This window comes from Shewanella nanhaiensis, from assembly GCF_019457885.1.
Taxonomy (GTDB): domain Bacteria; phylum Pseudomonadota; class Gammaproteobacteria; order Enterobacterales; family Shewanellaceae; genus Shewanella; species Shewanella nanhaiensis.
Genome location: NZ_JAHZST010000001.1, coordinates 173,015 through 403,700, shown reverse-complemented (window position 1 = coordinate 403,700; position 230,686 = coordinate 173,015). Strand labels below are relative to the sequence as shown.

At 43.7% G+C, this 230,686-nt stretch carries 187 protein-coding genes, 3 tRNA genes and 1 other RNA gene (2 of these 191 cut by a window edge); 114 read left to right on the top strand and 77 right to left on the bottom strand.

The window, feature by feature from the left end:
- Positions 1-2,554, top strand: the 3' portion of a protein-coding gene (locus K0625_RS01610; RefSeq protein ID WP_220108051.1) for a BspA family leucine-rich repeat surface protein. It extends 4,808 nt beyond the left edge of the window; 2,554 of the gene's 7,362 nt are visible here — the last part of the coding sequence; the start codon falls outside the window, past its left edge; it ends in the stop codon at positions 2,552-2,554.
- Positions 2,555-2,601: 47 nt separating this feature from the next.
- Here K0625_RS01610 and K0625_RS01605 read toward each other — a convergent pair whose 3' ends face one another.
- A complete protein-coding gene (locus K0625_RS01605) occupies positions 2,602-3,894 on the bottom strand; it encodes a serine/threonine transporter (RefSeq protein WP_220108050.1) in 1,293 nt (430 codons plus the stop codon).
- Positions 3,895-4,306: 412 nt separating this feature from the next.
- Here K0625_RS01605 and K0625_RS01600 point away from each other — a divergent pair, with 412 nt between their 5' ends.
- From K0625_RS01600 to K0625_RS01575, 6 genes are all read left to right on the top strand, one after another.
- Complete coding sequence (locus K0625_RS01600; RefSeq protein WP_333473828.1) at positions 4,307-5,032, top strand: DUF2927 domain-containing protein; 726 nt, start codon at positions 4,307-4,309, stop codon at positions 5,030-5,032.
- An 82-nt stretch (positions 5,033-5,114) separates the two neighbouring features.
- Positions 5,115-6,077 (top strand): hypothetical protein, encoded by a 963-nt coding sequence (locus tag K0625_RS01595; RefSeq protein WP_220108048.1) that lies wholly within the window; start codon positions 5,115-5,117, stop codon positions 6,075-6,077.
- 191 nt (positions 6,078-6,268) lie between these two features.
- Positions 6,269-6,544 (top strand): hypothetical protein, encoded by a 276-nt coding sequence (locus K0625_RS01590; protein WP_012325752.1) that lies wholly within the window; start codon positions 6,269-6,271, stop codon positions 6,542-6,544.
- A 233-nt stretch (positions 6,545-6,777) separates the two neighbouring features.
- Positions 6,778-7,164, top strand: a complete 387-nt coding sequence (locus K0625_RS01585) for a VOC family protein (protein ID WP_220108047.1) — start codon at positions 6,778-6,780, stop codon at positions 7,162-7,164.
- An 81-nt stretch (positions 7,165-7,245) separates the two neighbouring features.
- Positions 7,246-7,743 (top strand): GyrI-like domain-containing protein, encoded by a 498-nt coding sequence (locus K0625_RS01580; RefSeq protein ID WP_220108046.1) that lies wholly within the window; start codon positions 7,246-7,248, stop codon positions 7,741-7,743.
- Positions 7,744-7,845: 102 nt separating this feature from the next.
- The gene (locus K0625_RS01575) at positions 7,846-8,544 is read left to right on the top strand and encodes a helix-turn-helix transcriptional regulator (RefSeq protein ID WP_220108045.1); all 699 of its coding nucleotides are present in this window, start codon (positions 7,846-7,848) and stop codon (positions 8,542-8,544) included.
- A 17-nt stretch (positions 8,545-8,561) separates the two neighbouring features.
- Here the strand turns inward: K0625_RS01575 and K0625_RS01570 are convergent, their stop codons facing one another.
- From K0625_RS01570 to aroQ, 5 genes are all read right to left on the bottom strand, one after another.
- Entirely contained in the window at positions 8,562-8,903 is a 342-nt protein-coding gene (locus K0625_RS01570) for an NIPSNAP family protein (RefSeq protein WP_065188563.1), read from the bottom strand.
- Positions 8,904-8,916: 13 nt separating this feature from the next.
- Positions 8,917-9,219, bottom strand: a complete 303-nt coding sequence (locus tag K0625_RS01565) for an AzlD domain-containing protein (protein ID WP_220108044.1) — start codon at positions 9,217-9,219, stop codon at positions 8,917-8,919.
- Positions 9,216-9,932 carry an AzlC family ABC transporter permease gene (locus tag K0625_RS01560; protein WP_220108043.1) on the bottom strand — a complete coding sequence of 239 codons (717 nt, stop codon included), beginning with the start codon at positions 9,930-9,932 and terminating at the stop codon, positions 9,216-9,218. The genes K0625_RS01565 and K0625_RS01560 overlap by 4 nt, the downstream gene beginning before the upstream one ends.
- Before the next feature lie 59 nt (positions 9,933-9,991).
- The gene (locus K0625_RS01555) at positions 9,992-10,858 is read right to left on the bottom strand and encodes an AraC family transcriptional regulator (protein WP_220108179.1); all 867 of its coding nucleotides are present in this window, start codon (positions 10,856-10,858) and stop codon (positions 9,992-9,994) included.
- A 70-nt stretch (positions 10,859-10,928) separates the two neighbouring features.
- Entirely contained in the window at positions 10,929-12,245 is a 1,317-nt protein-coding gene (gene aroQ, locus K0625_RS01550; RefSeq protein ID WP_220108042.1) for a gamma subclass chorismate mutase AroQ, read from the bottom strand.
- Between the two features lie 370 nt (positions 12,246-12,615).
- Between aroQ and K0625_RS01545 the strand changes: the two genes are divergently transcribed.
- Both K0625_RS01545 and K0625_RS01540 read left to right on the top strand, forming a co-directional pair.
- Positions 12,616-13,050: a thiol-disulfide oxidoreductase DCC family protein gene (locus tag K0625_RS01545; RefSeq protein ID WP_232846869.1), complete on the top strand. Its 435-nt coding sequence runs from the start codon at positions 12,616-12,618 to the stop codon at positions 13,048-13,050.
- 43 nt (positions 13,051-13,093) lie between these two features.
- Positions 13,094-13,696, top strand: coding sequence for a GNAT family N-acetyltransferase (locus K0625_RS01540; RefSeq protein ID WP_220108041.1), 603 nt, complete (start codon positions 13,094-13,096; stop codon positions 13,694-13,696).
- 67 nt (positions 13,697-13,763) lie between these two features.
- Here K0625_RS01540 and panP read toward each other — a convergent pair whose 3' ends face one another.
- The 3 genes from panP to K0625_RS01525 form a co-directional block, all read right to left on the bottom strand.
- Positions 13,764-15,401, bottom strand: a complete 1,638-nt coding sequence (gene panP, locus K0625_RS01535) for a pyridoxal-dependent aspartate 1-decarboxylase PanP (protein WP_220108177.1) — start codon at positions 15,399-15,401, stop codon at positions 13,764-13,766.
- A 245-nt stretch (positions 15,402-15,646) separates the two neighbouring features.
- On the bottom strand, positions 15,647-16,792 hold the full coding sequence (locus tag K0625_RS01530) for a glycerate kinase family protein (protein WP_220108040.1): 1,146 nt from the start codon (positions 16,790-16,792) through the stop codon (positions 15,647-15,649).
- Positions 16,793-16,883: 91 nt separating this feature from the next.
- The gene (locus K0625_RS01525) at positions 16,884-18,242 is read right to left on the bottom strand and encodes a GntP family permease (RefSeq protein WP_220108039.1); all 1,359 of its coding nucleotides are present in this window, start codon (positions 18,240-18,242) and stop codon (positions 16,884-16,886) included.
- 382 nt (positions 18,243-18,624) lie between these two features.
- Between K0625_RS01525 and K0625_RS01520 the strand changes: the two genes are divergently transcribed.
- The 8 genes from K0625_RS01520 (at position 18,625) to K0625_RS01485 (ending at position 29,971) form a co-directional block, all read left to right on the top strand.
- The gene (locus K0625_RS01520; protein WP_220108038.1) at positions 18,625-19,554 is read left to right on the top strand and encodes an XRE family transcriptional regulator; all 930 of its coding nucleotides are present in this window, start codon (positions 18,625-18,627) and stop codon (positions 19,552-19,554) included.
- Positions 19,555-19,866: 312 nt separating this feature from the next.
- Positions 19,867-22,761 (top strand): hypothetical protein, encoded by a 2,895-nt coding sequence (locus K0625_RS01515; protein WP_220108037.1) that lies wholly within the window; start codon positions 19,867-19,869, stop codon positions 22,759-22,761.
- 367 nt (positions 22,762-23,128) lie between these two features.
- Positions 23,129-23,707: a hypothetical protein gene (locus tag K0625_RS01510; protein WP_220108036.1), complete on the top strand. Its 579-nt coding sequence runs from the start codon at positions 23,129-23,131 to the stop codon at positions 23,705-23,707.
- 67 nt (positions 23,708-23,774) lie between these two features.
- Positions 23,775-24,308, top strand: a complete 534-nt coding sequence (locus K0625_RS01505) for a hypothetical protein (RefSeq protein WP_220108035.1) — start codon at positions 23,775-23,777, stop codon at positions 24,306-24,308.
- Positions 24,305-27,232, top strand: a complete 2,928-nt coding sequence (locus tag K0625_RS01500) for a TcfC E-set like domain-containing protein (RefSeq protein ID WP_220108034.1) — start codon at positions 24,305-24,307, stop codon at positions 27,230-27,232. The genes K0625_RS01505 and K0625_RS01500 overlap by 4 nt, the downstream gene beginning before the upstream one ends.
- Before the next feature lie 3 nt (positions 27,233-27,235).
- Positions 27,236-27,955, top strand: a complete 720-nt coding sequence (locus K0625_RS01495) for a hypothetical protein (RefSeq protein ID WP_220108033.1) — start codon at positions 27,236-27,238, stop codon at positions 27,953-27,955.
- A gap of 1 nt (position 27,956) precedes the next feature.
- A complete protein-coding gene (locus K0625_RS01490) occupies positions 27,957-28,994 on the top strand; it encodes a hypothetical protein (RefSeq protein WP_220108032.1) in 1,038 nt (345 codons plus the stop codon).
- An 8-nt stretch (positions 28,995-29,002) separates the two neighbouring features.
- The gene (locus K0625_RS01485) at positions 29,003-29,971 is read left to right on the top strand and encodes an OmpA family protein (protein ID WP_220108031.1); all 969 of its coding nucleotides are present in this window, start codon (positions 29,003-29,005) and stop codon (positions 29,969-29,971) included.
- A 19-nt stretch (positions 29,972-29,990) separates the two neighbouring features.
- Here K0625_RS01485 and K0625_RS01480 read toward each other — a convergent pair whose 3' ends face one another.
- The 4 genes from K0625_RS01480 to K0625_RS01465 form a co-directional block, all read right to left on the bottom strand.
- Positions 29,991-31,055 (bottom strand): transglycosylase SLT domain-containing protein, encoded by a 1,065-nt coding sequence (locus K0625_RS01480; RefSeq protein WP_220108030.1) that lies wholly within the window; start codon positions 31,053-31,055, stop codon positions 29,991-29,993.
- Between the two features lie 69 nt (positions 31,056-31,124).
- Complete coding sequence (locus K0625_RS01475; protein ID WP_220108029.1) at positions 31,125-32,111, bottom strand: GGDEF domain-containing protein; 987 nt, start codon at positions 32,109-32,111, stop codon at positions 31,125-31,127.
- A 170-nt stretch (positions 32,112-32,281) separates the two neighbouring features.
- On the bottom strand, positions 32,282-33,430 hold the full coding sequence (locus K0625_RS01470; RefSeq protein ID WP_220108028.1) for a sugar diacid recognition domain-containing protein: 1,149 nt from the start codon (positions 33,428-33,430) through the stop codon (positions 32,282-32,284).
- 158 nt (positions 33,431-33,588) lie between these two features.
- Positions 33,589-34,590, bottom strand: a complete 1,002-nt coding sequence (locus K0625_RS01465) for a sensor domain-containing diguanylate cyclase (RefSeq protein ID WP_333473827.1) — start codon at positions 34,588-34,590, stop codon at positions 33,589-33,591.
- A gap of 222 nt (positions 34,591-34,812) precedes the next feature.
- Here K0625_RS01465 and K0625_RS01460 point away from each other — a divergent pair, with 222 nt between their 5' ends.
- Positions 34,813-36,309, top strand: coding sequence for a M4 family metallopeptidase (locus K0625_RS01460; RefSeq protein ID WP_220108027.1), 1,497 nt, complete (start codon positions 34,813-34,815; stop codon positions 36,307-36,309).
- 52 nt (positions 36,310-36,361) lie between these two features.
- Here K0625_RS01460 and K0625_RS01455 read toward each other — a convergent pair whose 3' ends face one another.
- From K0625_RS01455 to K0625_RS01435, 5 genes are all read right to left on the bottom strand, one after another.
- Positions 36,362-36,994 (bottom strand): uracil-DNA glycosylase family protein, encoded by a 633-nt coding sequence (locus tag K0625_RS01455; RefSeq protein ID WP_220108026.1) that lies wholly within the window; start codon positions 36,992-36,994, stop codon positions 36,362-36,364.
- 124 nt (positions 36,995-37,118) lie between these two features.
- A complete protein-coding gene (locus K0625_RS01450; RefSeq protein ID WP_220108025.1) occupies positions 37,119-39,215 on the bottom strand; it encodes an MtrB/PioB family decaheme-associated outer membrane protein in 2,097 nt (698 codons plus the stop codon).
- 15 nt (positions 39,216-39,230) lie between these two features.
- Positions 39,231-40,232 (bottom strand): DmsE family decaheme c-type cytochrome, encoded by a 1,002-nt coding sequence (locus K0625_RS01445; RefSeq protein WP_220108024.1) that lies wholly within the window; start codon positions 40,230-40,232, stop codon positions 39,231-39,233.
- 76 nt (positions 40,233-40,308) lie between these two features.
- Positions 40,309-42,309 (bottom strand): OmcA/MtrC family decaheme c-type cytochrome, encoded by a 2,001-nt coding sequence (locus K0625_RS01440; protein WP_220108023.1) that lies wholly within the window; start codon positions 42,307-42,309, stop codon positions 40,309-40,311.
- 362 nt (positions 42,310-42,671) lie between these two features.
- Complete coding sequence (locus K0625_RS01435; protein ID WP_220108022.1) at positions 42,672-44,897, bottom strand: OmcA/MtrC family decaheme c-type cytochrome; 2,226 nt, start codon at positions 44,895-44,897, stop codon at positions 42,672-42,674.
- A gap of 642 nt (positions 44,898-45,539) precedes the next feature.
- Between K0625_RS01435 and K0625_RS01430 the strand changes: the two genes are divergently transcribed.
- The 3 genes from K0625_RS01430 (at position 45,540) to glnS (ending at position 49,969) form a co-directional block, all read left to right on the top strand.
- A complete protein-coding gene (locus K0625_RS01430) occupies positions 45,540-45,809 on the top strand; it encodes a FeoA family protein (RefSeq protein WP_012325730.1) in 270 nt (89 codons plus the stop codon).
- Positions 45,802-48,096 (top strand): Fe(2+) transporter permease subunit FeoB, encoded by a 2,295-nt coding sequence (gene feoB / locus K0625_RS01425; protein WP_220108021.1) that lies wholly within the window; start codon positions 45,802-45,804, stop codon positions 48,094-48,096. The genes K0625_RS01430 and feoB overlap by 8 nt, the downstream gene beginning before the upstream one ends.
- A 202-nt stretch (positions 48,097-48,298) precedes the next feature.
- On the top strand, positions 48,299-49,969 hold the full coding sequence (gene glnS / locus K0625_RS01420) for a glutamine--tRNA ligase (protein ID WP_220108020.1): 1,671 nt from the start codon (positions 48,299-48,301) through the stop codon (positions 49,967-49,969).
- Positions 49,970-50,064: 95 nt separating this feature from the next.
- Here the strand turns inward: glnS and K0625_RS01415 are convergent, their stop codons facing one another.
- Complete coding sequence (locus K0625_RS01415) at positions 50,065-50,661, bottom strand: Yip1 family protein (protein ID WP_220108019.1); 597 nt, start codon at positions 50,659-50,661, stop codon at positions 50,065-50,067.
- Positions 50,662-51,005: 344 nt separating this feature from the next.
- Here K0625_RS01415 and miaE point away from each other — a divergent pair, with 344 nt between their 5' ends.
- Positions 51,006-51,773, top strand: a complete 768-nt coding sequence (miaE, locus tag K0625_RS01410; RefSeq protein WP_220108018.1) for a tRNA isopentenyl-2-thiomethyl-A-37 hydroxylase MiaE — start codon at positions 51,006-51,008, stop codon at positions 51,771-51,773.
- Between the two features lie 50 nt (positions 51,774-51,823).
- On the opposite strand, the gene K0625_RS01405 is transcribed toward miaE, so the two are convergent.
- Positions 51,824-52,561: a UDP-2,3-diacylglucosamine diphosphatase gene (locus tag K0625_RS01405; RefSeq protein WP_220108017.1), complete on the bottom strand. Its 738-nt coding sequence runs from the start codon at positions 52,559-52,561 to the stop codon at positions 51,824-51,826.
- Positions 52,562-52,570: 9 nt separating this feature from the next.
- A complete protein-coding gene (locus tag K0625_RS01400) occupies positions 52,571-53,071 on the bottom strand; it encodes a peptidylprolyl isomerase (RefSeq protein WP_220108016.1) in 501 nt (166 codons plus the stop codon).
- 245 nt (positions 53,072-53,316) lie between these two features.
- On the opposite strand from K0625_RS01400, the gene cysS reads away from it, so the two are divergent.
- The gene (gene cysS / locus K0625_RS01395; RefSeq protein WP_220108015.1) at positions 53,317-54,696 is read left to right on the top strand and encodes a cysteine--tRNA ligase; all 1,380 of its coding nucleotides are present in this window, start codon (positions 53,317-53,319) and stop codon (positions 54,694-54,696) included.
- 72 nt (positions 54,697-54,768) lie between these two features.
- On the opposite strand, the gene folD is transcribed toward cysS, so the two are convergent.
- The gene (gene folD / locus K0625_RS01390; RefSeq protein ID WP_220108014.1) at positions 54,769-55,629 is read right to left on the bottom strand and encodes a bifunctional methylenetetrahydrofolate dehydrogenase/methenyltetrahydrofolate cyclohydrolase FolD; all 861 of its coding nucleotides are present in this window, start codon (positions 55,627-55,629) and stop codon (positions 54,769-54,771) included.
- A 537-nt stretch (positions 55,630-56,166) separates the two neighbouring features.
- On the opposite strand from folD, the gene K0625_RS01385 reads away from it, so the two are divergent.
- The 9 genes from K0625_RS01385 to K0625_RS01345 all read left to right on the top strand — a co-directional run bounded on the left by K0625_RS01385 (position 56,167) and on the right by K0625_RS01345 (position 65,229).
- A tRNA-Pro gene (locus tag K0625_RS01385) sits at positions 56,167-56,243 on the top strand.
- Positions 56,244-56,335: 92 nt separating this feature from the next.
- Positions 56,336-56,412, top strand: a tRNA-Arg gene (locus K0625_RS01380).
- A gap of 8 nt (positions 56,413-56,420) precedes the next feature.
- Positions 56,421-56,496, top strand: a tRNA-His gene (locus K0625_RS01375).
- A gap of 253 nt (positions 56,497-56,749) precedes the next feature.
- Positions 56,750-58,054: a trigger factor gene (gene tig / locus K0625_RS01370; RefSeq protein WP_012325721.1), complete on the top strand. Its 1,305-nt coding sequence runs from the start codon at positions 56,750-56,752 to the stop codon at positions 58,052-58,054.
- A gap of 90 nt (positions 58,055-58,144) precedes the next feature.
- Positions 58,145-58,756, top strand: a complete 612-nt coding sequence (gene clpP / locus K0625_RS01365) for an ATP-dependent Clp endopeptidase proteolytic subunit ClpP (protein ID WP_220108013.1) — start codon at positions 58,145-58,147, stop codon at positions 58,754-58,756.
- Between the two features lie 81 nt (positions 58,757-58,837).
- Positions 58,838-60,118 carry an ATP-dependent protease ATP-binding subunit ClpX gene (gene clpX / locus K0625_RS01360; RefSeq protein ID WP_220108012.1) on the top strand — a complete coding sequence of 427 codons (1,281 nt, stop codon included), beginning with the start codon at positions 58,838-58,840 and terminating at the stop codon, positions 60,116-60,118.
- Between the two features lie 146 nt (positions 60,119-60,264).
- Positions 60,265-62,622: an endopeptidase La gene (gene lon, locus K0625_RS01355; RefSeq protein WP_012325718.1), complete on the top strand. Its 2,358-nt coding sequence runs from the start codon at positions 60,265-60,267 to the stop codon at positions 62,620-62,622.
- A gap of 242 nt (positions 62,623-62,864) precedes the next feature.
- A complete protein-coding gene (hbs, locus tag K0625_RS01350; protein ID WP_181950463.1) occupies positions 62,865-63,152 on the top strand; it encodes a non-specific DNA-binding protein Hbs in 288 nt (95 codons plus the stop codon).
- Between the two features lie 217 nt (positions 63,153-63,369).
- On the top strand, positions 63,370-65,229 hold the full coding sequence (locus K0625_RS01345; protein ID WP_220108011.1) for a SurA N-terminal domain-containing protein: 1,860 nt from the start codon (positions 63,370-63,372) through the stop codon (positions 65,227-65,229).
- 314 nt (positions 65,230-65,543) lie between these two features.
- On the opposite strand, the gene K0625_RS01340 is transcribed toward K0625_RS01345, so the two are convergent.
- The 8 genes from K0625_RS01340 to pspF form a co-directional block, all read right to left on the bottom strand.
- Positions 65,544-65,753, bottom strand: coding sequence for a TOBE domain-containing protein (locus K0625_RS01340; protein WP_012325715.1), 210 nt, complete (start codon positions 65,751-65,753; stop codon positions 65,544-65,546).
- A gap of 143 nt (positions 65,754-65,896) precedes the next feature.
- On the bottom strand, positions 65,897-67,099 hold the full coding sequence (gene fabV / locus K0625_RS01335; protein WP_220108010.1) for an enoyl-ACP reductase FabV: 1,203 nt from the start codon (positions 67,097-67,099) through the stop codon (positions 65,897-65,899).
- Between the two features lie 110 nt (positions 67,100-67,209).
- Positions 67,210-67,998 carry a peptide ABC transporter ATP-binding protein gene (locus tag K0625_RS01330; RefSeq protein WP_220108009.1) on the bottom strand — a complete coding sequence of 263 codons (789 nt, stop codon included), beginning with the start codon at positions 67,996-67,998 and terminating at the stop codon, positions 67,210-67,212.
- Positions 67,973-68,986, bottom strand: coding sequence for a peptide ABC transporter ATP-binding protein (locus K0625_RS01325; protein WP_220108008.1), 1,014 nt, complete (start codon positions 68,984-68,986; stop codon positions 67,973-67,975). The genes K0625_RS01330 and K0625_RS01325 overlap by 26 nt, the downstream gene beginning before the upstream one ends.
- Before the next feature lie 11 nt (positions 68,987-68,997).
- Positions 68,998-69,888, bottom strand: a complete 891-nt coding sequence (locus K0625_RS01320; protein ID WP_220108007.1) for an ABC transporter permease subunit — start codon at positions 69,886-69,888, stop codon at positions 68,998-69,000.
- Positions 69,875-70,906 (bottom strand): ABC transporter permease, encoded by a 1,032-nt coding sequence (locus K0625_RS01315; RefSeq protein WP_220108006.1) that lies wholly within the window; start codon positions 70,904-70,906, stop codon positions 69,875-69,877. Before K0625_RS01315 ends, K0625_RS01320 begins: the two co-directional genes overlap by 14 nt.
- Positions 70,906-72,549: an ABC transporter substrate-binding protein gene (locus K0625_RS01310; protein WP_220108005.1), complete on the bottom strand. Its 1,644-nt coding sequence runs from the start codon at positions 72,547-72,549 to the stop codon at positions 70,906-70,908. The genes K0625_RS01315 and K0625_RS01310 overlap by 1 nt, the downstream gene beginning before the upstream one ends.
- A gap of 85 nt (positions 72,550-72,634) precedes the next feature.
- A complete protein-coding gene (gene pspF / locus K0625_RS01305) occupies positions 72,635-73,708 on the bottom strand; it encodes a phage shock protein operon transcriptional activator (protein WP_220108004.1) in 1,074 nt (357 codons plus the stop codon).
- Positions 73,709-73,886: 178 nt separating this feature from the next.
- Here pspF and pspA point away from each other — a divergent pair, with 178 nt between their 5' ends.
- The 6 genes from pspA to K0625_RS01275 all read left to right on the top strand — a co-directional run bounded on the left by pspA (position 73,887) and on the right by K0625_RS01275 (position 79,205).
- Positions 73,887-74,576, top strand: coding sequence for a phage shock protein PspA (pspA, locus tag K0625_RS01300; protein WP_012325707.1), 690 nt, complete (start codon positions 73,887-73,889; stop codon positions 74,574-74,576).
- Positions 74,577-74,596: 20 nt separating this feature from the next.
- Entirely contained in the window at positions 74,597-74,830 is a 234-nt protein-coding gene (pspB, locus tag K0625_RS01295; RefSeq protein WP_220108003.1) for an envelope stress response membrane protein PspB, read from the top strand.
- Positions 74,831-74,895: 65 nt separating this feature from the next.
- Complete coding sequence (gene pspC / locus K0625_RS01290) at positions 74,896-75,294, top strand: envelope stress response membrane protein PspC (protein WP_012325705.1); 399 nt, start codon at positions 74,896-74,898, stop codon at positions 75,292-75,294.
- A 48-nt stretch (positions 75,295-75,342) separates the two neighbouring features.
- Entirely contained in the window at positions 75,343-76,797 is a 1,455-nt protein-coding gene (locus K0625_RS01285; RefSeq protein WP_220108002.1) for a YcjX family GTP-binding protein, read from the top strand.
- A gap of 25 nt (positions 76,798-76,822) precedes the next feature.
- Entirely contained in the window at positions 76,823-77,920 is a 1,098-nt protein-coding gene (locus tag K0625_RS01280; protein ID WP_220108001.1) for a TIGR01620 family protein, read from the top strand.
- 106 nt (positions 77,921-78,026) lie between these two features.
- A complete protein-coding gene (locus tag K0625_RS01275; protein WP_220108000.1) occupies positions 78,027-79,205 on the top strand; it encodes a trans-sulfuration enzyme family protein in 1,179 nt (392 codons plus the stop codon).
- Positions 79,206-79,261: 56 nt separating this feature from the next.
- Here K0625_RS01275 and K0625_RS01270 read toward each other — a convergent pair whose 3' ends face one another.
- Entirely contained in the window at positions 79,262-80,656 is a 1,395-nt protein-coding gene (locus K0625_RS01270; protein WP_220107999.1) for an SLC13 family permease, read from the bottom strand.
- A gap of 391 nt (positions 80,657-81,047) precedes the next feature.
- Between K0625_RS01270 and K0625_RS01265 the strand changes: the two genes are divergently transcribed.
- Both K0625_RS01265 and ffs read left to right on the top strand, forming a co-directional pair.
- The gene (locus K0625_RS01265) at positions 81,048-81,371 is read left to right on the top strand and encodes a ComEA family DNA-binding protein (RefSeq protein WP_220107998.1); all 324 of its coding nucleotides are present in this window, start codon (positions 81,048-81,050) and stop codon (positions 81,369-81,371) included.
- Between the two features lie 157 nt (positions 81,372-81,528).
- Positions 81,529-81,625, top strand: an RNA gene (gene ffs / locus K0625_RS01260) — signal recognition particle sRNA small type.
- Positions 81,626-82,252: 627 nt separating this feature from the next.
- Here the strand turns inward: ffs and K0625_RS01255 are convergent.
- The 8 genes from K0625_RS01255 to dinG all read right to left on the bottom strand — a co-directional run bounded on the left by K0625_RS01255 (position 82,253) and on the right by dinG (position 89,965).
- Entirely contained in the window at positions 82,253-82,399 is a 147-nt protein-coding gene (locus K0625_RS01255) for a hypothetical protein (protein ID WP_220107997.1), read from the bottom strand.
- Positions 82,400-82,476: 77 nt separating this feature from the next.
- Positions 82,477-83,133: a hypothetical protein gene (locus K0625_RS01250; RefSeq protein WP_232846867.1), complete on the bottom strand. Its 657-nt coding sequence runs from the start codon at positions 83,131-83,133 to the stop codon at positions 82,477-82,479.
- 933 nt (positions 83,134-84,066) lie between these two features.
- Complete coding sequence (locus K0625_RS01245) at positions 84,067-84,642, bottom strand: hypothetical protein (RefSeq protein ID WP_220107995.1); 576 nt, start codon at positions 84,640-84,642, stop codon at positions 84,067-84,069.
- Between the two features lie 589 nt (positions 84,643-85,231).
- A complete protein-coding gene (locus K0625_RS01240; RefSeq protein WP_220107994.1) occupies positions 85,232-85,501 on the bottom strand; it encodes a late competence development ComFB family protein in 270 nt (89 codons plus the stop codon).
- Positions 85,502-85,758: 257 nt separating this feature from the next.
- Positions 85,759-86,433, bottom strand: a complete 675-nt coding sequence (locus K0625_RS01235) for a DUF2057 domain-containing protein (protein WP_220107993.1) — start codon at positions 86,431-86,433, stop codon at positions 85,759-85,761.
- Between the two features lie 9 nt (positions 86,434-86,442).
- Complete coding sequence (locus tag K0625_RS01230; protein ID WP_220107992.1) at positions 86,443-87,117, bottom strand: primosomal replication protein; 675 nt, start codon at positions 87,115-87,117, stop codon at positions 86,443-86,445.
- Entirely contained in the window at positions 87,114-87,884 is a 771-nt protein-coding gene (locus K0625_RS01225) for a sulfite exporter TauE/SafE family protein (RefSeq protein ID WP_220107991.1), read from the bottom strand. Before K0625_RS01225 ends, K0625_RS01230 begins: the two co-directional genes overlap by 4 nt.
- An 8-nt stretch (positions 87,885-87,892) precedes the next feature.
- Entirely contained in the window at positions 87,893-89,965 is a 2,073-nt protein-coding gene (gene dinG, locus K0625_RS01220) for an ATP-dependent DNA helicase DinG (RefSeq protein WP_220108175.1), read from the bottom strand.
- A gap of 115 nt (positions 89,966-90,080) precedes the next feature.
- Between dinG and K0625_RS01215 the strand changes: the two genes are divergently transcribed.
- The 12 genes from K0625_RS01215 (at position 90,081) to K0625_RS01160 (ending at position 107,323) form a co-directional block, all read left to right on the top strand.
- The gene (locus tag K0625_RS01215; RefSeq protein ID WP_220107990.1) at positions 90,081-92,504 is read left to right on the top strand and encodes a DNA polymerase II; all 2,424 of its coding nucleotides are present in this window, start codon (positions 90,081-90,083) and stop codon (positions 92,502-92,504) included.
- A gap of 230 nt (positions 92,505-92,734) precedes the next feature.
- Positions 92,735-93,943 (top strand): porin, encoded by a 1,209-nt coding sequence (locus K0625_RS01210; RefSeq protein WP_220107989.1) that lies wholly within the window; start codon positions 92,735-92,737, stop codon positions 93,941-93,943.
- A 564-nt stretch (positions 93,944-94,507) separates the two neighbouring features.
- Positions 94,508-97,246: a TonB-dependent receptor plug domain-containing protein gene (locus K0625_RS01205; RefSeq protein ID WP_220107988.1), complete on the top strand. Its 2,739-nt coding sequence runs from the start codon at positions 94,508-94,510 to the stop codon at positions 97,244-97,246.
- Positions 97,247-97,974: 728 nt separating this feature from the next.
- The gene (locus tag K0625_RS01200; protein WP_220107987.1) at positions 97,975-100,869 is read left to right on the top strand and encodes a TonB-dependent receptor domain-containing protein; all 2,895 of its coding nucleotides are present in this window, start codon (positions 97,975-97,977) and stop codon (positions 100,867-100,869) included.
- Between the two features lie 62 nt (positions 100,870-100,931).
- Positions 100,932-101,198, top strand: a complete 267-nt coding sequence (locus tag K0625_RS01195) for a hypothetical protein (protein ID WP_220107986.1) — start codon at positions 100,932-100,934, stop codon at positions 101,196-101,198.
- Between the two features lie 15 nt (positions 101,199-101,213).
- On the top strand, positions 101,214-101,465 hold the full coding sequence (locus K0625_RS01190) for a hypothetical protein (RefSeq protein WP_220107985.1): 252 nt from the start codon (positions 101,214-101,216) through the stop codon (positions 101,463-101,465).
- Between the two features lie 890 nt (positions 101,466-102,355).
- Complete coding sequence (locus K0625_RS01185) at positions 102,356-103,138, top strand: DUF3450 domain-containing protein (RefSeq protein WP_220107984.1); 783 nt, start codon at positions 102,356-102,358, stop codon at positions 103,136-103,138.
- A complete protein-coding gene (locus K0625_RS01180) occupies positions 103,138-104,493 on the top strand; it encodes a MotA/TolQ/ExbB proton channel family protein (protein ID WP_065188527.1) in 1,356 nt (451 codons plus the stop codon). Before K0625_RS01185 ends, K0625_RS01180 begins: the two co-directional genes overlap by 1 nt.
- Entirely contained in the window at positions 104,493-105,020 is a 528-nt protein-coding gene (locus K0625_RS01175) for a MotA/TolQ/ExbB proton channel family protein (protein ID WP_012325684.1), read from the top strand. Before K0625_RS01180 ends, K0625_RS01175 begins: the two co-directional genes overlap by 1 nt.
- A gap of 14 nt (positions 105,021-105,034) precedes the next feature.
- On the top strand, positions 105,035-105,439 hold the full coding sequence (locus tag K0625_RS01170; RefSeq protein WP_220107983.1) for an ExbD/TolR family protein: 405 nt from the start codon (positions 105,035-105,037) through the stop codon (positions 105,437-105,439).
- Between the two features lies 1 nt (position 105,440).
- Positions 105,441-106,061, top strand: coding sequence for an energy transducer TonB (locus tag K0625_RS01165; protein ID WP_012325682.1), 621 nt, complete (start codon positions 105,441-105,443; stop codon positions 106,059-106,061).
- Positions 106,062-106,063: 2 nt separating this feature from the next.
- Entirely contained in the window at positions 106,064-107,323 is a 1,260-nt protein-coding gene (locus K0625_RS01160) for a tetratricopeptide repeat protein (RefSeq protein WP_012325681.1), read from the top strand.
- A 46-nt stretch (positions 107,324-107,369) separates the two neighbouring features.
- Here the strand turns inward: K0625_RS01160 and K0625_RS01155 are convergent, their stop codons facing one another.
- The gene (locus K0625_RS01155; RefSeq protein ID WP_220107982.1) at positions 107,370-107,879 is read right to left on the bottom strand and encodes a diguanylate cyclase domain-containing protein; all 510 of its coding nucleotides are present in this window, start codon (positions 107,877-107,879) and stop codon (positions 107,370-107,372) included.
- A 123-nt stretch (positions 107,880-108,002) separates the two neighbouring features.
- On the opposite strand from K0625_RS01155, the gene K0625_RS01150 reads away from it, so the two are divergent.
- The 6 genes from K0625_RS01150 (at position 108,003) to K0625_RS01125 (ending at position 113,696) form a co-directional block, all read left to right on the top strand.
- Positions 108,003-109,853, top strand: a complete 1,851-nt coding sequence (locus K0625_RS01150) for a DUF885 domain-containing protein (RefSeq protein WP_220107981.1) — start codon at positions 108,003-108,005, stop codon at positions 109,851-109,853.
- Positions 109,854-109,998: 145 nt separating this feature from the next.
- Positions 109,999-110,277, top strand: a complete 279-nt coding sequence (locus K0625_RS01145) for a peptidylprolyl isomerase (protein ID WP_012325678.1) — start codon at positions 109,999-110,001, stop codon at positions 110,275-110,277.
- Between the two features lie 22 nt (positions 110,278-110,299).
- The gene (locus K0625_RS01140) at positions 110,300-110,836 is read left to right on the top strand and encodes a GNAT family N-acetyltransferase (protein ID WP_220107980.1); all 537 of its coding nucleotides are present in this window, start codon (positions 110,300-110,302) and stop codon (positions 110,834-110,836) included.
- Between the two features lie 75 nt (positions 110,837-110,911).
- A complete protein-coding gene (locus tag K0625_RS01135; protein ID WP_220107979.1) occupies positions 110,912-111,145 on the top strand; it encodes an RNA-binding S4 domain-containing protein in 234 nt (77 codons plus the stop codon).
- 24 nt (positions 111,146-111,169) lie between these two features.
- On the top strand, positions 111,170-111,556 hold the full coding sequence (locus K0625_RS01130) for a ribonuclease E inhibitor RraB (protein ID WP_220107978.1): 387 nt from the start codon (positions 111,170-111,172) through the stop codon (positions 111,554-111,556).
- A gap of 169 nt (positions 111,557-111,725) precedes the next feature.
- Positions 111,726-113,696: an NERD domain-containing protein kinase family protein gene (locus tag K0625_RS01125; RefSeq protein ID WP_220107977.1), complete on the top strand. Its 1,971-nt coding sequence runs from the start codon at positions 111,726-111,728 to the stop codon at positions 113,694-113,696.
- 81 nt (positions 113,697-113,777) lie between these two features.
- Here K0625_RS01125 and gcvA read toward each other — a convergent pair whose 3' ends face one another.
- Positions 113,778-114,668, bottom strand: a complete 891-nt coding sequence (gene gcvA / locus K0625_RS01120; protein WP_220107976.1) for a transcriptional regulator GcvA — start codon at positions 114,666-114,668, stop codon at positions 113,778-113,780.
- A 138-nt stretch (positions 114,669-114,806) separates the two neighbouring features.
- Here gcvA and K0625_RS01115 point away from each other — a divergent pair, with 138 nt between their 5' ends.
- Together K0625_RS01115 and K0625_RS01110 are read left to right on the top strand one after the other, a co-directional pair.
- Entirely contained in the window at positions 114,807-115,586 is a 780-nt protein-coding gene (locus tag K0625_RS01115) for a TSUP family transporter (protein WP_220107975.1), read from the top strand.
- Positions 115,587-115,715: 129 nt separating this feature from the next.
- Positions 115,716-116,087, top strand: coding sequence for a tautomerase family protein (locus tag K0625_RS01110; protein WP_220107974.1), 372 nt, complete (start codon positions 115,716-115,718; stop codon positions 116,085-116,087).
- 95 nt (positions 116,088-116,182) lie between these two features.
- Here the strand turns inward: K0625_RS01110 and K0625_RS01105 are convergent, their stop codons facing one another.
- Positions 116,183-117,442, bottom strand: a complete 1,260-nt coding sequence (locus tag K0625_RS01105) for a valine--pyruvate transaminase (RefSeq protein ID WP_220107973.1) — start codon at positions 117,440-117,442, stop codon at positions 116,183-116,185.
- Between the two features lie 625 nt (positions 117,443-118,067).
- Here K0625_RS01105 and K0625_RS01100 point away from each other — a divergent pair.
- From K0625_RS01100 to K0625_RS01090, 3 genes are all read left to right on the top strand, one after another.
- On the top strand, positions 118,068-119,213 hold the full coding sequence (locus K0625_RS01100; RefSeq protein ID WP_220107972.1) for an exonuclease SbcCD subunit D: 1,146 nt from the start codon (positions 118,068-118,070) through the stop codon (positions 119,211-119,213).
- Positions 119,210-122,266 (top strand): AAA family ATPase, encoded by a 3,057-nt coding sequence (locus K0625_RS01095; RefSeq protein WP_220107971.1) that lies wholly within the window; start codon positions 119,210-119,212, stop codon positions 122,264-122,266. The genes K0625_RS01100 and K0625_RS01095 overlap by 4 nt, the downstream gene beginning before the upstream one ends.
- Positions 122,267-122,536: 270 nt before the next feature.
- Entirely contained in the window at positions 122,537-123,850 is a 1,314-nt protein-coding gene (locus tag K0625_RS01090) for a peptidoglycan DD-metalloendopeptidase family protein (protein ID WP_232846866.1), read from the top strand.
- A 154-nt stretch (positions 123,851-124,004) separates the two neighbouring features.
- On the opposite strand, the gene K0625_RS01085 is transcribed toward K0625_RS01090, so the two are convergent.
- The gene (locus K0625_RS01085; RefSeq protein ID WP_220107970.1) at positions 124,005-124,511 is read right to left on the bottom strand and encodes a M48 metallopeptidase family protein; all 507 of its coding nucleotides are present in this window, start codon (positions 124,509-124,511) and stop codon (positions 124,005-124,007) included.
- 83 nt (positions 124,512-124,594) lie between these two features.
- Positions 124,595-125,041: a DUF3010 family protein gene (locus K0625_RS01080; RefSeq protein ID WP_012325662.1), complete on the bottom strand. Its 447-nt coding sequence runs from the start codon at positions 125,039-125,041 to the stop codon at positions 124,595-124,597.
- A gap of 178 nt (positions 125,042-125,219) precedes the next feature.
- Between K0625_RS01080 and K0625_RS01075 the strand changes: the two genes are divergently transcribed.
- Positions 125,220-125,669 carry a YHS domain-containing (seleno)protein gene (locus K0625_RS01075; protein WP_220107969.1) on the top strand — a complete coding sequence of 150 codons (450 nt, stop codon included), beginning with the start codon at positions 125,220-125,222 and terminating at the stop codon, positions 125,667-125,669.
- A 69-nt stretch (positions 125,670-125,738) separates the two neighbouring features.
- On the opposite strand, the gene K0625_RS01070 is transcribed toward K0625_RS01075, so the two are convergent.
- Positions 125,739-127,082 carry a DEAD/DEAH box helicase gene (locus K0625_RS01070; RefSeq protein WP_220107968.1) on the bottom strand — a complete coding sequence of 448 codons (1,344 nt, stop codon included), beginning with the start codon at positions 127,080-127,082 and terminating at the stop codon, positions 125,739-125,741.
- A gap of 159 nt (positions 127,083-127,241) precedes the next feature.
- Here K0625_RS01070 and rssA point away from each other — a divergent pair, with 159 nt between their 5' ends.
- The 8 genes from rssA (at position 127,242) to K0625_RS01030 (ending at position 135,025) form a co-directional block, all read left to right on the top strand.
- The gene (rssA, locus tag K0625_RS01065; RefSeq protein ID WP_065188507.1) at positions 127,242-128,177 is read left to right on the top strand and encodes a patatin-like phospholipase RssA; all 936 of its coding nucleotides are present in this window, start codon (positions 127,242-127,244) and stop codon (positions 128,175-128,177) included.
- A 180-nt stretch (positions 128,178-128,357) separates the two neighbouring features.
- Positions 128,358-128,726: a response regulator gene (locus tag K0625_RS01060; RefSeq protein WP_220107967.1), complete on the top strand. Its 369-nt coding sequence runs from the start codon at positions 128,358-128,360 to the stop codon at positions 128,724-128,726.
- Positions 128,727-128,854: 128 nt separating this feature from the next.
- Positions 128,855-129,568 (top strand): hypothetical protein, encoded by a 714-nt coding sequence (locus K0625_RS01055; RefSeq protein ID WP_220107966.1) that lies wholly within the window; start codon positions 128,855-128,857, stop codon positions 129,566-129,568.
- A 280-nt stretch (positions 129,569-129,848) separates the two neighbouring features.
- Positions 129,849-131,966 carry an anaerobic ribonucleoside-triphosphate reductase gene (nrdD, locus tag K0625_RS01050; RefSeq protein ID WP_220107965.1) on the top strand — a complete coding sequence of 706 codons (2,118 nt, stop codon included), beginning with the start codon at positions 129,849-129,851 and terminating at the stop codon, positions 131,964-131,966.
- 212 nt (positions 131,967-132,178) lie between these two features.
- The gene (gene nrdG / locus K0625_RS01045) at positions 132,179-132,652 is read left to right on the top strand and encodes an anaerobic ribonucleoside-triphosphate reductase-activating protein (protein WP_220107964.1); all 474 of its coding nucleotides are present in this window, start codon (positions 132,179-132,181) and stop codon (positions 132,650-132,652) included.
- Between the two features lie 218 nt (positions 132,653-132,870).
- On the top strand, positions 132,871-133,227 hold the full coding sequence (locus tag K0625_RS01040; protein ID WP_012325654.1) for a YibL family ribosome-associated protein: 357 nt from the start codon (positions 132,871-132,873) through the stop codon (positions 133,225-133,227).
- 293 nt (positions 133,228-133,520) lie between these two features.
- A complete protein-coding gene (gene ribA, locus K0625_RS01035) occupies positions 133,521-134,138 on the top strand; it encodes a GTP cyclohydrolase II (RefSeq protein WP_220107963.1) in 618 nt (205 codons plus the stop codon).
- A 68-nt stretch (positions 134,139-134,206) separates the two neighbouring features.
- A complete protein-coding gene (locus tag K0625_RS01030) occupies positions 134,207-135,025 on the top strand; it encodes a hypothetical protein (protein ID WP_220107962.1) in 819 nt (272 codons plus the stop codon).
- 175 nt (positions 135,026-135,200) lie between these two features.
- On the opposite strand, the gene K0625_RS01025 is transcribed toward K0625_RS01030, so the two are convergent.
- Positions 135,201-136,742, bottom strand: a complete 1,542-nt coding sequence (locus K0625_RS01025) for a DUF3612 domain-containing protein (RefSeq protein WP_220107961.1) — start codon at positions 136,740-136,742, stop codon at positions 135,201-135,203.
- Positions 136,743-136,935: 193 nt separating this feature from the next.
- Here K0625_RS01025 and K0625_RS01020 point away from each other — a divergent pair, with 193 nt between their 5' ends.
- Positions 136,936-137,448, top strand: a complete 513-nt coding sequence (locus K0625_RS01020) for an aldolase/citrate lyase/malate synthase family protein (RefSeq protein WP_220107960.1) — start codon at positions 136,936-136,938, stop codon at positions 137,446-137,448.
- Positions 137,449-137,530: 82 nt separating this feature from the next.
- On the opposite strand, the gene K0625_RS01015 is transcribed toward K0625_RS01020, so the two are convergent.
- From K0625_RS01015 to K0625_RS00945, 15 genes are all read right to left on the bottom strand, one after another.
- The gene (locus K0625_RS01015) at positions 137,531-137,890 is read right to left on the bottom strand and encodes a VF530 family protein (protein WP_220107959.1); all 360 of its coding nucleotides are present in this window, start codon (positions 137,888-137,890) and stop codon (positions 137,531-137,533) included.
- A gap of 128 nt (positions 137,891-138,018) precedes the next feature.
- The gene (locus K0625_RS01010; RefSeq protein WP_220107958.1) at positions 138,019-140,442 is read right to left on the bottom strand and encodes a S8 family serine peptidase; all 2,424 of its coding nucleotides are present in this window, start codon (positions 140,440-140,442) and stop codon (positions 138,019-138,021) included.
- A 565-nt stretch (positions 140,443-141,007) separates the two neighbouring features.
- Positions 141,008-141,394, bottom strand: a complete 387-nt coding sequence (locus tag K0625_RS01005; RefSeq protein WP_220107957.1) for a rhodanese-like domain-containing protein — start codon at positions 141,392-141,394, stop codon at positions 141,008-141,010.
- A gap of 200 nt (positions 141,395-141,594) precedes the next feature.
- The gene (locus K0625_RS01000; RefSeq protein ID WP_220107956.1) at positions 141,595-142,311 is read right to left on the bottom strand and encodes an SIMPL domain-containing protein; all 717 of its coding nucleotides are present in this window, start codon (positions 142,309-142,311) and stop codon (positions 141,595-141,597) included.
- A gap of 80 nt (positions 142,312-142,391) precedes the next feature.
- A complete protein-coding gene (locus tag K0625_RS00995) occupies positions 142,392-142,778 on the bottom strand; it encodes a VOC family protein (protein ID WP_220107955.1) in 387 nt (128 codons plus the stop codon).
- Positions 142,779-142,883: 105 nt separating this feature from the next.
- Positions 142,884-144,206 (bottom strand): OmpP1/FadL family transporter, encoded by a 1,323-nt coding sequence (locus K0625_RS00990; protein WP_220108173.1) that lies wholly within the window; start codon positions 144,204-144,206, stop codon positions 142,884-142,886.
- Positions 144,207-144,566: 360 nt separating this feature from the next.
- Positions 144,567-146,018 carry a sodium/proline symporter PutP gene (gene putP / locus K0625_RS00985; RefSeq protein WP_220107954.1) on the bottom strand — a complete coding sequence of 484 codons (1,452 nt, stop codon included), beginning with the start codon at positions 146,016-146,018 and terminating at the stop codon, positions 144,567-144,569.
- Positions 146,019-146,158: 140 nt separating this feature from the next.
- Positions 146,159-146,863 carry a DUF3379 domain-containing protein gene (locus K0625_RS00980; RefSeq protein WP_220107953.1) on the bottom strand — a complete coding sequence of 235 codons (705 nt, stop codon included), beginning with the start codon at positions 146,861-146,863 and terminating at the stop codon, positions 146,159-146,161.
- A complete protein-coding gene (locus tag K0625_RS00975; protein ID WP_065188696.1) occupies positions 146,856-147,419 on the bottom strand; it encodes a sigma-70 family RNA polymerase sigma factor in 564 nt (187 codons plus the stop codon). Before K0625_RS00975 ends, K0625_RS00980 begins: the two co-directional genes overlap by 8 nt.
- Before the next feature lie 139 nt (positions 147,420-147,558).
- Positions 147,559-149,208 (bottom strand): BatD family protein, encoded by a 1,650-nt coding sequence (locus tag K0625_RS00970; protein ID WP_220107952.1) that lies wholly within the window; start codon positions 149,206-149,208, stop codon positions 147,559-147,561.
- Between the two features lie 82 nt (positions 149,209-149,290).
- The gene (locus K0625_RS00965) at positions 149,291-151,225 is read right to left on the bottom strand and encodes a VWA domain-containing protein (RefSeq protein ID WP_220107951.1); all 1,935 of its coding nucleotides are present in this window, start codon (positions 151,223-151,225) and stop codon (positions 149,291-149,293) included.
- Between the two features lie 2 nt (positions 151,226-151,227).
- A complete protein-coding gene (locus K0625_RS00960; protein WP_220107950.1) occupies positions 151,228-152,220 on the bottom strand; it encodes a vWA domain-containing protein in 993 nt (330 codons plus the stop codon).
- Positions 152,214-152,741 (bottom strand): DUF4381 domain-containing protein, encoded by a 528-nt coding sequence (locus K0625_RS00955; RefSeq protein WP_220107949.1) that lies wholly within the window; start codon positions 152,739-152,741, stop codon positions 152,214-152,216. Before K0625_RS00955 ends, K0625_RS00960 begins: the two co-directional genes overlap by 7 nt.
- Positions 152,741-153,670 (bottom strand): DUF58 domain-containing protein, encoded by a 930-nt coding sequence (locus K0625_RS00950; RefSeq protein ID WP_220107948.1) that lies wholly within the window; start codon positions 153,668-153,670, stop codon positions 152,741-152,743. Before K0625_RS00950 ends, K0625_RS00955 begins: the two co-directional genes overlap by 1 nt.
- The gene (locus tag K0625_RS00945) at positions 153,671-154,627 is read right to left on the bottom strand and encodes an AAA family ATPase (RefSeq protein WP_065188494.1); all 957 of its coding nucleotides are present in this window, start codon (positions 154,625-154,627) and stop codon (positions 153,671-153,673) included. It abuts the gene before it with no gap.
- Between the two features lie 423 nt (positions 154,628-155,050).
- On the opposite strand from K0625_RS00945, the gene fadI reads away from it, so the two are divergent.
- From fadI to K0625_RS00930, 3 genes are all read left to right on the top strand, one after another.
- Positions 155,051-156,361 carry an acetyl-CoA C-acyltransferase FadI gene (fadI, locus tag K0625_RS00940; protein WP_220107947.1) on the top strand — a complete coding sequence of 437 codons (1,311 nt, stop codon included), beginning with the start codon at positions 155,051-155,053 and terminating at the stop codon, positions 156,359-156,361.
- A 6-nt stretch (positions 156,362-156,367) separates the two neighbouring features.
- Entirely contained in the window at positions 156,368-158,509 is a 2,142-nt protein-coding gene (gene fadJ / locus K0625_RS00935) for a fatty acid oxidation complex subunit alpha FadJ (RefSeq protein WP_220107946.1), read from the top strand.
- A gap of 257 nt (positions 158,510-158,766) precedes the next feature.
- Positions 158,767-158,973, top strand: coding sequence for a hypothetical protein (locus K0625_RS00930; protein ID WP_220107945.1), 207 nt, complete (start codon positions 158,767-158,769; stop codon positions 158,971-158,973).
- 248 nt (positions 158,974-159,221) lie between these two features.
- Here K0625_RS00930 and K0625_RS00925 read toward each other — a convergent pair whose 3' ends face one another.
- The 3 genes from K0625_RS00925 to K0625_RS00915 form a co-directional block, all read right to left on the bottom strand.
- Positions 159,222-159,596: a hypothetical protein gene (locus tag K0625_RS00925; protein WP_220107944.1), complete on the bottom strand. Its 375-nt coding sequence runs from the start codon at positions 159,594-159,596 to the stop codon at positions 159,222-159,224.
- Between the two features lie 147 nt (positions 159,597-159,743).
- Positions 159,744-164,051, bottom strand: coding sequence for an EAL domain-containing protein (locus K0625_RS00920; protein ID WP_333473826.1), 4,308 nt, complete (start codon positions 164,049-164,051; stop codon positions 159,744-159,746).
- A gap of 421 nt (positions 164,052-164,472) precedes the next feature.
- Positions 164,473-167,262: an insulinase family protein gene (locus tag K0625_RS00915; protein ID WP_220107942.1), complete on the bottom strand. Its 2,790-nt coding sequence runs from the start codon at positions 167,260-167,262 to the stop codon at positions 164,473-164,475.
- A gap of 229 nt (positions 167,263-167,491) precedes the next feature.
- Between K0625_RS00915 and sixA the strand changes: the two genes are divergently transcribed.
- Positions 167,492-167,962 carry a phosphohistidine phosphatase SixA gene (gene sixA, locus K0625_RS00910; protein WP_220108172.1) on the top strand — a complete coding sequence of 157 codons (471 nt, stop codon included), beginning with the start codon at positions 167,492-167,494 and terminating at the stop codon, positions 167,960-167,962.
- 117 nt (positions 167,963-168,079) lie between these two features.
- Here the strand turns inward: sixA and smrB are convergent, their stop codons facing one another.
- The gene (gene smrB / locus K0625_RS00905; RefSeq protein ID WP_041417700.1) at positions 168,080-168,610 is read right to left on the bottom strand and encodes an endonuclease SmrB; all 531 of its coding nucleotides are present in this window, start codon (positions 168,608-168,610) and stop codon (positions 168,080-168,082) included.
- Positions 168,611-168,733: 123 nt separating this feature from the next.
- Between smrB and prmB the strand changes: the two genes are divergently transcribed.
- From prmB to K0625_RS00875, 6 genes are all read left to right on the top strand, one after another.
- A complete protein-coding gene (prmB, locus tag K0625_RS00900; RefSeq protein ID WP_012325625.1) occupies positions 168,734-169,678 on the top strand; it encodes a 50S ribosomal protein L3 N(5)-glutamine methyltransferase in 945 nt (314 codons plus the stop codon).
- Positions 169,679-169,829: 151 nt separating this feature from the next.
- Positions 169,830-170,924 (top strand): chorismate synthase, encoded by a 1,095-nt coding sequence (gene aroC / locus K0625_RS00895; RefSeq protein WP_220107941.1) that lies wholly within the window; start codon positions 169,830-169,832, stop codon positions 170,922-170,924.
- 137 nt (positions 170,925-171,061) lie between these two features.
- Positions 171,062-172,231, top strand: coding sequence for an MFS transporter (locus K0625_RS00890; RefSeq protein ID WP_220107940.1), 1,170 nt, complete (start codon positions 171,062-171,064; stop codon positions 172,229-172,231).
- A gap of 35 nt (positions 172,232-172,266) precedes the next feature.
- Entirely contained in the window at positions 172,267-173,391 is a 1,125-nt protein-coding gene (locus tag K0625_RS00885) for an ATP-NAD kinase family protein (RefSeq protein WP_220107939.1), read from the top strand.
- 81 nt (positions 173,392-173,472) lie between these two features.
- On the top strand, positions 173,473-173,742 hold the full coding sequence (locus K0625_RS00880; RefSeq protein WP_012325621.1) for a YfcL family protein: 270 nt from the start codon (positions 173,473-173,475) through the stop codon (positions 173,740-173,742).
- Positions 173,739-174,272 (top strand): RNA methyltransferase, encoded by a 534-nt coding sequence (locus K0625_RS00875; RefSeq protein WP_220107938.1) that lies wholly within the window; start codon positions 173,739-173,741, stop codon positions 174,270-174,272. Before K0625_RS00880 ends, K0625_RS00875 begins: the two co-directional genes overlap by 4 nt.
- A 97-nt stretch (positions 174,273-174,369) precedes the next feature.
- Here the strand turns inward: K0625_RS00875 and K0625_RS00870 are convergent, their stop codons facing one another.
- Positions 174,370-175,683: a DUF5666 domain-containing protein gene (locus K0625_RS00870; protein ID WP_220107937.1), complete on the bottom strand. Its 1,314-nt coding sequence runs from the start codon at positions 175,681-175,683 to the stop codon at positions 174,370-174,372.
- A gap of 92 nt (positions 175,684-175,775) precedes the next feature.
- Between K0625_RS00870 and K0625_RS00865 the strand changes: the two genes are divergently transcribed.
- Positions 175,776-176,444: a response regulator transcription factor gene (locus K0625_RS00865; protein ID WP_220107936.1), complete on the top strand. Its 669-nt coding sequence runs from the start codon at positions 175,776-175,778 to the stop codon at positions 176,442-176,444.
- 34 nt (positions 176,445-176,478) lie between these two features.
- Positions 176,479-177,741, top strand: a complete 1,263-nt coding sequence (locus K0625_RS00860; protein ID WP_220107935.1) for a sensor histidine kinase — start codon at positions 176,479-176,481, stop codon at positions 177,739-177,741.
- On the opposite strand, the gene mnmC1 is transcribed toward K0625_RS00860, so the two are convergent.
- Positions 177,738-179,828 (bottom strand): FAD-dependent 5-carboxymethylaminomethyl-2-thiouridine(34) oxidoreductase MnmC1, encoded by a 2,091-nt coding sequence (gene mnmC1 / locus K0625_RS00855; RefSeq protein ID WP_220107934.1) that lies wholly within the window; start codon positions 179,826-179,828, stop codon positions 177,738-177,740. The genes K0625_RS00860 and mnmC1 overlap by 4 nt on opposite strands.
- A gap of 111 nt (positions 179,829-179,939) precedes the next feature.
- Here mnmC1 and fabB point away from each other — a divergent pair, with 111 nt between their 5' ends.
- Positions 179,940-181,151, top strand: coding sequence for a beta-ketoacyl-ACP synthase I (gene fabB / locus K0625_RS00850; protein WP_220107933.1), 1,212 nt, complete (start codon positions 179,940-179,942; stop codon positions 181,149-181,151).
- A 94-nt stretch (positions 181,152-181,245) separates the two neighbouring features.
- On the opposite strand, the gene K0625_RS00845 is transcribed toward fabB, so the two are convergent.
- Entirely contained in the window at positions 181,246-182,796 is a 1,551-nt protein-coding gene (locus tag K0625_RS00845; RefSeq protein WP_220107932.1) for a glutamate synthase-related protein, read from the bottom strand.
- Positions 182,797-183,155: 359 nt separating this feature from the next.
- Between K0625_RS00845 and K0625_RS00840 the strand changes: the two genes are divergently transcribed.
- The 4 genes from K0625_RS00840 (at position 183,156) to K0625_RS00825 (ending at position 187,260) form a co-directional block, all read left to right on the top strand.
- Complete coding sequence (locus tag K0625_RS00840; RefSeq protein WP_232846864.1) at positions 183,156-183,548, top strand: hypothetical protein; 393 nt, start codon at positions 183,156-183,158, stop codon at positions 183,546-183,548.
- Between the two features lie 177 nt (positions 183,549-183,725).
- Positions 183,726-185,777, top strand: coding sequence for a protein-disulfide reductase DsbD family protein (locus tag K0625_RS00835; protein WP_438944482.1), 2,052 nt, complete (start codon positions 183,726-183,728; stop codon positions 185,775-185,777).
- 141 nt (positions 185,778-185,918) lie between these two features.
- Positions 185,919-186,725: a DsbA family protein gene (locus K0625_RS00830; protein WP_220107930.1), complete on the top strand. Its 807-nt coding sequence runs from the start codon at positions 185,919-185,921 to the stop codon at positions 186,723-186,725.
- A 1-nt stretch (position 186,726) separates the two neighbouring features.
- Positions 186,727-187,260: a protein disulfide oxidoreductase gene (locus K0625_RS00825; RefSeq protein ID WP_220107929.1), complete on the top strand. Its 534-nt coding sequence runs from the start codon at positions 186,727-186,729 to the stop codon at positions 187,258-187,260.
- Positions 187,261-187,337: 77 nt separating this feature from the next.
- On the opposite strand, the gene K0625_RS00820 is transcribed toward K0625_RS00825, so the two are convergent.
- Positions 187,338-187,700 (bottom strand): hypothetical protein, encoded by a 363-nt coding sequence (locus K0625_RS00820; protein ID WP_220107928.1) that lies wholly within the window; start codon positions 187,698-187,700, stop codon positions 187,338-187,340.
- A gap of 345 nt (positions 187,701-188,045) precedes the next feature.
- On the opposite strand from K0625_RS00820, the gene K0625_RS00815 reads away from it, so the two are divergent.
- From K0625_RS00815 to K0625_RS00805, 3 genes are read left to right on the top strand one after another with little or no spacing between them, the layout of a single operon-like run.
- Entirely contained in the window at positions 188,046-188,636 is a 591-nt protein-coding gene (locus K0625_RS00815; RefSeq protein ID WP_220107927.1) for a peroxiredoxin family protein, read from the top strand.
- Positions 188,630-189,265, top strand: a complete 636-nt coding sequence (locus K0625_RS00810) for a gluconate 2-dehydrogenase subunit 3 family protein (RefSeq protein WP_220107926.1) — start codon at positions 188,630-188,632, stop codon at positions 189,263-189,265. The genes K0625_RS00815 and K0625_RS00810 overlap by 7 nt, the downstream gene beginning before the upstream one ends.
- Before the next feature lie 19 nt (positions 189,266-189,284).
- Complete coding sequence (locus K0625_RS00805; protein WP_220107925.1) at positions 189,285-190,970, top strand: GMC family oxidoreductase; 1,686 nt, start codon at positions 189,285-189,287, stop codon at positions 190,968-190,970.
- Between the two features lie 42 nt (positions 190,971-191,012).
- Here the strand turns inward: K0625_RS00805 and K0625_RS00800 are convergent, their stop codons facing one another.
- A complete protein-coding gene (locus K0625_RS00800) occupies positions 191,013-191,576 on the bottom strand; it encodes an acyl-homoserine-lactone synthase (protein WP_232846863.1) in 564 nt (187 codons plus the stop codon).
- A gap of 497 nt (positions 191,577-192,073) precedes the next feature.
- On the opposite strand from K0625_RS00800, the gene K0625_RS00795 reads away from it, so the two are divergent.
- Entirely contained in the window at positions 192,074-192,829 is a 756-nt protein-coding gene (locus K0625_RS00795) for a helix-turn-helix transcriptional regulator (protein ID WP_232846862.1), read from the top strand.
- Between the two features lie 368 nt (positions 192,830-193,197).
- Here K0625_RS00795 and K0625_RS00790 read toward each other — a convergent pair whose 3' ends face one another.
- A complete protein-coding gene (locus K0625_RS00790) occupies positions 193,198-194,745 on the bottom strand; it encodes a leucyl aminopeptidase (RefSeq protein ID WP_220107923.1) in 1,548 nt (515 codons plus the stop codon).
- 520 nt (positions 194,746-195,265) lie between these two features.
- On the opposite strand from K0625_RS00790, the gene K0625_RS00785 reads away from it, so the two are divergent.
- Positions 195,266-195,475, top strand: a complete 210-nt coding sequence (locus K0625_RS00785; RefSeq protein ID WP_012325599.1) for a dodecin — start codon at positions 195,266-195,268, stop codon at positions 195,473-195,475.
- Positions 195,476-195,524: 49 nt separating this feature from the next.
- Here the strand turns inward: K0625_RS00785 and queG are convergent, their stop codons facing one another.
- Positions 195,525-196,721, bottom strand: a complete 1,197-nt coding sequence (queG, locus tag K0625_RS00780; protein WP_220107922.1) for a tRNA epoxyqueuosine(34) reductase QueG — start codon at positions 196,719-196,721, stop codon at positions 195,525-195,527.
- Between the two features lie 483 nt (positions 196,722-197,204).
- On the opposite strand from queG, the gene K0625_RS00775 reads away from it, so the two are divergent.
- Positions 197,205-197,996: a substrate-binding periplasmic protein gene (locus tag K0625_RS00775; protein WP_220107921.1), complete on the top strand. Its 792-nt coding sequence runs from the start codon at positions 197,205-197,207 to the stop codon at positions 197,994-197,996.
- Between the two features lie 29 nt (positions 197,997-198,025).
- Here the strand turns inward: K0625_RS00775 and K0625_RS00770 are convergent, their stop codons facing one another.
- The gene (locus K0625_RS00770; protein ID WP_232846861.1) at positions 198,026-199,858 is read right to left on the bottom strand and encodes a tetratricopeptide repeat-containing diguanylate cyclase; all 1,833 of its coding nucleotides are present in this window, start codon (positions 199,856-199,858) and stop codon (positions 198,026-198,028) included.
- A 393-nt stretch (positions 199,859-200,251) separates the two neighbouring features.
- Here K0625_RS00770 and K0625_RS00765 point away from each other — a divergent pair, with 393 nt between their 5' ends.
- From K0625_RS00765 to purF, 9 genes are all read left to right on the top strand, one after another.
- On the top strand, positions 200,252-200,689 hold the full coding sequence (locus K0625_RS00765; protein WP_220107919.1) for a DUF3069 domain-containing protein: 438 nt from the start codon (positions 200,252-200,254) through the stop codon (positions 200,687-200,689).
- A gap of 60 nt (positions 200,690-200,749) precedes the next feature.
- Positions 200,750-201,913: a 4-phosphoerythronate dehydrogenase gene (locus tag K0625_RS00760; protein ID WP_220107918.1), complete on the top strand. Its 1,164-nt coding sequence runs from the start codon at positions 200,750-200,752 to the stop codon at positions 201,911-201,913.
- 2 nt (positions 201,914-201,915) lie between these two features.
- Positions 201,916-202,932 carry an aspartate-semialdehyde dehydrogenase gene (locus K0625_RS00755; RefSeq protein ID WP_012325593.1) on the top strand — a complete coding sequence of 339 codons (1,017 nt, stop codon included), beginning with the start codon at positions 201,916-201,918 and terminating at the stop codon, positions 202,930-202,932.
- 190 nt (positions 202,933-203,122) lie between these two features.
- Positions 203,123-206,284: a FimV/HubP family polar landmark protein gene (locus K0625_RS00750; RefSeq protein ID WP_220107917.1), complete on the top strand. Its 3,162-nt coding sequence runs from the start codon at positions 203,123-203,125 to the stop codon at positions 206,282-206,284.
- Between the two features lie 435 nt (positions 206,285-206,719).
- Positions 206,720-207,505 carry a tRNA pseudouridine(38-40) synthase TruA gene (gene truA, locus K0625_RS00745; RefSeq protein WP_220107916.1) on the top strand — a complete coding sequence of 262 codons (786 nt, stop codon included), beginning with the start codon at positions 206,720-206,722 and terminating at the stop codon, positions 207,503-207,505.
- A 64-nt stretch (positions 207,506-207,569) separates the two neighbouring features.
- The gene (gene folC / locus K0625_RS00740; RefSeq protein ID WP_220107915.1) at positions 207,570-208,835 is read left to right on the top strand and encodes a bifunctional tetrahydrofolate synthase/dihydrofolate synthase; all 1,266 of its coding nucleotides are present in this window, start codon (positions 207,570-207,572) and stop codon (positions 208,833-208,835) included.
- A 28-nt stretch (positions 208,836-208,863) separates the two neighbouring features.
- The gene (locus tag K0625_RS00735; RefSeq protein ID WP_220107914.1) at positions 208,864-209,469 is read left to right on the top strand and encodes an SPOR domain-containing protein; all 606 of its coding nucleotides are present in this window, start codon (positions 208,864-208,866) and stop codon (positions 209,467-209,469) included.
- Positions 209,470-209,597: 128 nt separating this feature from the next.
- On the top strand, positions 209,598-210,086 hold the full coding sequence (locus tag K0625_RS00730) for a CvpA family protein (protein ID WP_220107913.1): 489 nt from the start codon (positions 209,598-209,600) through the stop codon (positions 210,084-210,086).
- A gap of 102 nt (positions 210,087-210,188) precedes the next feature.
- A complete protein-coding gene (gene purF, locus K0625_RS00725) occupies positions 210,189-211,703 on the top strand; it encodes an amidophosphoribosyltransferase (RefSeq protein WP_220107912.1) in 1,515 nt (504 codons plus the stop codon).
- A 78-nt stretch (positions 211,704-211,781) separates the two neighbouring features.
- Here the strand turns inward: purF and K0625_RS00720 are convergent, their stop codons facing one another.
- Positions 211,782-215,813 carry a PAS domain-containing hybrid sensor histidine kinase/response regulator gene (locus K0625_RS00720; RefSeq protein ID WP_220107911.1) on the bottom strand — a complete coding sequence of 1,344 codons (4,032 nt, stop codon included), beginning with the start codon at positions 215,811-215,813 and terminating at the stop codon, positions 211,782-211,784.
- A gap of 238 nt (positions 215,814-216,051) precedes the next feature.
- Between K0625_RS00720 and K0625_RS00715 the strand changes: the two genes are divergently transcribed.
- Positions 216,052-217,164: an HD-GYP domain-containing protein gene (locus K0625_RS00715; protein ID WP_220107910.1), complete on the top strand. Its 1,113-nt coding sequence runs from the start codon at positions 216,052-216,054 to the stop codon at positions 217,162-217,164.
- Between the two features lie 48 nt (positions 217,165-217,212).
- On the opposite strand, the gene K0625_RS00710 is transcribed toward K0625_RS00715, so the two are convergent.
- Positions 217,213-217,479: a hypothetical protein gene (locus tag K0625_RS00710; protein WP_220107909.1), complete on the bottom strand. Its 267-nt coding sequence runs from the start codon at positions 217,477-217,479 to the stop codon at positions 217,213-217,215.
- A gap of 158 nt (positions 217,480-217,637) precedes the next feature.
- Between K0625_RS00710 and K0625_RS00705 the strand changes: the two genes are divergently transcribed.
- Positions 217,638-219,629, top strand: coding sequence for a DNA topoisomerase III (locus K0625_RS00705; protein WP_220107908.1), 1,992 nt, complete (start codon positions 217,638-217,640; stop codon positions 219,627-219,629).
- Between the two features lie 311 nt (positions 219,630-219,940).
- On the top strand, positions 219,941-221,098 hold the full coding sequence (locus K0625_RS00700) for a porin (RefSeq protein ID WP_220107907.1): 1,158 nt from the start codon (positions 219,941-219,943) through the stop codon (positions 221,096-221,098).
- Between the two features lie 72 nt (positions 221,099-221,170).
- Here the strand turns inward: K0625_RS00700 and K0625_RS00695 are convergent, their stop codons facing one another.
- A complete protein-coding gene (locus K0625_RS00695) occupies positions 221,171-222,697 on the bottom strand; it encodes a sigma-54 interaction domain-containing protein (RefSeq protein ID WP_220107906.1) in 1,527 nt (508 codons plus the stop codon).
- A gap of 194 nt (positions 222,698-222,891) precedes the next feature.
- Here K0625_RS00695 and K0625_RS00690 point away from each other — a divergent pair, with 194 nt between their 5' ends.
- From K0625_RS00690 to K0625_RS00675, 4 genes are all read left to right on the top strand, one after another.
- Positions 222,892-224,451, top strand: coding sequence for a flavocytochrome c (locus K0625_RS00690; RefSeq protein WP_220107905.1), 1,560 nt, complete (start codon positions 222,892-222,894; stop codon positions 224,449-224,451).
- A 61-nt stretch (positions 224,452-224,512) separates the two neighbouring features.
- Complete coding sequence (locus K0625_RS00685; RefSeq protein WP_220108169.1) at positions 224,513-226,156, top strand: HAL/PAL/TAL family ammonia-lyase; 1,644 nt, start codon at positions 224,513-224,515, stop codon at positions 226,154-226,156.
- Positions 226,157-226,224: 68 nt separating this feature from the next.
- The gene (locus K0625_RS00680; protein ID WP_220107904.1) at positions 226,225-226,617 is read left to right on the top strand and encodes a cytochrome c3 family protein; all 393 of its coding nucleotides are present in this window, start codon (positions 226,225-226,227) and stop codon (positions 226,615-226,617) included.
- A gap of 467 nt (positions 226,618-227,084) precedes the next feature.
- On the top strand, positions 227,085-227,420 hold the full coding sequence (locus K0625_RS00675) for a hypothetical protein (protein WP_220107903.1): 336 nt from the start codon (positions 227,085-227,087) through the stop codon (positions 227,418-227,420).
- 62 nt (positions 227,421-227,482) lie between these two features.
- Here K0625_RS00675 and K0625_RS00670 read toward each other — a convergent pair whose 3' ends face one another.
- Positions 227,483-228,559, bottom strand: coding sequence for a DUF4331 family protein (locus K0625_RS00670; RefSeq protein WP_220107902.1), 1,077 nt, complete (start codon positions 228,557-228,559; stop codon positions 227,483-227,485).
- Positions 228,560-228,897: 338 nt separating this feature from the next.
- Between K0625_RS00670 and K0625_RS00665 the strand changes: the two genes are divergently transcribed.
- Positions 228,898-229,872, top strand: coding sequence for an AraC family transcriptional regulator (locus K0625_RS00665; RefSeq protein ID WP_220107901.1), 975 nt, complete (start codon positions 228,898-228,900; stop codon positions 229,870-229,872).
- 83 nt (positions 229,873-229,955) lie between these two features.
- On the top strand, positions 229,956-230,686 hold the 5' portion of the coding sequence (locus K0625_RS00660) for a RecX family transcriptional regulator (protein ID WP_220107900.1). 79 nt of this gene lie beyond the right edge of the window; the window shows 731 of its 810 coding nt (coding positions 1-731); its start codon is at positions 229,956-229,958; the stop codon falls past the right edge of the window.

The window sequence follows — 230,686 nt, the reverse complement described above, 5'->3', positions numbered from 1 at the left end:
TGAGCATCTGCTCGTGACACAAAAAGTGATTGGAGGAGAAGCTCCTTTTGTATTTCGGGCTGATAATTTACCCGAATGGCTGCAACTCGATAGTGCAACAGGGGAGGTCAAAGGTGCACCTGGAGTCAAAGATATTGCGACCTATTCAGGCATAACTTTCCATATTAGCGATTCACAAGAGAGAGAGGCGAAAAGTGTTACGTTTGAACTTAGGGTGATAGATATCAATGATGCCCCTATAGCCGAAGATGATAGCTTTACGCTTGTAGAGGGGCAGAAGGGGCTGATAGAGGTTTTAGTTAATGACTCAGACCCTGATGAAGAGGATCTTATCACACTGCAGGAGGCAAGTGCTGTGTTGGGAGAGGTGACGCTTGTCGGTGATAAACTGGAATACCAAAGCCCTCTTGATTTTGTGGGAACAGATATTCTCAGCTACACCATTGCCGATAGTGGTGGATTGACAGCGACAGCGAACGTTGAGGTATCAATTACCAGTGATCCTGAGTTAGGGGCACCACCTACTTTAGTGTTACCACAAGATATTGAGGTTAATGCTACAGGCCTACTCACAAAAGTTTCATTAGGGTTTGCCACTGCAAAGGATCATCTGGGTAACCCTATTAGCGTTAGCCAATCGTCGGGAAGTTACTTTGAGCCAGGTAATCATCAGGTTTTATGGACGGCAGAGGATGCCAGGGGGCGCAAAACTAGCCGCAGCCAAAGTGTTAAAGTTCACCCTTTAATCTCTCTTCGTAGTGATACTCATGTACAGGAGGGGGGCGCGGTGAGTCTGGGGTTCTATCTTAATGGTGATGCCCCTAATTACCCCGTTGTATTGGACTATTCACTCGGCGGTACTGCAGATGAAAATGATCATGATCTCCACTCTGGTAGCATAAGTTTAACTCAAGGACGTCTGGGGCATATCCATTTTAAAACCTTTAGTGATTCTCTGATTGAGGGAGATGAAACTTTAGAGATTAAGTTATCTGACGAGGCCAACCTTGCAGGAAAGTCTGTGCATTTACTCACGATCACGGAAGAGGCTCACGCGCCCGATATCAGATTGAAGCCACTTCAAGCTGGTGTCGAAACCTATACGGTCAAAGATACTGAGGGGCTAGTCACTGTTTATACTCTTGTGGATTCGGGTGATGTTGCAGAGGCTTCCTATCGGTGGTTTTCGAGTGAAGAGATTGTGAACCACTCTACCCAAGCATCCCAATTTGTGTTTGACCCTCAAGAGATCTCACCTGGCAATGTGCAGATAAGCTTAGTGTTAACTTCTGCTCAAGGGCTTGAGGTGACAGCAAGAGTTAATATGTTAATCCAGTCGCAAGCAGTTGTGCTTGCGACTCCTGAAAACTGTTCAGTCATCAATGAGCAAGAGAGTGATGGTCGTCTCTTTTTGGTTGAGAGTGAGGCTGAAACCTGCATTATGCGAGGTGACTTTGCTCTACAGAGCCGCTCTGGAGGAATTCAAATTTTAGATGATGAGTTGACATCACTGTTGGATAATAGCCAAATTTTAGAGGGCGGCGTATTCGATTTTGTCATTTTTGGTAAGCCCAAAGGGAGTGATTATCAAGTGGTATTTCCACAGCGAAAACCTATTCCGAAAGAGGCCGTATATTTAAAATTCTCTCAACAGGGCAGTGAATGGGTTGATTTTGATACCAGTGAGGGGGATCAATTGGCAAGCGCTCATTCAAATCAAGGTTTATGTCCTGAGCCGAATGATCCTAGTTGGATCTCTGGGCTTACGGCAGGAGATTGGTGTCTGAGGTTAACCATTAGAGAGGGAGGGTTGAATGATTCCGATGGCATGGAAAATGGTATTTTGATGGATCCCGGCGGATTAACAGATCTTGAAAGTTTTAAATCGATTGATAATCATGATCCCGTTGCAGTGGATGATGTTATTGAGTTGGTGAGAGGGGGAGAGGTGTCACTGGACGTACTAGACAATGACAGCGATAGTGATGGTGATAATCTTGTGGTTATTGAAGCTGTTGCTGAACTTGGCTCGACTGAAATTATTGATGGGGTTATCTGGTATCGACCAATTTCTGAAAGCTTTTTGGGAAATGATACTATCAGCTATGTGATTTCAGATGAGATGGGCGGAGTCGCTAAAGCGAATGTCTTGCTTGATGTGGTAACGGGAAATTCATTACCGCTGGCTGTTAATGATGAGCTGACCATGTTGGTGAATTCACAAGCAAGCATAGATGTACTGAGTAATGATAGCGATCCTGATGGCGATCGACTATCACTGCACAGGGTATCGTCTGATATTGGCAGAGTGGAGGTGAGTGGGGATAAGCTGCTGATCACTCCAGATAGAGAGTTTCTAGGTGAATTTCAGGTTACCTATTTTATTATCGACCCTTCAGGTGCAATGGCAGCGGCGCAAGTTCATATCACGGTTAAAGAGGGGGAGAAAATAGAGATTAAAAATGACTCTGGAGGAGTGATGAGTTTGCTGCTTCTTCTCCTGTTGTACTCCTCTATACTGCGTTTATGGTCATATAGAGGATCAAGATTGTAAATGCCAGTTAAGGAGACAAAAGCCGTTAAGCTTTGTCTCCTTTTGATTTACTGGACAAGAGAATAGAAGATTGCCGATATCGAAATTAGCCCGATAATAACGACGAACAGATTACTTAATTGACCTGAATACTGCTTCATTGCTGGCACTCTTTTGATGGCATACATCGGCATTATAAAGAGTAGCAGTGCGATAATCGGGCCGCCTAAGCTTTCAATCATACCTAGAATATTGGGATTAATTGTCGCTACAGCCCAGGTTGTTAGCAGCATAAAAGCAGTGGTAAAACGATTTAAGGTGACTGAACTGAGCTCCTTTTTCCTGCTACGTGCAGCTTTAATGATTAAGCCATTAAAGCCTTCACTGGCACCGATATAGTGACCGAAGAACGACTTTGTGATAGCGATTATTGCCACTATAGGCGCAGTATAGGCGATAATTGGTGTGTTAAAGTGATTCGCTAAATAGGTCAATATCGACACGTTTTGTGCCTTTGCTTCTGCTAAGTTCTCAGGGGAGAGGCTTAGCACACAGCTAAAGACAAAAAACATTACTGTAGCGACCATGAGAATATGACTCATGGCTAGAATTCGTGAACACTGCTTTTCAGCATTATCACCATGGGCTTTTTTACGATCGACGGCAAAGGAGGAGATAACTGGCGAGTGATTAAATGAAAAGACCATCACAGGCAGAATAAGCCACAGAGCCATGACGATAGTGCTTACTCCCCCATCTTCAGGCATGACGTTATTAAAGATTGCCGTGTTCCAGTAAGGGATTAAATAGAAAGAGAGCATCAGAAGTACAGCGACGAAGGGAAATACCAGCACACTCATCGCTTTGATAATTAACTGCTCCCCTAAACGCACCACTGCAATTAAGCCTATGATCAAGACTAAAGCTAAAGTCGCGCGGTTAGGTGGACTGATGTTTAGCTGGTGCAGCATAAAACTTTCTACAGTGTTGGTTAGTGCGACACTGTAGACTAATAGAATGGGGTAGATAGCAAAGAAGTAAAGCAGGGTGATAACCTTACCCATGCCAATACCAAAGTGCTCCTCAACCACCTCAGTGATCCCAGCTCCTGATTTGGCCCCTGATAACACAAATCGTGTCATACCCCGGTGGGCGAAGAAGGTCATAGGGAGTGCAAGAAGCGCCATCATTATCAGTGGTATTAAACCACCTTGGGCTGCGTTAATAGGAAGAAAAAGAGTGCCAGCACCTACGGCTGTTCCATAAAGCCCTAATACCCATAGGGTATCACTTTTACTCCAGTTTGATTTGACTTCGATTTGTGTCGAGGTGGTTTCAGTTTTGCTAATTACAGTGTCCATTATGGACATCTCCTTAATCGATTCTTATCTAACCTTATAAGGGTTCTGCTCATACTCTTAAATTACGCTATTAAGCGACATGTACGAAAATATCGGGCGAAATGACATAAGCAATATAAGATAGGGAGTTTAGAACCAAAATATGAATGGAAAAACTAACAGAACCCCGAGAAGGGCGTGCAGTATAGGGGAGATAATTGAGCATAAATGTGATTTCCGACAAACTTATTTAGGTTTTATGAATTAAAGTGTCGAAGCGCAGAAATTTTAAGCATTAGTCTGTTTTTGTGATGTGTTCACGCAAAAGCAATTGTTTAATGCTTCTGTTACTCTGTCTACTTAGTGGATCATGGAGCCTAGTTTGAAGAACAAATTTAAACATTTATTAGCATTTTGCAGCTTATTTGTCTCAATCTCCTCCTTGGCGTCTGATTGGAAAAAACCAGAGTACCTGCAACAGGCATTTGTTGAGGTTGCGTTGAGAAATGAGTATGACACAGGAAAACACTTAGTACGTAAATGGACTCAGCCGATCGGGATCTGGTTGGATCATCGCGTGGGGGATGAGAAGAAGCATGAAGCGCTCGCTCGCATGCATATGGAGCATCTGGCTGCAATCACTGGACATGAACTTCAGCTTGTTAATGAACTGGATAAGGCTAATGTTCATCTGGTTTTTACTAGGCAGAGCAGATGGCTCCAGGAGGTTCAATCTTTGCTAGGTTCAGGTGCGGCAAAGAACCTTCATGGTGCTGTGTGCATGGCAAATGTTGCGACTAATATTAAGGATGAGATAGTTAAGGCATGGATTGTGATACCTGTCGATCAGGCGCAGATGCATGGCAAGTTATTGGCATGTGTGGTTGAGGAGTTGACACAGATAATGGGCCTGCCAAATGATTCAGATAAGGTCTACCCCTCTATTTTTAATGATAAAACACCGCAAGATCTGCTCTCTGGTTTAGATGGTATTTTATTGAAAATGCTCTATCACAAGGAGGTGATACCAGGCATGGATGAGACGAGAGTGAAAGCTATTTTGACTCCTGTGCTGAAAAGGTGGACCAGAGATGGCACATTAGCGAATGCAGATAAGGTGATTCGGGAGGGGAAGCTCTATCCCCTGCTTGGTTACTAGTCTGGGTTATTTGACACCGGCTTATTTGAATAGTCCAATTGCATTAAAACCTCATTGATATTAATAGTTTTTTGGAGCTTGGTTGATCTTTTTACGCTTTATATTATGTTGCTCTATTTTTATATCAACACTCAGTTTTGCCGATGAGGATAAAGAGAAGTCTCAAGAACACAGCAGTGATGCAGAGGTCTCAGATCCCTGTTTTAGCCAATCAGAGCTAGATGGCGTGATTGATGGGGCATTTGATTATCTCAATACTAAGTTTTGCCAGCCTGCTATCTGGTTTGACAGTTTCTTTGTTGATGAACGCAGCCAAGAGGATGCTCGAGCTGGGACTCTGGTTCGTTGGGCTAATGACTTTTCCCACTACCAACAGGAGGGAGCAAAGTACCGAACTGAGCTGAATGCTCGTTTTAACCTACCTGGCGTTAACCAAAAACTAAAAGTGATCATCGACACTCAAGGTGAAGATGACCCTTTTGCGTTTCTGAAAGGTCCTGATGACGAAGGAGAGCGAGATATTGGTTTGCGCTATGATTGGTATGGGAAAGAGAGAGTGAGCTTTAATATTAAGGCAAATTTAAAGCCCAAATTAGAGGCTCGTTGGCGTTATACCTATCCCATTTCAAATAATACCGTTACCCGTCTGACTCAGAAAGTTTATCAAGAGAAAAAAGTGACGGGCGAGTCTACCGAGTTTGATATTGAACACTCATTTGATGAGGAGTTTCTCCTACGCTGGAGTGCCGTGGCTCAGTATGAAAATCGGGGAAATGGCTGGGAGTTTGGCAGTAGCCTGAATCTTTACCATTACATCAGTAGTCAACAAGCCATCAACTATATCGCCAGTATCTACGGCATCGACACTCCATATCACTATGTTGAGAATGCCAGAGTGGCAGTGACATATCGTCAGAGTTTTCTGCGTGAATGGCTGTTTTTCGAGATCACTCCTGAATACAACTGGCGTAAAGAGCTAGAGAGTGAAAGGTTAGATCAGATCATCCTCACTTTTAGATTAGAGGTGATGTTTCAAAACATTTAATCATATAATGTATTGATATTATTTGAGTTTTATATAGTTTAAAAATTTACATAAGATTTTTGGCAAATAATTATATTGGTTACTATAGTTAAAGCCCTAACTTGATTAGGACTGTCAACGAGCCACCTTGCCCTGAATGTGTGGTGACTTGATAACTATGAATAGGAATACCACTTATAAAGGAATATATCATGTCAAATCAAAATCTTGGCGCCTATGGCCCATTCACTTCAGAAATTGATACTCAAGCAAAGGAAGCTTTCTCTGAAGCGATGGAGCATTTTGTCGGTGTGGATTACTCACCTGTTGCCGTGGCTACACAAGTTGTTGCTGGACTGAATTATGCCTACTTCTGTAATGCACAGATCCCAGGTTTAGGGAGCTCTGTATACCCAGCTATGGTCAATATCTACAAACCATTAGATGGTGATGCAGTGATCACGCATATTCAAAAAGTGACATATTAGTTTGAGCTGTTAAACGTCACGACTCAAGAGCACCTTTAGGGTGCTTTTTTTGTGCCCTTATAATGAAGACTTCTTATGAGAGTATGAAGTTTATTGATACAGAGAATGTAAATATTCCCCGATTGATACTCTACTGACACTATGGTGTCAGTAGCCCTGTTTTATGCTTGTTTCATCGCTAAGAGATAGATATTCATGTCGAATGTTAGCTTAGTAATAACAAGGAGTTAAGTATGTTACATCAAGCACCGTTGGTCTGGGGTGAAATCGCCGTTGAGAATATGGATAGAGCCGTTGAGTTTTATGGTAAGCATTTCGGTGTCAGTTTCAGACGAGAAACCATGAATGATATGGAGATGGCTATTCTGGAAACCGAGGATAAAGAAGCGGCCAGTATAGGACTAGTTAAGCATGAGATGATGAAGCCTTCGGCCCATGGCAGTGTGCTTTATCTGCATTTAAGTGACAAACTCACACCTTTAGTGGATAAGATTGCTCAAGCTGGTGTAAATATATTGCTGCCTGTGATGCCAATTAAAGAGGGGGAGTGTGGTTTTATCGCCCTGTTTGAAGACAGTGAAGGCAATACTGTTGGCCTCTGGTCAATGGAGAGTAAATAAAGAGCTAGTTAGGATCTGAAGCCAGTATTGAACTGGCTTTATTAGTTAAATTAATTCAATGTATTAGATAAAGGAGTGATAATGAATGAGTCGAAGGAGGAGCCCAGCATGCCAGTTTTAGTCACCCAAGAGGCGATAGGGGTCGAGGGGATGTTTGTTAGAACCTCAAACTGTGCAGAGCGAGATGTTAATACCCAAAAAATTGCGCCACTTTGGCAGGGCTTTATGCAGCGTAGTGAGGTACAGAGTAATACCCGCTCGCCTATTTATGGCTGTTATTTTGATTATGAGTCTGATGTAAACGGTGAGTTTAATGTTCTCCTTGGGCTGATGGAAGAGCAGGTTGAGCCGACAAAATCAGAGTTAACTAAGCTCAATTTAGCAGCGGGTGAGTATTTGAGATTCAGGGCAAAGGGAGAGATGCCTGAAGTTGTGATCAAGCTATGGGGTGAGGTATGGCAATACTTTAATGCTGACAACTGCCCATACTCGCGTCGATACCTCACTGACTATGAGTGTTATACGGCAACGGATGGGGTAGATATCTATATTGGTGTTAACCGTAAACTTGTTGTTTGAGTGTGCAGCTCTTAGTTCTTATTAAGGAAACCTTACTGTTTCTACTTTACATCTCCTGTTATACAAACGAGTGAACGTAGAGTATTTATCCCAAGGAGTGTTATGCGCCGTGCCGATCGGTTATTCCAGATAGTACAGATCCTCAGAAGCAAGCGATTAACCACTGCGCAGCAGCTGGCGGAGCGACTGGAGGTATCTACTCGTACTGTTTATCGTGATATTCAAGACCTTAGCCTAAGTGGGATCCCTATTGAGGGAGAAGCTGGGGTGGGCTACCTACTACGCCAGGAGGTCAATGTTCCACCTTTGATGTTCAATGAAGCTGAACTTGAAGCGATTCAAGTGGGCATGCGTATGGTCCAAGCTTGGGGAGGGGAGGAGTTGTCGAGTGCTGCCAAGCAAGCGATGATAAAGGTTGAAGCTGTATTGCCCTCAAGGTTGCAAGAGTATCAATCACTCATGTTTGCGCCTGATTTCTATATCGATAATGACGAGTTTAAGTTTCTGGATGTGCTACGAAAGTCTTCACGTTTACGTGAGTACCTTTTAATGGATTACCGAGATGCTAAGGAGGAGGACACTCAAAGAGAGATAAGGCCTCTTGCCATCTATTTTTGGAAAGGGATCTGGACCTTGTTGGCCTGGTGTGAATTAAGAGCTGACTTTCGTAATTTCAGGGTCGATAGAATCATTCACCTGACAAAGTTAGAGCGACACTTTGCGGTGTCGCCAGGAGAGGAGATGCATGACTACATTGCATTAATGGATGCGAAGTACGGAGATGAAAGTAAGCAAAAGTAGAGGTTAAAAAATAGCACTTATTCAAGAACCGGACGCATAAAGCTACGTTCATATCTAAGAATGAATTTATGTTTTTTAGCGTAATAAAATGCGGAAAGGCAATCAACATCTTGGGCCGATTCATGTCGATAGACCTCATAATCAGCTAGACTTGGGAAGGAGAAGAGAGCTATAGCAACATCATTGGCGCCCTCACCGGGTAGAAAGTATCCGTGATGTTGTCCACCAAATTTTTCAACCAAAGGGATCCAGAGCTTGGCATAGTGTTCAAATTCACTGAGCATATCTGGGTCGATGATATATTTTACATGACAGGTCACCTTCATTGGCATCTGTTCAAGGTTGTTTTTTGATGTCATATAAACTCCATTATTAATGAATGATAAAAAATAGACCCATGCTCACTACTGTGGTTAAAAGGATATTTCGAGTGGTAAATGCCAGTACAGCAGCCAGTACAGCAGCAATCAAATAGCTATTATCCAAACTTAAGGCTAGCTCTCCCTCCTGTATAAAGACAATTGGCGCAAATATGGCGGTGAGTACTGCGGGTGCTGAGTAACTTAAAAAAGTTAGGGTATTTTTACTTAACCTGACAGGTAACTTAGGTTCAAGAAAAAGATAGCGACTGGCAAAAACGAGTATGGCCATGGTGATAATAGTTAACCAGATCATGCTTTCTCTCCCGTTACTTTAGCGTACAAGGTGCCGCTGGTCATCCCTGACAGAGCAGCAATCAATAAACCTGCCTGAATATTCATCAATTCACAGATAAGGCTCATCACTAAAGAGACAAGCACACAGATAAGAATCGATGGCTTTTTGACTGCAGGAACTACGATGGCGATAAAAGTGGCTGCGATGGCAAAATCTAGTCCCCATGAGTCTAAATTTGGCAGGGTTTGGCCAGCAATAATCCCGATAGCCGTGGCGATATTCCAACCGAGATAGAAACTAAAGCCGCCGCCAAAAGCGAACCAAGGATCTAACTTATGTTGCTTGCCTTGATTGGCGATCGCGAAAAGCTCATCGGTCAACAGAAAACCTAAGGTTAAGCGCCATTTTAGCGGCATAGGGCTTATCTGCTCCCTCATGGCCATACCATAGAGAAAGTGCCGTGATGTGATAAGTAGAGTGGTGATCAATATACCTGTTAAACCGACCCCTGTTTTTATCATGCCTAAGGCAACGAGCTGGGCGGCGCCGGCAAAGATAACGGCTGACATCGCCTGGCTTTCCATTGGCGTTAAGCCTGCATCAAGGGCAAATGAACCTGCAAGAATTCCCCAAGGGATCACAGCGATAGTGAGAGGGAGAATAACGAGAGCGCCTTTAATAACGGCATCGAGGGCTGTGGTAGTTATGGTTTCTTTTGACGATGAATCCATGGGGTCAGAGATCCGAAAATGGTTGAAGGTAGAAAATTAAGTTAACCTACCTTAAGTTTTCAAGCTTGTACAAAATTGTACTCTTTCGCATAGAGACCTGGTGTTACGCCCATGGTGCGCTTAAAGTGACGGTTGAGGTGACTTTGATCATGAAAGCCGCACTCTAGTGCAACATCGAGTAGTTTATGACCACTTAAAATGAGTTTCTTGGCCAGCCTGACTCTAGATTGGATCTGATAAGCGTGGGGGGGCAAACCAAAAGCCCGTTGAAATTGCTTGATCAGATAGAAAGGACTTAGCCCTGCTAATCGTGCTAGCTCTTCAAGAGATATATCGGCAGCTGGATGATCATCCAAAAACTGTTTAACCAGTGTCAGTTGAGGTTGAGCTAAGGCTTGTGTTTGAGTTTCACCTTTATGCTTACTGTGTCTTGCCATGAGCTTTACCATAGTGGCGTAGACCATGGATTCTCGTAACAGCCTATTATCAGACTCCTTGAGTGTATTGAATGTCGTGCGCAGCATGTCGGCCATAGATTTGTCATAGACGACGGCTTCAGGAAAATAAGGAGCTCCAGAGGAGGGGAGCCCAAGTTCTTGGTTAATTGAGGAAAACTGTTGGGGCAGAGGGTACATGGCGCGATAAGACCAGCCGTTATCAGTGGCTGAAGAACCATTGTGTACCTCATCGGCATTGACCAAGATAATACTATTTTGTGGTGCTAAGTGATTGCTACCTGTACGAAAAAATTTCTGTGCACCTGTTTCAATAACCCCTACGGTATAGCCTTCATGGCTGTGTCGGGAGAAGTTCTGTTTTTGATAGCTGGCATCGAGCAGCTCTATCCCCCCTAGCTCCTGAACTAAGGTAAATTTTGCCTTCTCTTTTACTGCTTCCGCTTTAGCCTTGTCGATGCTGGGCTCCATTTTGATAGTTAAGAGCACAGCATAGCGCAATAATCAGCTTGGGCTTTGTACAAAATTGTCCTGATCTTTATTATTTTAAGAATCTGCTAAAGGCCTTGTCGACAGTGCCATCTTTGATTGCTAGTTCGAGCCAGCTATCGACATACTCTTTCCAGATTAGATCCCGCTCCATTAAATAGGCTTTGCTTGAATAACTTAAGGTTCTATCAGGCATGGCGGCACAAAGTTCTGGGTGTTTTTGGGCTTGTAACTTAACTTCAATCATATCGGTTATCATCACATCGGCGCGCTTGGCAATGATCTCATCGAAGATGGTGACGTTACTGTCATGTACTGTGACTGTAGCGTGTTTAAGGTGATTGTCGACAAACTGCTGATTAGTGCCACCTTTGTTCACTATGACCTTAGTCTCAGCCTTATCTATTTTGCTTAAAGCGTTAAATTGACCCACCTGTTCACAACGGGCAATCGGTGTTTTTCCGCCCTCTAAATAGATGTTTGATAATAATCCCAGTTGCTGCCTGAACAATTTTTTTGAGATCCCACTCATCATGATATCGTATCTATGTGTGGCTAAATCATCGAGCATTGTGTGCCAGCTGGTGGGTAAAAAGATGGCTTGTGCACCTAAAGAACGGGCTAAATGCTTGGCAAGGTCAATATCTATCCCCTGTATATTACTTTCTGTCTGTGTTGGAGAGTTAACAGATGACGAGGGGTAAAACGAGAAAGGCTCATAATCACCAGTCGTGCCAACATAGAGTATTTTCTGTGCGCTAATTCGATCCAGTCTACTGCTATAGCGCTTTGGGTTGATTGCGGTCAATGCGGCGAATAGCGATGCTTTGTCGTTGATATCCAACGCAGGTGAAGATACGTTGGCAACAAGCTCATGAAAATCATGCTCGCCTTGGTGACTGGCCATGCTAGCGATAATCTCCCTGCCTAAACGGATTAGATCTGGGCGTATTTCAGCCAGAGTCTGGGTCTGCTTAGTATTGTTTGGCTCAACTTGTTCTGATTGTTGCCATTGATGGTGGTAATAACGTTGGATCTTCTTGGCAAGTGCAATCTGCACCTTAAAAAACTGCTCAACTTCTTGAGGCTTTAGTCCATACTCCTGAGCCATCGTCATACTCTTATCTAAAACGACTCTATCTCTTTTGAGTACTTCAACCGGTATCTGATGCTGCCATTTATAATGGGCAACAGCTTCCATATAGCCAAGACGGGTATTTATGAGCTCGTAGAGGTGTTGATGGTTACTGGCGTCATCTTTACTGTCTGCGCTTTGCGCAGCGACTGGCAGTAGAGCCAGACACAAGGTGCATAGCAAGATGATTGAAGCCAAAGGCTGAGTGAATTTGAAGCGTGAAAGGTGAGTCATTCGCAAGTGGACCTGAGCCAAATTAAAAATCAGAACCCGACTATATGGGCAAACACTAATAAATGGTATAACTATGATGCTTAATAGTGACTATTTTACCTGGCTGAACTCGGTAACTTCTTTTTGTGTATAGGCTCTGCAGTTTTTATCAAATTATCATGGAGTAAAAGTCAGCAAGGTTTTTGTGCAAAATTGTGCTTAATCTCAATCTGTAACCAAAGTGATTATTTGTAAATAATATTTATCTGTATTTTCTGAGCTATCTTTATGTTTTAACGCTATATTTAAGGGGGCGAGCATCCGTTCATGCGTTAAAGTGAGCCGTGGCTAACGGTGAAAAATATATACTCGCATCTAGGAGCGTTTGGTATTGAGTTATTTTGGAGGTGCGGTGAGAAGAGAGATGGAGCAAAAAGAGATCATTATCTTTGATGGCGTATGTAATCTTTGCCATGGTGCAGTGAATTTTATTATTAACAGAGATCCCAACTGTCGCTTTGTTTTTACACCGATCCAGAGTGACACCGCCAAGGAGTTAATCGCTTCTTATAGCGTGGATGGGGAGGTAGGGGAAACCTTTTTACTTATCAAAGATAATCGCTGCTATATGCGCACTGATGCAGCTTTAGAGATAGTTCAATCTCTATCTGGTTTATGGCCAGTATTTGCAATTGTTAAGGTTCTGCCAAGGGGGATAAGAGATTATTTTTACCGTTTGCTAGCACGAAATCGTTATACACTTTTTGGTCGCCGTGATACCTGTATCTTACCAACCGATGCCGTACTGAGCCGTTTTATCGAGTGACCTTATTTAACAAGATGTTATCTATAGAATAAAGAGGTCGAATATGAATGAATTCGAAGATTTATGCCATTTTAGGACCCCTAGATTAACCGTCTCTAGCTGGTGGGAACACGTTAATTGTGGTGTTTCTGAGGTCAAATTAGCCCAAACCGTATTAGAGATATTAACTCCCAGAGTTACAGCGACTTTGCCAGAAGGATGGCAAGATATTAATCATATTGAAGATGCCCTTATCTGGATGAATGACAGAGCCTGTGAGAGCTGCTTTTTAGTGGTGAAGGAGAGCTCAGATGATCAGGTTATCGGCTTTGTATTCCTGCATGAGTTGGCACAAGAGCAAGCAGCTATTGCTCAAGGAGCTGATAACGCTTCTATTAAAAGTGAGCTTCACCTAGGTTATCTGTTAGCTGAAAACTATTGGGGAAAGGGCTATGCCAGCGAACTGATCGCAGGTTTAGTCGAGTGGGCGAAAGCCTCAGGAGAGATAAAATCTTTTGTGGGCGGGGTCGATATCGATAATACCGCCTCTATTATGGTGATGGAGAAGAATGGTTTTACTTTTCACCAGTCAGAGGGCAGAAACAACACCCTATTTATGCAACTGGAGCTCGATAAGCCCAGCATAAGTAGGAGTAAGTTTAACTAATGTGTTAATCAATTAGGTGTATAAAAAAGGCGAAGAGATTCACTCTCTTCGCCTTTTTTAGGCCTGGCTAGCATAACTGTAATAGCTGCGGCAGAAACTTATTATCTTGATTGGCTATCTCACTTTGCTCGCTTAGGACTTGAGCTAATATGTCATGGGTCGTTAATGGATTGGCGAGTACCACCCTAAATACCACAGACTTTATATCCACTATGCCTGCTTCTGGGTTGATTCGGGTACGGGAGACAAAAGAGGTTCCCTGTTCTCGTTGGCGTTTCTGCACAAATTTAGTGAGACCATCTAGCAAACGGTTAAATTCGATAAGGGATTGAACATCTTTGTTTTCTCTGGCTTGCGCCATGGCCATTTGAACTGACTTTGGTACATAGCGATAGGTGAGTAGACAGAGTTCAGGCTCTGATACCAGCTCAAAGTCTTGATGCTGTTTTATCAGTTCGGAAAAATATCGCGCCTTCTCTAAGCTATTGTTAATTAATATCTCGTAACCGTCGCGACCGATCACCTGAAGACAAGCATGAACCAGCATCGCCATACCTGGGCGAGACCCCTCCAAAGTCTGACTGCCTAAATCTTTAGAGCCTTTTCTAAGAATATACTCTGCATGATGTTTAATGGCGTTGGCAAAAGCGGGATCTTTAAAGATAACCATACCCGCGCCCATAGGCACATACATCTGTTTGTGTGCATCTATGGTCACGGAGTCCGCTCGCTCTATCCCTTTAAGCAGGTGACGGTACTTATTTGATAACAGCGACGCGCCGCCCCATGCTGCATCGACATGGAAATGACAATCGAGCTCAGATGCTAATGTGGCTAACTCATCTAAGGGATCGATATTGCCAGTTTCAGTTGTGCCAGCAACACCGACAATCGCCATCACCTTGATGTTGTCATCATTGAGCTTGGCAGCCACCGCGCGCATCTGATTTACATCGACCTTGTTATCAGAGGATGTTGGGATCTGAATGATATTTTCACGACCTATGCCGAGCAGATCGGCGGTTTTGGCCAATGAGTAGTGGCCACGCTCGGAGACCAGAATCGCGAGATCATCATAACCATAATGGCGTAGACCTTTCACTAAACCTTGAGCCGATACCCCTTTAAAGTCGCCATCAGCCTTTAATAGTTGGTTACGAGCTGTCCAGAGCGCAGTGATATTGGCCACAGTACCGCCAGAGCAAAAAGCTCCTAGTGAATAGTTAGCACTGTGCATCCAGCTTTGATAAAACTCATCACTCTCACTGTAGATAAGGTGATGCATCATGCCTAAGACCTGACGTTCCAGTGGCGTAAAGGCTTTGGATGTTTCTATTTTTACCAAGTTCTGGTTTAAGCCCACCATCATCTTAGACAGTGGTAGGACAAAATAGGGAAGGGCCGAGGTCATATGCCCAATAAAGCTAGGGGCCGAGGTATGCACTGAGTGGGCGACCAAGGTTTTCATCATATCATCGGCGTAATCTGAGACAAACTGCGGCGCCGAGGGGATCTGATGTTGTTGGAAATCCAGTTCAATTTCAGATAGAGGCTTTTCGACAGCCACAACACTCTCCTGCAGAAAGCCCATTAGGTTCTGGGAGATGTTCTGTTCGATGACACTCAAGGTGGAATCAGGGGCTTCAGGGACGGTGAAGATGCGCAGTAGTGCCTCTTCAGAAGCTGTGGCTCGTCTTTGTGTCATCGACATGGTTTTCTCTTTGCTATCACACTATTTTCAATAGGAGCTGCTATTAGTTGCAGTTTTCCAAAAGGGGGCTCACTTTACTTTATGCGCTTTAGCGCATCAAGTGGAAAAGTTAAATCGATTCGGGCTGAATGTAAAGCGGTGACAAAGGGGCAATTGCGCTGTCATTAATGGCTCTGAAGACGCTAAAGGGCAAAGCTTGGGTGCTTTCGTCTTCAGAGCTGCAAGGATTAAAGTGACTTTTACTTCATGGCGTAGAGTGCTGCAACATTGCGTGAAGTGGTAAACAGGTTATGCTTTGCGCTAGCGAGTACCTCCTCAATGGGCAGAGCTCTTGGTGTGATAGAGAAGATAGCCTTGATACCGTGCTCGAGTAAGATATTGGCATCATCACTGACACATCCTGCAATAGCTACCACAGGGATCTGCTGTGCGTTCGCGATCCGTGTCACTCCCATAGGTGTTTTCCCGTGTAAGGTTTGACTGTCTAACCTACCTTCTCCTGTGATAACAAGCTGGGCCCCCTTTATTTTTTCATCTAGCTTTACGGTTTCCATCACGATATCTATGCCGGGTCTGAGTGAAGCCCCTAGAAAAGCCATAACCCCTAAGCCCATGCCACCAGCGGCGCCAGAGCCTGAAATATTGCGCCTGTCAGGGAGTGGGTGTTGAGCAATGATATCGGCATAACGAGTTAGGGCTGCATCGAGTGTGACGATCATTTCAGGGCTAGCCCCTTTTTGAGGCCCAAAAATAGCAGAGGCCCCTTTTTCGCCACAAAGTGGGTTATCTACGTCACAGGCGACCTCAAATTCACACTCCGCGATAAGCGGGTGAATATCCTTAAGGTCAATGCGCTCAAGTTGCTGAAGAGATGCGCCACCTACTGGCAGTGCTTTGCCCTCTTTATCTAGCAGATGAACCCCGATTGCTTGAGCCATTCCTGCTCCGCCATCGTTTGTGGCACTGCCACCAAGTCCGATTAAGATACGCTTAATACCGCGATTAAGCGCATCACAGATGAGCTCTCCTGTGCCATAACTTGTGGTGATAAGTGGATTTCGCAAATTTATCGGCACATGGTGCAGCCCAGAGGCAGATGCCATCTCTATCACTGCGGTTTTGACTCTGTTGTCGTCATTGTCACCCAAAATGCCATAGTGTGCCTGTACACGGTTGCCTAAAGGGCCCGTTACCTCAAGATTGACTATGCTGCCTTGAGTTGCATCGACCATCGACTGAACCGTACCTTCACCACCATCGGCAACAGGGAGCTTGATGAACTCTGCATCGGGTAACACCATCTTAAAGCCGCGTTCGATCTCATCGGCCACTTCCATCGCGCTTAAGCTTTCTTTAAATGAATCGGGGGCGATAACTATTTTCATCGTTTTTCCTATAGAGGAGGTCGCTTAATTTTTGAATTAGTGCCTGACGCTATCTCGATCGCAGGCACTAAATTTGGTGGCGTATATCAATTTAAAGTAGCACTAAGCTTAGGATAAACACTAACGTCATCGCTGTAAGGCCTTGGATAAGTGTTGCCATGGTTTGTGCTTTATAGGCTTGTTTAACGCTCATGCGGCTAAATTGAGTGACAACCCAGAAGAAGCTGTCATTGGCATGAGAGACTGTCATCGCGCCAGCGCCAATGGCCATAACTGTTAGCACGCGCCCCATATCACTTGCCAGACCAATATCGCCGAGCATAGGGGCAACGAGTGCCGATGTTGCAACTAAAGCTACGGTAGATGAGCCTTGGGCTGACTTTAACGCAGCAGCCACGATAAATGGCATAAAGATCCCTATTCCGAGTGCCGAGAGTGATGTGCCTAGGAAGTTACCTATCTCAGTGGCTTTAAGGACGGCACCGAATGCACCACCTGCACCTGTGATTAATAGAATTGGCGCTGAAACGACTAAGCCTTGGCTGATGCGCTCACTGAACTCTCTGATTTTATCGCTGCTTTTTAGCAGTGAAACAGAAAGTAGTAAACCGACCATAAGTGCATTGACTGGCTGACCCAGAAAAGCCAGCACGTCGAACATCAAACCGTTACCAAGAGGGGATGACGGGAAGTTAGCGATAGAGCCGAAACAGATAAGCAAGATAGGCACGAATATCGGTGCAAACGCACGAGTTGGACTTGGCAATGTGCCATAAGCCGCTTTTAGGTTATCAAGCTCCTCAACCTGAGTTTTTAGCTCCTCAGCGCCTTCACCGTCAGGTTCGACATTAGCGAAGCGGTTTGCCCATAGGGTACCGGCAAGTGCTGCAATTGCGGCAACAAATACACCCACGAAGATCACTAAACCTAAGTTTGATTCAAGGCCTAAGTTACCCGCAGCAGCAATCGGGCCTGGTGTGGGCGGCACAAAGGTATGGGTGGCGTACAGGCCTGTGGCAAGGGCGACACTCATAGAGACGCTCGAGACCTTCATACGATTAGCCATCGACTGTTTTAGTGAGTTTAAGATCACAAAGCCAGAGTCACAAAATACTGGGATAGAAACCAAGTAGCCGATAATTGACATGGTGAGAGTAGGGAAGCGTTTACCTAGCACTTTTATGACCACATCGGCCATGGTGATAGCGGCGCCGCTTTTTTCCAGTATGGTCCCTATGATGGTACCTAGTACGATCACTAACCCAATATATCCTAAGATCCCACCAAATCCACTGGTGATGGTTTTGGCGATGTCTGCACTGGGGAGACCATAGGCAAAGGCGGTGATGAAGGAGGCTAGAATCAGTGTTAAAAATGGATGTAATTTAAATTTTGAGGTGGCAATAACAATGAAAAGTATCACTGCCAACAAGATCAATACTTGGCTCATAGGGGTCCCTGTTTGGGTTTTTATCGCTATTTTTATGGATTAGCCGTGATGGCTAAGTTTTTTGGCTATTATCCTGTGCTCAATACAATCAATCATCGTCTGTGATCACTAATTTTACGTTTATATAGGTTACTTTATTGTGCGCATGCACAAAAAGTGAAGTAAAGCTGGTGTTGGGACTTAGCTAGACTGGGCAGGGTATTGGCAGAAGTTATTTGGGGAGTTTGTTGAGGAGTGAAAAATAAGCGCTTAATGATGAAGTTCAAACTTTAACAGACAATTCGTGGTTGATATTTTCAATGTGCCGATGTTATTTGATAATATTAACCATAAGATTCAACGATCCCACGCCCTATTTTTCTAGATGCACAATGAGAGATAAATGGAACTATTCTCCTTACTATTAAAGATCAGAAACGAGCTTAATTTCACGCAGGCCGAGATGGTTGAGAAGCTGTCGCTCTACCATAAGGTGTTTGCAAATTTAGATCTGATCACCTATAGCCGCTGGGAGCGCGGCGTCTCTATGCCTTCAAGTTTGCGGATCATACATCTACTCTCCTTTGCGCAATACGATGTAATGCGCTACTTAATCAAGTTAGATCTGAAATTGTCTAAGACGAAATCGAATTTAATGACTCGATTAGAAGCCCATGCTTATGATCAACAAGCTCTTATTCAAACGGCTTACTACACCGATGTTGGTGGTGTGTTTAACACTTATTCGGGCTCTAACCCTTTGACTGATTTAGATCGTTTGGAAAAGATATGTGAGAGCAGTGGACGCTTTTTTAAATTAGAACAGATTGAGCTTGAGGAGAGGTGTCGTCGCTCTATCGAACTGCAAAAAAGTGGTGCATTACATATTGTGACGTGTGAAGGGCAGGATGAACGCATGTATGCCCATGCGCTTATATCTGTGCACAACCTTAGTGAAAGAGATCGGCTGAGAAGTCAATTTAAAGACTTTTACGATATTCCACGTGATGCCAAAATTTGTGGTGAGAAGGTTGTTTTCGTGCATTCTGTGATGCGTTTTAATTTTCAGTGGTGGGAGTATAACTGTTTTCAATTATTGAAAGTGCTCTTTAATGATCCTGAGATTAAAGAGCTATTTTTGATTGTTCGAGATAAAAATGCTGAGCAGTTATATTCTAGCTTTGGTTTTAAGGTTGAAGTGGAGGCTGACATGGAGAGTGAGAGTCCTTTTGCCAGTATTCCAAAGCTTATTAGTATTGAAAGGGATGATTTTCTCTCGCATCACGGGGTTATCGCCTGGCTCAAGTCCCATGCAGATCTGATTAAACACTAAGCGGTGCCGCTAGCCGTACCTTCCAGTTCTTGTTTCTATAGGCATAGTTAAATTTCATTTTCCTAAAGTGACCTGTAGAAGCCTCTGTTTCATTGTTAACATCTGCTCGAAATTACTGCATCACCCTCTTTTTCAAACAGTGTTCATTCAAGGTTGATACCCATAGGGGTTACTGGCTTACCTGGTTTTATGACGCGCAGGCTCGTCGATAACATCGATTTGTTGACTGCGTGTGCCCCTATTGTGAGCTCAAAAGCTGTTGAAAGTTATGGGTGATGCGCGTTGTAAAATGGACTTTTAATGGGGTTTACAATGAAATTTTTTAATCAATTTTTGTTCATTGGTGTGCTTACAGTATTAAGCGCATGTGGCGGGGGCTCTGAGAGTGAAGGCGGCGATGTCACACCGCCACCTCCACCCCCTCCAGTGGTGACAAAAAACGTCACAGCGATGGATTTTCGTCAATCGGTTACGATAGCTGACGGTATTGCTCAGCCATTGACCTTTAATCTCTCTAATTATGTGGCTGCTAAAACGGGCAATAGATTGACCTTAGATAAGATAGAGGCCTTAGGTCATCGCGCTGATTGCCACGTCACAAACACAGATAAACAGGCCCTTGCTTTTACGGTAACACCTAGCAGGCCAGTGAGCTGTGATTACCGTTATACCGTCACAGATGGAGCTGAAAAGCGTTCTGGTTTAACCTCAATTGTGTTTAGTAGCCAAGGGGCTAAACAATTTGCAGCAGAGCAAGGACTCACGCTACCTGTTGATGATGTTCTCCCTGAGATCAGGCAGTCACTGACAGTGGGCCAAACGCTTAACGTTAATATTCAAGATGAGTTAGCGACTGAGTTTTTAGCCATGACAAACCCTAAGTTTGAAGCGTCAACCATAGTTGTTGGCAGTGGAACACCTACGCTGTCAGAGGTGGGGGATTTTAGTTACCAAGGCATAGAGATAGGTTTGACTAGCGTGACCTACTATGTGATTGATGACAATAACTTAGTGTTTTCTGGTGTCGTTAATATTGATGTCTCTGGCGATCTAAATACTGCGCCCGAAACCAAAGATGAAGCCTATGGTCGCCTGGTTCCTGTTGAAGGGGAGATAACGCTGGATATTCTACACTTTCCTGGTGTTGGCTCATTAGTAAACGACAAAGAGGGGGACAAGGTCCAGCTCGTTGGTGTGCAGGTGTATGACGCTAATGTCAACCTTGTCAATCCAGATGATGTCAATAATACACAGTTTCGATTTTCAGCTTCTGATAAGGGGATATATGAGGTGAAGTACACTGTGTATGACCATGAAGTTGATGGTGTCAGTACAGGAGTTATCACCATAGAAACCGGCTATGTGCGAGAGGGGATCTTAGAGTTCTCTTTTAATGGCTTTATTAAACTTTTTGGCGACGGTGCCCTTGGGGCGGTCGGGCGTAATACCCTTATTAAACCATTTAAAGAGACACTGATCCCCTACATGGAAAATAACGGTCTGTACACCACAGGGCTTAAAAATATCGGTTTTGGTAATTACCGAGTCGACATGAGCAGTGAAAATGGCGGTGAAGACAAGATAGTGCTATTTACTGCACTGAATGCACTGCAACCGATCGAAACACTTATCGAGCTACCCGCCACAAGTAAGGTTTATTATGGCCTGACTTATGCCGACCGAATTATGGGTTATGGCGGCATTGTTTTTGAGGTTTCCCAATCAGGGAATGCGATTGCACACAATCAAATATACGGTACTGCCAATGCTTGCTACGGTAATTTTACTGACAAGTTCAATGCGTTAAACTTAAGTGATGTCGAAAAGATTGAGAGCTTCGGTGCTTTCTCTGCGGTAGTGTATTTCAATGATGGTAGCGCGACTTACTACAGTATTGACTGTGGTAGCAGTGGCAAACTTATCAGCTCAAATTGGACCAAGCACATAGACAAAGTCTCCCAGTGTTGGGAGGCATCTGATAATGGTAAACAGCACGGCTCTTTTTACTGTTTGAACAAAGATCAATCAGAGCAGGCATTTTTGCGTGTGGTCAGTGATGAGGAGCTTGATGAGAAAGGTAATATCTATCTCAAATTTGCAAACTTCTTTAAAAACACAGGTAAAAAGATAGTCAAAAGCACCCAAGTCACTAAAGGTATCGCGGCATTAACTGATAGTGGCGATCTGTATGTTCTCTTTGATGGTAAGAATAAAGAGGGAGAGTCATACAAGGTCAAGAAAGTGGCAACAAGAGTGAATGACTATCAGCAAACTGCCAACTATGTCACCTATATGCATATGGTTGAAGATGATTACCGCACAGAGGCCGATGAGGCAAGCAGCAACACGCCACGAGATAGCTACCAACTTGAGTTTAATGGTTATGCACAATATCACCAGGAAACATTACCTAACGGTAATAAGCTGGATATGACCATTAAATTTAGCAAGTTAAGCCATAGTGACCGCAGAAAAGTAAAGTTTTATGAGAATACCGCTAACGCAGTAGGCTTGATCATTGATGACAAGTTAAAAATATTAACCAATAAAGGGTTAAAAGAGTACGGTGGGCGTGACCACCATAACAATATTGTTGGTGACTCTGCCAACTCTTACGGGGTTCGCACAGATACCGCAGGTCAAGGGCGAAGTACCTTTTTTGCGCGGGGTAATAAAAATGATCATATCGATCATTGGGAGTTTTACAGCCCACTGGAAGAGTTAGATCAAAGCTTAAGCTGTGAGAAGCCCAAACATGGTGAAGTCTCCTACCCCTATATTTTGACTGGGTGTAGCTATATCGACTTTAAAATGAATGGCGCCGTTATACCACTGACAGACTCTGGGGTATCTGTGTACCCTGAGGTGCGTTTTGCTAACGAAGATGCTGCGGGTCAAGTTTATCCAGACTTAGTGGATTTAGATAATGATGGCTTATCGACACAGCAAGAGGTGGAGGCCTGTTTAGCTGAGCGCAGCGACTATCATCGTGGTGATATCGAATACTGCTCGCAGCCTATCTTATCAGACAGTGATGGAGATGATGTGCTAGACAGTTTCGAATACCTGCATCAGGACAGTGGTAAGGGCAACTATCACAGCCGATTTAGCCATATTGTCGGGGATTATAAGCAAAATCAATTTGGCCCTTATGATGGCAATAAAGATATCGATACTAATGGACAGCGAGATAAATACGATAACTAGTTATGCTTCAGATTAGTATTTTTTAATGTTAAACCGAAAAAGGCAGTGTTTTGTAATGAAACACTGCCTTTTTTATCGCAAATATTCCTATACCTGAAGGTATGAGCCCTTCGTCCACTCTGCTCTTTTATTGCTCTAATTGTAGTTTTTAGATCATAAAAACCATCTTTTTAGTATGTAAATCATACTAACTAGGCATTTTTGATTTTAAAATTTCAGTTTTGACCTGTTGGTAATATCTCCTAGCGCTAATATGTTTCCTGAAAACTGACCTATCAAACATACATGCAACTAGCAAGGCGTGTGACATGAAAAGTTGCCTCGCAATGCACGGTATGTAAATCGAACTTATAACAGGATCTATTTTATGAATGCAAAAATCTTATTACCACTCGCCCTGATCGCACTGTCTGGCTCTGCTCTTGCTGATGATGCCACTACAACCTTGCACTGGAAAGGTATTGTGCCAACGGTTGCACCGGGTGAAGGGGTGATCATTACCGGTCCTTCTGGTCGCCTACCTTATGTTGACTCTGCAGGCTTAGATGTAAAGGACAGCACAGGTGTATTCACATCAGATCAGATCTCATTGGAGCTGCACTACCGTAACTGTGCCGATGGCAGCGCCGCTGTTGAAGGTGTTTGTTCTGCTGGCTTTATGCAGGGCGATGTTGCTGAAGCTGTCGGGGATATCATCCCTGATGCTGACTGGACCATGAGCTCATTAGAGACAGTGATCGGTACGCTCGATACAACAGGTATGGCGACTGTGGTTAAGATGGAAGGCACTAAGATGGACAAATCTGTGCCTGTTACAGCAACCACAGGTACTGTGACTTTCACCACCGAGAATGAAGAGAGTGTGGTGACTTCTGGCATGAGCGAGCTTGTTGCGGGTCAAAACATCGAAGTTCACACAGTGATCAACTCTGCAAAAGCTATCTAAGATCCACCCGCGTATGACCTAGCCTTTGGGCTAGGTTTTTATCAGTCAGATATATCAAGAGCATCCCATGACATACATAAAAACTATTTTTTGTTCAGCGCTGATGCTTGCTGCCAATAGTGCGTCAGCTCTTGATATCTCTTCATCTGATACACAGCATGAGTTCAGTGTGGATACGCAAATCGAACTGGATAAATTTTATGACAGAGAAATTATTAAATTTGAGTTTGTAAAAAAGAACTGGGAGCTAGAGTTCGATACTCGCAATTACAAATTTAATGATATCTCTGATGTGCTGCAACTGGAAACCACCATAGGTAAGAGTGACCCACTTAACGCCTATTCCCTTAATCTTGTTGAGAATGAATCGGTTTGTTATGACCTCAAAGGGGCACCGACGCAGAGCCAAGATTTAGTCACAGTCTATGTTGATGGCAAAGAGATAACGGTCGGTGAAGGGTTAACTAACCTGGAGTTTGATGGTGTAGACCGAGTTGGAAAGTACAGCAACTTCGATGTAGAGCTGAAGTTTGAGCCAGTGAGCTTAAGTGATGACTACTGCAAGGGGATCATTAAGATGAGTATAGAGATAGAGATATGAGATATAACAGACTTACCTTATCCATTCTATTTTGTCTCGCTTCAACCCTTAATCCTCAACTTTCACTGCCTGCAAATGCATCGGTAAAAAGTGAAGGGATTGAGATCCCAGCCGAGTTTGCTGACATGTATGCAGGCACCACAGAGCGGTTCACTTTTGAGCTTGCTAGCGCAAATGAGCAAGTGTCAGTTGAGCTGAATTCGACCCCAACCTCGGCTTCACTTAACGCAGCCAGTATTGGCCGTGTAGAGCAATACCTTACGCGCTATGAGATCAATAAAGCCTCTATCGTTGAGATCCTGACAGCCATGAAGCGTATTTCGACCTCTTCTTTATGTCAGGGCAAGGTGTCTGAGTGCAGCTTGATGCCGGAGCGTTATGCATTTACCTATGATTTTGAGCAGAAACATCTGACCTTGTTTGTCAATGTGGGGCTGATTGATAGCCATAAACGACTAAAAACGTTTCATGATGCAACCAATACTCAATATGGGGCAATCAACAGTATTAACCTTAACTATCACTATTTTAGTGATGGCGGCTCATCAATGATCGCCAGAGATGAAACCTTAGTAGGGCTAAAATATGGCGCGATCAAATCGAGCATCTATGCCGATACCGCAAGTGATAAATTTGAAGTTGAGCAGCTCTCTTACGATATAGAGAGTGGTTATCATCGCTTTCAAATTGGCCACTTTAAATATGGCTATGAGCAGAACAGCACCGCATTTATGGATCTCTCTGGTGGTTACTCTCAGGATGTGATCAACTACTCGTCATCGAAAAATTTGATCGACGGTGGCAAGCAAAATAACAGGCGCCTTTTTTACATACTGCCTAATAAAGGGCGCATTGAGGTCTACCGTGATGGTCACCTTATCTATAGCCAGAACGTGGATGCTGGCCAGCAGAGTATTGCGTTTCGCGAACTTCCCTATGGCTCCTACGCCGCAACCATAGTGGTGGTGTCAGCTGGACGAGAGATCTTAAGAGAGCGCCAGCAGATCGTTAACAACAGCGCATTTTCACTCAATAAAGGTGAGTATGACTACAGCTTTTCAGCTGGCGTGCTAAATGATCGCTATGAAGATATGGGCGATGCGCTTGATGATCAGAATGCCAGTTTGAAGTTACTTCAAGAGAAGTTAGGTTACCGTGTTGATATGGAGGCTCTTGGTGATGGTTTCATCAATAGTGGCAAAGATGCTCTGCCTTATGAACATGTTTTTGAGCGGTACCGTGAAGCCAGAAATTTGCAATTAGACAGTAATAACTTTGTTGAAGGTAAGGCCAGTTATCAGATTACTGACAGCATTATGCTCGGTGGCCGCGTGCTGTCTAATTCAGACACGACTTTAGCTGAAGTGGGTTATAAGCAGTCGATTAATGATGCGTCTACCGCTCAGCTAAAGTACGCCTCGTTCTCTAATGGCAGCCAGTTTTTTTCCGCCGATGCTAACTTTTACAATATTGGCGTTGGCTATGAAAGATTTGACTCTGCTGATAGCGACTATGGTCTTGATAACTACATGTTATCTAATAGCGGTTATGAGCGCCTCAATGTCAATCTTTCCTCCAATATCTTGGGAGGTCAAGGTTATCTGCTGTATGTGAACAACAAGGTCGATGTAGACAATGCGCCTGCACAATTTGTTGATCAGAGTAACTACTGGTCAGTCAGTGCCGGTTACTCGCACAGCTTTATTGCAGACTCTACGATTAATTTCTCGGCAACCTTCCAAGGTGGCGAGAGCTTTGGTCTTAACGATGATTGGTATGCGGGGATCCTATGGAGCGTCCCTTTATCAGGCTCTTGGAGTGCAAGTTCATCTGTTTCGGTGAGTGAGCAAGGGGTTGATGAGTTCAGAAACAGTGTCGCCCATGATGTGCAATTTGGCGATACATTATCGATGAATAATGAACTTGGGATCACCTATAACGGTACGGATATAGACAGGAATATGAGCTCAGATCTCTCAAGCAATATCAGCTATAACGGCGAGCATATTATGGCTGATACCTATGCCTATATCAGCTCAGATGGCACAAGCTCCGTGAGCACCAGCCTGAACAGTACCCAAGTGTTATCGGCAAAGGGTGAGCTCTATTTTACATCGCAAAAGAGTGATGCGTACATCATTGTGGATGCAGACAATCAAGGTGGTGAAGATAGCCACAGAGGCCTGCTGTCTGTTTATAACGAGAACACCTTAAGCTATAACGAAAATATAGATAGAGAAGACACAGTTATCCCAGTAGATAAGTTTAAGGCGTTTAACGTTCGCCTCGATACGGACTCCTCTAACTATATCAGTGAGCAATCCCATGAAGCGGCTGGCTATAGCTTACCAGGCACTGTGATTGCACTGGATATTGATCTGGTCAAGATAAAAACCTTTATCTCCTCATTTGATGATGTGAATAACAAGGCCATCTCGCAGGTGGAGTGTAGTGGCGAAGGCTGTGTCGATGTGGAGAAGGTTGAAGAGGGCGTGTTTAAAATCTCTGTGATTGCAGGCTCTGACTATCAACTGGTTTCGCAAAACCAAACCTGCGTGACACCGACGTTAGACAGAGACTCAACCTACATAGTTAACACAGGTAATAACTACTGTTTACCTGGGTTAGATAGCGAGGATGCCTTTACCTTCGCCAGTGACAACCAGCTAGCTCCTGTCGTGATTGATGGCAATGAGTATTACTTTGTCGGTGTGTTTACCAATGATGCAGAGTCGATGAAAACCGGACGTCAACTCAAAGGCGTGGGCTTGTCTGTTATCACCAGAACGGTGGGCCAACGTCGTTATGTCTATGCCACCAATGAGTCAGTTTTAACGGCTCAGCAAGCAAGGCTACTCAACGAATTAAGTCTTTATGCGAAGCGTCTGATGAAGCAAGACAACTTCGCCAATAACTGGAATTAAATTATGAATACATTAAAAAGTATCTTGTTTATTTGTCTGTCGTTATCGGTATTTGATGCGCAATCTATGGCGATAAGCAGCTTAATGTTAACCAATGCTGACAGTAAAGCTGGGGTGTTTACCTTAGATAATACTGACGAGATCACCTACTTCTTGAAAACATCAGTCTCTAAAGTTGAGATTGTCGATAATGAGATCATTAAAACCCCCTACACCAGAGCAAACTTAGACGCTTGGGGGATAGCAACTAAGCCATCAAAGTTGGTTATTGAGCCAAATATGGTGAAGGAGATCCAGGTAGAAAGTATCTGTGGTGATAAGTGCGTAACCGATCGAGATCAGGTCTATCAGATCAATATCCAACCTGTTTCCTACAGCACTGAAGGTAAAGAGCAGTCAAAAATTAATATGCTATTTGGCTTCTCTCCCTATTACATCGTGCCAGCTAAACAGAGTCAGGTTGAGTACTTACTTGAGTATCAAGGCGAGACAATTACGGCCAAGAATAGCGGCAACACCATGATTGATATCGTAATTGATCAGTGCCGAGAGTCGACACAAGCGCAAGATAAGGCGCTATGCAAAGCCAACTTTACCATTCTTGCTGGGCGCACTCGTGATATTCATGTGCCTAATGACCTACAGCGTAGCGAGCTTGAGGTAGTGGTGTTAAATCATGATGAATCTTTCAAGGAAGCGATCACCTTAAGACGAGGAAAATAAGATGCGTTATCTATTATTACTCTGCTTATTGAGCCTCAATGCCCATGCTTTTACCATGAGCGGCAAGCTGGTGGGTGAAGAGTTAACTTGGTATAACGCGCGTGATGTTGCCGGTGACGCTGTTGTGCCAAACTACTGGTTTAAGCCTATGCGTTTGCCTGAAACCAAGAGGTGGGTGCCCGGTACTTACACTACGCCTAGCCAGTTTCAAATTCAGTTAAGCAGCGGCAGTGATACGGTCTCAGTACCGCTAAAGCTGACTGGGGTACGTTATCACCCGCTCAAAGGTTACGAGAAATCTCCCTACTCAGATACTTATCCAACCTGTAGTCGAACCGACTTAGGCCAGTTTATCTTAGTTCGAAGTGGGGGGCAGGGCGATTTTTGTATCGCAAATAGCAGTATTCATTATCAGGAGGCAAGCCCACCATTTAATAAATATCAGCCTTCATTTGAACTGGATAAAACACGGCTGATAGCGGCGCTTAATGGTAAACCCAAGGGGATCTATTCTGGGACTGTAACAGCAGTATTTAGTTATGGCTTCTTTGCAGAAACATCGGAAACGGTAAAAACCTACCGTAATATTCCGATGACCTTTTCGATACAGATCAACTATAGCCCAAGTACTATCAAGCGTATCAATGTGTTGGGTAACGGCCATATCACACCTGAATATGATACCTATAAACACACAGTCAGCGGCACAACAGGCTTTAAGATCTCGGCACTGGGCTCTTTTCAAAATGGTCTTAAATTTAAACTGATTAACAAAGATGCCAACGACTATACATTGAAACCCGATAGGGGGGGCTCAACCTACATTCCTTATAACATCAGCTGTCAAGGATGCAGCTCTGCACCTGAGTTGGTTATCGATGGCAGCGTAGTGAATGAGGGAAAGGGGCAGATAGAGGCACCTAACAGCACCATGATCCCATTCATGCTCAAGGTGGGCTTTAAAGATGTGTCGGTCAACGATGTTGAAGATAAGCGTTATAACGACCATTTTACTGTGATGTTTGAGGTACTGCTGTGAAGCAACAAATGAAAAAATTAACAGGCTTAACAACAAGCTGCGCTATGATGCTGTGCATTTTTTCGTCTCCATTATCTGCCAAAGGCTATTATGATGATGGTGACTTTTATTTAGGGGCAAAGTTTGGTGGTGCGTTACTTGACCTAAATGGAGAAGGCAATCAGGCCAGTAAACAAGAGGATAATCCGGTCAATACCACTACGGGTATCGTTTTTGGTTATAACCTTAATGATCACCTCGCACTTGAAGCCGATATGAGTTATTTAGGCCGCTACCAGTCAGAGCTGTCTGATAACTCTGATGAGCTGTTCTCAATGGCCACATATCTTTCGACAGGCTATCACCTGTCTGATGAAGCATCACTGTATTTTAAGCTAGGTACTGCTTGGGTCGATGATGAGTTACGGCTTAGTAGCGGCCTTGGGGTAAGGTATCGGCTGTCGCCAAACTGGGAATTAGATACAGGCTATCGTTGGATCCAAGATACGCCAGCTGCCAATGACGATCTTTATGAGTTTACTCTAGGGATGACCTATAGGTTTGGTGTCAGCAGAGCTGAGCCATACAAACCAGCGCCTATTAAGACTGCTCAAGTTGAGGGAGGAGAGGTGATAAAGCCTCTGCACCTAGCCGAGAAAAAGCGGATATCAATTGAGGCTGAAACCCTATTTGGTTTCGACAGTGATAGACTCAATCATACTCAAAGTCTGTATGAGTTTGTGCTGCAGCTCAATGAAGTTAACAAGCATGGGCCGGTCACGGTTACCGCTTACACCGATAATGTCGGTACAAAATCCTATAACCTGATGTTATCTAAGAGGCGAGCTGAGTCAGTCAAGAGATACCTTATCTCTTTAGGGCTGGCGGCTGAGAGCATAGCACTTAATTGGCGAGGGGAAGCGGATCCTATCGCATCAAATAACACCTTAGCAGGGAGAAAACAGAACCGACGAGTTGAGATCTGCATTGAGCAGTAGATATTTATACTAATTGTTATTACAGGTGAGCATATCTCTTTTGTTTACTGCTGACCTTTTTTAGGTAGTTGCGCGTCTCTCCCCTGATATGCCTGTTAGTGAGAAACCAATAAAACTCGCTAACACTCATTTTATTGATACGGGCTATCGCTTTAGTGCGATTTGCCCGAGGATCTAAACTTTTCCATAGGTTGCCGCTGCCACCGTTGTAGCTTGAAATCATGGCATACTCCAGCTTCTTAGGATGATTAATACCGGCTAAATAGCGTTTTGATAATATCTGTAGATAACCAGTGCCGAGATCGATATTTTTTTGTGGATCATAGAGGTATGCAGAGGAGGGGGTGTGTTTGTAGCCCTTAATTAAAGAGAAGTAGTCACGCCCCGCGGTATTGGCTTTGACCTGCATTAAGCCTAAGGCGTTGGATCGGGATCTGGCCATAGGGTTGAACGAGCTTTCCGTTTCCATAATCGCCATGATGAGTTCGGTTGGCACTCCATAACGCTGGCTTGCGGCTTGAGCGTAGTGAATATACTTCCCTCCTGCTATTTCGGTATGTTCGGCTACCATATGTATGGCAACTCTGACACGGCTGTCTTGGCTGATCTTATGCTTGATTAGATAATCCGCGAAGCGCTCTGCACGCCAGGAGTACTCAATTGCTTCTCCTTGATGATCGCGTATTTGTCCCCAGAAAAAAGGCTTCTTTCCCTTATTGATTAAACCAAAGTCTTGAGCGGTTTTTGCGTCGATAAGCTTAGGGTCTACTTGAGTAAGTAGAACCTGCACGATAGCTTCTTTCAGCTGAGCTTTGTCTGGGGTTTCTATTAAGATGATGCCACGCTCAAAATCCACATAGGTGCTGGCGTCCCCCTCCTCCTTGATGGTGAGCACTGATGGCCTTGCCGTGGCTGAGCCTGCAGTCGTTCCCTGATACTCCCTAAGTAACGCAGCAACATCACCATCTCCTTGATACTCAAGTAGCAGGGCTGCAACATCGGCATCATAGTCGCTAAGTTGGACTGCATGGCAGGTAAGAGGAGAGAGAAGAAGGGGAAAGCATACAAGAAGGGTCGGCTTCATCGTTTTATAACAGTGATTTATCGCTCATATTATGGCGATAATACGCTAGGGAGATAGTGTGAAACAAGGTCATTTTTTATGATCTGTTCTCTTTAACTGTTTATTGCGATACATATTCTCATCTGCGGTTGAGAGCAGTTGTGCCAGTGTTGAGCTGCTATCTGGTTTTATCACAGCGTAACCATAGGAGAAGTGGATCTCCGGCAGGTAAGTTTGATCGGCAAGGTGTTGATTCATTCGGTCAATATAGATGTTGATAGATTGGGTGTCCTCGGCATGTATGATGACAATAAACTCATCGCCTCCCCAGCGCGCAACGAGATCGCAGCTGCGGCTATTTTTCTTAAGGTTCATGGCAAAAAGGTTAAGCAGTTTATCTCCCATATCATGGCCATATTTGTCATTGGCAGTTTTAAACTTGTCGAGGTCGAAATAGATTAAGATGAGTTGACGCTTTAGCCTACGTGCTAAGTCTTGAGTACTTTGAAGTAGGTCAATTAAGCCGCGGCGGTTATAGATTTGAGTCAGGGGATCGGTATAACTCATTTTTAACAGCTGATCCTCTTTGTAGAGGTGGCGAAGATCACTGTCAATCACCTCTTTTATCACGCTAAGAGCGTCAATATACTCCTCTGGATAATCGGTTGTTTGTGTGTCGAGCACGCTTAATGAACCAAAAATACTGCCGTCCGGCCAAGTGATGGGGAGTCCAAGGTAGGAGAGGTAAGGCATCTCCTCCTTTTGATATCTGCAATCTTCTCTAATGTCTTTGACGTACAACCTTTGACCTTGGGTTATGACATCTTTACAAAACTTATTGTGATCCATATTAAACTGGTTTGAGTTTAATTGTGTATTGCATGTTTGCGATGTGAGAAACTTCTCAATGCCTTCGGGAGTGACTCGGTTAATGATCATGGTTGGAGCATCAAACATCTCGGCACAAATATTGATGAGCCTTTGCCACTTATGCCAATCCACCTCTTCAATTTCAATATTCAATGTGGATAAATTGAGGTTATCTGGTTGGGTAACATTTACTGCTTTTTTCTTCACCGCTCAGCCTTTAACTGCAGCTTACATTTAATTAAGTTTAGTTAAGAGATGATTTTTGGGAGTAATATCTTCTTAGGATTACACCATGGGAAGTATAAAAATAGTTTTGTTAATCACCCTTTGCTAAAGTTTATGGTCGGTGAGAAGCTTTTTATACTAATTAGTATTATCTATTGGCTCGTCAATACTTGTCCGAGATAGAGCTGCAGTAGTCCATCGAGCTGTTGAATATCAACCCCTGTGATCTGTTGGATCTTATCCAAGCGGTACCTTAATGTGTTTCTATGAATAAACAGTGCATTGGCACATTTTTGCTGATCACCGAAATGAGTAAGGTAGGCTGTTAAGGTTTTATTGAGTTGGCCCTTTTTATCAGCATCTATCAATGTCTGAAAAGGGGTGACTAACTCCTCACCGCGCCAATCATCTTTGAGGGTTGAGAGCAGCACTCGTAGGGAGTAATCATCATAGAGATATTTGTTTTGATCTGGTGATAACTGCATGCCTAAGGCTAAGGTCTCTTTTGCGGTTTGGTAAGAGCGCGAGATATCGGCTGGTTTGACGAAAAAGTGTCCAAGAGAGATTTTTAATCTGGCGTTCATCTCTAGAGGTAAACGAGAGAGAAGTTGATCAATACGTTGGCTTTCTAGCTGTGGATCCCACTGTTTTCCATTGAGGAAAGCGGGTTTTAAGATCACCAACTCTGTCATTGATGTCATGGCAACCAGATTACCGCGAGAGGGGCTTTCGAGTAGATTAAGCACCTTCTTTAAGATTGAGTTGGCAGAGATCTGCTCTTTATCTCCCTGAACCTGAATGATGGCGGCGACGCGGGGCGCATAGATATCGATGCCAAGCTGTGAGGCCCAATCAATCAGGTGTGGTGTTAGCTCCTCTGTGGATTTAATGAGTTGAAGAATAAACTCCTCTTTTTGGCGATATTGCCACTGGGCTAGCTCAAGAGAGTTTGCTTGCTCAACAATCAACTCTGCCGTCATCTTAAGCAGCTCTCCATAACTGTTTAAGCGCTTGGGGTCGCCGGTAATACCAATAACGCCAATGATCTCCCCTTGATGGTGCAAGGGTAAGTTAATGCCCGCCTTGACGCCGTGGAGAGTATCAGCACTTGCCGCATTTATCTCGACAGTTCTGTTTTGGCTAATGGCGAGTAGTGCCCCCTCATGGGTTGAGCCTATTCTATGGCCTTCGCCAGAGCCTAAGATCACACCTTGAGCGTTCATCACATTGATATTGTGAACGATGATCTTCATCGTGCGTTCAACAATCTGCTGAGCCAAGCTTGGGTCAAGAAAGTACACTGGCATTCCCCTAAAAGTTTCATTTAGCTTAAAGGATTTTAGGCATATGGACTATGAGGTATAACAAAGTTTAGTAAAGCCTGTTTGGAGCAAAGAGTCGCTATTCAGAGAACTGTTTCTATCAAGATGTAACTTGGTTTTATGGGGCTATTTATATATTACAGATGTTTTTTCCCCTGTTTATTTTGATACATCTTTTTGTCTGCGATAGCGAGTAAGCTTGTTAAGTCGCGTTTATCATCTGGGGTGATAATTACATAGCCGAAGGAGTATTTTATTTTTGGTATGTTTATTTGGGGTTGGTGGCTATCTTGGTTTAGCGTTTGATCTAATCTGCTGATAAATATCTCAATACTGTTTTCGCTCTCAGCATGAAGAACCACGACGAACTCATCTCCTCCCCAGCGGGCGACGAGATCACTGCCACGACTACTCGCTTTTAGCTGGCTGGCAAATGTAGTGAGCATAAGATCTCCGACATCATGACCTAAGTTGTCATTGGCTGCTTTGAACTCATCGAGATCGAAAAATAATAGTATGAGTTGACGATTTAGTCTTTTGGCTAGATCTTGGGTGTTATGTAAAATTTCAGTGAAACCTAGCCGATTATAAATCTGAGTCAAAGGGTCGGTGTAGCTTAGTGTCAGCAGCTGCTTATGGGTTTCTAGGTAGCAAAGATCGGTTTCTATTACCTCTTTTATTACTCTAAGTGCATTGATAAAGCTTGCTGGGTAATCGGTGACTTGTGTATCAAACAGACAGAGGGTGCCAAATACACTGCCGTCGGACCAAAGGATAGGTAACCCCAGATATGAGAGGTATTTGTCTCGAGTAAATTCTGGATTCGCTAACCACTGTGGATCGAGTCTCGCATCTTTGACATAAAGCTCTTTGGCGTGAGTCGCGACATAATCACAGTAGATATCTCCTCCTGATGTGCTACTGCCTGGTTTGTATATGGTTTCTGTTTTTTGTGAAGCGACAAGGATCTGGATCCCTTTTTGATTGGCTTGATTGATATAGGACGCAGGTGCATTAAATATCTCTGCGATAACATTGACTAGTCTCTGCCACCTTTGCCAATTTACCTCATCTATCTCCAGATCGAGTAAAGATCTATTTCGATAGTGGGTAATAGGTGTCGTTACTTGACGGCTCACAAGCTAACCTATGATCTTTAGTGGGTGGTTTAAGCTTAGCTAATTGGAGGAGGTCTTGTTTCTTCTTCTCTGTTTTATCAAGCCGCGGAGCGCCTTTGGTAGTGTTTTTATCTAAACAATCCTGTATTTAAAGATGAAAGTTTCGATCTTGTTAAAAATGTGACAATATGTGTCCACTGAATGCCGTTTATTTAGTATCCGACATCCAAACAGGACATAATAATGAAAATACCTAGGTTAGTTCCAACTTTAATCACTGTGTGTGTGGCAAGTTCGTTTCATCTACAAGCAGCTGAGTTTAAATTTAATAAGAGTCAATCGATTCATCATGCTGCTGGTGTGAGTCAACTTAACCAATTTGAAAAGACCCTCTCTGTTAAAACTGCAAAAGGGACTCAAAAAAGTAAGCAAAAGCAGATATTCAACGGCGTGCCTGTCTATGGCCATCATTTGGTGGTTGAAGCCGATGGTGAGTCAAATATAGCTTCCGGTCGCTTAGCTCAAATTGATGATGATTTTTCTGTTCAAGCTGGGATCACTCGAGGTCAGGCGATTGCATCACTCAATAAGCTATATCAAGGTTCTGCAGCTTCGGGTCAAAAAGAGGTTGAGCTGGTGGTCTTGATGCAGGACGAGACTCCCCGTTTAGCTTATCGGGTGTCATATCTGAGTGACAAAGGCGACACGATATCACGTCCAGCAGGTTTAGTTGATGCCAACAGTGGTGCAGTTATTCGTCACTGGAATGAGCTAATGACGGCTAAAAATGGTAAAGGTAAACCGGGTGGAGGCAATGGCGGCACACCAGTTCCCTATGATGCCAGTGGGCCAGGAGGAAACGCTAAAGTTGGCCGATACTATTATGGCAGTGATTTTGGCTCCTTAGCCGTACAGGAGTCAGGTGGCACCTGTTCCATGGTGAACGACAATGTTAAGACCATCAACATGAAGAGCAAGACACGAGGGGGAAATACATTCACCTTTACTTGTCCTGAAAACAGCTATAAGACAACCAATGATGCTTATTCCCCGTTAAACGATGCTCACTACTTTGGTAATGTTATCTTTAATATGTATCAAGATTGGTATCAAACTGCTCCTCTAACCTTTCAGTTAGAGATGCGTGTGCACTACGGCCGTAGATATGAAAATGCCTTCTGGGATGGAAGAGCGATGTCTTTCGGTGATGGCGACAGTTATTTTTACCCTTTGGTGAGCCTAGATGTGTCGGCTCATGAGGTAAGCCATGGATTTACAGAGCAAAACTCGGGTCTGGAGTACAGTGGTCAATCTGGCGGAATTAATGAAGCTTTTTCTGATATGGCCGGTGAGGCTGCTGAGTTTTATATGCGCGGCAGTAACGACTGGAAGGTGGGGTATGACATAGTTAAAGGCAGTGGTGCATTGCGTTATATGGATGATCCTACCCAAGACGGTAACTCTATTGGAGATGCATCTTATTATACAGACGGGATGGATGTTCACTACTCTTCAGGTGTATTTAACCGAGCATTTTACCTTCTATCTAATAAGACTGGATGGGATACGCGCAAATCTTTTGATGTATTTGTATTAGCCAACCAACTCTATTGGACTGCGACAAGTGATTTTAAAGATGCTGCATGCGGTGCTGAGAGCGCGGCAAGGGATCTTGGCTATTCAGTGGCGGATGTGACTGAAGCGTTTGCTTATGTCAGTACATCTTGTGTGAGCTATTAGTTCTATAAATTGAAATCTAAAGCCTACACATAAGTGTGGGCTTTTTTTTTGTCTATGCTTCGTCGCTTTTATTGGTGGTCATGAGCGTTGCAATTCGAGCTTTAAGTGCCGGTAAAAGAGTAGATTCGCACTCAGGATGTTTCTTCAAAAATAGGTTATTTCTGGGGCTGGGGTGGGGCAACACCATATATTCTGGCCAGTACTTTTGCCATTGGGAGATGGCTTGGGTTACGTTGAGTTTCTTACCCTCTGCCGACTTTCCCAGATGATAGTCGATGGCATATTGACCGAGAATAATGGTCAGTTCTACTTGAGGTAATTGACTAAGTAGTGCTTCACGCCAAGTGACTGCACACCTTTTTAGGGGCGGTTTATCACCACTTTTTTTGCCGTTATGTACGATAGTTCCCGGGAAGCAGAACCCCATAGGTAAGATAGCAAACAGACTAGGGTCGTAGAACTGCTCATCACTGACCCCCAACCACAATCTCAACCTCTCTCCACTGGGGTCACTAAATGCGCGGCCATTATCATGAGCCCTTATCCCTGGCGCTTGGCCTACAATTAAGATTTTAGATTTACTTGAGAGTTGAATAATGGGTTTAGTCGGCAGGGGAAGTTCTTTCTGACAAAGCTGACAGGCGGAAACTTGACTGATTAAATTGGTAAGGTTATCTGTACTCATTATATCTGCAGCTAAATGCTTAATGGAGTGATAACACCAGTATATCTTTACCAAAAGAAAAGGCTAGAACCCGTGGATATGGGATCTAGCCTTTTTTCGAAGCTCGAAGCTCGAAGCTCGAAGCTTACAAGCGGTAGCTCATACTTAACATGATTAAGTGAGCGTTATAATCGTGACTGTTAGAGCCAAAACCGACTACATTCCAGATCCCGTCTGGCGCGATATCATTGCCAGCATCGTTATCTTCATACTTCTCCATCTTATAGTCTACACGCAGCGCCATCTTTTCAGTGGCTTGGTATTGACCATAGATATTGACGTTGTGGACCTTAGCGTAGTAATCGCCGTAGTCACCTGTGATACCTTGAGTGACTTGAGTATTACTGTCTGAATTTGAGTAAGTGTAATCTACGCCAAGACGCAGTTTCTTCTCCATCAGATTATTGTAGCTCCAGCCTGCACCTATCACGTCGACTTGATCTTCAACGACACCAGTCCAAGTTGGCGCAGAGAAACTGCTACTGCCAGCCTGTTCTGACTCGATGTTTTGACGGTTGTAGAAAGCCGTCAGTGTCATGTCATCGCTTAGCATATAAGTGACGCTAGCGTCATAACTTAGGTCAGTTGATTCCGTTAAACCAATCTGAGTCTCATCATAGTCATCAATTGCATAACGAGTACCTAAGTCTAACGTTAGGCTATCGGTAGGGTTGTGAGTGACACGAGCTTCAATCATGGTGCGTTTGCGATCGGCTAAGTTATATTTACGTAGCAGATCATTTGACTCACTCGATGTCCACTCAGATGCCTGATATTGCGAGCCATCTCGTTGACCGTAACTTCCCTTAACCCACATATCCCAGTTTTCGAAACTGCTTAGGCGGAACTTAGTCCAAAGCGTGTTTTCATCTGTGGTTTCACGGTCTTGATATGAACGCTCATCGGTACGGTAATCGTAACCGGCCTCAAGTTTCATACCACGGTTGATACGATAATCAACACCTAACTTAGCGCGTTGAGTAGTGATATCGTATGGCGTGTTATAGGCAACTTGGCCGTTAACGTCATTGATGCTGATCTGAGTCCACTCTTCGATGTTGGTCTTGTTATCACGATCTGAGTAATCGTAGCTGGCGTTAACGCGTACGCTTCGACTGATGCGTGAGACTAACTTTAGATTAACCCCAGTTATATCAACTTTGCCATCAAGAGATTCAGTTGGCACTTGGTAGCCGTAACCTGAGGTGACAAAGGCTTGATCTTGTGTCATCTGACCATAATGAACACGTGCGCTCATGATGGTTTGACTAAGATTCATCTGACCCATCAATGACACTGTGTGGGCTTCATTATCTGGATCAAGAGACATATAGCCGTGTGTTGCCGCACCAAAAGTTGGGTTAAATGCATTGTCGAAACCCAATTGACTATAAGCGTTCTTAAAGACGGAGCCGTTATAGTTGATAGCGGTAAACCAGTTATCGCCTTTTAGTTTGACGCCAGCTTCAATAGTGTCAGTGGTGTAGTCAACAGGCTCTGCTAACATCATTGACTGATTGAAGAAGCTGCCAGAAGCTTGCTTGAGTCCGGTTTTATCTTCACGCTGATAGTTAACGTAGGTGCTCCATAACTCCTCACCTTGGTAGGCAAAGCCTAGGCCCGCATGCTTACGCTTTAGCGACAGCTCAAGTGGGTTTAAGCTGTTATATAGCTCGCTCATATCCTGACTAGAGCCCGCCGTTTGCCAATTATCTGGCAAGGTTAGGTCATCGCCGCCGATGCCCAAGTATGGGCTCATGGCACTGTCGGTTTTATAGGTCGCAATTTGACGATAGTTCAAGTTCAAATTGTATTGACCTACTTTACCCGCATTGATATCTAACCGACCGTTTTCCATGCCTAGGTTGTCAGCTTCGACAGTGGCACGGTAGCCGCTTTTGCCTACATAAGTGAGATCAGCATCGACCTTACCTGTAAACTCATTTTCAGCAGCAAAAGCATTGGCAGAACGAATATCATCACTATCGTTATAACCCACGCCCACACCAACGGTGCCGTTAACGCCGGTTTCAACCACACAGCGCTTACAGTCCCACTTATCAAACTTCACCTTATCTGTATTGGCATTTTGCAGGCCATAGCCTCCAGCAGCCATTGCAGTGCTGGCAATGCCAGCATTAGCAAGTAGGGCGAGCGTGACTAAATTTAATTTGAATTTCATCTTCTCGACTCCTTTTTAGCGCTGAAATAGCTTGCCAGATGGGTGGTTTGAACCATGGATCTGGTTATGACAATTCAAACAACTACGGCCGCCTGTGAAAGCATTTCCGCCGACACTAGCACCTTGGCTTGTATTACCTAGGTAAGCGTTACTTGCGTGACCATCGCTTGCATGGCATTGCTGACATAGTTGTGGTGCGCGTGTCTTTAACATGGCATCGTTTACACTGCCGTGAGGGTTGTGACAGGTGACACAATCTTCAGTGACGGGTGCATGTTCCCACAGCTTTGGGCCACGCTTCTCTGCATGACATGAGTAGCAGGTTTCATTCACGCTAGGCTTGACGAGATCTGCGTCGCTCATGGTGCCGTGTGGGTTGTGGCAATCGCTACACACCATCTGGTTCCATTTCATTGGGTGGCTAGAGCGCTTGTTCATGTCCGCTTTCTGTTTAGTGTGGCAGCTAGTACACACTTCCATCTCAGTGTTTTTAGACAGAACTGGATCTTTTTCTGTATGGACTGAGTGACAAGAGGCGCAGGCAACATCAGCATTGTCATGGTGACCACCATTCCATGCCATGCGCTTATCATCCTGGTGACAGCTCATGCAGACGCTGTTTTGCTTTTCAGCAGAAAGAGTTGACTGTGGACCGAAGGCGATCATCGGCTCGTTGCCGCCCTTGTTATGCTTACCCTGAGGGCCATGGCATGACTCACACTGCAGGCCAGCCATCGGGCTCTTGCTTGAATCGATAGCGCCATGGACACCCTTGAAAATATCCATCACTTTTTCAGAGCGGCGGTGACACATCAAACAGGAGTCTGCACCCTTAGGTGAGTATTTACCTTCGGCAAACTTCTTATCAAGTGTGGCTTCGACTTCATCTGGTGTCATCTTCGCATCCCACTTAGAAGCGGTTGCAGATGTGGCGAAACCCAGTGACAAGATGGCTGAAACCATCAGTGCCGGCAGCACGCCTGTAGATAATTTTTTCATTGTTTTTATGATCTTCATAATAGATTTCCTGAATTTGCATACTTTGGAGAAAGTGGGGGAGAGGCTCCCCCAGGTTCTAACTCAAAATGGCAAATTACATCTTCACCGAAGTGTGATCATTGATGCTTGGGTTGTGGCACATAAAGCAGGTTTCTAACTGAGCAGCTTCATTAGCGACAGTGTAGTCAGCATTGACTTTAGCACCTTGGCTCTCAACGTGATTCTTAAACTTGTCACCGCTGTAGCTGTGACATGAGTAACACGTAGCCGCGATTGGTGTTGTGTAGCCACCATCGGTTGCAAGTGCACCTTTTTTAGCAAAGGCTTCTTGCTTAAAGTCTGAGTGACACTGGCTACAGTTCATGCCAGGAATAGCACCGTAGTCGCCTTGGCTGTGTACCTTGTGCAGTTTCATCTCGATTGCACCTAGGTTTTTGCCTGAAGCGTAAGTACCGTCAGGAGTGTGACAGCTTGCACAGCCGTCGATACCAACAACCATCTCACCAGCTTCATTGACGCGACCAAGTTGCTCTGTCATCACAAAACCAGGGTGGTAGCCTTTATGTATCTCCCACTCTGTACCATGACAGCTTTCACATGCAGTAAACTCAACCGTGTCTGTATGACGAACGCTTGGCGCTTCACCTGATAGGGTGCCGTGAGCAAGTTCAGCCTTCATGCCTGTACTTTCAACGCCTTCACCACAAGCAACTAGGTCAGAACCGTCGTTACACAGTGCTAAGCCGACAAAGCTAAAGGCGGTGTCTGTATCTCCTGCACCATATGGAAGATCTTTGATAACGGTGACAAATTTGCCATCTACAATCTCAACATTGGCGTCTAAAATACCAGCCTTAACGAAATCGATAGCCACTTTCTTTAACCCTGCTGGATTAGGGTTATAACCCATAATTGGGAAGTTAGGGCCAACGTTAGTGATGGTTTCAAGCTGCTGGATGTTGGCAACTAGTGCGCTTGCATCGAGAGCGATGCCTTCAGCATTGGTGATGGTGACACTTAAGGTGGTGTCACTGCCGGTATCGGTCGCTACAGCACTTAGTGATGCGTCCATACCATACTGGCCAACAAAGGCTTTTTTCTGTGCAAAACCGTCAGTGTGCAGCTCTTCAGTCCAAGTTGCGTTGTGACAAGCGATACAGTTTGAGTTGTCATCTTGTTGAGAGTGACCTTTACCAGCTTCAAAGTCGATATTGACGTGACAGCTAGTACAAGTTTCCATGGTTGGAACGCGTGACCAGTTACCCCATTCACTTAACTCATCGCTGTCATCTTCAGGTGCTACGTGACACGTTTTACAGTTGTCTTGTAACAGGGCGTGGGCTTTTTTAGCGTCTTTGGTAAATTCGCCTGTCGTTCTGTCAGCCTTGTAGCCTTTCGCTGAGTTATGGACGTTATGAACCATATGTGTGAAAGCGACTTCTGGCTTACCGCGACCTTCTGCCCACTCTTGGGTGTGGCAAGAGGCACAAGTCTCTGCCGATGTGTAGCCGTGGTAGATCTTCTCTCCCTCAGCGTGACAGGTATTACAGGTTTGGGTGGAGACAATATCTTTGGTATATAGCGCTTGGTAACCGTCACCAGAGAAATCTTCAGAGAGCTCTGTGCGTGGCACAGTGGTGACGCCATCTTGCAGTGTCGATGCACTGGCTATGACATTGTATCTTTGTGTTAGCTCCGGGTTGTAACCCTCTAAGGCTATATCGAAGGTGTAGTTCCCGTTCTTGTGATCGACAAAGACCTTCTCTGACCCTGTTTTTTGCCATTGAGCACTATCACCGGCGCCTGTAGCGCCTTGAGGGAGAAGCTGAGCAACCGCTTTAACTTCTAGGGCTGTTAGCCCAACGACAGGTAAATCTTCTTCATTGGTTGCGAAAACCGTGATTGATGGGTTGCCATCTTGGTAGGTCACTTTTGTGACATCAAGGTTTAAGACATTAACCACTTCAGCTGCTGGGCCACCTGGCTTGCCGTTGTCGCCATCATTGCCATCACTGCCGCCACAACCGGTTAAGGCCATAGACACGGCGCTTGCTGCGAGAAGCAGCGCAAATTTATTATTTTGTACGTTCATCATTTTTTCCCTGCATAGGTTTGACATCGACTTATGTGCTCTGGGCGAAAAACGATACTGATTATCATTTGCATGTTTTTCATTATAAATGTGCTACTTAAGCCAATGCTGGAAACAAAAATCCCCAATCAAAGGCTAACGTAATGAGCGCATAAAATCTGCAAGACGCATGCTAATGTGTGACCAAGATCCGTCTATTTATAAAGGGGTAGTAGGTGGAGCGACTAAAGGCAAGTTGAGAACGGGAAATAATTGAAATTAATTATTTGAATATGGAGGAGCTTAATATAACAAAGGGAGGCTAAGCCTCCCTTTCGGTGAATTGAATATTGATGGATGGGAGTTGTCCCATCCACCTTAGTCAATTAGTGTCCGTGTAACTGCATCACTTTCTCTGGAGAGTGACAAGTAGAGCAAGCTTCTTTAGCACGGTTTTGTACATCTTCAGCATTAACACCATCTAAGATACCACCATTAGTGGTGATGTGTGCCTTGCCTGAGTCACTTAAGTACTTCTGGTGACAGCTTAAACATGCACCAGCATCGGATGATACCCAGATATCATTACCGTCAGCATCACCGTAACGCCATGCACGCTCAGGAGAACGACCTAGCTCGATACCGCTGTCTGTGTGACATGTTTTACAGTCTGTCTTCACAACAGTACTTGAACCAACACCAGCATACTTCAGGTAGTGGCCTTCTGCATGGTGAGCTTTATAAGCGAAGCTAGTTGGTGCATTGCCGCCCCATTTATTGAGGCCTTTATCTGGAGTGTGACATGTTTGACAGTTCACGCCGTTGTCATAGTGAACGATCTCTTGATTGTGACATCCCATACACTTGCTGCTGTCGATAATATCACGACGAGCTTTTGCAGGCTCACTGGTGTCAGTATCATTCCAAGTAAAGCCTAACGGAGCATCTTGGATATAAGCTGCGTCAGTTAGAAGTTTAGTTGGATCGGTTTCATCATATTGACAAGCAGTAGGCTCAACTGTTGGACGACCATAACCACCGGCTTTGAAGCAAGTTGCAACACCAGCAAATAGCTCAACACTCTTACCATTTAGCTCAGCTGGAAGCTCAAGTGCGCTATTGGTGCTATCAATGGTGAATGTTTTTGTGGCTGAGTTGTAGGTCGATACGTCAGGGTTTAATAGCGCGAAACTACGTGCACTGTATTTAGTGCCATCAGTGTACGCTGGGTAATCCTTATCGGTATCCCAAGAGAAGTAGATGCTTGATTTAGTGTGTTTGCTTGGGTTAGCAATGAACTCTTTAGCAACCGCTTCGCCTTTCTCATTTAGAATTTGTACATCGAAAGTCAACACATCGCCTGTAACTTTGATATTGCTAAATTTAGCTGAATAGTCTTGGCTTGCCTTGTAACGCTTAGTCGCATCGCCATGAGCTTCTGCGCCACTACGTGCGTAACCCTCTTCGATATGACAAGAGATGCAGTTTTCATCGCTTGGGTCATGATAGGCTTTCGGCATAGTGGTGTGACAGGCGATGCAAGCTGTATTGCTTTGGTTAGCAAGGAACAACTCAGCATCAGCTGGGGCGTTCTCACCTGTAACGTGACAAGCGGCACAATCAGCAGCTGGCTTTTGTGGATACATCACCTTGCCATAATCGTGTACGCCACCACCATATCCAATCACCTTGTATGGTGCAGGAATATTACCTTTCTCATCAGCGTCTGGTGAGTCTGGTGCATAAGTAGTACGAGCATCACCCTTATGGATCGCATGGATCATATAGGTGAAATCTACACTGTTACCTGTTTCAGGATCGCCAGAGGTGCCAGTATGGCAAGAGGCACAGTTTTCAAGATCGATACGACGTCCGCCGTGGAATGCTATGCTATCAGGCTGGTGACAGGTGTAACATGCATCGATAGAAACCACATCACGGCTTTGAATATCTTCAGTTAAGCCGGTAGATGGTTGCCAGTCAAAGTGGGCATTGACTGCAAAAGAGGGTAGCTCAAGTTCCAGTGTGGCACGTTGTGTATTCTCAGCGCTGTAAACAACCTCTACAGGAGAAGTGACGCTTGAGACGTTTTGTTGGAAAGTATAGCTGTATGTGCCGTCTTTATTATCAACAAAACAGGTTTCACAGCTAGACGCTTTCTCTACGTTAGCTTGGAATTGATTTGATGGATTGATGTTAGTTTCGCCATCTGGGATCCAGTCTTCATTTGGTGTCTTTTCTGCGTTGATATACGCTTGCCACTGGAAGCCACGATCGAACTCAACAGCTTCATCGCCTTCACCAAAAGTGCGCACTTCATGGGTGAGTTGAGCGATACCAAAGCGTAGATCATGATCTTTGGTCAAGCCTAATACCGCGACGCCATTGCCATCTTCCAGTTTAAAGTCTACGAATACGGCACCATTTTCTACTTTAGCGCTTGTAAAAACGGCATTGACACTTTTTGCTGAATCGATGTTAACACCGATAATACCATCTTCTCCGTTTGTGCCATCGTCACCGTCGCTGCCGCAACCGATAAGAGCAAAAGAGAGAAGTCCTGCACCTAACACAGCTTTTGTTGCTGCATTAAAATTGAACTGTTTCATCATGATTATTCCCTGCAATAGTTTTAATCATCACTAATCATAGCTAATTTAGCTCGGCCTGAGATAAGAGTGATTCTTATTCTCAAATCCTTATTAATCAATAGATTAGTGTGTGGAATTAATTTCCACCTATAGGCTATCTAAGCGCGAAGCATTTAGCAGGTGTTTTAACCGCTTTATGTGAGTTAGGTCTGACTATTTCTTTAGGGGTAGATGTTTGAGGGGCGTTTCTGTGATGTTTTATATTTAGGTAGACGAATAAAGTGGAGATGGTTACCGAGTTATTCCACTTTTTAATACTCTTGTGACCCTGTTTTAACAAGCTTGTGTGATTAATAGGTAAAAGGCGATGATTGAGAAAAGGAAAAGTAAAAGCGTGATTTATATCACTTAATGTTCAGGCTTGCTTCGCCATACTCTCCTGCGTAGTGATAATCGTTCTCAAAAATAGGGCTGGTAAAGGAATTAATTCCATTGGAGCGTTTATTAGTTGGGACTTTTGTCACATAATACAGAATACAATTGAAAACTATTATCGTTTCCAATACCAAATATTGATCTAGGTAGGATTATTTCTCCTTTACCTCCGTTAAAATCAGTTCGAGTTTTAGAATTATTGAGGCCTGTCACAAGGTATAAAGCATAATGAAATTAAGCGATTTAAATCCAGGTGAGCACGCCACCATCGCTGTAGTCGGTCAATTGGACCTACCTGCAGTCGTTAAGCGCAAGTTACTTTCAATGGGGATCACGCCAAATACTCGTTTTCGATTGCTTCGTAAAGCGCCATTAGGCTCAGGCTTGGAGCTTGATATTCGTGGAAGTCGTTTATGTATGCGTCGTGATCTGGCCGACATTATTGAAGTCGAGAGAGTTGAAGTAGTAGAACTTGAGGTGGAAAAAGCGAATGGCTAAGCAGTTTCATTGTGTCACAGTCGGTAATCCAAATGCAGGTAAGTCGACACTTTTTAACGCATTAACAGGAGCCAACCAGCAAGTTGGTAACTGGTCAGGTGTGACAGTAGAGAAGAAAACAGGCCTTTTTACCCTTAACGGTGCAGATGTGTATCTCACCGATCTTCCTGGTATTTATGATCTGCTTCCAGCTGGAAGCAGTTGTGATTGCTCTTTGGATGAGCAGATTGCGCAGCAATATCTGGCTGAACAGCAAGTCGACGGCATTATCAATTTAGTCGATGCAACCAATATTGAGCGTCACCTATATTTGACGGTTCAGCTGCGTGAACTTGGCATTCCTATGGTGGTTGTGCTGAACAAAATCGATGCTGCAAAGAAGCATGGCATCGAGATTAACACCGCTAAGATGAGTGAGACTTTAGGCTGCCCTGTGGTCAGTGTTTGCTCTCGTGATGAAGGGGACATCGAAAAGGTTAAGGAACAGGTCGTTGATCTGCTTGATGGGAAAGTCTCTGAAGCACCTTTAGTCTTAAATTATGATGCACAAATTGAAACAGGCGTTACTTCACTGCTTTCAAGTGATGATACCTTAAGCCGTGGACGTGCGCTGGCGATGTTAGCCAATGGACTTGGCTGTGGTCAGTGTAAAAACGGTCAAATGCTTGATGAGGTGAATCAATGTTCTGAGTCACTCTCGAGTCAAGGTAAAGATATTGAGATCATGGTGGCGACAACCCGCTTTGATTTTGTACAAAGTGTCTACGACTCCTCTGTGGCAGCCAATGGTGCTGAAACGATCAGTGACAAGCTAGATAAGATTATTCTGCATCCAATTGCAGGTGTTCCTGTCTTTCTGTTTGTTATGTATTTGATGTTTATGTTTAGTATCAATGTCGGTAGTTCATTTATCGATTTCTTCGATATTACCGCAGGGGCGCTGTTTGTTGACCATCTAGGTGCATTGATGTCAAGTGTCGGCTCTCCTGCTTGGTTGGTGACTATTGTTGCAGGTGGTGTCGGACAAGGTGTGCAAACGGTCGCGACCTTTATTCCTGTTATTGCAGCTCTGTTTTTGGCGCTCTCTGTGCTTGAAGGTTCTGGGTACATGGCCCGTGCAGCCTTCGTTGTCGATGGCTTAATGCGTCGAATAGGGCTACCGGGTAAGGCCTTTGTGCCTATGATTGTTGGTTTTGGCTGCTCCGTACCTGCCATTATGGCAACACGTACTCTTGGCAGTGAGCGTGAGCGTATTGTCACGGGAATGATGGCGCCGTTTATGTCTTGCGGTGCTCGTCTTCCTGTTTATGCGCTATTTGCTGCGGCATTTTTCCCTGAGTCTGGACAGAACTTAGTGTTTCTTCTCTATATTATTGGTGTATTAGCGGCAGTCGGTACAGGATTACTATTACGCTCAACCCTATTGCCAGGCACAAGCAGTGCGGTTGTGATGGAGCTACCAAGCTATGAGAAGCCTAAGTTAAAAACCGTATTAAATCGCACGGGGAAACGCACTAAGAGCTTTATTTTAGGTGCGGGTAAAACCATAGTTATCGTCGTGACGCTGCTGAACTTTGTCAATGCCATTGGTATTGATGGCACCTTTGGTCATGAAGATAGCTCAGAGTCAGTGTTGAGTGTTGCAAGTCAAAAGGTGACACCTCTGTTTGCACCTATGGGAGTAGAGCAGGATAACTGGCCAGCAACCGTGGGTATCATCACTGGTATTTTTGCTAAAGAAGCTGTGGTCGGTACCTTAAACAGTCTATACAGTACGCCAACCGATGGTGATGAAGAGCTGACTCCTTTTATTGAATCACTGAATGAGGCGATAGCCACCATTCCTGAGAATCTGTTTGGTATCAAGCTTGATGATCCTCTCTCTCTTTCAGTAGGTGATGTCTCTTCTGTAGAAGCCGCATCTGAGGAGCTTGAGGTAGATACATCGACCTTTACTGCGCTTCAAGCTGGATTTACTGGTATAACGGCGGCATTTGCTTATCTGCTTTTCATTTTACTTTACACACCATGTGTTGCTGCGATGGGAGCTTTAGTCGGTGAGTTTGGTGGACGCTGGGCGGCTTTTGCTGGGGTTTGGACATTTGCTTTAGCCTACGGAACCGCGACAGTATTTTATCAAGCGGCGACTTTTAGTGCCCACCCATTGACCTCTAGTTTATGGATTGGATTCTTTGCTGTGGCTCTGGTATTCTTCTACTTCTGGTTAAAACGCAAAGCGAAACGTAGTCAAACAATTATTCCTGGTATTAAAATCATTACCGAATAAACTTCATTTCGTCTTAAAAAGCAGCGTTTATCGCTGCTTTTTTGTTTTATCAAGTTTAGTTTTAAATATTTCTGTATCAAGCGTTGTATCTCCGTCAGAGATATAGGATCATCTTTTTAATTACATCAAAACCTGCCTATGCCATTACCTTGATGACAATCATCGAGCGGATGGCTGGTCCGCGTTCTTTAAGAGGAATATCATGAGTCATCTGGACAGCGAAGTTCGTCCTAGTAACTTCATTCGTAATATCATAGATGAAGACCTTGAAAGCGGTAAGCACACAAGTGTGCATACCCGTTTTCCACCTGAGCCTAATGGCTTTCTTCATATCGGCCATGCAAAATCTATCTGCTTAAACTTCGGTATAGCAAAGGATTACAAGGGCCAATGTAACTTACGTTTCGATGACACGAATCCTGAGAAAGAAGATATCGATTATGTTCATTCTATTCAGGATGATGTGAAGTGGCTTGGTTTTGACTGGGATGGCGATATTCGCTACTCATCAAACTATTTTGACCAGTTACATAAGTATGCGGTTGAGTTGATCGAGAAAGGCTTAGCTTATGTCTGTTTCCTTAATGGGGAAGAGACTCGCGAGTATCGCGGCACCCTTAAAGCGCCTGGAAAGAACAGTCCTTATCGTGACACATCGGTAGCAGAGAACCTTGAGCTATTCGAAAAGATGCGTAAAGGTGAGTTCAAAGAGGGAGAGTGTTCTCTTAGAGCTAAAATCGACATGGCATCATCATTTATGTGCATGCGTGATCCGATCATCTATCGTGTCCGTTTTGCTCATCACCATCAAACTGGTGATAAGTGGTGTATCTATCCAATGTACGATTTTACTCACTGTATCTCAGATGCGATTGAGAACATCAGTCACTCACTTTGTACATTAGAGTTTCAGGATAACCGTCGCTTGTATGATTGGGTATTGGATCACTTAGATGATTTCCAAGCGCCAAACCGTACCCGTCAGTATGAGTTTTCTCGACTAAACCTAGAGTACACCTTGATGTCTAAGCGTAAGCTTAACGATCTTGTGACTCGTAACTTGGTTAATGGTTGGGATGACCCACGTATGCCCACCATTGCAGCTCTTCGTCGCCGTGGTTACACGCCGTCGGCTATCCGAGAGTTCTGCTTACGCATTGGCGTAACTAAGCAAGACAACATGGTAGAAGTTGGAATGCTAGATGCGTGTATTCGTGAGGAGCTTAATGACAAAGCACCTCGTGCTATGGCTGTGATCAATCCTGTTAAGGTGATAATCGAGAACTACCCAGAAGGTCAAATTGAAACCTTGAGCGCTTCAATACACCCAACTAATGAAGAGATGGGTAAGCGTGAGTTGGCTTTTGGTCGTGAACTTTATATCGATGCCGATGACTTCCGTGAAGAGGCGAATAAGAAGTACAAGCGTCTGGTTCAAGGCAAAGAGGTGCGCCTACGTAACGCTTATGTCATTAAAGCTGAGCGTTGTGATAAAGATGCCGATGGCAATGTCACAACGATCTACTGTAGCTATGATGATGAGACGTTAGGTAAGAACCCATCAGATGGGCGTAAAGTGAAAGGGGTGATCCATTGGGTTGAAGCAACGTCTGCTAAACCTGCTGAGTTCCGTCTTTACGATCGTCTGTTTACCGACGCTAATCCTGCGGCTGCAGAGACTGTGGATGAGGTACTTAACCCAGATTCTCTCGTTGTGGCTCATGGTTTCGTTGAAGCGGGTCTTGTGACGGCAGAAGCTGAAAAAGCTTATCAGTTTGAGCGTGAAGGCTACTTCTGTGCAGACAATAAAGATTCAACACCAGAAAACTTGGTATTCAATCTAACCGTTGCATTAAGAGACTCTTCTCAGTAATTAGTGTCAAACTAAGATCTAAAAAGGCTTTAGGGGAAACCCTAAAGCCTTTTTGTTTGCTAAGCAGTGCTAAAAACTGTTTAGACTGATTGGTATTATTGCTGGATTGGACCTAAGCCCATGCTCCATAAAATCACACTTGACGCCATTAAGGCGACTAACAGTACTAAGCCTGCAGTGACCACTGAACTTGCGTAGATAAAGCCTTTCTCTTCGGGAATATTCATGATGATAGGTACGCCGGTATAGAGAAGGTAAACGGAGTAGGTTAAACCGAGCAGGCCGATAACCATCACAAACCAAATACTTGGATAGAGTGCTGCTAAACCTACCATAAACAGTGGCGTCGCAGTGTAAGAGGCGAGCTCTAGTGCTTGAGTAAAACTCGGATCGGCATCGAAAGTTTTTGCCATCCAAAATGCTAAGTATGCAAGGCCAAATACGCCTGCGATTAATCCGAAATACATGCCTACAGACATTAACATTGCACTTTGCTGTGTGAGGAAGAGTGGGTCGCCAACGCCTAAGTTCCAACCTATCTCAGTTGAAGCGAAAAAGGTGCAGATCACTGGGATGAGTGCTATTAAAAGCACATGACTCAGACTGCTCTTTAATGCTTCATGATTCTGTTCAATTGTGTGCCACTCCTCTTTTGGATGAGTGTATAGCCCCATTAAGTGATTCAATATCATTATAATTATCCTTGTTTAGCTTTACTTTTTGCTCGCCAAACCTCAGACGAACCTATATGCCTTTTGGTCTATTTCCCAAAGACCATGCGGCTCACGATATGTTTCTAATAATGCTTAGCTAAAACTTGCTCTGCATAAGTTTATTTATTGAACAAAAATGAGGAGGAGTCAAGTTTACTTTGTTATTGATTTGTTGAATTTAATCTCTTTTTGCTCTTTTTTTTATTCTGTCACTAATCAATACAATGAAGATTTGTCGAGAAACGGCCTTAAATTAGCTAACTCATTTAGGGTGAGTAACTGATACAATATCACCAATTAGACTTATCCTTAGTTGAGAGCAGATGCAGCAGTTGTTAGCCCCGATACATGCTTTTCTTAAATGTGAAACCCCAGATAGTTGGATCCAAGCGGCAATTAAGCCTGAGAACCTACCCACACTGTTAATTGATCACTGTAATTGCGAGCTAAAAGCGGCGCAAACAGCCATGTTTCTGGTGAGAAAATATGGGGTTGAGCAGCAAAGTGGCAAGCAACTACTTGAATGGGCTAAACCCTATGAGGAGTTTGTGTATCGCAAAGACAGAGACATTGCTGTCTTTTTAGCGAGAAGCAGTAAAAAGAATGATGTCTCAATTGAATTGACTGCTAAAGCGGGTTTCGAGCAGGGTGATGCCTTGATAAGCAAGATGGTTCGGTTGATTAAAGAGGAGTTTCACCATTTCGAGCAGGTATTAGAGATCATGCTAGAGAGGGGGATCCCCTATGAAAACCGCAGAGCAGGTCGTTATGCTAAAGGGATGATGAAGATGGTTCGAACCCACGAACCTGCTGCCATGATAGATAAATTGATTATCGGGGCATTTATTGAAGCGAGATCTTGTGAACGTTTTGCGAAATTAGCGCCTTATCTTGATGATGTTCTCAACAAGTTTTATGTGTCGCTGCTGCGCTCAGAAGCCAGACATTATCAAGATTATTTACTCTTAGCTGAAGATATCGCAGGAGGTGATATTAGTGAGCGAGTGGCCATTATTGCTGAGCGAGAAGCTGAGCTTATTAGCTCTGCCGATCCTGAATTTAACTTTCACAGTGGTGCTCAGGTGCAGTAGTTCAGGGGAGATCGAAAAGGGCCTCTTGTGACTTGTCTATTCTTGAGGCCTTAAGCTAATGGGCTAGCTGAAAGTGAGATTTTATCAGGGCTGATGCATAGCACACTGGTTTGTTCATACCAGTCACCCACCACGATTCGTGTTTTTTCACACTCTTTTTGAGTATGTGTTTGAATCTGAATAGTGTGCATCTTGGGTCTGTGGGTATGACCATGGATCATCTGTATTGCATCTGTTTGCTCAAGCAACTGCTCCACAGCTTCATTTTCCACATCCATGATGGTCATGCTTTTACGCTGATTACTCTGAGTGCTTTTAGAGCGAATATCTCTGGCTATCTTGAGTCGGGTGCTCTTTGGGAGTTTGCCATAGAGCCACTTGACGAGCTTTAGGTTTCTAAAGCATCTGAATCTTTGATATGCCTTATCTAATGTGCACAGACTATCGCCATGAAGGATGACTGTTGGCACGCCGTATAGATTGAATCTATGGACTTCGGGGAGTAAGGTCATGCCAGATTGCTGAGCATATTCATTGCCAATGAGGAAGTCTCGATTACCGTGGATATAGTAGATGGGTAATCGCTTTGAGATAGCTTTTAATTTTGTGGCGAGTTCGAGAGCAAAAGGCTCTGCAATATCATCCCCAATCCATACTTCAAACAGATCACCTAAGATATAAAGAGCTTCCACATCATGAAGTTCATTATCGAGGAAATGGTTAAAGGCTGAGGTGATATCAGGACGATCTGCAGATAGATGCAGATCGCCAATAAAAAGTGTACGCATTAAGCTGACTTATTCAGCGTCAGCAATGGTTACTTTTTCAATGATAACAGCTTCAAGAGGCACATCTTGATGCATGCCACGGTTACCAGTGCTAACCGCTTTAATCTTATTGACGACATCCATACCAGCTGTCACTTTACCAAATACGCAGTAACCCCAACCTTGAGAAGTTTCAGACTTAAAATCAAGGAAAGTGTTGTCGTTGATGTTGATGAAAAACTGAGCCGTTGCTGAATGAGGATCAGAGGTTCTTGCCATCGCGATAGTGCCAACTAGGTTTGATAAACCGTTATTTGCTTCGTTCTTGATAGTTTCGCCACTGCTCTTTTGAACCATATCTTCAGTGAAACCGCCACCTTGGATCATGAAACCGTCAATAACACGGTGGAAAATAGTGCCATCAAAGAAGCCATCTTTAACGTACTTGGTGAAGTTCTCTGCGGTAATTGGCGCTTTTTCTGCGTCAAGTTCTAAAACGATCTCACCGTGATTAGTATGAAGAGTGATCATGATTTGATTCTCATTAAGTTAACAATAAAAAATAGTGGCAGGATTCTAACGTAAATGCGTTAGCGCATAAAGAGTAATGCTGTGAACTGCTGGCTTTTTCAACTTTTATTCAGTGACTCTTGCTGCCGAGTTTGATAAGTGTGTTTATCATCGCGCTATTAAGCTTTAAAACTAATGGAAGCGCTAGTTTGCCAATGATAGACTAAACCCACTATTTTATTTGTTTTTTGTAGAAGAGAATATCGATGTTGAAGCTATACAACAGCCTGACCCGCCAAAAAGAGGAATTTAAACCATTACAGCCAGGTAAAGTTGGCATGTATGTGTGTGGGATCACCATCTATGATCTATGTCATATTGGTCACGGGCGTACCTTTGTAGCTTTCGATATGATAGTAAGATACCTACGCTATTCAGGTTACGATGTGAATTTTCTGCGTAACATTACCGATGTTGATGACAAGATCATTAAGCGTGCGGCAGAAAACAAAGAGAGTTGTGATTCACTGACAGAGCGTTTGATCGGTGAAATGCACAAAGATTTCGACTCGTTAAATATGAAGCGTCCCGATTTTGAGCCTAGAGCAACTTTGCATATGGCTGAGATTATCGAGATGGTTGAAAAGCTTATCGAGAAGGAACACGCCTATGTGTCATCCAATGGCGATGTGTTGTTTAGTGTCTCTTCATTCCCTGAATATGGGCGTTTGTCTGGACAAAATTTAGAGCAACTACAGGCCGGTGCTCGTGTCGAAGTTGAAGATACTAAGCGCGATCCTATGGATTTCGTACTGTGGAAGATGTCAAAGCCAGGTGAGCCGACCTGGGAGTCTCCATGGGGACCTGGTCGTCCAGGTTGGCACATTGAGTGTTCTGCCATGAACAGTAAACATCTTGGCCAACATTTTGATATTCATGGCGGCGGCAGCGATCTTCAGTTCCCTCACCATGAAAATGAGATCGCACAATCTTGCTGTGCCCATAATACGCCTTATGTGAACTACTGGATGCACACTGGCATGGTGATGGTCGATAAAGAGAAGATGTCTAAGTCTCTTAATAACTTCTTCACTATCCGAGACGTATTAGCTCATTATGATGCGGCGACAATTCGTTACTTCCTGTTGTCTGGTCACTACCGTAGCCAGCTGAACTACTCAGAAGATAACCTTAAGCAAGCGAAATCTGCATTAGCACGTCTGTATACGGCACTGAAAGATCTGGATTTAACTGTTGAACCTGCGGCGGCTGAAAGCTTTGTGTCTAAGTTTAAGCAGGCAATGGATGATGACTTCAATACCCCTGAAGCATATTCAGTATTGTTTGATATGGTGCGTGAGGTTAACCGCCTTAAAGTCACTGATCTAGCCCAGGCTTCGGCTCTTGCTGTGCGTCTAAAAGAGTTGGCAGGTGTACTTGGTATACTTGAGCAAGATGTCGATAGTTTCTTTAAAGGCGAGAGTAACGATGATGAAGTGGCTGAGGTTGAAGCACTAATTGCTGAGCGTAATCGAGCACGAGCTGAGAAAGATTGGCCTGCTGCGGATATCGCCCGTGATGGACTTAACGCCTTAGGTGTGATTTTGGAAGATGGCCCTGAAGGGACTACATGGCGTAAGAAGTAATTTAGAACTAACCACATAAAAAAACCTGCTTAATGCAGGTTTTTTTATGTCTGGAACATTAGAACCTAGAACTTAAGCTTCATCGTGATACTGCTCAGCTGCGTAGAGCGTATTCTCTAACAGGCTAGCTATGGTCATCGGGCCGACGCCACCAGGAACTGGAGTAATAAAGCTGGCATTTTGAGCGGCAACATCATATTGAACATCACCAACTAGACTGCCATCTTCGAGGCGGTTGATACCAACATCAATCACTAAAGCGCCGGGTTTAATCCACTCGCCAGGAATAAAGCCTGGCTTACCGACAGCGACAACGACCAGATCGGCTTGTCTTACTTTTTGTTCAAGGTTACGGGTAAAACGGTGACAGGTAGTGGTTGTACAACCCGCAAGCAGTAGCTCAAGGCTCATCGGGCGGCCAACAATATTTGATGCGCCTACCACAAGTGCATCCAAGCCATAAGTGTCGATGCCAGTCGATTTTATCAGGGTCATGATCCCCATTGGCGTGCATGAGCGTAAAACTGGAATACGCTGTGCGAGTCGGCCCACATTATAGGGGTGGAAACCGTCAACATCTTTATCGGGACGGATACGCTCAATCACTTTCGACTCTTCAATATGCTCTGGAAGCGGCAATTGCACTAAGATCCCATCAATCGCTGGATCTTGGTTACACTCATCGATGAGTGAGAGCAGTTGCTCTTCAGTGGTACTTGATTCGAGATCATAGGAGCGAGATAAAAAACCTACCTCTTCACAGGCGCGGCGCTTACTACCTACATAGACCTGTGAGGCTGGATCGGCACCGACTAAGATAACGGCTAAACCTGGGACTCTTTTACCAGCCTCTTTACGGGCAGTCACTTTTTCTTTGAGTTGTGTTCGAATGGACTGTGCAATGGCTTTTCCATCGATTGTTTGAGCTGTCATGTGGGGGAGATATCCTTTATAAAGGCGCGATAATGAAAATCGGCAGCATTTTAACAGGCCATAGACTTGGTGTCATTTATTAACCTGCGCAACAATCAGTTCTGATATACGGATAATTTACTTCATCTGAGCATGTTAATGAAAGCCTATTTAGCTTGAAGTGACAAGGCTAACCTATTAATTAGGTTTAAGTCCCATGAAAGGGGGGAAGCTATGTAATCTTGACTACCTGTTATAGTGGCGGCTTGCTCCATATTTTGAACCCTAGCGCTATTTATGATGAATACTTGTGTGCTTTTAGCGCGTTTAGTTGGTTAAATAGCCAAGCTCACTTTCTTTATAAAAAAAGCGTTGACGCATCTAAGAGTAGGGGCTAATATGCGCTCCGTTCTCAACGAGAAGGCAATCAGTCTTTGATTTGAGAGTGTTGTAAAATTTCGATGGTTAGCACGGTTCGATATCGCATCCAGTATTGGAATCGATAGTGGAGTAGAGACACTCTGGTGCTGATTGAAGAAATAGAAAAAGTTAGATTCTCGGTGATTAGCGCAGCCCGGTAGCGCATCTGGTTTGGGACCAGAGGGTCAGAGGTTCGAATCCTCTATCACCGACCACTTGATATTTATTTGCTTTATTGCGAGTAAAATGAAAGATTAGTCTTTCAATGCTAATTCAGGATATGAGTCGTATTTAACTCATTTTCGAAGCGCCCGTAGCTCAGTTGGATAGAGCACCCGCCTTCTAAGCGGGTGGCCGCAGGTTCGAATCCTGCCGGGCGTACCATATCAGTGGTGATTGTAGCTCAGTTGGTAGAGTCCCGGATTGTGATTCCGGTTGTCGTGGGTTCGAACCCCATCAGTCACCCCATTTCTTTGTAAGAAAGTAAAAAAAGCGACCTAAGGTCGCTTTTTTTACGCCTGAAATTCACGTTTTGTGGTCGACTCTGCTGTAAAGCGTGGCTATAATGTCGCGTCTTGATAAATATCAATTATGAATGACTAACGCTGGATCTGAGTATTCACGGGGTGTTTAGTCAACTTTTAAGATCAAGAAACGAATACTTTAATAGTTGAAAATTCGACTATTACAAAGGACGTTAGACTTATTTTGAGGTAAGAAAATGCAAGTTTCTGTTGAAACAACACAAGGCCTAGAGCGCCGTCTGACCATCTCTGTTCCTGCAGAGCAGATTGAGAAAGCTGTAAACGATAGTTTAAAAAACGAAGCTAAGCGTGCTCGTATTCCTGGTTTCCGCCCTGGAAAAGTACCTGTAAGTGTCATCAACAAGCGTTATGGAAAAGCTATTCGTCAAGATATCACTGGCGAAGTGATGCAACGTAATTTCGTTGAAGCTATCATCGCTGAGAAATTGAACCCAGCTGGTGCTCCTACTTTCGTTCCTGGCGAGTCTGATGCTGAAAACTTCCAGTTTGTAGCAACTTTCGAAATCTACCCAGAAGTAGAGTTGAAAGGTCTAGAAGATATCGCTGTTGAGCAACCAACTTCAGATGTTACCGATGCTGATGTCGACACTATGATCGAAACACTACGTAAGCAACACGCTACTTATGAAGCTGTTGAACGTGCTGCTGCCGATGGCGACAAAGCTAAAATCAACTTCGTTGGTTCTATCGATGGTGAAGAGTTTGAAGGCGGAAAAGCTGAAGATTTCGAACTTCAACTAGGTTCTGGCCGCATGATCCCTGGTTTTGAATCAGGCGTTGAAGGTCATAAAGCAGGTGAAGAGTTCGATATCGAAGTTACTTTCCCTGAAGATTACCATGCTGAAAACCTAAAGGGTAAAGTTGCTAAGTTCGCAATTACTTTGAATGAAGTACAAGCGGCTAACCTACCTGAAGTGAACGATGAGTTCGCTACACTTTTCGGTGTCGCTGAAGGTGGCTTAGAAGCACTTAAAGCTGAGATCAGCAAGAACATGGGTCGTGAACTTGAGCAAGCGCTTAAAGCAAATGTGAAAGAGCAAGTACTTAATGGTTTGCTAGAGCAGAACGAGATTGAACTTCCTGCTTCTCTAATTGCAGGTGAAGTTGAAGTGCTACGTAAGCAAGCTATGCAACGCTTCGGTGACCAAGCTGCCAACATGCCTGAACTTCCAGCTGATTTATTTACTGAGCAAGCTGAACGTCGCGTAAAAGTTGGTCTATTATTGGGTGAAGTCATCAAGACTAACGAGCTGAAAGCTGAAGAAGAGCGAGTTCAAGGACTTATCGCTTCTATGGCTTCTGCATACGAAGATCCAAGTGAAGTTGTTGAATATTACAATGGCAACCAAGAGATGATGCAGAACATGCGTAATGTCGCTCTTGAAGAACAAGCCGTTGAAGCATTGTTAAAAACTGCAAAAGTGACTGAGAAAGCAGTCAACTTTGAAGAATTTATGAACAAGGCTACTCAACAAGGTTAAGCTTCGCTTGACTTAAATGGTTGTTCACCATTTATAATGGCTCGTATGAGGTTCCTCATGCGAGCCGTTTTTATTTAGGGATTATAAATAATGCAAAATGCACCAGAATCAGTACTAAATGCACTCGTTCCTATGGTGGTTGAACAAACCGCTAAAGGTGAACGTTCATACGATATCTATTCTCGTCTGCTTAAAGAGCGCGTCATCTTCCTTGTTGGCCAAGTTGAAGAACATATGGCTAACCTTATCGTAGCTCAGTTACTGTTTTTGGAATCTGAGAATCCAGATCAAGAGATCTCGCTCTATATCAACTCTCCTGGCGGCTCTGTCACTGCGGGTATGGCTATTTACGATACGATGCAGTTTATTAAACCAAATGTCAGTACTGTATGTATCGGCCAAGCTGCAAGCATGGGCGCATTCCTGCTTGCCGGTGGTGCGAAGGGAAAACGTCACTGTTTACCTAACTCACGTGTGATGATCCATCAGCCATTAGGTGGCTTCCAAGGTCAGGCATCAGATATTGCTATTCATGCGCAAGAGATCTTAGGGATCAAGAACAAGCTAAATAGCATTTTGGCAGAGCATACTGGTCAGCCGTTGGAAATTATCGAGCGTGATACCGATCGTGATAACTTTATGAGTGCAGCACAAGCTGCTGAATATGGTTTAGTTGACTCGGTGTTTGAACAACGGGGCTGATTTTTATCTTCGCCTGAGCTATGATGAGATTAGGCTGTAGGCGATTTAGACAGTAGTGCAGACTGTTCAAGAGGTAGAGTAATGAGCGATAACAAAAGTACAGGTGATAGTGGGAAACTACTCTACTGCTCTTTTTGTGGAAAGAGCCAACATGAGGTTAGAAAACTCATTGCTGGCCCTTCAGTGTACGTTTGCGATGAGTGTGTAGAGCTCTGCAACGACATCATCAGGGAAGAGATTAAAGAGATCTCACCTAAACAAGATCAAGACAAGTTACCAACTCCACACGAGTTAAGAGCGCATCTGGACGATTATGTGATAGGACAAGAGAAAGCGAAGAAAGTGCTTTCTGTTGCTGTTTATAATCACTATAAGCGTTTGAAAAATGCCGGTCCTAAAGATGGCGTAGAGTTAGGTAAAAGTAATATCTTGCTGATAGGTCCAACCGGTAGCGGTAAAACCTTATTGGCAGAAACCCTTGCCCGTTTTCTGAATGTTCCTTTCACCATGGCTGATGCCACAACACTGACCGAAGCGGGTTATGTGGGTGAAGATGTTGAGAACATCATTCAGAAATTACTACAAAAGTGCGACTATGATGTTGAGAAGGCACAACGCGGTATCGTTTATATCGATGAGATCGATAAAATCAGCCGTAAGTCTGACAACCCATCAATTACACGTGATGTATCGGGTGAAGGTGTACAGCAAGCCCTACTTAAACTGATTGAGGGAACCATTGCTGCTGTTCCGCCTCAAGGTGGACGTAAGCATCCACAACAGGAGTTTTTACAGGTTGATACCTCTAAGATCCTCTTCGTTTGTGGTGGCGCCTTCTCAGGTTTAGAAAAAGTGATTGAGCAGCGCTCTCACACCGGAACGGGTATTGGCTTTGCCGCTCAAGTGAAGGGTGAGGACGATAAGGCAACCATCTCTGATACCTTGATGCAGGTTGAACCTGAAGATCTGGTTAAGTATGGTTTGATCCCTGAGTTCATCGGCCGTCTTCCTGTTCTAGCAACATTGGCTGAGCTTGATGATGCAGCTTTGATTCAGATCTTATCTGAGCCAAAGAATGCTTTGACTAAGCAGTTCGCAGCACTGTTTGAGATGGAAGATGTTGAACTTGAGTTCCGTGAAGATGCACTTAAAGCGATCGCTTTGAAAGCTAAAACACGTAAAACAGGTGCTCGTGGTCTACGTTCAATTGTTGAGGGTATCTTACTCGATATAATGTATGACCTGCCTTCTACTGATAATGTGGCAAAAGTTGTCATCGATGAATCAGTGGTAAAAGGGGAGTCAACTCCTATACTCATCTATGAAAATAGTGAGTCTCAAGCTGCTGGCGCTGAACAATAATTCAGCGAATCAATAGCAAGCAGAAAAACAGGAGCCTATATGGCTCCTTTTTTATGCTCTCAGCTTATTAAATACCTATTAGCTATTGAAACTAATGAATTCATCCCAATATACTGATTAGTATTATCATCAAACGGAATCGAGCTATGACACAAGAGAGTGAAGCGCGAATCGAACTACCCGTATTGCCACTAAGAGATGTGGTGGTGTATCCCCATATGGTAATTCCGTTGTTCGTTGGACGGGAAAAGTCAATCCGTTGCCTAGAGACGGCGATGGAGCAAGACAAACAGATCATTTTAGTCGCTCAGCGTGATGCTGAGCTTGACGACCCAACTACAGATGACATCTTTGAGGTCGGTACAGTCGCCTCAATTTTGCAGTTACTCAAACTACCTGACGGCACAGTAAAGGTGTTGGTCGAAGGTGGTAAACGTGCTCGCATAGAGAAATACACCGACGAAGAGTCCTTCTTTGTCGCTCAGGCTCATTACCTTGAATCAGACCCTATGGCTGAGAAAGAGGAGGAGGTACTGGTACGCTCTGCTGTGGGGCAATTTGAAGGCTATATCAAGCTCAATAAGAAGATCCCACCTGAGGTGTTGACCTCTTTATCAGGTATCGATGAAGCGCCTCGTCTAGCCGACACCATGGCCGCTCACATGCCGCTGAAGCTTGAAGACAAGCAGTCTGTGCTTGAGATGGTTGATGTTGCTGAACGTCTGGAATATTTAATGGCGATGATGGAGTCTGAGATTGACCTATTGCAGGTTGAGAAACGGATCCGTTCACGTGTTAAAAAGCAGATGGAGAAGAGTCAGCGCGAGTACTACCTTAATGAGCAGATGAAGGCGATTCAGAAGGAGCTCGGCGATATCGATGAGTCCCATGATGAATTTGAGAGCCTAGCGAAGAAGATAGACGAAGCTAAAATGCCGGAAGAGGCTAAAGAGAAAGCCACTGCTGAGCTAAATAAATTAAAGATGATGTCGCCAATGTCGGCAGAAGCCACGGTTGTTCGTAGCTACGTCGATTGGATGGTCTCTGTGCCTTGGTATCAGCGCTCTAAAATTAAACGTGACTTAGCTAAGGCGCAAGATGTTCTCGATACCGATCATTTCGGACTGGAGAAAGTTAAAGAGCGCATCTTAGAGTACCTAGCGGTTCAGAGTCGTGTTAAGCAGCTCAAAGGCCCTATCTTGTGCTTAGTTGGACCACCGGGCGTAGGTAAAACTTCACTTGGTCAATCTATTGCGAAAGCAACGGGACGTAAGTATGTCCGTGTCGCTTTAGGTGGTGTGCGTGATGAAGCGGAGATCCGTGGTCATCGACGTACCTATATTGGCTCAATGCCAGGTAAAGTTATCCAGAAGATGTCGAAAGTCGGGGTTAAAAACCCACTGTTCCTGCTTGATGAGATCGATAAGATGAGCAGCGACATGCGTGGAGACCCAGCGTCTGCATTGCTTGAAGTGTTAGATCCGGAGCAAAATGCGAGTTTCAGCGATCACTATTTAGAAGTCGATTACGACCTCTCTGATGTGATGTTCGTTGCAACCTCTAATTCGATGAATATTCCAGGCCCACTGCTGGACCGTATGGAGGTTATTCGCCTTTCTGGTTACACAGAAGATGAAAAGCTTAACATCGCTAAGCAACATCTACTGCAGAAACAGATTGAGCGTAATGGACTTAAGCCAAAAGAGGTGACAGTTCACGATAGTGCCATTATCGGCATTATCCGCTACTACACTCGTGAAGCGGGTGTGCGAGCACTTGAGCGTGAACTCTCTAAGATCTGTCGTAAGGTGGTTAAGCAGATCTTACTGGATAAGAGCGTGAAGCATATTGAAGTGACACAAGATAACTTGAAGTCATTCTTAGGGGTTCAACGCTGCGATTATGGTAAAGCGGAATCTAACAACCAAATCGGTCAAGTAACTGGCCTTGCCTGGACCGAAGTGGGTGGCGATCTGTTAACCATAGAAGCGACCTCAGTACCTGGAAAAGGAAAGCTAAGCTACACAGGCTCACTGGGTGATGTGATGCAGGAGTCGATTCAAGCGGCAATGACTGTTGTTAGAGCTCGCGCAGAACAGCTAGGTATTAATCCAGACTTTTATGAAAAACGTGATATCCATGTGCACGTTCCTGAAGGAGCAACACCCAAAGATGGTCCTTCAGCAGGCGCGGCAATGTGTACTGCCTTAGTGTCGAGCTTAACGGGGAATCCTGTACGCGCCGATGTTGCCATGACGGGTGAAATTACCCTGCGTGGAGAGGTACTTCCTATTGGTGGCTTGAAGGAAAAATTGCTTGCAGCTCATCGTGGAGGCACAAAAGTTGTCTTAATTCCGCAAGAAAACGAGCGTGATCTGGAGGAAATTCCGGCAAATGTGGTTGCCGATCTTGAAATTCATCCGGTGCGTTGGGTTGACGAAGTGCTTAAATTGGCGTTAGAACGACCAATTGAAGGCTTTGAAATCGTAAAAAACTTGGGTTAACGCATGAAAATAGCGAAATGCTGCAAAAAAAGTGCAAAAAGGGCTTTTTAAAGTCGCTAGCTGTGGTAGCCTAGGTCTGTGGTTAGCTCACTGCTCTCAAGCCCTTGGGGCTGCTGGTTTTGAGCTATTTCCAATTATATTTATATGCTTTTCCAGTAGAGCTTGAACTTTAGTTTCAAGCTTGTTATAAAAGCCTCCGCAGACCATTCCAGAGAAGGAGATGGTTGCGACACAAAAATTACATTCAAGGGGATGACATGAACAAATCTGAACTAATCGAGAAAATCGCTTCTGGTGCTGACATTTCTAAAGCCGCTGCTGGCCGTGCATTAGATTCTTTCATTGAAGCAGTTACTGACGGCTTAAAAGATGGCGATAAGATTTCTCTTGTTGGTTTTGGTACTTTCGAAGTGCGTCAACGCGCAGAGCGTACTGGTCGCAACCCACAAACGGGTGCTGAGATCAAGATCGCTGCAGCTAACATTCCTGCATTCAAAGCAGGTAAAGCTCTGAAAGACGCTGTAAACTAAGATAGTTTTTAGCCTTTTTGTAAGAGGCTTCATACTTTATTTAAAGCTTCTTATAGAGATAAAAGCACTGCTTATAGCAGTGCTTTTATAAATAGTTAAGTATGATAGGGTTCTGTTGAGTAAAACACTCTGCTAAACCTTAATGTTTACGAAAAGGCGCATCTCGAACACCGTGATGCGCCTTTTTATTTTTTTATCGCAACGAGCGAGATATCCAATGTTAGAGAAGATTCGCGAAGGCTCACAGGGCGTGATTGCAAAAAGCATTCTGGTTCTAGTGATACTTTCCTTTGCATTTACTGGCGTGAGTAGCTATTTAGGTTCATCGACAGAGGCTGCTGTAGCTACTGTTAACGGTGAAGAGATCAGTGAATCAGCTTTGGAACAGGCCTATCAAAGTGAACGTGCTCGTTTAGAGCAGCAATTAGGCGAGATGTATGAAGCACTGGCCGCTGATGACAGTTATTTAGCCAGCGTAAAACAGAGTGTTTTAGAGCGCCTTGTTGCTGAAAAACTTCTGGATCAGAGCGCGACTGAACTTGGTTTGCGTGTGTCTGATGAACAGATTAGAACGGCAATTATGACTGAGCCTGCATTTCAAACTGATGGAAAGTTTGATAATGATAGATATCAAGCGATCCTTCGTCAGTTAGGCTACCAAGCCAACTCATTCAAAGACATGATGCGTACCGATATGACCCGTCGTCAGTTGGTTGCTTCTTTGGTTGGTTCTGAGTTTGTGTTGCCTGGTGAAGCCGATTACCTCGCTGGAATTCAAGGGCAAACACGCGATATTCGTTATCATGTTATTGATGCCACTCCTTATATCGATCAGGCTGTAGTATCTGATGAAGATGCTAAAGCTTTTTATGATGCCAATCTTGCTCAGTTCATGAGTCCAGAAACTCTTAGCCTTGAATATATTGAGCTTAATGCAAAAGATATGGCAAACGACGTTGTCGTGACCGATGAAGAGGCACAAACTTATTATGATGAGAATAAGCAGCAATATCTAAAGCCTGAAAAGCGTTTAGCTGCACATATTCTTATTAACTTAGGTGATGATGAGTCGGCGGCGAAAGCAAAAGCTGACGCTATCTATGCTAAGTTGCAGGCAGGTGAAGACTTCGCTGAACTGGCCAAAACCGAATCTGAAGATACCTTTAGCGGTGAGCAAGGTGGACAGCTGGATTGGTTTGAGAAAGGGGTTATGGAGCCAGAGTTCGATGAGGTACTTTTCTCTCTTTCAAATGGCGAATACTCAGCCGTAGTTAAGACAAGCTTTGGTTATCACATCATCAAGTTACTCGATCTACAGCCTGGTGCTGAAGCGCCATTTGAAGATGTAAAAGCTAAAATACTTGCCCAGCTTAAAGAGAAGCATGCTATCGATACGTATTTCGGTCTACAGCAAACGTTGGCAGATGTCAGTTACGAAGTACCTGATACGTTAAGTGAAGCGGCGAAAGAGTTAGGGGTTGAGGTCAAAACGACACCTGTATTTGCAAGAAACAGCGCGCCAGCTCCTTTCGATAAGCCTGATGTATTAAAAGCAGCTTTTTCAAACAGTGTTCTACTCGATGGTATGAACAGTGATGTGATTGAGGTTGATGCAAATCACGCTATGGTGATCCGTATTAAGTCTCACACGGCAGCTGGAACGGTTGCTTTTGATAAAGTGAAATCAGGTATTGTTCAGCGACTACAACAGGAACAAGCTAATGAGGTTGCTAGAGAGCAGGCTCAGGAGCTGATGACAGCTTTCCCTAGTACTGATGTTGAGTTTATCACTAAGATGAATGCAGGACGTTTTGAGCAAGATATTGATGGCGCTATCATCAACAAGGCGTTCCAGATGGCTCAGCCAGCAGACAGTGCTGTTGTTGATACTGTAGCCCTTGCTTCTGGTTATGCAGTGATTGTGCTTGATAAAGTCAATGCGGCTCAAGGCATCGATGAGAACATGCTAGGTGCGCTTAAACAGCGACTCAATGCCCAATACAGCGAAGGCAGTTACCGTGCCCTTATCGCAACGCTAAAAGCTAACGGTGAAGTGGTTTACTCGTCAGTACAATAGATTGAGTAGCACTAATCCATTAAAAAAGGTCAGCATCTGCTGACCTTTTTTGCACATGGCCCTATTTGTTGATAAATAAGGTTCCAGACATTTTTCGGCATCTCCTCCACGGTTCCAATAACGCTTTAGGGATCTCTTTGCTATTTCTAGCTTAATGACTAATGAAGTAAGGAAAGGGTAAGCGGAGCTGTGTGGCTTATCTTGTTTGAGCTGAGGACTATTATGAAGACTGGGTTAGGGGCCGGTTAGTGGGGGGAGATAATGCAATATACCTTTTAGTATATTGCATTTAAAAGCAATAACGCTTGTTATTGTTAATCTACAGCAACCATTACGTTGCTTGCCTTGATGATAGCGTAAGCGCTGCCACCAACAACAAGACCTAAACTTTCACATGATGCTTTAGTCACTACTGAAGTGATCTCTACACCTGGTGCAAGTTCAATAACCACTTCATTGTTCACAGAACCTTCAGCGATTGATTTGATTTTTCCGTTCAATGAATTGCGTGCACTAATTTTCATTTTTTATAACCTTTATTGGCATAATTAAGAAGCGCGGATTTTAGATTATTACTTTCAAATTAGGAATTTAAAATAAAAAAAATGCGCTACTTTTTGAAGTAACGCACCTTAGTTTTTATTTTGTACAGCTTATTTGGGTGTTTTTAAAACTGTTCAACGTCAAAGTTAACTTCTGGGTTAACATCGGCATCATAATCAACACCTGCGACACCAAAACCAAATAGCTTCAGAAACTCTTCCTTATACTCACGATAGTCGGTGAGCTCGCTTAAGTTTTCTGTTGTTACTGATGGCCACAAGTCACGGCAGTGCTGCTGGATCTCCTCTCGAAGCTCCCAATCGTCAAGGCGAAGACGGTTCGCATCGTCCACTTGAGGTGCTTGACCGTCTTCACGGTATAAGCGCTCTGCAAACATGCGGTTTATCTGCTCCATACAGCCTTCGTGTAGACCCTCTTCACGCATCTTCTTAAACACCATTGCGATATACAGAGGCATCACTGGGATAGCAGAGCTTGCTTGGGTGACGACGCTCTTGAGTACTGCAACATTAGCGCTACCACCTGTTGTAGATAGCTTCTCATCCAGTGCTTTAGCTGCGCGATCTAGATCCATTTTGGCTTTACCAAGCGCGCCATGCCAGTAGATAGGCCAAGTGAGTTCGGTACCGATATAGCTGTAAGCGACAGTTTTACAGCCGTCGGCCAGTACACCAGCATCAGATAGCGCCGCTAACCATAATTCCCAATCCTCTCCACCCATTACGGTGACAGTGTCTTGGATCTCTTGCTCGCTTGCAGGCTCAACACTGGTTTCAATAATTAGGTCTTTATTGGTATCTACGGCTGTTGCTGTGTAGGTTTCACCAATAGGCTTAAGTGATGAGCGAATAAGCTCACCAGAGTCTGGTAGCTTACGTACAGGAGAGGCAAGTGAGTAGACAACCATGTCGATTTGACCAAGGTCAGCTTTTATCAGATCGATCGCTTTCTGTTTAGCTTCATGGCTAAATGCATCACCATTGATGCTTTTAGAGTAAAGGCCATCTGCTTTTGCAAACTTGTCGAATGCGGCTGAGTTATACCAGCCTGCTGTGCCAGGCTTTTTCTCAGTGCCTGGCTTTTCAAAAAAGACACCAAGAGTTGCAGCGCCACTGCCAAAGGCGGCAGCAATACGTGAAGATAGACCATAGCCACTAGAAGAACCGATAACTAATACTTTTTTAGGGCCATTGGTAATCGGACCTTTTGCTTTAGTTGTATTGATCTGTTCGAGTACATTAGCTTCACAACCAACAGGGTGAGTGGTGGTACAGATAAAGCCACGTGTTTTAGGTTTGATTATCATTTTTCTGCTTCTCTTAAAAAAGTGACGATAGGATAATTAATCAAAGGGTAAAAGGCACTTTTTTTTGATTAAAAATCCTGAAATAGCGAGTGGTTGGAGCAGTTATACTATTAGCCCCGCTTATGGTTAAGTAGATCTTGCTCTTGAATAAGCCGTTGTGTGTATTCATGTTGTGGTGAATTAAACAGATCCTCTGTGGTGGCTTTTTCAACCATCTCACCCTTGTGTAATACCATTATTTTATCACTGAAATGTTTAATAATATTGAGGTTATGGGAAACAAAAATATAGGAAAGTCCCATCTCTTTTTGGAGTTTCAGTAGTAAATTAAGTATTTGTGAACGGACCGAAAGATCGAGTGCAGTTAAGGCCTCATCGGCAATGATTATTTTAGGGTTGAGCATAAGAGCCCGGGCAACAGCGACACGCTGTTTCATCCCCTCAGAGATCATATGAGGATAAAACTCCGCATGTTCAGGTAGTAACCCCACCTTTCTTAGTCTGTCTATTACCTGAGCTTTTCGCTCTTTGACGTCAAGACTGGTATTGAATTTAAGTGGCTCATCAAGCAGTTCACCTATGGTTAATCTGGGGTTTAGTGAGGTGTTAGGATCTTGGAAAATCATCCTGATTAACTTACATCTCTGCTTGAGGTTTCTTAACTCTAAGGCTTCTCCTTCAAATAAGATATCGCCAGTTGTTCTATCCTCTGCGCCCACAAGAATACGCGCCAGTGTGCTTTTTCCTGAGCCAGCTTCGCCCACAACAGCTAAGGTCTCGCCTTTGTTTAAGACAAATGATACTGGGTGCAAGGCTTGATTATAGGTTCGCTTGAATCTTCTGTAGCCAGTATCAAAACGCTTACTTAACTCGTTAACTTGAAGGAGTGGAGTCGTCATTACATTGCTCTTCATGATACGGAAAATGGCATGCGAAATAGCGGTTCTTTTTGTGACATAAATTGGGCTTATTCACACATTTTTTTTGTGCTTCAGGACACCTAGGACCTAGCCGACATCCGATAGGGAGATGTTGTAAGGCTGGCGCCGATCCCGGTAGAGTAGGCATCATACTCTTGTGAGTCATGGTGCCTGAATAGTTTGGAATATTGTCCAAGAGTGTTTTTGTATAGGGGTGAAAAGGGCGCTCAACTATCTCAGATGTGGGGCCTGATTCCATTATCTGGCCACAATACATCACTGAGAGTTGATCGCACCACATAGAGAGTGTCTCTAACTCATGACTGATGAGCAGTATTGATACCCCCTGAAGTTGATTGAGTTTACTCAAGAGCCTGAAGATCTGGGCTTGAGTCTGTACTTCCATCGAGTTTGTTGGTTCATCTGCGATGAGTAAGCGGGGTTGATTGGCGACAGCCATCGCAATCATGACTTTCTGGCACTCACCTTCAGACAGTTCCCATGCATAGCTGGACATCACTCTGTCAGTGTTTTTAATGCCTACCTTGTGCAGCCATTTCTCGGCTGTTTGCTTTCTCTTTTTGCCTCTGCGCCAAAATGGAATATTCTGATGGGATGGCATCGCCTCAATGAGCTGATCGCCGATACTTATCACAGGATCTAGGCTACTCGATGGGTCTTGAAATATCATGGATATCTCGCCCCCCATTAAGTTACGGCGCTGTTTTGGACTCATCTCCAGTAGATTACGCCCATCCCACATCATACGGTCGGCAGTAATGCTCCAGTTATGTCCGGGGATCCCTAAAATAGCGCGAGCCAGTAGGCTACGGCCTGATCCTGATTCACCAACGAGTCCATGTACCTCAGCTGGATTAATAGTTAGGCTGACTCGTTCAAGGGCTTTAACACGACCGTGAGGGGTGTCGAGCTCTATGGTTAAGTTTCTTATATCGAGTAAAGGCATAATGTTAAGAGTTAGTTATTGATCGGCGACAGTGCCGACCGTAAGCCGTCACCGACTAAATTAATCGCAAGAACGCTACATAGAATGGCCACACCTGGAATTGTCACAGTCCAAGGCGCAGTTAAAATATTATCCATTCCCTGAGACACCATAGCGCCCCACTCAGGACTCGGTGCTTGAGCCCCTAAATTTAGAAAGCCTAGCGCAGCAATATCCAATATCGCCGCAGAGATCCCTAATGTGGTTTGGATGATAACCGTATCCCAGACATTAGGCATGATGACATACCAAAATATCTGAATGGGGTTAGCGCCATCAAGTTTTGCCGCTTTGACATACTCTTTTTGAAGCTCTTCATGTATCGCTTGATGTATGGCACGGACAAACTGAGGGGTGAGTGCGATCCCCACCGCCCAAAATACATTATTAAGGCCCGGCCCCATAACAGCCACAACTAAGATGGCCATTAACAGAGAGGGAATAGAGAGTAAAGCATCGAGCAGATGGCTCAAAATACTCGACTTTAGCCCCTTCATCATGCCGGAGATTGAACCTATGATGAAACCAAGTACCAGTGAGGTCAATACAATTGCCAATGCCACACCGAAGGTGAGGTGGGCGCCATGGAGTAGCCGGCTAAAGATATCCCTACCTAGATCATCCGTTCCAAGAAAATGTTCGACTGTTCCTGCAGGATCCCAAGATGGCGCTAGAAGTAGCGCATGGGGATCTTGGTGTTCAGGTGAGTAGGGCGCAATAAACGGGCCAAAGACTGCCAGTAACAGGAAACCCACAACAGCCCATAAACCTGCAAATGCAAAGGGGTTATCTGCAAAAGTATGCCAGATCTTGAGCATGGGGGAGGGGATCTCATCTCCCTGATAGATCTTAATTTGAGGCATAAAGTTCTTTCCTGCTCAAGGGGTTCATGGTCGTGTGTAAGACTTCTATCATAATGCTTAAGAAGATGATGATTAATGCCACGGCAAGCACACCTCCTTGTATTGCGGTGTAGTCACGTTGATAAATCCCCGAAACTAACCAAGCGCCCACACCAGGCCATGAGAAGATCACCTCTACCACAATGGCGTAGCTGGCAAATGTGCCTAGCATTAACCCTAGGTTTTTTATCACAGGGATCAATGCATTGGGCAGAGCATGACGCAGGACAATTCGTGAGGTGTGTAATCCTCTGGCCTCTGCAGCTTTAATATAGGTTTGCTCCATAATGGAAATCATGGCGGCACGGGTGATCCTAACTACAACCGTAAAGGGCAAGACAGCCAGTGTCACTGCGGGCAAAATAATGTGCAGCAGGGCATCAAGAAAAGCCGAGGTGCTGTAGGGAGAGCTGGATATTAAGGTATCAATAAGAATAAAGCCGGTGACGGGTTCTATCTCATAGAGCAGATTTAGCCTACCTGAAATAGGTAGCCAGCCCAACTGAACGCCAAACCACAAGGAGAGGGTGAGCCCGAGCCAGAACACTGGGATAGAGTAGCCCGTTAATGTGATGGCCATGATGGTATGTTGAGTGACTTTATGTCGACTAAGCGATGCCAAAATCCCAAGTGGTAAACCAAATGCCAGTGCTAAAAAACCTGCTACAGCTGCTAGCTCAAATGAGGCAGGTAATACTGAGGCTAATTCATCTGCAACAGGTCGCTGTGAGGTGGCTGAGATACCAAGGTTTCCGCCAAGTCTTTGCTGCAGGTAAGCGATAAATTGATTGAATTTACCACTGTTTAATTTGTAGTCCGCTTCTATTTGGGCTATCTGCTCAGCACTTGGAGACTGAATTCCGGTGAGGGCGAACCTCTGCTCAACGGGGAACTGACTGGTGACAATAAACAGAACGGCAAACAGAACCAATGAGGTCGCAAGAAAGAGGTTGAGTCTTCTTAAAAGATAACGGGCCATTATTGTAATGCCTCTTCTTGTGTTGTTGTGGTTTCGCTTGTCTCTGTACCGGTAAATGAGATCCCACCAAATGGGGTCAATTTCATCTCATTGACACCTTTATGCTTAAAGGCGAGTTTAGTTGCGTGAGCGAGGGGCAACATGGGAAGTTTTGAGGCAAAAATGGCTTCAGCGGCTTGATAGAAATTTTTTCGCTCCTCCCTATCCGTCGTTGCCCGCGCTTGAGCTAAGATTAGGTCCAGATCAGGGTGACACCAACGGGAGCGATTACTACTGGATGTGACAGATGCACAGCTCAAAATAGGGGTGAAGAAGTTGTCAGGATCGCTATTATCTGCGGTCCAGCCAATGAGCACAGAATCATAATCACGTTGGCTTAGCTTTTGATTAAATACACTCCAGTCATAACTGATGATATTCACTTCTACATCGATATTGGCCAGATCGGCTTGGATTAACTCTGCAGCTTTTAGGGCATTAGGGTTATAAATTCGGGCAACAGGCATCGCCCAAATATCGATGGTTAGCTCAGTGATCCCCGCCTCTTTGAGTAAACGTCTCGCTTCTTGAGGATCATAATTGATAATGGGCTTATTTTCCGAATACGCCCAAGACATGGGAGGCAGAAGTCCTGTCGCCTTAACTGCTGTTTTTTGATACACGGCGCGCAGAATATTTTCTCTATCGACGGCATGGGCCAAGGCGCGCCTGACTCTCATGTCGTCGAAAGGAGGTTTTTGGGTATTAAAAGCCCAAAAAGCGACGTTAAAACCAGGTTGAGAATCTATCTCTAACTCATCATGAGCCAAAACAACCTCAAGCTCTCCGGCTTTAGGTAGCGCCGATACGCTGCAATCACCTGTGATAAGTTTTGCTAACCTAGAGGTACTCTTAGGAGTGATATCAAAGACCAGCAGCTCTGATTTTGGCAAGGCTCGCCAATACTGCTCATTTCTGTGGTAACGAATATACTCATTCTTAACATATTTGTTGAGTTGAAATGGCCCAGTGCCAATAGGCAACCTATCTATTTGCGCTTTCTGTTCGCGTTTTGCCAGTACTTCTGCATATTCCTGTGAAAGGATCACGGCAAAACCTGAAGCGAGATTAGAGAGGAATGAAGCATCTGGGGTGTTTAGGTGAAAAGCGACTTCATTATCGGATATTTTTTCGATTTGGTTGATCTGCTTGTCAAAGCCGATACTTTGAAAAAAGGGGTAACCCGTTTTGGAAACAAGGTGAAAAGGGTGCAGAGGATCGATAATGCGATTAAAAGAAAATAGCACATCATCGGCATTAAAATACCGTGTAGGTGTAAAGGTGCTAGATTGGTGAAAACTGACGTTGTCTCTTAGTGTGAACGTGTAGGTGAGCTCATCATCACTAATTTGCCATCTACTCGCTAATGAGGGGACAATTTGAGCAGATTTACCATCGTAATCGATTAGACTGCTATAGATCTGCTGTGATGTAGCGTCAACAGTGGTCCCAGAGGTCACTAACTGAGGATTAAAAGACTCTGGGTTTCCCTCAGAGCAATAGACCAAACCAGGCGGAACTTTTTTGGGCCCACACCCTGCTGCAAGTATCACCAAGCAAGTGAGTGTGGCGTATCCCGATAGACGCTTTATCAGCATTCTCATCAAATATTCATTTATTCTGGACTTAAGTGATCATTTTAACAGTGCTGCCAACAGATGAGCAATGTGCTTATGCTATAAAAGCCAATCACGCCTTATCCAATAGGTTATATTTCTTTAAAATACCTCTAAGTTGGTGATAACTTAACCCCAATAGCTCGGCAGTTTTCTTTTGATTGTATTGGCCAGCTTCCAGTGCTTGCTTAAGTAAGGTGATCTCTAAGCCTTCGCAATGTTCTTTAAAGTCGATGGGAAACAGAGGAGGTAATGTTGAGCATGTTTGTGGTGTGTTGGTACTGGGCTCAGATTTTACGCCATTAGCTTCAACACTTGCTGTTGGCTGCTGCCTCTCTATGGTTTTCACTCTTTTAGTTGGACGATAGGGAGAAGCGAAAGGATCGAGAATGATATTTTCGATTGCCGAATCAGAGTCTGCATTACGATAAACACTTCGCTCAACCACGTTTTTCAGTTCACGAATATTACCAGGCCACGCATAGTCCGTCAGTTGCTGCATCGCATTAGGGCTGAAACCTTCAAACAGTTCAAGTTTAAGCTGTCTAGCCATGCCGATGGCAAAATATTCGGCCAATGGTTTGATATCTTCGGTACGGTGTCTCAATGGTGGCAAGGTGATCACATCGAAAGCTAAGCGGTCGAGTAGATCTGCACGAAATTCACCGGCCTCAGCTAAAGAGGGCAGATCTTCATTGGCAGCACAGATAAGTCTGACATCTGTTTGTACGGTTTTACTGCCGCCAACTCGCTCAAACTCACCATATTCAATGACACGAAGTAGCTTCTCTTGGATTAAACCTGAGGTATTGGCGAGCTCATCAAGAAACAGGGTACCGCCATTGGCACGCTCAAAACGGCCTTCATGTTTTTTACTCGCGCCGGTAAATGCACCAGCATCGTGGCCAAAAAGTTCACTTTCGAGTAAGTTTTCACTTAGGGAGGAGCAGTTGAGCTTAATAAAATTTTGATCCCAACGCTTAGATAAATAGTGCAGACGCTCTGCGATTAGCTCTTTACCTGTACCGCGTTCCCCAATAATAAGCACAGGCTTAGAAAGAGGTGCAATTTGAGAGACATGCTCCAATACTTCTAATAGAGCATTCGATTGACCGATAAGATTATCTTGCTGAAATTGATTTGCCACAGTAAGTTTTAGTCTTTCACGCTAATAGTTGGTGAAAATAATAATAAGTCCCCCTGTTAATAAAAGAAAGAAAAAGTTAATATATTGCTTAAGTTATTGTATTTTATAAATTATGAAAAGTTGGCACAGAAAGTGAATTACTATCTACGAAACCAACATTAATTTTGAGGACAGTATTATGGGAATTTTCTCTCGCTTCGCAGATATCATTAATTCAAACATCAGCTCACTACTTGATAAGGCTGAAGATCCAGAAAAAATGGTACGTCTGATTATTCAAGAGATGGAAGACACTTTGGTGGAGGTTCGTTCTACTTCAGCTAAGGTACTCGCTGAGAAAAAAGAGCTACTTCGTCGTATCGCTAAAGTACAGGAGCAAGTTCAAGATTGGCAGAGCAAAGCTGAGCTAGCCTTATCAAAAGATCGTGAAGATTTGGCAAAAGCAGCGTTAATTGAAAAGCAGAAAGCCACTGAGTTGGCTGCAACATTAACTCAAGAGTTAGTGGTTGTTGAGGAGCAGATCACCCGTCTTAAAGATGAGGTTAACTTGCTACAGGAGAAGTTAGCTGATGCTAAGGCTCGTCAAAAGACTATCATTATGCGCAAGCAGACTGCGAGTTCACGTTTAGAGGTGAAGAAGCAACTTGATTCGAGCAAGATTGATAATGCGATGAACAAGTTTGAGCAGTATGAGCGTCGTGTTGAAAGCTTAGAGTCTCAAGTGGATGCTTATGACTTAGGCAACCAGAAAAATCTGAATGATGAGTTTGCCGCTTTAGAAGCTGAGGATTCAGTATCTGCTGAGCTTGAAGCCTTAAAAGCTAAAGTGAGTGCTAACAAATCAAAAGCGAAAACAAAAACAAAATAGTAACCATTCAGAGGTGAGTTATGAACATGGATATTTTAATGGCCCCAATTATTATCTTTCTAATATTTGTGGCTCCCATATGGCTGATACTTCACTATCGTAGTAAGCGTCAAGTGAGCCAGGGACTTACTGAAGAAGAGTATACACAGTTAAATGAGCTAATCACGAGAGCTGATAAAATGGCTCAACGTATTGAAACATTGGAAGCGATTTTAGACACAGAAGCCCCTCAATGGAGGACGCGTGATGAGTAACCGTCAGGTTACAACATCACTGCAAAACCCAAACGTTGAAACGCAACATAATTGGAGGAATGAAAATGAGTAAAGCAGATGGCCGCACCCTATATCGTATCCCCCAGTCAGGTAAAGTTGCCGGTGTCTGTGCAGGAATAGCCGACTACTTTAATTTCGAAACTTGGCTGGTCCGTGTCGCAGCTGCATCGATTTTCCTTTTAGGGGGAGGCGGTCCAGTATTATTCATCTACATCTTATTGTGGGTAATATTGGATGCGAAACCCGGTACTGAGAAGTCAGATGCGAAAGTGAAAAAAGATATCGAGATTAAGAAGAAGGTTTGGCAAGCGGGAGAGCCTGCAAAGATGGCACTTCGTGATGTGAGTGAAAACTTTAGAGCGCTAGAAACTAGACTTCAAAAGTTGGAACGCCACGTTACATCTGATAACTTCGATCTTAAACAAGAGATCAATAATCTTTAATCACTCCAATGGGCGGACTCTCCGCCCAGATAACTTTAAGAAGTGTTTATGAGTCGTATTAATCGCTCTTTTTCTAAGTTAAGCAAAAAAGTTTCCCACACCACAAAAGCCCTTGCCCATAGAACCTCAGACAGACACATACGTCTTGCTGTTACAGGCCTATCTGGTGCAGGTAAAACGGCTTTTATCACTGGGCTTGTAGATCAGCTGTTAAACTCAGGTGTGATTGGGGAGAGTAACCAATTACCTCTATGGCAGGTGAGCCGTGAAGCACGCTTATATGGTGTTAAGCGGGACCTACAACCAGATTTAACCGTCGCAAGTTTCGATTATGAACAGGCGATGAGTGCATTAAGATCTTCTCCACCACATTGGCCAGCGTCTACACGAAGTATCAGTGAATTAAGACTCGCGATACGCTACCAGCCCGAAAAGGGCATATTGGCTAAATTGACCGATAGTGCCACGCTCTATCTTGATATTGTTGATTACCCTGGTGAGTGGCTACTGGACTTGCCTATGTTAAAGCAGACATACCATCAGTGGTCAGTGGGGCAGAGTCAACGTGAACACGTGTTAAAGCGCTCAAGCTATTATCCCGCTTTCTCAGAAGCACTTGCTGGACTCAAACTCTCGGCTAAAGCCGATGAGGCTGAGTTAAAACAGATAGCAGCTATGTATCAGCAGCTGCTTTTAGACAGTGTCAATAATCACGGGTTTTATTATGCTCAGCCCGGCAGAATGTTACTTCCCGGTGAGTTAGCCGATGCACCAGTATTGGCCTTTTTTCCCCTATTTGGTCTATCTGACAGCGTGCTCGCTGAGCGCGAGAAAGATGATGTAGACTCAGCTTATCATGTGCTGATGAAACGCTTCGATGAGTACAAAGCCAAAGTGATCACGCCCTTTTATAGGGAGTACTTTGCCAAGTTTGACCGCCAAATTCTTTTGGTGGATTGTTTTACCCCTTTAAATAGAGGCAAAGCGCAGTTTGATGATATGACTCAGGCCCTTAACGGCATCATGGAGAGCTTTAAGTTTGGTCAGTCTAACCTATTAAAGCGCCTGTTCTCTCCGAGAATAGATAAGTTACTGTTTGCTGCGAGCAAGGTGGATCATATCACTCGGGATCAACAAGGTAATGTGCTTTCGCTGCTCACTCAATTGGTTAAGCAGAGCCAGAAGCAAGCCAAGTTTGAGGGCTGTGATGTTGAGGTGATGGCAATCAGCGCGATTAAAGCCACCAAACATGCCATGGTCAAATCGGGGAGCACTGAGGTTGAAGTTGTTCATGGACGAGCGCTGTCTACAGGAGAGCCTGTTACCTTATATCCTGGCGAAGTTCCTAGAAACCTACCTAAAAGTGAGTTTTGGGATACTCAAGGTTTTGACTTTATGCAGTTTGCTCCTCCGCTCATCGAAGCTGAAACCGAGGGAGCCGATTTTAGCCATATTAGGCTAGATCACCTTTTACAATACATTTTGGGTGACAAATTAAGATAACGCTTTGTCTCCACTGAGAGTCCAGATGAAAGATGAAACCAGTTTAAAAAAATCTCAACGTTTTGATGCTCATGCCCAAGAGGCTGAGCCTCAGCTACGTGGTGCTCAACATTTTGATGAAAAAGAGCTGCAGTTTATACCAGAGGTGATAACCGAGCCCGTTAACAGCGATGATGATATTGGGGCTGTGATTGATGACAAACTTGGCACAACACAGGCTAAAGTTAAGCGAAGAAAGCCTTGGTCTTTGCTCGCTAAGCTCTCTTGTATTGGAGTCGGTCTACTTATCGTTATCGAAACTCTGTTAGAGCTGAGAGCGGCTTGGGTAGAGAGCCCTTGGTTATTTGGTTTGTATTTTAGTGTTATCTCTGTGGTGGTTTTATGGGCGGGCAATATCGCGCTAAGTGAGTGGCGTAAACTTGTCAGGCTTAAATCTGTGGAGGAGAGTCAGCAAGTTGGCGATCGCTTATCTCAAAGCTTACAGTCCGGTGAAGCGGATAAGTTTATTAACCGCTTGATAGACAAGTTGCCCAGTGAAGCCTCGCTTGAGCCTTATCTTGCCTCTGTACGAGATGAGCATAATGATGCAGAAAAGCTCATCTTATTTGATGATCTGGTTTTATCTGATAGGGATCTAAAAGCCAAGAAGCTCGTGCGACGCTATGCCCAAGAGTCAGCGCTATTATTGGCAGCTAGCCCACTTGCGGTATTGGATATGGCGGTAATCCTTTGGCGAAACCAACGTATGATCTATAAGATTGCCCAGTGCTATGGAATAGAGCTTGGTTACTGGAGCCGTATTAAGCTGATACGCGGCGTAATCGTCAATATTATCTATGCAGGAGCGAGTGAGGTGGCGACCGATCTCGGCACTCAGTTACTGTCGGTTGAGATGACTGGAAAACTGTCGGCGCGGTTAGCTCAAGGGCTCGGAGGCGGCTTGTTGACAGCTAGATTAGGCTATCAGGCTATGGCGCTTTGTCGTCCTATCTCATTTAAAGAGGGGGCAAGGCCAAAACTCTCTGGTATCCATAAGGAGTTGCTATTAGAGCTCAAAGAGTTCTCATCCGGGATAATGACAAAAGAGCCTATTCGTAACAAAGATTTTACAAAGCACGATTGATTAATTTGTCTGTTAGGTTTACTCAAAGGGCCGATACGGTTCAAGGTTAGTTATACATTCGCATCAATTATAAAACTAACCGCGAATGTTGACCTCGGAGAGATTTATGCAAGACAAATGGAAATTAGCCACAAAAGTGATCCATGCAGGACATATGAGAAGTAGTTCTGGCGCACTGGTAACCCCTTTATGCCAAAGTGCGACTTTTGTTTTTGATAGTGCTGAACAGGGAGGTGAGAGATTCGCCGGAGATCAACCTGGTTATATCTATACCCGCTTAGGTAATCCAACCACGGCAGAACTAGAACGTAAGATGGCATCACTTGAAGGTGCTGAGGCCGCAGTTGCGACAGCGTCGGGCATGGCTGCAGTGTCATCTGCGTTGTTGGCCAATCTGCAGCATGGCGATCATCTTGTGGCCTCTAAGGCTGTATATGGTTGTACTTTTTCCCTGATGACAGCGCAATTTTTACGATTTGGCATCGAGGTGACCTTAGTCGACTTTAATGATCTGTCCGCCATTAAAGAAGCGATTAAACCCACAACTAAGGTGCTGTTTTGTGAAACCCCGGTAAACCCCCATTTGGACGTATTTGACTTAGATGCGATCGCAAAGATTGCTCAAGCAAACAAGTTAGTGAGTATCGTCGATAACACCTTTATGACCCCTCTGTTACAGCAACCTCTAGCCCATGGGATCGATATCGTTGTTCATAGTGCGACCAAGTACCTTAATGGTCATGGCGATGTGATTGCTGGGGTGATATGCGGTAGCAATGAGCAGATAGAACAGATTAAATATGAAACCGTGAAGGATTTAGGCGGGGTGTTATCTCCCCATGATGCTTGGCTGATATTACGCGGTCTCAAGACGCTAGATGTAAGATTAACCAGACATTGTGATAATGCTGAGCGCTTGGCGCATTACCTGCTAAATCATGAAAAAGTGACTAAAGTTTATTATCCAGGCCTTGAGGGGCATAGTGGTTATCCACTGCTTGGCACTCAGATGAAAAGAGCGGGTGGAGTCATTGCATTCGAGCTTAATGGCGGCATGGAGCAATCCTTGCAATTTATTAACAGCTTAACGCTATTTTCTATTGCCGTTAGCTTAGGCGATGCTGAATCTCTTATTCAACATCCGGCTTCAATGACTCACTCTCCATACTCAGAGGAGGAGAGGGAGCTTGCTGGTATTGGCGAGAGCTTACTGCGAATATCTGTGGGACTGGAGTCTGTAGAAGACTTGATAAGTGACTTAGAGCAGGCTTTGACCTTGGTATAGCCAACATCTTTTATAAAAAACCGCGCTTTTGAGCGCGGTTTTTTTATGGCAAATAGTTAAAAGCTCCAGAAGGTGTGAGCGATGATATAAAGCACAAACATGCTGACAAAGTTGATTATCACACCTGCGCGCATCATCTCCGATTGCTTAATAAATCCAGAGCCATACACGATGGCGTTAGGTGGGGTGGCAACAGGAAGCATAAAGGCGCAGGAGGCTGCGATACCGATTAATACCGAAAGCATTACCGGAGAGAGACCTAACGCTTCTGCAATGGCAGCAAAAACGGGCACGAGTAGCGCGGCACTGGCGGTATTGCTGGCAAATTCAGTGAGCATGATGACAAAAAAGATAACAGCAAAGGTAAACAGTGCCATATGAGTATTACCAAAAATATCTGTCACCCAATGGGCGAGAAACACACTGGTTCCCGTCGCTTTTAAGATGGCACTTAAGGTCAAGCCACCGCCAAAGAGGATCAACACGCCCCAATCTGTGGTGCGTTCAATCTTTTTCCACTCAACAAGGCCAAGTCCAGCCAGCAGAACCACAGCGCCTAAGGCGACGATGGTATCAAATTGAGGAATACCTCCCAGAGCTTGTGAAAGTGGCTTACTGAAAATCCAGCAACATACCGTCGAGATAAAGATTAATAGGGTTAACTTTCCTTGATAGTTGAGTTTAGCGTCCGATTTAGTTAGCTCACAAATCACACTTAAATTGGGTCTTAGAAAAAGGTAAAGGGCTATCAGCATGCTGGGTAGCATAAGCGCGACAGTTATCAAACCAAACTCAAGCCAGTCGCTGAAACTCAGTCCAACCTGAGCGGCGGCGATGGCGTTTGGCGGACTGCCAACTAGTGTGCCTATACCGCCGATGTTGGCTGAATAGGCGATCCCTAACAGCATAAATAGATAAGTGCTCTTATGCTCCTTAAAGTCGAGCTGCTGCAATATACCTAAAGCAAGAGGCAGCATCATCGCCGCTGTTGCTGTGTTGCTTATCCACATTGAGAGCAGCGCAGTGATCCCAAACAAAAACATACAGGCGAGGCTGAGTTTTCCTTTGGAGGCCGTTAACACCTTTTGAGCAATTAACTTATCGATCCCTTGATGGTTGAGAGCGGCTGCGAGCACAAAACCGCCAAAGAAGAGGTAGATAATGGGGTTAGCAAAGTTACTCATTGCCGTTTTTGTTTCAAAGACCCCTAACGTCACCGCTAAGATGGGGACTAATATGGCGGTGATACTGATATGGATAGCTTCGGTCAGCCAGAGGATCGCGATAAAGATTAACACTGAGAAGCCAGTGTTGACTCCCTCATCGAACGGGAGAAAATTATAGAGTAGAAAAAATAGCAGGATATCGGCGAATAGGATCAGTAGTTTCTTTCTATGTGTGTTATCAGATGTTGATGCTATCAAAGCATCATCGGTTTGTTCTATCGACATTGTTCAGGCCTTTATCATTATTATTAGTGCCGCAACATTAGCCGAATGTGCGATATCGACAAAACAATTTTGATGGTGATTTAATGACTGTTCGCAAGTGACAAAACTCTGGCTTAGATCAAATTAATCAGTATTTTTGTGACTTGGGTGGTGGGATTATGATCTCAATGCGATCTCATTTAATTCCAAAAGTGGCTCTTTAAAGAGAGTGAGCCAGTAAACTGAAATTTCCCCAAAACCTTAAGCTGTGATCTACATCACCTTGTGCTGGGTGGTTGCAGCTCAAAGGTCAAACATTGGCGCTAATCGAGACTCTGGTCTACATTTTGTGGTAGCCAAGGATCAATGGATTGTTGGCGATACTAAATGGATTTAACTAAAAGGAAATATCATGAAAAATCATATTACTATTGTTGGTTTACTGTTTCTTGCATCTGTTTCATTAGGCGTTAATGCAGGGCAGAAGCCGAAAGCTGCACCGACACCTGTTGAAAACTCAGCGACTCAAGCCCAAGCTCAATCCCTTAGTATTAATATCAATACGGCAGAGGTGGCAGATCTTGTGCGCTTAAAGGGGATTGGAGAAGCTAAAGCTAAGGCTATCATTGAATTTCGCCAAGCCAATGGTAATTTTAAAGCGGTTAATGAGCTTGAGCAGGTGAAAGGGATTGGTGCCAAACTGGTTGAGAAAAACAGATCTTTGATCGTGTTATAGCTCATTAAAAGCCTTTAACTAGGGTATTTTGATTATAGAATCAGCAGTTGGCGGTTATCTTACTCTATGTGCAGTTTAAGGGCTTGATTGCGGGGCGGGGTTAGTAGATAATGCTCGGCGTTCGAAGGGATAACTCCTGACGAAAGCAATGGTGACCTTAGGGTCCCCCCGCAATGATAACTTGTGAACTCGGCCAGGCCCGGAAGGGAGCAACCGCAGCAGGCGACTCATGTGCCGGGGTGTGGCTCTAGGGGAACCTCCAAATTCCTTCTAGTACATCAACTTCTTAGCTCAATTTAAATCAAAATCAGCTCAAGTGATACACTTGGTTGCACTGTTATACGCTAAATACCTTCTGAACAATTTCCCTAATTTATATACTCTTTTCACTATTCTTTAAGCTAGCTTCATTAGGCTGGTTTGTTATTTGATTAGCTTGCTAAGAAGCATAGCCTTAGATGTATTAATTGCTTGCAGCAGGCCTAATGTGTAAACACTCCTGTGACACGCCGCAAGCACAATCCCTGTGGGCTCTGCCGTGACATCCATGTCACGGAAGGTCACAGCCGCGTTCACACTTGATTGTTTATCTCTTCGATTTGAGACCTAGTGGTTAAACTCATTTTTGGGCATTAATCAGTTAGTGCAAAAGGTCTAAAGGTAAGCCGTGGAATTAGTAAATATGGTATTCAAATAAATTTTACACTGACCCCATATATTCTGTGGCTACAACCCTTAAGGCTGCTGGTGTCCCTGTTCAGTACACAGCGGCTTTGCTTGGTCATAGCAAGGGAATATCACGTATGACAGATATGGGAAAGGGATAGAGCCAGTTAGCCTTGTAAAGGCTCTGACTCGGTTGTGAATAAGGAAGCTAGTGATTAGTCCTCTTCACTACTTGAATCATTTGAGCTTGAATCATTCGATTGTTCTTGAGGGGGAGTATCTAAGATAGAGTTTGCCCCTTCCCAACTTTTTCTGATTTCTACTGGTTCGGATTCAACTAACTCCACTTTTATGTCCTTCATTGTTTTCCCCTTCTTGTGTTGGCAGGTTTTCTATTTGTTTATACTCACCATGAAAATTAAATGGCGAGCTATTTTAATTACTCTTTTTCACTGCTTGAGTCACTTGAACCTGAATCATTTGATTGCTCTTGAGGGGGAGTATCTAAGATAGAGTTTGCTCCTTCCCAACTTCTTTTTATCTCCACCTCACTGGTGTTTATAAGTTCAATTCTTTCTTTTGTCATTTCTTCTCGTCCTTCTTTGGGCTGTTGTTCTGTTGTTTGGGTTTCTCTGTCTGTTTCAATATTGAGTTCGCTCCTTCCCAACTGTCTTGTGCCCATGTTCTTTGTGGTTGAGGTTTTTTTTGATTGGGGTTCTGACTGTTTGTACTCATCTATCGCTTTATCCTTAATGTTATTTGTAAGATTGTTTATTGATACGGTAATCGCCCCTAAAGCTGTAATTGCTATTCCTAATCGAAAAGCATACTTAGCAATACTGTCAAGATTAATAAGTTGTTTATCATCTGAATCTTTTTGCGCTATGTAGTCAGCATTTCTATTGAAGATAGTTAGGATTGCGAAGATGCATACACCAAAACATAAGGCTCCTAGAATGAATAATACGAGCTCAAATATACTTGCGATTTCATCACCAGTTAAAAGAGTAACAATTAGCCCAAGACCAGCAGTAGACAATGTCAGTAAGCTTTTATCTGCTTCAGACCTTGTTGTGCAGTATAGCTGAAACCTCATCAACTTCTCTTGGTGTTTCTGTTCACTATTTGGCATATGTGGAGTTTGTCATTAAGCTATTTAATATATGATAACATAGTAAAAAATTTATAGTTATAACCTTCGAAGTGAATACTAGCGACCTAGTTTTAACATTTTAATCTGGTTTTATACGATAGGTATTTAGACGAAGGCTATTATCAATTCCCCCCACACCCCCTTGCTGGTATCTGCCCATTTTACGAACTTTTTGTAGGCGTCAAGCTCTAATCAATATGCTTAGGTCATACCCATAATAAGACCTGCACTGTTGATACCTTTACACTATAGTGCTCTCTTGTTGGACAACTCATAGTCTATCTGGAGCACGGGGTGTGGCTCTAGGGGAACCTCCAAAACTCCTTCTAGTACATCAATTTCTTAGCTCAATTTAAATCAAAATAAGCTCAAGTGATACACCTGGTTGCACTGTTATACGCTAAATACCTTCTGAACAATTTCCCTAATTTATATACTCTTTTCACTATTCTTTAAGCTAGCTTCATTAGGCTGGTTTGTTATTTGATTAGCTTGCTAAGAAGCATAGCCTTAGATGTATTAATTGCTTGCAGCAGGCCTAATGTGTAAACACTCCTGTGACACGCCGCAAGCACAATCCCTGTGGGCTCTACCGTGACATCCATGTCACGGAAGGTCACAGCCGCGTTTACACTTGATTATTTATCTCTTCGATTGAGGTTTTAGCTTGTAACTTTTTTTGGGTAGAAAATAGTTAGAGCTTAGGCTCTAACTCATAAGCTTATGATTAGCTAAAGTATCGCAATCGAATGTACCGTAACTCTTCGATGATGGCCTGGAATGATGTTTTTTGCATTGGCCTGAGGAGTGAAAACACCCAATGAGAAGCCCAGCTTAGGTAGCCCCTCTTTAACTGCTAAACGTTGGAGCGGCTTGTTACCTTTTGTGGAATTCAAACCAAATACTGTTTATCTTTAGAACTTTTAGGCGTGACTTTAGCGATGATGCCGTTTCCTCTAAATGTTCAAAGAAGCCCTGTTTACGTAAATCAATAGATCTGAGCTCATGGTAGTAATAAAGGTTAAGTAAATACAATCCTGCAAAAGAATTTAGAACATTACCTAAATTCGCATCTCGGAAATTAATATCCCGATTATGCTTCACCCCATTATACTTCTTCCACCACTTAGGTGTGATCGATTTTTCCCAATCGGAAAATGGTGTTATTGCAAGCCTAAACCTTTGAAGATTTAGGCTTGCAGTACTAATATCTTTATTCGAGGCATTTATCAATTCAGCATATTCATTAATCCTTGATGCTTTTGAGTCATCGTCAAGGAGCTTGCAATAGGCCTTTAAAATAACATCTAGCTCCGAACAAATAGCTAAATATAATCGCGTTAGCTCTACCGAATAGGTGCTAAAATTGTCTTCCGACGGTTCGATATAGCGAAAAAGGCGATCAATATCTTCCTCGATAGAGAGATAGTACTGCCAAAAATTAGTTTTCAATGTAGCTCCTAAAGAAATGTAATACTGCGTAAAGCAGGGAGTAATTGTTGTCTATATTGTAAAGGAAGCTGAACTGTATTAACAAAGGGGTTGCAGTGAATTATTTAATGGCTAAATCTAAGATGTAACTTTATTGTAAATCAACCAGTGTAGATGCGGCTGCGAGCTTCGACTTCAAGGATGAAGTCGTAGAGCGTATAGGGATATATTCACAGTGTCTCGCAGAAGTAACTACACATAAGCCTGCGGCAGGCAATAAACAGTAATGAAGGTACGAGCTTCAAGCACACCTGCAAATACCAACTCATCTAAATTCTTCAAGCTGGATCCTACTTTTAGCAACAAGAGGGAGTTCAGGATGACGGCAAAAAGATTAACCCTGAGAACAATTTAGTCAAAAGTTAACACTAAGAAAATGTAATTAGCCTTCATTCGAAGGCCAGCTAACTTTGATGTACACAAAAGCTGATGTACAAAGAGGACTCGCTCGCCATACTCAGATCATGAGCGAAAAAAAGCCCATTGTTATCACTTTACTGATAGTCATTGGGCTCATTTTTTGAATCATTTTGACGCGTTATTGGGAGGGCTATTTCTCATCTTTCTTTAACTTAGACTTGAGAAAGGCGCGTGATTTCTCTAATGCTGTTTGGATCTCTGATCTCATCTGCTCAAGTTCGGCATAATCTTCAAAAAAGTGGGTATCAACTAAGTGGCGAATGTACCTAACAGGAAGTTGATTGAGGGTGACACAGCAGAGATCTGCTAAATATTCCTCAGGCAATTCATCGATCAATCCTTCATCCGATAAGAGTTCCATTAACAACACTTCGTAATAGTTTCGAACCTCTAGTTGCATAGTATGCTCCCTGATTTTGGTTATCCATTGCTGCTTCTGATGGGGTGACACCTTGTCAGAATTTAGTGTGCTACCAAAATGACTTTTCAGCAATAAGAAATATGCACGGTACCTTAGTCATAATTCTAGTGCCTGATTGGCAGAATTTCCCCTAACTTAGGGTAAACAATCTGATTAATAGTCTGCTTGGGTTATTCGCAAAGAAAAATGCCGACTAAATTGTCGGCATTTGAAGCGGTATTTTTCGCTGTTTAGGGTTACAGCTGCTGAATGGCCCAGCTCATAAACTCTTTTCTGGTTTTTTGATCTGCATGTAACCACCAATATTGCAGCATCTGCTCTGCATGTTCTGCATCATTGACCTTCTCGCCAGTCACTGCATCAATTGGAGCGGGCTTGCTCACTGGGGCAGTGATGTTAGAGGAGGTCGCCACTACGCCGCCCGTTGCTGCACTGGCCACATTAGAGATATCTTGGCCGTTACCGCCACCGAAGAGGCTATTTACAAATGAGTCTTCGGTAAAGTTTGTCTGCTTTACTTGATAATCGACGCTGCCTGAGTCGGCTCGAGTGATCACGACACTGGGTGATTTAGCAAATTTTTGAGGATTTCTAACGACTTCACCGTCGGAGGCTTTTAAGCTGTACTGGTGATCGCCATCCACGGTTAATGTGACAATGAAGGGAGATGATTTAACAAAACTTTCACCGTCACTGAAATCATCTTGCACCATATCATGGTAACGGATGGCAATTTTATGGGTGCCATTGTTAAGTTCGATATCTGACTTATGGCTAAATAAGCTCGACTCTATTTTTTGCCCATCGACTGCAAGATATTCAAATGCCATGGGAATATTGAGATTAGCAGCCAGAGCCGAGGAGGAACCAAGCAGAGCGATGATGGCGGTGATGGGCATAACAGATTTCATTGTAGCTCCTTAACGTTTAAAACTTCTATATGTATGCGTGTGAGGGCGTTCAAACGCCTGGATACGCTCTTCAATGTAACTAATAGCCTGTCGACATTTACCTAAACGTCGATGGACAAGAAGGATCTCATTCTGCTTCTTAATTTTGTCAGCACTATGACAGTATTCGAGTTCTGATTGCAAATTTTGAATCTTTTGCTCAAACGCCTTGACCCAGTTCAGATGCTTATTGAGCTCTTCATAGAGTTGATGGCTGTTTTGCATCACGCCTGCTGCTATCCAATCAAAGCCACTATTACTGTGGGACTGGCGTCGCCTCTGTTGAGCTTTAGCTATTCGCATCTGTTTTTGATGCTCAGCAGATTTCACATCCAAAGAGGTGGTGGCTAGGGCTCGTTTAACGGCGGTAAATCGGTCTTGAATACGTTCACAGCTTAAGAGAATGGTGTTGGCGGATATTTTACCTTTAATCAATTTCTCAAGTTGCTCAATGCTTTTATTGATCTGATCGATACAAGGTTTTAGCTCGGCACCGGTCTGGATAAATAAGCTATCGTTAAAGCGTTCAGTATCTTGCAGTAATCGTCTCTGCCCTTTGGGGAGTTTGGCGTCGTGCTGCAACACCTCCTGCTCCAACTGTTTATGTTGAGCTCTTAGGCGTTTGAGTAGTTCACTTGTTGTCACCAGGCACTCCAAGCTAGTTTTACTGCGATAAGAAGAACGATAATAATAAACACAGGACGGATAAATTGAACACCAAATTTTATCGCGGAGCGTGCTCCAATGAATGAGCCTAACATCATGCACAGCCCCATAGACAAGCCTAATATTAGGTTAACTTGCCCTAATGCAAAAAAGATAGCTAATGAAGTGAGGTTACTGACAAAGGTCATGGCTCTGGCAAGGCCGCAGCTATAAAGCAGTGGTTGTCGATAATAGTTGGTGCTGCTGATTGTCCAAAATGCCCCTGTCCCCGGTCCTGCAAAACCATCATAAAAGCCCAAAGGGAATGCCAGTAGCCACTGTTTTAAGATAGAGGCGGACTTGTTAAGCGGGAGGTAATCTTTACATCCCATGGCATTGGGTTTGACCAAGGTATAGATGGCGATGGCGATGATAATGAGAGGTAAGCCTTTCTCCAGCCACTCTTTATCTATGTAGTAAACCAGAAAGGTGCCACTGACAGCGCCAAGAAAAGTGGCGATAAAAGTTTGATACCAAAGTGTAGGCGAGAAGAGGTTTTGCCTGTAGTAGGTAAACGCTGCCATGGATGAGCCAAAGCAGGCAGCCAGTTTATTGGTGCCTAATGCGAGATGGGGTGAGATCCCTAAAGTCAGTAGCGCTGGTATAGAGAGTAGGCCTCCACCACCGGCAACGGCATCGATAAACCCAGCAATTAACCCAATACCTGCAAGAATGGCCCATGTGCTGGGCTCTAAGAGTAGCTCCAAAGTGTGTCCTACTCTATTTCACGGCGAAAGGGAGGGAGAGCGTCGAGTAATGATTTTCCGTATCTTTTACTTACAAGTCGTCTGTCTAAAATGGTGATGCGTCCATAATCTTGCTCTTTACGTAGTAATCTACCACAGCTTTGTATCAATTTGCGTGATGCATCTGGAATAGTTAACTGAAGGAATGGGTTTCCCCCTTTTATCTTGATGTATTCAGCATGGGCTTGCTCGACTGGCGAAGTCGGGACGGCGAAGGGAAGCTTAGTAATAATCAAGTTGGTCAGGTAGTCACCGGGAAGATCTAACCCTTCGGAGAAACTGCCTGTACCAAAAATGATGCTGGGCTCATTGCTGTCACATCGCTTTTTATGCTTGGTTAAGATCTCTTGTCTCGAGGCGGTGCCTTGGATCTGCAAGCCCGTTTTAATCTTACTCTCTACCAGTTCGGCAACCTTTTCCATCTGCCAGTAGGAGGCAAATAGGACTAAGGTTGCTTGCTCACCATCGATGAGAGTGATTATCTGCTTAGCGAGCTCTTCAGTGTATTTATCATCCGTCGGCTCTGTGTCCATCTTGGGCAGATACAGGGTGGCATTTTGCTCGAAATCAAATGGTGAGTCTAATGCAAGAAAGCGGCTTCCATCGTTGACGGATAATCCAACTTGACGGGTAAAATGATCGAAATTGTTTAGTGCTCTTAAGGTTGCACTACATAGCACTACGCCGGCAGCCTTATCCCATAATAGCTTTTCTAGCATAAAGCCGACTTCGATAGGAGAGGCGTTAAATAGGTAATCTAGCTGTTTGCCTGTGATAAGCTCTATCCAGCGGGCCATCGGCGCGCCTTTGGCGTTGTCAACTTTTGCCATCATCTTCCAGAGCTTTTGTAGATTCTCAAGTCTCTGTAGCATGAAGCCTGTCTCAGAGAGAAGCTGCTCCGCTTGATGTTTGGCTATCTCACCATCTTTTATCGCCTCGGCCAATAAGTTTTGCATCTTATTAAACTGCTTCAGCGCTTTAGATGAGGTGCTGGCGATATTTTCTGCTTGGCTCAGTAAGCCATCGGGTAGTTTTCCATGTTCGAAACGAAAACGATTCTCTGGGTTATCAAATCGTGCGGTTTGAGTGTCGCAGTAGTGGGCAATTTGATTGAGTAAGCCAGTGAGATCGGTAATATGATCATGCATCGCCTGTACGGGCGCGATGATGTGGTTACTCTTTATCTGGGTCTGCAGTTTGCTGCTGGTTTTATCTATCTTCTCCAACCAGTCAATAGCGCCTCTTAGTGTCGATTGGGCACTGGAGAAATCTCTGGCAACTTTTGGCAGGTGATGGGCTTCGTCGATAATATAGTAGAGCTCTTCGGGATCTGGCAGGATAACCCCACCTCCAAGCTCAAGATCAGCAAAGAGTAAACTGTGGTTGGCGATGAGCACATCCCAGGTATCGATATCTTCACGGGCCTTATGGAAAGGACAGTTCCGGTGACTAGCAAGCTGTTTATGGCAGCTGTGTTTATCACAAGCTATCTGTTGCCAAAGATGATCGGGGAGCTGCTCTGGCAAGGTATCGCGTTCGCCATTCCATTTGCCTTCGTGGTATTGTTTAAACAGAGTTTGCAACAGCTCTACTTGGCTGGTGTCGGGCTTAGTTTGCCACATGGCCATCTGAGTGCCATCATCGGCACCGATCAGCATCTGTAATTTGGAGAGGCAGACATAGCGTTGTCGACCTTTGACTAAGCCAAAGGTAAAGTCTAATTCAGATTGGGCGAGAAAAAAGGGCAGATCTTTGTGCAGCAACTGCTCTTGCAACGCAACGGTGGCAGTGGCGATACAGACCTTTTTTTTGCTGGCTAGCGCTAGCGGAATGGAGCCTAAAATGTAGGCCAGTGATTTACCAATCCCGGTTCCAGCTTCAACCACGATAATTCGTCTCTGCTTATCGTATTCGCCTGCCAGTGTTTTTGAGATCTCCGCGACGATATAGTTTTGCTCTCGTCTGGAACGAAAGTTAGGTAATGCTGCAGCGATACCTTTATATATAGTGCGAATTTGAGTTTTTACATCAGCAGTTAACATGCGCATACATAGAAGAGAAATAGAGCTGTACATAATAACAGTGATTGCTTAGCCTTACCTACTCAATTTTCAATTAATTGAGCTAAACAGATCAATTTCATAGTGAGTATAAGTAATGAGCAGAGAAGAGTCCCCTCCAACGAGTGTTAAAGGCAGAGTGCTATCACGGCATCTGGTGCAACAATCGGGCGCTCTTTGTCTGCATTATTATATTAAAACATCAGATGGTCCTGTGTTAGTGAAGGTGCCGAATGCTGAATTTCTCTGTTTCTGTGCAACCTCCAGCGTTGATAAGCTGCTCGCTTCGCCAGGATTAGGTTATGTGAGAACCAAGGCGCTGACTCTCCAGAATTTTGAATCTCAGAGCGTAACTGCACTTTACTGTCAATCACGGCAAAACTATCGGAACTTGACCCGAGCGGGTGTTGACCTTGGGATCCCACTTTATGAATCTGATGTTCGCCCTGAACACAGATATTTAATTGAACGGTTTATCGCGCTGGATGTTGAGTTCTCTGGCGAGTTTATATCAAATCCCTCAACTGATGCTTTACCTGTTTTTATGGCTGAGCGCGCTCGTAAAGCTGAACTTGATATCTCGCTTGATGCTATTTCATTGGATTTTGAGTGTAGTTTTGACGGAGAGCTCTATTCTGTGGGTTTATATGGGGTGAATGGCGAGCAGCCCTATGAGAAAGTCATTATGGTGGGGGATGCAAGCACTATAGTGGATAGTAGATTGCCTGAGACCGATGAGAAAAGTAAGGCGGCAACTTATGTCGAGTGGGTGCAAGATGAACGAGCACTCATTCTCGCCTTGGTTGAGTGGTTTAATGATTATGATCCCGACATTATTATCGGTTGGGCCGTGGTGACCTTTGACCTTGCTCTGCTGTTTCGCCGAGCTGAAAAGCTAGGGATAAAATTGCCCATTGGCCGAGGAGGGGAGCAGCTAGGCTGGAAAGTTGCCGATAAATTCAGGCCTGAGTCACTTTCATTGCCCGGGCGAGTCGTATTAGATGGTATCGATTGGCTTAAAGCCGCATTTTATCGTTTTGATAGTTTCTCCTTGGAATTTGTATCTCGTACCTTGCTTGATGAGGGCAAGGCTATTCATAGTGTTGAGCACCGTGTTGATGAGATAGCCGAGTTATTTATGCATGATAAGTTAGCGCTTGCACACTATAACTTGACCGATAGCAGACTCGTGTGGGACATCTTTAACCATACTGAGCTGTTTGAGTTTGCTATTGAGCGCTCTAAGCTAACTGGGTTAGAGCTAGGGAGAGTAGGGGCCTCGGTCGCCGCTTTTAATAACTTGTATCTACCGCATCTGCATCGTGCAGGTTTTGTCGCGCCAGCCATGGCGACCAGTCAAGGGCTAGAGAGCCCTGGTGGCTATGTGATGGACTCTATTCCTGGCTTATATCAAAATATAATTGTGCTGGATTTTAAAAGTCTGTATCCCTCAATTATTCGTACCTTTCTTATTGATCCTAAGGGTTTAGTTCAAGGCTTGTCTCTTCCTGAATCTGATACCGTTGCAGGTTTTCGTGGCGGAAGGTTTAGTCGAGATAACCCTATACTGCCACAACTCATTAAAACTTTATCTGAGCACAGAGAGTTGGCAAAAAAGGAGAGTAATGCGCCGCTGTCTCAGGCGATTAAGATCATCATGAACTCGCTTTATGGGGTATTAGGTTCAAGAGGTTGTGTATTTCATGATGCCAGATTAGCAAGCTCCATTACATTAAGGGGCCATGAGATCATGAAACAAACTAAGGTTTGGATTGAGGAGTGTGGGTATAAGGTTATCTATGGTGATACTGACTCCACCTTTGTCTGGTTGGGAAATGATCCGCTTGAGGTCGATGCTGATACGGCTGCTAAAGGCTTGGTAGAGATGGTGAACACTCACTGGCAGGAAAGATTATCAAGCTCAATGAATATTGAGTGTTTCTTGGAGCTTGAATATGAGTCCCATTATGAACAGTTTTTTATGCCCACATTAAGAGGATCAACTGAGGGGTCTAAGAAACGTTATGTTGGTGCCTACACTCAGCAAAGTGGTGAGCTGAAATTAGTATTTAAAGGGATGGAGCAGGTGCGAAGTGATTGGAGTCCACTTGCAAGGCGAGTTCAAGAGTCACTGTATTATCGCCTCTTCTCCAAGCAGGATGTGAAGTTGTTTTTGCAAAGTATCGTAGAGGAGCTACAGTCAGGAAAGCTTGATTCAGAGCTTATATTTTCAAAGAAACTTCGCAGAGATATTAGTGATTACAAGGCCAAATCTTCACCACATGTTAAAGCGGCGCAGATCCAATATGAGTTATCTGGTAATTCGAGCCTATCTAAGAGAGGGACACAAATTGATTATTTAATGACAGTCAATGGTGCTGAACCTGTGGAGTACAGAAAATCCAATATTGACTATCAATACTATATTGAGCGGCAATTGGGGCCGATAGCTGATCCCATTCTTACTATTTTGGGAGAAAGTTTCTCTAGCATGAACTCAAATCAGCTGACGTTAATATAGTGGAGTGCTTCTTAATGTTTTGCGTGTTTAATGTTATCAGTTGGTGAAATCCGTGCTGCTTGTTAGTTTTTTTGGATATTTCTCGTGAAAAAGGCTGGGTTTTTGTCATTTTATGCTTTGAGAGGGACATGATCCTTTGCTAATCTCGGCAGGAAATAGGATAGAAATAAAACAACGGAATGGTTAAAACAAAAACCAAGCAGACTGGAAACATTAAGGTTAGATAACAGATGAAAAAAACGTTAGTAGCATCGGCTTTAGCAGCCGTTATATTTGTGCCGACAGCTTCAGCTATCGAGATCTATAAAGACGACAAGAACGCAGTAGAGATCGGTGGTTATGTCGATGCGCGTATCATCAATACTCAAGGTGAGACAGAAGTGGTTAACGGTGCTTCTCGCATCAACTTCGGTTTTACTCGCGAAATGAGCGATGGCTGGAAAGCCTTCACTAAACTTGAGTGGGGCGTAAACCCATTTGGTAACAGTGAAATTGTTTATAGCAGTGAGAGTAACTTTGAATCTAAAAGTGGTGATTTCCTAAACAACCGTCTTGGTTACGTTGGTCTTGGCCATGATACATACGGAACGCTAACCATTGGTAAGCAGTGGGGCGCATGGTATGACGTGGTTTACAACACCAACTATGGTTTTGTATGGGATGGTAATGCATCTGGTACTTACACATACAATAAAGCAGACGGTGCCGTAAACGGTACTGGTCGCGGTGATAAAGTTGTTCAATACCGTAACTCATTTGGTGATGTTAGCTTTGCACTTCAAGCTCAGCTGAAAAATGATACCTTTTATACCTGTGAATCTATATCTGGTTTAGGCACCGATTGTGAGCAGCGTTGGAATGAAGGTGATGAGTCACAAGAGGTGGACTATGGTTACACTTACGGTGGTGCTATCACATATCAAGCTACTGACATGTTAACGCTAACTGCGGGTGTTAACCGCGGTGAGTTTGATGTGACTTTCCACACCGGTGAGCAGATCACTGCCACAGATCTTATCTATGGTGTCGGTGCTACTTGGGGCAGCTTCGATCAAGATGGTTTCTACGCAGCAGCTAACTTCAACAAGAATGAAAACCACGATACTGATAACTTAGGTCGTCTGATCAAAGATTCATACGGTATTGAGTCACTGTTCTCTTACAAGTTTGAAAACGGCCTACGTCCATTTATCTCTTACAACGTATTAGATGCTGGTAGTGACTATGTCATTCAACCAAACAATGTTGACCCTAATGATGTGTTTAAGCGTCAATTCGTTGTTGCTGGCCTTCACTATGTTTGGGACTCAAACACAGTGCTTTATGTTGAAGCACGTAAAGATTTTAGTGACTTCACAAGTGCAGATAAAGCTCAAGAAGCCAGAATGTCTATCTCTGAAGAAGATGGTGTCGCTATCGGTATCAGATACACACTTTAATCTGAACAGAAACGCTATAAAACGCCCTTTTTAGGGCGTTTTTTGTATCTAATAATCAACTGAATTACTTATTGTAATTACAAATTTAGATCCTCTCTCTCCCATTACATATATCGAACATAGTAAATGTCTAATCATTAACATTAAGCTGTAACAGAATGTATAACATTATTTACATGTTACTCGTATATGGCAATAAATCTAAAAATATTGGCTTATCAATATTTATCATTAATTTTAGTATTTTATTGATAACTATCCACTAATAAAGCTATTTTTGATTTTCTCTATTCCACTGTTTTTTATGGCTATTTATTGGTTTTTTTGGTTTGTTGTGTCAAGTTGTTGAGCAATTAGCTCCCCCAAAAAATTCTTCCTTTATTGTCTTCTTGCTTGAAAAGTAACCGCTCTAGCATTTTCACTGTTAAAAAATCATTGCGCGATGTTGATTAAATGTTTCTATTGTGGTCTCATTTGTTTGTAAATAAGTCTACTTGTAACAATTTGTAAGCGCTAGGGTAGATTTGTTTCAATAAAATAAAAATAAGTCCAGGGAGAAACATAATGTATAAGAATAGCTTTCTAACTAATTCAGTGCGCTTTGCACTAATTAGTGGTGCAGCAGCGACGGCAGTAATTAGTGCTCCAGCAGCATTTGCTGCAGAAGAAGAAGCAAAAGATGTTGAGCGTATTTCTGTAACAGGTTCACGTATTAAACGTACAGATATGGAAAATGCAGTTCCTTTAACATCATTTACTGCAGCAGATATTATGGCTTCAGGAGCTCCAACGCTTGAGCAATTCGTACAAGCTTTACCATTAGCAAACGGTGGCCAGTATGGTTCAAACGTTAACAATGGTGGTACTGGTACTGTGACCATGAACCTTCGCGGTTTAGGTGATACTCGTACTCTAGTTCTTGTTAATGGTCGCCGTTACAGTGGCGATATTTCAACAGTTCCAATGGCTGCTGTTAAGCGTGTTGATATTTTGCGTGATGGTGCTTCTACTATTTATGGTTCAGATGCTATTGCGGGTGTTGTTAACTTTGTTACTAATGATGATTTTGAAGGCGCACAAGTTGATGTTCGTTACCAACAATCAAGCGAAGGTGATGGTGAAACTAAGAGTGTTAACTTTTTAACTGGTACAAGCAGTGATAAAGGTAACATTATTTTCTCAGGAACCTATGAAACTCGTGAAGCTATCTACGGTTCACAGCGTGATTTCTCATCGTGTCCTCCATCTGAAGTTGATAATGATGGTGATGGAAATAACGATGGCTTAGTCTGTGGTGGTTCAGGTACAACAATGCCTGGTTCTGCATGGAGCCCTTCACATGGTTTTGGCCAATTAGATGGTAATGGTGGAATTCGTCCACTTACAGATGAAGATAAATTTAACTATGCTGCGCTTAGTATTCTTTACCAGCCACTTGAAAAGCATTCATTTTTCACACAAGGAAACTATGAGTTAATTGATGAAGGTTTCTCTACAGTAAACTTTTTCACTGAAGCTGCTTATACAAACCGTATTTCAAATCAACAAATGGCACCTGTTGGTACATTCTGGGGGGTTGAAGTTCCAACAACAAACCCTGGTAACGATTTAGGTGAAACGGCTTATGCTTATCGCCGTTTAGCTGAAACGGGTGGACGTACATGGGAGCGTGAAGTTAACGAGTTTAACTTAACTATGGGCTTCAACGGTGAGTTTGCAAATGAATGGTACTGGGATGTGTCATATATGCGTTCTCAGCGTCGTACAGATACAAATGCAGGCGGACGAGTTCATCAAGAGCGTGCTGGTATCTTAACTAGTCCTGAATTATGTGCTGCAAACGATGAGTGTCCTGGCGTATGGAACCCATTTGCATCAAATACTTTGACTCAAGAGATGCAAGATTGGATCATTGTTCCAATGACAAGTAACTCTAAGGGTGAAGATACTCAGCTACAAGTTAACCTTGCTGGTGACTTTGGTGACCTTGAACTACCTGCTGGTCCAATCTCATGGGCTGCTGGTTATGAGCGTTTAACTACTAGTTACGTATCTACTCCTGATGGAGCCGCTGGTTTAGGAGCTATCTATGGTGTAAGTGCTGAAGGTACTGAAGGTGCATACTCTACTGATGCATACTATGCAGAGCTTAACTTCCCAATTTTAGCTGACTTACCTTTCGCTAAAAGTGTCAACCTTACAGTGGCAGCGCGTAATACCGATGTTAGTGTCATAAAAGATAATGAAGTGACAACTAAGTTCGGCTTAGAGTGGCGTCCAGTTGATGATATTCTTGTACGTGGTAGTCTTTCTGAAGGTTTCAGAACACCAAGTATCAGTACATTATTTGCGCCTCGCGCAAACTCTGCTACATCTTATAGTGACCCATGTGAGAACTACGGTACAAACGCAGGCGCAAGTGCTACTTTGAAAGCCAACTGTGCTGCCGATGGCCTAGCTCCAGATTGGAGTCCAATTACTGACCAAGCTAGTGCATGGGTTGGTGGTAACCCAGATATTGGTCCAGAAAAATCAACTAGCTTAAGTGTTGGTGTTGTATATTCTCCAGATTACCTAGAAGGATTCTCGGTAACTTTAGATTACTATGACATCGAAATCACAGATGTTATTGGCTCTCTTGGTATGGGAACTATTGCGACTGAGTGTTATAACAGTGAGAACTTCTCCTCTCCAATGTGTGACCAGATTAAAGGTCCTGCAGCATACGGTGAACAAGGTGGAGAGCGTCGTAACTCATTAGGTAACTTATCAGGTGTTGATTTATCTACACAAAACTTAGGTTTCTTCAATGCTAGTGGTATAGACTTTGATATTAACTACGCTTTTGATGTTGCAAATGGTACTTTAGACTTCAACTTAGAAGGTACAAGAGCGCTTACTCTTGAGCACCTTGAAGCTGCAGGACTTGAGAAAACATCACTAGCTGGCTATTACGGTAATGATGTTGCAAATGGTGGTAAAGGTTCATTCCCTGAGTGGAAAGCAGCATTCAGAACTAGTTTCTCTGCGGATGATTGGACTGTGACCTACAACATGCATTACCAAAGCTCTGTAGATGATTATGCTCCAATTGAAACAAACTTATCTAACAGTGTTGGTACTATGCTGTACCATGATATTAATGCATCATACTACTTCAGCAACATAACATTGTCAGGTGGTATTAATAACTTGACTGATGAGCAACCACCATATGTAAGTAATGGTACAAACGGATACTTGATTCAGTCTCACCGTTTGACTGGTCGTCAATACTATGTATCTGCTAGCGTGAAGTTTTAATCATTAGTAATACAAAATAATAGTTACACCACTAAAACCCAGCATCTTTTGATGTTGGGTTTTTTATTTTCAGCCCTAAACCACCTTCTTCAGAAGGTGGATTTTTTACTTGTAATCATTTTATAGTTTTTTCTACTTTGCTACTTTTAATTACATTCCGTAGAAGCTTATCTTCCTATAACTCTTTTGTGTTGGGTGAAAATCAAGCCAATTCTTTCCTAAATGGTTTAAATTTGGGTTGTCAGGTCTGTATAAGCTCCCCGTAACAACTCAGTTTAGATAACTTGTTGTTATTTGCTTGTTAAGTGAATAAAAAATATTCCTCTGTGTTCATTAGCTCTTGTTGTAAAGATAATCCTAAATTAAAAGTTAAATACTCCTCATTATCGCTCTGTTGCTTATTCACTATGTTTGCATATTTATTGTAGTTGTGACTAATGTCCACTTATGCAGTTAAAATTATGGGCGTTATCTTGAATAATTAAGTGAGGAGGGGGAATGTTAGGTTGCTGTTGCTTTGGGGAGTTTTGTTAAATTGAGCTGCAGATTTATTGTACAGATTTCTTTGCGTCAAGATATGAGTGCAGGGTTACATTTGGATGTTGAATGTTGATTAAATGTTTATGTTGTGTTTTATTTGTTTGTAAGTGAGGCTAATTGCAACATCTTTTGGGTGTTTAATTGGTTTCATTTCAATAAAATATAATATAAGTCCAGGGAGATACATAATGTATAAAAATAGCCTACTCGCTAATTCTGTGCGCTTTGCACTAATTAGTGGTGCAGCCGCTGCGGCGTTTACTGCACCAGCTGTTTATGCGGCAGATGAAGAAACTGTTGAGCGTATAGAAGTGACTGGTTCTCGAATTAAGAGAACTGACATGGAAGGTGCAAATCCGGTCACAACCATTGATGCTGCATCGATTGAGAAAATGAGCGTTAATAACGTTGGTGATCTTCTTCAGAATCTAACATCCTCTGCTGGTGCTGCAACTAACACTCAAACTAACAACGGCGGTGATTCAAGTACTCGTTTCTCACTTCGCGGTATTGGTTCTGAACGTACTCTTGTTTTAATCAATGGTCGCCGTGTTGTTGCTGGTGGTGGAGGGGCAAACTCTTCTGTTGATTTAAATACCATTCCAACTGCGATTGTTAAACGCGTTGAGATTTTGAAAGATGGCGCATCTGCAACATATGGTTCAGACGCTATTGCTGGTGTTGTAAACATCATTACAAAAGATGATTTTGAAGGGTTTGAGATTAAGTTAAATTATGGCGGCAGTGATAAAGGCGATGCCGTAACTAAGGGCGTCGATGTCACATTTGGTGCAGCGAGTGATCGAGGTAATGTTGTTGTTGCTCTAGGTTATAGCGATCAAGGTGATGCATTCATGGGAGACCGTGATTTTTCTGAGTTTGAGTTAAGAGCTTATGAAGATGGGCACACTGAGCCTGGTGGATCTTCTGCGCCACCATGGGTTAATGCTAATACTGCTGATGGTCGAGTTACTCGTGGTCCAGAATTTGGGGATTGGAGAGCGTATAACGGCTCCACTGATTCATATAACTATAACCCTGTAAACTACCTCCAAACACCAAGTAAGCGTCGCTACGCTTCTGTTTTTTCAAATTACACTTTGGGTGAGTTTGGTTTCTTAGGTGAAGTCAACTCATTTGCAGAGGCCAATTATGTGCAGACTACGGGTAATCGACTTATTGCCCCTGAGCCATTAGCGCCTTTAATTTTCTTTGGTTCACCAGCACCTTATTCGCCAAATAACTATTACAACCAGAAAATGGGGCCAAAAGATGCAAATGGTAATGCCTATGTGATTGATGATTGGCGTCGCCGTATGCTAGAAACTGGTGGTCGAGCTAATGAGCGTGATTATAAAACATTCCGTACAGCTGTAGGATTTAATGGTGTTTTAGAAAACGGGTGGGACTGGGAAGTTTCATATGTATGGGGTCAAAGTGATTCTGTTGAAAAAGCTGCTGGTTACTTTAACCTAGATCGCGTTGCTGAAGCAGTAGGTCCAACTGGTTGGCTAGATGCAAATGGAAACTTAATTGTTGATGGTAATGGTGATGCTATTGTCGATGCCAACGGTTCTCAGCTTGTATGTTTAGATGCTGAAGGCGCTACTATTGACGGTTGTGTTCCATTAAATATCTTTGGAACTCCAGGTACGGCAGATGAGATATCTCCTGAGATGTTGCAATATATCTCTGGTGATTACAATACAACTGAAACGGGTCAGAACAAGCAAGAAGTTCTATCAGCAATTGTTTCGGGCGATCTGTTTGACTTGCCAGCTGGCTCCGTAGGGTTTGCTGCTGGTTGGGAGCAGAGAAAAGAGTCTGGCTCATACACTCCAGACTCTCTTATTCTTCAAGGGATTACTACTGCAGGCTCTGCGGTTGGTACCAGTGGTGGTTATGATGTACAAGAGTTCTTTGGTGAGTTGATTGTACCTATTTTGGCCGACGCTCCTATGGCACATATGCTGGATTTTGAAGCTGCAATGCGCTATTCGGATTATAGTACTTTTGGTACTAATACCAGCGGTAAGTTAGGTATCAAATGGATGCCAGTAGAGACTCTGATGGTACGAGCTACCTTATCTGAAGCTTTCCGAGCACCAACAACATCTGACCTCTTTGGTGGAGCGTCAGTAGGCTTCCCTGAAGCTATTGATCCATGTGATGGAAATTTCTATTCAGCTTCGGAGTATGCAGCGATAAAAGCGAGTCCTAATTGGGCTAATTGTGTCGCAACAGGTGTTCCTGTAGATGGCTATGATTCTGGTGGTGTAGAGCAAATTCCAACAAACGGTGGTGGTTCAGATAACTGGGGTGGTACTGAGAATCTAACTCCAGAAACTGCTGACGTATTAACTGTTGGTGTTGTATTTAACCCAGATTTCATTGAAAACTTCTCAATGAGTGTTGATTACTGGAAGATTGAGCTAGAGAATGCGATCTCTACAGTGGGGACTCAAACTCGTTTAGATGGTTGCTTTAACTCTGGCGAATACTGTAATACGATCACGCGTTTCGGAGCGACTAGTCCCGCTGCTGGGGGTATTATTACCGTAGATAACTACACAGTGAACGTTGGTGGAATCGATACTGCTGGTATTGATTATGATTTACGTTATACCTTCGAATCAGGTTTCGGTGATTGGGGCTTAGGTTTAGACGGTACATATCTACTTGAATATGACAAGATGCTTGCTGATGGATCTGTAATTGATCATGTAGGCCGTTTTGAGTCAAATCATGATGGTATGTTCGCTAAACTAAAAACGAACTTTACTGTTAACTGGTCTATCTCAGATTTCGACACAAGTTTGATCACTCGCTATATTAGCAGTGTTGTTGAAACGGAGTCTGGTTGGTGGACAGATCCTTTTGAAAGAGATGTAGACTCAAATATAGTTGTTGATTTTCAGACTAATTATGCTGCAACTGAGCACTTAACAATTACTGCTGGTGTAGATAATTTATTTGATGAACAACCACCTTTTGTTTACTCAGCATTTGGAGCAAACACAGATGTGTCGACTTACGACGTTATTGGTCGAACTGTTTACTTAAGAGCTGGGATTAAGTTCTAAAATTATTTAACTTTACAAAAGGGCGCAATGCGCCCTTTTTACTTTTAACCAAGGAGATAGGTATGAGGTATTGTTTAGTTTTAGCTTTGTTTGTCCTAGTTGGCTGCGAATCATCACAAGAGATGTTTAAGTCACAAGGTGCTGAAGGTCAATTAGTCGATGCTGGGATCAGGTGCGAGATGATGGCAAGGACTGGTAGTAACAGGAAGACTAAAGTCTGCAGAACAGTAGAGCAGATTAAGAAAGATGAGCAGGAAGCTTATTCTTCGCTTAATAGAAAGCAAAGAACAGGCTATACAATTCCAAAAGAAGGCGGTTTGCCAAAGTAAAGTGGGGGTAGAGGAATGAAATATTTATTGTTTATTTTTTTCTTTGTATTATGTGGCTGTGAGTCTTCACAGGACATGTTCAAAAGTCAGAGTTCAGATGGTGGAGAGCTGGTTGACACTGGAATTCGTTGTCAGATGATGGCAAGAACAGGTTCTAATAAGAAGACTAAGGTTTGCCGAACTGCACAGCAAAGAGCCAAGGATGAAGCTGATGCCGAACGCTCATTGAATAAACTGCAAAAAACGGGTATGACTTTAGGTAATTAGGTCCATTTTATTAAGGAGAGTATGAAAAGAAGCGGTGTTTATATGTTCTCTTAATAATTTCAAGCTTTTTACTATAATGTTCAGTACTCAGAGGTGGAGGCTGCTTTACCTATTAAACCTGAGTACTTGAATATTATAGTGTATTCATTTTTAACTTTCATATTTCTATTTCATTTTTTTTCTAATTATCTTTAAGTTAAATCATTGATTTTTATGGGGTTGTGTTTTTCATGCTTTGCGTAAAAACTTGTTAAATTAAGTTTTTGTAGCTCTTTAAATATTCAAAGAACACGGATAAATATTTTTGATACCAGAGACAGAGAAGTCGAGTCTATTGCGAGAGTGAGGGGCTGTAAGCTTGAACCACTATTAATAATCTACAAATGCTATTGTTAATCTTTGTTTGAAGTGTCGAATTTAATACTTGTATATTTTTCGCTATCTTGTTGTAAGTTATGTGTCAGATAACATACTAATAAATCTACTGGTACAACCATGTTGTTACGCAAATGTTAAGTCTTGTTTTTTTACTTATTCACTAAAATAATCAATTTTTTCAGGTTGTTGAGTGTGGGCGTCAAATCTTTACTCTATATATTTGTTGTTTTTATATTTACTTACTTATCTAAAAAACCTCTCTTTGCTTCTTTTCTATCCTTTAAGCTTGTTTTCTACTAGTTTTAGCGCTTTCCAAATGTTGACACAGGTCAACATTTTGTGAAATGATGCCATCGGTGCTACGCCTTAGTTGGCGTAGAAAAATAAGATAATAATTAACAATCACAAGAGAAAGACGTACTTAGCAGCTGGGGATTCTTGCAAATATAAGCAGAAACCTATGTTATTAATAAGTTAAGCTTTTTAATTTTACTTCAAATTGGTTGGGAACTATGTCCAAGGTAAGCAATAAAACAAAAATCGCTACAGCGCTCGTAGGCGCGTTAGCCTTAGCCGGCAGTAACTTAGTGATTGCCGATCCCCTTTCGAACGTTCAAAAAGCTGACAGCAAGATCCATGCTGAAGCAGCAACATCTCAGAAGAAAGTCGATAAGTATTACGATCAAGCGCAAGACATGGCGTTTGAATATGCTCAAGTTGCAGATACTCGTGAATCAACAAAGTCATACAACGATTACGTTGCAGGCCTAGTTGCAGACCAAGAAGCAACGATGAAACTGATCCAAGACGATATCAACGGCGTTGACAAACTACGTCAAGGCGTTGTTCCTCTTATGTTTAAAATGGTTGATGCGCTGGAGCAGTTTATTGCCCTAGATCTTCCATTTAACCTTGAAGCTCGAAATGCTCGAGTTGAACGCTTAAGAAATACACTCAATACAGCTGAAGTTACATTGGCTGAGAAATACCGTTTGATTCTTGATGCATACAATATCGAGCGCGAATACGGTTCAAAGTTGAATGCACAAACAGGTCAGCTTGCGCTTGATGGTAAAGAGATCTTAGTTGATTTCCTTAACTTCGGTCGTGTAGCTCTTTACGCTCAAAGCCAAGATCAAAAACAAGCTTGGATGTACAACGCTGACTCTAAAGGTTGGGATCAACTATCTGATGGTTACCTACGTAACCTGAATAAAGCGATTAAACAGGCTCGTGGCCAAGGCGCTCCAGATATGTTCGCGTTACCAATTCCTGCTGCGGAGGCTGCACAATAATGAAAAAGTTTATCTCTACAGCTATCGTTGCTGCAACTCTATCTTTAACTGCCGGTATGGTAAGTGCTGCCGATGCTCCTAAAAGCATTGATCAGCTTCTTAAACAGGTTCAGTCTGAACGTGCTACAGCAGCTAAAACAAATAAAAACCGTGAAGCTGAGTTTCGTGCTGAGCGTGGTGATAAAGCTGCGTTACTTAAGCGTGAAAAAGCGGCACTTGCTGCTGAAGAGCAACGCGGTAAAGATCTGACTCAGGCTTTTGCTGATAACGAGCGCAAAATTGCTCAGTTAGAGGAAGATCGTAAAATTGCTCAAGGTGATTTGGGTGAGATGTTTGGTGTTGTTAAAGGCGAGGCTGGCGATTTTGCTGGTAAGCTAGCTTCATCTAACGTGACTGCTCAATATCCTGGTCGTGATAAGTTTATCGCTGAACTTGGTGCTCGTAAGGAGCTTCCAAAAATCGAAGAGCTTGAAAAATTCTGGGAAGACCAACTTTTTGAGATGGCTGAGTCTGGAAAAGTCGTTACTTTTGATGGTTCAGTTACCGGTCTTGATGGCGGCGTACATAACACTACTGTGACACGTGTTGGTGCTTATAACCTACTTGCTGATGGTAAGTATGTTGTATATAACGCAGATCTTGGTCTAATTCAGGAGCTTTCACAGCAACCTGGTGGCGAGCAAGTATCAAGTGTTAAGAACTTCACATCTACTACTTCTGGTTATGAAAAGCTTTTTGTTGACCCTGCACGCGGTGTTTTATTAAGTGTATTCACTCAGAAGGCAACGATTGAAGAGCGTATCGAAGCAGGTGGACCAATTGGTTACATCATTATCGGTCTACTTATTCTCGGTGCTCTAATCTCTATCGAGCGTCTAATTACGCTTTATCTTGTAGGTGCTAAAGTTAAGTCTCAGCGTAAGAATCTTGAAGAGCCAGGTAATAACCCACTTGGACGTATTCTTAAGACTTATCAAGAAAACAAAGATGTTGATGTTGAGACATTAGAGTTGAAACTTGATGAAGCTATTCTTAAAGAGACGCCTGCACTTGAAACTCGTATCTCTATTATCAAGGTACTTGCAGCTATCGCACCTATGATGGGCCTACTTGGTACAGTAACGGGTATGATTGCAACCTTCCAAACGATTCAGTTATTCGGTACAGGTGATCCACGTCTAATGGCTGGTGGTATCTCTATGGCACTAATGACGACTGTTCAAGGTCTAGTTGCAGCGCTTCCATTGATGCTTATGCATGCGATTGTTATTGCTCGTAGCAAGTCAGTTGTTCAGGTTCTTGAAGAGCAGAGCGCTGGTATTGTTGCTGCTCACGCTGAGAAGAGGAACGCATAATGATGCTATACCTGATGGACATCTGGGATTCCGTCAGGGGCTTCATGGCCACGGGGGGCGACGTCCTCTGGTTGGTAGCGGCAGTGTTATTTCTAATGTGGGTGTTGATGCTTGAACGTTTTTGGTATCTAAATCTAATAGCGCCAAAAGCACATAAAAGCATTATCACCGCTTGGAATGATAGAGAGGATTCTACCTCTTGGTACGCACACCGCATCCGTGAAGCTTGGGTATCCCAAGCGAAACAAGATATGAATGCTCGTATGCTGATTATCAAAACGTTAGTAGCCGCTTGTCCTATGATAGGCCTACTAGGTACCGTAACCGGTATGATACAGGTATTCGATGTGATGGCAGTTCATGGTACGAGTAATGCTCGTATGATGGCAGCTGGTATTTCAATGGCGACCATGCCAACTATGGCAGGAATGGTTGCTGCGTTATCCGGAGTATTCTTTAGTACTCGCCTTGACGCAAAAATGAAAATCAGTTTAGAAAAGCTAAAAGATAGCTTGCCACACCACTAGAGAGAGTATTGAACATGGCACGTAAAAAGCATGCAAGTGTAGATGATGAAGCACAAGTAGATATGACCCCGATGCTCGACATCGTGTTTATCATGCTTATCTTCTTTATTGTAACAACGTCGTTTATTAAGCCGTCTGGACTTGATTATAAGAAACCAGAAGCATCAACTGCGACACAACAAAAATCAGCCAACATCTTTATTGGTGTGAGTAAAACAGGTGTTATTAAGATGGAAAACCGTCAGGTTGACATCGAGCGAGTGACAGCAAACGTCGAGCGTATGCTGGCAGAAGCACCTGAAGCGGCTGTTTTGATTGAAGCAGACCAAGAAGCTGAACATGGTCTGGTCATTAAAGTCATGGATAGCGTTAAGAAAGCGGGAATAGATAAGATCTCGGTTTCAGCGGGGAAGGATTAATATGCTGAGAGGAATAGTATCACTCATTTTAGGTGCTGCTGTTACTTTCGCCCTGTTTGTTTTCATGGCCTTCTTGGTCGGTGGCGGCGCTAAACGCGCCGACACCAAAACTGATTCTCCTATTATCGAGATCAGTATGGATAAGCAGGATACGAAAGTTCAGGATAAGCCTAGGGTAAAACCTAAGCCACCAACGCCGCCAGAACAGCCACCTCTGCCGGATACTCCGCCACCAGATAGTTCATCTGACATAGATACTAATATGTCATTTAACATGGGTGGAGTTGCCGCAGGTAGTGCAAATACTGGATTTAAGCTTGGGAACATGATGACGCGCGATGGAGATGCAACTCCAATCGTTCGTATTGAACCACAGTATCCGATAGCTGCAGCACGTGATGGTAAAGAGGGTTGGGTACAACTTAGCTTTACTATTAATGAACTTGGTGGTGTTGAAGATGTCAAAATCATTAAGGCTGAACCTAAACGTCTCTTTAACAAAGAAGCTAGACGTGCACTGAAAAAGTGGAAGTACAAGCCTAAGATTGTTGATGGCAAAGCACTTAAACAACCAGGCATGACTGTTCAGCTAGATTTCACCTTAGATAAGGGAGGCAAATAAAGATGGCAAAAGTCAGTTTAAAAACGACAAGCATTGCGGCAGCTTTATTACTCTCTGTGGGTGGTAGTTTATCAATAGTGCCTTCAGTAAGCGCTGCAGAAAAATGTCCTATTGACCTTAGAAAGTCAAAAGCGGTAGGTCAAAGTGCAGCTAAAAAGGTCGGGAAGTCATTTGCAGCTTATCAAGAGGGAAATGTCGATGAAGCTATCGCCATTTTGCTTGAAGTTAATGCTAAGAATGACTTTGATAAGGCCTATATCGACCGTATGTTGGGTAACTTTTATGCTGAAAAATCTCAAATGGGAACAGCAATTAAGTATCTTAAAAAGGCGGTTGAAGCTGATATCTTAGGTGGTGTTGATCATGCTGCGACGGTTAGGCTTTATGCTGATCTTCTGATCCAGGAGAAGAAGTTTAAAGAGTCTATTCCTCAATACTACAAGTGGATGGAGTTTACCTGTAAACAGGATGCTCAAGTCTACCGCCGTATCGGTATTGCCTACTCTGAGCAGAAGAACTGGAAAAAAGTACTAGAAGTAGCCGATAAGGGACTTTCTATCTCTGATAAGCCTGATAAAGGTCTCTATCAGATGAAGTTAACGGCTTACTTTAACCAGAAAAACTACCCTGCTGCAGTGAAAGTACTTGAGACTATGGTCCCGCTTTTCCAAGACGATAAACGTCTTTGGGTTCAGCTAGCTCAGTTTTATTTGATGACTGAGGACTATACTAAGTCACTTGCAACTTATGATCTGGCTTATATGAATGGCTTTTTGGAGACTGCGGGTAACATCACTCGTTTGACTCAGCTTCTTGCACAAAAAGGGTCTTCATACCGAGCAGCTCAGATATTTGAGAAGCACTTAAAGTCTGGTTTGATTAAAGAGGATGAGAAAACACTCTCAATCCTTGCTGGTTTTTATCATAATGCTAAAGAGTTAAAAGAGGGCGCTTATTACTATGGTAAAGCTGCTGCTGTTAATAACAGCGGAAAGTTTTACTTAAAGCAAGCGCGTTTATTGACTCTTGAAGAGAAGTATAAATCAGCGATCCCAGTGCTTAAAAAGGCACTTGATGCTGGTGGTGTTAATGCTGGTGAAGTTCAATTTGAACTAGCATTGGCTTATCTTGGTACTAAGCAGTACAAAGCAGCTTATCAGCGTTGTAAGCTTGCAGCTAAAGATAAGAAAACCGCTCGCACAGCTAAGAGCTACTTAGCCTATATCGAAGAGAAGGCTCGTATTTACAAAGTACAATTATAAGTATTTGTAGATAAAGTCTAAAAAGCCCCGTAAGGGGCTTTTTTATTTACTGTAGCAACCTAAGATCTATATGTTTGCTTTGCTCCATCTCTAACTCATGAGTCAGCTTTTCTACATCTTGAAAAAGTAGTTCGATACTAAGATCTCTCTCAGGTAAACAGACACAAGCAGCAAGCTCAAAATCAACATGACTAGTGTGCTGCTTTCCATATTCTAAATTAAATGCCTCTATTTTTTGCTCTATTCGTTCAAGCACAACCTTAGTACCGTCCTCATTAATGTTAAATAATCCCAAGGCAAAATGATCATTATCCATTCTGGCGACAAGATCAGTTGTTCTGAGAATGGCTTCCTGAACCTGTTTCATAAAGAATTCAAGTAAATGAGGTTGCTTAACGGTTTCATGTATGTGCGGGCACAGATACAATAAGGCTAAACTTTGGTGTTCTCGAATATGGCGATGCCACTCTCGATTGAAGACCTCCATAAAGTAAGTCTGGTTATAGACGCCTGTTTCAGGATCTCTGAAACCTGAGTTTCGAAATGAATAGATCATTGGTTGACTCCTTTCCCATACCTACAGAGCTTTAAGGGGTAAATCGGACTTAAATTAGTATCTTTTGCTAATAAGTATAGAAAATAACACGTATTTGCACAGAATAAGAGAGAGATTAGGTAGATGAAGAAAACATTACTTGCGATTTCAATAGGTCTAGTTGTCAGTTTGACAGCCTGTTCCGATAGTGAACACAAAACAAATAATTCGGTTTCACCAGCGGTTGAGCCTGAATTGCAAGGGGGAGAGAAGGCATCCGTTCAAGATGCTCAGCAAGAAGCGCAGCAAGCCTACCTTGCTTTAGTCGATCAATTCTTTAAAGATAACCTTAAATTAGAGCCTATTATGGCTACCTTTGTCGGTGTGAATGACTATAACGATCAATTTGGTGGAGATCTGACAGAGGAGTATTTAAAAGCGCGTCATGATCTGAATACTCGTTACCTTAAACAGGTAGAAGAGATTGACCGTAGTCAACTCTCAGCTGAGCTACAACTTAGTTATGATATGTTTGCTTATAACAGAAACATCGCCTTGGTTGATGAGACCTTCCCGAATCGTTTTATGCCGATGAATCAATTTTATAGCACTGTGATCAGCATGGTTCAGCTCGGTAGCGGAGAGAGTGCTCAGCCCTTTAACACTGTAAAGGATTATCAGAATTGGGCTTCTCGCCTTTCAGGCTTTATCGCTTGGACTAAGCTTGCTCAGGTCCGTATGGATGAAGGAATTAAGAGTAAAGTTGTTTTACCGAGAGTATTAGTAGAGCGAATTATTCCTCAGCTTGAAGCTCAGCTCGTGAATAAGCCAAGCGACAGTCTTTTCTATGCGCCTATCAATAATCTTCCTGATAGCTTTACTCAAGTTCAAAAAGAGGAGTTAACTGCGCAATATACAGCTCTTATCCGTGATGAGCTGTTACCGGCGCTTACATCATTGAAGGAGTACTTTGCTACAACTTATCTTCCTGTCGCTAGGGGAACGGATGGTTGGTGGGGACTGCCCAATGGTAAGGTCTGGTATCAGCATCTAGCAAACTCGCATACGACCACCACTATGCCGGTTGATGAGATACATCAGATTGGACTCAGTGAAGTTAAGCGTATCCTATCCGAGATGGATAAAGTACGTGAGCAGGTTAAATTTGAGGGGGATTTAACGGCATTTTTTGCCTCACTCTCATCTGAGCCTCAATATTTCTTTACCGAGCGTCAAGGCTTGATTGACGGTTATATGGAGATAAAAGATAAAATAAACCTAGAGTTGCCTAAGTACTTTAACGTCATGCCAAAAGCTGACTATGTGGTTAAGCCTGTCGAGAGCTTCCGTGAGCAATCAGCTGCGGGTGCATCCTATGAGTCTCCAGCAGTCGATGGTTCTCGTCCAGGGGTATTTTATATCAACACATATAACCTTAAGGCTCAGCCAAAGTGGGGCATGACGACGCTCTCGCTACATGAAGCTGCGCCTGGCCATCATTTTCAAATAGCTATAAAACAGGAGTTAACAGGTGTACCTGAGTTCCAACGTTTTGGTGGTTACACCGCGTTTGAGGAGGGCTGGGCCCTGTATGCTGAGTACCTAGGCATTGAGATGGGACTATTTAGCGACCCATATCAGTATTTTGGTAAGTTATCAGATGAGATGCTCAGAGCGATGCGTCTGGTTGTGGATACAGGTTTGCACTCTAAAGGTTGGACACGTGAGCAAGCTATCCAATACATGAAAGATAACTCGCCGATGGCTGAGTCAGATATTGTAGCCGAAGTTGAGCGTTACATGGCTATTCCTGGTCAAGCCCTATCCTATAAAGTGGGTCAGCTTAAAATTCTATCTTTGAGAGCGGAGGCTGAAAAGGCTCTAGGGGATAAATTTGATTTAAAAGGGTTCCATGATCAAATTTTAACTTCAGGCTCACTCCCTATGGCGGTGATGGAGTCTAAAATTCACGATTGGATCGAAACGCAAAAATAGCACTGATTAAGTTATAACTTACACAGACTTTCATTTTTAGTGCTTTTTAAACCCAGCTTTTATCAATATACTGGCTGGGTTTATTTTTTAGATATCAATCCCGATTGTCACCGATACGGGACAAAATTAACGTTAGGAGTTTAATATGGTACAAGCTACAGCAAGACATCTGCTAGTGAGCAGCGAAGAGAAATGTGAAGCACTTAAGCAAGAGATCATGGGCGGTGCAGATTTTGCTGATGTAGCTAAAGCAAACTCATCATGCCCATCAGGTGCCCAAGGTGGCGATCTTGGCTCTTTCGGCCCTGGAATGATGGTTAAAGAGTTTGATGAAGTTGTATTCAGTGCGCCATTGAACGAAGTTCAAGGACCTGTAAAAACTCAGTTTGGTTACCACCTACTTGAAGTGACAAGTCGCGGTTAATTAAACTTTAAGGTTTCCTATTATGCTCGAACTCTATACAGACAGGTTGAGGTTAAGAACGCTCAAACGTGATGATATGCAAGATTTTTTACAAGTTCATCAAGATCCAGTGATAAATCAATACATCGCAGTACCTGAGTCTGAATCTGTGCTGCTTGAAAAGTTCGAGCATAAGTTAGCGCCTTGGCATTATGACTCAGGTGAGTGGTTAACACTTACCATCGAGGAGTTAGGCACCGATCGCTTTATCGGCTTTACTGGCCTGTACTGCTCAAACTTAACATTAGGGCATGCCGAAGTGGGTTACATGTTGGCAACGCAGGGCCAAGGTAGAGGTTATGCCAGCGAAAGCCTGCAAGCTGTCATCGACTGGGCGTGTTTACGTTTTGGTGTGCATAAGTTTATTGGTACTTGTGCTGCGGATAACCTTGCTTCGGGGCGAGTGCTTGAGAAAGCTGGCTTCAAATTAGAAGGTGTGCTCAGGCATAACTTTAAAATTAAGGAGCAGTGGATTGATGATAAGGTCTATGGCTTGCTAAGCGAAGAAAGATCGCTTTAAAAAACTGTCTGTAGTGCTATAAACCTCCTCTCTAGTGCTATACTCCCCCCAGAAATTTGATTAAAGGTAATACGTGTGACAGCACAAATTGAAACCTTGGCACTATTGCCAGGTGAAGAGTACATCGAACTCTATAAGGTATTAAAAGTCCAATCTATGATTGGTGGTGGCGGAGAAGCTAAGTTCGTTATCGGTGAAGGCATGGTGACGGTTGACGGTGTGGTTGAGACCCGTAAGCGTAAGAAGGTCAGAGCGGGTGAAGTGGTAGCCTTTAATGGTGAGTCAGTTCAAATCGTAGTAGCCCCTTAGTTTTGATTTTAGATGGAGTAAATAATGCAATTTCCAGATGATGATAACGGCAAAATGCTTGCCGCAATGAGCGAAGCTGGTATCGATCTGTCTAAGCAGCTTGATGTCGATTTCTTTCTTGTCTTTGAAGACCAAAGGGATGCGGAGTCGGCCACTGAGGAGTTGGCAGGTTCAGATCTTGAAGGTGAGATGGAGCTTCATTTAAATGATGAGCTAGGTAAGTGGGAGCTGATAGTTTGCATCAAGATGGTTCCTGAGTACCAAGCCATTGTCGATCAAGAGCTACAGCTAAATGGCTTTGCCGAAGAGTTTGGTGGTGCAACCGATGGCTGGGGGGTGATGCAGCATCAAGAGGGCGACGATGAGTTTGCCGATGATGAACATGAGTGCAGCGACAGCTGTAAGCATTAATCACTCTGTTGAGCATTTCAATTGTTAGCCACTGTGTGGTGTATGATTGGACTTTCAAGCTAAGCAATAAATGACTGATATTTGTATTAAGCCGCTATTTTAGTGGCTTTTTTTATGCCTGTAATTCATTATTAGACACAAAAATTAATTGCCACAGATGGAGAAGAGAATGGCAAAGCAGATAAGTTTTGGTACACCTGTTAATGATGCTGAGCGATGGGCGTTTTCGCTTCTGGCTGATGAGCTTCCGGAAAATTACATCTTGCTGACCAATGTGGAGATCCCGACAAAGTCTGGTCAAGCCATGGAGGTCGATGCGCTGGTAATAGGTGAGTGGGGTGTCTATGTTGTCGATGTTAAGGGCTATATTGGCCGTTTAGATGCGGGGTTACACGCCTGGTCGCTCGATGGACGTGAAGTCGATAATAGCTTAGCCAAAGCGAACTATGTCGCCCGTGTCCTTGCTGGAAACGTCAAGCATACCATTCCAATTGGTGTTTATGCCCCTTGGTGTCAAGGTATGGTGTTTGTAACAGGCCGAAAAGGTGAAGAGATTGAACTTGAGAAGCAGCAGGGTTCATTAAGTATCTACACGCCTAAACAGATAGTTGCTGCACTAACTAAAGAGTGGGGACTTACCGCGCCCCGAAGTCACCAAGTGACAGATGAGCAGAAAGAGCTCGTGCTACAAACCATAGGACAGGTGGCACTGGTTGAGCAGCGCAATAACAAGATACAAGACTTCACTAAGCTCAAATGTTTGTTTATTCAAAGTGGCTTAGAGGTGTGGCAAGCGGAGTACAACCCAGGTGATTGGACCGCACCTTGGCTGCTAAAAATACTGATCCCGACTCAGTTTGCCGATCAAGAGCAATCATTAACACACGAGCAGCAGTTAAGAGATGAGTTTAAGCGACTTCAAGCATTAACTGGCTGCAGCGGTGTACCCTATTGTGCGCCATTAATTCAAGACGGTGAGCAGTTAGTGCTTCCTATCCGCATGCCCCGTGGTGTGCCGCTAAACGTGCTTGAAATTGACAGCCTAACAACCTATCAACTGCTTGAGATCTTAAGACGTTCAGTTTCAGGATTACAGCAGATCCATCGACGTGGTTATACGGTAGGCGGTTGGACAAGTAACTGTTTATTCGTCTCAGATCTCGGTGACGTTGAATTTATCGATATTAAGGACAACCTTACCGATAATGAAGATATAAAAGCCTATGCAGAAGGGTTCCTACACCTAGCTTTGCAAACTAATCAGCCACGTATCTACCAGTGGTATCAGCAAGCAGCAAAAGGGGAAACCTTAGATGTTGATGGTTTAAGGTGTGACCTTTCAGCTCTAATTGATAACGGTGTATGTGATACCTTGCCTGAAAAACTAGATATCACAGTGGGCGCCATTATAGATCATCATTATCGACTCGAGCAGTTTATTGCGGCTACTCAAACGAGCCAGTTTTGGCGAGCGACCCACATTCAAGGTCAATTTAATTGTGGTGTTTCGGTTTACAGTAAAGTGGAGGCCAAATGGCCAACCTTAAGTAGCTTATATCGGAGCCTCTCTAAACTGCACCATCCTCATGTTGAAAAGGTGCTGGCGTTTGGGCAACTTCCTCAAAGTGAGGAGCTGTTTATTGCCAGAGCATGGGAGTATGGGGTGTCACTTGATGAGCTAACCAATATTGAGTTAGGTCAACCTGTGATGTGGTTTACTCAACTACTGTCGGCCTTGCAGTATATGCATCAGATGGATATCTATCATGGTGCCATCTGTCCGAAGAACATCATATGTAATCAAGAAAAAGCGATATTGGTTAACTTTGGGATTGGGCTGGATATTGCCACAAGCCATTACGCAAGTCAGTATGCCGACCCTCTACTGTGGGCGGCAGAGGGGGATGCGGAGAAAGATCTCTATGGGCTAGTCGCGAGCTTTATCGCCACCTTAACGCCGCTAAACTTGCAAGGAGATGGAGGACAAGCTGGCATTATCCACGCATTGAACTCTTTCGATAAAGAGTGGTTTGGTGAAAAAACCTTCGATACTTGCATGAAGGTCTTAAACTTTGAGTTTGATGCTGTCCCTGGGGCTAATTACCTTGAAGATTTCGATGTGGTCGACAGCTTAGTTTAAGAGGCTTGATTGCAAAAGATATTGAAAAGGAGGCCATTTGAGTCTCCTTTTTTTATGGTGACAAACTTATACTGATTGGTTTTAGACACTGCGATAAGGGGCGAATATCTCCAACAACCAATCGATAAAAGCCTGTGCTTTAAGAGGCAAATTCTGTGACTTCGGCGTGATCACATAATAGGTATATGGACTCGTAAAGCCTTCGTCAAAGGGGATCACTAGGCTACCATCGGCTAGCTCTTTTTCAATAAAAAAACGTGGAATGAGCGCAAGTCCCATTCCGCTTACTGCTGCTTGGCTCAGCATGTAGAAGTGCTCCATACCAAACTTCTTTTCAGTGGTTAAGGTTAAACCGACTTTGTCTGCCCAGTAGGGCCAAAGTTCAGGGCGCGTTGTGTGCTTCAGTAGTGTCATCTTGTTAATGTCATCTAAGCTGTGAAGCTCTTTCATCAGCAAGGGTGCGCAAACCAAACAGAGATCTTCATCCATTAATTTGAGGTAGTTAACCTCTTTTGGAGCTTGGGTTGCACTTCTGATGGCGATATCGCAGCGGCTCTGCTCAAAATTAACCGTAAAATCACCGATAGAGAGATCAACATAAAGATGAGGATAGCGCTTTTTAAACTCCTCCATACGTGGGATCAACCAGTTGATGGTAAGGCTAGGTAGTACATTAATTGATAAGGTCTGTGATTGCATCTGATGTGATTTTATCTCATCTGTTGCTGTTTTAATGGTCTGCAAAGCAGCCTGAATTTGTGGCAAGTATCGTTTGGCATCATCAGTGAGTGCTAACTTTCTATGTTGGCGAAGAAAAAGCGGAGTACCGAGATAACTCTCCAGCGCCTTAATCTGTTTACTTATGGCACCATGGGTGACAAAGAGCTCATCGGCAGCGTGCGAAAAACTCAAATGCCTTGACGCTGACTCAAAGGCAAGAAGTGCATTCAGTGGCGGAAACTCTGTGTGCATCTGCTGTGTCCAATCCGATTATTTATACGCTATATGTGAGAAAATCTCACTTTAAAATGAGAATAACTCCTTTGCGATCTCAGCGCAAACCAAGTCTAATGAGCTCACTTTTATTACTCTATTAGAGATGCATTTTTTATGGGCTTTGAACTCTCCTATGAGCTGGTTGCAATCTTGTTTGCTGTTGCCGTATTGGCAGGTTTTATCGACTCCATTGCCGGTGGCGGTGGTCTGTTAACCATTCCAGCATTGATGTGGGCGGGCCTGCCTCCTACGGCGGCTTTGGCCACCAACAAACTACAGGCCTGTGGTGGTAGTTTTTTTGCCAGCCTCTATTTCATCCGCAAAGGTATGGTGAAACTCAGCGACATGAAGTTAGCGATACTGTGTGCCTTTATCGGCTCAGCCATCGGCACTATCGCTGTGCAGCAGATAGATACTGCATTTTTAGAGGTGCTACTGCCATTTCTTATGTTGGCAATAGGTGGTTACTTTCTGTTTTCAAAAAAAATCAGTGAAGATGACAAGCACCAAGTGTTCGGTCCTGGTCTATTTGCCTTAACAGCCGCACTTGGAGTTGGTCTCTATGATGGTTTTTTTGGACCAGGAACTGGCAGTTTCTTTGCTCTCGCGTTTGTCTCTTTAGCTGGCTATGGACTGGCGAAGGCGACTGCTCATGCTAAGGTGCTCAACTTCTCTACCAATATTGCATCTCTTATCTTCTTTGCCCTAGGCGGCAAAGTATTCTGGCTCTTAGGTGGGATCATGCTTGTGGGCCAAGCTATTGGTGCGACACTAGGCTCTAAAATGGTACTGACTAAAGGCACAAAAATCATCAAACCTCTAGTGGTTACTATGTCAGTAGCCATGAGTGTTAAGTTACTTTCAAATCAGTATGATTTGTTTGCTTGGATTTAGATAAATAGTATCAATATTGGTGACTTTTAGAGGAGGACTTGATTCGTCGTTTTTTGAATTACTCGTATGCAGATTAATTAAGTGACAAAGTATTTTTGAATATAAACTCTTATGCAAAAAGGAAAATATATGCCTCATGTTGAAATAAAGTACTCTGATAATGTGGATATAGAAACTAGCCATATTTTTGATGTTGTAGAAAAAATTATTAATGATATGGATACGAGTGCAGGAGAATGCAAATCAAGAGCTTATCCATGTAGTCAATATAAATACCCTCATATACTTATCGTTATATCCTTGTTAACTAAGCCTCATCGCAACCAAGCGTTCACTCATATATTAAGTGAAAAGATATCAGAAGGAATAAAGAAACTGTTTAAACAAAGTCTGTATTTTTCACTGAGTATTGAATATAACTCAGCGAACTATATGACAGATATTCATCTTGTCGAGGGGGATAAATTACAAGGCATGGAAGATAATCTTATTAGTCAATAGGCTCCTCTATTAATTGAATTTATACGGGGAAAAATTATAAGGTAAACTTGGCTTTCTCATAGGAGCTTAGCCAAGTTTACTCCAGTAAAGAGGGATTATGCAGAGTAAGCCTTTATTACCTCTTCTGCGATAATCGCAATCCCATCTCGCATCTTGGCTTCATCTTGAACATAGTTCATGCGCAGGCATTGATGACTGTGATCCCACTTCTCCTCTGATTGCTCTTTCTGACCAAAGAAGAAATAATCACCGGGAACTATCAACACACCTCTCGCTTTTAATCGCTCATAGAGCTCCATGGTTGAGATTGGCAGCTCATCAAACCATAACCAGAGGAAGATAGCGCCTTCTGGCTTGTGGATTTTAAAACGGTTATCTGTGATAGATTCTTGCAGTAAAGAGACGGCAAACTTGGCTCTGTCTTGGTAAAAAGGCTTAATGACAGACTCGCTTAGTCGCAACAGGTCCCCAGAGTCAATCATATGTTTGGCGATAGCGGGGCCAAAGCCACCGGGTGCGAGGCTAATAATTCCATTTAAATTGGTCAGTGCTTGAGTGATCTCTTCATTGGCAATCACGATCCCGCAGCGAACGCCAGGTAACCCAAGTTTAGACAGGCTCATGCAAAGTATGGTGTTCTTATTCCAAAATGGCGTCACCTCCTCAAATATAATATTAGGGAAGGGAGTACCGTAAGCGTTATCGATGATTAGGGGGATGCCATTGTCCTGAGCAAGTTTATCGAGTTTAAATATCTCTGTGTCGGTCAGCACGTTGCCAGTCGGGTTTGTTGGTCTCGAGACGCAGATAGCGGCCACTGAATCATCAACTTCAAGGTGCTCAAAATCCACGTGGTATTTGAACATACGGTTATCTAAGTGTTCGATTTCAGGTCGGTAGGAGATAAAAATATCTTCATCGAGTCCGGCATCACTGTAGCCAATATATTCGGGGGCGAGTGGCAGAAGGATCTTTTTATGGCTGCCATCGATCTGTTTTCCCGCCAATAGATTAAACAGGTAGAAAAAAGCGCTTTGGCTGCCGTTAGTCAGGCTAATATTTTTCTCGCTAATATCCCAACCATATTGCTCTTTTAGAAGTGCTGCGAGTGCGGTAAGAAATGTATTCTTTCCTTGGGGGCCATCGTAGTTGCCTAAGGCTGATACCAGCTCGCCATTTTCTAACATATCGGCAGTTGCTTGATGAAAGTAATCCAGCATTTCAGGGATCGCACCTGGGTTACCGCCACCTAGCATAATGGCACCCGGAGTTCGCAGCCCCTTATTGAGATCATCCATTAAACGGGTAATACCTGAGTAACGATTAAACTTTTCACCAAACTTAGAAAACTGCATAACACCAAATACCTGAAAACCATAATGACTTGTGAATGCCTGTAGTATCAATTCTCAGTGATAAACGCACCCATTTTCTTACTTTTTAGTGACTAATTTCGATCTCATCAAGGTTTTGTCAACAAATAGCAGGATTAATGAACATATGTGTAATCATTATTTAGACAAGCATGAGTTTAGAATGAAAGCTTATAACACTTTATGATTGAAATTTGGGTCAATGAATTCACCAAGAGGCTTTAAACTTGTTATCTCCGCAGTTCTTTGTTCTTGTTAAAAAGGGTGAGTTTTCTTACTATACCCAAACAACTTCAGGGTGCAGAATTCAGCATGTCGAGAAGTGACAGAGTTCAAGGCATGAAATAGTAGGACTAGTTATTCTAATTCAATATTTCATAACACAGAAAAATGTTGCTTCTCGCTATGCCCTTCGGGAGTTCCCGTAGAATCGCTGCATTGCGTTAGTGATATCAACAAGGGAATAACCATTCTCCTCAATCACTGCCTTGTTCAGCTATCCTACGGGAGCTCTGAAACGAGCACCTTGAGGTAGCTTGGGTATAATCGAAACGGAAGTCTATTTTGACACTCTCGCGTATTCCCCCTCATTGTTAAACGAGAAAGCATGAAATTTATCCATACATCCGATTGGCATATTGGCCGTCAACTTCACAACCAAAGTTTGCTTGAAGATCAGCGTCATGTACTGGCGCAAATTGTCGAATTGGCAGTGACACATGAGGTCGATGGGGTGATCATCGCCGGTGATATCTATGACCGCTCAATTCCTCCTGCCAATGCGGTTGCTTTGCTCGATGAGGTGGTGAACCGTTTAGTCAATGAGTTGAAGATCCCTGTGATCATGATAGCGGGCAACCATGATGGTCATGAGCGTTTAGGTTTTGCTTCTAGGCAGATGAGAGAGAGCGGCTTGCATATTATCGGGCCGCTTAAACCCACACTGACTCCGATAGTGCTGAAAGGAAAAAGCGGTGATGCGGTGTTTTATGGTCTGCCCTATGCCGATCCTGCGACGGTACGTCACCTGTTTGAGTCTGATGTGAGCACCCATGAGCAGGCGATGGTAGAGCTGCTTCAACAGGTCCATAAGCATGATAGTCAAGGGCTACCTAAAGTGGTGATCAGCCACTGTTTCCTTGATGGTGGCAGTGAGTCTGAATCTGAGCGTCCCTTGAGTATTGGCGGCGCGGATAAAATATCACCTTCGCTGTTTACACCATTTAGCTACACGGCGCTGGGTCATCTTCATGGCCCTCAGTTTAAAGGGGAGCCGCAGGTTCGTTACTCGGGCTCTATTTTAAAATACTCCTTCAGTGAGCAACACCAGAAGAAGTCGGTGACCTTAGTTGAGCTGACAGCTGAAGGGGAGGCGAGCATCGAACTGTTACCGTTAACGGCGATGCGCGATGTGCGCATTATTGAAGGTGAACTCGATACCTTATTAGAGGAGGGGAAAGCGGATCTAAACCGCGATGATTACCTGATGGTTAGATTACTCGATAAGCGGGCGATTTTAGATCCCATGGGTAAACTCAGAGAGGTATACCCTAATGTGTTGCATCTGGAGCGAACCGGCTTAATGGCCAATAACAGCCAACTTGCTATTGGACGGGATCAGATTAAAAAGGGAGAGCTTGACATGTTTACTGACTTCTTCTCCCAAGTATCTGGTGAGCCTATGAGTGAAGCGCAACAAGCTGTGATGGTTGATGCCATCGATGAGCTACATAAGCAGGAGCGCACATCATGAGACCCCTTACGCTAGTGATGTCAGCATTTGGTCCCTTTGCCTCGATTCAAGAGGTCGATTTTTCAGCATTGGGGAGTAACCCACTCTTTTTAATCAATGGACCTACTGGTGCAGGTAAGACGACCATTTTAGATGCTATCTGTTTCGCTCTTTATGGTAAAACTACTGGTGATGAGCGCGAAGGTAGTCAGATGCGCTGCGATGTTGCCGATGATAATTTACTGACGGAGGTGACCTTTAGCTTTTACTTAGGTGAGGCGCAATATCGTATTCGTCGAGTGCCCGAGCAGGATAGGGCTAAAAAAAGTGGTGAAGGATTTACGGTGCAAAAGCCGGAGGCACAACTTTATCGCATAGAGCAAGATGGCACTGAACATCTGCTGGTGGCAAGTAAAGTCTCTGAGGCAACCGCTGAGATTGAGCAACTGACGGGCTTGGATGCTGATCAATTCCGTCAGGTGATGGTTCTTCCTCAGGGGAAATTTCGCGAGCTGTTAATGGCGGACTCGAAAGAGAGGGAAAAGATATTTAGTCAGCTGTTTCAGACGCAAATTTATCGCAAAATTGAAGACAAATTAAAGCAGCAAGCATCGACGATTAGAAATGATGTCAAAGAGCAGCGGGCAAGACGAGACGGCATTATGCAAAATGTCGAGCTTGAGTCTGATGAGGCGTTAAATAATGAGTTATCACAGCTAACGCCACAGCTTGAGCAAGCTTTAGCGAGTAAAGAGCAGGCTAAAACAGCATTGATAGAGGCTAATAAGCAGTTTGAGTCGGCTAAGTTGCTTATCAGTGATTTTGATCACCAAGCCAAATTACAGCAGACTGCAGCATTACTCGCCGAGCAGAAAGTCGATATCGGGCTGCGTCAATCCCGGATTGAAAATGGCCAAAAGGCGCAGCAGATAAAACCTGTGTTAGAGATGTCACAATCTCGAGAGTCGGAGATGCTTCAAGCATTGAGTCTTGTGACACAAGCTCAATCTGCCAAGTTACAAAGTGAGCAAGCTCTTACACTTGCCCAAACTAAGTTTAATACTTTGGAAAGTGAGGAGAGTAAGCTACAAAAAGCCCAGAGTGAAGAGATGGGCTTGACCCAGTTACGTCCTCAACTTCAAGGCCTAGACAATCTGCAAAGAGAGTTAAATCAAGCTTGTATTAACCTTGAGCAGGCAAAAGCGAAAGGGATAAAAGGTAAAGAGGCGTTAAGTGCGCTGCAACTTGAGAGAGCAACGGCTGAGCAGCAGGTTCCTCAACTTGAGCTGCAAGCTGCAGAGCAGCTGAATGCGCAGCAAGCGTTAACAGCCCATCAGGACACACTTGAGCGTTATCAGCAGTGGCAACTTGTTGCCATTAATGCCGATAAAACTCAGCAAGCGCTGTTGTTGGCTGAAGAGAAAGGCAAACAACTTCGTCTCGACGCTAAAGCAAAAGAGCATGATTTTGATCAGCTGCAACTTATCTGGCATCGTGGCCAAGTCAGTGTATTGGCACAAAAACTCAATCCAGGTGAGCCCTGTCCTGTATGCGGCAGTGCAGAACACCCCAGTCCCGCCTTTAGTGAGCAGTCATTGCCCACAGAGGAGCAGCTGGAGCTAAGCAAACAGGCGTGTGAAGCGGCAAATCAAGCGTTAAATCAAGTTATCTCCGACTACAAAGGGTTAAAAGCACAGCTGCAGGAGCAGGTGAAGTTAAGGGATGAATATCAATCTAGGCTAGGAGAGTGGTCGTCTCACTCGGCTGATTCATTACAGGCTCATCAGCAACAGTTGCAGCTTCAGGTCAATCAAGCTAATGAAGCGACCCAAACACTCACCAGGCTTAGGTTACAACTACAAGACTCTCAGTCGCGGGAACGGGCGCTACACAGTGAGCTTGAAGCCGAGCGAGAGCATTATCATGGGCTACAAAACAGTGCCTCTGAGCTTCAGGGTAAACTGGAGCAGGTGTTAAGGGGGATCCCAGAGCAATACCGCAGTTTAGAGCAGCTCGAGAGTGCTATAGCTCAAGTGAAGCAGACTCTTTTAGCACAGCAGCAGATAATTGATACCATTCGACGAGCCCACACCCAAGCCCTTGAGCAAGATGCGGCGCAGAAAGCCGCGTTGGCGTCGGCTCATTCAAGCTTTGAACAGGCAAAAATTCAAAGTGACAAATCACTGGCAGAGCTAAGCGATCACTTATCAGCGTCAGGTTTTAAGGATAAAGAGGCATTAACTCATGCTCTATTATCGAATGAAGAGTTGAAGCTGATTAGCGATGAGATAGCGCAATATCAGCAGAGTTGCATTGCTAATCAAATCTCCTTAAATCAACTTGATGAGAAGCTGGCCGGGCAAGTCAGACCTGAACTGACAGTGCTTGAAGCTGGCTTAACGGTAGCTCAGACGAAGCAGGGAGAAGCAGAAAACAGCTGGCAAACTCTGCAGAGCCGCGTGACGCAACTAACACAAACCCAGAAGCAGTTAAAAGAGGCAGATGCTCAGGCGAAGAAGCTTGAAGATGAGTACGCCATTATCGGCACACTATCGGATGTGGCCAATGGACAGACGGGCAATAAGATAAGCCTACAACGTTTCGTGTTAAGTGTGCTGCTTGATGATGTTCTGCTTGAGGCGAGTCAACGTCTGCAGCTGATGAGTAAAGGGCGCTACCGCTTAATACGTAAGGAGGATAGGGCGAAGGGAAATAAAGCTTCTGGTTTAGAGCTGGAAGTGGAGGATGCTTACACCTCTAAGGTGCGACCTGTGGCGACCTTAAGTGGCGGTGAGAGCTTTATGGCTGCATTGTCCATGGCATTAGGGCTCTCTGATGTTGTGCAGGCTTACGCTGGTGGGATTAAGCTAGATACGCTATTTATTGATGAAGGGTTTGGCAGTTTAGATCAAGACTCATTGGATCTTGCTATTCGCACCTTGATGGACCTGCAATCCGCCGGGCGTATGATTGGTGTTATCTCCCATGTTTCTGAGATGAAAGAGCAGATAGGCACTCGTATCGATATCCTTAAAACTGCGCTTGGTAGTAAGACGTCGATAGTACTGCCTTAATTGTCACTCCTGTTAGGCTCAGATTAGTGTCTATGCAATCTGAGCTTATTGGCATTTGTGCAGTTAAACAGTTTGTATCTTGGCTTTTTTTTGGTATAAATTAGGCTGCAAGTGCTTTTTTAAGCGCAATTACTTCATATTTTTACACTTGTAACTAAACCGCATGAGTCACCAAGGGGATTGTAAATAGTTTTGCAGTCGTAGGTGATGTTTTGATGTCAGGATTGCTCCGGTTTTATGTCAGTTAAGTTAAAAACATAATAAAGATAGATGGGGCTAAAGTTGCATACTCGTAGAACGTCATTTTTTAAGGTGCCACCGTTAAATTTTCTGGCAGCATCGTTTTCGCAAAAATCTAATTTTAATAAGAGATTGTTGTTAGGCGCAGGCTTGTTGATTGGCGCAGCCATACTCTGGCCTAGCCATCAAGAATCATTGCCTCAACGTGTTCCTGTCGAACTCGACATTGATGCTATTTTAGCGCAATTGACCCCTTCAACGCCTGTCGAGGCGCAGAGCAGTCAAGCTGATTATGTGAAGAGTATTGTCTCTGGCGATACCTTAAGCGGCCTGTTTGTGGATGCGGGCGTGGATCAGCAGAGCATGTACCATGTGCTTGAAGCGGATCTGGATGTACTGGCGCTGGATACATTGAAACCAGGGAATAAGATCAGTTTCTGGTTGGATGATAAAGGTGAGCTGCAAAAGTTAGAGCTCTATTTCTCTGCCGCTCGTCAGGTGGTATTTAGTCGTTTCGATGACGGTGATTATAAGGTTGATGAGATCAATATTGATGGGATCTGGCAAAATCGCACGGTTTCCGGAGATATTCAGGGATCTTTTTACCTCTCTGCGAAAAGAGCAGGTTTGAATGCTGCAGAGATCCAGCGTATCGAATCTCTGCTTAAAGAGAAGTTAAACTTCGCCAGAGATCTTAGGGCGGGTGATACATTCTCCGTTTTGATGAACGATCAGTTTATCGATGGCAATGCCACTGGATCCAGTGACATTTTGGGGATCACCATTCATCGTGGTCGTAGCGATATTAATGCATACCAAAACAGTGATGGTAATTTCTATGATGATCAGGGACGCAGCCTATCCCGTGCTTTTCAGCGAATTCCGTTACAGAAAAACTACCGTATCAGCTCTAACTTTAACCGCAATCGTCACCACCCTGTCACAGGGCGTGTTACCCATCATAATGGCACCGATTTTGCGACGCCCATAGGAACTAAAATTGTCGCCCCTGGTGATGGTATTGTCTCTTTAGTCACCAAACACAGGTTTGCAGGCACCTATGTGGTGATAGAGCATGGCAACAAGTACCGTACCCGTTATCTGCATCTGTCAAAGGCGTTAGTGCATAAAGGGCAGAGGGTCTCTCGGGGACAGGTGATTGCGTTATCGGGCAACACTGGCCGAGTAACTGGGCCTCACCTTCACTATGAGTTCCACGTTAATGGCCGACCAGTTAATCCGATGAAAGCCAATATTCCGATGGCAAGTAAGCTGTCGAGTAAAGAGATGAGTGAGTTTCAGCAACTCGTCAAGGTTCGTCAGATGATGATGGGCATGAGTTAACAGTTATACCGATTGGTATTATTATCATACTTATCAATTTCATAAAAAATGCCAGCAGTTGCTGGCATTTTTGTATACGGAAGCACTTGTCCTTGATCGTAAGGACAGTGATGGAAGGACTTTATATCTGGAATTATTGCCCCTTGAAAAAGAACTAAAGATAGGGATTTTCGTGGTGATCGATTTGAGTTAATAGTAGGCGCAGATCGAACTCCAGCTGATGATAGTCCCCCTCCATATGGCAGCAAAGTTGATAAAAAGCTTTGTTATGCTCCTTCTCTTTCAGATGGGCTAACTCATGGACCACCAACATACGCAGAAATGGCTCAGGTACCCGCTTTAATCGTGACGATATGCGGATCTCATTTTTGGCTTTTGTCTTACTTCCCTGCACACGAGAGATATAGGAGTGTAGCCCTAGTGCGTGGTGGCTTAAACTAATCTTATCATCGAAGAGTACCTTCGACAGGGGCTGTGACTTACGCAGATACTGGTTCTTAATTGCCATGGTGTAATCATACAGCGCCTTATCGGTACGGATCTCGTGCGCTTTAGGGTAGCGTTTGAGTAGCACCTGTTTAAGCTTATTGCTGCTGAGTAGGCTTGCAACCTGATCTTGTATCTCTTGCTGGTAGCCAGTGAGGTATTTGAGTGGAGTCATAGTGAAAATCGAATGGCAGAGCTTTAAGGAGCAAAATTGCGAGCCTAGTATAGAGCAAGGCTCGCATTGTGTTTTAGCTAGGCTTAAACATTATCCCAAACATTGAAGATATGTTGGTTGTGATAGGCATAAGCCACATCAAATGCAGGCTTTTGAAAGCGCTTAAGCTCTAAACCGTCAAAATCAACCATAGGTGGGTTACGTTTTAGGCGCTCTTTGACAGTGACTGGCGACATTAAGATCACTGGAATGTCGAGTAGTTGAATGGCTGCTTCGGCTTTAAAGCTGGTGGCACTGCCTGCCAACTTACCTTTCTGTTCGCGAGAGATAACGACGACTTTATCAACGCTGTAATCTTGCATTAGCTTACCGAATGCAAAGTGGAAATCACGAATAGAATCAGTTGATTCAGAATGTGAAATAACAAATGATTGTTGGCGACAATCAGGCACGTTAAAAGTCTCACCTTCATAGCTCAACAAGCAGATAATGGCTTCGCCACCTTTTAATTCAACGCCACAAACTCTCATGTTACACCTTAAAAAAAACAATATTGTGCGTATTGTACAGTGAAATCTTGTTAGGGTCAGCGTTTAGATTTCGTTGAAGGCTAAATCCAGTAAATAAAATTAAAAAGTGCGACTTCTGAAATTAAGCGATAGGTTTAAAGGTCTTTTCTTCAAGAGAGAATACGAGGAAGGGAAATAGATGAACAATCACCTTTATGGCTATCTATTAGCTGTTTTATTGCTTTTTTTATCGGGTTGTACCAGTTTAACTAAGCATCCTGTGTATGTTGAGGATGGAGTTGCAATTAATGGCTATGATGTTGTTGCCTACTTTGTTGAGAACGCGCCAGTAAAGGGGAGTGAGCAGTTTACCAGTGAGTATGGCGAGGTGTTGTGGCGCTTTAGCTCTGCAGATAATCAAGCCAAATTTGAAGATGAACCAACGCAATATCTGCCGCAATATGGCGGATATTGTGCTTATGCTATGTCACACGGTTTCGTGGTTGATACGGTACCCGAAGCCTTCAGCGTCATTAACGGCAACTTGTACCTGAATTACAGTTTAGGTGTTAGAGAAACTTGGCTCGAAGACACAGATAGGTTCATTGAAGAAGCCGATAGGCAGTGGGTTAAGAAGCTGGCGAAATAGATGCTCGCAATAAAAAAGCCCTGCCGCAATTTACTGCGATAGGGCTTTTTACTGCTCACTTATGTGGCATTAATCTTCCGGTGTATCCTGAAGCTTAGATTTAGGTTTTCTTAGCATAGGCGCATCACCGATATCGATACCTGTGATAAAGCGTTTATCTTTAACGACTTTAGCCTTAGGTTTGGCATTTTTCTGCTTGGTAGAGGCTTTAGTTCGTTTCGGCTTAACAGCCGATTTTTTACCCGCTTTAGGTTTGTCTTTCAGACCGGTAAACTTAGCTTTAAGGCCTTCTATCGTACTGAACTCGAAAGTTTTACTTAAGAACTTCTGAACCTGTTTAAAGTTAACCCAATCTTTAGGACCGACCAATGAGATGGCGTCGCCCTTAGCTCCTGCACGGGCAGTACGGCCAATTCTGTGTACGTACTCTTCGGCAAACTTAGGCATATCGAAGTTGATCACCAAAGAGACATTAAGCAGATCAAGCCCACGGGATGCGACATCTGTGGTGACCAGAATATCCTGCATGCCACGGCTAAATTGATCCATTATCTGATTACGAGCGCTTTGATTCAAATCGCCACTGAGTGAAGCGGTATTAAAGCCCTCTTCGGCCAACTTCTTCGCTAATCTATCGGTATCTTGGCGAGTGGCGGTAAAGATGATGACCTGCTTCTGCTCACCGCCCTTAAGAATACTTTGTAATAGGGCTTCTTTATGATCTAAGTGATCGCACAGGTAGATTTTCTGGGTAATATCTTGGTTTTCAATATTACTTGCACCCACAGCCACATGCTTTGGATCTTTTAGTAACTCGGAAGCAATCTCATTAATCTCATTGTGATTAAGGGTCGCTGAGAACATCAGGGTCTGGCGACGTTTATGATCCGCTGCGGCGTTGATCGCTTTAAGTTGGTCGGCAAAACCTAAGTCCAGCATACGGTCTGCTTCATCAAGGATAAGCAGTTCTAAGCCGTTTAAGTGAAAGTGATGTTGCGCTAAGTGATCGGCTAGGCGACCAGGTGTTGCAACCACAAAGTGTGGATCTCTGGCTAACGCCTTGGCTTGGTCATTGAAGTTCTCACCACCGAGAATTTTAAGCGCCTTATATTGTGTGTTAGCCACTAACAGACGAAGTTGGCTATAGACCTGATTGGCAAGTTCACGGGTCGGCAGCAAAATGAGGACTCTTGGGTCACGTTTACTGAGCGCCTTAGTTGAAATGATCCTCTGCATTGCCGGCAGTAAAAACGCTAAGGTTTTACCTGAACCTGTTTTTGATGACGCCATCAGGTCTTTTCCTGACAGTCCGACAGGGATTGCCATCTCCTGGATCTCTGTAGGTGTCGTGATACCCATATGACTGAGACTTTGTAACAGGCGTGCGTCCAGGGAAAATTCGGTAAATTGCAAAGGTGTGCTCCAAGATTAGTTCGACCGAGCATTATAACCTAAGTTTATCTTGTTGAGCCATAGAGAAGCGTTGATTGATCTGCTATCCCACATTTTTGTTATTGCGAATATTGGTTTGTCGGGATATAAGGGATCATTAATAAAAGTGATGGGTCGATTATGGCTAAGATTGGGATTGCATTAGGCAGTGGCGCTGCTAAAGGATGGGCACATATTGGTGTGCTTAACGGCTTGGCTGAGATGGGGATTAAACCTGATAAGGTTTCAGGTTGCTCGATTGGCGCCTTGGTTGGAGCGGCTTATGCGAACGATCAGCTCGATGAGCTGGAAACTTGGGTTCGTAGCTTCTCCAGCTGGGATGTGTTGGGTTTGATGGATCTTAGCTGGCGTAAGGGTGGCTTGATTGGCGGTGAGAAAGTCTTTGATGTCATTCAGAGTCGGATAGGTGATCTTCAGATTGAGCAGCTGCATCGCCCCCTTATTGCGGTGGCGACCGATCTCTATTCAGGGCAGGAGATCTGGTTTAAAGAGGGAGATCTGCGTCATGCTATTCGGGCTTCTTGTTCCATGCCTGGCATACTGCCGCCAGTGAAGTTAGGCGATCGCTGGTTGGTTGACGGTGCTGTGGTCAATCCTGTGCCTGTATCTGTAAGCCGTGCTATGGATGTCGATGTGGTGATAGCGGTTGATCTGAATGGGCAAAAGCGTGGCCGGATGCAGGTGTTACCTGTGGATATGGCCTGCAGTAAACCTTCGGTCGAGGAGAGTGTACAAGCGCAGGAGCATCAAGATACTGGTTTTATGGATCTGCTTGCACGGGGCAGGGATTATGTCACTAACTTGACGGATAAATTCACCTTAGGTAAGGGCTCAAACCCCGGAATGTTGGCTGTGATGTCTCAGTCTATGGACATACTAGAGCAGCGTCATAAGCGAGCAAGGTTGATGGGCGACCCACCTGATATCTGCCTGATCCCAGATGTCGCCGACATAGGCACGATGGAGTTCCATCGAGCCGAAGAGGCGATCGCGGCGGGAGAGTTAGCCGTTAAGCTTGCAAGGCATCAGATAGAAGCGAGATTGGAAAGCTACTAATTTCCAATTTCGAATATCCAGTACTCTTTTTACGAACGCATGAAGCCTCTCTTCATGCGTTTTGTTTTTGTATTAACATATTGTTTAACGAAATTTTTATCTGTTTATGGTCTATATTTCTATAAACGCTTTATGGGTGTTTGAACGCTTCTCTTATTTGGCTATGGAGCACACAGGCAGATGAAAACAATATTAGTGGTCGACGATCAACTTGCCATGCGTAATATGTTTAAAAAGATACTTGCTAGCGATAAGTTTCAGATAGAGCTGGCTGAAGATGGAGCTATCGCTTATCGAGCTGCTCAGTTAGTGGATTATGACATGGTGATAACTGATTACTATATGCCACATCTTAATGGGATTGAATTGACTGATAAACTACGCGCATTAAGAGCCTATATCGGGATCCCAATCTTGATAGTCTCTACCGCTAAAAACAGCAAGTTTAAGGAGGAAGCCAAAGATGCCGGTGCTACTGGTTGGTTCTCTAAACCTATAAAGCAAGATGAGCTACTGCCTACCGTATTGCAGCTGCTTAATTTAAGGTAATCGATCATCTTGAATTAAAAATAGAGCGGGTATACAAGTTTTTATCTATTTTGCTTTTTACATATCTATTTCGGCGTGATAAATGCATATAGAGGTTCATATCTCCCTTATATGCCGAAAATTTGACAATGAATCCAATCGCTAATGCTCCAAGCACTGCAGGCCAACTGACAAACACAAGCCTTGCCGATAAATATGGTATTAATAGTCACCAGACTGAGGCGGGTCAACATAGCGATAAAGTCACTTTAAGCCAGTCGAATCAGCCACCTAAAGCAGCAAGCAAGGAGCAGGTTAAAGATGAGTCTGTTTCACTCTCCCCCAGAGCCATGCGTGCCCAGAAGATTGAGAGTATGGCGAAAGATTTTTTTGCCGACGGTCAATTTTCTATTTCGGATCTGCCTAAACTGGTTCAGCGACTGCATCAAGATGGTATCTTGTCTGATACTCAGCTTAATCGTTTATCTGAAGGGGGAATAGAGTTACCTAAGCCCCAAGGTAGTGTGGAGGATATGAAAACGTTTATTGAGTCAAAGCGAGGCGAGCTTGAAAAAAATGCCTCAGATGAAAATACCATGTCCAATGTGCTTATTAAGCTCCTAGATGATGCAGAGGGAGTCTTAAACAAGATGGACAATATACAGAGTAAAGAGTTAAGTCAGCAAGCCTCAAGAGTGTCGTCACAACTGAATGTGTACCTTAAAAGTGATGTTCAGATGAGTGGTGAAGAGCGACAGCAGTGGCAGGGACTTCGTTCTGTGATGCAGCTGGCCTCCTCTATGGGCGACAGCCAACAGGCTTCTGGTCAGCTAAGTAGCTATTTAGCCTTGGGTAAATATTGAGCTTAGTGATTCTGCATCCATTATGTAATTTTTATCCACAATTTTTACCACTTTTATCCCTCATCTAGCCCGCTTTACTGCGATGGTCAAGAGAGAAATATGAGATAAGAGGCCTCAATGGCACTTATTTTTCGTTCTTTTCTCACATCCCAAATAATATGATCAGGATCAATGTTCTCAACGATAGTTTGTAGCTTAATACGCAACATATTGTGCTGATAATCTAGAATGACACTATATGTGGTGTCAAAATCAGCGTCACTTGAGGAGATTATATACAATGCCAGTGGTTATTAAGCGGGATGGTTACCGCACGCCTTTTGACGAAACAAGGATTAGAGATGCAGTTGCAGCCGCGGCAATCTCGGCAGGTATTGATGATAATGGTTACGCAACTCAAGTGGCGACTAAGGTTGCTGATACTGTTGCTGATATGGCAGAAGTTGATATTCATGACCTACAAGATGTCGTTGAAAACCAACTTATGGAGGGGCCATATAAGTCACTTGCACGTGTGTATATCGAATATCGTCATGATAGAGATCTACATCGTGAAACCAGCAGTCGCCTCAATCGTGAAATTCGCGGTTTAGTCGAGCAGAGTAACGCTGCGCTGCTTAACGAGAATGCCAATAAAGATGCAAAAGTTATCCCGACTCAACGGGATCTGCTCGCGGGTATTGTCGCTAAGCATTACGCTACACGACACATCTTGCCAAAAGATGTCGTGGCTGCTCATGAGTCTGGTGAGATCCATTATCACGATCTCGACTATGCGCCATTCTTCCCTATGTTCAACTGTATGTTGATAGACCTTGCAGGCATGTTGACCCAAGGGTTTAAGATGGGCAATGCCGAGATTGAAACACCAAAATCTATCTCGACGGCAACGGCTGTAACGGCGCAGATAATCGCCCAAGTTGCCAGCCATATATACGGCGGTACAACGATTAACCGTATTGACGAAGTGCTAGCCCCATTTGTGGCCAAAAGTTTTGACAAGCATTACCAAGTCGCACTGACTTGGGGGATCACTGACGCTAAAGCATTTGCTACTGCACAAACAGAAAAGGAGTGTCACGATGCATTCCAATCCCTTGAGTATGAGGTGAACACCCTACATACCGCGAATGGCCAAACTCCGTTTGTCACCTTCGGTTTTGGTTTAGGCACCTCTTGGGAATCAAGACTTATTCAATCCTCTATGATGAAAGTGCGGATTGCCGGCCTAGGTAAGAATCGTAAAACAGCTGTATTTCCTAAACTAGTTTTTGCTATTCGTGATGGCATTAACCACAAGAGTGGCGATTGTAACTACGACATTAAAAAGCTGGCATTAAAATGTGCAACCATGCGCATGTATCCAGACATTCTTAACTATGAGCAAGTTGAGAGGGTGACGGGATCGTTCAAAACTCCTATGGGCTGTCGAAGCTTCCTTGGCACCTACGAGGAGAACGGTGAGCTGCTTCATGAGGGGCGTAATAATTTAGGTGTTGTCAGCCTTAATTTACCTCGCGTGGCGCTGGAATCTCAAGGAGATGAAGCTGAGTTTTACCGTATTTTAGATAGGCGTTTAGCCATTGCTCGCAAAGCATTGGATACCCGCATTGAGCGATTAGAAGGTGTGAAAGCCAGAGTCGCACCTATCCTTTATATGGAAGGGGCGTGTGGGGTGCGTTTACGTGCTGATGATGAGATCTCATCTATCTTCAAAAATGGTCGTGCTTCTATCTCATTAGGGTATATCGGTTTACATGAAACCATCAATGCCTTGTTTGGTTCTGATAAGCACCTATATGATTGTGAAACCCTTCGTGAGAAAGCGATTGAGATCATCAAGTATATGAAGGCTGCAACCGTTAAGTGGACCGAAGAGACAGGTTACGCCTTTAGCTTATACAGCACACCGAGTGAGAACCTCTGCAGTCGTTTTTGTAAGTTAGACACGCAAGTTTATGGTGTGGTCAACGGCGTGACCCAGAAGGGCTACTACACTAACAGCTTCCATCTTGATGTTGAAAAAGCGGTTAACCCTTATGACAAACTGGATTTTGAACAGCCTTATCCAGAGTTAACCAGTGGCGGTTTTATCTGTTACGGGGAGTATCCCAATATGCAGCATAATATCGAAGCCTTGGAAGATGTGTGGGACTACAGTTACAGCCGCGTTCCCTATTATGGTACTAATACCCCAATTGATGAGTGTTACGATTGTGGCTTTACTGGCGAGTTTTCCTGTACCAGTAAGGGCTTTACCTGTCCTAAATGTGGCAACCATGAGCCAAGCCGAGTCTCTGTTACTCGCCGTGTTTGTGGTTATCTGGGTAGCCCTGATGCGCGTCCGTTTAACTTTGGTAAACAGGAAGAGGTTAAGCGCAGAGTGAAGCACCTCTAATAATAGAGCTGCTGCGCATCTCTATTTAGGCCACTATAGTGGCAAAGCATAAAAGATAACAGACTATATTTGTGCCAAAGCACGTATAGAGCCAATATTTAGCATGCTGCTATCTTGAAAAAATAGCCTCCAGATAAGTGAAACGCCATTTTGCGACTTAGCTTACTCGGAGGTTATATTTTTATGAACTCATTAACACTGAAGAATTTGCTATGAATTATCATCAATATTTTCCCGTCGATGTGGTTAACGGTCCAGGAACGCGTGCTACCTTGTTTGTCTCAGGTTGCGAGCATCAATGCCGCGGCTGTTATAATCAATCGACTTGGAACCCGTGTCATGGACATGATTTTGATGAGCAGATGCAGGATCAGGTGTTACGTGATTTGAAAGATACACGCATTAAGCGAAGAGGCTTATCTCTATCTGGTGGCGATCCACTCTTTCCTGGAAATCTTAGTGCTATCTTAGCCTTAGTGAAGCGAGTTAAAACCCAGTGCCCAGAGAAAGATATCTGGCTCTGGTCTGGTTATCGTCTCGATGAGCTGAGCGAAGCACAAAAAGAAGTTATCGCCTATGTGGATGTGCTGGTAGATGGTAAGTTTGAGCAAGCTCTCGCCGATCCAAGCCTTGAATTTAGGGGAAGTAGTAATCAAGTTATTCACTACTTAACTGATTGGTATTAAATGGAGGCATATCGAATAGATCTGCTTAGAAGCGGGTTCTAAATCTACCGAAATTTCACCAATGAGTTGTCCAAAGTTTCTATGGCGAGGCCTCATACAGAAAAGCGGTAACTGTATCTGCTCAGATGCTGTTATAATGCCGCCATTAGATCCAATCGAATATTATAAAACAGCTTTTTAGCTGTTTTTGCATTTTATAGAATTTTTAAGGCAAGAAAATGAATTTAAAAGAAGAGCTTCATGGTCTTAGCGATAAGCTAGAGCAGTTTCGTCGTAAATTAGCCGCTGCAGAAAAGCGTGGTGATAAAGGCGTCATGTTGCAGTTTAGACAAGAGATCAATGCTGTGACTAAGCGCATTGCCAGTGTGAAGGCGCAGCAGACTCGTGAGCTCAGTAAACAAGGCGGCTCGGTGGTGAGCATGAAGTTCAATCGTCCGCTGACAAAAGCTGAACAGGCAGATATGGGTAAGTTAAAGAAGTCTGTAAGAGGGCTGGTTGTGGTTCACCCTATGACGGCACTGGGCCGTGAAATGGGGATAAAGGTAGTGACAGGCTTTGCGCCAAAAGAGTTTTAATTGCTGATAAGCTCACCAGTGATTAATGATTAGTGAGCGACATCAAATTTTTTTACTGCTTCTCGGCGTATCCTTTTGTACGCTGAGCATAAGGGTCAACTATCCTTAAGATGAAGTAATAGTCGATTAAATCGCTAAGGTATTTCACTTAAGGGTAAAAAAAGATAAGATTCTGCCCATTATTTAGAGATAAGCAATGTACTCTTTTGACCCTCAGGTTCATTATTTAGCATTCATCTCGTTGTTTTCTTGATTATAGTCGTCTCAGGGAAGAGAGTCGTTAAGGTTATTTCATGTCCATTAAGTATGTCGCTTCTTCAACGTTACCCACCCCTTGGGGTGTGTTTGATATGCATGGTTTTGAAGATTCAGAGACAGGTAAAGAGCATGTGGCACTCACATTTGGTGTGCTTGATGCTGAAACGCCAACGTTAGGTCGAATCCATTCTGAGTGCTTAACAGGTGATGCGCTGTTTAGTTTACGTTGTGACTGTGGATTTCAGTTACAAACCGCGATGCAGAACATTGCTGAAGCAGGACAAGGTTTTATACTTTACCTTCGTCAAGAGGGTCGTGGCATAGGCCTGTTGAATAAGATCCGCGCCTATGAGCTACAAGATCAAGGGGCAAACACAGTCGAAGCCAATGAGAAGCTGGGTTTTGCTGCTGATATGCGTAAATACGATATGATCTTACCTATGATGGAGAAGATTGGTATTAAGCAGGTAAGTTTAATGACCAATAACCCACGAAAAGTGAAGGCGATGCAGGAGCTGGGTATACAAGTGGTCCAGCGTATTCCTCTGCAAGTTGGTAAAAATCGTTACAACGAAGCTTATCTGAAGACTAAGTCAACAGAACTTGGTCATATGATGTCCGAGCATCACTTCTCAACAGATGGTGAGTCATAATCTAAGTAGATCTTTCCTCTGCCACAAGCTATATTCAGTGCCATATAATCACACTCGTTTGCTCATGTATGGTTCTGAATAAAAGCCTCTTTATCTGTTTATCTTTGCTCTTTCTTTCATCCTCTATTCAAGCCGAAGAAGATTTTACTCACTACGCATTTGCTAACTATCTTGGGAGTGGTCTTTATCGTACTTCGGGGCAGAACACGACCGTTGTTAATATGCCCATGAGTTTTGAACTCTGGCAAGATGATACTGACTCGTTAACCCTGCGCACTCCTGTTTCACTCGGCTTTTTTAATTTTAAGTGGGATGACTTGCCTGAAGGTGAGTTTCCATCAAGTGTCGGGACTTTTACCTTCACACCTGGCGTTGAATACCGTACACGAACAGCAGAAGATCATGAGTTTCAGGCTTATTTTGATCTGGGATATGGCAAAAACCTAAATTCAGGGGACCATGTTGCCATTGTTTCGGGAGGAGTATCCAGCTTATTGGATCTGGAATACAAACAGAGTGCGCCGGTCTGGGTGAATCGACTCTATTTTGCTGGTTATCAAAGTTTTGATGGTTCTCAAGCAGAAACCTACTCAGCGATACAATCGGGTTTTGATATCGGGACCGATATTCACTGGCGCTGGGATTGGCTTGGAGTGGATGTTGAGCCTAGGGTGTTTGCGGTTGGTTATTGGTATTTCGACAAACTACGTTTTGCAACCCCTTTTGGGGATGATGTGCTGGTGTCTCATAGCTTGGAGGTGGGCGCTACACTGGCTTTTTCAAAGCCGATCCTCTGGGAGTGGATGGGGGTAGACCGTTTAGGGCTAAGTGTTAGAGCTGGCGATGGGGTTCAGGTTTGGCGCTTGATATTTGAGTTTCCGATCTAATACTTTTTTGACTGGTAGCCTTTGTAAAAACAAAAGAGTATTAGCCATCCTCTTAGCTTCTCTCCTTCATTAAGGCGATCGATGCCTTGAAAGGAGAGGAGTGATTGAATGGCTAAAAAATCCTTATTCCACTTTTACAGGCTCTAGCGCAAGCTGTTATTGATGTGATGCCCTTTTAGTTGGTAACGGCATCACACTCTGCTCTTCCCGATGCATAGCAACTTGGCTGACGTGGACAGGCAGCGCCTCTTGAGCAAATTAATCTGGCTTCGTTTTCTATACCTCGCTCTATCCAGTTGATATTTAATATTTTAGCAACGCTCATCAGATCGTTTCGAATTGCTCTTGGGATCATCACAGAGCCCCCTTTGTCAACGCAGGCTTGTTTCAGATCTGAGGCGATAGCCGATGAATCTCCACCTTGTGCTTCGATGGCTGGATTAAGATCAATACCGGCACAGAGAACATGATTGTTACCGGCTAAATCTTCGACTTTTATCGATTCACAACAGTAAATCCTTGGTTCATCTGCCACGTTTAAAATAGAGATCTGCGCCGATGTACCTTGGGTGGGTTCATTGATCATTCTAAATACAGCCCAGTGCTGACAGGGATCTTGTACTTGCCTCATATTCCCCCAAGGAAGAGGAATGCCATTACCGCGATAAACGGCTTTTAGTTTACCGGGCGCATAGGCATCAAAGTAGTGCCAGTGCGGGTAAGGGGAGACGACTGTCATGCGGCGCATGGCCACTGAAGCTGAGATCCCCAAGCGTTTATGCACATCAATCTCATAACCATGGCGGTCGAGAAGTTGCCTGAAAGGCACTTTAGGGCAGAGCAGAGCTCCTGCAAAAAAACTGGACTCGAAATCACGCCAAGCATGGAGAATATCTTGGGCATTGACGGTTGAAGAGGCTGGGGTTCCTAGTTCTTCAGAGGCGCTTATCTGGCTTCTTCCTGTGGTTAGTACTGACTTTAAACCATCTTTATTGTGCAGAGCACAGTGTCCAATATGAACAGCTAGATCGTATTTAAGTCTGATAGGCACATTCTTAAGGCGCTTATTGACATAGATGGTTGATGGTGGCTCGAAGAAGGAGGTGATCAACTGCATTGAGGTGACACCCATCTCATCCATCACATCTTGGGGGGCTTGATCAATCCACTTAATGCTTAAGCCCATCCCCTTGGCGATATCCGTAAGATCTTCAACAGCCAGTGGCATACGTTTCATGCCTATCTCTTCTGCTGCACGTTCAAGATCTGGGAAGTGATTTTGATGGTGCTCCTGATGAGCACGAATAAGTAGATGGGCAAACTGTCTGCCAGTAATACCTGTTTGTGACAACATCTCTGGGATGGCTATCTGCAGTATATCTTGAGAGAAGAGAAAACTAGGCTCAAGTGCCATGCCGCTTATGCCACCACGGCGTCCTTTTTCAGGAGTGATGGCTTGCACCTCTGGCACATCATCTAAAAACCAGTCCACCTCCTTTTGAAATACCGCCGCGATAACGGCCATCATGGCAGCACTGGGAACCCGTTTTCCTCTCTCTATCATGGAAAGATAGGAGATAGAGGGAGCTGATTCCGGATCGACTCTCATGCAGCGAGCCGACAGATCTTCCATGGTGAGATGATTACGTTTTCTTAGGTTACGTATCTTGGTACCAAGAAAATGTGATTTGCGCAGTAGGCTCTGAGATTTGCTCATTCTGTAAAATTCACCTTATTTTGTAAAATTCACAATGTAAAATTTTAATTGTGAAATTGTAATGAAAAATTAGCTAGACTACAAATCAAGCAATCGGGAAAGTTAATAAAACAGTTTTTTGCAACTTAAACGAACTCGATGATGCGGTAATAAATGGAAAATTAAACCTAAGGTGAGTAGAGAGGATAAGGCTATGAATACATCAACTATGAGAAGTACTCAAAACGAACAACAGATGAATGACCTTATCAGTGCTGAAGTCGTGTCTATGGATGCCTATGCTGCATCAAGAAGTGAAGACACGATAACTAAGGCTAAAGGGTTTCTTGATACTGCATTTCCATTGGCAACGGGTTCACATAAAGATGTCAGTAGCTATGTTGTTTATTACCAAAACCTTTTGATGTTCTTTAAAGATGGCACTCATAGCGGTTTACGTGACCCACGTCAATTTGTTGCCCTTAATGGCCATAAGAGTGAGCCATCAGCGATTCTACTACAGGATAAGGGAACTCATGTGGCGCTAACATTTGACCGTTGCGGTACAACAGGTTCACAAGATTTAGCTAACATCGATGATATCCAACTTGAAGGTCACAAGTACTGGATTAGCATATTGAATATCGATGAGCAGAGCAGGACTTCAAAGACAGAACAAGATCAGCTGTTTACTGCTAAAGATGGAAGTGACTACCTGTTAAAATAGTTTCAAATTCTGCCTTTGAATAAGCATTAAAAAGGCTGCAAGTTTATCACTTGCAGCCTTTTTATACTAATCAGTATAAAAATTAACTTCCCCAAATATCGGCATTAACTTGCCCGTCACCCTTTTTGTTGCTGTCTGTGGTGTTCTCTGCTCGTTTATTTGCCGCTTTACGGAGTGCTTTATCACTGGATTGATAGCCATCTTCCCTTGGTTTTTTGGCTGGAAGTGGCAGTTTATTCATCTTCAAATAGAGGTATTCAACTTTCTCTCTGGCCCATAGCGTCTTACGTAGAAATCGAAGGCTAGATTTCATGCTGGGATCATTCTTAAAGCAACGAACATCAATTCTATCCGCGAGCCCTTCCCAACCATAATGTTCGACCAGATCTGTGAGTAGTGCTTCTAGTTTAATACCGTGAAGAGGATTGTTTGCTTGTGTCATGAGTTTTCTGGATCAGCTGAAATTAGCTAAATTATACCAGTAAATCTTGTGGGGGATAAAGAAGAGGGCGTAAACGCCCTCTTTAATTTTACTTTTTGTTACCAAGTCACCTTGGTTTCAACTATTGCTTACTGAAAAGTCAGTGTCCAAGAGTTGATTGTGCCGGTATCACGTCTTGCGCTATCTACCGCTTTAAGTGTCCATTGGCCTGCAGACTCTACACCTGACATATCAACAGTATAAGTTTTGTTGATGTCGTTAGCGCTACCGCCAGTGTTATCATGAAGTATCGCTACTTGACCGCTAGGGCTGTGTAGTTCTACTTGCAGATCACCAATATAGGTATGTGAAATATCAACGGCAACCGATACAGTACCTGAATCACCTGTGCGCGTTGCAGAGATTGCACTGCTGATACCAGTTGATTTGTTATCAGGGATCGCATAGGTAGTATTGTTGGTGTAGCTTGCTGCACCGCCACCTGGGTTTCCACCGCCGTTAGACTCGGTATAGTTAGCCACTAGACTTACACCGCTAAATGCACTGTAACCTTGAACCATGACATAGTAAGTACCGGTTTGAACATTGCTAATAGGGCAAGATTCGCTGTTACCACTTTTCCATGGACGACAATCATAGCTGCCAGTTGTTGGTGCTGCGCCATATTGAACATAAAGATCGGCATCGCCTGTGCCACCGCTCATGGTAAAGCTTAGGTCAGTTGCACCCGCTGGTACGTCGATTGAGTAGTGAAGCTCAGCATCTTTAGCGCCTGCAAGGCTAGTTTTTGCTGTGCCGTTAACCAGTACGTTATCACCAGGTCCTGTGCCAGGATCGGTAGGACCGTCACATGACTCATCAAGATAGGCTTTTGCTGCGACAGCATCGACAAGACCGTAACCAGTCTTATCATCACGGCCTGCTGTGCCTAGATCTTCGGCTGTTGCATGAAGTGCTGCACGAATTTGCGCTGCACTACATTGAGTGTGATGGCTCCAAACTAGCGTTGCTACACCTGAAACATGCGGTGTCGCCATAGACGTACCGTTATAGTACTCGTAATCTTCATTGTCTGTATTTGCCACTGTAACTGTTGAGCCAACTTGGCCTTGAAGAGCCTGACCAGTAGCACGGTCAACAGAGACAGAGACTAGAGCTGCTTCATTGTTAGTATCAACAAGGAATGGATTTTGTAGACCTGGTAAATCAGTATTACTGTAAACAATGACACCACTTGCACCTGCACTGTTACATGCTTTCACTGCATCAATTTCAGGGTATGTAGCGCCTTGGTTACCAACACGTTCAACAAGACAAATTTTGTTGCTCATATCGCCACAGTTAAATGTCGTGCCCGATACTGTACACTCAGCGAGTTCAGCAGTAACGTTACCAATAACGGGTGTTGGTACGTGATTGGTACCTGATTTCACATAACGGTTATGTGGAACAACACCTTGATCAAAGTAAGACTGTCCTCCAACTGTGATATCAGCTAGGCGTCCTTCGCCAGCAGTGACAGTTGAAAGGATTGCTTCACCAGGACCTGAGATCTCAACCTGGTTAGTGTATTGAGAAAAAGCTGCATGATCTTTGTTGCTGTCAACCGCAGCGACAGACATAACAGCATCATAGGATGCTGGGTAGCTATGGGTGTTATCACCATCATTACCCGCTGCTGCAATAAGCAGTACGCCGTTACTTTCGTGGGCATTAAGTGCGTTACGTTCAGTCGTGCTTGATGAAGCACCACCAAGACTCATGGTAACGACATTAGCACCGTTGTTGACACAGGTATCAATGGCAGAAACCAGTGATGATGAGTATCCCCATCCTGATTCATTAAATACCTTGATCACGTGAATATTGGCATTTTGGTTTGGCATAACGCCAACAACACCACTATTGTTTGCAATTGCGGCGATGGTTCCTGCTACGTGAGTACCGTGAGCATTGTTATTGCCTGGATCATACCAGTTGCCTGTCCCTGAGTTATTGGTACCTGTGACGTTGTTACCACTGAGATCGCTGTGATCACGGTCATAGCCAGAGTCAATAATACAGATGGTACGATTACCTGCTTGTGAGTCACTTAAGCTAGTGGCGCCAACATAGGTTTGTCCCCAAGGTGTGGTTTCGCTCAGTAATCTTCTTGGTACATCTTCCTCAACGTATTCTACATCAGGGCGCAATCTAAGTGATTGAATACCTTTGGAGTTAAGTTTAGCTGTGTAGCTGTTACTGCGACCAATACGCTTCATCTCTTTTGCAGAAACACTGTTCATGGCTCTGTGATGAGAGAAAACTTCGTTCGATCTTGGCTCATAAAGCGCTTCATTCATCTCGTTTGATTGAGATTGAAAGTTAGCAGCTGCGTTTGAATTTCTAAATTTTACGATATAACGCTTAGGCAGTGGCGATGCTTGCTCGATACCTGAGTTGAGTGACTGGACTCCCGGGGTAAAGGCGGGAGCAGCAGTTACACTGGCAGAGATTGCCATCGCTAATGCTGATAAGCTTAGCGCCACAGCCGTAGGTTTGGTACTTGTCATAAAAGCCTTCCATGTTAATTAGTATTAATCATTATTATTAGTTTGTTTTTTAGACTTTATGCTAAAAAACAAGTTACTCGACAGTGAATGTATCTGTGCGTGAAACATTTGTAAAATAAATGTTTAGTCGTGTTTGTGGTTTTGTTGCGAGTATTGTGTTTAGAGAGTTGTGAATAAATATCGCGTTTAAATCGCATTTTATTCAAAGAAAGTGGGATTAAAATTGAATTAATATGCGACTTGGTTGAATGAGGATTTAATTGTATACAAAGTTAGTTATATTGAAAATAAGAGGGAGATATGAGTAAGGGTAAAGGCTAGTTTATTGATTATAAGGTGATTATTTTTAAGTGAATAAGTAATTCCTAAAAGTAATAAGCGAGTGAGAAATTGATGTAAATAAAAAGATTATGTATATAGCGTCAATTTTTACCGTATACCACATTTAATTAACGAGTTTTCAAACATAAATAATTAATTGGATCGGGTCATTTTTTATGTATTGAGTAGCCAGCCACTGCTGGGCTGGCCATTAACCGTGCTACTTTTTATTAACAAAAGGAGGTTATTGTTTTTTGTGGTTGTTTAACATCTTGTAGCCACCACCATTATAGGTGTTGGTATATCCTTTTTCGATCAAGGTATCGTTGGCTATGCCGCTACGGCGTCCACTTCTGCAATAAAGTACTATCTCTCTCTCTTTATCAATATTGAGCTTATTAAGCCCTTCAGAAATGGTTTCGAACGGGATATTAATGGCGTTGTCTAAGTGTCCACTTGCAAACTCTTGCGCTGTGCGCACATCTACAATTAGAGCGCCTGTATCTATTTTACTCCAAGCTGTCTGAGGATTTTTGTCTGCTGCTAATGCGCTTTGACTGATTGATAACAAGAGTAATAGCGTGGCAATGAAATAACTTGGTGCCTTAAAGGCTTTATTGATTATATTCATGGTTTGATACCTTTATTTTGTTTTCATCAGTATAGCCGCAGTATGGGGTAGGGTAAATGAACTTGTGTCGCAGAATAAATCAATATTAGAGAAGGTAACTTATTAATATAGAGTGGTTTATTTTTTACTGCTTCTGGCATAGGGTTTTACTTTGATATGCCACAGACAACTAATCTTACTTCATTCAGTCGTCGTGGCATCTAATCGTCTAAGTAATAGGTCAGTGTAGAGACAATACGCACTCGTTTAATATAGGGAGTATTGCTGTCTCTATCTGAGATACTGAACTGGCCTTGACTGGCTTGTTTGATTTTTCCCAGTTTGGAGTCAGAGTCACTGGCAAATTTAGTGGCCACCTCTCTTGCATTTTGTGTGGCAGATTGAACCATATCAGGCTTGACCTCGTTGAGCTCAGTAAACAGAAACTCTGTGCGGCTATTATAGTCCTGATTGGAGATGGCAATTCCCTCCTTGGTAAGATCCAGCATGCTCTTTTGACTACTGAGGAGCAGATCAACTCGCTTAGTATATAAAGAGATAGTCACTTTCGCGGCATATCGATACTTTACATTGGGGTCTACATAACCTTGAGCTTGTCTGTCCTCAATAGAGGGCAGTGAGGTTGAGATCTCATCAGAGGTAAACCCTTGAGCAGTCAGGAAGCCGACCACTTTATCTGTCTTATCCTGCACTGAAGCATATAAAGCATTGAGATCATTATCGACCTCGGTAAAACGTATTGGCCAGATGGCGATATTGGCTTTAACCTCTTTCTCTGCCAGCCCCTTAACGGTGACAGTGCGCTCCATGGATTTCATTTTTATTAAGCTGTCACCTATTCCTTGGGCTGAGAGCACTAGCCCAATACTTAGTAACCCACCAAGGACAAAGGCTGCTAAAGTGTTATTTTTCAACATAGTATTCCGTATAAGGTGATTGGATTATACCAATATAATACCCTTTTACGGGGGGAGATCTATGGTAATTAATACTATTTTCAAGGGGAGATATTAGGTTGCCATAATTCGACTTTATTGCCATCTGGATCGATAAACCAGCCGAAACGGCCAAACTCAGATGGCTCTGATATTTCCAGTACCTCGCAGCCTCCAGCTTGAACTTGAGCTAACGCTTCTGTGAGATCATCGACAACTAGATTTATCATAAAGGAGGATTGTGAAGGGTTAAGGTATTCGCTGTCGCTCTCCATAGGAGACCATATGCTGTAACCACTTCGAGCATAATGAGAGAGTTTGTCGAGGTAGAAGGCCGCTCCGCCCCAAGACTCGACTGGGAGCTGCAGGTGTTTCTGATACCAATGAGCTAATGCTTTGGGGTTGCTGCTTTTAAAGAGTATCCCTCCGAGCCCTATGACTTTGGCCATCTTAAATACCTAGCTAATAGAAAGGGTCTATTAACTATATATAATTTACTCGAAATGCACAAAAAAGCCGCACAAAAGTGCGGCTTTTTCAATGAGTCGTATCGTTTAGAACTGGTAGCTGTACTGCACTGAGTAGTAAATAGCATCAGAGCGAGTATAAGCTGTCACATCACCATTTAAACCTGGGATTGCACCGATAACTGAACTATTTTCGGTAACATGGACATCTTCACCGCGAACAAAGGCGATACCCATATCGATAGTCGATTGTGTGCTTAGATTATAACTGACACCTGCTGTGTACCAGTTACGATCTGAATCAGGGATAGATAATGAGCTTACGTCACCAACAACCCCTTGATCATGCATGTAACCTGCGCGCACTTTCCAGTTTTCGTTGATTGTGTACGTACCGCCAACACTGAATAACCAAGAGTCTTTCCAAGCGTACTGTTTAAGTACAGCATCACCGGCAGCTGTGCCATTTGCTAGCTGACCATCGGTGACTGTGATCTCATGGAAATCACCCCATGTGGTAAGCTGGGCTGTATAGTGTAATGCGAACTTTTCAGTTAGCTGATGAAAACCAGCAACTTGGAAGATATCTGGCATTGGAATGTTGATCTCATCAAATGCGATGGTACCAACACCTGGTTGCGTCATGTTCACATCGCCAGTCGCTTTAAACTCAGGGCTGAAACGGTAGCTCATGCCTAAACGATGGTCGGCGTTAAACTCGTAAACGGCACCAAGAATACCACCAAATGCGATACCATCAGCTTCTACATCGACTAAAGAAACTGGCACCATGCTGCCGTTATCGCCGAACGGAAGGTTACCCTCACGGCTTAAGTTACCCTCACCGTAAATGATATCGACACCAGCACCAACACTGAAATGTTCATTGAAGCGGTAAGATAAACTTGCGTTGAAATTCATGGTCACAATTTCAGTGTTACCCAATAGATCAACCGGTGCTGGTGCAGGGACAACCGCGCCGTTGTCCATCTTTGGATTGCTATTAGCAAGGCTAGTTAAATCTGTACCAGTACCAAAATTACTAAAGCCCGCTACACCAAATGCCCATTTATCGTTAATAGGTTGGATGTAGTAGAAGTTAGGGATAAGCTTGCTTTCTGCCACGCCTTCAGCACTACCGTAATTTCCTAGTGGCGTCGACACGTCAGAGATATTGACGTCTAAGTCGGCATACGCCGCGCCAACAGATAATGATTTTTCGTCAAACAGAGCCATTGCTGCAGGGTTGCGCGATAGTACTGACGCATTATCAGCAATCACTGCATCGCCGGCAAAAGCTCGGCCAAGGCCTGTTGCTGATTGACTGTTAAGTTGAAAACCTGCTGCCATTGCTTGTGAACTGGCAAGTGTTACCGCTACAGCTAGTATTGTCTTGTTAAAATACTTCATCATAATTCTCGATTATTTACGGCTTCACTTTTGATTGAGTGCCGGTATGACATTAGCTCAATGTGAAGTCCATTTATTAGACCTGTGCATAGTAGGGATGGTTTTGAATGCCAACAACTCCGACCAGATGGGTTTTCAAGTTGTGTTTTTGTTAATTTCTAAAGGATAAAAACAGGAAGGTTGAAGGGGGAGTTTTAATGTATGGCTGAAGGGCTTATCTATAGTAAGGTTAGGGGTTTGAGCGTGTTTTTACAAAGGTTAACACCTTGTGAAGCTAAGCTTGAAAAATAAATGTGATTTTCAGTGTACACATGTAAGCTAAAGTGGGGTTTGAGTCTTTCAAACCCCTATTTTTACTATTTAAAGTTTTGAAGTAAATACTCTAAATTGCTCTTTTATCGCATCTGAAGGAGCTGAGGCTCGGCTCACAATCACACCGATAAGCGTGGCAAATATAAAGCCGGGCAGTATCTCATAAAGATCAAAGATTCCGCCGGATAACTGCTTCCAAACAACAACGGTGATCGCCCCAACTAAGATAGTTGCGATAGCCCCGTTACGGCTATAATCCTTCCAAAACAGTGCTAGTAGTACAACAGGGCCAAATGCTGCACCGAAACCAGCCCAAGCGTAGCTGACCAACCCAAGTACACTACTCTCTGGGTTTAGGGCTACGATGCCAGCAATAACCGCAATAACAAGGACACCAATACGCCCCACTAGCATCAACTCTTTACTGCTTGCTTCTGGACGTAGCCACTTTTTGTAGAAATCTTCGGTGATCACACTTGAGCAAACCAAAAGCTGAGAGTCAATTGTGCTCATAATCGCAGAGAGTATTGCCGCAATTAACAGGCCGCCAATCCAAGGGTTGAATGCTGCATGGGCTAAGTGGATGAAGACGGTCTCAGGATTTGCTAGCGGCTCGCTGGCAAAGTACAAACTACCAGCAATGCCGGTCGCCAGTGCACCAATAAGCGCGACTAACATCCAGCTCATGGCGATACGACGAGATACTTTAATATCACTAGGGCTATTGATAGCCATAAAACGTGAAAGAATGTGAGGCTGACCAAAGTAGCCCAGTCCCCATGCTAATAAAGAGATAAGCCCGATAAAGGTGGTGTTTTCATGAAACAGCGCCAACATGGAAGGATCTAAAGTATCCAATCCGTTTTGTGTTTCAGGTTGAGAAAAGATAGCGACTGGAACGATAAGTAGCGCGACTAACATTAAACAGCCTTGAAAAAAATCTGTCCAGCTTACGGCAAAGAAGCCGCCAACAAAGGTGTATGCCACGATGATGGTTGAGCCGATGATGAGGGCTAAGGTGTAATCTAAGCCGAACACTTTTTCAAACAGTATGGCACCACCTACCATACCTGATGAGGCATAGAAGGTGAAAAATACTAAAATAGTGATGGCTGAAACAAGCTTTAGTAACCCTTTGTTATCTTCAAAACGTTTTTCAAAGAAGTCGGGGAGGGTAAGTGCATTATCGGTAAATTCGGTATAGACGCGCAGGCGTTTAGCAACAAATAGCCAGTTTAACCAAGCACCAAATACTAAGCCTATCCCAATCCATGCTTCTCCTAAACCGCCAAGGTAAACGGCCCCGGGCAGACCGAGTAATAACCAACCTGACATGTCGGATGCACCAACACTTAAAGCCGTGACTGCTGGGCCCATGCCCCTGCCGCCCAAAATATAGTCGTCAACTGAATCAGTGGCTTTGTAGGCCCAAAGTCCTATTCCCATCATTAAGGAGAGGTAGCCGATAAAAGTAATTAAGACTGGTAATTCAATGCTCATGCTATTGCCATTCATTGTTATTTTTAAAATGTGGTCGACATGCTAGCAGATGTTTGAGGTGAAGCCCAATAAGGATATGAAATGTGAGCTAGCTCTTGTTTGTGGTAAGACCTGTCTCGGAAGGAGACAGGTCTTTAGTATTAGATAAAGGTTTGTTCAACCTCTTTTTTGACAAAGTTAACATCTTCACTGGTTTCGCCGACGAGTAGCATATAGGCATTATCGGTCACGAACCCATTACCTTTGTACTTGTTATCGGCAAAAGCTTCCTCAAGTACCATACGATTCTCAAGGGGAACAATAAAGAGAGTGACTTTACTGTGCTCTCCCTGCATGACGAGGTGCAGGCTTTGCACACCCTGAAAATCACAGAAGGTGCTGTAATAGACTTTTCCGGGTTGCTGTGTAAATTTCGAATCTCCGAAGGTACCTAATGAGGCGAGCTGGAAATTAACATCGGAAAACTGGACATTGTCGTCAGCTTGAAGTGCCTTCGTCTCATGGTAAACATGGGCAAGCGCATGTTGACCGAGATCGACTGGTGCCATTCTTAATAGGGTAAAACTGATCCCAGCGATAAATGCTACCGAAGCGACTAAGGCCAAGGTAAAGCCAGAACGCTTTCGCTGTTGCTGATGCTGATGAAGCTGTTGATTGAGCAGCAGTTTTGCAGCGAGATCATCAGGGACATCAATGTCTAACGCTCGCTCTATTTTACTGTCCATCATTTTTAGATCATTAACAAAAGCTTCCTTCTCTGCAGAGCTGTGCATCTCTGCTAAAAAGTCGGGATCTTGATTGTTTGGATCTCCATAGGCTTGTCGTCTAAATTTCAGCTCATCCATTGGATTGCCCTCGCACTTGGGGTTGTTCTAATACGTCTTTCAATTGATTACGTGCTCTAAATAATCTTGTCATTACTGTATTACGGTTCAGATCTAAAATGCCGGCTATCTCTTCTCCACTAAATCCACCAATTACTTGGAGAAGTAGCGGTTCGCGATATTCAAGCTCCAGTTTAGCTATCTGTCGTCGAATAAGGTGTTGTTCGGCCTGATCTTCATTGCTTGAGGAGATATGATCTTCAATGGTCTCCTGCTCAACATCAGAGTAGTTAAACTGCTTACGCTCAAAACGTCTAGCATTCTCACGTCTAAGAATAGTGATAAGCCATGCTTTAGCTGCTTTATCATCTTTTAAAGACTCGAGTGAACGCCACGCCCGTAAAAACGTTTCCTGAGTGATATCCTCCGCTACATGTTTATCACCGCATAGCCAATAGCCATATCGGAAAATATCTGCATGGAGTGCCCTGACAAGGCTATCGTATCGTCTTTGTTTGCTTACCATGTCTGAATTGACCGTGGTAGTCGGTTTTTTATTTCGCGAGAAATTAAACATTTTTGAATTCATGCTGGTTTCACTAACGACATCTATATTTGTTAGCTTAACCTTATGAAGATTAAGTGCAAGAAGTTAATCTTAAGTTAACCTCTTGCACTTATATGTAAGCTGGTATTCGCTGTTATGTAGGCTTGTGTTAGCTGGGGTTGAGTTTTGCCAGTGGGCTGAGGTTGTGCTCTGCTTTGGCTGTTGGCATCGATTTTACCGCGGACAGCACTAGATCATAATCTAACTCGCTCATTGTTCGGCTAAATGCACTGACTTGCAGCTCACTAATGATCTGGTTAAGCGGTGTTGATAAGCCTGCTATCTCATTTAGTGTCATTGTTTTACCATAGGTTTTACTACAGTATTCCTGCAGAGCGGAAAGTACCCTGCCTGTATCTTTTTCGCGACATGCTACTTCTAATTTTTGAAACTCAGCACCACTCACTTTGTCTGCTTTAGCTGATGTTGAATGGGGAGTGGAGAGTGTGGCAGCTGCATTTAGTTTAGCGGCGCTTTTACGCCAGAGCATGAGTGTAATCAGCCATAAACAGGCAAAGAGCAGGGTTAGCCATGGCCACATTCCGCTTGTAGTTGACGATGGGCTTGCCTCTAAGTTCAGAGTCGGGAGCTCGCTTTCAACACTTTGATTGTCGATCACCTTTATGGTTCGAGCTGGGAGACTGGCCACTTCTTGGCGCCTTGTGTGTGGATTCCACCAAGGAACACGGATCTCAGGTAAGGTGAATGTACCAGCTTTAGTCGGAACTATCGCTAAGGTCTGGGTTAATTGTGAAACTATCTGCTGCTCTCGAAGAAACGCTTTTCGCTGCGCTTTCTCTGGATATGTTTTCAGCTCCACAGGAACCTGAATATTGAGTTCGGGTAGGCTGGTTTCATCCGTATTGGAGGCTAATAAATTGATGGTGCGAGTGATGGGGCTACCAACTTCATACTCTTTATCTTCGCTAGGCCAATCTTCATTGATAGCAACAAGATCTGATACTAGCCACTCGCCGTGATATTCAGTGGGAATAGGATTGATCTGTATGACAGATTTTGGTGCCCTAGCTTGCATAGGTTTGCTTTCATTGAAGGCAAACATACCGCCACGTCTTGAAGATTGTACCAATACATCACCAGAGAAGCTGGTTCCGTCAATGGTCAGCTCACCGGGTTGATCGGCGATAATGCTGTAGGTGCGCTCAATAACTCGATACCGCTTACCATTAAGGATCTCTGTTTTATCAATATCTTCGCCAAGTTGTTTGAGCTGTGCCCCATCTAAGCTCGGGGCGCTAAGGATACCGCGTTGTAGGTCGACCGCTAGATAGAGTTTAACCTTGTAGGTGATCATCTGGCCTACATAGGCTTCATCCGCCGATATACTGGTTCGAATAAACAGGGTTTCCATCTGCTCCGGCTGGCTGTCAGGTGTAACAACCGTAAGCGTTATCGGCGCTGAACTGATCCCATCTATCGTCATCGCAGGGATCTGAACATTACCAGAGTGAAGTGGGGCTATCAGTATCTGCCAAGTGGTTTTTTTACTCGCATCAAAGTTAATGATCTGAGTATTACGGCTGACACTGGTGCGCCCGACAATAAAGTCTTTAAGTAGCGAAGAGGTATCTAGCTTTGAGGTACTAACATCATCGTCAGCTTCAACTGTGAGCACCAAATATTGGCCCTCAACAGCAGGGTTTCTGTCGACACTCGCTTCAATGCTTGTAAGGGCATAGCTCGGAAATGAAGCTGTTAGCGTGATAAGAGCTAAAAGAAAAAGTTGTCGTATTAGCACTGTTTTAAATCCTTTGAAATCATGTTGAAACCAATGAGAAACATAATATCTTGCTGATATTGAGTGAGTAATCGCTTATCTGTTACCACTGTTCCTGCTCCTTAGATGCTAGGCCTTGCATACGACGCTTTTGATATTCAAGTTGCATCTTGTTTCTGAGTAAAACTTGAGGATCATCGACCAAGGCGCGCATTGCGCGCTCCATCTCTGGGGGGAGTTCCTCAGGCCCGGTTACCGCTTGTGCGGCTTGGGTCTGCTGTTGTTCACCTTGTTGCTCATTTTGTTCCTGCTGCATCGCTTGAGCTTGAGCCGTTTGCTCCTCTTTACTCTCGTCATCTTTAGCCGCAGCTTTCTCATCACTGTTTTGAGCTTGTTGATTTTCATCATTGTCATTGGCGGTTTGTTGCTGCTCGTTAGGATCGGCTTGCATCTGCGCATCATTATCTTTCGATGATTGCTGCTCATTCTGCTGTGAGTCAGATTGTTCTGAGTTTTGTTGTTGATCGCCTTGCTGTTCTTGATTGTCCTGCTCACCGTTTTGATCTTGTTGCTTTTGCTCCTGATCTTGACCTTGTTCTGAGTTACTCTGATCGGATTGCTTATCTTGTTGATCGCCTTCCTCACCTTGCTCTGATTTGTCACTGTTATCAGATTTTTCAGGGCTTTCTCGCTTTTCCTGCTCTAATTTTTTGGCAAGTTCAAGGTTCTCATTGGCCCCGTCAAGCTTGGGGTCGAGTTCCAGTGCTTTGCTGTAACGCTGCGCAGCCAGCTCAAATTCACCTTTCTGCATTAAGCTATTGCCTTGGTTATAGAGCCCTGATGCACTGTTATCTTGCTCAAATAAGCTCAGCGCCTCATCATATTCACCAGCTTTATAGTGCGCACTGGCTTGCCATTGAGGATCGGTAAAAGTCGTCGATGCATTGCTGTAATCTTCAGCTTGATAGGCTTGCATTCCCTGCTGATCTTTGGTCTTCCATAGATCATCCCAAGTCGCTGCCATAACTGGCGAGGGCTGGTAGACGGTCAATACAAGTAGTGATGCAATTAATCCATGTCTAAAGCTAAGTAGAACTGGCAGTAGCAATAATAGTGCGATATAGGGGCCAGCATCTTGCCAGGCTTCGCCATTAAGATCTGTGGCTTTAGTGTCATCACTGCTGGTGTTTAGCCACTGAGTTAACTGCTCAAGATCTGCGCCATCACTGCGAAAGGGGACAAGTATACCATCGGCGTTTTGAACTAATTCATTGAGTAACGAGTAATCGGTTTTAGCAACAACCACTTGGTTGCTATTATCACGTAGCAACTGACCGTCAGGGAGGCGAATTGGTGAGCCTTGTTCGCTGCCAAAGGCTAAGATTGAAAGCCGGTATTGAGTTCCCTTTAATACCTTTTTAGCTGCATTCATCTGACTTGTGCTGACACCATCTGCGAGCAAAATAATATCACCTTGTATATGTCCGCCTTGCGCCAGTAAACTTTTTCCTTGCTCAAGTGCTGCAGGGAGGTTGGAACCTCTAACTGGCATTATCTGTGGTGAGAGTGTTGGCAGTAGATTCAGCAGTGTTGCTCTATCGCGTGTTAGCGGGCTAATGGTAAACGCATCGCCTGCATAGGCGATAAGCCCCGTTTCCCCTTCAGTTAATGCTTCAATCAGATCTGTGGCTTTAAACTTGGCTTGTGTCAGTCTGTTGGGTGCCTGATCGGTAGCGTACATAGAGAGGGACATATCCATAAGGATCACTCGTCCCTGTGCGGCTTCAAATACTGGCAGTGACTGTTTAGAGATGGCGGGCCCTGAAAGGGCAAGTACGGCGATAAACCAAGAAGCGGCCAGATAACTAAGGTTGCTGCGCTTAACCTGCTGACTCTTGGAGACTAAAAAGTTAGCTAGATGAGGAGAGATATAGCGGCTCCAAGTGGAGTTTACTCGCTCAGCTTTCCAGATCAATATCAGAATAATAAGTAAAGGAAGTAGAGCTAAAAACCACTCCGGACGTAAGAAGTGCAACATGATTATTTCTCTCCCCAGCGAATATTTAACTGTCTCATAAGCGGCAGTTGAGCCAAAGCTATTAAGATTGAGACAATAAGAGCTGCGGCTAATGGCAGGTAAAAGAGTTCCGATTGAGGTCGATAGCTGACTTGATCTCGGCTTATCGGCTCCAATTTATCTATCTCTTGATAGATCTGCTCTAGCTCCTGCGAGTTTCTGGCACGGAAGTATCGTCCTCCTGTGGTTTGAGCCAAAGAGGTGAGTTGCTCCTCATCGAGATCCATAGAGGGGTTTACGCGCTCCTTACCAAATAGCGTTCGACGCTCCATCACATCTGCACCAACGCCTATTGAGTATATTTTTATACCTCGTTTGGCGGCAATATCAGCCGCTTGCTCGGGAGAGATTGAACCTGAGTTATTAGAGCCATCGGTTAACAGCACCAATATACGGTTACTTTCGTCAACAAGATCGAAACGTTTAACACTCAGAGCAATGGCCTCACCGATGGCGGTTTGTTTGCCGACTAAGCCTATCTGCGCCTCTTTGAGAAATTGAGCAACTGAACGTCTATCTTGAGTTAACGGTGCCTGAAGATAGGCATGGTCAGCAAACAGAATTAATCCCAGTTTGTCCCCTTTTCGGCGCTCAATAAAGTCACTGACAACACTTTGAACCATAATGAATCGGTTGACGGCTTTACCGTCAAGCACCATATCTTCAATCTGCATACTGCCAGAGAGATCCACCGCGACCATCAGATCGCGACCTTTACTGGGTAACTCAATGGGATCGCCCATCCAAAGAGGTCTGGCAACGGCGATAACCAATAATATCCAGATCACCCAGTAGGTTTTACGAGATGAGGGGCTCTGTTCCATCTCCTGCTTGCCATTTTGAGCGATGCCAGGCAGGTGTAAGTGGCCACTTATCTCAACATCTTGTTGTTTCTTTCTGAAAATAAGCGGTAAGGGCAACAATAGGAGTAACCAAGCCCATCCAAGTGTTAGCATTTTAGTTCTTGCCCCTGCTTGTGTGAAAGTGGCGGTTGAACACTCTTTTTGTGTGCAAGAGGGAGTGCCTCCTTTAGCCAGTTTGCCGTTATCTGTTTTAATCTTTGAGCCTCATCGGGTGTTAATGGCTCTCTTTGATAACGTCTATCGAGTAGTTTTTGAAGCTCTGGGAGCGCCTGTTTTACCTGACTATTTATCCAGGCATACCAAGCTTGACCCTCTAAGCCTGCTACATCTTCTCTTGGCAAGTAACTGAGAGCGGCACGTTTAATGAGGGTGTTGATCTCTACGCAGATATTGGTGTTGTGAATATCGAGTCTCTCGAGCTCCATAAGCGCAGCACGCTTTGCCGCTGAGCGTTGATGTCTGCGTTTGAGCCAGATAACAGTAAAAAGAAGTGCACTGACTAATACCAATAGAATAAGCCAATAGCCCGGAGCAATGGGCCAACTCTCCACCACTGCGGGAGTGTGAATATCTTTCAAAGCCTGAAGAGCGGGGTTAGTAGCGGCTGCTTGCATTATCTCAAGCTCCCTATTTGATCGTTTAAACTCATACCAGCATCGATAAAGCGTGTTCTCACATTCAACTTTTGCATCATCTGTGTAAAGTGGGCTTGTGAGCTGAGTTGCTTTTGTAGCCAGGCATCATAGCCGGCTCTATTAAGCACCATCTCTCTGTTTCCCTCTTTGACTGGCAGTTGAAACTGTTTAGGTAAAGCCAGGGTACCTTGCCGCAGAGGATCGGTAATGAGAAAAGCCCCCATATCACAGTGGCGCTTAAGATCTGACAGAGGAGCAAGGCAGTTTTCAGTGAGGTTAGATCCATCACTGATTATCCAGATCAATGAGCCTGGTTTCGCAATTCGTCTGAGCCGTTGGCAAGCTCTAAACAGATGTTCAGGCTCAGATTGATATTCTGAAAGCTGATTAAGCTGCCTTTCATGTAATGACTGTATCGCAGAGATAAGTTGAAGTATGCCCTGTTGACGGCTTCTAGGTTTAAGCTCCAGATGCTCCATCTCTGTGGCAATCAAAGCGCCAAGACGATCCCCGTGCTGAATCGCACTCCAGCCTAAGGTGGTCGCCAAGTGGGCGGCTTGTACTGATTGAAGCAGCAAGCTTGAACCAAAATAGAGGCTATGACTCAGATCGAGTAAGATCAGAACCGGGCGCTCTCTCTCCTCAACAAAAAGCTTAGTGTGTACCTTGCCTGTTCGCGCCGTAACGCGCCAGTCTATGGTGCGAACATCATCACCGGGTTGGTAATGGCGCACTTCGGCAAACTCCATTCCCCGACCCTTAATCAAGCTTGCACGATGACCCGCTAAATTTGCCCGAGCCTTTGAGCGCTTTTCCGGTAGAGCTCTGGCGATAGTTTGACAAGCCAACAGCTCTTTTTGTGTCAGGTTAACCCCGTTAGAAAAAAGCGGTAGTCTAGTATCGGCCATTTAAGGTACCGCAACTTGAGAAAGAATATGGTTAATCACATGATCACTGCTGATCCCTTCCGCTTGTGCCTGATAACTCAACAGCAGCCTATGCCTTAGTACGTTGGGGGCAACTGCTTGAATATCTTCAGGTGAAACAAAGTCACGCTCATATAGCCAAGCTCGGGCACGCGCACATCGCTCTAGCGCTAAAGTAGCACGTGGGCTGACACCATACTCGAGCCAAGAAGCTAGCTCATCGCTGAACTTCTGTGGCTGACGGGTAGCCATGATGATATCGACGATATAGTGCTCCAGCGGCTCAGCAAGGTAGAGCTCTAGAGATTCATCTCTTGCTTCAAAGATATCTTTTTGAATGATGGGTTCAACCGTGGGGGCATCTTGTTTCAATGCCTCTTTGCGCGACATACGCATGATCTCAAATTCAGTCTCAGCGCTGGGGTAATCCAGATTAAGGTGCATAAGGAATCGATCGAGCTGAGCTTCAGGAAGTGGATAGGTTCCCTCATTCTCTAATGGGTTTTGTGTTGCCATCACCAAAAATAGCTCAGGCAGTTTGTAGCTGTTCTTTCCAACGGTGACTTGACCTTCAGCCATCGCTTCTAGCAGTGCCGATTGTACTTTTGCTGGTGCTCGGTTTATCTCATCGGCCAAAATCAGGTTATGGAAGATAGGGCCTGCTTCAAACTCAAAACTTGAAGTTTGTGCGCGGTAGATATCGGTGCCGGTAAGATCGGCAGGCAGTAGATCTGGGGTAAACTGCACGCGATGGAAGTCTCCCTCTACGCCATCACACAGGGCTTTAACTGCGCGGGTTTTTGCCAAGCCTGGAGGCCCCTCTACGAGTAAATGTCCATCGGCAATTAGTGCTATTAACAGGTTTTCGGTCAGGACGGGTTGTCCTAAAATGACCTTGTTCAGGTATTCGCGTAATGCGTGAAATCGACTCAAAGGCATGATGCTACTCGGTTATTTTAGTTAGTTTGGATATAGACCAACAACATGGTAAAAAATTCCCATAGGGTTTGGCTAGTGCCAATTTACCATTAGTGTATAAAGTCATCACTATTGTATGACTTAGAGATACAGGCATTTGTCGCTCTAACTACATTTACTTAATTATTATCAATTTATCTAGGACAATAAGCTTTCAAATAAACTCCATTAAACATTGTTAATAATAGTGTTTTTAGATAAATTTCGGTTTAAAAACCAAACAAGTGTTTAAAACTTGCCTGTAAGAAGTTAGAATCAGATCACATTTTAATGGTCAGACCTGTTATATGTGATGTATCTTTATCGGGTTCGGTTCATTGATAGCCGCAGGGACATAATATCGTCGACCGCATTGAGTCGGGGCGTATAAGAAGAGGGTGAAAAATGAGTGACAGACAACAGGTAACGAACGCAAAAGGCGATCGTATTGCAATAGTAACTGGGTTGAGAACCCCTTTTGCTAAGCAGGCCACCGCATTTCACGGTGTATCAGCATTAGATATGGGCAAGATGGTTGTCAATGAGCTGCTTTCACGTTCAGAGCTTGACCCGAAAGAGATACAGCAGCTGGTTTATGGCCAGGTGGTTCAGATGCCGGCTGCGCCAAATATTGCCCGTGAGATAGTATTGGGCACTGGCATGGATATCGCTACTGACGCATACAGTGTGACACGAGCTTGTGCGACCAGTTTTCAATCTACAGTTAATGTGGCTGAATCTATCATGACTGGCAATATTGATATCGGTATTGCTGGTGGTTCTGATTCATCCTCTGTTTTGCCAATTGGCGTGTCAAAGAAGTTAGCTCATGCGTTGGTAGATCTTAATAAGGCACGCTCATTTGGTCAAAAGCTGGCAATCTTCCGTCGCCTTGGTTTGAAAGACCTACTGCCTGTTCCCCCTGCGGTTGCTGAATATTCAACAGGGTTGTCGATGGGACAAACCGCTGAGCAGATGGCTAAAACCTATAACATTAGCCGAGCCGATCAAGATGCACTCGCTCACCGCTCTCACTCTCTTGCGACAGAAACTTGGAACAGCGGCAATCTGGCCCAAGAGGTGATGACAGCCCATGTGCCACCTTATAAAGCTTTTATCGATCGCGACAATAACATTCGCGAAAACTCCTCTATCGAATCCTATGCCAAATTAAGACCAGCTTTTGACCGTAAACACGGCACAGTTACAGCTGCGACAAGTACACCGCTGACAGATGGTGCATCTGCGATTCTATTGATGAGTGAAAGCCGCGCTAAGGCACTAGGCTATAACCCGATTGGTTACATCAAAAGCTACGCGTTTAGTGCCATTGACGTATGGGAAGATATGTTGATGGGACCATCTTATGCGACACCGATAGCACTTAAACGTGCGGGGATGGAGCTTGAAGATCTGACATTGATTGAGATGCATGAAGCATTTGCCGCTCAAGCTCTTGCCAATATGAAAATGTTTGCTTCGAAGAAGTTTGCACTGGAGAAGTTAGGTCGTAACCGCGCTATTGGTGAGATAGATATGAGCAAATTTAACGTGTTGGGTGGCTCCCTTGCTTATGGTCACCCGTTTGCTGCGACAGGAGCGAGATTGATAACACAAGTGTGTAACGAGCTTAAACGTCGCGGCGGTGGTACGGGGCTGACCACCGCATGTGCTGCGGGTGGTTTAGGTGCGGCAATGATAGTTGAAGTGGAGTAAATGGTAATGGATAAGACATTTAATTTAACTAAACGTGAAGATGGCATTGCCGTACTGACCATGGATGTTCCTGGCGAGAGTATGAATACACTGCGGGCCGAATTTGGACCTGAGATTAGCCAAGTGTTAGCCGATATCAAGGGTGATAGCAGCATTAAAGGCTTAGTGCTTATCTCTGGTAAAAAAGACTCTTTTGTTGCTGGCGCCGATATCTCAATGTTGGATGCTTGTGAAACGGCTGCAGATGCAAAGCAGCTTTCTCAGCAGGGACATATTGTTTTCAATGAACTTGAATCACTCTCGATTCCTGTTATTGCAGCCATTAACGGCGCTTGTTTGGGGGGCGGTTTAGAGCTGGCTCTTGCTTGCCATCAGCGTGTCTGTAGTTTAAACAGTAAAACCATGATGGGGGTGCCTGAAGTTCAGTTAGGACTCCTTCCTGGTGGTGGCGGTACACAAAGGCTACCTAGGCTAGTTGGGATCACATCGGCACTGGATATGATGCTAACGGGTAAACAGCTACGTCCAAAGCAGGCACTTAAACTGGGTTTGATTGATGATATGGTGCCAGAGTCGATACTACTGCAAACTGCGGTAGAGATGGCATTGAAAGGCAAGCGTGCCTCGTCAAAACCAAAACTGTCAATGATCAATCGTGTCCTTGAAGGTACGAATGCTGGCCGTAGTATTATTTTTGACCAAGCAGGTAAGCAGGTACAGAAGAAGACACAGGGTAATTATCCAGCACCCGCTAAAATTATCGATTGTGTACGTCAAGGGATGGCTAAAGGCATAGTCAAAGGGCTTGAGGTTGAGGCTAGCCATTTTGCCGATCTTGTCGTCTCAAAAGAGTCTGAAGCATTAAGAAGTATCTTTTTTGCCACGACGGAGATGAAAAAAGAGAGTGGGGCTGGTGATGCTAAGCCACGGAGCGCCAAAAAGGTGATGGTACTTGGTGGTGGGTTGATGGGAGGCGGTATTGCCTCCGTGACGACGACCAAGGCTAAGATCCCAGCTCGAGTCAAAGATATCAGTGAGCAGGGACTAAGCAATGCACTTTCCTATGCGTACAAGTTATTGGATAAAGGAGTAAAGCGTCGTCATATGACGCCAGCAGTGAGAGATAATCTTATGTCCTTGATGACGACAACTACTGAGTATAAAGGCATAAAAGATGCCGATATTGTGGTTGAAGCAGTATTTGAAGATCTAAATCTTAAGCACCAGATGGTTAAAGATGTTGAGCGTGAATGTGGCGAAAATACCATTTTTGCATCGAACACCTCCTCTTTACCAATTGCTCAAATAGCACAAGCTGCGAGTCGACCTGAAAATGTTATCGGTTTGCACTACTTTTCGCCGGTAGAGAAGATGCCATTGGTTGAGGTTATTGCTCATAAGAAAACCTCTGCCGAAACTATTGCGACGACAGTGGCTTTTGCACGTAAACAAGGTAAGACGCCAATTGTTGTACAAGATGGTGCTGGTTTTTATGTGAATCGAATTTTAGCTCTGTATATGAACGAAGCAGCGCAACTACTTCTTGAAGGCAGATCTGTTGAAGCCTTAGATAAGGCGTTAGTTAAGTTTGGCTTCCCAGTTGGACCTATGACGTTATTAGATGAAGTTGGCATTGATGTCGGTGCTAAGATATCACCCATTTTAGAGGGAGAGCTTGGAGCACGTTTTTTAGCGCCAGCCGCATTTGATAAGTTATTGGCAGATGAGCGTAAAGGTCGTAAGAATAACAAAGGCTTCTACCTTTATGGCAGTAAAAGTAAGAAGAAGGCTAAGCAAGTAGATAGCTCAGTTTACGGAGTGTTGGGATTAAGAACACCAGAAAATAGCAATGAGCATTCTAGCGAGCTTGCTGAAATGTCACAGCGCTGTGTTGTGCAGATGCTTAATGAAGCCGTTCGTTGCTTAGAGGAGGGGATTATCGCTTCACCAAGAGATGGTGACATCGGCGCTATTTTTGGGATAGGTTTCCCTCCTTTCTTGGGGGGCCCATTCCACTACATAGATACACTAGGCGCTGATGTTTTAGTGTCTAAGCTTGAAGCTTATCAGGCTGAGTTTGGTGATAGATTTACACCTTGTGATCAGCTAAAACAGATGGCCAAAGATGGTGATAAGTTCTTTGATTAGTCATTTAATTGACGCTTTTGTCTGGCAGGGACCTGACTGTCAGTTTTAAGCTCTAAAGTGGCGGCAATAATTTGCCGCTTTTTTATACGTAAGAGGAACTGTTTAGCCTATATTTTACTCTCTTCACCATACTCTTTAGTGTAAAATAATTCCGTTTTTAAGGTTAGCTTGTAACTCTTGGTATAGATTTGCTAGGAGGATGCAAGGGTTAGCCTTCTTTTATCTGCTGTTGACCCTACTAGAGAGGTTCTAGATAAATGTTACTATCAATTTTCATCGCCACTGTGTTGCCGTTGTCGAGTTTTGTTATGGGAAAACTTGCGTTTCAGGCTGGACTTGGGGTGAAGCGTTGGGCAGTTGTTGGCCTACTACTGGGGCCTGCGGGTTATCCTCTGTTAAATACTCACAAACGATTTGCTATGAAAAAAGCCACAACAAAAGGCTCTAGCCAGATCCGATGCTAATTTAAAGTTCTATTTTTGAATCTAACGGATAAAAAAATGGAGCCTATGGCTCCATTTTTGTCTTTAATTTCAGTTAATGCTTTTTAACTGAATGCTTTCTAACTAAATGGTCTAGTGCCACCAGACTTTGGCTGGGATCACCTCTAGGTGATTTAATCCTTCAGGAAGTTGCACTCTTCTACGCTCAGGTTTGTTAATAAGACCAAGAGCTTTCATGATTGAATCAAACATAATGTCTCTCCTTAAGCCTAAGCTGTTATTGAGTTGATGAATTTCACATGTGGCACGTTAGCAGTTTGTAGTGGCTTAAACTTCACATGAGGCACGTTAGCAGTTTGTAGCGGCTTAAATTTCACATGTGGCACGTTAGCAGTTTGTAGCGGCTTAAACTTCACATGAGGCACGTTAGCAGTTTGTAGTGGCTTAAACTTCACATGAGGCACGTTAGCGGTTTGCAGTGGTTTAAACTTCACATGTGGTACGTTAGCGGTTTGCAGTGGCTTAAATTTCACATGGGGGACATTAGATAGAAGTAACTGATTAGAATCTGTTGCAGGAATTTCAAATGCCGCAGCTGGAGCTGTCAGTGCAAGCGCGATAGAGGTAGCTAGTATTTTAATCATGTTATTCTTCTCTCAAGTTATTGAAACCATCAAGTGATGGTTTCGAATTTATAAGGCTGTCATTATTTTTGACACTTGAGATAAATGTTGCAGTTGTTATGCCATGTTTTCAGTATCTTGTGTTTTTTGTTGCTGGTTTATTGCCATTTAAATTGCTTTTGTGTTTTTTTGTACTATGTCAGGTTCAATGAAATTCTTCTCTAGTAGCTCACTGAACTGATTTTCAGTGACCGCTTTACTAAATAGAAAACCTTGTATCTCTTCACATTTTAGTGCTTTTAGTATGCTCAGTTGAGAGGCATCTTCAACTCCTTCTCCGACAACCGATAGCCCCATGTTGTGAGCGATAGTAATTATGGAGTCGACCATCTTCAGATCTCTGTCAGATTTATCGATATCATCGACAAATGCTTTGTCAATTTTCAGAGTATGAATTGGAAAACGTTTTAGGTATGAGAGTGAGGAGTAGCCTGTGCCAAAGTCATCCAGAGCTAAGCTGACTCCCATTTTTGATAGCTGTTGCATCACCTTAATGGCTTTCTCGGGCTGTTTAATCACAGTACCTTCGGTGATCTCTAACTCTAGGTTTGCTGCTGGTAGCTGAGTGAGTCGTAAAATTGACTCAATACGCTGCTGAAGATCTGGGAGGGCAAATTGGTATGATGATAAATTGACGGCTACCCGACCATCAAACAGGCCTAAACTTCGCCATTTCTGAGTAGCAAAGCATGCTTTTCTCATCACTAAATCACCGATATCGACAATTAAGCCGTTTTCTTCAGCTAAAGGAATAAACTCGCTGGGTGGAATTAATCCGTGTTCAGGATGATTAAGCCTGACTAAGGCTTCCATTCCCGCCATTCTACCTGTTTTTAGTGCTATTTTAGGTTGGTAATAGACTTCAAACAGATCATCACGTAAACCTTCACGAATAAGGTTCTCAACTTCCAGTTGCCTTATTGCATTTCGGTTAATTGATTCTGAGTAGAATTGGTAGCGGTTGCCTCCCCCTGATTTAGCATGGTACATCGCAATATCCGCTTTACGTAGCAATGCTTGTTCATTTTGATCGTCCTCTGGATAGAGCACAATACCGATACTAAGGCCCACTACGACTTTTTCTGAGGTGAGTTCAAACGGGCTGGCGAAAGCATCAATAACATTGTTTGCGATCACGGCACTGGAGCCAATGTCAGGGTTATTATCAACTAATATGGCAAATTCATCGCCGCCCAAGCGATAGATACTCGTATGATAGGGAACAGCGGCTTCGATACGTTTAGCGACCTTTATTAATAACTCATCACCTATCTGATGCCCCATGGAGTCATTGATCTTTTTGAAATTATCGAGATCCAGTACCATCAGAGTATGATGAGTATCTCTCTTTACCAAGTTACCTAAGGTCACCATTAAACTTGAGCGGTTCGGCAGGTTAGTTAAGAGATCATTATTGGTGAGCTTTCTTAACTCCTCCTCTTGCAGTTTACGTCGAGAGATATCTGAAAATACACCGACATAATGAGATAGTTGTCCTAATTCGTTATAGATAGCATCAACCGTTAGTTCCATGAGGAAACTCGTGCCGTCTCCTTTTGCTGATTCAACATCATTGCTCCAGCTACCTTGCTGATGAAGAATTGAACGTATCTGCTCTGAATAGCTGTCTGGGTAGAGGTTAAATTTGAATAGTGAGCCAATAAATTGCTCTTTGGGAATAAGGCTTAGTTCACAACAGGCTTCGTTGACCTCTACAAAGATAAAGTTATTATCCAAAATAAACATGCCTTCGGAGATATTGGCAATCGCGCGTTCAAATAAGCGAAGTTGTTCCTCTGCATTTTTAAAGTTATTAATATTTTTAATTGTACCTGTCATACGCAGAGGGTTATCTTTTTCATCTCGTTCAACTATTTTTGCTCTGTCTAAGATCCACACCCATTCATCCGACTTCCCCTTTACTCGATATGCTGCTTCAAAATGATCGCTGTTACCATCGAAATGACTGTTCAGTGCCTTAGTGACACGGTCTTGATCCATGGGATGAATATTACTCTCCTCATCGGCATCGCCAGACCTTTGCCCATCTTTTGGAAATTCGAGAGAGCCCCAGATATTAGAACGGTATATCTGTCCTGTTTCGATATCCCAATCCCACATCTCATCGCCACTGCCCCAGAGAGAAAGCTTCAGCCTCTCCTCTGATTTAGCTATTTTTTTCTGAACTTCACGGCGACGAAGTATGCTTTGAACTATCACAGCTGAAATAATGAGTGCAACTATGAAGTAGATAAGTTTTGCTTGTTTTGATAACCACCATGGAGGGGTTATTAATATATTTAGGCTCTTTATTTCTCCTTGGTTATGAGTCAAGGGATCAAAAGCATAAATATTAAAGGTGTACTCACCAGAAGATAGGTTAGTATAAGTAGCAGAGTTTATTCCTTCAGAATGAATCCAAGATTCAGATAGTCCCTGCATTTGATATATATAATCAATTTTTTCACTACCATTGCCAGGGCTATTAAATTTTAATGTAAAAGGGTAGTCAGAATATTTTAATGTTATTTTCTTTGTCGAGGAAATGTTTTCTTTTAAAATCGAGCTTCCTATGTTAACGGGGATGTTGAAAACTAATAGCTCATTGATATTGGCTTTAGGTGCTTTTGACGATGAGAATATCTTATCAATAACCACTTTTGACATCGCACTAATACCTGAAATACCCCCGATGTATATTGTGTTGTTAAAGTCTAAAATTGATTGTGCATTATACTCATCTTGACTTCCATAAGTATCTGAAAGGGAAATTGTTTTGTTATCAAGTATTTGTGTAACTATCAGCTCTTTTATCGAAGTGGAGTATATGTAATCGGTGTCAGTGACAATAGAGTAAATTGGCCTATTGTTTGAGTAGATAGTTTCTATTTTTTTGTCTTTGGCTGTGAATTTTAATAGTGACGTCTCTGTTCCAAAATAAATATCTTCATTGTTTGTCGATAGAGAAATACTAATGACGATACCTTTATTAAAAATATTTTCAATTTTTCCATCTTGAATTTTAAAAAGTCCACCTTGCGTCGCAACCCAAAGAGATGTACTAGATTTTTTAATATCAAAAACTGGGTTTCCAATATCTACACTGTGTTCCATGATAATTTGTTTATTTTCAGAAACTTCAATAACTCTTCCGTCAGTTGTACCAGCATAAACTGCTTCATCAAATTGTGAGTGATGAATGGCAAAGAATGGGCCGGGACTTAGCACTTCTCTATTTTTACTATGCTTGTCAATTGACAGTAACCCTTCCGTTGTCGTTACGAATAAACTATCTTCTAGTGTTGTAACTTGTTTTGGTCCCTCGGCCTCAGTGTTGTATTTAGCAACTATCTTATTAGATTTACTATATGAGTTTATATATTTTGAACCAGTAGCAATAAATAAGTTTGATTTTAGATCTTTAGCTATAGACCAAATATTTTTATCTTCTATATCTATTGTTGATATTGTATTGTTATAATCATAATTAACTAAAAATCCTATGTTATGAGTTGTAATGTAGTTTGTTTTTTTTCCTCTTATTACTTGAGGGTTAGTAACTTCTATGTTCTTTATGTCCAATCTGTCAATACTAGTTTGAGAGAAGTCTGTACTAATGGAATAGATATTTTGTTCTTTTATTGATATATATTTATTGGATAGTGCCGTAAGGTTGGAGTAGTGATTGTTATTTATTTTTCTTACTTTTTCATCTAATATTTCAAAAACACCATCTGGCCTTATTATTATTACTTTTCCGTGCGCTGCTACAATATCGTTAGTATTGTCGGAGATTACTTTTTTTTCAATGTTGTCAATTGCTATTATATCTCCCATGTAATTCCTTACATATATTAATCTGTTGGAAAAAATAATTTTTTTAATACCTCCAAAATCACCATCTATAGATTTTATATATTCTAATTTATTATTTAAATAAATTATTTTGTTCTCTGTTCCAACTATAATTTGGTCGTTGTGTTCAGTGATAGTCCATATTTGTTGAGAAAGCAGGTTGTTAATTAGAATAAAATCATCATCAGCTTTGTTATAAACAGTTAATCCTTTATCAGTCCCAATGAATAGACCATATTTTTCCGAGAAGTAAAGGCTTCTAATAAAGGAGCTTGGTAGAGAGTTTTTTTCTTTGAAAGAAAAATATTGTTTGAATTCACCACCATCGAATCTATTGAGTCCATTCAATGTTCCAATCCAAGCAAAACCATCAGCATCTTCAACGAGTGAAGTTACTGCACTTTGAGATAATCCTTCCGATACACCGTAGCTTTTTATTTTTAGAAGTTTTGGGGTGTGAATAGACTTTATAACTTTCTCTTTAGTTATAAAATTAGATTCTACAGCAACCGATTGGCCGGAAATACAGAGGGCCAACAGGAATGTTGTAATTATTTTCATAAGCGCGTTAGGCATCATTTTAGTTTAATTATTAGTCAGAAATGCGGGTGTAACAGTTGCTTAACCTTACTTTTTCAGAAAGTGAACGGTTTGTCAAAGTATCACAGGCTTTTACTGGTGATAATTATTACTATTTTCATTTTTATAATGGGCAGTGTACTGTTTTATATCATGAATCCGCATTAATATTGGGCTTTTTAGTATTTTCTAGGTGGATTCTTCTGAGATGTGAGCAAGTTTGGCAATGATATATTAACTGAGTGGGAGCTGGATAATTGTACAGCTAATGCACTTTTATCATCAGGGTGAATTTGTTTGTTTACAGGGTGTTATTCGGTAAAGGGGAACGGTTAACCTAAAGCTTCCAGTTAACCGTTTTGTCATTAGGTGTGAAGATAAGCTCGCTTTGGATACTAAGGTGTTAGTAGTTAAACTTCGCGGCTTTTTCTTTAAAGCTACGAAGGTCTGTTATCATATTGTCGGATGTTAGACGTTCAAGTTGATGATGATTTTCCCCTGTCGTAAACAGAACTAATCTATCGCTATGCTTACTACGCATCTTTTTCATCATAAACTTAATCAGATCTGAACGAGTCAGTTTCTCAATTTCAGCAACGACCAGCTCTCTTTGATTAAAGTCATAATCTTTATTTCCAATACTGGACCAATACCTCTGACCTCGTGTTTTCAAGTTAGGATCATGCTCCATCACTTGATTCATTAGCCCCTGCTTAGTTAACTCCCACTGCTCATTTGTTATCTGCAAAATAGCGTAGTTAAAGTCTGCAATAAATTCGTCAATGGCTTCTAGTAGCTGAAGTGGACCCGATGTGGGGGATTGAATATAGAAGATCATCCCTGGATATCGGTTTAAAGGCAGGTAACCTGTTCCTACCATGTAGCCAAGCTGTTTTTTGGTTCTTAGCTCATGGAAAAATGTCGATGACATAGTGTGGTTTAATAAACTAAATAGGGCCATCATTTCGGGAGTAGATTCGTTAGCTTGGTAGTAGACTATGATGCTACTGTCCTGGTGTGTGACCATTAACTCTCGCATTAAGGTGCCATAACCTGATAAGTTTACCAACTCTCTCTCTGACTCTCTGCTTGGAGAGGAAACGAGAGATAAAATATGTTCCAGTCGCTTCCCTAATGCCTGGACTTCGCTGACTAGCCAATCGCCATAGACTAAACCTTCAAGATGAATCTTTTCATAAAAGCTTCTAACATGATTATGGAGATCATCTAAGCTGATGTTTTCAAGCTCCTCTGCCATTCTAGATGGCTCATAGCTTCGTTTTTGCAGTGATACTGTTAAACTGGTAAATATTTGCGAAATAGGTTTAGCGCGGGTTTGGTTGTACCAAGTCCTTAAAATCTGGCGTTTAATTAGCTTAAACCTATCTTGGGTAAAATTACGTTCTCTGGCTTTTTCAATAAGCAGAGCCAATAACTCCTCCTGTTTACCTGTAAAACCGGTGAGGTGCAGTGTGATCCCACCTTGATGAGGGTAAATATTATAACTAAGGCCAGCTACCTCAGCTTGGTAAGTATATTCAGTCAGATAATCGAGCAGCATCTCAACGTATAATCGAGTGAGCGCGGCGTTCCTCGGGGAGGAAGCAGCCTGAATCGAGTCCATTGAGAGGTACATATGGCCTTTTGGCACGTTAAACTCATCATCCTTTCTGTGCCAAATTCGGTAACCATTCTCTTGAGAAACAATGACTGGCACCTTGTTCTGGCTTTTCTCTGCCCTTGCAACTGAGTCTGAGATGATAAAGGGGTTTTGTTTAGGCAGAACAAACTCTGGACGAATGCCTACCTGGCTCCAGCGTTCGAGTTGCTCTTTTTCCAAGGGCTGAATCTGATAGGGAGTATGGTACCAAGCTGCTTGTTTATTGCTCTCCATTTCAGACGATATGATCTGAATTCTCATATTGGATGGTGTCATCATATTAAGCAAACTCATGGTTTCAGTGACGTTGAGCCCCTCCATCTTATAGTCACCAAATACCAGATCTTCAACATCATAATGGTGCATATTAATACTGAGGTGGCTGGCCAAATCCAGTGGTTTAATCTGCTCCTGATATTTGAATGCCAATTTGAGAAGGTTAGCCCTCTCTTGGTATCGCCAGTCTTGCATTCCTTGAGTTTTTATCAGTTCAATATATTCAAAGGCACACTCAACAACGGTGTCTAGTTCGATAACGCCTTTCTCTGTTAGTTGAATGCTGATGTTGTAATCTTTGAAGTTATACCCATTGACACCGCCGCCAGCGGACAGGTTTACTGCATAGCCATGATCTTTAAGGTAGGAGAGCAAGCTCCCTCGTCCCTCATAACCTAAGAGGTGACTGATAAAAGTGAGCGGCTTATGTTTATAGTAGGGATCTATCTCAGGAAGAGAGAAGGTGATAGCAACCCTTTTTTGATCTTTTACTGGGATAATATTAATGCGAGTTTGCAGCTGCTCCGCTTGGTAAATTGGCACAATTGGGTATTGTTTGGTTAATTGACGATCGTTAATTTCACTAAAATAATGCTTGGCCAGCACTTCAAGTTCTTGAAGAGGAAGAGGGGCGACTAAACAGAGGGTCATCAAGTTAGCGCTATAGTGATTGTGGTAAAACTCGAGCAGCTCCTCTCTTAATACAGATTGTTCACCACTTAAAGTTTCTAGATTTCCCACTGAAAACTTCGAGAAAGGGTGATTCGGATTGACCGTTTCTTTCTGGACTTGGTATGTTCTGCGAATATCATCTTTTAGCTTAAGACTAAACTCAGACTCGATGGCATGTCGCTCTCTGTCGACCAGATCTTGGTTAAAGAGCGGCGCAATAAAAAATTGGCTGAATCTATCCAACGACTCCTCGAATACATCGGCATCGATACTGAAGAAAAAATTAGTCTGCTCTGTTCCTGTCCACGCGTTATTACTGCCACCATGTTGATTAATAAAGGCATGGTACTCGCCTGAGTCTGGAAATTTTTCTGTCCCTAAAAAAAGCATATGTTCTAAAAAGTGGGCCATACCTGGTCGTGAAGCTGGATCGTCAAAGTGGCCGACATTGACGGCCATAGAGGCTGCAGCTTGGTTAGCCAATTTATCTTCGACCAGTAATACCGACAAATTGTTATCTAATGCTAGGTATTGATAGTGACGATGATCATTTGGGCTTTTGATTATTTGTAAAGATTCACTCAAGTAGCAAACTCCATGTTCAGGCGCTTTTTATTACTGCCAAGATATAAAATGTGCCTACAGGCAATCACATTTTCCAGCACAGGTAATACATATTGGGCTCCTTCGATGTGTTTGGCAAATATCTCATGGTCTATTCGACTAATTAATAACTTAGTTTAGGTTTTTCCCAATGAGATTTAGGGCTACAATGTGCAATATAAAGATAATAATAATGAGTAGCGAGAGTGGTATGCAGCTATTTTTAATGCGTCATGGTGAAGCAAGCTATCTTGCCCATTCAGACAGAGAGCGAACCTTAACCGATACCGGTCGTTATCATACTGGTGAGGTGAGTAACTGGTTGGCTAAGTCTGTGACTGAATTTGATCTTGTGTTGGTGAGTCCCTATCTGCGTGCCCAGCAAAGTTGGCAAGAGGTGAGCAAACATTTTCCTGAGCCAAGGAAGTGGATAGTGTTAGATGATCTAACACCATCGTCAGATCCAAGTACCGCGGCAGACCTGACCTTAGCTTATGCTGAACAGTATAAAGCGGATAATGTGTTAGTCATTGCCCATATGCCGCTGTTAGGTTACATGGTGAGTGAACTCGTGCGAGGCGTTGAGCCGCCACTGTTTGCCACTTCCGGACTGGCACTTATCGATAAGCATGGGGAGCAGTGCAGCTTAATGTGGCAACATACTCCTCACTCCATAAGTTAATTTGAGCTACGAGTGGGTGTGAGACTTGTTAGATATGGGAGAAAACTTTCGAGATCTCTTTGTCCTGTGTTTGTCTCATGGCTCGCCGCTTTGTCTTTAGCTCGAAATTTAAGCTTATTACCTTCTGTAGGGCTGATCGCCAATATCAATTAATACCAGTAAAGCAGCATCGCCTCCCCACTCTTTAGGGGCTTTATGAAAAGCCATCACATGGGGATGCTGAGCTAACCACATGGGAATATTCTGTTTTAAAATTCCCGTTCCATGTCCATGCATCACACAGCAGCAATGTATCTGTTGCTTTATACAGGCTTGGATCAGGGCTGCCAGCTCGAGTTTGGCTTCCGATTGGCGCATTCCATGTAGATCCAGTAATAGATCTGGTTGATAATCTCCTCGCCTAAGACGCTTAACCTCGAAACTGTCTATATCATCACGATTCCAACGCATGGCACCTTCACTGGGGAGATGTGGCTGATACGTATCTGAAAAATAACTGTCGGCATGGAGCTGTTGCTCCTTCTCTTCAAGCTGCTTTTTATCTTTTTGTGGTGCGGTGAAATGACGTTTATTCTGTTTAAAAGGTTTGATCCCTTCCGTTAAGGTAGAAAACAGATCTGCATCTTCGGTATCTTTTTTCATATTCATATCAGAGTGTTCTTTAAATTTATGCGTATTAGTTTTCTATTTGGCTCTCTATTTTATTGAATCCGATGCCATATGAATAGAGTTCAGTTACAATGGAGCAGAATTATTATGCTGGAGTAAGTTTTGGATAAGATTTTTGTAGATGAAGCTGTGACAGAGCTACGCACCATTGGTGATATGTTACGTTGGAGCGTCAGTCGTTTTAACGATGCAAATATATATTATGGTCACGGCACAGATAACGCGTGGGATGAAGCAATTGCATTAGTCTTTCATGCGCTGCACCTACCAGAAGAGATTGGTCAGCAAGTCATACACTCAAACCTAACCAGTAGTGAGAAGCACAAAATTGTTGAGCTTATCCTTAGAAGGGTAAGAGAGCGTCTACCAGTTCCATATCTTACTAATAAAGCGATGTTTGCCGGCCTGCAGTTTTATGTTGATGAGCGCGTACTTGTACCTCGCTCACCGATTGCTGAGATGATTGCAAATCGATTTAGCCCTTGGCTTTATAATAAGCCAGTCAACCGCGTGTTAGACTTGTGTACTGGCAGTGCGTGTATTGCGATAGCTTGTGCTTATGAGTTCGATGAAGCGGAAGTTGATGCTTTAGATATCAGCGAAGATGCACTTGAGGTTGCGCAGATCAATATCGAAACCTTAGGCGTGATGGACCGGGTTTTCCCTATTGAGTCGAACCTTTTCTCTGCAATCCCTAAGGGACCTCACTACGATCTTATCGTATCTAATCCTCCTTATGTCGATGCCGAAGATATTGATGATATGCCAGAAGAGTATCATCATGAGCCAGAGATTGGCTTGGCGTCAGGCCGTGATGGGTTAGATTTAACTAAGCGTATTTTGGCGAATGCAGCTGATTACCTGACCGAAGACGGCTTGCTTGTGGTGGAGGTGGGTAACTCTATGGTGCACCTTGCCGAGCAGTTCCCTGATGTTCCGTTTACTTGGGTAAGCTTCGAACATGGCGGTGACGGTGTGTTTGTGTTAACCCGAGACCAACTTCTTGAACATGGCTCTGTGTTTGCTATCTATAAAGATAGCGAATAAATAATAGAGGTCATTGAGTTTACTGGTGATAAAAAAGGCTAACGAATAAGTTAGCCTTTTTTAATTCTGTAACTCAAAGCACATATGGGCTAATCTCAGGTGGTGTATTTTTTTTGAGTATGTCAATAACAGTAAAAGGTGTAGAAATAGGATGTCGGGAAACAGTATTGGTCAAAATTTCGTGGTGACAACATTTGGTGAAAGCCATGGTGTCGCTTTAGGCTGTATTATTGATGGGTGTCCTCCAGGGCTGGAACTCAATGAAGCTGATATGCAGCACGACCTAGATCGTCGACGTCCAGGTACTTCACGTTACACCACTGCAAGGCGAGAGCCTGACGAAGTTCGTGTGTTATCCGGGATATTTGAAGGTAAAACAACGGGCACTTCAATCGGTTTAATGATTGAAAATACGGATCAGCGCAGTAAAGACTACTCAAATATTAAAGATCTATTCCGTCCAGGGCATGCGGATTATACTTACCAGCAAAAATATGGATTAAGAGATTACCGTGGTGGTGGGCGCTCATCTGCACGTGAAACTGCCATGCGTGTTGCAGCTGGCGCTGTGGCTAAAAAGTACCTTAAGCAAGTTCACGGTATAGAGATAAATGGTTTCCTTTCACAACTTGGTCCGATTAAGGCTGAGACCTTAGATTTTTCTCAGATTGAACAGAATGCTTTTTTCTTCCCTGATCCGTCAAAACTTGATGAGCTCGACGAGTATATGAGAGATCTCAAGAAGAGCGGTGATTCTATTGGCGCCAAAGTCAGCGTGGTTGCAACTGGTGTGCCCGTGGGGTTAGGTGAGCCTGTTTTCGATAGGTTAGACGCCGACATCGCCCACGCTCTTATGGGGATTAATGCCGTCAAAGGTGTCGAGATTGGCGATGGTTTTGAGGTTGTGACTCAAAAAGGGTCTGAACACAGAGATCTAATGTCTCCAGAGGGGTTTGCTTCTAATCATGCTGGTGGCATTTTAGGCGGGATATCTTCCGGTCAGCCTATTGTGGCTCATATCGCCATGAAGCCCACATCCAGTATCAGTATCCCTGGTGAAAGCATCAATGCCCAAGGAGAGATTGCTGAAGTTGTCACTAAAGGTCGTCATGATCCTTGTGTGGGGATCCGCGCAGTACCCATTGCTGAAGCGATGTTGGCAATCATCCTAATGGATCATCTGCTAAGACATAGAGCTCAAAATATGGATGTGAATAGTCAAACCCCGACTATTGGTATGCGTTAGTCTAGGTTTAGATTGAGAAAGGGCGCTTTAGGCGCCTTTTTTACTGTCTTTTTTCATGAATTATTTTTTAAACATCACTTACAGTTTCTACGCCATAAGGCTAAAATAGCGCGACTCTTTTTCTTAGATATAGCCCAATGAATCAAACCGCTCAGGTTAGCACACAGCTGCGTTGGATAAGCGCCTGTTATTTTTTCTTTTTTGCCATTTTAGGCGTGATGGTGCCATACCTTGGTGTCTTTTTTGAAAACCGTGGTTTTAACCCTCAAGAGATAGGTTTTCTGTTAGCTATCTTGATGGCGACTCGCATTGTTGCGCCTAACATCTGGGCCATGGTGGCGGATAAAACCGGCATGCGGGCTCAGTTGGTAAAGTGGGGGGCTGCAGCTGCCGCGGTGAGTTACCTCACTTTCTTCTATAACGGTAGCTTCACTTATCTGGCGATAAGCCTGACTATCTACACTTTCTTCTGGAACGCCATCTTGGCTCAGTTAGAGGTGATAACCTTAGAGACGCTTGGAGAAAACACCTCTCGTTATGGTGCCATACGCAGTTTTGGCAGTTTAGGTTATCTGGTTTTTGTGGTGGGTGTCGGTTTTGCTATCAGTGCCTGGGGCACCGAAATTTTACCTTATGTGGGGATGGCTTTGTTTATTGGCTTGCTCTTAAGTGCGTTACCACTGCCATCGGATAAAGTGGTGACTAAAAAGCGAGCTGAAACCCCTAAGTTAGTGCTGGATAAAGCGCTATTTTGGTTTCTGCTTTCAGCAACTTTACTGCAGATGAGTGCAGGTCCATTTTATGGCTTTTTTGTTCTGTATCTTAAACAATCTGGTTATAGCGAAGCCGTTGCTGGAATATACGTGGCCTTTGGGGTACTCGCCGAGATCTTAATGTTTATGTTGGCGCCTCGTCTATTAGGTCGATATGGCGTTAATCGACTCTTAATCGTGAGCTTAGGTTTTACCGCCATTCGTTGGCTGCTAATGGCCTTTTTTGTCGAAAGTTACCTTTTGTTAGGTGTAAGTCAGCTGCTGCATGCTTTTACCTTTGGCTTAGTGCATGCGGCGTCTATTCAGTTTGTGCATCGACATTTTGACATTAGTCATCGCAGTAAAGGTCAAGCGTTATATGCAAGTTTGAGCTTTGGGGTTGGTGGTGCGCTAGGAACTTGGCTTTGTGGCATGATATGGGGTGATGGGTCTGGTGCATCACTGGCTTGGGTGGCGGCATCTGTTTGTGCACTTATCGCCATGTTAGCCATATTCTTTATACCCAAACCCAATGCAGAGAAGAGTCGGGCTTAAGAGCAGACTTATTATAAATTGAACAAGGATACTCAATGACAATTCGATTTCGTTTAGGTTTGATCATCAACCCCTTGGCCGGTTTAGGGGGGAGCGTTGCGTTAAAAGGCAGCGATGGTGTGGCTGATGAAGCGCTTGCTCGAGGAGCAGAACCTAAATCTCATTTGCGAATGCAACAAGCGCTAGAGGTTATTTTGCCCTATCGAGATCGGATTGAGATCATTACGGCGTCAGGCCCTATGGGTGAGAACTTAGCCATAAAGATGGGGTTTGATGTCAGGGTTGTACATAGGGTCGGTGAAGAGACGGAAGCCACCGATACCCAAGCTGTAGTAAAGGTGCTCTTGGAGGAGACGCTGGATCTGCTTCTGTTTGCCGGTGGAGATGGAACTGCGCGTGATATCTATGAAGTCGCTGGTGATAATTTACCTGTTCTTGGTGTACCTGCTGGGGTGAAAATCCACTCAGGAGTATATGGGATCACTCCTCACGCATCGGGAACCGTGGTGAAGATGCTACTTGATGGTGAACTTGTCAGTTTGATGAATGCCGATGTGATGGATATCGATGAAACCGCATTTAGACAGGGGACAGTTAAAGCACGCCGTTTTGGCGAGATGCTTGTGCCTGCAGAGCCGAGATATATTCAGTCGGTGAAGATGGGTGGAGTCGAAGTTGATGAGCTGGTGCTACTCGATATTGCCGCTGAAGTACTCGATACCATGGAAGATGAGCTGTATATCATGGGCTCAGGTACCACAGTTGCGGCTGTTATGGATGAGCTTCAACTGGACAACACCTTACTGGGTGTCGACTTGGTACGAGACAGAGAGTTAGTGTCATCGGATCTCAGTGCTGCACAGCTGCTTGAACAAACCTTAGATCAGCCTGTAAAATTGGTTATTACCCTAATTGGCGGTCAAGGTCATATATTAGGACGGGGAAACCAACAACTCTCCAGCGAGCTGATAAAAAGGGTCACAAAGGAGAATATTATTATCCTAGCGACCAAAACTAAGCTAAAAGCACTTGAAGGACGCCCATTAATTGTGGATAGTGGCGACCCAGAATTAGATAGAGCACTGTGTGGCTATTATCGAGTTATTACGGGCTTTCATGATCATGTGATGTATCAGGTGGCAAATCCTGATCTGTTATAGTGATCAAACTGTAATATGAAGAATATGTTGTAGCTTGCTATGACTGCATCTGTTGTGAATAAAGAGAAAGCGGAGTGATTAATGTTAGAGCAGTATGAAACAACCTTGTATGAGTGGATTGAAGATATTGTCGCTCAAGGTAATGAAGATGCCCTGTTTGCCAGTGGCTATCTGCAGGGACATTTCGCTGTGGCGATTTCACAACTTGAAATTGAAACAGAGCAAGACCTATCAGCGTTAAGCCAGAAGATGGATGTGTGTATGGAGCTGGCTAAGCAAGAGTTAGGCGATACAGATTATGCGTTAGTAGATTCTGCATGGAAGCAACTTAGCGACAGATTAGCGGCGTGAGTGCGGACAGTAAATATCTAGCGCAAATAGGGCTTGTTAATCCTAAGAGTCCAACGAATGTTGGCGGTATTATGCGCGCTGCTGGGTGTTATCAGGCTGATGCAGTGCTCTATACCGGTAAGCGATATGAGTTGGCTGCTAGAAATGGTAATGCCCAATACAACACTGATACGAAAAGAGCAGGGCAGCATATTCCACTTCAAGCCGTGGAGAGCTTACTTGCAGCGAAAGCGGATGATGTGAAGCTGGTTTGTGTTGATCTTGTGGTTGGCGCAATTTCACTACCTGAGTTTGTTCATCCCGACAAAGCCCTATATGTGTTTGGCCCAGAAGATGGCACCATAGGTCAAGAGATAATCGATAATGCAGACGCTGTAGTTTATGTTCCCACTGTAGGTTGTATGAACTTGGCGGCATCGGTCAATGTTCTGCTCTATGACAGGCTTGCTAAGTTAGGTGGTTTAGATGCTAATGATGAGCTGATTAAGCGTAGCCGAGATACAAATAACAGAGTTAAAGTAAAATCTTGAACTCTTGATTGTTAACAGATAATAAAAAACCCAGCAACTGCTGGGTTTCTTGTTATTTGGGGTAAATATTTATACCTAAGCTAGCTCAAATATACTATTAATCTAAGCGACAATTTAATAGATCGTCACCATTTAACCTACATTCAACTTCAACCCACTTACCGTCAAACTGAGCTAGCGAGTTATCCGATGAGGTGTAGTTCCATAAACTGTTGTTGCTAACAGGGCCCTCTAAACTGATCTCAGTCTCTTTTATCTCACGTTCAATCTCTTTGATTAACCAGTGAGCAGGCGTTAGTGCTGTGGCTTTGACTTCAATGCCTTCCACTTCAACCCACATATTGTTTAACATCGCTTCGGTAAGACCATCATCGAAGTGAGTTGCTGCGTCGATAACAAACTCGGTGCCATTGATGGTCACGATACCATTGCTTAACGTTGCAGAGCCTTGGTTTGAAAACTCTCTTGCTTGAGTTACTGGGATTTCTGGTTGCTGGTTTTCAAAATCAATGTTGGTTGCCACTAGGCCTGAATTACTATTGACCATATCAACATCAACTTGGTTACCACTTTTCAGATCTGTTTTAACGCCATCTTCAAATTTTGTGTTGGTGGTAACCTGTATCTTTGTACGGTTGTCTATCTCAAAATAGCTTAGCTCTGAGTTGACCCAAGTGATAGTGCCTTCAATCTCAACACCGTCATAGTCAGTATCATTTTCAACATCTATCTTGGCTGCAACGAAGTGACTGTTCTCAAAATTGCCATCAACTTCAACCCATTGACCATTTTTCAGTATGTCACCATCTTCAATAGTGGCATTACTGTATTCAACTTGCATTGAACCGATGTTAAACTTGCTCGCAGTTGTATCAAGCTGTGAAATACGACCTTCTACTTCAGCATGAGTGAGTATTGGAGCTTGGTTGACTGAAGATACAGACCAAGTGCCATCGGTTTGTTGTAGGGCTGAGATCATCACCCAGCTACCAACTTGGATATCGCTGTTAAGTGCTGAGAATGTAAAAGTGGTACCGTTAACCACTAACTTATTCCCCTGAACTTCAGACACAACACCAGCAATAGCTGGATTTAGTTCGATATCGGTTGCTTTACCTTTTAAGGTTTCCACTTCAACTTGAATGCCAGGCGTTAGATCTGCAAGTTCAAGGGTGTTGTTTTCATAGTTAATGGGTGTGCCTGCAGTTTGCAGTGTGTAGCCATTGACAGTGATTGTTTGGTTGGCGGTAGAAACTGCTTCAACCGATCCAAAAATTTTTGCTGGTGTTGTTGGCGCTACTGGGATCTCAGGTGTTGTACTACCGCTATCGCTGCTACCGCCGCCACAACCGACAACGAATGTCGCGAGAATGCTCGCCAATAATAGATTTTTTGCATTTGCAGATTTCATGCTTGTCATACCTTAATTAATTGAGGTTGAGGATATGCTGAGCATAATATCGAGATAGGTGTGAAGAGATCGTGAAGGAAAACGTGAATTTCATGAAAGTTTTAATTGTTGAAGATAATCATAATGTCTCTGAAACGATTGCTGATTATTTAGAACTTGAAGGTGTCGCTATAGATTGTGCCTATCATGGAGAGAGTGCGATTAAACTTATTAGTGATAACCATTATGATGTGATTATCATGGACATTATGATGCCAAAGCTCGATGGTATCTCGACAGTCAAAAAGTTGCGTCAGGAGCTGTTTTGCCCAACGCCAATTCTATTTCTTACCGCTAAAGATCACCTAGAAGATAAAGTTGCCGCATTTAAAGCGGGGGGAGATGATTATCTGCTGAAGCCCTTTGCTATGCAGGAGCTGAGTTTGCGACTTCACGCTCTGAATAATCGTGGGCCTAGACGTGACGTTGGTCAGCTCAGTTATGCGGACATAGTGATTGATATCAGTACCGATAAAGTGAGCAGAGCTGGCTTGCCAGTTAAGCTAAGCCGTACTCAACTTAAAATTTTAAAGTTACTCGTTAAAAATGCCCCTGCGATAGTCAGTAGAAAAGAGATCATACAAGCATTGTGGGGAGATGAATCACCCGACAGTGATTCGCTTCGAAGTCATGTTTATGGATTAAGAACCGCGCTGGATAAAGGCTTTAGCGAGTCGTGTTTGGAAACCTTGCATGGAAAAGGCTACAGAATTAAAGCATAAACCTTTATAGAGCAGCATCAATAGCGAGTGAAAGATGGATAAGATCCCAGCAGCAGACCACAGTCATTTCCCCAGTTTTTATTGGAAAATTCGCTGGAGCTTTGGCTTGATGACCTTGCTTATTTTTAGTCTATTTTGGTCACTTATCTATTTTGCCGAAGATAGACTTGAAGTCTTGAGTCTTCATCATTGGCTCGATACCGAGGCCAGTCAATATACTAGGGATTTTAGTAGGTTGGGTTTTGCGACACCGCTACCCAACCCATCGGAATTTTCCACCTATTGGAGTGAAGAGGCGTTACCAGTTTGGCTAACTCAATACACTCAGTTGGGCTTTTTTGAGCACTTAATTGGCACAGAAGATAAACATTTTATTGTGAGCAAACATCCATCGGGAAGAGGTTTAATGTATATCGTCTTTCAAGACGATGCCGATGATTACTTGGATAGCTATGAGGCCGATCTTCATTTTCTGACGTTATTCTTAGGAGGCTTCCTAACCTTAGCCATGCTGCTTTATGGCCTCTATTTTGTCAGAACTCTGTCGAAGCCTTTGGCTAAAATTCAGGAAAAGGTCAGTCAAATGCCACCAGGTAATGCGCTATTCAATGTTGAGACTAAGTTTCGTGAAACGAGAGAGATTGAGAGTACGCTGCTCGAAAGTAAGATTAATATCAGTAACTTTTTTAAGCGAGAGAAGGAGTTTAGCCGTTTTGCTTCCCATGAGTTAAGAACGCCTATTATGGTGATAAAAGGCTCAACTGAGTTACTGCAGAAAGTACCTGATCTTCCCCATATAGCCACTAAGGCGATTGCCCGTTTAGAGCGCGCCAGTGATGAGATGGAGCTACTTACCGAGACATTTTTACTCTTAGGAAGGGCTGCTATTGAGCCAAGGTATATGGCGACTCATTCGCTGGAGTTGATATTGACTAAGCAGATAGATGAGCTGGCGCTGTTGTTTGCTAAGAATAATGCAGGGTATAAACTCAGGGTGAGTCAGCCTAGCAAAGCCCATGCGCCAGAGAGCTTTATTGCCGTGATCATTAATAATCTGATTAAGAATGCCTTTAGTTACAGTGTTGGTGATATCGATATTGGGCTAACTGGGACTGAGCTTAGAATATGTAATCGCCACGATGGGCATGATCTGTATAACGAAGGCTATGGCTGTGGTTTAGTGATTGTCGAGCGAATTTGTGAGCGGATGGTTTGGCAATTTGAACATGAAAATACCCCAGAGCAATATATTGCAGTTGTTAACTTTTCATCCGCAGAGGGAGTAAAAAGAAGTTAGAGGGCTTTGCCCTTGATGAGTTTACGCATCCACATACGATTTGGGTTAAGCAGTTCCAGTGTTGCGCTATCGAGTGGGATTATCTCACCACAAAGCTGCGCCGCTAACGCTTCTGCCGCAAGGGGACCAGAGGTTATCCCGCGAGAGCCAAGCCCACCTAGAATAAACAGACCTTGATGGATTGGCGCTGGTGTCTCTCGCCAATATTTGATGCTCTCCTTAGTATGTTGATGGTCTTGATAGTTTAGCGAGATCTCATCAAAATTCGGTGCACATCCCATCATAGGGGCATGATCACGGGTCACCATTCTGACGCCGACTCTGGCACTGTGGTCGCTAATATCAACATCTTCAGTCCAGGCTTTCCCTAAGTAACTCTGTTTTACTTTCTCAAGGTTCTCGGCCTGTTCGCTTGGGCTGTAGTCGAGATGCTCTGGGTTTTTTATATAGCTAGCGCCAGTGCAGTGAACGCCGTTATTTTGAGGCGTAAGGTAACCATGAGAGCAAAGTACAGTATTCAGTTTCAGTAGTTCATTTCGAGCAGGAATATGGCTCACTTGACCTCTGAAGCCAGTAGCGGCCAGTTGCTTGCTTTGATTAAATTGATTCAGCCCCTGACCATTGGCCAGAATTAAGGTATTGAATGGGCCAAATATCTGTTCATCTCCTGTATCTACAGTGGTTTTATGTAGGTACCACTTCCCCTCTCTTTGCTCGATTCGCTTAATATCGGTATTAAAGTGGGCACTCACATCACTAAGCTGAGCCGCTTTATCGAAAGCTGCTTGAGTGAACTCATGGGGACATATCCAGCCACCTAGAGGATAAAATATGCCCGCCTTATCGATATCTATGCCTGCGAGGTTACTCGACTCATGACGATCAACGCCATGGGCTATCTGCTTATTCCAGGGCTGCGCCGTGATTATCTTCTCCAACCGCGCGCTGCTACGTTGATCAAAACCCGTTTGCAGTACGCCGCAAAAATCGTAGCCTACATTAAACCCATCCTTAATTAAGGATTGCAGTCTTCGACGACTGAAGAGGTAACCTTGCTGGTAATAATGGCTTAAGTGGCCATTATCTGGGGTGAGTAGAGGATAAACCGCGCCCTGTTTATTTCCTGAAGCTTGCTGAGCCAGTGATGAGTCGTTGCAAAAAAGGCGCACGGTTTTATTGCGCTGTGCTAAAGAGAGGGCTAAGTGCGAGCTGGCTACGCCACCTCCAATAATGGCAAAAGTATCCGCCTCTGAACCTGTTTTACTGCTTGCCTGAACCACTGGTGTGTAGAGTGAAGCTTGAGCTTGTTCATGTCTAAGGGCTTTTCGCTCCTGCAGACAGATATGAGTATCTAAGCGGCTTAAGTTCGAGGAGGGCTTTGATGCGGCCTCTGTGTCTTGAGACTTGCATGAGAGCAGCGAAAAACCTGTTTTATGGCACAGTTGGCGAACCTCTTCATCTTGTTTAAGGTTGAAGTTGTAAATTGGTGCGCTATCTCGGCTGACCTTTGCCATCTGCCATAACAAGGCCTGACTTATCTCTTGCTCTGTACTATTTTCAACTTTGTTTGAGTTAGCTTGGCTGATGGACCAGAGGTCGAAAAGGGGGCTTCTGTCATCATCTGAACCATCACAAACTGGCAGGCGCATACTCTTAAGAGAGGCGATGGGGGAGTCCAGATAGAGATCGATAATAAATCGGCCATCATCAAATATTAGCCTTTGACAGCCTAATATTTCGATAGGGTTTGCTTCCGCCAGTGCTTGAACAAGTGCAGCCTGCTCCGAACTAAGAGGTGTGTAGTTGATAAGCTGGGAAATAAATAGAGGTAGAGTATCGAGTTGGGCTTCGAACACCTTAAGTTTGATACGCACAGAATCGGGGGCGGATGATAGCCAAGAATGAACGGCCAAAAGCTGCTTGACAGAACCAAGGCCTAACTGACCACAGATTAGGCTCTGCTTTTGTGCAACTATGTCGGATAATAAACGGTTAAATTGGCTGAAATCAGCTGTTTCTTGGTTCATTTGGCTCTTTTTCTCACATTCTTGGGTCAATGAATTTACTCTGCGTCGCATATTAGGCATTATTTTACCTATGTTTATGGAAAGCTGACCACTTAATTAGGGCAAAAGCGATATTATAGCCCCAGCAAATTGGTACTAGATGTACAGAATGTACAAAATGGATAGTAAATAATGAAAAGAGTCGTGATCACCGGACTTGGCGTCGTATCAAGTATTGGTAATAACAAGCAAGAAGTCACAGAGTCACTAAAAGCTGGCCGTAGTGGTATAACTCACTCAGATCAATTTGAAGAGATGAAACTCCGCAGCCATGTTTGGGGCGATATTAAATTAGACCCTAAAGAGCACATAGATCGTAAAGCCCTTCGCTTTATGGGTAATGCTGCTGCTTATGCGTATATCGCGATGGCTGAAGCCATTGAAGATGCAGGTCTAACTGAAGAGCAGTATTCAGATCCTCGTGTTGGGATAATCGCTGGTACCGGTGGTGCATCTTCTGCTAACCAAGTTCAAGCCGCAGACACGCTTCGTGAGAAGGGCGTGAAGCGCGTTGGACCTTACATAGTACCTCGTATTATGTCGAGTACATCTAGTGCGTGTTTGGCAACACCATTTAAAATCAAAGGCATGAACTACTCAATCAGTTCTGCTTGTGCAACCAGTGCACACTGTATCGGCCATGCGGTCGAACTTATCCAGATGGGTAAGCAAGATATGGTCTTTGCTGGTGGCTCTGAAGAGGTCGACTGGACTTTGACCATGGGCTTTGATGCTATGGGCGCACTGTCGACTAAATATAACGATACGCCTGAAAAAGCTTCTCGTACCTATGATGCAGACCGTGATGGTTTTGTTATCTCAGGTGGCGGCGGTATTGTCGTTGTTGAGGAGTTAGAGCATGCCCTAGCTCGTGGCGCTAAGATCTATGCTGAAGTCGTTGGTTATGGTGCATCTTCTGACGGTTATGACATGGTGGCTCCATCAGGTGAAGGTGCAGTGCGTTGTATGCAGATGGCACTTGCCGATGTAAATACGCCGGTTGATTATATCAATACACACGGTACATCGACACCTGTTGGTGATATGCGTGAGCTTGAAGCGTTACGTGAAACTTTCGGCGAGAACCTACCTGCTATCGCATCAACTAAGTCTTTGACTGGTCATGCATTGGGTGCAGCTGGTGCTCATGAGGCTATCTACAGCCTGATCATGATGGAGAATAATTTCATCGCACCAAGCATCAACATAGATAACTTAGATGAGAAAGCTGCGGGTATGCCAGTGGTGACAGAGTACCGTGAAGTGGAGCTTAACACTGTGATGAGTAACAGTTTTGGTTTCGGTGGTACGAACGCTACTTTGGTAATGAGCAAATACAAGTAAGCTTTTCATGTGAAGGTTTTATTGGGCATTAGCTCATTGCTAATGCAACAAAAAGGGAGCTTAGGCTCCCTTTTTCGTTAAATGGTGAAAGGAATTAGCTTATTGGCGTTAGCCCTGCGTATTGCACACCGCTAAGGTGAGCCATCTCTCTGTGCCAAGTGGCGAGATCGTCCCTGTTAAAATCACTCAGACTATGGTGACCGCAAGCGCGAGCCATCACTTGCATCAACTCCACTGAAGCGTTGAAGAAGTTAGCCAGTTGTTGTGATGACTTCTCTACATTGAGACGTTGACGCAGATCCGCTTTTTGAGTCGCAATGCCAGCAGGGCAGTTATTGGTGTTACACATGCGCGCAGCCACACAGCCTATGGATTGCATCGCGCTATTGGAGATGGCAATGCCATCCGCGCCAAGGGCCATGGCTTTGACAAAGTCCATTGGGACACGTAATCCACCTGTGACGATTAAGGTTACACGTCCACTGACACCTTGCTCATCTAGATATCGGCGGGCTCGAGCTAATGCGGGAATGGTGGGGACGCTGATATGGTCGCGGAACATCTCTGGCGCCGCACCAGTGCCGCCTCCGCGACCATCGAGGATAATGTAATCGGCGCTGGCATCGAGGGCAAACTGAATATCACGCTCAATATGGTTGGCACTGAGCTTAAAACCGATGGGCACGCCGCCACTCACCTCTCGAACACGGTCGGCGAAACGTTTAAAGTCGCAGCTTGAGTTTAAGTTGGTGAAGGTTGGTGGCGAGATTGCTGATTGTCCTTCAGGTATACCGCGCACTTGCGATATTTTTCCTTTGTTTTTGACACCTGGTAGGTGACCTCCGGTACCAGTTTTTGCCCCTTGTCCTCCTTTAAAGTGAAAGGCTTGAATGGAGTGCATCAACTCCTCTCTATAGCCAAACTGGGCGCTGGCTAACTCATAAAAATAACGTGAGTTAGCGGCTTGCTCCTCAGGAAGCATGCCTCCTTCACCTGAACATATCCCCGTTCCTGCCAGCTCGGCTCCTATGGAGAGCGCGGTTTTGGCCTCTTCTGAAAGTGCGCCGAAACTCATGTCTGAGACAAACAGTGGGATCTTCAATTTCAATGGCTTACGTGCCTCTGGGCCGATAATGAGTTCGGTTGAAACCGCTTGGTCTTCGAGCAAAGGTTTAGTGGCCATCTGGGCTGTCATGATCTGTAGATCATCCCAGTGGGGAAGTAAGTGTCTAGGTACTCCCATTGAGGTCATAGGGCCGTGATGTCCAAGCTTTGACAATCCATCTCGTGCTAGCTGATGAATAAACTCAACTGTGGGTTCTTCAATGGTTGCTTTAGCTGCTGGAGAGCTATTGCTGTCTGCTGCGTTCGTTATTCCTGGTCCTTCACTGCCGACTTGGCTCGTTGTGAACTGTTTGTGGCTGCCATCACAAAAAGGAGCATTGGCCGTGTGTTTACAGGCACATAAAAAGGCTTCACCATCTTGCTCTGCGGTAAATGCTTTAGGCTTAAATGAGGTGCCAGCATGAGAGCCGTCACAAAATGGCTGACTTTGAGATTTTCCACAGGCGCAAAAGTAATACTCTTCACCCTTGTTTAGTTCAACCTTCTTTGGTTTATTATCTGCAATAATAGGTTTGCTCATACCTGCTCCAGCGTTGCGTTCGGTTTGTAAGGGGGGGACTGCATAGTACGACCTTCTGATACCTTTGGTGTTACAGAGTGAGATCTGGCTCTGTTAGGTATTCTGCTTGGCGTATCTACCCAAACCACTTCAATTTATAGTGTTATTGTTTTCTTCACACTCTTTAACCTAGGGCAAGAGTGAAAAATGTGCAATCCCTGTTTTCTCTCTTAAATGGGTTAGCGTTTGAGAAAATAAATCGTTTTTAGTGAACTATTTTCCGAGTTGCTCGGTCTTATCATTATCGCTCTCAGTGTCTATGTCCTCGAGAGCCATTAGAATGTGATTTATCTCTAGCCATTAGGGGCTTTTTTACTAAGATGTTTGCCAGACAGCCAGGAAAAGCAAGAAGTTGGACGGTTATCGTGTTTACCGTGCTGACACTGTTTTGTTTAACTCAAAACAGTGGCGTAATTGAGCGTTTGATCAATCATGGAGTTCATAAGGAGCCTGCTAATTCGGCGGTCTCTTTGTCGAGTAGCACCTCAGAAGTAAGTTCAGAACTGAGCAGTTTTGAGTTTAAAACTTGCGAGTTATCAGAAAAGTCGATGCGCTTGTGTAGTGATGTCGAAAGTCCAGTTGTCCTACTTGCACTTCTATTCGTTTTAGCCTTAATTTGTGTCTTACCTAGAGGCACTCATCTCTCTCCTGTTTTACGTCAACAAGGAAAACCTCGGCGAATACATCTGCACCTTTGCCGTTTTCAGGAATAAACACGAGCTTCTCCCATTAATTATAACTTTATGATCTCTCATTTATTGTTTATTCGATAAATGAGGTAATTCTATTATTTATTCATTTATTATCTACTTAGATTGGTGAATATGTTGAGTCTGTTCTGTGTTCTCGTTACAGAATGGATATCGGAGAAGGCGTTGAAATATTTAAAAATGATATTAGGTTTCTGGTTACTCCTACTATCCTCATCGGTGTTTGCTCAGAGCACGGGTTGGATAGACAATCCTAATCATCCACCGGTAAAGATTCGATTTATGCTGACGGGGGAGTTCGATCCTGTCTCGAAAAGCTTACCGGCAGTACTGGAGGTTAAACTTGAGGATGATTGGAAAACTTACTGGCGCAGTCCAGGAGAGGGAGGAATTGCACCCAGTATAAAATGGGATGATTCTAGTAATCTGAGCCATGTCGATTGGTCATGGCCCGTTCCTGAGCAGTTTTCATTGCTTGGATTACAAACCTTAGGCTACAAGGGGGATGTGGTTTTCCCTCTGCTTCTTACCTTAGATAATGTTAATGCCGATACTCATCTTAACGGTAAAGTTAGGCTGTCTTCTTGTACAACTATCTGTGTGCTAACCGATTATCAGATTGAATTAGATATCAATTTTGACACGTTAAAGTCTGATCCCGAAGCCATGTTTGCCTACAACAAGGCAGTCTCTAAAGTGCCAGTGAAACTCGATGAAGATGAGTCTGCTTCTTTAATTGATCTCGGTTGGGACAGTGCTAAATCGCAATTACAGATTGTGCTAAAGGACTCTCAGTGGCAACGACCTGAGATAATGATTGATGGCGAACCTGACACTGTGTTTAAGCTCGATAGCCTAAATCGAGTTGAGAGTGATACGGGAAGCCAACAATGGGTGGCAACATTCAATGGCGAAAGCTGGCTTGGTGAACCTGAGCTGTTAGGCAAAGCACTTAATATTACTGTCGTGGACGCTCAACGCGCACTTGAGTATTCAGCGCCTGTGCAGGAAACACTCATCGTGGGGAGCTCCACTTCAATCTGGACCATGATGTTGTTTGCCCTGCTTGGTGGCCTTATTTTGAATGTCATGCCTTGTGTTTTACCTGTCTTAGGCATGAAACTCAGCGCTATTGTTGCCACTCCTAACCTCGAACGCAGACAGATCCGTCAACAGTTTCTCGCTTCTGCCTTAGGAATATTGGTGTCATTTTGGTTATTGGCAGGCTTCATTTTAGTGCTCAAGTTCACCGGGCAGGCAATAGGCTGGGGCGTGCAGTTCCAAAATTCTTGGTTTATCGGCTTTATGGCGTTGGTGACCTCTGTTTTTGCACTGAATATGTTAGGGGCATTTGAGATTAATCTACCCTCAAGTTTTCAAACTAAGCTGGCAACGACTGGGGGCAATGATAACCGTGGTCATTTTCTGCAGGGGATGTTTGCGACCTTGCTTGCTACCCCCTGTAGCGCTCCTTTCTTAGGAACCGCAGTGGCATTTGCATTTGGGGCTCCGGTTGCTGGGTTGGTGGTTATCTTTACCGCACTTGCCTTGGGAATGGCGCTGCCTTGGTTGCTTGTTGCTGCATTCCCTCAGGTAGCAAGGTATTTTCCTAAGCCTGGTCGCTGGATGAACATGGTTAAAGTGCTCTTCTCTGGAATGCTGTTAATCACAAGTTTGTGGTTAATTAGTCTGCTAACCAGTTTTATCTCTGCTACTTACCTATGGATTCTTGCCGCTGTTTTGATCTTTATTTTTATGTTCATCATGGCGAAAAAATATGGCTTACCAGCGCTTATTGCGACTTTTAGCATAGGGTTGATATTCGCTGCGATTGCTGCGTTTATGACCTCTGATAATTGGGCAAAGCCTTTGCCAACGGATCTTCACTGGACTCCTTTAAATGAAGAGTTAATTGCTAAGCAGGTTGCAGAGGGTAAGACGGTTTTTGTTGATGTTACGGCCGACTGGTGCATCACCTGTAAGGCCAATAAGGTTGGCGTGGTGCTGCAAGATCCTGTCTATAGCTTACTTAAGCAAGATAACATTGTGACCATGAAAGGTGATTGGACCACGCCTTCTGCTGAAATTACTGACTACTTACAGAGTCACAATCGTTTTGGAGTCCCCTTTAACGTGGTGTATGGGCCTAATGCTCCTGAGGGGATAGAGCTACCCGTTATCTTATCCGCTAAAGAGGTTGTAGATGCTATCGAAAGAGCGTCTGGCTCTTAGTGACTATTGGGCGTGAGTGTGCTTTAGCGGTAGTGCTCTCGCCATGTTTATTGAGTTTGATGCCTGATGTCATCAAAGCAAATATTTTGGCCTTGATTGATGTTTATGTTAATTGAGGCCAACGGATTAGGAAATATTAAGATGTTATTTTCAGATAGAACAGAAACAGTGGTTAAAAGTAAGCAAGGTGCGTTAAAAAAGGCCACAGATATGGCAGTCACTTTATTAATGGGCGTCACTCTGCTTTCGTGGGGCACGTTAGCCCATGGTGAAGTGACGAGCTTAACTGGGCAGCAGCAAGCGGATGTCAAAGCAATCATTAAAGATGCGCTAATCAATGATCCTGAACTGTTGAAAGAGGCCATTATTGCTTTGCAAGTCCGCGAGCAACAAGGGGCTAATGCAGTTAGAGAGAGCACTTTGAACAGCCACAAGAAAGCCCTGTTTGAAACCAAAACAGATCCCTGGAAAGGTGCGTCAGATCCTGAAATTACTATGGTTTACTTTACCGATTTTAACTGCCCTTACTGTAAAAAATTGGAGCCATCATTAGATAGGCTGGTAAAGGAGTTTCCCCAACTAAAGATCATTATCAAAATGGTACCACTGCAGGGAGAAGCATCTGAAGAGGCTGTCGCTTTAGCGCAAACGGTTTGGCTTAATGAGCCTAGCAAATACCTAAAGTTAAAAGAGGTATTGATGTCTAGCCCACGTAAGCTTGATTCTGAATCAATCGCTAAAGTCGCCAAGCTAACCGGCACTGAGAAATGGCTGAATAATACAGACGAAGCCGTTAATCAGCAGGTGAAAGATAATGTTAATTTGATGATGACGCTAGGCCTTAGAGGCACTCCTGCTATGATTTTTGGGGATAAAGTGATACCAGGCTTGGTTACTTATGAGGTGCTTAAAGAGCAACTTGAAGAGGCGATAGAGGCACAGGAGTAATATGATGCCAGAGAAATTGAATACGGCTGGGGTGGGCTTTTTGTCAAAGATTTGGGGATGGGGTAAGCAACTGGCCCTGTTTATCCTCTTTGCGATTGTTATCACGGCAGTGATGGATATCTGGCGTGGTAGAGATATCCCTAGGGATAACTTGCCAGATATCAAGGGAGTGAGCCTCACTGGCAGTGATATTGATATCAAGGCGATGAGTCAAGATCAGGCGGTGCTTGTGTATTTCTGGGGAACTTGGTGCCCAGTATGTAACTTTGTCAGTCCAGCGGTTGATACCATGGCAAACATCTACCCTGTGGTAAGTATCGCAATGAATTCAGGCCCCGATGATAAAATGTCCCAATACTTATCCCATAAAGGCTATGAGTTTGAGACTATTAATGACAGTAATAATGAGATCGCACGGGATTGGTCAGTGCAGCTCACGCCAACCTTGATGGTGTTTAAAGATGGAGAGTTAATTCATTACACCACAGGTTTCACCAGTTTGCCCGGCATGTGGTGGCGAATGCTGTTGAATTAGGTGATGCGTTAATAGAGTAAAACTGACGGTTGAAGGCTGGTACTTATGGTATCAGCCTTTTTGTTACTTGCTTGTTATTACTGATGAAAACTGACTCTGTAATCTTTATCTATGGTAAAAGTTAAGGTGTTGCCGAGCTCTGAGCTTAGCTTATCTGATGCTTGGTAGTTAAGTTGCCCTTGCGCCACGATACCGCCTTTATTTGAGACAAGCTGGTAGGTGATAAGTCCCGATTTTTTTTGCGGTGAAAAGTAGATCGACTGTCGGGTATGGGAGGGGATTGGAGAGAAGGTTATTTGACTGTTAGGTAGGGTAAAATTAAGCGCTGCATAGCTTTTTGCAGAGTCATTACTTAAGGTGATCTTGGGCGTTAAAAAGTGGTAAGCGATGGCACTTAATATGATGATGAAACAAAAAGTGAGTCCAAGTTTTTTTACCATAATGTTAGAGCCAAAATTTTATACTGATTGCTATTAATGTTTTAACGTTTTTACCTACAGTTAATTTGATTAGGTTAACCGATTTTAGTTCCATGAAAAACAGTCAAAGGTATGGATTATTACCATTGATTTTATGGCTATACCGGTATTTTATTTGGGTTTTAAAATCATTAAAAATAGGGCTGGAATATAGAAAGTAGGGAGAAAACTTGTTCTAAATCAACTTTAAGGTGAGAAATGGATTTCAGATGAATATTTTTAGTGATGAGGTCGGTCTGCTAAATTAAGAGTTGAGCCGAGTCACCAGATAAACGGCTTTAGTATTTAGTAAACAAGGGTATTCTTATGCTAAAAAGAGTCAAACAGTTAAATATTAAAGGATTAATCTTAATTGGCATGATGACCATCTCAGGCTTGTTGGCGGTGAATGCCGAGCCTTTGGCTGTGGAGAGGTTAGCACCAGATTTCTCCCTATCCCGTATTGATGGTAGCCAGTTTAACCTCAGTGATTTTAGAGGTGAAAAGTCTGTTTATCTGATTTTTTGGAATACTTGGTGTGGCCACTGTATGAAAAAGGTGCCTAAGCTGGTTGAGATCCAGTCTGAACTTGGTGAGCAGGTTGAGTTACTGGCTATCAATACCAGTTGGAGTGACAGCTTAGGTGAGATAGAGCAATTTAAAGCACGATTTAATCCAAACTATGCTATTGCCTTTGACCGCGACGCAGATATCACGCGTCGATATGGTGTGATCGGTACACCAACAGGCTTTTTAATTGATATCAATGGCATGATTAAACAAGTTGATGGGATCACTCATACCTTAGCGGCCAATCTTGATTCGTGGAATACCATCAAACCAGCACGTAATGACAGGACGTTAGGGGTCACTTGTCAGCAGCATAAACAGGGAAGTAATAAGGAGACGGCATGTTAAAAATGGCCAAAGCTAAGTTGGAGAGAGGCTCAAATAAACCCGCTTATATCACTGCTTATGGGTCGGGACTTAACCGTCGAGCCTTTTTAAGACAAACTGGTGCCGCTGCTGTTTTACTTGGGCTGATAGGCGCTAAACCCAATATCTTACAAGCACAGGAGAGTGAGTCGAGAGTGGGAGGGTTTACTGAGTTCACTCCTCTAGCGGTGACTCTTGTTAAAGCGGTGCAACTTCAGTTGTTTCCCGATGATGGAGACGGTCCTTCATCGGAGCAGTTAAATAGCTTCCAATACCTGATATGGGCATTGGAAGATCCTGAAAACCAAGCCGATGGTGATAAGGAGTTTATTTTACAGGGAGTTGGCTGGCTAGAGGAGTTAGCAAAATCCACCCATGGCACGAGCTTTATTAAGCTCAGTATCAAAGATCAAGACACTGTTCTAAAGCAGATAGCTAAGAGTCGGGCAGGAGAGAACTGGCTTTCTCTGCTGCTCTATTACTTGCTTGAATCTCTCACGTTAGATCCTATTTATGGGGGCAATCCTGATGGGATAGGCTGGCAGTGGTTGGAGCATCAGCCTGGGTTCCCTAGACCTGTCAAGGGAAAAACCTACCTAGACTTTAGTTGATAATACTGGTGAGCATTATATGAAGCAGAGTAGAAAGTTTGATATCTGTATTATTGGTAGCGGTGCGGGCGCAGGTCCCATTGCTTATGAGCTTGCGAAAGCTGGGTACAAGGTTGGTGTACTCGAAAAGGGAAAATGGTTTAAAGAGACTGATTTTTTCAAGGATGAGCAGTTAGGTCGCCATAGTGTATTTCGTTCTCAGCTTAAGGATGAGCGGCATACACTTGAGGAGCCTAATGGCGACGGGAGCTGGTCATCAGATACCACCTCACAGTTTTGGGGAGGGAATATTGTCGGCGGTGCCTCTAACTTTATGAGTGCGTATTTTCATCGTCTTAAACCGCAAGATTTTAGGTTAGTTTCTGAATATGGCAATATTGAGGGAGCAAATACCGTCGATTGGCCAATCAGTTACGATGAACTGGAGCCTTATTACACAAAAGTAGAGCAACTTGTTGGCGTGTCGGGCAAAGTGGTTGAGCATCCACATTTAGAGCCCCGCTCGACTAAGGAGTTCCCCTTTCCCCCTACGGCTGAACACCCAGTTGCACAACGATTCGATACCGCTTGTAAAGGCTTGAATTTGCATCCACTCCCAATGGCGCGTGGCATTCTGTCTCATCCTTTTAATGGCCGACTAAGTTGCGAATATTCTGGATATTGCGGCAGCTATGGTTGTCACTCTGGAGCCAAAGCGAGTTCGCGAGCTGCTTTGTTAGACACAGCGATTAAAACTGGAAACTGCTACATAGTCACTCAGGCTAAGGTGTACAGGCTCAATACCGATGACTCTGGTAAGGTCAACTCGGTGGATTACTTTGACCTTACTGATAATGATAAGAGCGTTCGAGTGACAGCGAACATTTTTGTGGTGGCTTGCTACGCCATTGAAAGTTCACGCCTGTTGCTAAGCAGTCAGGGGGAGAAGCACCCTGATGGTATTGGGAATAGTCACGGTCAAGTCGGCAAGAACCTACATTGCTGCGCTGGGGGCACAGGTCACGGTGTGTTTGAGCTAGACAAGTTAAAGGAGCTAGAAGCGAGACAACTTAAAACTCGAGGGCCTTTTTTCAACCGTGCTTTGCAAGACTGGTACGAGATTGATGATAAAAGCGTATCCGATAAGCCGATAAAAGGGGGCACACTGGATTTTGTGTTTGATCCTCCGTCTCCAACCTCTGAGGTGTCTGGTCTCAAATGGCAGGGAGAAAACCTGTTATGGGGGACGCCACTTAAACAGAGGATAAAGTCACATTTTACTCAATCTAAAGACTTTAAGTTTGAGGTTTTTTGCGATTGGTTGACCAATGATGAGTGCTATGTGAGCCTAGATCCCGATGAAAAAGACAGGTGGGGACAGAGTGTGGCTAAGGTGCGGGCAGGTTTTCATCCCCATGATGAGAAGGTGGCGCAATACCTGGTTGATCGCGGCGTCGAGGTGATGAAAGCCATGGGGGCGCATGAGGTGTGGGGGAATGTGTTTACTCAGCCAACCTCTAATTTGGTCGCGGGAGGATGCCGTTTTGGTGACGATCCAACAACCTCGGTGCTAGATAGAAACTGTCGGGTACATGATTGCGATAATCTCTATGTGACGGATGGTAGTTTTATGCCAAATGGCGGCTCTGTCACGCCTACTTTCACCATTTATGCAAATGCGTTTAGGGTAGCCGATAGCATTGTAAAACGCCTTGCTAAGGGCTAGTTAATTCATCTGTTAAGTTACTGTTTATTTGATATACGGCCTTTATTCTGTAAAGAATAAAGGCTCGATTTTTGGTGCATCTTTCGATGGGATTAAGGTGTCTATCTGATCAAAGTCTAACATTGCGGCCATGGCATAACAGCCATCTTTCATTTTAACGGCTTGATACAATGGGGTTGATTTAAAACCTATTTTCGCAAACACAACTCTAGTGGCTGGTGTTACGACCATGTAGACATACCTTATATTTTTGCTGCGACAGTAGTTTTGCAAATATGAGAGGAGCAGGTGAATAGGTGGATAATTATCAACCTTTGTTTTACCTCTGTGGGAGGATTTAATCAGTAATCGAGACACTTCACAGGCGTTAACATCTTGAGGTGTCGGTGCGCCGTCTGGCAGTAGTTGATTGAAGATGGTGTTGATCATCCAAGGGCTATTATGATGATGAATTCTTAAATATCCTGTCGCTTGCCCACGAACAAAGAGGCCTAAATGGGTGGTTGTATTATCAAAATTATCGTACTCTTTTTTATCTTCTGGGCTTCCAACCCAGGCTAGCTCACGGCAAAACACTTCTGCGCGTAACTGGTGTAACTTGTCCATCTGTTGAGTCGTTGGATTGTGTGTTATTTGGTAATGAGAGGATGTATCTACTTGAGAAGGGAGGTTATTACTTTTGTTAAATCGTGTTGAGTCAGCTTGATTCAATTCCTGCATAGCTTTATTAATCTGTGATCACTATTTAGAACGATTACACCCTCATAGTAAATGTTAGGATACTGTTCGATCGGACAGTATCCATAGGTATTGATTTATTAATTACCCTACAACCAATAAGGATAATTAAGTTGTTTATAGATATTTATTATCTGCTAAATTATATTTTTATCTGGCTTGATAGTGTTGTTTTTAACCTATAACTAATTAGTTAAAGGAAACTATATTCTGTTTACTTTGCATCTTATCTTATTTGGTATTAATTTATGGCATTGACAGGTATCGATAGAGAGATCTATCGTCAGGGTGGTACTTTAATTGGTGTTTTATATTTTGTGACCGCAGTGACCTAGCAGACAAAATATTCAATTGAAGAGTGATTAATGATGAGATTGCAAGAAGATAGCGCGCACTTTCTAAATATTAAACAGGTTTCAGATGTGTACCATATGTTTAGCTCATCCTCATCTTCTGATGAGATGATGCTATGCGTTAAAGCATTACAGAATTTGTTAGAGGTCGATGGGGTTGCATTAATCAACCTTATTCTCCGCCCCGATCATACAATCACCATTGAGAGGGTTGTAAGTTCAGGTTTTGGTTTTGAGAGTAAAAGTGTGGAGTGGGACAATATATACCAGAAGAAAAAATTTCAATATATTGACCCCGTTGTGAGCTGCTCTGCATCCTTCAGACGATCCTTTAATTGGGCATCAGTGCCTTCGATGATCACTCTGTCAGAGGTTCAGTTTAATTTTCTTGAACGGGCGCAAGAGATGGGGTTAAAAGAGGGGGCTAGCATAGGATCTTTTTCAACTCGGCAGATATATAAAGAGTTAACTATCACATCTGTCTGCGGTTGCTCCTTAAACCCAGAGCAGCTGGCAAGCTTAGAGTTAATCAATGCCGTTTCAGCACAGGCAATGAAACGTTTAATACTTCCTGCCGAGAAGTTGACCGGAAGGGAGAGTGAGATACTGGCATGGTCATCTGAAGGCAAGTCATCATGGGAAATAGGTATGATCTGCTCAATCACTGAAAGAACGGTGAAGTTTCATTTGAAAAATATTTATAAAAAATTAAATGTTCAAAATAGAGCTCAGGCGATTGTTTGTGCAATTAGGTTAGGGCTAATTTAGTTTAGTTGATATTGAGGTTGTTTAAATAACTTACCTGTCTAATGGAACAGTTATGTTTGTATATGCTCTGCTGGATAATTATTCCGTAGTATATTTGTTTATCTATCCCTAGATATTCAGATAGTGAATTAATTTAGAATTGATTAATTTCTGGCTTGTTATTTTATTATTGACTTTATCATCGTAAATAAAATTAATGAGTTATATAGTGATTACTCATCCTCTAAATAAGTTATTCTTTAACACTACTCTTTACCCGCTCAACCTTCTAGAGCGGGTTTTTTTTGTGTTTAAAATATCATCTCAACTACATATTCAGGCTGTAACACAATAACCTAGCGTAGGGGGCTACATTATACCTATGGGTATTATTTCTCTTGGTTTATTATCCAATGACTCAGTAAGCGAACGCCATGTCCAGTACCTCCAGCCGGTGTCACGCCTTTATCTTTTGCTGCAAGTGCACTGCCTGCAATATCTAGATGAGCCCACTTAGTATCACCTGTAAATTGCTGTAGGAATACCGCAGCGGTTGTAGCTCCAGGTCCGCCATAGCCAGCATTTTTAAGATCGGCAATTGGACTCTTGAGCAGATCATCATATGCTAAAGGTAAGCGCCATACTTTCTCATCGACCGCTAGTCCTGATATTGTCAGTTCGTTGACAAGAGCATCATTATCGCTAAATAAGCCGGTATAACGCTTACCTAAGGCGCGAACTTTAGAACCGGTTAAGGTCGCGACATCGACCATCACCTCGGGTTGATAAAATTCACGGGCATACCAGAGAGCATCGGCCAGAATGAGTCGACCTTCGGCGTCGGTATTTAGTACTTCAACGCTTAACCCTTCGGCTGTCATCACCACATCACCTGGGGCAAAGGCGGTCTCAGAGACCATGTTTGCAGCCATTGCCATGATGGCAACCACATTGACATCGGCTTTTTGAGTCGCCATGGCTTTAACCGTGCCAAGAACCGCTGCAGCACCAGCCATGTCTGACTTCATACGAGATATTGAGTCTCCCGTCGCCTTTATATTGTAACCGCCCGAGTCAAAGGTTATCCCTTTGCCGACGAGAGCAATTGGTGCATCATTATTGCCTTTCCAGTGAGCAATAACTAAACGTGCCCCTTCTTGTGAACCACGGCCGACGGCATGCAGTGCGCCCATTCCAAGTTGCTTAATCTTTTTAGGCTCTAACACAGTGACTTTTACACCAAGTTTTTTAAGCTCTTTAGCTGCTGCGGCAAAGTGTACTGGGTTCATCTGAGTAGGCACTTCAGAGGTAAGATCTCTTGCTAAAAATACGCCTTGTTCAATCGCTGATAGCTGCTGATAATCAGCTGCTGCCTTAGCGGGATCTGCTACGGTGATGGTGTAGTTTTTCTCGGCAGGTTTCTTTTTCGATAGATACTTATCAAATTGATAGGCGCGTAGATTGATGCCGTGTGCAAGCTCTGAAGCGAAACTGGCATTGCTGTTTGAGTCCTTGACTCCTGCAGTTAAAATCTTGATGTTATTGGTTGAATACTGGCTTAAGTGAGCCGTTACTGACGCGCCAATGTGATTGACTTGGCCAGCACTCATCTCCTCCGTGCTACCTAATCCCATCACTACAAGACGTTTAGCTTCAATACCATTGGGCATTAATATTTCAACAATTTCATTCTTTTCACCTGTAAAGCCATCGAGCGCTAAGGCGGCTGAAATTTGTTGGTCAGATAAATTGTCGAGCCGGGTTAAATCATGAGAGCGCTGCTCGCCAGCTTGAAATACAATGAGTGTTTCAGCATCTTGACTCTTGCTGTGTTCCACAAATTTAAAGGTTTCTGCTTGTGCTGAAAAACCACTAAATAGCGCAATACTGATTGAAGCGGTTAGGGTAGTAGGAAGAAGAGTTTTTTTAGTTATCATAATTATCTCTATGCTAGACAAGGTGAAGATATTTAGCGGTAATGTTCACAAGTCGTGATCACTTTATTTACTAGTCTACAAAATGAAAGTTAGCCGAAGCTTAATGGGGTTATGCTTTTGGTAGTACATCATCTATACCCAAACTACTTCAAGGTGCAGGATTCAGCATGTCGAGAAGTGACAGAGTTCAAGGCATGAAATTATAGGACTAGTTATTCTAATTCAATATTTCATAACACAGAAAAATGTTGCTTCTCGCCATGCCCTTCGGGAGTTCCCGTAGAATCGCTGCACTGCGTTAGTGATATCAACAAGGGAATAACCATTATCCTCAATCACTGCCTTGTTCAACTATCCTACGGGGGCTCTGAAACGAGCACCTTGAGGTAGCTTGGGTATATTAATGATGGAAAATTTTTCAGTTTTATATAGTATGAAAAATGAACGACATCTGGTTTGCCAATATTCATACTGTTTATACTGGGTCTAGTGCCTAGATAGCCATCATTAGGAGTGCATTATGAGTCATACCTATAAGATTATTGAGTTAGTGGGTTCATCGCCTATCAGTTCAGATGATGCGATAAAGGAAGCGATCAATACGGCAGGGCAAACATTAAAACATCTTCGCTGGTTTGAAGTGGTGGAAACCCGGGGTCATTTAGAGGCAGGAGTGGTTGCGCACTGGCAGGTGACAATTAAAGTCGGCTTTACGCTAGAGGAGAGTTAGCGTTTAGCTACGAGTTCCTAAGATTAGGGACTCGCTTGTGAGCTCACCTCTACGCATCTCTAGGCAGGCCTTTTTCGACACTACGGATCACTCGCTGTGTCTTACGGTTTGCTGTTGGCGTTTGTCCAGCTTGTTTCAATCTCTGCTGCTTTAATGCCCAATCAATATGTTCAGTTACTATCTCATCAAGGTCCTCTGTTTGCTTTTTGAGTTCGAGAGTGTCAATGATTGTTTGTGAAAATGGCGCATTCCCCAATGCTACGGCGATATTTCTTAGCCAACGTTTATGGCCGATACGACGTATTGGACTGCCCTCGGTGATTTTCAAAAATTCGGCTTCACTCCAGTTAAAGAGCGTGAGTAACTCAGGTTGTTTGAGTGGATCTCTGGTGTGAAAATCTGTTTCTAATGTCAGCGATGATTTGCTGTTGACCGGACAGACTAACTGGCAATCATCACAGCCATAGATGCGATTACCGATAAGAGGGCGAAACTCCTCGGGTATTGCGCCTTGTAGCTCTATGGTTAAGTAGGAGATACAGCGTCTGCCATCGACGATATAGGGTTCGACAATGGCGTTTGTTGGGCAAGATTTAATGCATGCCACACAGGTGTTACATCCTTCACTGACAGGAATGTCGACTGGAAGTGGCAAGTCGATAAGTAGCTCTCCTAAGAAGAACCAACTGCCAGCATCTTGATTGAGTAGCAGGCTATGCTTACCTGTCCAGCCGAGGCCTGCCTTGTCAGCGAGTGGTCGTTCAAGTATGGGTGCTGAGTCAACAAAAGGGCGAAAGTTAGGTTTACCTGCGCCTAAGCGAGTTAGCTCTTCCTCTATCATCAAGCCTAACTTTTTGAGTCGGTTTCGAATGAGCTTGTGATAGTCACGCCCGCCAGCGTAACGGGAGATATAGGCGAGGTTAGGATCGCGTAAATTGGTTGCAAAGCCAGCTTCTGGCGGGAGATAGTCCATGCGGGCGGATATGACTCGTATTGTGCCAGGGTGTAGCTCCTGGGGACGGGCACGCATCATGCCGTGGCTTTCCATATATCCCATCTCTCCATGAAACCCCTTATCTAACCACTGCTGAAGCTTAGGTTCCTCTATAGTTAAATCAGTATCACAAATACCTATTTGAGCGAAACCAAGCTCTTTTCCCCAATGTTTAATACTTATTACCAGTTGGGAAAGTTGGCTTGATGTGAGAGAGTCAAAGCTTGATTGGGTTAACACAGAGTTGGGCATAGGTAGCGTAAGGTTTAAGGAGTACCTCAGTATAATAACAGGTATTACTCTGTTATCTATACCCAAGCTACCTCAAGATGCTCGTTTCAGAGCCCCCGTAGGATAGCTGAACAAGGCAGTGATAGAAGATAATGGTTATTCCCTTGTTGATATCACTAACGCAGTGCAGGGATTCTACGGGAACTCCCGAAGGGCAAGGCGAGAAGCAACATTTTTCTGTGTTATGAAATATTGAATTAGAATAACTAGTCCTACTATTTCATGCCTTGAACTCTGTCACTTCTCGACATGCTGAATTCTGCATCTTGAAGTTGTTTGGGTATAAGTGTCGCGCCTGACTAATTGGCTAGAGAGATATTTCATTAAACCATCGTTTTGTTTATGTTTTGGGTTATCAGTTACGGGTGAACAGTTTTATTATTTACTGGTATTCGGTGCCGACGTCTCCGTTTGTGGTCTCAACAGTGTTGTAGAAGAGGTGTTATGGGTCGTTGTTTTAAAAGCGGATTTTTTTCTATTTTTTTATCTCTTCTGTTGATATGTCAATCGAGCGCTGATGAAAGTGTTGAGCTACGTCTGCTGACTGAGCCATGGGCCCCAGTTTCTTACGACGATGCAGGCATTGCCTCTGGTTTTGCTGTGGAACTTGTCAATGAGTTACAGCGCATTATGGGAACTGAACAGGAGATAGAGGTGCTACCTTGGGCGAGAGCCTTGTCGATTGCTAACTCTTTACCAAATGTGGTGTTGTTTGCTACCTCTGTCGATGAAGAACGACGTAAAAACTTTGATTTTGTTGGCCCTATTATTACCAGTAAAATTTCACTCTATGCAAAAGCCAATGATGACGTTGAGGTCAACAGCCTTGAAGAGCTAAGTCATGCGGGAAGTATAGGTACCTATCGAAGTGCTATCGGTTTAGAGATGTTAAAAGAGTCAGGGCTAACACAACTATTGGTATCTAGCTTCCCTCACCAATCAGCTAAACAGTTGATTAAGGGGCGAGTCAGGTTTTGGTGTCAGGCTGATATTGCAGTAGCAAGCTTACTGACTAAAGTTGGCGCCAGTATCGATGCGGTTAAACCTGTTTTTGTTCTTTCGGAGATAGAGCTGTATCTGGCTTTTTCAAAAGGTACTGAATTAGGGCTGGTTAAGAAGTGGCAAAGTGCGTTGGTGTACTATAAAGCTTCGGGCAAGTTCAAACGCCTATATTATAAGTGGTTTGGTGACTTACCCGTTCCTGAAAGGGTTGAACTTATCAGGCGAGTAGAGTGAATTTTTAGTTAGTACTCGAAATATGGTTACTAATCCGTTTGTTGCGTGTTAAATACTGCACGATTTCTGCCGTTGGTTTTTGCTTCGTAAAGTGCAGTGTCTGCTCGATTTAGTAGCTCTGAGAAGGAGGCGTCTTGCTCTTTTTCCGCCACTCCCGCACTGACTGATATAGACAATGTGGGAGATAAATGTGAAAGATCAGTTTTTGCGATCGACTCGACTAATCTGTTAGCGATTTTTATGGCTTGTTCAAGCGTAGTGTCGGGTAAAATAATAAGAAACTCTTCACCGCCGACTCGTCCGACAAGATCGGTTTTTCTCATCATTAGATTACTGATATTAGCAAGTTCAAACAGGACTTTATCTCCAATTTCATGGCCAAAATTATCATTGATCTTCTTAAAGTGATCAGCATCAAACAGTATCAGTGATAACTTACTGTTATTATCAGAAAAGTGTTTCTCCGCTTCTGAATATGTTTGTCTACGGTTAGGGAGTTTAGTCAGGTGATCGGTTAATGCCAGTACCGCTAATAATTTAGACTTTTGTACCTGCTTGATAGCAAAGAGTGAGATAAAAAGGATCACAATAACGGCTAATATAATTACAGCAAGTTGAAGGTATCGATTCTGTTCAAGGATATGTAGTTCAAGCTCTCTCGCTTTTTGTAATTCGATAAGTTGTTTATTTTCAGTCTCAATCTGTTCGGTGTTAAAACGTGTTCGCATCTCTGTAGTACGATTTGATTGCATTTTCGCGTCCAGTTCATTGTGTAGCTGCACATATCTTTCTAATGCCTGAAACGCTTTTGGCCAGTCGCCCAGTGAGGTATAAACTTGACTTTCAATCTGTGATAACTGGGCTAAACCTCGTTTGTTTTTTACTCTATTAAAAGCTGACTTTGCCTCTAAGAGTGCATCGAGTGCTTCACTTGGGTTCTCATCTATTAAGCTAATTTCAGCCTCAAACAGCTTCATAAAACTGTAGAAGGCTTCATCTTTTGAGGAGATGTGGGGACTTGCTTGAGATAAGTATTCTCTGGCCTCAGATATTCTGTTGAGTTTAATTAAGCTTCCAGAGATGTTAACCGCGATAGCCGATGCGCTAAAAGTGTCTCCCTGTTTTTGCCAGTGGTCATAGGATTTTTGGTAGTATTCTATCGCCTTATTATATTCACCCAACTCTTCGTAGGCGATGGCCATCTCAGTGATCATCGCTGTGGCTGCATCAATATCATTGAGTTTAGTGAACCTAGCTTCAAGCTGCTTATAGTATTTTATCGCCGTTTGAGGATCACCGAAGCGTCGGTAGCTGGTGGCTAGATCTGACAGGTTTATTTGACTCCAGTGGTTAAGGCCTAGGTTGTCATAAAGGTGCTGCGCAGTGATAAGATCTTCCAGAGCGAGAGAGAAGTTTCCTTGAAATGAGTGCATAGCACCGCGAATACTACGCCCATCGGCAATAAGCTTCAGTGATTCAATCTGATAGGCTCGTTGAATGACCTCATCATACTCTTTTAAGGCTTGTGTCACCTTGCCATCTATTTGATTAAACCAGGCTTTACAGAGTTGAATATCTAGATGGTGTTCAGGCGATTGTTGAATAAATGGATTATTGATCTGCTTGTTGGCAAAGTTGATGGCCAGTGTTCTCTGCTTTGGAGTATCTGCATCAAAGTTCCAGCAGATTATAGCTTGAAGCCTAAGATAATAGGCTCTATCTCGTTCGGATAATTGGTTCTTTAGGTAGGTTATCTTTGCGGTTAATTCGGTTTGAGGGATGGTTATCCCACTCTCTAATTCAGTTAACATCTGCTCAATGGTGTTGTAATCATCAGCTTTAGCGACAGGGTGACTAGCCAAAAGACACAATAAACAAAAGCTTATTAATAGTAAGAGGCCTGTTCTGTTGATCACGGTTAATTACCCTATGAGTTAATATTCTTTTTCAACTTAAGCATAGTTGTTAGTTTCAACCATCCGGTTAAATATGAGTTTGCCTTATTACTGCGTGTAAACGAATGTTAAATCGTATTGTACCCACATCTAGCCACTTGTATACCTGTTTGTTTCTTTGCATTTAGAGAGAGGTACAGGTATAAATGCACGCCTTAGTCGAGCCCAAGATAAATCATCAATATGAACGTTAGAGTGGTTAACAGAGACCATGGCTTAGCGTTAGCGACATTTTTAAGTCGAGTAACGATTTGTGTAAACAGTTTGACTCCTATTTTTTGAAACCATATTGAGTAAACCATGATAGAGACAACCCCAGAATATAAAGCACGCGTAGAGCAAGTATCATTAAACGTGTGTAATCTTGTTATTCCAATGGAGCAGATCCCACAGAATCTTTTTGAAGCCTACGCCAATCTATGTAATGAGTTATTGGAAGACAGTGATGAGAAGTTCATCAAGGGGTGGGAAGCGTTGCCAAATAGTGCGAGAAACTTGTTACCTCAGGCAGACTTTCATGGATTTTATATCGCTAATGCCTGGTTACAATTAAGCCGTGTTGCTCAGGATATCTCTGAAGTTGCTGATACAGATGATGCGATAGCGGAAAATGAATACAGCGGTATTTTTACTCGTATCTCCGATGAATCATTAAAAGAGAGTTCGAAGAAATTAAAGAAAGCGCGCACGAATAGAGCACTGCTTAATAGCATTCGTGCTGTGGTTGATGGAAAGTAACTCTATTTCAATTTGTTAGAATTGTGACATCCTATTATTCACTGACTTTTTGAGAACAAAATGAAAATCATAGCCGATGAAAACATGCCTTATGTACAAGAGCTGTTCGGGGACTTAGGGACCATTGAAACGGTGAATGGCCGTAGCTTAACTGCTGAAATGGTAAAAGATGCCGATGTATTGCTGGTACGTTCGGTGACTCAAGTCGATGCATCATTACTATCAAAGAATAGTCAGTTAACCTTTGTGGGTAGCGCGACAATAGGGACAGATCATATCGATACCGAGTATCTGGCTCAGCGTCAGATCTCCTTTTCAAATGCCCCAGGTTGTAATGCAACGGCGGTAGGCGAGTTTGCTTTTATCGCTATGTTGGAGTTGGCTAATCGATTTGGTACCAGTCTGAAAGATAAAGTGGTGGGGATTGTCGGCGCTGGTAATACTGGGAGTGCGGTGGCCAGATGTTTACAAGCCTATGGCGTTGAAGTGCTATTACATGATCCCTTGATTGAAAAAAGCGATCCTCGTGATTTTGTTTCGTTAGATGAGCTTATCACTCGCGCAAATATTATTAGCCTACACGTGCCTATCACTAAGAGTGGTGAGTATAAAACTTGGTATCTGTTCGACGAGAGTAGATTAAATAGTCTTAATGCTGACACTTGGTTATTGAACTGCTGTCGAGGAGAGGTGATAGATAACCGCGCTTTGATAAGCGTCAAACAGCAAAGAGCGGATATTAAAGTGGTGCTTGATGTATGGGAGGGGGAGCCAAATCCCATGTGTGAACTGATCCCCTATGTAGAGTTTGCTACGCCCCATATTGCAGGTTATAGCTTAGAGGGAAAGGCGCGGGGCACTTATATGCTTTATCAGAAGTTGGTGCAGGTGTTGGGGAAACTGGAGGAGAAAGAGATGATGACGCTTTTACCCACTTTTTGGACTGAGCTGCTGACATTGACCAAGGAGCCCTCTGAAAAAGCGTTATTACAGCTTTGTCGCTTTGTTTATGACCTTCGTGATGACGATGCGTTATTCAGAGCCACTTTGCTTGAAGATCCATCAAAAAAAGCCCCTGTTAATTCCTCTAATAACAATGGGTTTGACCTTATGAGAAAAAATCACAAGCATAGACGTGAATTTAGTGCGTTAACGCTAGCAACTGCGGGTCAATCTGAGGTAGATTGGTTGCTCAATTTAGGATATTCAGGAGTCGGTCGGTAATTATGTCGCAAGAATTTAATGTTGTCGTATTAGGTGCTACGGGTGCTGTGGGTCAAACTATGATTGAGATCCTCGAAGAGCGCAATTTTCCCGTCGCGAATTTATTCCCTCTTGCCAGCAGTCGTAGTGCTGGGAATACGGTAAGCTTCCACGGTAAACAGGTAGAAATTCTTGATGTCGATAAGTTTGACTGGTCTCAGGCTCAGATAGGCTTTTTCTCGGCTGGTGGAGATGTATCGGCTAAATGGGCACCAATTGCTGCAGAGCATGGTTGTGTTGTTATCGACAACACCTCTCACTTTAGATATGACATCGATGTTCCTCTTGTAGTACCAGAGGTGAACCCCCAGGCTATTGCCGATTTCCGTAATCGAAATATTATCGCTAACCCAAACTGTTCTACGATTCAGATGTTGGTGGCCCTTAAGCCGATATATGATGCATTTGGGATCTCACGTATCAATGTTGCGACTTACCAGTCAGTTTCAGGCTCTGGCAAGCAAGCAATAGAAGAGCTGGCGAGTCAGTGTGCTAAGCTGCTTCAGGGCTTACCCATAGAGCCAAAGGCTTATCCTAAGCAGATAGCCTTTAATGCGCTGCCTCATATCGACAAGTTTATGGATAATGGTTACACGAAAGAGGAGATGAAGATGGTCTGGGAAACCCAGAAAATCTTCGGCGATGAGAGCATAGTTGTTAACCCAACTGCTGTTCGCGTTCCTGTTTTCCATGGTCACTCAGAAGCGATACATCTAGAGACTCTGCAACCTGTTGACGCCGAAGATGTTAAGTCTGTGTTGCGAGATGCGCCGGGTGTTGAGCTGTTTGAATCGGATGAAGAGTATCCAACCGTGGTGACCGATGCCGCTGGATGTGATCCAGTTTATGTGGGACGTGTACGTAAAGACATATCACATGAAAATGGCATTAACCTGTGGGTTGTCTCTGATAATATTAGAAAAGGTGCTGCGCTTAATAGCATACAGATAGCCGAAGTATTAATAAGAGATTATTACTAGTTCTAGGCTGATTTATGCCTGTTTTGTTGAAAAAGCCTGCAATTTGCAGGCTTTTTTTATATTTGCACTTGTTTTTGAATTGTGAACAGTAGCAGACCATTGATTTCTGGTTTATAGTAATCTCAATAAATACAATTGCCTAAAGCTATGCTCCTGTGAGCTGCCCGCTACGCTTGAAAGGGAAGAATGAATGAACTTTCGCACTCCGTATCTAGTCGGTTTGATTGCCTCAATATTACTTGTCCTAGTTATCAGCTCCATTGAACAGACTGTATCTGCTGCTGAACCTTTAAAGATAACGGGTCCAGACGGTGAGGTCAGGGAGACCACTAGGCAATATGGTCCTACTCGCTCTTCTGACACGTTTTGGAGTATAGCTCAGAAGATGCAGCCTGATGCTAGCGTTAGCATCTATCAGGTAATGGGCGCCATTTATGACGCCAATCCACACGCCTTTACTAACTCAAATTACAACAGTTTAGAGAAGGGGATGATACTGCTTATCCCCTCTAAAGAGGTGATGTTAGCGATCCCTAAGAGCATGGCAAAACAGCGCGCGGAGCGAAATGATGCTGGTTGGAAAAAGATCACTGCAAAGCCTGTTGCAGCTCAAAAGCCGAGCACAACTGCCGCTGAGCCAGTAAAAACAGAGCAGCCAGAGTCGGCTTCTGTTAAGGCTGAGTCTGTAAGTGAGACACCGAAAAGCGCCAATGACACAGTGCAAAACAGTGATCTGCAGGCCAAGCTAGACGCATCCGAAGATAAAAACCTGCAACTGACAGATGAACTAGTGAGAGCTCAAGATGAGCTCAGTCTTAGTAGCAGTGATATTGAAGCCTTGACTGGGAAAGTGGATCTGCTCAATGAGGAGATTGCTGTTTTACAGGAGCAACTTCAAGCAAGCCGATTAAAAAATGAATCTTTGGCTGCAGATGTTGAAGCACTGAAAGAGAGATTGGCTGAGATGGAGCTTCCAGCTCCTCAAGAGGATGAGATCAAGTGGAAAGAGCTGATGAGCAATCCTGTCGCTCTTATTCTTGGCGCTGCGCTTCCTGCATTTATCTTCTTAATTTTACTTTGGTTATTCTTAAAGCGTCGTCGAAATGAAGGTGAGCAGCAGGAGAGTGAAGAGAAGAGTGTAGACGGTGAGGCTGAGTCGGCTCCAGCACCGACTGCAGAAGAGGCTGTGAGTGAGAGTGAAACTCCTGATGATATGGCTGTCCACCTTGATACAGAGGAGGATGAAGACTCTCTCGACTCCTTAATGAATGTCGATTCTAGTGAGTTGCAACCAGAAGTTGAGATGGAAGTTGACTCAGATCAGATGGATATGGCGAATGAGATGTTTGTCGATCCAGGTGAGACTGAAATTGAAGGGGAGAGCGACCTTGATGTCGAAGATGAAGGACAGTCCCTCGATGAGCTTTGGGCTGAAGCTATGGGAGAGCAAGATGGCGAAGGGGAAGAGGACTTAGACTCGCTTCTTGAAGACTTCGGGGTCGACGAGAAAGAGGAGACGCCAGATGCTGCTGAAACTGATCTGGATTCATTGCTAACCGATATCAATGAAACAGAAACGGCGTCAGAGCCAGAATCGACTGAACAGGAAGAGGACTTAGATGCCCTACTTGAGGGGATAGGTGAAACGGAAGTTGAGCCTGAAGCTCAGAGTGAAGAAGCCGATCTGGACTCACTTCTTGAGGAGTTTGATCTCCCCGCCGAGGAGAGCCAAGATGAAGACAGCGGTGAAGATCTTAATGAGGCGATAGCTGCAGAGCTAGCGGGGAAGGCTGATAATGAGCAGGTTGATGAAGCGGATCTAGACTCCTTATTGGCAGGAGTTGATGAATCTCAAGGTGATGAAACATCTGAAGAAGCTGAGCTGAGTGAAGAGATCGCAGCCGAATTAGCAACTGACACAGTTGATGAGCCAGTTGATGAAGCCGATCTTGATTCGCTGCTTGCTGGTTTTGATGAGCCTGAAAGTGACGAAAATACAGAAACTGCTGAAAGTACTGAGAGCGCAGAAAGTGCTGAAGTAACTGAAGTGCCTGAATTAACCGAAGACGCTGATTTAAGTGCAGAGATTGCCGCTGAGTTAACTGAATCTATCGATGAGCAGGCCGATGATGCGGATCTGGACTCACTGCTTGCAGGTTTTGATGAGCCTGAAAGTGACGAGAATACAGAAACTGCTGAAGTAACTGAAGCGCCCGAATTAACCGAAGAAGCTGATTTAAGCGCAGAGATTGCCGCTGAGTTAACTGAATCTATTGATGAGCAGGCCGATGATGCGGATCTTGACTCACTGCTTGCAGGTTTTGATGAGACTGACAGTGCCGAGAATACAGAAAGTGCTGAAGTAACTGAAGCGCCCGAATTAACCGAAGAAGCTGATTTGAGCGCAGAGATTGCCGCCGAGTTAACAGAATCTGTTGATGAGCAGATTGATGATGCAGATCTGGACTCGTTGCTTGCTGGTTTTGATGAGCCAGAGAGCACTGAGAATCTTGAGAGTACTGAAAACGCAGAGGCAACTGAAACTCCTCAGTTGGCCGAAGCTGCCGATTTAAGTGAAGATGCTGAAGACACCTTAGATGATGCGGATCTGGACTCTCTACTCGATGGCTTCGATGAGCCGGCTGAGGCGCTGCAGAGCGACGATGTACAGATAGAAGAACACGTTGAGCCTCAAAAGGATGAAGCCCTTGATGCACTACTGGCCGATCTGAAGTCAGTAGAGGAGGAGAAGCCAGCTCCTAAAGAGGATAACTTCTTTGGCGATCTAAAGAGCAATAAGTCAAAAAGTGATAATAGCCTTGAGTGGGACGGTGCATTAACCGATGCTGTTGATGTTAATGAATCACAGCCATCTGAGGTGGTTGATCTTTCTGATGTTATTGAAGAGCAAAGTGATGATGACTTTGATCTATCACTTGCTGACGAAGGAAAAATAACCGTTGATGAAGCTTTAGCGGCGTTAGATGCTCAGGAGAAAGCTGAACCATCGGCGAGTCAAGTTGATGAACATGATCTGACTACATTCCAAAAAGATAACGGCTTCATCGATATTGATCGATTGTTGAATGAGGCTGATGAAGAGAGTGATGAGGTTGATCAATATAAAGAGCTTGATGTTGATATGGGAGAGCTTGATAGCTTAATGGGTAATGCTTCTATGGTGGATGTTGATGATGAGGAGAACTCAGTCAACGCCAAATTAGATCTTGCCAGAGCCTATATCGAGATTGACGATAATGACAGTGCCATGGCCTTGCTTAAAGAGGTGCAGTTAGATGGTAATGAGAGACAACAAGAGGAAGCTCAAGGTTTAATCAAGACCCTCGGCTAATGTAGATACTCGTTTACTGATAAATGGCGCCAGTTGGCGCCATTTTTTTATCTATTTTATACATATACCCAAACTACCTGAGAATGCTCGTTTCAGAGGCGTTGTGCGAGTTCAATTCTAGACGCATTTGCGTAGGAATGGTTACTCCCTTTTAAGCGAATGCAACAACGAAGTGGGCTTGCGCAAAGCCTTCTACGATGGGTTTAATGCACTTTATGCTGCGTTATTGATTTTGCCAAGGGAGTAGCCATTACCTACAATCAATGCCTTGCCTAAAGTGCATTAAATTCCCACTGAATCCTGCATTTCCAAGTAGCTTGGGTATATGAGATTGGTATTTCATTATGTTAGAATCCCGCCCCTAAATAGATTTGAGCAATACTGCTGCTTTATACTGAAGGGTTGAGCAGTGGCTAGAAAGGGTTAAGAGGTTGTATGCGAGTAGCGTTAGGTATCGAATATGATGGCAGTAAGTATTTTGGCTGGCAGCGTCAAGTTGAGGTTGACTCAGTTCAGGCTCAATTAGAGAGAGCACTTTCCAAAGTGGCTAATGAACCAATTAGTGTTCATTGTGCTGGTAGGACGGACACAGGTGTTCATGCAACAGGCCAAGTTATTCATTTCGACACTAATGCGATACGTAAAGAGTCTGCTTGGACCTTAGGTGTCAATGTTAGTCTGCCTGACGATATTGCTGTGAGATGGTCAAAAGTAGTCGATGAAGATTTTCATGCTCGTTTTTCTGCTACGGCGCGCCGCTATCGTTATATGATCTATAACTATCAACTACGTCCTGGGATCTTACGCTCTGGGGTCAGCCACTATAGAACTCATCTTAATGAGAACAAGATGCATGAGGCGGCACAACACTTTGTGGGTGAACATGACTTTACCAGTTTCAGAGCGCTTCACTGTCAATCAAAAACGCCTAATCGTAATGTTCATGAGGTGAATGTGACCCGTCAGGGGATGTATATCTGCGTCGACATTAAAGCCAATGCATTTCTACACCATATGGTTAGAAATATTGTTGGTTCCTTGATTGAGGTTGGCTTAGGCCACCAAACTCATGAGTGGATCCCTGAGCTGCTGGCATTGAAAGATAGGAGTAAAGCTGCACCAACCGCAAAACCTAATGGTTTGTATATGGTTGATGTCACTTACCCTGAGCATTTTCAGTTGCCTAAGTTGGCCCTAGGGCCTCTGTTTATGCTGGATTAATCTGAATTATATTGCTCAATTCACTCCACTGTGTGGTGTATTCATTAATTAAGAACGATAAATTATGCCTAAAGCTCCAGCTACAGATGCCAGTTTAACGCTATGGTTAGATTACTTGCTTGCGATACACCCAACTGAGATTGATATGGGGTTAGCGCGCGTCTCGACGGTTGCCGATCGTCTTGGTTTGCGAGACTTAGGGACAACCAAAGTCGTTACCGTTGCAGGGACTAATGGTAAAGGTACCACCTGCGCCATGCTTGAGCAGATTTTAATGCAGGCAGGGTACACGCTTGGTGTATATAGCTCTCCTCATATTCTGAAATACAATGAACGCGTGCGGATCAATGGTGAGGATGCATCAGATAGTCTTTTAATTGAGGCTTTTGCTGCTATTAATGCTGCCAGAGAGGATATCTCCTTAAGTTTTTTTGAGTTTGCAACACTCACGGGGCTCTATCTGTTTAAAGCTGATAAGCTAGATATTATTTTGCTTGAGGTAGGCTTAGGTGGGAGGTTAGATGCGACAAATATTATCGATTCCGATATTGCCGTCGTCACCTCTATCGACCTTGATCATCAAGAGTACCTTGGGGATACGCGAGACTCAGTTGCGGCTGAGAAAGCGGGCGTTTTCAGGAACGGTAAACCCGCTGTAGTCGGTGAGCCTGATGTTCCGGCTAGCTTGTTTGAAGTGGTCAAGCATAAAGGGGCAGAGCTCTACCGCGTGAATGAGCAGTTTAGCTATCAAGTGAATAAACATAATAGTGAAGTGTGGGATTTTAGTGGAGTTAGTCGCGCAATATCAGGATTGCCTCTACCTCAGCTGCCACTGCCTAATGCAGCCACTGCGCTTGCTGTCATTGAGTTAGGCTGGCCTGACATCTCCATTGAGATAATCAAAAAAGCCCTAAGGTCTGCTCGTTTAGAGGGGCGGTTAGAGATTGTTTCTCAGCAACCATTAGTGATATTAGATGTCGCACATAACCCTCACGCTGCACGTTATCTGGCTACACAGCTAAAGCGATTTAAATCTAAACGTTTATTTGCGTTGTGTGGCATGTTAAAAGATAAAGATGCTAGTGAGGTTATCAAGGTGCTAGAGGAGCAGGTTGACCATTGGGCCTTCACTGCACTTGAGACTGATAGAAGCGCGGATCCTAAACTGCTACAGGCGGCATTAAGCGCTACAGCCTCCTCTTCACATTATGCTAGTCTGGGAGTTGCGTGGAGTGAGCTTAGTGCTTTACTTACTCCTGATGATGCCGTTATCGTGTTTGGTTCTTTTTATACCGTGGCCGAATTTAAAGCCTTGCCACTAAACTGTTAAGTATTGAATGGATTTTTAGGGAGATACATTGTCTAGTCATTTTCAGAATCGTTTGGTCGGAGTGATTGTTCTTGTCGCATTGGGGGTGATCTTTCTACCCGATATTCTCGATGGTAAAAAGGAGCATCAGGCTGAGCAGTTTGCAGAGATCCCCCTGCGTCCAGAAGTGGAATCACTTGAATTACCAGATCAAGAGTTTAAAACTGTTGACCTGAGTGAAAAAGAGCAGGCGTTTGAGCCCGCTGCCGATGAGTTAGATCAATTGGTGCAAGAGATTGAGGAAAAAGAAGCATCGGCTCAGCAATCTTCAACTCAGGTGGCCAATAAAGCCGTGGTTGAGAGTAAGCCCGTTGAAGTGGCCACGACTCAAGCTAACAAGCCCGCGGCATCGGCTTACACTTTACAGCTGGGCAGTTTTAAAAATGCCTCTAACGTCAACGGGCTTGTTAAGCAGCTGAGAGAAAAAGGCTTTACTGCTTATACATTACCGGAAAAGCCAGTCGATGGTCAGTTAACTAAGGTGTTTGTTGGCCCTAATGTGTCAAAGGCTAAGCTGCAAGCCCAAAGCGCTGACATTAAAAAAATTACTAAGTTGTCGGGCCGTATCGTGAGCTACGTTCCGACCGCTTCTTAAGCGCAAAGCGCTTAACCAGAAAACTGTGGTCAGAGATTGAAACAATCTTTTGCATCATTAAGGTGAGAATGTTTTCAGTCTCTGGTAAAATCCCGCCGTCTTAACTCCTTTGCTGGATTACTTTTTCAATGGTTTGGATTGATTACGCCATTTTCGCTGTTATAGGAGTATCGACTCTTATCAGTTTGCTTCGAGGCTTTGCTAAAGAAGCCATGTCACTTGTGGTCTGGTTTGCAGCTTTTTTTGTTGCGAGTCAGTTTTATCAAGATCTCTCCGTTTATCTCACCCAGATGCAAGATGAAATGCTACGTAATGGCGTTGCTATTGCTATTCTTTTTATTGCGACATTAATTCTTGGCGCCTTGGTAAATTATCTTATTGGGCAATTAGTCGAGAAAACGGGCCTTTCTGGGACAGATAGAGTCCTAGGTCTATGTTTTGGCGCCTTAAGAGGCGCACTGATTGTCAGTGCTTTACTCTTTTTTATGGATGCGTTTACGGGCTCGCCCAATACGGATTGGTGGCAGAGTTCTAAACTTGTCCCTGAATTCGGTGTTGTTATCCAGTGGTTTTTTGATTACTTGGAAAACACCTCAAGCTTTGTACCTAAAATATAAAATGCAATAAGCATTATATGCCACTTCATATACCGATTTAATCGGCTTGGAGTGGCTAAAGATTATAATTATCAGAACATCTTACAATGAGGAAGCTTACCCATGTGTGGTATTGTCGGAATAGTTGGCCGAACTTCGGTTAATCAACCAATTTATGATGCATTAACTGTACTCCAGCATCGCGGTCAAGATGCTGCTGGTATCGTGACTGTAGATGGTAATGCGTTTAGGTTGCGCAAAGCCAATGGTCTGGTAAAAGACGTGTTTGAAGCTAAACATATGCAGCGTCTACAGGGTAAAACGGGTATAGGGCATGTTCGTTACCCTACGGCTGGAAGTTCGAGTGCATCGGAAGCTCAGCCTTTCTATGTTAACTCGCCATTTGGGATCTCGCTTGCCCATAACGGTAACTTGACCAACACAGTCGAATTGCACGAGCTTCTACTTAAGCGACGTCGTCATGTTAATACGACATCTGACTCTGAAGTATTATTAAACTTACTCGCCGATGAGTTGCAGCAGTGCAAGAATGAGAGTTTAAGCTCTGAAGAGGTGTTTGACGCTGTTGCTAAAGTGCACTCATTGACACGTGGTGCTTATGCGGTAACCGCTCTTATTATTGGGCAAGGCTTAGTGGCGTTCCGTGATCCTTTCGGGATCCGTCCACTGGTACTGGGTAAACAGGAAACTGAACTTGGCACTGAGTATATGGTTGCCTCTGAGAGCGTTGCCCTAGATGCCGTTGGTTTTGAGTTGATGCGTGATGTCGCACCAGGTGAAGCGGTATACATTACCCTTGATGGTGAACTCTATACTCAACAGTGCGCGCACACGCCAAGTTATGCACCTTGCTTATTTGAGTTTGTCTATTTTGCCCGCCCAGATTCCACTATCGATAAGGTTTCTGTCTATGGTAGCCGCGTTAATATGGGCGCAAAATTGGGTGAGAAGATTAAGCGAGAGTGGGAGGACCATGATATTGATGTGGTTATTCCGATCCCAGAAACCTCTTGTGACACAGCACTTGAGATTGCACGTCATCTAGAGCTTCCATACCGCCAAGGTTTCGTGAAAAACCGCTACATTGGCCGTACCTTTATTATGCCTGGTCAACAGGAGCGTAAGAAGTCAGTACGTCGTAAACTTAACGCTATTGGGGTTGAGTTTAAAGGCAAGAATGTACTGCTTGTGGATGACTCTGTAGTACGTGGTACAACATCTGAACAGATTATTGAGATGGCTCGCGAAGCGGGTGCTAAGAAAGTGTACTTTGCTTCTGCAGCACCAGAAATCCGCTTCCCTAATGTCTATGGTATCGATATGCCAACGGCAAGTGAGCTGATAGCTCACGGCAGAGATGTGGATGAGATCAGTAAGATGATTGGCGCCGATGGGATGATCTTCCAAGATTTGGAAGATCTTGCTGAAGCCGTTCGTATGGAAAACCCAGAGATTAAACGTTTCGAAACCTCAGTATTTGACGGCAACTATATCACTAACGATGTGGATCAGGCTTATCTGGACCATATTACAAAGTTACGTAATGATGATGCTAAAGCGAATCGAAGCAAAGATATCGGGACTAACCTTGAGCTGCACAATGTGTGTCACCCTTAATCACTTTAGGGTTTAGTTACGTTAAATGATTTAATATTGCTTGATAAAAACCGATCTTAACAGGTCGGTTTTTCATTTCTAGCTATTGGTTCCTGTTAACTTTTCAGTCAGTTCTTTGGCTTTGTCGAAGTCAAAATTTTCAATCGCTTTTTCGATTGCACCGTAATCGAGTTGATGGCTAATTAAGGTCTGTTTGACTCTCTGTATCTCCTCTAATGCTTGAGTGTCGTAATTATCAATCATAGTGAGTAGAGTATCTAATGGAAGTGAGTCATCAATGGGCTCAATTTCATTTTGCTCTGTCTCAGTCTCTATGGCTTCATCATCCTGTCGTGCCTTTTTCGCCTCTATATAGGCGCTAAGAGTTTGCAGATGCTCAATAACTATGTCTACTTTTATCTCTTCTGGGTAAACACTATTATTGAGTGAATCCTCCATCTCCTTTGCCATGTCAGAGAGAGTCTGTGCTGCGAGGTTTGATGCCGCCCCGCGCAGGGAGTGGGCTGTACGAGTGGCCGTCTCAATATCTTTAATGATTATTGCCTGCTTAAGATTGATCATGGCTTCTATTTGGGATTGAATAAATCGCTCCAATATCTCCCAGTACTTTGTTTCATTGCCACCGATCCGTGAGATACCTAAAACAGTGTCGACGCCGGGCATCTCCTCTATGATGAGCTTAGTTTCGGCTTCTTTAGGAGGCTCTTCACTCTCAATCTCCTCTATTTCTGCCGAGTCGTTGACTATAGTGGGTGGATTAAGCACCTCTTTTGAGCCTAGGATGTATTTCCTAAGTTTCTCTTTGAGTATAATAAAGTCAATGGGCTTACCTATGTGATCATCCATGCCTGCCTGTTTACAGTTTTTGACATCACTCTCCATGGCGTTGGCTGTCATAGCAACGATGGGTAGGTCCTTGTATTTGCTGTTCTTGCGAATATTCTCTGTTGCAGTGATGCCATCCATTACTGGCATCTGCATATCCATTAACACCAAGTCAAACGTTTGTTCTGATAACTTATCAAGTGCCTCTTGTCCATGATTAGCGACCGTGATGTTGACATTAAATGGCTCCATCATCCCCATTGCGACTTCTTGGTTTGTTTCGTTATCCTCAACCAGAAGTAGAGATTTACCTGTTAGGTCTAACGTATCTTCCTCTATGGTAGGAGTATTTTTTCCTGACTCTTTCAGCCCTAAACTTTCGATACCATAGGCTCCCATGATAGAGTCGAAAAGTATCGATGGGTTGACAGGTTTGATAATAATGCCATCGAGTAGATGCTCTATGTCGTCGGTCATACCCACTTCTCGGCCATAAGCGGTAACCAAAATAATCTTAGGTTGAACTAAAGATTTTTTTTGGCGGATCTGTTTGATCGCCTCAATGCCATTAATGCCAGGCATGTTCCAATCCATAAAGATGATCTCATAAGGGGAGTCAACTTCATGTTCTACTGCTGATATCGCTTCTTGGCCGTTGCTGACTGCCGACGGTGAGAATTTCATCATGGTGAGCAGATTTACCAAGATATCTCTGGCGACATCATTATCATCGACAACTAACACAGGTTTGCCGACTAAATCTTTGATTGGCTTGTAGTAACTTTTTATTTTTGCATCTTGCAGTCCACAGTCCAGTGTGAATGAGAAGGTGGAGCCCTGTCCCTCGTCACTGGTTACCCAGATTTTTCCTCCCATTATCTCTATTAAACGTTTAGAGATGGTAAGTCCCAATCCTGTGCCACCATATTTACGAGTAATAGATGCATCAGCCTGAGAGAAAGACTTAAAGAGTTTATTCTGTTGCTCCTGTGATAGTCCTATGCCTGAGTCGCGAACATCGAACTGAAGGTTTAGCGTCTCTTCATTTTTATCCAATAGTTTGACTCCGACAACCACCTCTCCTGAATCGGTAAATTTAATGGCATTACCACATAAGTTAATCAATACCTGACCTATGCGTAGAGGATCACCGACTAGGGCGAGGGGGATATGAGGGTCGATATCAAACAGAAATTCCAATCCCTTCTCTTCGGCCTTGACTGCGATGATATTAGTCAAATTATCAAGTACTTCATCCAATCTAAAATCAACATCTTCTGTGACCAGTTTACCGGCTTCCATCTTAGAGAAGTCTAAAATATCATTGATAATTCCAAGCAGTGATTTTGCGGCCATATCAATTTTACTGACATAGCCCCTCTGCTTTGGATTCAGATCTGAGTTCAGTGCGAGGTGTGACATGCCGATAATGGCATTCATTGGAGTTCGGATCTCATGGCTCATATTGGCAAGGAAGTCTCCTTTGGCTTTACTGACCTCGTCGGCGGCTTCTTTTGCTTTCCTTAGCTCAACTTCCATCTGTTTACGCTCTGTAACATCTAAGAGCAGACCAACTACTCCGTTAGGATCCCCTTTTGTGGAGAAGAAGGTGGCTTCATAGACCATGACATCTCTTTGGATGCCATCGGCATTGACTAGGCGTGCCTCATAATCCAAGGAGCCTATATTTTCAAGGAGTTGTGCTTCAGAATCCTCAAACTGCTGCGCTGTTTCAGCTTCGAAGATATCCTTAGGAGTGGAGCCGATAATATCTGCTTCAAATAGACCAAAGAATGAGGTGAAGCTCTCATTTACGCCTATATATTCACTATTCACGTTGCGGTAATACATAGGGTTAGGTATCGCATCTAAGATCTGACGATTTAGCTCTAATTGCTCTACGACTTTCAGTTCAGTTTTCTTTTGCAGTTCGAGGTTTCGAGTCAGCTGTACTCCGATCGCCAAGTCGTCAATGACATCTTTTACCCAATGTTCAACCGTGTCATCGAGCGGTGTTAAGGTACCTATCTCTAACAAACCTACCGGAGACTGATTAACGATAAGGGGAAAGTAGTGCATTTCAGCTAAAGATAAGCTACTGCCGTTTAGTGTTATGGAATATTTATCTTTCAAATTCTTAAAGCGTCGATATACCTGCCCGTAAAGTATGCTTTTATGGGTTGAATCATTATGTGTGTATGATGTGGGGGAGTCTGCACTATAGCCGATCCCGGCAACCCGTTCTAAGGTATTATCATCGAGTACATAGATCCCAATAAGGGGGAGGTTTAATTTGGCGATGAGAAATTGGTTTACATCTTTACCAAGAGATTGAGTATTCTCCTTTCCCCTGAGCACGACACTAAAATCTTTTAAAAGAGAGTTACGCTTTAGCTGTCCGGCGACATTTTTAAGAACATGGTTTAATGCTTTATTGAACTCCCCCATCTCACCTTTAGTTTTCTCATCCAATACAAAATTGAAATTGTTTTCAGCGACATGGCTTATCACTGTCTTCTGCATATTTTTGAGAGGATGTATATAGAGTCGCCATTGCAGTACGAAGAAACAGAGGATACTGACAACAAATATCATCAAACTTAGGATCTGCATGGAAAAGAGTAGTGTTCCCTTATTGATTGTATGTGTGAGCTCCTCTTGGGCTCGCTCGTTTAATGCTCGGCTGGCAAGGCCTATGGTGGTCATCACTTTAGAGCTATCGCTAAGATATTGAACACCTAACAGCTGAGTCATTACATAGGAGTTGGCATTTGGATTATCAATTAAACGTTTAAGTGCACGGCGCTCATCAGCCGCTAACTCATTTGCTTTTTGCAGCGCAAGACTAAGTTGAGTCAACTCATAATCACGTATGCCCATTTTGTTCATTTTATCTATGATAGGGAAGCTATCATTAGAGGCAATATTCTCTAATTCAATGAGTTCAAATTCCGGATCTAATATTTTTTCCCAGTAAGTTAGCGAGGTTCCTTCGGGCAGGGTAGCGGTACCATTACGGGTTGCCATGATCTGTTCAAACAGAGAGTACCAGCGTTCATTTCCGGTTAATACGTAGAGTTTGGAAAATGCTGTTTGTTGATCAGTACTTAGTCTTAATTTGTGGATTAATTCATTCGTCGTGCTTAAACGACTGTAGCTATCGATGAGATGTTGTTTATTTTTTTGGTTATAAATTGAGAGCGTGATACAGACAATCAAGCTTACAAACATGAGTAAAAGTAAAGCCTTAGATGTGTAGCTTAGATGGGCTTTCGTCAAAGGCATTAGTTTACCCTCCTGTTACTGTTCAGCACGTATTTCCTGTTTCTGACCTCATGTAGCCTATTAACAGGGGTATTGCTGCTCTTGCCATATTACTGAGCAAAAATTGAATATTTTTGCTCTACTTTCAACCAAAACGGTATCGCTGACAGGAGAACTGCCCGCTCTTTTTTTTTCGGTACAATATTTATTTTAGACTTATAATTTAAATAGGCTTATTTAATTGTCTTGTGGAACTGAAATGACATCGAGCAGGGATATTTCTATCAAAGAAAATAAGAAGACAGTGTTAATAGTCGATGACACACCAGATAATCTGACTTTACTGCACGAGCTGTTAAAAGATGATTATCACGTTAAAGCGGCCGTCAATGGCGTGATTGCACTGAACATTATTAATAAGGGAGGGGTAGATATTATCCTTTTGGATGTCATGATGCCCGAGATGGATGGCTATGAGGTCTGTCGACGTGTCAAGGCTGATGAGAGTATCTGCGATATCCCCATTATTTTTTTGACAGCTAAAACCAGTATAGATGACGAGACCATGGGATTCGAACTGGGGGCTGCCGATTACTTGAGCAAGCCTATTAGTCCACCTTTGTTACTCGCTAGGGTAAAGACTCACTTAGAGATAAAAGCCTCAAAAGACTTTTTAAAAAACCAAAATGTGTTATTGGAAAGTAAAGTGAAACTACGTACTCAGGAGGTGGTGAATATCCAAAATGTGACGATTACTGCTATGGCAAACCTAGCTGAAACTCGAGATCCTGAAACTGGATTTCATATTAAGCGAACCCAGATCTATGTGAAGTTACTCGCGACCCAGCTTAGCCATAAAGAGCAGTATCGTGAGATGTTAACTCCCGCCTATATTGAGCAGCTTTATACCTCCGCGCCTCTACATGACATAGGTAAAGTGGGGATATCGGACAGTATTTTATTAAAGCCTGGTAAGCTCACTAAAGAGGAGTTTGAAGTGATGAAAACCCATGCTTACTTAGGGTTTAAATCATTAGAGGCGGCTGAGAAACACATGGATCAGTCTGATACATTTTTGCATATCGCTAAGGATATCGCTCATTACCATCATGAAAAATGGGATGGATCAGGTTATCCAGATGGCTTAATTGGAGATGAGATCCCCTTGAGTGCCCGTATGATGGCGATTGCCGATGTGTACGATGCCCTCATTAGTAAACGAGTGTACAAAGATGCGATGACCCATGAAACCGCATTGAATATTATCAAGGAGGGGAAGGGAAACCATTTTGATCCAGAGTTAATTGAGGCCTTTTTAGAGGTTGAAGACGATTTCTATGAGGTTGCATCTAAATACAGAGATGAAAATTAGAGAGAGTACAAGTTAGGCTCTCTTTTGTTCTAACTCCTTAATACATGGCTAACTAACATGTACACACCAGACTAACATCCAAACTGCGAACAAAAATGTCACTGCGCCGCGGTTAAGCCTATGTTTCATACTTAATCCTACTAAGGTGCTGACACAGGTAAGGGCTATCTGCATAGTCAGTAATAACATCAACTCAAAAATTTTGTTGTCCGTTACAAAAGGTAAAACAAGCAGTGCAACGGCAGTAACAAGCAGAAAATGATAGAGAAGTAGGTTATTCAGACTACTGCCAGAGATGGGAGTGGTTGCTATCATCAGGTGTCCTTTCGTCAGTCAGAGAATATCTTGGAAAGATTATCATTCAAATGAGAACCATTCTCAATTGAATTTACATTAGATCCTTTCATCATTGCAGGGAGATAGACTTTAGGCTAAAGTTACTGGTAATTTATACAGTGTTCGGTGTTTTGTTTATGATCCTCTATATCGCAGAGAAACCCTCCCTTGGTCGGGCGATTGCCGACGTGTTGCCTAAGCCTCACAAAAAAGGTGACGGGCACATTATTGCTGCCAATGGAGATTGTGTTTCCTGGTGTATTGGCCATCTTCTGGAGCAAGCCGAGCCAGATGCCTACGACCCTGAGTTTAAATCGTGGAAGTTTGAGCATCTACCAATTGTTCCTGATAGCTGGAAAATGAAAGCTAAGCCGAAAACTCGCTCACAACTGACTATTTTAAAAGGCTTAGTTAAGCAAGCTTCACAACTTGTTAATGCGGGAGATCCTGATAGAGAGGGTCAACTTCTGGTCGATGAGGTGATCGCTCACTTTGGCGTTAAAGGGGATAAATTACATCAAACTAAACGCTTGTTGATAAGCGATCTGAATCCACAAGCGGTAAAGAGAGCCTTAGGACAGATGCGCAGTAATCGTGAGTTTATTCCTCTATCCACCTCTGCATTAGCCCGTTCACGGGCAGACTGGTTATACGGATTAAATATGACACGGGCATACACGATTCAAGGGCGCAAAGTCGGTTATCAAGGTGTACTCTCCGTGGGCCGTGTACAGACCCCGTTACTTGGTTTAGTGGTTCGCCGTGATGAGGAGATCGCTAGTTTCGTCTCTAAACCTTTCTTTGAGGTGTTAGCCAATCTTAGTACTGAGCACAATGAACACTTTAAGGCGAAATGGCAGCCCAGCGAAGCATGCCAAGCTTATATGGATGAAGAGGGCAGAGTGCTCTCTAAAGGTCTAGCGCAAAACGTCGTTGGCAGGATCACTGAGCAGCCAGCTTCTGTTGTGGGTCTAGAGAGTAAAGATAAGAAGCAGAATCAGCCACTGCCCTATAATCTTTCATCTTTGCAGATAGATGCTGCTAAGCGTTTTGGCATGAGCGCCAAGGAGGTATTGGATACCTGTCAGGCGCTCTATGAGAAACATAAACTGATCACCTATCCCAGATCCGATAGCAGGTATCTACCTGCTGAGCAGTTTGCGATGGCCCCTTCTGTGATTAAAGCTGTGTTAAGTGGGGCAAGCGAGTTAGTAATAGGGCTAGAACAGCCTGACTCTAAAATTAAGTCCAAGGCGTGGAATGATAAGAAAGTGGATGCACACCACGCCATTATTCCCACAGAGAAAACGGCAAATTTAACAGGGTTAACGCCAAGGGAGAGGCAGATATATCTGCAGTTGGCTCGCCAGTATCTGGCGCAGTTTTATGGCCCTTACCTGTACCATGAAACCTTGGTTGAGGTTGAGATTGCGGGAGGCAAGTTTAAAACTAAGGCTAAGCAAGATAAATCCCTAGGGTGGAAACAGCTTTTCGTTAGAAAGGGTGATAAGCAGGAGGAGAAGGGGAGCAGTGTTGGCAACAGTAGCGATGATGACTCAGACACTTTGCAAAAGCTACCTCTGCTTAAAAAGGGTCAAGCCCTCCATTCTGGTCAAGGTGAGCTCATTGAGAAGCAGACTCAAGCCCCTAAGCACTTTACCGATGCGACTCTGCTCGGTGCTATGACAGGGATAAATCGCTATGTTACCGATCCTGAGATCCGCAAGATTTTAAAAGACACCGATGGTCTTGGTACTGAGGCCACACGTGCAGGGATTATTGAACTGCTGTTTAAGCGAAATTACTTAAGCAGGAGTGGTAAATCCATTGTTGCAACAGATGTCGGAAAGGGGCTGATTAATAGCCTGCCAATGAGTGCAACCACGCCAGATATGACTGCACTTTGGGAGAGTAACTTGGATGCTATTAGCCGCAAAGAGGCCAAATATATTAATTTTATGGCGCCACTGGTAGACTCTCTTGCTCAGCTTATTAACCAAGCTGGTGCTCAACTGCCTACGTCGTTACAAGGTGTTAAAGCTCCTAAATCAAGCTTTAAAAAAAGGACGTACGGTAAAAAGAGCACCACGACGAAGAAAAGTAAAAAGAGAACCGTTAAAGCAAGTTAGCGTTAATGTCTACTTTTTGCTCGCATGAACACCTGCCTCACTCCTGTTTTTCACTGAGGCTCTTTCATCTCATGACTTATACTGATTGGTGTTAGATGAAGATTGACCTTAAGATCTTTTGTTAAAACGATATTTAAAATTGACCACGAAATATCAAGAATAGTGTTAACGATATCTCGTGGTTTAGCGATCAACATCATAAATAGAGTGCAAACTCTTCTCTTTTCCCTCCTTGGCACACTCACTGCTTTATCTCAGTCAATTGAGTACATAACTCAAATAGATAACAATACTGCTAAGGGATAGATGTAATGAATAAGAAGATTTTAGCCTTGTTAATTCCAACGCTGTTGGCTACAGGCACTGCACAGGCCGCCGAGATCTACAAAGATGACCAGAACAGTATCAACATGATGGGCTGGCTAGGTTTTGCAGCACTCAATGATGGCTCTGATACCGCTGTGGTAGACAATTTTTCTCGCATCGGCTTTCGGTTCGATCGTCAGGAAAAAAACGGTTGGCGTAGCTTTGCTCATACAGAGTGGGGGATCAACATGGTCACCAGTGATGACAGTCTCACCTATGAGGGCGGCCAGCTTGGCGCTGAAAAAAACTCAGACTTTCTTTTTAACCGATTAGGTTATGTAGGACTCTCCCATGATAGGTGGGGAACTCTTACGTTTGGTAAACAGTGGGGCGCATACTACGATGTGGCATATACCACAGATGTGCTGAATGTCTTTACTGGTTATTCTGTGGGGGCTTATACATTTGGTGATGGTGGGTTAACTGGTGCAGGGCGTGCCGATTCAGCTTTTATCTACCGTAACTCCTTAGGCAGTCTCGACATTGCCGTTCAGTATGCCGCGAAACAAAATGGGGATGTCGCGCTTTTTGATAAAGATGGAATGGCCATTGATGATGGTTCTCATGTGAGCTTTGATACGAGTTATGGTGCGAGTTTAACTTATCACTTCAGCGATAAGTTTAAGGTACTTGCTGGATTTAATCGTGGTGATTTTGAGGGGAATCTAGCCGGTGTTGATGTGGATGACACTAACGAAATTATCGGTATTGGTGCGCAGTATGGCTCATTTTATCAATATGCACCGAACCGTGAAGCCGATGGTTTATATGTTGGTTTCAACGCTCATCAGAGTAAGCAAAATGAGCTGGTTGCTGGGCAGCTTTATGACTCAACAGGGGGAGAGTTCCTCATTGCTTACCAATACGAGAATGGATTCGTTCCTAGCTTCCTGATTTCATATCAGGACTTAGACACAGATGAGACTAAGGCGATACAGGGTCAGTGGACTCGTCAATTTGCTGTGCTAGGTCTACATTACCGTTATAGCAGAGATACAGTTATGTTCGTTGAGGCCAAGATTGATTTCAGTGAGATGGATGATAAGAGCTTCGAAGTCCTGCAAGATAATAACTATGCAGTTGGTATACGCTACTTCTTTTAGTGGATGCTTTTAAAGTAAAAATCCATCTTCTATGAAGGTGGATTTTTTTGTCTCTTGATAAGCAAAGTAATACTAACACAATCCCAGCTTTTTCATTTTACTCTTAAGCGTGTTTGGGTTGATATCCAAAAGCTCAGCAGCTCCACCTGTGCCATAGAGTTTTCCACCCGTTATCCGCATCGCATGGGCAATATATTTAGAGATCATGGTGTCTAGTGGCACAAGTTTATCCGATGCATGGCTAGGGTCCACCACTATGGTTTCCCCCGATTTTATCTCAACTTCTCCCTCTTGTTTTACATGGAGGAAATCAAAATTCAGTGGCCCTTCAGGTGATTGAATCATCGCTCTTTCGATCACATTGATAAGCTCCCTGACATTACCTGGCCACTGATATTGGTTGAGACTTTCAAGCTGCTCAGGTGAGACTCTTGGAAGCTTATTTAAGTTAAGCTTTGCGCAAAGCAGTTCCAGAAAGTGCTGTACCAGCAGAGGAATGTCTGATCTGCGTTGACGCAGTGAGGGGATCTCGATGGGAAAAATGGCTAAACGGTACCAGAGATCTTCACGAAACTCCCCCTTGTGGACCATGGCTTTTAGGTTTCTGTGGGTCGCGGCAATCACACGAATATCCAGTTGAACATTCTCATAGCCGCCTACACGGGTGATGGTACTGTTTTGCAAGACACGTAACAGCCTAACTTGAGCGGAGAGAGGCAGCTCACCTATCTCATCGAGAAAGATTGTCCCACCGTTTGCCTGCTCAAAATGTCCCTCTTTACGATGTTCAGCTCCTGTAAAAGCACCTTTCTCGTAACCAAAGAGCTCTGAGTCTATCAGGCTCTCAGGAATTGCGCCGCAGTTGACCTTGATAAAGGGACGCTCGACTCGAGGAGAGAGCTCATGCACTGCATTAGCAATCACCTCTTTACCGCTGCCAGTTTCACCCTGTAACAGGACCGTAGTATTAAGCTTAGCTATGGCTTTTACCTGCTGCATCACTTTATTGAGTCCAGCTTCACCTCCGACAACACCATTAGGGGTAAAGATGGCGCGTTTTAGAGAGCGGTTTTGCTCGGTTAAGCTTTGATTCGCTTTTAACAGATTTCTATCTTTGAGATTGAACGCGGTTATCAAGGAGAAAGTATGCATGTGAGGCGCAATCATATCAGCATGCTTAGTGCGAAATACGCTTGCCGTTTTCGAATAGAAACCAACTATACCTAAATGAGTATTCCCAGAGACCATACGCAGTAAAATAAGTGATTTTATTTCAGGTATGACTTTAGGGGCGACAAACTTTGTCACCATATCCTGATGAATATCATTCACTATTTTTATTATTGGTCTATCGGATTGCCGAAGTGTGTCCTCCATCTCTGCTGAGATCTGGATCTGGGTATTAAGCGCGCTGGCTTGTTGCTCGTTTACGTGAGCTAGAAACTGTATATCACTGAATTCAGGTCTATAGATATTGAGGTAGATCCCATCAATGGGGATGTGTTGCTTCACTATTTCGAAGTAGCGCTGTAGAGAAATCTCTAGATCTAGGCTGCTACATAGTTCCTGAGTGGCGTCGTAATAGAGTTTCTTTTCCATTGATATTTCATAGTTATCACGAAGTTTCGTGATTGTAGATCATTATATATCGTGATTCTGTGTCCCTGTTCATAAATTCCCTATAGCTCATCCCTTTTTAGGTAGTTGGCATGGCCGCTGCACTCTTATGTTTATCAAACAGGCGGTGAATGCCGTCAGGTTTTAAGCATTCAAGCTGTTAAGGGTGATAGAGAATGAGTGATGAAAAAGGATTGAACCAGAGTCGGCGTCAACTACTGAAAGGTGGCGCTGCCATGGCCGTTGCAGGCATTGGGAGTGTCGTTGCGGGAGCAGCTTCAGCCGCCTGCGTGTCAGATGAAAAGGTGATGTTCGATGAGGTTGTCGACGTCATCGTTGTTGGTAGCGGATTTGCGGGGATGTCAGCCGCACTTCAGGCGCGTGAGTCGGGAGCCAGTGTCATGGTGATCGACAAAATGCCGGTGTTTGGTGGTAACTCAACCATTAATGGAGGGGCGATGGCGGTAGCGGGTTCTCCTTTGCAAAAGAGAGAGGGGATAGAGGACTCGGTCGACACTATGGTGGCTGACATGTTGGAGTCTGGCCGCGGCATGAATGATGTTGAGATGCTTAAGCTTGTGTGTAATGGCACGGCTGAGTCTTGCGAATGGTTGACAGAGCATGGTGTTAAGTGGAAACCCTTTGTGCAGCACTTTGGTGGACACTCTATTCCTCGTGTGTTGCAAACCGTTGAAAGCTCTGGTGCAGGCATTATTCGTCCCTTAGTGAGTGCGGCGAAAAAGCAGGGCATCCATATGAGAAAACAGACCAAGCTCGAATCTTTTATCAAAAATGATGAAGGACGCGTGATCGGGGTTCAAGTTCGTGAAGGATATTATTTTCCGAAAGAGCGAACAGGTAAGATGCGCAATTTAGGGGCTAGAAAAGGCGTGATCATGGCGACAGGTGGTTTTGGCCGTGATATCGAATATCGCCAGATGCAGCAGCCAGAAATGAACAGTGAACTGGACTCGACCAACCACGCTGGTGCGACCTCAGAAGCGCTCAAGCAGATGATGTTGATTGGTGCTAATCCCATTCATTTAGATCAAATTCAGCTCGGTCCTTGGGCTTCTCCCGACGAGAAAGGCTTTGGCACCGCATCTCAATTCAACACTATTGCGACATACCCAAGTGGCATTGTGGTTGATTCTCGCACGGGTGAACGATTCTTCAATGAATTGGCCGACCGTAAAGCTCGTGCTGACGCCATCATGACTCGCCGTGACGATAAAGGTCATCCTGTTTATCCGATAGGTTTCACTAACGCCGAAGGGGCAAAGGACGCACAAACCTTAGATTGGGGACTTAAGTACAAGGTGATCCAGAAGGCTGAAACATTAGATGAGCTAGCCAAGCTCTACGGTATTCCCGCCAAAGCATTAATCGCTCAGGTTGCGCGCTGGAACAAGGCGGTAGCAGCGGGAAAAGATGGTGAGTTTGGCCGCCCTATGCAAAAGGCGATGAAGTTAGAGCAGGGCCCTTGGTACGGGGTGCGTATGTGGCCAAAAGTGCACTATTGCATGGGAGGTGTTCGGGTCAATACCCATTCACAAGTTCTTCATCTAGTGACAGATAAACCCATTGAGGGCTTGTTTGCTGCAGGTGAAGCGACTGGTGGAATTCATGGTGCTAGCCGTCTCGGAGCTTGCGCGGTGGCAGAAGGTGTCGTCACAGGCCGGAATGCAGGACGGATCTGTTCTGAGGCTCAAAGGATCAGGTTACTTGAGTCTTAGGAAATACGCTCTTGGATCTAATCGAAATTTAATCGCTTTCAAAAGCGTAATGGAAAAGATGATGAATAATAGCAAACAGATGGTATTGGCAGCTGCAGTCTTTAGCCTGCTTTCAGGCAGCGCAATGGCGATGAACAGTGTTGTGCTCGATGGCCAACACCTGACACAAGATCAAGCGTGGGCGATTGCCGATGGTGCAGAGGTGAAAATAGCTGCTCAAGCTAAAAAGCAGCTAGGAAAGGCACACTCATTGTTGATGGATGCGGCTCGGTTGGGTAAACCTGTGTATGGGTTAACTGTCGGAGTGGGTCTTAACAAGGATCATAAACTTTTCTCCGCAAATGGAGAGCTAAGTGATGAAGTGATTAAAGCGTCTAAATCATTTAACTACAGTACATTGAGAGCTCACAGCGCTGGGATTGGTGAGGCGATGCCAGTGCGATTAACCCGAGTAGCCTTGGCGGTAAGATTAAACACTATCTTATCGGGGCATACGGGAGTTCAGCCCTATGTGGCCGAGCTATATCAGGCATATTTGAATGAAGGGATAACGCCGGTTATTCCGTCGCGTGGTACCGTTGGTGAGGCGGATATTCTACTCTCATCCCATGTCGGGCTTGCCATGATAGGTGAGTGGGATGTGATCTATAAAGGCAAGCGAGTCAGCAGTGCCAGTGCCATGAAAGCGGAAGGGATAAAGCCGCTTGATCCTGTTGGTAAAGACGCGCTCTCTATTTTGTCGAACAACTCGGTGGCGGTGAGTTATGCGATGAAAGGCTACCGTGATGCAGCTAAATTGATTGAGGTTACACCTACGGTATTTGGGCTAAGCCTAGAGGGCTTAAACGGAAATATTGCACCATTTTTGCCACAAACCAACAATATTCGCCCATTTCCTCATGTTAAAGAGGCCACGTCTGAGATCTTAACTGAGCTAGATGGTAGCTATCTGTGGGATATTGATGGTGAGCGCTCCTTGCAAGATCCATTAAGTTATCGCACTACAGCTTACACCTTGGCCAGCGCAAAGGACGCATTAGCCGACTTAGGTAAAGTGATTGAGATACAGATCAATCATTCAGACGATAACCCAGCTGTCGTGATGGGTGCAGGTAGTGAGTTTGCTCAACACTCTCAGGTCGGCAAATACCTCGTTGAAGGTAAAGGGGGAGTATTTCCTACCACTAATTTCGAGCCACTTCCTGTGGCGTTAGCGACTCAGCAGTTAAGCATAGCGCTGACTCATCTATCCCATAACAGTGCGATGCGCACAATTCATCTCTCTGATGATCACTTTACTCATCTGCCGCGCTTTTTAAGTGCGCCAGGTAATAACGGCCACGCATTCGGCGCTATCCAGAAGACCTTTGTTGATATGCAGGTTAGAAACAAGATGTTGGCCAATCCTGTGTCATTTGATGGCATCGCGATTGCGGGTAATATCGAAGATACCTTTACTAACCTTAAGTTTGCATCAGACAACTTAATTCAAATTGTCGATAACACCAATATGATGTATGGCTTAGAGCTGCTTCACTCTACTCAGGCTGTTGATTTACGTATGTTGGCTAATCCCAAGCTTAAACAAGGTAAGGCGACAAAAGCTATGTATCGCTCCTACCGCAAGCAGGTGCCTTTTGTGAAAGTAGACCGTTCCTTCACTCCGGATATTAAAGCGTCTCATGATTTTATCATGAACTATTAAACCGCTTTATCACACACTTCTAAGATACTTCAGGGGAGTCATCTCCCCTATAAAAGCAGGATTGTAAGATGTTTAAAAATTTATCAGCTCTATCACTAACACTGTTTATCGCTTTTGCCTTGGTGGTACCAGCTGCCAATGCGATGAAATTAAAAGAGTATCATCAGGAGATTATGACAGGTGACGATGGCAAGGTTGAGTGCGCGGCCTGTCATGGTGATGCCAAGCGTAAAACCATACCTGAGGTGAGTGCGTGTGAAGCCTGCCATGGTACATCAGATGATGTAGCCGAGCTAACTAAACGCCCAGCAGATGCAGGCCACAGTGTGGAGCCAAACCCTCATGACAGCCTGCATTACGGTACTGAGCTTGCGTGTAGTTACTGTCATCAAGAGCACAAGGAGAGCAAGGTTTACTGCAACCAATGTCATGAGTTTGAATACCCAGATATGAAACGCTAATTAAGTGAAAGTCTGCCTTACCTTAGTACTAAGCTTCCATTAAAAATATAGTACTAAGGAGCCGCATCTAACGTCTCGTTTTGGGTGCGGTATTTTTATCTTAGCTCAGTAAGCGCAAAAGAGTCTCTTCACCTCATCCCATATTTAAAAAATCTATGTCCCCATTTTGAACTGATCTTTTGATAGTTTGCGCTTGGTTAACTGGGAAAAGAGAGTGGGATTGAATTTTTGGCTGCGAACTTGTTTATCTGTATCAAGTTTTTGAGATAAACCCTCTGATTTTCAGTGATGTAGAACTCAAAAATTCACTGATTATTTATTAAGTTGCGCAGGCTAACATTCCTATGTTTATCGGTCGTGATAATCTGCGATGAGGCGTTATGAAAGCTTATATAAAAAATAGAGATAAGCTTAAATATCAGTCAATTAAGCATCGGTATGATGAAAAGATAAAGGGTGAAGTTTGGATGAAAAAAATATTCTTAGCAGGTCTTGTCAGTTGTGTATTTGCAGGCTCAGCTATGGCTGATACGTTAGAAACTGATGACGCTATTGGAATGGCAAGTTTAATGATGTGCAGTACATTCTACAGTGAAAATGAGATGGTGATTGAGGGGACGATAGTCAATCGCTCTATGTCTGCACATAGAGACGCTGGCATAGATGAGATGATTATGACCCCAGAAACATCGGCTAACTTAGATAAATATGTAGCTCAGTTTCAAGCCGCAGATAAAGAGCAGAGTATGAAGTTGTGTGATGCCGCGCTGAAATATGCTCGCGAGAGTAACTTTGTAAAATAGTGAAAAAAGCCTTCGAATGAAGGCTTTTGTGTTTCTGCTTATGGACCTTTAAAGATTCAGTTTTACTTCTTAACTGGCTTCACATAGGGAAACTGCGTAGGGTGACGATTAAAGGTATTAGCATTGTCGCTGACCTTTCTGCCGACAAAGATGCTGAGTGCTGCATCCATCGCATCATCACTGGGTTTACGACCATTGATCTTCTCGAATGTGTAAGCCGCTTCTGTTCCCACGCTGTATGGGATCATATCGGGGAGCAGTTTTGCTGCAACAGAGTCAGCGTATTCAACCGGATTTGGCAGCTTTTTATCGAGCGTCACCGCGCGCAACACTGTGCCGGAAACCGCATAAGCCCGAGTCGAGTCTGAGTCTGGGCGGTGTTGAGTATGCTCAGATATCTCCATCTTATTATTGACCATAAACATATGTGTCATTAGGGGATGAGCGAGTCTGTTCACCTGTACCCACTGATCCACATTGTACATAGCTGTGCTGGCATAAACATAAATCTGCTTAGGCAGCATCTTGTTGGGGATCTCAACAAGAATGACGCTGCTCTGAAAGTCTTTAAAAAGATCGACGCCTTTATCAAAAGATGACAGTGCCAATTGGCCCTCTCCAAGCAGTTTTGTCATAAAGCCAATAATGCCTTCAGAGTTACCGACAAAGGTGTCGTGTGCTGCGCCTGACCAGACTCGTATGCCGTTGTTAAATTTAGCTTCTTTTCCTACGCTTGCTCTACCAAACTCCTTGCCTTTGGTTCCTACCGCTTGATTAGCACCATCGGCTATGCCGAAGACTAATTTACCTTTATCCAGATAGGCTGTAATTGTCATCCCTGCTTTTTTAAACGCCTTATCGCTGGCGATATGAAAGTTATATACGCCATTTTCACCGAAAGCGGCACTGCCGTCTTTACCGGTTGTTGGGTTGATGTTCATCATAAAGGCGGTATAACCACTCTTTTCAGACTCAAAGACAAACATATCAGTCAAATCAAACTGCGGATATTTGATTGATAACTCACTTTCAAAGTGGTGGCTAGCAAAGACAGGTGTCATCTGAAAGGCAATGCCTGTCAGTAAAACTAATGCACTGGTTATTAATCCTATTTTTAATCTGTTGATATAAGCGGGCATGTCATATTCCTTATTGAGTTGTTTAAAGTATTTCCCTTAGACGCTACTGAACAACAAAATCAATAACTGGCTTGCAGGGTTATATTAAACACCTTTATCTATTCATGTTCATCTATTTTGGATATTTGTGCTGCCTTGTCGCGTTAAGCAAGACCTTTAAGGTGTGGTGCTTTTTGGCTCAAAGCATATTTCGTGGTTAGTTCAAAATGAGTCCTGTATGGCATAAGTTACATAAACATCATTATTTGGGATATTTTTCGGACTATCCATGATGTATAGGGTATCTTTTATGTCTGATCGTACATTCTGTGTCTGACACTGGGGGAGGGGATCTCTATATGAACATGACCAACAGCAATCTTGAGCTTAATGGTGTGAGGGATCTCACCGTAGAAGAGGCACCATACTTAGACGTACTTTCCGATGTACTGCGCATGATTCGGTTATACGCAAGCAGCTATTATTGCGCTGAGTTCTCATCCCCATGGGGGATCGATGAGCCTCAGGCCGAGTGCGGCACATTTCATGTGGTGATACGCGGTAGTGCCTGGTTGATGACTGAGGAGTTAACCACGCCTATTTTTCTGTCGACCGGTGATATTATTGCGTTTCCCACAGGCTCCCCCCATCAAGTGAGTGAGCAGCCGGACAGTCAACTCATGTCAGGAGGCGAAGTGCTAGAGAAGATAAGGTCGAACAGGAGTCCCTTTACCGATGGACAGAGTGTGGTGACACTCTTGTGCGGCTACTTTCAGTATCAAACTGATACTCGTTTGCCTCTATTGCGTGATCTGCCCTCCATGTTGCATATCAAAACAGAGGAGGAGCCAGAACTTGCTTGGCTTAATCACCTAGTCAAAACCCTTGCCTATGAGTCTCGCTCGCTTCAGCCTGGTAATGCCGTGGTTGTGGATCGTCTTACTGAAGTATTGGTGATCCAGCTATTGCGTTGGCATATGAGGCATCAGCGAAATACGCCTGGTTACTTTCAGGCTTTAGGTGATGATAAGCTCAGCCACGCATTGAGCTTGATCCATCAAGATCCTGGGAGAGCTTGGACTGTGGAGTCCTTAGGTCGTGCAGTCTCTATGTCGCGCACCTCTTTTGCTAATCGCTTTCAATCTATCATAGGTATGACGCCACTGGCTTATCTAAGTCAATGGCGCATGCACATCGCCTACGGGCTGCTTGCTGAGGGGGAACTCTCTATGCTGAGTATTGCCGAACAGGTAGGCTATAAATCGGAAGCGTCATTTGGTAAGGCATTTAAGAAGATAGTGGGGATCAGTCCAGGCAAAGTCACTAAGCGCTGAATATAAGGTTAACCTTAGTGCCTACTCAGCTTCGAGGATCTGTTACACTCGTTTGGAGACTTTTAACTTAAGATCAATTTGTTATGCAGCGTCCACCATTACGCCAAGCCAAAACTATCGATAATGTTTTTAATAGTGCTTATTGGCATCTTAGTCAGCAAGATTTCACCATCAATGAGATCCGCATTAAGCTTGAACGTAAAACTGATAATCAAGAGTGGATTGACACTGTACTGGCTAAGTTAATCGAGAGTGGTTACCTGAAAAGTAACTTTGATTTTGCTCTTCGCTATTGCGAGCTTGCCTTTAGTCATGAACTCGGTGCAGGAGCTATAAGGCGTAAATTACCGCTGCGTGGTATTCCAGCTGATGAGGTTGATGCCGCGATAGAGCAAGTGATGGATGAACAAAATATTGATGGGTTTGAGATGGCGACATCTAGGCTTTTAAGTCGCTTTGATAACTTTCACGGCACCAACAAGGAGAAAGTTTACACGCAGATGACTTCAAAAGGCTTCTCTCGAGTCGAGATAGACCATGCTTTATCTCAACACCCAGAGCGTGACACACTGCGTAGTAAATTAGCCGTAAAGGCCGATGAAGCTGATCTGGCAACAGAGATCATCAAACTTGCTAATAAAGGCAAAGGTGAAACATTGATACTGCAGGAGCTAAAGCAGCGATTGATCGATGTGAGTGATTTTGAACAAATCCTTTACCAATTAACACTTGCAGGGGATCTGGATCTCTATCAAAGCTGCAAAAATGAGCTGGCAAAAAAACGCTATGATCTATCGGATTATAAAGAGAAATC

What these genes read in the sequence shown, in the direction of transcription:
- K0625_RS00705 (WP_220107908.1), top strand. Translation starts at nt 217,638, where the DNA reads ATGATCCTCTATATCGCAGAGAAACCCTCCCTTGGTCGGGCGATTGCC.
- K0625_RS01140 (WP_220107980.1), top strand. Translation starts at nt 110,300, where the DNA reads ATGCTCGAACTCTATACAGACAGGTTGAGGTTAAGAACGCTCAAACGT.
- K0625_RS01590 (WP_012325752.1), top strand. Translation starts at nt 6,269, where the DNA reads ATGTCAAATCAAAATCTTGGCGCCTATGGCCCATTCACTTCAGAAATT.
- smrB (WP_041417700.1), bottom strand. Translation starts at nt 168,610, where the DNA reads ATGAATATGAAAAAAGATACCGAAGATGCAGATCTGTTTTCTACCTTA.
- K0625_RS01280 (WP_220108001.1), top strand. Translation starts at nt 76,823, where the DNA reads ATGAAAGATGAAACCAGTTTAAAAAAATCTCAACGTTTTGATGCTCAT.
- nrdD (WP_220107965.1), top strand. Translation starts at nt 129,849, where the DNA reads ATGCCAGTGGTTATTAAGCGGGATGGTTACCGCACGCCTTTTGACGAA.
- K0625_RS01210 (WP_220107989.1), top strand. Translation starts at nt 92,735, where the DNA reads ATGAAAAAAACGTTAGTAGCATCGGCTTTAGCAGCCGTTATATTTGTG.
- clpP (WP_220108013.1), top strand. Translation starts at nt 58,145, where the DNA reads ATGCAAAATGCACCAGAATCAGTACTAAATGCACTCGTTCCTATGGTG.
- K0625_RS01320 (WP_220108007.1), bottom strand. Translation starts at nt 69,888, where the DNA reads ATGCCTCAAATTAAGATCTATCAGGGAGATGAGATCCCCTCCCCCATG.
- K0625_RS01285 (WP_220108002.1), top strand. Translation starts at nt 75,343, where the DNA reads ATGAGTCGTATTAATCGCTCTTTTTCTAAGTTAAGCAAAAAAGTTTCC.
- pspA (WP_012325707.1), top strand. Translation starts at nt 73,887, where the DNA reads ATGGGAATTTTCTCTCGCTTCGCAGATATCATTAATTCAAACATCAGC.
- K0625_RS00695 (WP_220107906.1), bottom strand. Translation starts at nt 222,697, where the DNA reads ATGGAAAAGAAACTCTATTACGACGCCACTCAGGAACTATGTAGCAGC.
- K0625_RS00930 (WP_220107945.1), top strand. Translation starts at nt 158,767, where the DNA reads ATGTTACTATCAATTTTCATCGCCACTGTGTTGCCGTTGTCGAGTTTT.
- K0625_RS00840 (WP_232846864.1), top strand. Translation starts at nt 183,156, where the DNA reads ATGTTTGCCAGACAGCCAGGAAAAGCAAGAAGTTGGACGGTTATCGTG.
- K0625_RS00990 (WP_220108173.1), bottom strand. Translation starts at nt 144,206, where the DNA reads ATGAAGTATTTTAACAAGACAATACTAGCTGTAGCGGTAACACTTGCC.
- K0625_RS01060 (WP_220107967.1), top strand. Translation starts at nt 128,358, where the DNA reads ATGAAAACAATATTAGTGGTCGACGATCAACTTGCCATGCGTAATATG.
- dinG (WP_220108175.1), bottom strand. Translation starts at nt 89,965, where the DNA reads ATGTTAACTGCTGATGTAAAAACTCAAATTCGCACTATATATAAAGGT.
- K0625_RS01530 (WP_220108040.1), bottom strand. Translation starts at nt 16,792, where the DNA reads ATGAAAATAGTTATCGCCCCCGATTCATTTAAAGAAAGCTTAAGCGCG.
- K0625_RS01040 (WP_012325654.1), top strand. Translation starts at nt 132,871, where the DNA reads ATGAATTTAAAAGAAGAGCTTCATGGTCTTAGCGATAAGCTAGAGCAG.
- K0625_RS01010 (WP_220107958.1), bottom strand. Translation starts at nt 140,442, where the DNA reads ATGACAAGTACCAAACCTACGGCTGTGGCGCTAAGCTTATCAGCATTA.
- fadI (WP_220107947.1), top strand. Translation starts at nt 155,051, where the DNA reads ATGAGTGACAGACAACAGGTAACGAACGCAAAAGGCGATCGTATTGCA.
- K0625_RS00995 (WP_220107955.1), bottom strand. Translation starts at nt 142,778, where the DNA reads ATGGCCAAAGTCATAGGGCTCGGAGGGATACTCTTTAAAAGCAGCAAC.
- K0625_RS00805 (WP_220107925.1), top strand. Translation starts at nt 189,285, where the DNA reads ATGAAGCAGAGTAGAAAGTTTGATATCTGTATTATTGGTAGCGGTGCG.
- cysS (WP_220108015.1), top strand. Translation starts at nt 53,317, where the DNA reads ATGTTGAAGCTATACAACAGCCTGACCCGCCAAAAAGAGGAATTTAAA.
- K0625_RS00960 (WP_220107950.1), bottom strand. Translation starts at nt 152,220, where the DNA reads ATGCTAACACTTGGATGGGCTTGGTTACTCCTATTGTTGCCCTTACCG.
- K0625_RS01315 (WP_220108006.1), bottom strand. Translation starts at nt 70,906, where the DNA reads ATGGCCCGTTATCTTTTAAGAAGACTCAACCTCTTTCTTGCGACCTCA.
- K0625_RS01090 (WP_232846866.1), top strand. Translation starts at nt 122,537, where the DNA reads ATGGGGCTAAAGTTGCATACTCGTAGAACGTCATTTTTTAAGGTGCCA.
- K0625_RS01400 (WP_220108016.1), bottom strand. Translation starts at nt 53,071, where the DNA reads ATGATCACTCTTCATACTAATCACGGTGAGATCGTTTTAGAACTTGAC.
- K0625_RS01055 (WP_220107966.1), top strand. Translation starts at nt 128,855, where the DNA reads ATGAATCCAATCGCTAATGCTCCAAGCACTGCAGGCCAACTGACAAAC.
- K0625_RS01250 (WP_232846867.1), bottom strand. Translation starts at nt 83,133, where the DNA reads ATGAGGTTTCAGCTATACTGCACAACAAGGTCTGAAGCAGATAAAAGC.
- K0625_RS01150 (WP_220107981.1), top strand. Translation starts at nt 108,003, where the DNA reads ATGAAGAAAACATTACTTGCGATTTCAATAGGTCTAGTTGTCAGTTTG.
- aroQ (WP_220108042.1), bottom strand. Translation starts at nt 12,245, where the DNA reads ATGACTCACCTTTCACGCTTCAAATTCACTCAGCCTTTGGCTTCAATC.
- K0625_RS01020 (WP_220107960.1), top strand. Translation starts at nt 136,936, where the DNA reads ATGAATACATCAACTATGAGAAGTACTCAAAACGAACAACAGATGAAT.
- K0625_RS01185 (WP_220107984.1), top strand. Translation starts at nt 102,356, where the DNA reads ATGTCCAAGGTAAGCAATAAAACAAAAATCGCTACAGCGCTCGTAGGC.
- K0625_RS01030 (WP_220107962.1), top strand. Translation starts at nt 134,207, where the DNA reads ATGGTTCTGAATAAAAGCCTCTTTATCTGTTTATCTTTGCTCTTTCTT.
- K0625_RS00890 (WP_220107940.1), top strand. Translation starts at nt 171,062, where the DNA reads ATGAATCAAACCGCTCAGGTTAGCACACAGCTGCGTTGGATAAGCGCC.
- K0625_RS00720 (WP_220107911.1), bottom strand. Translation starts at nt 215,813, where the DNA reads ATGCCTTTGACGAAAGCCCATCTAAGCTACACATCTAAGGCTTTACTT.
- K0625_RS01455 (WP_220108026.1), bottom strand. Translation starts at nt 36,994, where the DNA reads ATGAGTACAGATAACCTTACCAATTTAATCAGTCAAGTTTCCGCCTGT.
- queG (WP_220107922.1), bottom strand. Translation starts at nt 196,721, where the DNA reads ATGCCCAACTCTGTGTTAACCCAATCAAGCTTTGACTCTCTCACATCA.
- K0625_RS00760 (WP_220107918.1), top strand. Translation starts at nt 200,750, where the DNA reads ATGAAAATCATAGCCGATGAAAACATGCCTTATGTACAAGAGCTGTTC.
- K0625_RS01155 (WP_220107982.1), bottom strand. Translation starts at nt 107,879, where the DNA reads ATGATCTATTCATTTCGAAACTCAGGTTTCAGAGATCCTGAAACAGGC.
- K0625_RS01490 (WP_220108032.1), top strand. Translation starts at nt 27,957, where the DNA reads ATGCGTTATCTATTATTACTCTGCTTATTGAGCCTCAATGCCCATGCT.
- K0625_RS00825 (WP_220107929.1), top strand. Translation starts at nt 186,727, where the DNA reads ATGATGCCAGAGAAATTGAATACGGCTGGGGTGGGCTTTTTGTCAAAG.
- pspC (WP_012325705.1), top strand. Translation starts at nt 74,896, where the DNA reads ATGAGTAAAGCAGATGGCCGCACCCTATATCGTATCCCCCAGTCAGGT.
- fadJ (WP_220107946.1), top strand. Translation starts at nt 156,368, where the DNA reads ATGGATAAGACATTTAATTTAACTAAACGTGAAGATGGCATTGCCGTA.
- mnmC1 (WP_220107934.1), bottom strand. Translation starts at nt 179,828, where the DNA reads ATGCCTAATATGCGACGCAGAGTAAATTCATTGACCCAAGAATGTGAG.
- folD (WP_220108014.1), bottom strand. Translation starts at nt 55,629, where the DNA reads ATGACAGCTCAAACAATCGATGGAAAAGCCATTGCACAGTCCATTCGA.
- K0625_RS01510 (WP_220108036.1), top strand. Translation starts at nt 23,129, where the DNA reads ATGAATGCAAAAATCTTATTACCACTCGCCCTGATCGCACTGTCTGGC.
- K0625_RS01175 (WP_012325684.1), top strand. Translation starts at nt 104,493, where the DNA reads ATGATGCTATACCTGATGGACATCTGGGATTCCGTCAGGGGCTTCATG.
- K0625_RS00675 (WP_220107903.1), top strand. Translation starts at nt 227,085, where the DNA reads ATGAAAAAAATATTCTTAGCAGGTCTTGTCAGTTGTGTATTTGCAGGC.
- K0625_RS01310 (WP_220108005.1), bottom strand. Translation starts at nt 72,549, where the DNA reads ATGAGAATGCTGATAAAGCGTCTATCGGGATACGCCACACTCACTTGC.
- K0625_RS00670 (WP_220107902.1), bottom strand. Translation starts at nt 228,559, where the DNA reads ATGCCCGCTTATATCAACAGATTAAAAATAGGATTAATAACCAGTGCA.
- K0625_RS01480 (WP_220108030.1), bottom strand. Translation starts at nt 31,055, where the DNA reads ATGAAGCCGACCCTTCTTGTATGCTTTCCCCTTCTTCTCTCTCCTCTT.
- K0625_RS01450 (WP_220108025.1), bottom strand. Translation starts at nt 39,215, where the DNA reads ATGAAATTCAAATTAAATTTAGTCACGCTCGCCCTACTTGCTAATGCT.
- tig (WP_012325721.1), top strand. Translation starts at nt 56,750, where the DNA reads ATGCAAGTTTCTGTTGAAACAACACAAGGCCTAGAGCGCCGTCTGACC.
- K0625_RS00965 (WP_220107951.1), bottom strand. Translation starts at nt 151,225, where the DNA reads ATGTTGCACTTCTTACGTCCGGAGTGGTTTTTAGCTCTACTTCCTTTA.
- K0625_RS01165 (WP_012325682.1), top strand. Translation starts at nt 105,441, where the DNA reads ATGCTGAGAGGAATAGTATCACTCATTTTAGGTGCTGCTGTTACTTTC.
- K0625_RS00885 (WP_220107939.1), top strand. Translation starts at nt 172,267, where the DNA reads ATGACAATTCGATTTCGTTTAGGTTTGATCATCAACCCCTTGGCCGGT.
- fabV (WP_220108010.1), bottom strand. Translation starts at nt 67,099, where the DNA reads ATGATAATCAAACCTAAAACACGTGGCTTTATCTGTACCACCACTCAC.
- K0625_RS01565 (WP_220108044.1), bottom strand. Translation starts at nt 9,219, where the DNA reads ATGATCTGGTTAACTATTATCACCATGGCCATACTCGTTTTTGCCAGT.
- K0625_RS00785 (WP_012325599.1), top strand. Translation starts at nt 195,266, where the DNA reads ATGAGTCATACCTATAAGATTATTGAGTTAGTGGGTTCATCGCCTATC.
- K0625_RS01520 (WP_220108038.1), top strand. Translation starts at nt 18,625, where the DNA reads ATGGAACTATTCTCCTTACTATTAAAGATCAGAAACGAGCTTAATTTC.
- K0625_RS00945 (WP_065188494.1), bottom strand. Translation starts at nt 154,627, where the DNA reads ATGCCTTTGAGTCGATTTCACGCATTACGCGAATACCTGAACAAGGTC.
- K0625_RS01500 (WP_220108034.1), top strand. Translation starts at nt 24,305, where the DNA reads ATGAGATATAACAGACTTACCTTATCCATTCTATTTTGTCTCGCTTCA.
- K0625_RS01540 (WP_220108041.1), top strand. Translation starts at nt 13,094, where the DNA reads ATGAATGAATTCGAAGATTTATGCCATTTTAGGACCCCTAGATTAACC.
- K0625_RS00755 (WP_012325593.1), top strand. Translation starts at nt 201,916, where the DNA reads ATGTCGCAAGAATTTAATGTTGTCGTATTAGGTGCTACGGGTGCTGTG.
- K0625_RS01130 (WP_220107978.1), top strand. Translation starts at nt 111,170, where the DNA reads ATGCAATTTCCAGATGATGATAACGGCAAAATGCTTGCCGCAATGAGC.
- K0625_RS00700 (WP_220107907.1), top strand. Translation starts at nt 219,941, where the DNA reads ATGAATAAGAAGATTTTAGCCTTGTTAATTCCAACGCTGTTGGCTACA.
- K0625_RS00880 (WP_012325621.1), top strand. Translation starts at nt 173,473, where the DNA reads ATGTTAGAGCAGTATGAAACAACCTTGTATGAGTGGATTGAAGATATT.
- pspB (WP_220108003.1), top strand. Translation starts at nt 74,597, where the DNA reads ATGAACATGGATATTTTAATGGCCCCAATTATTATCTTTCTAATATTT.
- K0625_RS01605 (WP_220108050.1), bottom strand. Translation starts at nt 3,894, where the DNA reads ATGGACACTGTAATTAGCAAAACTGAAACCACCTCGACACAAATCGAA.
- putP (WP_220107954.1), bottom strand. Translation starts at nt 146,018, where the DNA reads ATGAGCATTGAATTACCAGTCTTAATTACTTTTATCGGCTACCTCTCC.
- K0625_RS01325 (WP_220108008.1), bottom strand. Translation starts at nt 68,986, where the DNA reads ATGCCTTTACTCGATATAAGAAACTTAACCATAGAGCTCGACACCCCT.
- K0625_RS01170 (WP_220107983.1), top strand. Translation starts at nt 105,035, where the DNA reads ATGGCACGTAAAAAGCATGCAAGTGTAGATGATGAAGCACAAGTAGAT.
- rssA (WP_065188507.1), top strand. Translation starts at nt 127,242, where the DNA reads ATGGCTAAGATTGGGATTGCATTAGGCAGTGGCGCTGCTAAAGGATGG.
- K0625_RS01270 (WP_220107999.1), bottom strand. Translation starts at nt 80,656, where the DNA reads ATGTCGATAGAACAAACCGATGATGCTTTGATAGCATCAACATCTGAT.
- lon (WP_012325718.1), top strand. Translation starts at nt 60,265, where the DNA reads ATGACACAAGAGAGTGAAGCGCGAATCGAACTACCCGTATTGCCACTA.
- K0625_RS01445 (WP_220108024.1), bottom strand. Translation starts at nt 40,232, where the DNA reads ATGAAGATCATAAAAACAATGAAAAAATTATCTACAGGCGTGCTGCCG.
- K0625_RS00775 (WP_220107921.1), top strand. Translation starts at nt 197,205, where the DNA reads ATGGGTCGTTGTTTTAAAAGCGGATTTTTTTCTATTTTTTTATCTCTT.
- K0625_RS01085 (WP_220107970.1), bottom strand. Translation starts at nt 124,511, where the DNA reads ATGACTCCACTCAAATACCTCACTGGCTACCAGCAAGAGATACAAGAT.
- K0625_RS01560 (WP_220108043.1), bottom strand. Translation starts at nt 9,932, where the DNA reads ATGGATTCATCGTCAAAAGAAACCATAACTACCACAGCCCTCGATGCC.
- K0625_RS00810 (WP_220107926.1), top strand. Translation starts at nt 188,630, where the DNA reads ATGTTAAAAATGGCCAAAGCTAAGTTGGAGAGAGGCTCAAATAAACCC.
- K0625_RS01505 (WP_220108035.1), top strand. Translation starts at nt 23,775, where the DNA reads ATGACATACATAAAAACTATTTTTTGTTCAGCGCTGATGCTTGCTGCC.
- K0625_RS01180 (WP_065188527.1), top strand. Translation starts at nt 103,138, where the DNA reads ATGAAAAAGTTTATCTCTACAGCTATCGTTGCTGCAACTCTATCTTTA.
- K0625_RS01125 (WP_220107977.1), top strand. Translation starts at nt 111,726, where the DNA reads ATGGCAAAGCAGATAAGTTTTGGTACACCTGTTAATGATGCTGAGCGA.
- K0625_RS00790 (WP_220107923.1), bottom strand. Translation starts at nt 194,745, where the DNA reads ATGATAACTAAAAAAACTCTTCTTCCTACTACCCTAACCGCTTCAATC.
- K0625_RS01440 (WP_220108023.1), bottom strand. Translation starts at nt 42,309, where the DNA reads ATGATGAACGTACAAAATAATAAATTTGCGCTGCTTCTCGCAGCAAGC.
- K0625_RS01580 (WP_220108046.1), top strand. Translation starts at nt 7,246, where the DNA reads ATGAATGAGTCGAAGGAGGAGCCCAGCATGCCAGTTTTAGTCACCCAA.
- fabB (WP_220107933.1), top strand. Translation starts at nt 179,940, where the DNA reads ATGAAAAGAGTCGTGATCACCGGACTTGGCGTCGTATCAAGTATTGGT.
- K0625_RS00765 (WP_220107919.1), top strand. Translation starts at nt 200,252, where the DNA reads ATGATAGAGACAACCCCAGAATATAAAGCACGCGTAGAGCAAGTATCA.
- K0625_RS00975 (WP_065188696.1), bottom strand. Translation starts at nt 147,419, where the DNA reads ATGTTTAATTTCTCGCGAAATAAAAAACCGACTACCACGGTCAATTCA.
- K0625_RS01205 (WP_220107988.1), top strand. Translation starts at nt 94,508, where the DNA reads ATGTATAAGAATAGCTTTCTAACTAATTCAGTGCGCTTTGCACTAATT.
- K0625_RS01515 (WP_220108037.1), top strand. Translation starts at nt 19,867, where the DNA reads ATGAAATTTTTTAATCAATTTTTGTTCATTGGTGTGCTTACAGTATTA.
- K0625_RS01000 (WP_220107956.1), bottom strand. Translation starts at nt 142,311, where the DNA reads ATGTTGAAAAATAACACTTTAGCAGCCTTTGTCCTTGGTGGGTTACTA.
- K0625_RS00680 (WP_220107904.1), top strand. Translation starts at nt 226,225, where the DNA reads ATGTTTAAAAATTTATCAGCTCTATCACTAACACTGTTTATCGCTTTT.
- miaE (WP_220108018.1), top strand. Translation starts at nt 51,006, where the DNA reads ATGCAGCAGTTGTTAGCCCCGATACATGCTTTTCTTAAATGTGAAACC.
- K0625_RS00920 (WP_333473826.1), bottom strand. Translation starts at nt 164,051, where the DNA reads ATGAAAATAATTACAACATTCCTGTTGGCCCTCTGTATTTCCGGCCAA.
- K0625_RS00860 (WP_220107935.1), top strand. Translation starts at nt 176,479, where the DNA reads ATGGATAAGATCCCAGCAGCAGACCACAGTCATTTCCCCAGTTTTTAT.
- K0625_RS00690 (WP_220107905.1), top strand. Translation starts at nt 222,892, where the DNA reads ATGAGTGATGAAAAAGGATTGAACCAGAGTCGGCGTCAACTACTGAAA.
- K0625_RS01435 (WP_220108022.1), bottom strand. Translation starts at nt 44,897, where the DNA reads ATGATGAAACAGTTCAATTTTAATGCAGCAACAAAAGCTGTGTTAGGT.
- K0625_RS00835 (WP_438944482.1), top strand. Translation starts at nt 183,726, where the DNA reads ATGATATTAGGTTTCTGGTTACTCCTACTATCCTCATCGGTGTTTGCT.
- K0625_RS01080 (WP_012325662.1), bottom strand. Translation starts at nt 125,041, where the DNA reads ATGAGAGTTTGTGGCGTTGAATTAAAAGGTGGCGAAGCCATTATCTGC.
- K0625_RS01575 (WP_220108045.1), top strand. Translation starts at nt 7,846, where the DNA reads ATGCGCCGTGCCGATCGGTTATTCCAGATAGTACAGATCCTCAGAAGC.
- K0625_RS01585 (WP_220108047.1), top strand. Translation starts at nt 6,778, where the DNA reads ATGTTACATCAAGCACCGTTGGTCTGGGGTGAAATCGCCGTTGAGAAT.
- K0625_RS01005 (WP_220107957.1), bottom strand. Translation starts at nt 141,394, where the DNA reads ATGAATATAATCAATAAAGCCTTTAAGGCACCAAGTTATTTCATTGCC.
- K0625_RS01145 (WP_012325678.1), top strand. Translation starts at nt 109,999, where the DNA reads ATGGTACAAGCTACAGCAAGACATCTGCTAGTGAGCAGCGAAGAGAAA.
- K0625_RS01495 (WP_220108033.1), top strand. Translation starts at nt 27,236, where the DNA reads ATGAATACATTAAAAAGTATCTTGTTTATTTGTCTGTCGTTATCGGTA.
- K0625_RS01015 (WP_220107959.1), bottom strand. Translation starts at nt 137,890, where the DNA reads ATGACACAAGCAAACAATCCTCTTCACGGTATTAAACTAGAAGCACTA.
- K0625_RS01255 (WP_220107997.1), bottom strand. Translation starts at nt 82,399, where the DNA reads ATGAAGGACATAAAAGTGGAGTTAGTTGAATCCGAACCAGTAGAAATC.
- K0625_RS00820 (WP_220107928.1), bottom strand. Translation starts at nt 187,700, where the DNA reads ATGGTAAAAAAACTTGGACTCACTTTTTGTTTCATCATCATATTAAGT.
- K0625_RS00950 (WP_220107948.1), bottom strand. Translation starts at nt 153,670, where the DNA reads ATGGCCGATACTAGACTACCGCTTTTTTCTAACGGGGTTAACCTGACA.
- K0625_RS01340 (WP_012325715.1), bottom strand. Translation starts at nt 65,753, where the DNA reads ATGAAAATTAGTGCACGCAATTCATTGAACGGAAAAATCAAATCAATC.
- ribA (WP_220107963.1), top strand. Translation starts at nt 133,521, where the DNA reads ATGTCCATTAAGTATGTCGCTTCTTCAACGTTACCCACCCCTTGGGGT.
- K0625_RS01215 (WP_220107990.1), top strand. Translation starts at nt 90,081, where the DNA reads ATGAGCAGAGAAGAGTCCCCTCCAACGAGTGTTAAAGGCAGAGTGCTA.
- K0625_RS01525 (WP_220108039.1), bottom strand. Translation starts at nt 18,242, where the DNA reads ATGAGCCAAGTATTGATCTTGTTGGCAGTGATACTTTTCATTGTTATT.
- purF (WP_220107912.1), top strand. Translation starts at nt 210,189, where the DNA reads ATGTGTGGTATTGTCGGAATAGTTGGCCGAACTTCGGTTAATCAACCA.
- K0625_RS00795 (WP_232846862.1), top strand. Translation starts at nt 192,074, where the DNA reads ATGATGAGATTGCAAGAAGATAGCGCGCACTTTCTAAATATTAAACAG.
- K0625_RS01570 (WP_065188563.1), bottom strand. Translation starts at nt 8,903, where the DNA reads ATGACATCAAAAAACAACCTTGAACAGATGCCAATGAAGGTGACCTGT.
- folC (WP_220107915.1), top strand. Translation starts at nt 207,570, where the DNA reads ATGCCTAAAGCTCCAGCTACAGATGCCAGTTTAACGCTATGGTTAGAT.
- K0625_RS00685 (WP_220108169.1), top strand. Translation starts at nt 224,513, where the DNA reads ATGAATAATAGCAAACAGATGGTATTGGCAGCTGCAGTCTTTAGCCTG.
- K0625_RS01195 (WP_220107986.1), top strand. Translation starts at nt 100,932, where the DNA reads ATGAGGTATTGTTTAGTTTTAGCTTTGTTTGTCCTAGTTGGCTGCGAA.
- K0625_RS01025 (WP_220107961.1), bottom strand. Translation starts at nt 136,742, where the DNA reads ATGAGCAAATCTCAGAGCCTACTGCGCAAATCACATTTTCTTGGTACC.
- K0625_RS00830 (WP_220107930.1), top strand. Translation starts at nt 185,919, where the DNA reads ATGTTATTTTCAGATAGAACAGAAACAGTGGTTAAAAGTAAGCAAGGT.
- K0625_RS00750 (WP_220107917.1), top strand. Translation starts at nt 203,123, where the DNA reads ATGAACTTTCGCACTCCGTATCTAGTCGGTTTGATTGCCTCAATATTA.
- K0625_RS01115 (WP_220107975.1), top strand. Translation starts at nt 114,807, where the DNA reads ATGGGCTTTGAACTCTCCTATGAGCTGGTTGCAATCTTGTTTGCTGTT.
- K0625_RS00870 (WP_220107937.1), bottom strand. Translation starts at nt 175,683, where the DNA reads ATGAAATCTGCAAATGCAAAAAATCTATTATTGGCGAGCATTCTCGCG.
- panP (WP_220108177.1), bottom strand. Translation starts at nt 15,401, where the DNA reads ATGACACAAAGACGAGCCACAGCTTCTGAAGAGGCACTACTGCGCATC.
- clpX (WP_220108012.1), top strand. Translation starts at nt 58,838, where the DNA reads ATGAGCGATAACAAAAGTACAGGTGATAGTGGGAAACTACTCTACTGC.
- K0625_RS00925 (WP_220107944.1), bottom strand. Translation starts at nt 159,596, where the DNA reads ATGATTAAAATACTAGCTACCTCTATCGCGCTTGCACTGACAGCTCCA.
- K0625_RS01100 (WP_220107972.1), top strand. Translation starts at nt 118,068, where the DNA reads ATGAAATTTATCCATACATCCGATTGGCATATTGGCCGTCAACTTCAC.
- K0625_RS01330 (WP_220108009.1), bottom strand. Translation starts at nt 67,998, where the DNA reads ATGACGACTCCACTCCTTCAAGTTAACGAGTTAAGTAAGCGTTTTGAT.
- K0625_RS01555 (WP_220108179.1), bottom strand. Translation starts at nt 10,858, where the DNA reads ATGGAGCCCAGCATCGACAAGGCTAAAGCGGAAGCAGTAAAAGAGAAG.
- K0625_RS01075 (WP_220107969.1), top strand. Translation starts at nt 125,220, where the DNA reads ATGAACAATCACCTTTATGGCTATCTATTAGCTGTTTTATTGCTTTTT.
- gcvA (WP_220107976.1), bottom strand. Translation starts at nt 114,668, where the DNA reads ATGCACACAGAGTTTCCGCCACTGAATGCACTTCTTGCCTTTGAGTCA.
- K0625_RS01275 (WP_220108000.1), top strand. Translation starts at nt 78,027, where the DNA reads ATGCAAGACAAATGGAAATTAGCCACAAAAGTGATCCATGCAGGACAT.
- K0625_RS01430 (WP_012325730.1), top strand. Translation starts at nt 45,540, where the DNA reads ATGAAATTAAGCGATTTAAATCCAGGTGAGCACGCCACCATCGCTGTA.
- K0625_RS00955 (WP_220107949.1), bottom strand. Translation starts at nt 152,741, where the DNA reads ATGCAAGCAGCCGCTACTAACCCCGCTCTTCAGGCTTTGAAAGATATT.
- K0625_RS00800 (WP_232846863.1), bottom strand. Translation starts at nt 191,576, where the DNA reads ATGGACAAGTTACACCAGTTACGCGCAGAAGTGTTTTGCCGTGAGCTA.
- feoB (WP_220108021.1), top strand. Translation starts at nt 45,802, where the DNA reads ATGGCTAAGCAGTTTCATTGTGTCACAGTCGGTAATCCAAATGCAGGT.
- K0625_RS00815 (WP_220107927.1), top strand. Translation starts at nt 188,046, where the DNA reads ATGCTAAAAAGAGTCAAACAGTTAAATATTAAAGGATTAATCTTAATT.
- K0625_RS01240 (WP_220107994.1), bottom strand. Translation starts at nt 85,501, where the DNA reads ATGCAACTAGAGGTTCGAAACTATTACGAAGTGTTGTTAATGGAACTC.
- K0625_RS01190 (WP_220107985.1), top strand. Translation starts at nt 101,214, where the DNA reads ATGAAATATTTATTGTTTATTTTTTTCTTTGTATTATGTGGCTGTGAG.
- K0625_RS01110 (WP_220107974.1), top strand. Translation starts at nt 115,716, where the DNA reads ATGCCTCATGTTGAAATAAAGTACTCTGATAATGTGGATATAGAAACT.
- K0625_RS00980 (WP_220107953.1), bottom strand. Translation starts at nt 146,863, where the DNA reads ATGGATGAGCTGAAATTTAGACGACAAGCCTATGGAGATCCAAACAAT.
- K0625_RS01415 (WP_220108019.1), bottom strand. Translation starts at nt 50,661, where the DNA reads ATGATATTGAATCACTTAATGGGGCTATACACTCATCCAAAAGAGGAG.
- K0625_RS01160 (WP_012325681.1), top strand. Translation starts at nt 106,064, where the DNA reads ATGGCAAAAGTCAGTTTAAAAACGACAAGCATTGCGGCAGCTTTATTA.
- K0625_RS00845 (WP_220107932.1), bottom strand. Translation starts at nt 182,796, where the DNA reads ATGAGCAAACCTATTATTGCAGATAATAAACCAAAGAAGGTTGAACTA.
- truA (WP_220107916.1), top strand. Translation starts at nt 206,720, where the DNA reads ATGCGAGTAGCGTTAGGTATCGAATATGATGGCAGTAAGTATTTTGGC.
- K0625_RS01095 (WP_220107971.1), top strand. Translation starts at nt 119,210, where the DNA reads ATGAGACCCCTTACGCTAGTGATGTCAGCATTTGGTCCCTTTGCCTCG.
- K0625_RS01105 (WP_220107973.1), bottom strand. Translation starts at nt 117,442, where the DNA reads ATGCAGTTTTCTAAGTTTGGTGAAAAGTTTAATCGTTACTCAGGTATT.
- glnS (WP_220108020.1), top strand. Translation starts at nt 48,299, where the DNA reads ATGAGTCATCTGGACAGCGAAGTTCGTCCTAGTAACTTCATTCGTAAT.
- K0625_RS01235 (WP_220107993.1), bottom strand. Translation starts at nt 86,433, where the DNA reads ATGAAATCTGTTATGCCCATCACCGCCATCATCGCTCTGCTTGGTTCC.
- aroC (WP_220107941.1), top strand. Translation starts at nt 169,830, where the DNA reads ATGTCGGGAAACAGTATTGGTCAAAATTTCGTGGTGACAACATTTGGT.
- K0625_RS01485 (WP_220108031.1), top strand. Translation starts at nt 29,003, where the DNA reads ATGAAAAAATTAACAGGCTTAACAACAAGCTGCGCTATGATGCTGTGC.
- K0625_RS00715 (WP_220107910.1), top strand. Translation starts at nt 216,052, where the DNA reads ATGACATCGAGCAGGGATATTTCTATCAAAGAAAATAAGAAGACAGTG.
- K0625_RS01405 (WP_220108017.1), bottom strand. Translation starts at nt 52,561, where the DNA reads ATGCGTACACTTTTTATTGGCGATCTGCATCTATCTGCAGATCGTCCT.
- K0625_RS01460 (WP_220108027.1), top strand. Translation starts at nt 34,813, where the DNA reads ATGAAAATACCTAGGTTAGTTCCAACTTTAATCACTGTGTGTGTGGCA.
- K0625_RS01345 (WP_220108011.1), top strand. Translation starts at nt 63,370, where the DNA reads ATGTTAGAGAAGATTCGCGAAGGCTCACAGGGCGTGATTGCAAAAAGC.
- K0625_RS01200 (WP_220107987.1), top strand. Translation starts at nt 97,975, where the DNA reads ATGTATAAAAATAGCCTACTCGCTAATTCTGTGCGCTTTGCACTAATT.
- sixA (WP_220108172.1), top strand. Translation starts at nt 167,492, where the DNA reads ATGCAGCTATTTTTAATGCGTCATGGTGAAGCAAGCTATCTTGCCCAT.
- K0625_RS00665 (WP_220107901.1), top strand. Translation starts at nt 228,898, where the DNA reads ATGAACATGACCAACAGCAATCTTGAGCTTAATGGTGTGAGGGATCTC.
- nrdG (WP_220107964.1), top strand. Translation starts at nt 132,179, where the DNA reads ATGAATTATCATCAATATTTTCCCGTCGATGTGGTTAACGGTCCAGGA.
- K0625_RS00730 (WP_220107913.1), top strand. Translation starts at nt 209,598, where the DNA reads ATGGTTTGGATTGATTACGCCATTTTCGCTGTTATAGGAGTATCGACT.
- K0625_RS00710 (WP_220107909.1), bottom strand. Translation starts at nt 217,479, where the DNA reads ATGATAGCAACCACTCCCATCTCTGGCAGTAGTCTGAATAACCTACTT.
- K0625_RS01265 (WP_220107998.1), top strand. Translation starts at nt 81,048, where the DNA reads ATGAAAAATCATATTACTATTGTTGGTTTACTGTTTCTTGCATCTGTT.
- K0625_RS00865 (WP_220107936.1), top strand. Translation starts at nt 175,776, where the DNA reads ATGAAAGTTTTAATTGTTGAAGATAATCATAATGTCTCTGAAACGATT.